Origin of the sequence: Pseudomonas eucalypticola (assembly GCF_013374995.1) — a bacterium.
Classification (GTDB): domain Bacteria; phylum Pseudomonadota; class Gammaproteobacteria; order Pseudomonadales; family Pseudomonadaceae; genus Aquipseudomonas; species Aquipseudomonas eucalypticola.
Window position 1 is genome coordinate 1,469,762 of sequence record NZ_CP056030.1, and the last position, 225,399, is coordinate 1,695,160.

The 225,399-nt window shown below is 63.4% G+C and carries 204 protein-coding genes, 16 tRNA genes, 3 rRNA genes, 2 pseudogenes and 2 riboswitches (2 of these 227 only partly in view); of the genes and pseudogenes, 170 read left to right on the forward strand and 55 right to left on the reverse strand.

Going from position 1 to position 225,399, the window contains the following annotated elements; translation table 11 throughout:
• The 6 genes from HWQ56_RS06755 to HWQ56_RS06780 form a co-directional block, all read right to left on the reverse strand.
• Window positions 1–71 carry the 5' portion of an amino acid ABC transporter permease gene (locus tag HWQ56_RS06755; RefSeq protein ID WP_158154365.1) on the reverse strand. It extends 676 nt beyond the left edge of the window, so only the first 71 of its 747 coding nucleotides appear in the window; its start codon is at window positions 69–71; the stop codon falls past the left edge of the window.
• Window positions 72–170: 99 nt separating this feature from the next.
• The gene (locus HWQ56_RS06760; RefSeq protein WP_158154364.1) at window positions 171–1,076 is read right to left on the reverse strand and encodes a glutamate/aspartate ABC transporter substrate-binding protein; all 906 of its coding nucleotides are present in this window, start codon (window positions 1,074–1,076) and stop codon (window positions 171–173) included.
• Between the two features lie 305 nt (window positions 1,077–1,381).
• The gene (gene glpD, locus HWQ56_RS06765) at window positions 1,382–2,908 is read right to left on the reverse strand and encodes a glycerol-3-phosphate dehydrogenase (RefSeq protein WP_176570081.1); all 1,527 of its coding nucleotides are present in this window, start codon (window positions 2,906–2,908) and stop codon (window positions 1,382–1,384) included.
• A gap of 447 nt (window positions 2,909–3,355) precedes the next feature.
• The gene (gene glpR / locus HWQ56_RS06770) at window positions 3,356–4,111 is read right to left on the reverse strand and encodes a DNA-binding transcriptional repressor GlpR (protein WP_158154216.1); all 756 of its coding nucleotides are present in this window, start codon (window positions 4,109–4,111) and stop codon (window positions 3,356–3,358) included.
• Between the two features lie 133 nt (window positions 4,112–4,244).
• Window positions 4,245–5,747, reverse strand: coding sequence for a glycerol kinase GlpK (gene glpK, locus HWQ56_RS06775; RefSeq protein WP_158154215.1), 1,503 nt, complete (start codon window positions 5,745–5,747; stop codon window positions 4,245–4,247).
• Window positions 5,748–5,806: 59 nt separating this feature from the next.
• Window positions 5,807–6,658, reverse strand: a complete 852-nt coding sequence (locus HWQ56_RS06780; RefSeq protein WP_158154214.1) for an MIP/aquaporin family protein — start codon at window positions 6,656–6,658, stop codon at window positions 5,807–5,809.
• A 324-nt stretch (window positions 6,659–6,982) separates the two neighbouring features.
• On the opposite strand from HWQ56_RS06780, the gene ybaK reads away from it, so the two are divergent.
• Window positions 6,983–7,453, forward strand: a complete 471-nt coding sequence (gene ybaK / locus HWQ56_RS06785) for a Cys-tRNA(Pro) deacylase (RefSeq protein ID WP_158154213.1) — start codon at window positions 6,983–6,985, stop codon at window positions 7,451–7,453.
• A 4-nt stretch (window positions 7,454–7,457) separates the two neighbouring features.
• On the opposite strand, the gene HWQ56_RS06790 is transcribed toward ybaK, so the two are convergent.
• Window positions 7,458–8,501, reverse strand: coding sequence for an ABC transporter ATP-binding protein (locus tag HWQ56_RS06790; protein WP_158154212.1), 1,044 nt, complete (start codon window positions 8,499–8,501; stop codon window positions 7,458–7,460).
• On the reverse strand, window positions 8,498–9,418 hold the full coding sequence (gene argF, locus HWQ56_RS06795) for an ornithine carbamoyltransferase (protein ID WP_158154211.1): 921 nt from the start codon (window positions 9,416–9,418) through the stop codon (window positions 8,498–8,500). Before argF ends, HWQ56_RS06790 begins: the two co-directional genes overlap by 4 nt.
• A 381-nt stretch (window positions 9,419–9,799) precedes the next feature.
• On the opposite strand from argF, the gene HWQ56_RS06800 reads away from it, so the two are divergent.
• The 3 genes from HWQ56_RS06800 to grxD all read left to right on the forward strand — a co-directional run bounded on the left by HWQ56_RS06800 (window position 9,800) and on the right by grxD (window position 12,761).
• Window positions 9,800–10,093, forward strand: a complete 294-nt coding sequence (locus tag HWQ56_RS06800; RefSeq protein WP_176570082.1) for a hypothetical protein — start codon at window positions 9,800–9,802, stop codon at window positions 10,091–10,093.
• A gap of 106 nt (window positions 10,094–10,199) precedes the next feature.
• The gene (locus HWQ56_RS06805; RefSeq protein WP_158154209.1) at window positions 10,200–12,308 is read left to right on the forward strand and encodes a molybdopterin oxidoreductase family protein; all 2,109 of its coding nucleotides are present in this window, start codon (window positions 10,200–10,202) and stop codon (window positions 12,306–12,308) included.
• A 114-nt stretch (window positions 12,309–12,422) separates the two neighbouring features.
• On the forward strand, window positions 12,423–12,761 hold the full coding sequence (gene grxD / locus HWQ56_RS06810) for a Grx4 family monothiol glutaredoxin (protein ID WP_158154208.1): 339 nt from the start codon (window positions 12,423–12,425) through the stop codon (window positions 12,759–12,761).
• A gap of 94 nt (window positions 12,762–12,855) precedes the next feature.
• Here grxD and HWQ56_RS06815 read toward each other — a convergent pair whose 3' ends face one another.
• The 3 genes from HWQ56_RS06815 to purM are packed head-to-tail and all read right to left on the reverse strand — an operon-like array spanning window position 12,856 to window position 15,301.
• Window positions 12,856–13,566 carry a DUF3108 domain-containing protein gene (locus HWQ56_RS06815; protein ID WP_176570083.1) on the reverse strand — a complete coding sequence of 237 codons (711 nt, stop codon included), beginning with the start codon at window positions 13,564–13,566 and terminating at the stop codon, window positions 12,856–12,858.
• A gap of 8 nt (window positions 13,567–13,574) precedes the next feature.
• A complete protein-coding gene (gene purN / locus HWQ56_RS06820; RefSeq protein ID WP_176570084.1) occupies window positions 13,575–14,243 on the reverse strand; it encodes a phosphoribosylglycinamide formyltransferase in 669 nt (222 codons plus the stop codon).
• Complete coding sequence (gene purM, locus HWQ56_RS06825) at window positions 14,243–15,301, reverse strand: phosphoribosylformylglycinamidine cyclo-ligase (RefSeq protein ID WP_158154205.1); 1,059 nt, start codon at window positions 15,299–15,301, stop codon at window positions 14,243–14,245. The genes purN and purM overlap by 1 nt, the downstream gene beginning before the upstream one ends.
• Before the next feature lie 311 nt (window positions 15,302–15,612).
• Here purM and HWQ56_RS06830 point away from each other — a divergent pair, with 311 nt between their 5' ends.
• The 6 genes from HWQ56_RS06830 to HWQ56_RS06855 all read left to right on the forward strand — a co-directional run bounded on the left by HWQ56_RS06830 (window position 15,613) and on the right by HWQ56_RS06855 (window position 20,813).
• On the forward strand, window positions 15,613–16,665 hold the full coding sequence (locus HWQ56_RS06830) for a DUF2066 domain-containing protein (RefSeq protein WP_176570085.1): 1,053 nt from the start codon (window positions 15,613–15,615) through the stop codon (window positions 16,663–16,665).
• 99 nt (window positions 16,666–16,764) lie between these two features.
• Window positions 16,765–17,838 carry an AI-2E family transporter gene (locus tag HWQ56_RS06835; RefSeq protein ID WP_158154203.1) on the forward strand — a complete coding sequence of 358 codons (1,074 nt, stop codon included), beginning with the start codon at window positions 16,765–16,767 and terminating at the stop codon, window positions 17,836–17,838.
• Window positions 17,839–17,986: 148 nt separating this feature from the next.
• On the forward strand, window positions 17,987–18,691 hold the full coding sequence (hda, locus tag HWQ56_RS06840; RefSeq protein WP_176570086.1) for a DnaA regulatory inactivator Hda: 705 nt from the start codon (window positions 17,987–17,989) through the stop codon (window positions 18,689–18,691).
• Window positions 18,685–19,458 carry an NAD-dependent protein deacylase gene (locus HWQ56_RS06845; RefSeq protein ID WP_176570087.1) on the forward strand — a complete coding sequence of 258 codons (774 nt, stop codon included), beginning with the start codon at window positions 18,685–18,687 and terminating at the stop codon, window positions 19,456–19,458. The genes hda and HWQ56_RS06845 overlap by 7 nt, the downstream gene beginning before the upstream one ends.
• A gap of 67 nt (window positions 19,459–19,525) precedes the next feature.
• Window positions 19,526–20,161 carry a C40 family peptidase gene (locus HWQ56_RS06850; protein WP_158154201.1) on the forward strand — a complete coding sequence of 212 codons (636 nt, stop codon included), beginning with the start codon at window positions 19,526–19,528 and terminating at the stop codon, window positions 20,159–20,161.
• A 112-nt stretch (window positions 20,162–20,273) separates the two neighbouring features.
• The gene (locus HWQ56_RS06855; RefSeq protein ID WP_158154200.1) at window positions 20,274–20,813 is read left to right on the forward strand and encodes a C40 family peptidase; all 540 of its coding nucleotides are present in this window, start codon (window positions 20,274–20,276) and stop codon (window positions 20,811–20,813) included.
• A 76-nt stretch (window positions 20,814–20,889) separates the two neighbouring features.
• On the opposite strand, the gene HWQ56_RS06860 is transcribed toward HWQ56_RS06855, so the two are convergent.
• Window positions 20,890–22,206 (reverse strand): PQQ-dependent sugar dehydrogenase, encoded by a 1,317-nt coding sequence (locus HWQ56_RS06860; protein ID WP_176570088.1) that lies wholly within the window; start codon window positions 22,204–22,206, stop codon window positions 20,890–20,892.
• A 152-nt stretch (window positions 22,207–22,358) separates the two neighbouring features.
• Window positions 22,359–22,586, forward strand: a riboswitch (cobalamin riboswitch).
• A 131-nt stretch (window positions 22,587–22,717) separates the two neighbouring features.
• On the opposite strand from HWQ56_RS06860, the gene cobO reads away from it, so the two are divergent.
• The 10 genes from cobO to HWQ56_RS06910 are packed head-to-tail and all read left to right on the forward strand — an operon-like array spanning window position 22,718 to window position 31,519.
• Entirely contained in the window at window positions 22,718–23,329 is a 612-nt protein-coding gene (gene cobO / locus HWQ56_RS06865; protein ID WP_176570089.1) for a cob(I)yrinic acid a,c-diamide adenosyltransferase, read from the forward strand.
• Window positions 23,326–24,639 carry a cobyrinic acid a,c-diamide synthase CobB gene (locus HWQ56_RS06870; protein WP_176570090.1) on the forward strand — a complete coding sequence of 438 codons (1,314 nt, stop codon included), beginning with the start codon at window positions 23,326–23,328 and terminating at the stop codon, window positions 24,637–24,639. Before cobO ends, HWQ56_RS06870 begins: the two co-directional genes overlap by 4 nt.
• Window positions 24,639–25,289: a 5,6-dimethylbenzimidazole synthase gene (gene bluB, locus HWQ56_RS06875; protein WP_158154196.1), complete on the forward strand. Its 651-nt coding sequence runs from the start codon at window positions 24,639–24,641 to the stop codon at window positions 25,287–25,289. Before HWQ56_RS06870 ends, bluB begins: the two co-directional genes overlap by 1 nt.
• Window positions 25,286–26,194: an adenosylcobinamide-phosphate synthase CbiB gene (gene cbiB / locus HWQ56_RS06880; protein ID WP_176570091.1), complete on the forward strand. Its 909-nt coding sequence runs from the start codon at window positions 25,286–25,288 to the stop codon at window positions 26,192–26,194. Before bluB ends, cbiB begins: the two co-directional genes overlap by 4 nt.
• The gene (cobD, locus tag HWQ56_RS06885) at window positions 26,187–27,179 is read left to right on the forward strand and encodes a threonine-phosphate decarboxylase CobD (RefSeq protein WP_176570092.1); all 993 of its coding nucleotides are present in this window, start codon (window positions 26,187–26,189) and stop codon (window positions 27,177–27,179) included. Before cbiB ends, cobD begins: the two co-directional genes overlap by 8 nt.
• Window positions 27,176–28,654: a cobyric acid synthase gene (locus tag HWQ56_RS06890; protein ID WP_176570093.1), complete on the forward strand. Its 1,479-nt coding sequence runs from the start codon at window positions 27,176–27,178 to the stop codon at window positions 28,652–28,654. The genes cobD and HWQ56_RS06890 overlap by 4 nt, the downstream gene beginning before the upstream one ends.
• On the forward strand, window positions 28,642–29,163 hold the full coding sequence (gene cobU, locus HWQ56_RS06895) for a bifunctional adenosylcobinamide kinase/adenosylcobinamide-phosphate guanylyltransferase (protein WP_176570094.1): 522 nt from the start codon (window positions 28,642–28,644) through the stop codon (window positions 29,161–29,163). The genes HWQ56_RS06890 and cobU overlap by 13 nt, the downstream gene beginning before the upstream one ends.
• The gene (gene cobT / locus HWQ56_RS06900) at window positions 29,160–30,215 is read left to right on the forward strand and encodes a nicotinate-nucleotide--dimethylbenzimidazole phosphoribosyltransferase (RefSeq protein ID WP_176570095.1); all 1,056 of its coding nucleotides are present in this window, start codon (window positions 29,160–29,162) and stop codon (window positions 30,213–30,215) included. Before cobU ends, cobT begins: the two co-directional genes overlap by 4 nt.
• Window positions 30,212–30,787, forward strand: a complete 576-nt coding sequence (cobC, locus tag HWQ56_RS06905; RefSeq protein ID WP_176570096.1) for an alpha-ribazole phosphatase family protein — start codon at window positions 30,212–30,214, stop codon at window positions 30,785–30,787. Before cobT ends, cobC begins: the two co-directional genes overlap by 4 nt.
• Before the next feature lie 3 nt (window positions 30,788–30,790).
• Window positions 30,791–31,519 (forward strand): adenosylcobinamide-GDP ribazoletransferase, encoded by a 729-nt coding sequence (locus HWQ56_RS06910; protein WP_176570097.1) that lies wholly within the window; start codon window positions 30,791–30,793, stop codon window positions 31,517–31,519.
• Here the strand turns inward: HWQ56_RS06910 and HWQ56_RS06915 are convergent.
• Window positions 31,503–32,366 (reverse strand): DMT family transporter, encoded by an 864-nt coding sequence (locus HWQ56_RS06915; protein WP_176570098.1) that lies wholly within the window; start codon window positions 32,364–32,366, stop codon window positions 31,503–31,505. The genes HWQ56_RS06910 and HWQ56_RS06915 overlap by 17 nt on opposite strands.
• A 152-nt stretch (window positions 32,367–32,518) precedes the next feature.
• On the opposite strand from HWQ56_RS06915, the gene HWQ56_RS06920 reads away from it, so the two are divergent.
• Window positions 32,519–33,325 carry a UDP-2,3-diacylglucosamine diphosphatase gene (locus HWQ56_RS06920; protein WP_158156405.1) on the forward strand — a complete coding sequence of 269 codons (807 nt, stop codon included), beginning with the start codon at window positions 32,519–32,521 and terminating at the stop codon, window positions 33,323–33,325.
• Window positions 33,326–33,358: 33 nt separating this feature from the next.
• Here HWQ56_RS06920 and HWQ56_RS06925 read toward each other — a convergent pair whose 3' ends face one another.
• A complete protein-coding gene (locus HWQ56_RS06925) occupies window positions 33,359–33,670 on the reverse strand; it encodes an Mpo1-like protein (RefSeq protein WP_158156407.1) in 312 nt (103 codons plus the stop codon).
• A gap of 141 nt (window positions 33,671–33,811) precedes the next feature.
• Here HWQ56_RS06925 and HWQ56_RS06930 point away from each other — a divergent pair, with 141 nt between their 5' ends.
• A complete protein-coding gene (locus HWQ56_RS06930; RefSeq protein WP_158156409.1) occupies window positions 33,812–34,873 on the forward strand; it encodes an AraC family transcriptional regulator in 1,062 nt (353 codons plus the stop codon).
• On the opposite strand, the gene HWQ56_RS06935 is transcribed toward HWQ56_RS06930, so the two are convergent.
• The gene (locus HWQ56_RS06935; protein ID WP_158156411.1) at window positions 34,830–36,284 is read right to left on the reverse strand and encodes a TrkH family potassium uptake protein; all 1,455 of its coding nucleotides are present in this window, start codon (window positions 36,282–36,284) and stop codon (window positions 34,830–34,832) included. The genes HWQ56_RS06930 and HWQ56_RS06935 overlap by 44 nt on opposite strands.
• Window positions 36,285–36,409: 125 nt before the next feature.
• On the opposite strand from HWQ56_RS06935, the gene HWQ56_RS06940 reads away from it, so the two are divergent.
• Entirely contained in the window at window positions 36,410–36,967 is a 558-nt protein-coding gene (locus tag HWQ56_RS06940) for a nitroreductase family protein (protein WP_176570099.1), read from the forward strand.
• Between the two features lie 113 nt (window positions 36,968–37,080).
• Here HWQ56_RS06940 and HWQ56_RS06945 read toward each other — a convergent pair whose 3' ends face one another.
• The 6 genes from HWQ56_RS06945 to HWQ56_RS06970 form a co-directional block, all read right to left on the reverse strand.
• Window positions 37,081–38,421: a sensor histidine kinase gene (locus tag HWQ56_RS06945; RefSeq protein WP_158156415.1), complete on the reverse strand. Its 1,341-nt coding sequence runs from the start codon at window positions 38,419–38,421 to the stop codon at window positions 37,081–37,083.
• 69 nt (window positions 38,422–38,490) lie between these two features.
• Entirely contained in the window at window positions 38,491–38,946 is a 456-nt protein-coding gene (locus HWQ56_RS06950; protein ID WP_158156416.1) for a Spy/CpxP family protein refolding chaperone, read from the reverse strand.
• Window positions 38,947–39,086: 140 nt separating this feature from the next.
• Window positions 39,087–39,764 carry a response regulator transcription factor gene (locus HWQ56_RS06955; RefSeq protein ID WP_158156418.1) on the reverse strand — a complete coding sequence of 226 codons (678 nt, stop codon included), beginning with the start codon at window positions 39,762–39,764 and terminating at the stop codon, window positions 39,087–39,089.
• Window positions 39,765–39,771: 7 nt separating this feature from the next.
• Window positions 39,772–40,119, reverse strand: coding sequence for an SH3 domain-containing protein (locus HWQ56_RS06960; RefSeq protein ID WP_176570100.1), 348 nt, complete (start codon window positions 40,117–40,119; stop codon window positions 39,772–39,774).
• Window positions 40,120–40,288: 169 nt separating this feature from the next.
• Window positions 40,289–40,588: a YciI family protein gene (locus HWQ56_RS06965; RefSeq protein WP_158156422.1), complete on the reverse strand. Its 300-nt coding sequence runs from the start codon at window positions 40,586–40,588 to the stop codon at window positions 40,289–40,291.
• Between the two features lies 1 nt (window position 40,589).
• Window positions 40,590–41,186: a septation protein A gene (locus HWQ56_RS06970; RefSeq protein WP_158156424.1), complete on the reverse strand. Its 597-nt coding sequence runs from the start codon at window positions 41,184–41,186 to the stop codon at window positions 40,590–40,592.
• 67 nt (window positions 41,187–41,253) lie between these two features.
• On the opposite strand from HWQ56_RS06970, the gene HWQ56_RS06975 reads away from it, so the two are divergent.
• The 8 genes and pseudogenes from HWQ56_RS06975 (at window position 41,254) to arfB (ending at window position 48,250) form a co-directional block, all read left to right on the forward strand.
• On the forward strand, window positions 41,254–42,114 hold the full coding sequence (locus tag HWQ56_RS06975) for a PHP domain-containing protein (protein ID WP_158156426.1): 861 nt from the start codon (window positions 41,254–41,256) through the stop codon (window positions 42,112–42,114).
• 16 nt (window positions 42,115–42,130) lie between these two features.
• On the forward strand, window positions 42,131–42,760 hold the full coding sequence (locus HWQ56_RS06980) for an L-threonylcarbamoyladenylate synthase (RefSeq protein ID WP_158156428.1): 630 nt from the start codon (window positions 42,131–42,133) through the stop codon (window positions 42,758–42,760).
• 125 nt (window positions 42,761–42,885) lie between these two features.
• Window positions 42,886–43,584, forward strand: coding sequence for a segregation and condensation protein A (locus HWQ56_RS06985; RefSeq protein ID WP_176572354.1), 699 nt, complete (start codon window positions 42,886–42,888; stop codon window positions 43,582–43,584).
• A gap of 32 nt (window positions 43,585–43,616) precedes the next feature.
• A pseudogene (gene scpB, locus HWQ56_RS06990) lies at window positions 43,617–44,372 on the forward strand (SMC-Scp complex subunit ScpB); the annotation flags it as partial.
• Window positions 44,373–44,402: 30 nt separating this feature from the next.
• The gene (locus HWQ56_RS06995; RefSeq protein ID WP_158156432.1) at window positions 44,403–44,591 is read left to right on the forward strand and encodes a DUF1289 domain-containing protein; all 189 of its coding nucleotides are present in this window, start codon (window positions 44,403–44,405) and stop codon (window positions 44,589–44,591) included.
• A gap of 111 nt (window positions 44,592–44,702) precedes the next feature.
• Window positions 44,703–45,893 carry a 23S rRNA pseudouridine(2605) synthase RluB gene (gene rluB, locus HWQ56_RS07000; RefSeq protein WP_176570101.1) on the forward strand — a complete coding sequence of 397 codons (1,191 nt, stop codon included), beginning with the start codon at window positions 44,703–44,705 and terminating at the stop codon, window positions 45,891–45,893.
• A 404-nt stretch (window positions 45,894–46,297) separates the two neighbouring features.
• A complete protein-coding gene (locus HWQ56_RS07005; protein WP_158156436.1) occupies window positions 46,298–47,698 on the forward strand; it encodes an amino acid permease in 1,401 nt (466 codons plus the stop codon).
• A gap of 138 nt (window positions 47,699–47,836) precedes the next feature.
• Window positions 47,837–48,250 (forward strand): alternative ribosome rescue aminoacyl-tRNA hydrolase ArfB, encoded by a 414-nt coding sequence (gene arfB / locus HWQ56_RS07010; protein WP_176570102.1) that lies wholly within the window; start codon window positions 47,837–47,839, stop codon window positions 48,248–48,250.
• Here the strand turns inward: arfB and HWQ56_RS07015 are convergent.
• The 6 genes from HWQ56_RS07015 to phhA form a co-directional block, all read right to left on the reverse strand.
• Complete coding sequence (locus HWQ56_RS07015; protein WP_158156440.1) at window positions 48,247–49,449, reverse strand: MFS transporter; 1,203 nt, start codon at window positions 49,447–49,449, stop codon at window positions 48,247–48,249. The genes arfB and HWQ56_RS07015 overlap by 4 nt on opposite strands.
• Before the next feature lie 93 nt (window positions 49,450–49,542).
• On the reverse strand, window positions 49,543–49,719 hold the full coding sequence (locus HWQ56_RS07020; RefSeq protein ID WP_176570103.1) for a hypothetical protein: 177 nt from the start codon (window positions 49,717–49,719) through the stop codon (window positions 49,543–49,545).
• A 78-nt stretch (window positions 49,720–49,797) separates the two neighbouring features.
• Complete coding sequence (locus HWQ56_RS29220) at window positions 49,798–49,926, reverse strand: hypothetical protein (protein ID WP_267903682.1); 129 nt, start codon at window positions 49,924–49,926, stop codon at window positions 49,798–49,800.
• Between the two features lie 202 nt (window positions 49,927–50,128).
• A complete protein-coding gene (locus HWQ56_RS07025; RefSeq protein WP_176570104.1) occupies window positions 50,129–51,319 on the reverse strand; it encodes an amino acid aminotransferase in 1,191 nt (396 codons plus the stop codon).
• Window positions 51,319–51,675: a 4a-hydroxytetrahydrobiopterin dehydratase gene (locus tag HWQ56_RS07030; protein WP_158156444.1), complete on the reverse strand. Its 357-nt coding sequence runs from the start codon at window positions 51,673–51,675 to the stop codon at window positions 51,319–51,321. Before HWQ56_RS07030 ends, HWQ56_RS07025 begins: the two co-directional genes overlap by 1 nt.
• 27 nt (window positions 51,676–51,702) lie before the next feature.
• Window positions 51,703–52,488, reverse strand: coding sequence for a phenylalanine 4-monooxygenase (phhA, locus tag HWQ56_RS07035; RefSeq protein ID WP_176570105.1), 786 nt, complete (start codon window positions 52,486–52,488; stop codon window positions 51,703–51,705).
• Between the two features lie 236 nt (window positions 52,489–52,724).
• On the opposite strand from phhA, the gene HWQ56_RS07040 reads away from it, so the two are divergent.
• Entirely contained in the window at window positions 52,725–54,287 is a 1,563-nt protein-coding gene (locus tag HWQ56_RS07040; protein WP_158156448.1) for a sigma-54-dependent transcriptional regulator, read from the forward strand.
• A 96-nt stretch (window positions 54,288–54,383) separates the two neighbouring features.
• Here the strand turns inward: HWQ56_RS07040 and HWQ56_RS07045 are convergent, their stop codons facing one another.
• Window positions 54,384–54,644: a DUF2790 domain-containing protein gene (locus tag HWQ56_RS07045; protein WP_158156450.1), complete on the reverse strand. Its 261-nt coding sequence runs from the start codon at window positions 54,642–54,644 to the stop codon at window positions 54,384–54,386.
• A 345-nt stretch (window positions 54,645–54,989) separates the two neighbouring features.
• Here HWQ56_RS07045 and acs point away from each other — a divergent pair, with 345 nt between their 5' ends.
• The 14 genes from acs to astE all read left to right on the forward strand — a co-directional run bounded on the left by acs (window position 54,990) and on the right by astE (window position 70,575).
• Window positions 54,990–56,945 carry an acetate--CoA ligase gene (acs, locus tag HWQ56_RS07050; RefSeq protein WP_176570106.1) on the forward strand — a complete coding sequence of 652 codons (1,956 nt, stop codon included), beginning with the start codon at window positions 54,990–54,992 and terminating at the stop codon, window positions 56,943–56,945.
• A gap of 488 nt (window positions 56,946–57,433) precedes the next feature.
• Entirely contained in the window at window positions 57,434–58,210 is a 777-nt protein-coding gene (locus HWQ56_RS07055) for an ABC transporter substrate-binding protein (RefSeq protein WP_158156454.1), read from the forward strand.
• A gap of 89 nt (window positions 58,211–58,299) precedes the next feature.
• Window positions 58,300–58,989, forward strand: coding sequence for an ABC transporter permease (locus tag HWQ56_RS07060; protein WP_158156456.1), 690 nt, complete (start codon window positions 58,300–58,302; stop codon window positions 58,987–58,989).
• On the forward strand, window positions 58,986–59,684 hold the full coding sequence (locus HWQ56_RS07065) for an ABC transporter permease (RefSeq protein WP_158156458.1): 699 nt from the start codon (window positions 58,986–58,988) through the stop codon (window positions 59,682–59,684). The genes HWQ56_RS07060 and HWQ56_RS07065 overlap by 4 nt, the downstream gene beginning before the upstream one ends.
• 4 nt (window positions 59,685–59,688) lie before the next feature.
• A complete protein-coding gene (locus HWQ56_RS07070) occupies window positions 59,689–60,801 on the forward strand; it encodes a M14 family metallopeptidase (protein WP_158156460.1) in 1,113 nt (370 codons plus the stop codon).
• Window positions 60,802–60,820: 19 nt separating this feature from the next.
• On the forward strand, window positions 60,821–61,585 hold the full coding sequence (locus HWQ56_RS07075) for an ABC transporter ATP-binding protein (RefSeq protein WP_158156462.1): 765 nt from the start codon (window positions 60,821–60,823) through the stop codon (window positions 61,583–61,585).
• A gap of 141 nt (window positions 61,586–61,726) precedes the next feature.
• Window positions 61,727–62,710, forward strand: a complete 984-nt coding sequence (argR, locus tag HWQ56_RS07080; protein WP_158156464.1) for a transcriptional regulator ArgR — start codon at window positions 61,727–61,729, stop codon at window positions 62,708–62,710.
• A gap of 307 nt (window positions 62,711–63,017) precedes the next feature.
• Window positions 63,018–64,238, forward strand: a complete 1,221-nt coding sequence (locus HWQ56_RS07085) for an aspartate aminotransferase family protein (RefSeq protein WP_158156466.1) — start codon at window positions 63,018–63,020, stop codon at window positions 64,236–64,238.
• Window positions 64,239–64,307: 69 nt separating this feature from the next.
• Window positions 64,308–65,336, forward strand: a complete 1,029-nt coding sequence (gene aruF, locus HWQ56_RS07090) for an arginine/ornithine succinyltransferase subunit alpha (protein WP_176570107.1) — start codon at window positions 64,308–64,310, stop codon at window positions 65,334–65,336.
• A gap of 61 nt (window positions 65,337–65,397) precedes the next feature.
• On the forward strand, window positions 65,398–66,432 hold the full coding sequence (gene astA, locus HWQ56_RS07095; protein WP_158156470.1) for an arginine N-succinyltransferase: 1,035 nt from the start codon (window positions 65,398–65,400) through the stop codon (window positions 66,430–66,432).
• Window positions 66,429–67,892, forward strand: a complete 1,464-nt coding sequence (gene astD, locus HWQ56_RS07100) for a succinylglutamate-semialdehyde dehydrogenase (RefSeq protein WP_176570108.1) — start codon at window positions 66,429–66,431, stop codon at window positions 67,890–67,892. The genes astA and astD overlap by 4 nt, the downstream gene beginning before the upstream one ends.
• A 37-nt stretch (window positions 67,893–67,929) precedes the next feature.
• On the forward strand, window positions 67,930–69,279 hold the full coding sequence (gene astB / locus HWQ56_RS07105; protein WP_158156474.1) for an N-succinylarginine dihydrolase: 1,350 nt from the start codon (window positions 67,930–67,932) through the stop codon (window positions 69,277–69,279).
• 12 nt (window positions 69,280–69,291) lie between these two features.
• Window positions 69,292–69,576, forward strand: coding sequence for a topoisomerase II (locus HWQ56_RS07110; protein WP_158156476.1), 285 nt, complete (start codon window positions 69,292–69,294; stop codon window positions 69,574–69,576).
• 12 nt (window positions 69,577–69,588) lie between these two features.
• On the forward strand, window positions 69,589–70,575 hold the full coding sequence (astE, locus tag HWQ56_RS07115) for a succinylglutamate desuccinylase (protein ID WP_158156478.1): 987 nt from the start codon (window positions 69,589–69,591) through the stop codon (window positions 70,573–70,575).
• A gap of 97 nt (window positions 70,576–70,672) precedes the next feature.
• Here the strand turns inward: astE and HWQ56_RS07120 are convergent, their stop codons facing one another.
• Complete coding sequence (locus HWQ56_RS07120) at window positions 70,673–71,173, reverse strand: 6,7-dimethyl-8-ribityllumazine synthase (protein WP_158156480.1); 501 nt, start codon at window positions 71,171–71,173, stop codon at window positions 70,673–70,675.
• Between the two features lie 91 nt (window positions 71,174–71,264).
• A riboswitch (FMN riboswitch) is annotated at window positions 71,265–71,420 on the reverse strand.
• A 351-nt stretch (window positions 71,421–71,771) separates the two neighbouring features.
• Here HWQ56_RS07120 and alaS point away from each other — a divergent pair.
• From alaS to HWQ56_RS07155, 7 genes are all read left to right on the forward strand, one after another.
• Window positions 71,772–74,396 (forward strand): alanine--tRNA ligase, encoded by a 2,625-nt coding sequence (alaS, locus tag HWQ56_RS07125; protein ID WP_158156482.1) that lies wholly within the window; start codon window positions 71,772–71,774, stop codon window positions 74,394–74,396.
• Window positions 74,397–74,493: 97 nt separating this feature from the next.
• The gene (locus HWQ56_RS07130; RefSeq protein WP_158156483.1) at window positions 74,494–75,732 is read left to right on the forward strand and encodes an aspartate kinase; all 1,239 of its coding nucleotides are present in this window, start codon (window positions 74,494–74,496) and stop codon (window positions 75,730–75,732) included.
• A 90-nt stretch (window positions 75,733–75,822) separates the two neighbouring features.
• Window positions 75,823–76,011, forward strand: coding sequence for a carbon storage regulator CsrA (gene csrA, locus HWQ56_RS07135; protein ID WP_158156485.1), 189 nt, complete (start codon window positions 75,823–75,825; stop codon window positions 76,009–76,011).
• Between the two features lie 71 nt (window positions 76,012–76,082).
• Window positions 76,083–76,173, forward strand: a tRNA-Ser gene (locus tag HWQ56_RS07140).
• 107 nt (window positions 76,174–76,280) lie between these two features.
• A tRNA-Arg gene (locus tag HWQ56_RS07145) sits at window positions 76,281–76,357 on the forward strand.
• 77 nt (window positions 76,358–76,434) lie between these two features.
• Window positions 76,435–76,511: transfer RNA gene (locus HWQ56_RS07150), tRNA-Arg, on the forward strand.
• Window positions 76,512–76,589: 78 nt separating this feature from the next.
• Window positions 76,590–76,666 (forward strand) — tRNA-Arg (locus tag HWQ56_RS07155).
• 76 nt (window positions 76,667–76,742) lie between these two features.
• On the opposite strand, the gene HWQ56_RS07160 is transcribed toward HWQ56_RS07155, so the two are convergent.
• Window positions 76,743–77,000: a hypothetical protein gene (locus tag HWQ56_RS07160; RefSeq protein WP_176570109.1), complete on the reverse strand. Its 258-nt coding sequence runs from the start codon at window positions 76,998–77,000 to the stop codon at window positions 76,743–76,745.
• Between the two features lie 319 nt (window positions 77,001–77,319).
• Between HWQ56_RS07160 and mgtE the strand changes: the two are divergent.
• Window positions 77,320–78,761 (forward strand): annotated as a pseudogene (gene mgtE / locus HWQ56_RS07165) (magnesium transporter).
• Window positions 78,762–78,839: 78 nt separating this feature from the next.
• Here the strand turns inward: mgtE and HWQ56_RS07170 are convergent.
• Window positions 78,840–79,166 carry an Arc family DNA-binding protein gene (locus HWQ56_RS07170; RefSeq protein WP_158158239.1) on the reverse strand — a complete coding sequence of 109 codons (327 nt, stop codon included), beginning with the start codon at window positions 79,164–79,166 and terminating at the stop codon, window positions 78,840–78,842.
• A 378-nt stretch (window positions 79,167–79,544) separates the two neighbouring features.
• On the opposite strand from HWQ56_RS07170, the gene phnN reads away from it, so the two are divergent.
• Complete coding sequence (gene phnN / locus HWQ56_RS07175; RefSeq protein ID WP_158158238.1) at window positions 79,545–80,135, forward strand: phosphonate metabolism protein/1,5-bisphosphokinase (PRPP-forming) PhnN; 591 nt, start codon at window positions 79,545–79,547, stop codon at window positions 80,133–80,135.
• On the opposite strand, the gene HWQ56_RS07180 is transcribed toward phnN, so the two are convergent.
• Both HWQ56_RS07180 and HWQ56_RS07185 read right to left on the reverse strand, forming a co-directional pair.
• Window positions 80,110–80,295 carry a PA3371 family protein gene (locus HWQ56_RS07180; RefSeq protein WP_158158237.1) on the reverse strand — a complete coding sequence of 62 codons (186 nt, stop codon included), beginning with the start codon at window positions 80,293–80,295 and terminating at the stop codon, window positions 80,110–80,112. The genes phnN and HWQ56_RS07180 overlap by 26 nt on opposite strands.
• Window positions 80,296–80,305: 10 nt before the next feature.
• On the reverse strand, window positions 80,306–80,545 hold the full coding sequence (locus HWQ56_RS07185) for a hypothetical protein (RefSeq protein WP_176570110.1): 240 nt from the start codon (window positions 80,543–80,545) through the stop codon (window positions 80,306–80,308).
• A gap of 356 nt (window positions 80,546–80,901) precedes the next feature.
• On the opposite strand from HWQ56_RS07185, the gene HWQ56_RS07190 reads away from it, so the two are divergent.
• The 7 genes from HWQ56_RS07190 to HWQ56_RS07220 all read left to right on the forward strand — a co-directional run bounded on the left by HWQ56_RS07190 (window position 80,902) and on the right by HWQ56_RS07220 (window position 88,739).
• Window positions 80,902–80,978, forward strand: a tRNA-Arg gene (locus HWQ56_RS07190).
• A 940-nt stretch (window positions 80,979–81,918) separates the two neighbouring features.
• Window positions 81,919–83,455, forward strand: a 16S ribosomal RNA gene (locus HWQ56_RS07195).
• An 84-nt stretch (window positions 83,456–83,539) separates the two neighbouring features.
• Window positions 83,540–83,616 (forward strand) — tRNA-Ile (locus HWQ56_RS07200).
• 10 nt (window positions 83,617–83,626) lie between these two features.
• Window positions 83,627–83,702 (forward strand) — tRNA-Ala (locus tag HWQ56_RS07205).
• Window positions 83,703–83,926: 224 nt separating this feature from the next.
• Window positions 83,927–86,819 (forward strand): 23S ribosomal RNA (locus HWQ56_RS07210).
• 141 nt (window positions 86,820–86,960) lie between these two features.
• A 5S ribosomal RNA gene (gene rrf, locus HWQ56_RS07215) occupies window positions 86,961–87,076 on the forward strand.
• Together the 16S, 23S and 5S rRNA genes with 2 tRNA genes alongside form the textbook arrangement of a ribosomal RNA operon.
• 271 nt (window positions 87,077–87,347) lie before the next feature.
• Window positions 87,348–88,739 (forward strand): MFS transporter, encoded by a 1,392-nt coding sequence (locus HWQ56_RS07220; protein WP_158154709.1) that lies wholly within the window; start codon window positions 87,348–87,350, stop codon window positions 88,737–88,739.
• Window positions 88,740–88,797: 58 nt separating this feature from the next.
• On the opposite strand, the gene HWQ56_RS07225 is transcribed toward HWQ56_RS07220, so the two are convergent.
• From HWQ56_RS07225 to flgA, 4 genes are all read right to left on the reverse strand, one after another.
• Window positions 88,798–89,544, reverse strand: a complete 747-nt coding sequence (locus tag HWQ56_RS07225) for a flagellar brake protein (RefSeq protein ID WP_158154708.1) — start codon at window positions 89,542–89,544, stop codon at window positions 88,798–88,800.
• Window positions 89,545–89,625: 81 nt separating this feature from the next.
• A complete protein-coding gene (locus tag HWQ56_RS07230; protein WP_158154707.1) occupies window positions 89,626–90,093 on the reverse strand; it encodes a flagella synthesis protein FlgN in 468 nt (155 codons plus the stop codon).
• A gap of 51 nt (window positions 90,094–90,144) precedes the next feature.
• Window positions 90,145–90,471, reverse strand: a complete 327-nt coding sequence (flgM, locus tag HWQ56_RS07235) for a flagellar biosynthesis anti-sigma factor FlgM (protein ID WP_176570111.1) — start codon at window positions 90,469–90,471, stop codon at window positions 90,145–90,147.
• Window positions 90,472–90,620: 149 nt separating this feature from the next.
• The gene (gene flgA, locus HWQ56_RS07240; protein ID WP_158154705.1) at window positions 90,621–91,373 is read right to left on the reverse strand and encodes a flagellar basal body P-ring formation chaperone FlgA; all 753 of its coding nucleotides are present in this window, start codon (window positions 91,371–91,373) and stop codon (window positions 90,621–90,623) included.
• Window positions 91,374–91,448: 75 nt separating this feature from the next.
• Here flgA and HWQ56_RS07245 point away from each other — a divergent pair, with 75 nt between their 5' ends.
• The 15 genes from HWQ56_RS07245 to HWQ56_RS07315 all read left to right on the forward strand — a co-directional run bounded on the left by HWQ56_RS07245 (window position 91,449) and on the right by HWQ56_RS07315 (window position 107,354).
• The gene (locus HWQ56_RS07245) at window positions 91,449–92,378 is read left to right on the forward strand and encodes a chemotaxis protein CheV (protein ID WP_158154704.1); all 930 of its coding nucleotides are present in this window, start codon (window positions 91,449–91,451) and stop codon (window positions 92,376–92,378) included.
• A 53-nt stretch (window positions 92,379–92,431) separates the two neighbouring features.
• Window positions 92,432–93,259, forward strand: a complete 828-nt coding sequence (cheR, locus tag HWQ56_RS07250; protein WP_158154703.1) for a protein-glutamate O-methyltransferase CheR — start codon at window positions 92,432–92,434, stop codon at window positions 93,257–93,259.
• 254 nt (window positions 93,260–93,513) lie between these two features.
• Window positions 93,514–93,921, forward strand: coding sequence for a flagellar basal body rod protein FlgB (gene flgB, locus HWQ56_RS07255; RefSeq protein WP_176570112.1), 408 nt, complete (start codon window positions 93,514–93,516; stop codon window positions 93,919–93,921).
• Between the two features lie 3 nt (window positions 93,922–93,924).
• Window positions 93,925–94,371: a flagellar basal body rod protein FlgC gene (gene flgC / locus HWQ56_RS07260; RefSeq protein WP_158154701.1), complete on the forward strand. Its 447-nt coding sequence runs from the start codon at window positions 93,925–93,927 to the stop codon at window positions 94,369–94,371.
• Between the two features lie 15 nt (window positions 94,372–94,386).
• The gene (locus tag HWQ56_RS07265; protein ID WP_158154700.1) at window positions 94,387–95,088 is read left to right on the forward strand and encodes a flagellar hook assembly protein FlgD; all 702 of its coding nucleotides are present in this window, start codon (window positions 94,387–94,389) and stop codon (window positions 95,086–95,088) included.
• Window positions 95,089–95,115: 27 nt separating this feature from the next.
• Window positions 95,116–96,423, forward strand: coding sequence for a flagellar hook protein FlgE (gene flgE, locus HWQ56_RS07270; RefSeq protein ID WP_158154699.1), 1,308 nt, complete (start codon window positions 95,116–95,118; stop codon window positions 96,421–96,423).
• A gap of 315 nt (window positions 96,424–96,738) precedes the next feature.
• The gene (locus tag HWQ56_RS07275; RefSeq protein ID WP_158154698.1) at window positions 96,739–97,479 is read left to right on the forward strand and encodes a flagellar basal body rod protein FlgF; all 741 of its coding nucleotides are present in this window, start codon (window positions 96,739–96,741) and stop codon (window positions 97,477–97,479) included.
• Window positions 97,480–97,527: 48 nt separating this feature from the next.
• Entirely contained in the window at window positions 97,528–98,313 is a 786-nt protein-coding gene (gene flgG, locus HWQ56_RS07280) for a flagellar basal-body rod protein FlgG (RefSeq protein ID WP_027981700.1), read from the forward strand.
• Window positions 98,314–98,362: 49 nt separating this feature from the next.
• Entirely contained in the window at window positions 98,363–99,058 is a 696-nt protein-coding gene (gene flgH, locus HWQ56_RS07285) for a flagellar basal body L-ring protein FlgH (protein WP_158154697.1), read from the forward strand.
• Window positions 99,059–99,070: 12 nt separating this feature from the next.
• The gene (locus HWQ56_RS07290; protein ID WP_158154696.1) at window positions 99,071–100,192 is read left to right on the forward strand and encodes a flagellar basal body P-ring protein FlgI; all 1,122 of its coding nucleotides are present in this window, start codon (window positions 99,071–99,073) and stop codon (window positions 100,190–100,192) included.
• 11 nt (window positions 100,193–100,203) lie between these two features.
• Window positions 100,204–101,472 (forward strand): flagellar assembly peptidoglycan hydrolase FlgJ, encoded by a 1,269-nt coding sequence (flgJ, locus tag HWQ56_RS07295; RefSeq protein WP_176570113.1) that lies wholly within the window; start codon window positions 100,204–100,206, stop codon window positions 101,470–101,472.
• Between the two features lie 10 nt (window positions 101,473–101,482).
• On the forward strand, window positions 101,483–103,534 hold the full coding sequence (flgK, locus tag HWQ56_RS07300; RefSeq protein ID WP_176570114.1) for a flagellar hook-associated protein FlgK: 2,052 nt from the start codon (window positions 101,483–101,485) through the stop codon (window positions 103,532–103,534).
• A gap of 14 nt (window positions 103,535–103,548) precedes the next feature.
• Window positions 103,549–105,132 carry a flagellar hook-associated protein 3 gene (locus tag HWQ56_RS07305; RefSeq protein WP_176570115.1) on the forward strand — a complete coding sequence of 528 codons (1,584 nt, stop codon included), beginning with the start codon at window positions 103,549–103,551 and terminating at the stop codon, window positions 105,130–105,132.
• 296 nt (window positions 105,133–105,428) lie between these two features.
• Window positions 105,429–106,358, forward strand: a complete 930-nt coding sequence (locus HWQ56_RS07310) for a ketoacyl-ACP synthase III (RefSeq protein ID WP_158154692.1) — start codon at window positions 105,429–105,431, stop codon at window positions 106,356–106,358.
• A 114-nt stretch (window positions 106,359–106,472) separates the two neighbouring features.
• Window positions 106,473–107,354 (forward strand): hypothetical protein, encoded by an 882-nt coding sequence (locus HWQ56_RS07315; RefSeq protein WP_176570116.1) that lies wholly within the window; start codon window positions 106,473–106,475, stop codon window positions 107,352–107,354.
• A 56-nt stretch (window positions 107,355–107,410) separates the two neighbouring features.
• Here the strand turns inward: HWQ56_RS07315 and HWQ56_RS07320 are convergent, their stop codons facing one another.
• Window positions 107,411–109,048, reverse strand: coding sequence for a tetratricopeptide repeat protein (locus HWQ56_RS07320; protein WP_176570117.1), 1,638 nt, complete (start codon window positions 109,046–109,048; stop codon window positions 107,411–107,413).
• A 239-nt stretch (window positions 109,049–109,287) separates the two neighbouring features.
• Here HWQ56_RS07320 and HWQ56_RS07325 point away from each other — a divergent pair, with 239 nt between their 5' ends.
• The 52 genes from HWQ56_RS07325 (at window position 109,288) to HWQ56_RS07580 (ending at window position 154,864) form a co-directional block, all read left to right on the forward strand.
• Window positions 109,288–110,418 (forward strand): flagellin N-terminal helical domain-containing protein, encoded by a 1,131-nt coding sequence (locus HWQ56_RS07325; protein ID WP_158154689.1) that lies wholly within the window; start codon window positions 109,288–109,290, stop codon window positions 110,416–110,418.
• Between the two features lie 75 nt (window positions 110,419–110,493).
• Window positions 110,494–110,838: a flagellar protein FlaG gene (locus HWQ56_RS07330; RefSeq protein WP_158154688.1), complete on the forward strand. Its 345-nt coding sequence runs from the start codon at window positions 110,494–110,496 to the stop codon at window positions 110,836–110,838.
• A gap of 84 nt (window positions 110,839–110,922) precedes the next feature.
• A complete protein-coding gene (fliD, locus tag HWQ56_RS07335; protein WP_158154687.1) occupies window positions 110,923–112,329 on the forward strand; it encodes a flagellar filament capping protein FliD in 1,407 nt (468 codons plus the stop codon).
• Between the two features lie 100 nt (window positions 112,330–112,429).
• Window positions 112,430–112,834 carry a flagellar export chaperone FliS gene (gene fliS, locus HWQ56_RS07340; protein ID WP_158154686.1) on the forward strand — a complete coding sequence of 135 codons (405 nt, stop codon included), beginning with the start codon at window positions 112,430–112,432 and terminating at the stop codon, window positions 112,832–112,834.
• 77 nt (window positions 112,835–112,911) lie between these two features.
• Window positions 112,912–113,223, forward strand: a complete 312-nt coding sequence (gene fliT, locus HWQ56_RS07345) for a flagellar protein FliT (protein ID WP_158154685.1) — start codon at window positions 112,912–112,914, stop codon at window positions 113,221–113,223.
• A 230-nt stretch (window positions 113,224–113,453) separates the two neighbouring features.
• Window positions 113,454–114,929: a sigma-54 dependent transcriptional regulator gene (locus HWQ56_RS07350; RefSeq protein ID WP_158154684.1), complete on the forward strand. Its 1,476-nt coding sequence runs from the start codon at window positions 113,454–113,456 to the stop codon at window positions 114,927–114,929.
• A gap of 235 nt (window positions 114,930–115,164) precedes the next feature.
• Entirely contained in the window at window positions 115,165–116,373 is a 1,209-nt protein-coding gene (locus tag HWQ56_RS07355; protein WP_158154683.1) for a sensor histidine kinase, read from the forward strand.
• 5 nt (window positions 116,374–116,378) lie between these two features.
• A complete protein-coding gene (locus HWQ56_RS07360; RefSeq protein WP_176570119.1) occupies window positions 116,379–117,782 on the forward strand; it encodes a sigma-54-dependent transcriptional regulator in 1,404 nt (467 codons plus the stop codon).
• Window positions 117,783–117,957: 175 nt separating this feature from the next.
• Window positions 117,958–118,287, forward strand: coding sequence for a flagellar hook-basal body complex protein FliE (fliE, locus tag HWQ56_RS07365; protein WP_158154681.1), 330 nt, complete (start codon window positions 117,958–117,960; stop codon window positions 118,285–118,287).
• Window positions 118,288–118,302: 15 nt separating this feature from the next.
• A complete protein-coding gene (fliF, locus tag HWQ56_RS07370) occupies window positions 118,303–120,090 on the forward strand; it encodes a flagellar basal-body MS-ring/collar protein FliF (protein ID WP_176570120.1) in 1,788 nt (595 codons plus the stop codon).
• Window positions 120,083–121,102, forward strand: a complete 1,020-nt coding sequence (fliG, locus tag HWQ56_RS07375; RefSeq protein WP_158154679.1) for a flagellar motor switch protein FliG — start codon at window positions 120,083–120,085, stop codon at window positions 121,100–121,102. Before fliF ends, fliG begins: the two co-directional genes overlap by 8 nt.
• 147 nt (window positions 121,103–121,249) lie before the next feature.
• Window positions 121,250–122,014 carry a flagellar assembly protein FliH gene (gene fliH, locus HWQ56_RS07380; RefSeq protein ID WP_176570121.1) on the forward strand — a complete coding sequence of 255 codons (765 nt, stop codon included), beginning with the start codon at window positions 121,250–121,252 and terminating at the stop codon, window positions 122,012–122,014.
• The gene (fliI, locus tag HWQ56_RS07385; protein WP_158154677.1) at window positions 122,004–123,362 is read left to right on the forward strand and encodes a flagellar protein export ATPase FliI; all 1,359 of its coding nucleotides are present in this window, start codon (window positions 122,004–122,006) and stop codon (window positions 123,360–123,362) included. Before fliH ends, fliI begins: the two co-directional genes overlap by 11 nt.
• A 6-nt stretch (window positions 123,363–123,368) precedes the next feature.
• The gene (gene fliJ, locus HWQ56_RS07390) at window positions 123,369–123,818 is read left to right on the forward strand and encodes a flagellar export protein FliJ (protein WP_158154676.1); all 450 of its coding nucleotides are present in this window, start codon (window positions 123,369–123,371) and stop codon (window positions 123,816–123,818) included.
• A gap of 88 nt (window positions 123,819–123,906) precedes the next feature.
• Window positions 123,907–124,212, forward strand: a complete 306-nt coding sequence (locus tag HWQ56_RS07395; RefSeq protein ID WP_158154675.1) for an STAS domain-containing protein — start codon at window positions 123,907–123,909, stop codon at window positions 124,210–124,212.
• A gap of 2 nt (window positions 124,213–124,214) precedes the next feature.
• Window positions 124,215–125,921 (forward strand): fused response regulator/phosphatase, encoded by a 1,707-nt coding sequence (locus HWQ56_RS07400; RefSeq protein WP_158154674.1) that lies wholly within the window; start codon window positions 124,215–124,217, stop codon window positions 125,919–125,921.
• 26 nt (window positions 125,922–125,947) lie between these two features.
• On the forward strand, window positions 125,948–126,292 hold the full coding sequence (locus HWQ56_RS07405) for an Hpt domain-containing protein (protein ID WP_158154673.1): 345 nt from the start codon (window positions 125,948–125,950) through the stop codon (window positions 126,290–126,292).
• Between the two features lie 186 nt (window positions 126,293–126,478).
• On the forward strand, window positions 126,479–127,915 hold the full coding sequence (locus tag HWQ56_RS07410) for a flagellar hook-length control protein FliK (protein WP_176570122.1): 1,437 nt from the start codon (window positions 126,479–126,481) through the stop codon (window positions 127,913–127,915).
• 127 nt (window positions 127,916–128,042) lie between these two features.
• Window positions 128,043–128,540: a flagellar basal body-associated protein FliL gene (fliL, locus tag HWQ56_RS07415; protein ID WP_158154671.1), complete on the forward strand. Its 498-nt coding sequence runs from the start codon at window positions 128,043–128,045 to the stop codon at window positions 128,538–128,540.
• A 9-nt stretch (window positions 128,541–128,549) separates the two neighbouring features.
• Window positions 128,550–129,518: a flagellar motor switch protein FliM gene (gene fliM, locus HWQ56_RS07420; RefSeq protein WP_158154670.1), complete on the forward strand. Its 969-nt coding sequence runs from the start codon at window positions 128,550–128,552 to the stop codon at window positions 129,516–129,518.
• A gap of 53 nt (window positions 129,519–129,571) precedes the next feature.
• Window positions 129,572–130,039 (forward strand): flagellar motor switch protein FliN, encoded by a 468-nt coding sequence (gene fliN / locus HWQ56_RS07425; RefSeq protein ID WP_158154669.1) that lies wholly within the window; start codon window positions 129,572–129,574, stop codon window positions 130,037–130,039.
• 1 nt (window position 130,040) lies between these two features.
• On the forward strand, window positions 130,041–130,505 hold the full coding sequence (gene fliO, locus HWQ56_RS07430) for a flagellar biosynthetic protein FliO (RefSeq protein WP_158154668.1): 465 nt from the start codon (window positions 130,041–130,043) through the stop codon (window positions 130,503–130,505).
• Window positions 130,505–131,257 (forward strand): flagellar type III secretion system pore protein FliP, encoded by a 753-nt coding sequence (gene fliP / locus HWQ56_RS07435; RefSeq protein WP_158154667.1) that lies wholly within the window; start codon window positions 130,505–130,507, stop codon window positions 131,255–131,257. The genes fliO and fliP overlap by 1 nt, the downstream gene beginning before the upstream one ends.
• Window positions 131,258–131,277: 20 nt before the next feature.
• Window positions 131,278–131,547 carry a flagellar biosynthesis protein FliQ gene (gene fliQ / locus HWQ56_RS07440; protein ID WP_158154666.1) on the forward strand — a complete coding sequence of 90 codons (270 nt, stop codon included), beginning with the start codon at window positions 131,278–131,280 and terminating at the stop codon, window positions 131,545–131,547.
• A complete protein-coding gene (gene fliR, locus HWQ56_RS07445; protein ID WP_158154665.1) occupies window positions 131,544–132,329 on the forward strand; it encodes a flagellar biosynthetic protein FliR in 786 nt (261 codons plus the stop codon). Before fliQ ends, fliR begins: the two co-directional genes overlap by 4 nt.
• A 1-nt stretch (window position 132,330) precedes the next feature.
• Window positions 132,331–133,467, forward strand: coding sequence for a flagellar biosynthesis protein FlhB (gene flhB / locus HWQ56_RS07450; RefSeq protein ID WP_176570123.1), 1,137 nt, complete (start codon window positions 132,331–132,333; stop codon window positions 133,465–133,467).
• A 120-nt stretch (window positions 133,468–133,587) separates the two neighbouring features.
• Window positions 133,588–135,717 carry a flagellar biosynthesis protein FlhA gene (flhA, locus tag HWQ56_RS07455; protein ID WP_158154663.1) on the forward strand — a complete coding sequence of 710 codons (2,130 nt, stop codon included), beginning with the start codon at window positions 133,588–133,590 and terminating at the stop codon, window positions 135,715–135,717.
• An 11-nt stretch (window positions 135,718–135,728) separates the two neighbouring features.
• Complete coding sequence (gene flhF, locus HWQ56_RS07460) at window positions 135,729–137,045, forward strand: flagellar biosynthesis GTPase FlhF (protein WP_158154662.1); 1,317 nt, start codon at window positions 135,729–135,731, stop codon at window positions 137,043–137,045.
• A gap of 123 nt (window positions 137,046–137,168) precedes the next feature.
• Window positions 137,169–138,002, forward strand: a complete 834-nt coding sequence (gene fleN, locus HWQ56_RS07465; protein WP_008374846.1) for a flagellar synthesis regulator FleN — start codon at window positions 137,169–137,171, stop codon at window positions 138,000–138,002.
• On the forward strand, window positions 137,996–138,748 hold the full coding sequence (fliA, locus tag HWQ56_RS07470; RefSeq protein WP_233270857.1) for an RNA polymerase sigma factor FliA: 753 nt from the start codon (window positions 137,996–137,998) through the stop codon (window positions 138,746–138,748). Before fleN ends, fliA begins: the two co-directional genes overlap by 7 nt.
• A gap of 219 nt (window positions 138,749–138,967) precedes the next feature.
• Window positions 138,968–139,339, forward strand: a complete 372-nt coding sequence (locus tag HWQ56_RS07475; protein ID WP_176570124.1) for a chemotaxis response regulator CheY — start codon at window positions 138,968–138,970, stop codon at window positions 139,337–139,339.
• 22 nt (window positions 139,340–139,361) lie between these two features.
• Window positions 139,362–140,150, forward strand: a complete 789-nt coding sequence (locus HWQ56_RS07480; protein WP_158154659.1) for a protein phosphatase CheZ — start codon at window positions 139,362–139,364, stop codon at window positions 140,148–140,150.
• 12 nt (window positions 140,151–140,162) lie between these two features.
• Window positions 140,163–142,373 carry a chemotaxis protein CheA gene (locus tag HWQ56_RS07485; RefSeq protein WP_176570125.1) on the forward strand — a complete coding sequence of 737 codons (2,211 nt, stop codon included), beginning with the start codon at window positions 140,163–140,165 and terminating at the stop codon, window positions 142,371–142,373.
• Window positions 142,374–142,422: 49 nt separating this feature from the next.
• The gene (locus tag HWQ56_RS07490; protein WP_176570126.1) at window positions 142,423–143,577 is read left to right on the forward strand and encodes a protein-glutamate methylesterase/protein-glutamine glutaminase; all 1,155 of its coding nucleotides are present in this window, start codon (window positions 142,423–142,425) and stop codon (window positions 143,575–143,577) included.
• Window positions 143,577–144,317, forward strand: coding sequence for a flagellar motor protein (locus HWQ56_RS07495; RefSeq protein WP_158157218.1), 741 nt, complete (start codon window positions 143,577–143,579; stop codon window positions 144,315–144,317). Before HWQ56_RS07490 ends, HWQ56_RS07495 begins: the two co-directional genes overlap by 1 nt.
• 11 nt (window positions 144,318–144,328) lie before the next feature.
• A complete protein-coding gene (motD, locus tag HWQ56_RS07500) occupies window positions 144,329–145,216 on the forward strand; it encodes a flagellar motor protein MotD (protein WP_158157220.1) in 888 nt (295 codons plus the stop codon).
• Between the two features lie 53 nt (window positions 145,217–145,269).
• Complete coding sequence (locus HWQ56_RS07505) at window positions 145,270–146,058, forward strand: ParA family protein (RefSeq protein WP_158157222.1); 789 nt, start codon at window positions 145,270–145,272, stop codon at window positions 146,056–146,058.
• A complete protein-coding gene (locus HWQ56_RS07510; protein ID WP_158157224.1) occupies window positions 146,058–146,888 on the forward strand; it encodes a CheW domain-containing protein in 831 nt (276 codons plus the stop codon). The genes HWQ56_RS07505 and HWQ56_RS07510 overlap by 1 nt, the downstream gene beginning before the upstream one ends.
• Window positions 146,889–146,958: 70 nt before the next feature.
• Window positions 146,959–147,438 (forward strand): chemotaxis protein CheW, encoded by a 480-nt coding sequence (locus HWQ56_RS07515; protein WP_027981645.1) that lies wholly within the window; start codon window positions 146,959–146,961, stop codon window positions 147,436–147,438.
• Window position 147,439: 1 nt separating this feature from the next.
• On the forward strand, window positions 147,440–147,835 hold the full coding sequence (locus HWQ56_RS07520; protein ID WP_158157226.1) for a DUF2802 domain-containing protein: 396 nt from the start codon (window positions 147,440–147,442) through the stop codon (window positions 147,833–147,835).
• A 133-nt stretch (window positions 147,836–147,968) separates the two neighbouring features.
• Window positions 147,969–149,447 (forward strand): glutamate--tRNA ligase, encoded by a 1,479-nt coding sequence (gene gltX, locus HWQ56_RS07525; protein WP_176570127.1) that lies wholly within the window; start codon window positions 147,969–147,971, stop codon window positions 149,445–149,447.
• Window positions 149,448–149,625: 178 nt separating this feature from the next.
• A tRNA-Ala gene (locus tag HWQ56_RS07530) sits at window positions 149,626–149,701 on the forward strand.
• A 71-nt stretch (window positions 149,702–149,772) separates the two neighbouring features.
• Window positions 149,773–149,848 (forward strand) — tRNA-Glu (locus tag HWQ56_RS07535).
• A gap of 53 nt (window positions 149,849–149,901) precedes the next feature.
• Window positions 149,902–149,977 (forward strand) — tRNA-Ala (locus HWQ56_RS07540).
• Window positions 149,978–150,020: 43 nt separating this feature from the next.
• Window positions 150,021–150,096, forward strand: a tRNA-Glu gene (locus tag HWQ56_RS07545).
• A 108-nt stretch (window positions 150,097–150,204) separates the two neighbouring features.
• Window positions 150,205–150,280: transfer RNA gene (locus HWQ56_RS07550), tRNA-Ala, on the forward strand.
• Between the two features lie 43 nt (window positions 150,281–150,323).
• A tRNA-Glu gene (locus HWQ56_RS07555) sits at window positions 150,324–150,399 on the forward strand.
• Between the two features lie 184 nt (window positions 150,400–150,583).
• On the forward strand, window positions 150,584–151,123 hold the full coding sequence (locus HWQ56_RS07560; protein WP_158154335.1) for a TetR/AcrR family transcriptional regulator: 540 nt from the start codon (window positions 150,584–150,586) through the stop codon (window positions 151,121–151,123).
• A gap of 15 nt (window positions 151,124–151,138) precedes the next feature.
• Window positions 151,139–151,966, forward strand: a complete 828-nt coding sequence (locus HWQ56_RS07565) for an alpha/beta fold hydrolase (RefSeq protein ID WP_158154334.1) — start codon at window positions 151,139–151,141, stop codon at window positions 151,964–151,966.
• Between the two features lie 48 nt (window positions 151,967–152,014).
• Entirely contained in the window at window positions 152,015–152,452 is a 438-nt protein-coding gene (locus tag HWQ56_RS07570; RefSeq protein ID WP_158154333.1) for an acyl-CoA thioesterase, read from the forward strand.
• 119 nt (window positions 152,453–152,571) lie between these two features.
• Window positions 152,572–153,531: a tRNA dihydrouridine synthase gene (locus tag HWQ56_RS07575; protein ID WP_158154332.1), complete on the forward strand. Its 960-nt coding sequence runs from the start codon at window positions 152,572–152,574 to the stop codon at window positions 153,529–153,531.
• Between the two features lie 169 nt (window positions 153,532–153,700).
• Window positions 153,701–154,864, forward strand: coding sequence for a Kelch repeat-containing protein (locus tag HWQ56_RS07580; protein WP_158154331.1), 1,164 nt, complete (start codon window positions 153,701–153,703; stop codon window positions 154,862–154,864).
• A 38-nt stretch (window positions 154,865–154,902) separates the two neighbouring features.
• Here the strand turns inward: HWQ56_RS07580 and HWQ56_RS07585 are convergent, their stop codons facing one another.
• Together HWQ56_RS07585 and HWQ56_RS07590 are read right to left on the reverse strand one after the other, a co-directional pair.
• Entirely contained in the window at window positions 154,903–158,196 is a 3,294-nt protein-coding gene (locus tag HWQ56_RS07585; RefSeq protein ID WP_158154330.1) for a sensor domain-containing protein, read from the reverse strand.
• A gap of 56 nt (window positions 158,197–158,252) precedes the next feature.
• Window positions 158,253–159,137 (reverse strand): LysR family transcriptional regulator, encoded by an 885-nt coding sequence (locus tag HWQ56_RS07590; RefSeq protein ID WP_158154329.1) that lies wholly within the window; start codon window positions 159,135–159,137, stop codon window positions 158,253–158,255.
• 131 nt (window positions 159,138–159,268) lie between these two features.
• Between HWQ56_RS07590 and leuC the strand changes: the two genes are divergently transcribed.
• The 18 genes from leuC (at window position 159,269) to HWQ56_RS07680 (ending at window position 177,524) form a co-directional block, all read left to right on the forward strand.
• Window positions 159,269–160,702: a 3-isopropylmalate dehydratase large subunit gene (gene leuC / locus HWQ56_RS07595; RefSeq protein WP_176570128.1), complete on the forward strand. Its 1,434-nt coding sequence runs from the start codon at window positions 159,269–159,271 to the stop codon at window positions 160,700–160,702.
• A complete protein-coding gene (gene leuD, locus HWQ56_RS07600; protein WP_158154327.1) occupies window positions 160,699–161,340 on the forward strand; it encodes a 3-isopropylmalate dehydratase small subunit in 642 nt (213 codons plus the stop codon). The genes leuC and leuD overlap by 4 nt, the downstream gene beginning before the upstream one ends.
• A gap of 103 nt (window positions 161,341–161,443) precedes the next feature.
• Window positions 161,444–162,526: a 3-isopropylmalate dehydrogenase gene (leuB, locus tag HWQ56_RS07605; protein WP_158154326.1), complete on the forward strand. Its 1,083-nt coding sequence runs from the start codon at window positions 161,444–161,446 to the stop codon at window positions 162,524–162,526.
• 57 nt (window positions 162,527–162,583) lie between these two features.
• On the forward strand, window positions 162,584–163,696 hold the full coding sequence (asd, locus tag HWQ56_RS07610) for an aspartate-semialdehyde dehydrogenase (protein ID WP_158154325.1): 1,113 nt from the start codon (window positions 162,584–162,586) through the stop codon (window positions 163,694–163,696).
• A 157-nt stretch (window positions 163,697–163,853) separates the two neighbouring features.
• Window positions 163,854–164,855: an aspartate-semialdehyde dehydrogenase gene (locus tag HWQ56_RS07615; protein WP_176570129.1), complete on the forward strand. Its 1,002-nt coding sequence runs from the start codon at window positions 163,854–163,856 to the stop codon at window positions 164,853–164,855.
• Window positions 164,856–165,051: 196 nt separating this feature from the next.
• Window positions 165,052–167,823, forward strand: a complete 2,772-nt coding sequence (locus HWQ56_RS07620; protein ID WP_176570130.1) for a FimV/HubP family polar landmark protein — start codon at window positions 165,052–165,054, stop codon at window positions 167,821–167,823.
• Window positions 167,824–167,955: 132 nt separating this feature from the next.
• Entirely contained in the window at window positions 167,956–168,780 is an 825-nt protein-coding gene (gene truA, locus HWQ56_RS07625; protein WP_158159148.1) for a tRNA pseudouridine(38-40) synthase TruA, read from the forward strand.
• A gap of 61 nt (window positions 168,781–168,841) precedes the next feature.
• Entirely contained in the window at window positions 168,842–169,465 is a 624-nt protein-coding gene (locus HWQ56_RS07630) for a phosphoribosylanthranilate isomerase (RefSeq protein ID WP_158159134.1), read from the forward strand.
• 243 nt (window positions 169,466–169,708) lie between these two features.
• Window positions 169,709–170,629 carry an acetyl-CoA carboxylase, carboxyltransferase subunit beta gene (accD, locus tag HWQ56_RS07635; RefSeq protein WP_158159136.1) on the forward strand — a complete coding sequence of 307 codons (921 nt, stop codon included), beginning with the start codon at window positions 169,709–169,711 and terminating at the stop codon, window positions 170,627–170,629.
• The gene (gene folC, locus HWQ56_RS07640) at window positions 170,626–171,933 is read left to right on the forward strand and encodes a bifunctional tetrahydrofolate synthase/dihydrofolate synthase (RefSeq protein WP_176570131.1); all 1,308 of its coding nucleotides are present in this window, start codon (window positions 170,626–170,628) and stop codon (window positions 171,931–171,933) included. The genes accD and folC overlap by 4 nt, the downstream gene beginning before the upstream one ends.
• On the forward strand, window positions 171,917–172,588 hold the full coding sequence (locus tag HWQ56_RS07645) for an SPOR domain-containing protein (protein ID WP_158159139.1): 672 nt from the start codon (window positions 171,917–171,919) through the stop codon (window positions 172,586–172,588). Before folC ends, HWQ56_RS07645 begins: the two co-directional genes overlap by 17 nt.
• Window positions 172,589–172,687: 99 nt before the next feature.
• Window positions 172,688–173,248, forward strand: coding sequence for a CvpA family protein (locus HWQ56_RS07650; RefSeq protein WP_158159141.1), 561 nt, complete (start codon window positions 172,688–172,690; stop codon window positions 173,246–173,248).
• A gap of 42 nt (window positions 173,249–173,290) precedes the next feature.
• Window positions 173,291–174,796 (forward strand): amidophosphoribosyltransferase, encoded by a 1,506-nt coding sequence (purF, locus tag HWQ56_RS07655; protein ID WP_158159143.1) that lies wholly within the window; start codon window positions 173,291–173,293, stop codon window positions 174,794–174,796.
• A 201-nt stretch (window positions 174,797–174,997) separates the two neighbouring features.
• Window positions 174,998–176,212 (forward strand): O-succinylhomoserine sulfhydrylase, encoded by a 1,215-nt coding sequence (locus tag HWQ56_RS07660; protein ID WP_158159145.1) that lies wholly within the window; start codon window positions 174,998–175,000, stop codon window positions 176,210–176,212.
• The gene (locus HWQ56_RS07665) at window positions 176,209–176,985 is read left to right on the forward strand and encodes an SDR family oxidoreductase (protein WP_176570132.1); all 777 of its coding nucleotides are present in this window, start codon (window positions 176,209–176,211) and stop codon (window positions 176,983–176,985) included. Before HWQ56_RS07660 ends, HWQ56_RS07665 begins: the two co-directional genes overlap by 4 nt.
• Window positions 176,986–177,140: 155 nt before the next feature.
• Window positions 177,141–177,216, forward strand: a tRNA-Val gene (locus tag HWQ56_RS07670).
• Between the two features lie 60 nt (window positions 177,217–177,276).
• A tRNA-Asp gene (locus HWQ56_RS07675) sits at window positions 177,277–177,353 on the forward strand.
• A 94-nt stretch (window positions 177,354–177,447) separates the two neighbouring features.
• A tRNA-Asp gene (locus HWQ56_RS07680) sits at window positions 177,448–177,524 on the forward strand.
• 148 nt (window positions 177,525–177,672) lie between these two features.
• Here HWQ56_RS07680 and HWQ56_RS07685 read toward each other — a convergent pair.
• The 4 genes from HWQ56_RS07685 to HWQ56_RS07700 all read right to left on the reverse strand — a co-directional run bounded on the left by HWQ56_RS07685 (window position 177,673) and on the right by HWQ56_RS07700 (window position 181,827).
• Window positions 177,673–179,781 (reverse strand): TonB-dependent siderophore receptor, encoded by a 2,109-nt coding sequence (locus HWQ56_RS07685; protein ID WP_245217822.1) that lies wholly within the window; start codon window positions 179,779–179,781, stop codon window positions 177,673–177,675.
• A gap of 291 nt (window positions 179,782–180,072) precedes the next feature.
• Window positions 180,073–180,732, reverse strand: a complete 660-nt coding sequence (locus HWQ56_RS07690; protein WP_158153686.1) for a DUF799 domain-containing protein — start codon at window positions 180,730–180,732, stop codon at window positions 180,073–180,075.
• Complete coding sequence (locus HWQ56_RS07695) at window positions 180,732–181,103, reverse strand: DUF4810 domain-containing protein (protein WP_158153685.1); 372 nt, start codon at window positions 181,101–181,103, stop codon at window positions 180,732–180,734. Before HWQ56_RS07695 ends, HWQ56_RS07690 begins: the two co-directional genes overlap by 1 nt.
• A gap of 40 nt (window positions 181,104–181,143) precedes the next feature.
• Window positions 181,144–181,827, reverse strand: coding sequence for a CsgG/HfaB family protein (locus HWQ56_RS07700; RefSeq protein ID WP_158153684.1), 684 nt, complete (start codon window positions 181,825–181,827; stop codon window positions 181,144–181,146).
• Between the two features lie 300 nt (window positions 181,828–182,127).
• On the opposite strand from HWQ56_RS07700, the gene HWQ56_RS07705 reads away from it, so the two are divergent.
• Window positions 182,128–183,003 carry a DUF2242 domain-containing protein gene (locus tag HWQ56_RS07705; protein ID WP_176570133.1) on the forward strand — a complete coding sequence of 292 codons (876 nt, stop codon included), beginning with the start codon at window positions 182,128–182,130 and terminating at the stop codon, window positions 183,001–183,003.
• A gap of 273 nt (window positions 183,004–183,276) precedes the next feature.
• Here the strand turns inward: HWQ56_RS07705 and HWQ56_RS07710 are convergent, their stop codons facing one another.
• Window positions 183,277–184,317: an AraC family transcriptional regulator gene (locus HWQ56_RS07710; protein ID WP_158153682.1), complete on the reverse strand. Its 1,041-nt coding sequence runs from the start codon at window positions 184,315–184,317 to the stop codon at window positions 183,277–183,279.
• A gap of 4 nt (window positions 184,318–184,321) precedes the next feature.
• Window positions 184,322–185,431 (reverse strand): carbon-nitrogen hydrolase family protein, encoded by a 1,110-nt coding sequence (locus tag HWQ56_RS07715; protein ID WP_176570134.1) that lies wholly within the window; start codon window positions 185,429–185,431, stop codon window positions 184,322–184,324.
• Between the two features lie 374 nt (window positions 185,432–185,805).
• Between HWQ56_RS07715 and sbnA the strand changes: the two genes are divergently transcribed.
• The 9 genes from sbnA (at window position 185,806) to HWQ56_RS07755 (ending at window position 199,972) form a co-directional block, all read left to right on the forward strand.
• Window positions 185,806–186,780, forward strand: a complete 975-nt coding sequence (sbnA, locus tag HWQ56_RS29025) for a 2,3-diaminopropionate biosynthesis protein SbnA (RefSeq protein WP_245217823.1) — start codon at window positions 185,806–185,808, stop codon at window positions 186,778–186,780.
• 7 nt (window positions 186,781–186,787) lie between these two features.
• Window positions 186,788–187,819 carry a 2,3-diaminopropionate biosynthesis protein SbnB gene (sbnB, locus tag HWQ56_RS29030; protein WP_158153680.1) on the forward strand — a complete coding sequence of 344 codons (1,032 nt, stop codon included), beginning with the start codon at window positions 186,788–186,790 and terminating at the stop codon, window positions 187,817–187,819.
• Window positions 187,813–189,603 carry an FAD/NAD(P)-binding protein gene (locus HWQ56_RS07725; RefSeq protein WP_158153679.1) on the forward strand — a complete coding sequence of 597 codons (1,791 nt, stop codon included), beginning with the start codon at window positions 187,813–187,815 and terminating at the stop codon, window positions 189,601–189,603. The genes sbnB and HWQ56_RS07725 overlap by 7 nt, the downstream gene beginning before the upstream one ends.
• Complete coding sequence (locus tag HWQ56_RS07730; protein WP_158153678.1) at window positions 189,600–190,214, forward strand: glutathione S-transferase family protein; 615 nt, start codon at window positions 189,600–189,602, stop codon at window positions 190,212–190,214. Before HWQ56_RS07725 ends, HWQ56_RS07730 begins: the two co-directional genes overlap by 4 nt.
• A 16-nt stretch (window positions 190,215–190,230) precedes the next feature.
• Window positions 190,231–191,667 (forward strand): L-lactate permease, encoded by a 1,437-nt coding sequence (locus tag HWQ56_RS07735; protein ID WP_176570135.1) that lies wholly within the window; start codon window positions 190,231–190,233, stop codon window positions 191,665–191,667.
• Between the two features lie 18 nt (window positions 191,668–191,685).
• Window positions 191,686–193,149: an aminotransferase-like domain-containing protein gene (locus tag HWQ56_RS07740; RefSeq protein ID WP_176570136.1), complete on the forward strand. Its 1,464-nt coding sequence runs from the start codon at window positions 191,686–191,688 to the stop codon at window positions 193,147–193,149.
• A 130-nt stretch (window positions 193,150–193,279) separates the two neighbouring features.
• Window positions 193,280–195,316, forward strand: a complete 2,037-nt coding sequence (locus HWQ56_RS07745) for an NADPH-dependent 2,4-dienoyl-CoA reductase (protein ID WP_176570137.1) — start codon at window positions 193,280–193,282, stop codon at window positions 195,314–195,316.
• A gap of 81 nt (window positions 195,317–195,397) precedes the next feature.
• A complete protein-coding gene (locus HWQ56_RS07750) occupies window positions 195,398–199,039 on the forward strand; it encodes a dermonecrotic toxin domain-containing protein (RefSeq protein ID WP_176570138.1) in 3,642 nt (1,213 codons plus the stop codon).
• 81 nt (window positions 199,040–199,120) lie between these two features.
• Entirely contained in the window at window positions 199,121–199,972 is an 852-nt protein-coding gene (locus HWQ56_RS07755) for a 1-aminocyclopropane-1-carboxylate deaminase/D-cysteine desulfhydrase (protein ID WP_176570139.1), read from the forward strand.
• A gap of 8 nt (window positions 199,973–199,980) precedes the next feature.
• Here HWQ56_RS07755 and HWQ56_RS07760 read toward each other — a convergent pair whose 3' ends face one another.
• Both HWQ56_RS07760 and HWQ56_RS07765 read right to left on the reverse strand, forming a co-directional pair.
• The gene (locus HWQ56_RS07760) at window positions 199,981–200,529 is read right to left on the reverse strand and encodes a cytochrome b (protein WP_158153672.1); all 549 of its coding nucleotides are present in this window, start codon (window positions 200,527–200,529) and stop codon (window positions 199,981–199,983) included.
• Window positions 200,530–200,565: 36 nt separating this feature from the next.
• Window positions 200,566–201,519: a DUF1853 family protein gene (locus HWQ56_RS07765; protein ID WP_176570140.1), complete on the reverse strand. Its 954-nt coding sequence runs from the start codon at window positions 201,517–201,519 to the stop codon at window positions 200,566–200,568.
• A 196-nt stretch (window positions 201,520–201,715) separates the two neighbouring features.
• Here HWQ56_RS07765 and HWQ56_RS07770 point away from each other — a divergent pair, with 196 nt between their 5' ends.
• The 11 genes from HWQ56_RS07770 to HWQ56_RS07820 all read left to right on the forward strand — a co-directional run bounded on the left by HWQ56_RS07770 (window position 201,716) and on the right by HWQ56_RS07820 (window position 217,177).
• A complete protein-coding gene (locus tag HWQ56_RS07770; RefSeq protein ID WP_158153670.1) occupies window positions 201,716–202,606 on the forward strand; it encodes an NAD(+) kinase in 891 nt (296 codons plus the stop codon).
• Window positions 202,606–203,577, forward strand: a complete 972-nt coding sequence (locus HWQ56_RS07775) for a metallophosphoesterase (RefSeq protein WP_158153669.1) — start codon at window positions 202,606–202,608, stop codon at window positions 203,575–203,577. The genes HWQ56_RS07770 and HWQ56_RS07775 overlap by 1 nt, the downstream gene beginning before the upstream one ends.
• The gene (locus HWQ56_RS07780; RefSeq protein WP_158153668.1) at window positions 203,574–204,443 is read left to right on the forward strand and encodes a rhomboid family intramembrane serine protease; all 870 of its coding nucleotides are present in this window, start codon (window positions 203,574–203,576) and stop codon (window positions 204,441–204,443) included. The genes HWQ56_RS07775 and HWQ56_RS07780 overlap by 4 nt, the downstream gene beginning before the upstream one ends.
• Before the next feature lie 14 nt (window positions 204,444–204,457).
• Window positions 204,458–204,718 carry a YeaC family protein gene (locus tag HWQ56_RS07785; protein WP_158153667.1) on the forward strand — a complete coding sequence of 87 codons (261 nt, stop codon included), beginning with the start codon at window positions 204,458–204,460 and terminating at the stop codon, window positions 204,716–204,718.
• A complete protein-coding gene (locus tag HWQ56_RS07790) occupies window positions 204,715–205,545 on the forward strand; it encodes a DUF2797 domain-containing protein (RefSeq protein ID WP_158153666.1) in 831 nt (276 codons plus the stop codon). Before HWQ56_RS07785 ends, HWQ56_RS07790 begins: the two co-directional genes overlap by 4 nt.
• A 12-nt stretch (window positions 205,546–205,557) precedes the next feature.
• On the forward strand, window positions 205,558–208,215 hold the full coding sequence (gene pepN / locus HWQ56_RS07795) for an aminopeptidase N (RefSeq protein ID WP_158153665.1): 2,658 nt from the start codon (window positions 205,558–205,560) through the stop codon (window positions 208,213–208,215).
• 330 nt (window positions 208,216–208,545) lie between these two features.
• Window positions 208,546–210,555 carry a DUF1302 domain-containing protein gene (locus tag HWQ56_RS07800; RefSeq protein WP_176570141.1) on the forward strand — a complete coding sequence of 670 codons (2,010 nt, stop codon included), beginning with the start codon at window positions 208,546–208,548 and terminating at the stop codon, window positions 210,553–210,555.
• Window positions 210,556–210,566: 11 nt separating this feature from the next.
• Complete coding sequence (locus HWQ56_RS07805) at window positions 210,567–211,934, forward strand: DUF1329 domain-containing protein (protein ID WP_176570142.1); 1,368 nt, start codon at window positions 210,567–210,569, stop codon at window positions 211,932–211,934.
• Between the two features lie 440 nt (window positions 211,935–212,374).
• Window positions 212,375–213,442 (forward strand): WD40/YVTN/BNR-like repeat-containing protein, encoded by a 1,068-nt coding sequence (locus tag HWQ56_RS07810; RefSeq protein WP_176570143.1) that lies wholly within the window; start codon window positions 212,375–212,377, stop codon window positions 213,440–213,442.
• A 20-nt stretch (window positions 213,443–213,462) separates the two neighbouring features.
• Window positions 213,463–215,838 (forward strand): efflux RND transporter permease subunit, encoded by a 2,376-nt coding sequence (locus tag HWQ56_RS07815; RefSeq protein ID WP_176570144.1) that lies wholly within the window; start codon window positions 213,463–213,465, stop codon window positions 215,836–215,838.
• Between the two features lie 49 nt (window positions 215,839–215,887).
• Entirely contained in the window at window positions 215,888–217,177 is a 1,290-nt protein-coding gene (locus HWQ56_RS07820) for an aminotransferase-like domain-containing protein (protein ID WP_245217824.1), read from the forward strand.
• A 62-nt stretch (window positions 217,178–217,239) separates the two neighbouring features.
• Here the strand turns inward: HWQ56_RS07820 and HWQ56_RS07825 are convergent, their stop codons facing one another.
• From HWQ56_RS07825 to puuE, 7 genes are all read right to left on the reverse strand, one after another.
• Window positions 217,240–218,031, reverse strand: coding sequence for an outer membrane protein OmpK (locus tag HWQ56_RS07825; protein WP_158157623.1), 792 nt, complete (start codon window positions 218,029–218,031; stop codon window positions 217,240–217,242).
• Between the two features lie 396 nt (window positions 218,032–218,427).
• On the reverse strand, window positions 218,428–219,783 hold the full coding sequence (locus tag HWQ56_RS07830) for a nucleobase:cation symporter-2 family protein (RefSeq protein WP_176570145.1): 1,356 nt from the start codon (window positions 219,781–219,783) through the stop codon (window positions 218,428–218,430).
• A gap of 131 nt (window positions 219,784–219,914) precedes the next feature.
• Window positions 219,915–221,216, reverse strand: coding sequence for a urate hydroxylase PuuD (locus HWQ56_RS07835; RefSeq protein WP_158157621.1), 1,302 nt, complete (start codon window positions 221,214–221,216; stop codon window positions 219,915–219,917).
• A gap of 48 nt (window positions 221,217–221,264) precedes the next feature.
• A complete protein-coding gene (locus HWQ56_RS07840) occupies window positions 221,265–221,768 on the reverse strand; it encodes an ureidoglycolate lyase (RefSeq protein WP_158157620.1) in 504 nt (167 codons plus the stop codon).
• A gap of 139 nt (window positions 221,769–221,907) precedes the next feature.
• A complete protein-coding gene (alc, locus tag HWQ56_RS07845) occupies window positions 221,908–222,903 on the reverse strand; it encodes an allantoicase (RefSeq protein ID WP_176570146.1) in 996 nt (331 codons plus the stop codon).
• Window positions 222,904–222,943: 40 nt separating this feature from the next.
• Window positions 222,944–223,459, reverse strand: coding sequence for a 2-oxo-4-hydroxy-4-carboxy-5-ureidoimidazoline decarboxylase (gene uraD, locus HWQ56_RS07850; protein ID WP_158157618.1), 516 nt, complete (start codon window positions 223,457–223,459; stop codon window positions 222,944–222,946).
• Window positions 223,456–224,385, reverse strand: coding sequence for an allantoinase PuuE (gene puuE, locus HWQ56_RS07855; protein ID WP_176570147.1), 930 nt, complete (start codon window positions 224,383–224,385; stop codon window positions 223,456–223,458). Before puuE ends, uraD begins: the two co-directional genes overlap by 4 nt.
• A gap of 379 nt (window positions 224,386–224,764) precedes the next feature.
• Here puuE and uraH point away from each other — a divergent pair, with 379 nt between their 5' ends.
• Together uraH and HWQ56_RS07865 are read left to right on the forward strand one after the other, a co-directional pair.
• Window positions 224,765–225,118, forward strand: coding sequence for a hydroxyisourate hydrolase (uraH, locus tag HWQ56_RS07860; RefSeq protein ID WP_176570148.1), 354 nt, complete (start codon window positions 224,765–224,767; stop codon window positions 225,116–225,118).
• 222 nt (window positions 225,119–225,340) lie between these two features.
• Window positions 225,341–225,399, forward strand: partial view of a YdgA family protein gene (locus HWQ56_RS07865; RefSeq protein ID WP_158157615.1) — the start only. The gene runs 1,426 nt beyond the window's last position; 59 of the gene's 1,485 nt are visible here — the first part of the coding sequence; it begins with the start codon at window positions 225,341–225,343; the stop codon falls past the right edge of the window.

Here is a 225,399-nt window from a genome sequence, read left to right on the forward strand (position 1 = left end):
CAGTCCAGGTAGATCTCGCTGCCAATGCCGGTGGACTTGAAGAACACGCCCCAGTCCCAGTTGTAATTCATCAGGGTCTCCCCTTGTGCGGGTGATTCACAGGCACCTTCAACCCGCCACCGGCGCGTTCGCACCAGTGGCTAAGGTGAAGGGTAGACGTTGCGGGCGGATCAGTCTTTGGCAGGCTGGTCGGTCGGGGTGGCGATCAGCGCCTTGAGCTCGTCGCTCATGGCGAAGCTCAGGTTCAGGCCCTTGGGTGGAATGGGCTGGGTAAACCACTTGTTGTAGATGGTGTTGATCTCGCCCGACTTGAACACGGCGACGATGGCATCATCCACGGCCTTCTTGAACGGCGCATCGCCCTTGCGCACCATGCAGCCATACACTTCGTGGGATTGCGCGGTACCCGTCACGGCCCAGTCGTCGGGCTTCTTGGCCTTGGCCTTTTCCCCGGCGAGCAGGGCGTCGTCCATCATGAAGGCCACGGCGCGGCCGGATTCGAGCATCTGGAAGGACTCGCCATGGTCCTTGGCCGAAATCACGTTCATGCCCATCTGCTTGTCGGCGTTCATGGCCTTGAGCAGGCGCTCGGAGGTGGTACCGGCGGTGGTGACCACGTTCTTGCCCTTCAGGTCGGGGAAGTCCTTGTAGGCCGAGTCTTTCTTGGACAGCAGGCGCGTGCCGATCTCGAAGATACCCACCGAGAAGTCCACCTGTTGCGCGCGCTCGGCGTTGTTGGTGGTGGAGCCACACTCGATGTCGACGGTGCCGTTCTGCACCAGTGGGATACGGGTCTGGGAGGTGACCAGGTTGTATTTGACATTCAGGTTGGGCATGTCGAGGTCTTTCTTCAGGGCCTCGACGATTTTCAACTGGATGTCATGGGAGTAGCCGACCGGTTTGCCGGAGGCGTCCGCGATGTAGGAGAAAGGAATGGAGGAGTCGCGGTGGCCCAGGGTGATGGTGCCCGAATCCTTGATTTTCTTCAGGGTGCCTGTCAGCTCCTCGCCCAAGGCGGGGCTGCTGATCAGTGTCGCCGCAATGGCGGCGCCCAGCAGGGTATGAACGATGCGCATCTATGTCTCCTCGACCTTTGTTTTTCTTATGGGAACCGTGGTGTGGCTCATTCGTTCAGCAGTCTGTGCTGCTGATTCCGATGTTGAGTGTAGAGCATTAGTCGTGCCAGATCCGGAACGATAGTCCAAGTGGCTGATTGGAAAGGAGATTAATCTTTGGTAACAGCTGTGTGGCGGGGGCAGGTGGTCGGCTGGCCGAATGCTGGCACTTATCCGATTCGGATTTCCGATTCTGCAGTGCAGCGTTATGAACGTCGCTGCCCAGCGTGGAACCGGGCGAGGCTCGGTTCCACAGAAAGGGCGGTTCAAGCGGCCTGGGTGTGCACAGCCTTGGCCAAGTAGTCGGCGAGCTTCTGTTGTTCGGCTGCGTTCATGAACAGGCCCAGCTTGCTGCGGCGCCACAGGATGTCGGCAGCCTCGACGGCCCATTCCTCACGGCACAGGTAATCCACTTCGCGGCTGTACAGGTTGGCGCCCATCAGTTCGCCCAGGTCTGCCAGGCTGGCGGTATTCTCCAGCAGTTTCCAGCTGCGCTGGCCATAGGTGATGGACCAGCGCTTGGCCAGGTCTGCGGGCAACCAGGCGTGCTTGGCGACCATCGCCGCCGCCAGTGCCTGCGGGGTGGTCATCTGTTCGCCGCCAGGCAGGGGCGCCGCCGCGGTCCAACTGCCCTTGATGTGCTTGAAGAACGGTGCCAGCTGCGCCATGGCCGATTCAGCCAGCTTGCGGTAGGTGGTCAGCTTGCCACCGAACACCGACAGCAATGGCGCTTCCTCGGCGCCGCCTGACAGCGACAGCGTGTAGTCGCGGGTCACGGCTGAGGGGTTGTCGGACTCGTCGTTGCACAACGGGCGCACGCCGGAATAGGTATGCAGGATATCGCTTCGCTGTACCTGCTGCTTGAAGTGGGCGTTGACCACCTTCAGCAGGTAGTCGGTCTCGGCTTCGGTGATCGCTACCTTCGCCGGGTCGCCGGTGTATTCCCGGTCGGTGGTGCCGATGATGGTGAATTTTTCCAGGTACGGAATGGTGAAGACGATGCGCTGGTCCTCGTTCTGCAGGATGTGCGCCTGTTCACCTTCGTACAGCTTGGGCACGATCAAGTGGCTGCCCTGGATCAGGCGGATGCCATAGGGCGACTCCAGCTTCAAGTCGTCGCGAATGAACTTCGCCACCCAGGGGCCGGCGGCATTGACCAGTGCCTTGGCGTGCACCGAGAACAGGCTGCCATCGGCCCGCTCCAGGTGCACATGCCACAAGCCCTTGATGCGCCGGGCGTTCAGGCAGCGGGTACGGGTGTGCAGGTGGGCGCCGTGTTCCCGGGCAGACATGGCGTTCAACACCACCAGGCGGGCATCGTCCACCCAGCAGTCGGAGTATTCGAAACCGCGGGTGATCTCGCTTTTCAGCGCGCTGTCGGCGCCGAACTTGAGCGTGCGCGAACCGGCCAGCGTTTCGCGCTTGCCCAAGTGGTCGTACAGGAACAGGCCGGCGCGAATCATCCACGCCGGGCGCAGGTGCGGACGGTGGGGCAGCACGAAGCGCATCGGTTTGACGATATGCGGCGCCTTGGCCAGCAGCACTTCGCGCTCGGCCAAGGCTTCGCGCACCAGGCGGAATTCGTAATGTTCGAGGTAACGCAAGCCGCCATGGATCAGCTTGCTGCTGGCCGACGAGGTGTGGCTGGCCAAGTCATCCTTTTCGCAAAGGAACACCGACAGCCCGCGACCTGCCGCGTCCGCTGCGATACCGACGCCATTGATACCGCCGCCGATCACGACGACATCATAGACTTCGGCCAGGGGTGGGGTGGGCAAGATGGTATGGGGCATGGCGGCCTCTGCTGTTAGTTCGAAGTTGAAATCGAACATTCATGTTCATTTTCGAAAATAATAGCGCAACAGAGGGGGGCGGGCTAGTCGATATCGATTGAAAAAACTGATCGGATGGTTTTAAACCGAAAACAAGTGAACATTTTACAACGCCAGGTGCTAGTCGATGTTTGTGCGTGGTACTTGAGATCGAGCGCCGCCCGCGCGGCGCTTCCCGGGCAAGCCCGGTCCCACGTCTGTTTCGGCCCAGTTATGCCTGTGACATCACCTGGTCCGCTTGTGCTTTCACTGCAGATTTGGGATGAACAAACAAAGCGGACCAGGCAATGGTCGAGGCATAATTGGCCCGAAGCAGATGTGGGACCGGGCTTGCCCGGGAAGCGCCGCGCGGGCGGCGCGCGGTCTTGAGGGCACAGGTAAAACCCAGGCATGCACCCGGGGAGCTGCTTAAACCACTTCCAGCCGAATCTTCTGCTGGTTCAGCAACTGCGTCAGCGCCGGCACCGGGGTCTTGTCGGTCACCAGGCAGTCGATCAGGCTGATGGAACCCAGCCGCACCATGGCATTGCGCCCGAACTTGCTGGAGTCGGCGGCCAGGATCACCTGGCGGGCGTTGGCAATGATCGCCTGGGACACCCGCACTTCCTGGTAGTCGAAGTCCAGCAGGCTACCGTCCTCGTCAATGCCGCTGATGCCCACCAGGGCAAAATCCACCTTGAACTGGCTGATGAAGTCCACGCTCGCCTGGCCCACCACGCCGCCGTCGCGGCGAACGGTGCCGCCAGCCAGCTGCACTTCGAAATCATCCTTGGCGCTGAGGATGGAGGCCACGTGCAGGTTATTGGTGATGATCTTCAGGTGGTTGTGGTTCAGCAGGGCGCGGGCGATGGATTCGGTGGTGGTGCCGATATTGATGAACAGCGAAGCGTGGTCGGGGATCTGCGCGGCGATGGCTTCGGCGATCCGCTGCTTTTCGTCGCGCATCTGGTCGGCGCGCATGGCGTAGGCGGTGTTTTCGATGCTGGAATCGTACGCCGCCCCACCGTGATAGCGCCGCAACAGGTTGAGCTCCGCCAACTGGTTGATGTCGCGGCGAATGGTCTGCGGGGTGACGACGAACAACTGGGCCATCTCTTCGATGCTGACGTAGCCGCGTTCACGCACCAGTTCGAGGATTTGTTGTTGGCGTGGGGGCAGGTTCATTGGGCTTCCTTCGGCTGCCGGGCAAAAGGAACAAGCTTGCAGCCTGAAGCTTCAAGCTGCAAGCCACAAGGTGCCGGTCAGGCCACTTGGGGGATGCAGCTTGAAGCGTGAAGCCAGCCGCTACAACCGGGCCTCAAGCCTCTTCGTGGGGCTCCCAGTCCCGCGTACGGTCTACCGCTTTCTTCCAGCCCGCGTACAGCTTCTCTTTCGCTGGCTCATCCAGTTGCGGTTCGAATTGACGTTCGATCACCGCCTTGCCGCGCAGTTCTTCCAGGCTGCCCCAGAAGCCCACTGCCAGGCCGGCCAGGTAGGCGGCGCCCAGGGCGGTGGTTTCGCGCATTTGCGGGCGTTCTACCTGGGTGCCGAGGATGTCGGCCTGGAATTGCATGAGGAAGTTGTTGGCCACCGCGCCACCGTCCACGCGCAGGGACTTGAGGCGTTCGCCGGCGTCCTGCTGCATGGCGTCCAGGACGTCGCGGGTCTGGTAGGCGATGGACTCCAGGGCCGCACGGATGATGTGGTCCACCTTGACCCCACGGGTCAGGCCGAACAGCGCGCCGCGGGCGTAGGGGTCCCAGTAGGGCGCGCCCAGGCCGGTAAACGCCGGTACCAGGTACACGCCGTTGCTGTCCTTGACCTTGCTGGCGAAGTACTCGGTGTCGTAGGCGTCGTTGACGATCTTCAGCTCATCACGCAGCCATTGCACAGTGGAGCCACCGTTGAATACCGCGCCTTCCAGGGCGTAGGCGACTTCGCCGCGCGGGCCGCAGGCGATGGTGGTGAGCATGCCGTGCTGGGAGGTCACGGCCTTGTCGCCGGTGTTCATCAGCAGGAAGCAACCGGTGCCGTAGGTGTTCTTGGCCTGGCCGGGCTCTACGCACATCTGGCCGAACAGGGCGGCCTGCTGGTCGCCGGCGATACCGGCGATGGCGATGCCGCTCTTGGTGCGGCCGTATTCTTCGGACGAAGACTTCACCTCCGGCAGCATTTCGCGGGGGATATCCAGCACCTCCAGCATCTTCGCATCCCATTGCAGGGTATGGATGTTGAAGAGCATGGTGCGCGAAGCGTTGGTGTAGTCGGTGACGTGCACCTTGCCGCCGGAGAATTTCCAGATCAGCCAGGTATCGACGGTGCCGAACAGCAGTTCACCGCGGCGAGCGCGTTCGCGGCTGCCTTCGACGTTGTCCAGGATCCACTTGAGCTTGGTGCCGGAGAAGTACGGGTCGGTGACCAGCCCGGTGGTTTCACGGATGTAGTCGGCATGGCCGTCGCGCTTGAGCTGCTCGCAGATCTCGGTGCTGCGCCGGCACTGCCAGACGATGGCGTTGTAGATGGGCGCGCCGGTGTTCTTGTCCCACACCACCGTGGTTTCACGCTGGTTGGTGATGCCGATGGCGGCAACCTGGTCGTGGTGCAGGCCGGCCTTGGCCAGGGCCTGGACCATCACCGCGCTCTGGGTGGCGAAGATGTCCATGGGGTCATGCTCGACCCAGCCCGGCTGCGGGTAATGCTGGGTGAACTCGCTCTGCGACGAGCAGACAACGTTTGCGTCGCGGTCGAAAATGATGGCGCGTGAGCTCGTGGTGCCCTGGTCCAGGGCGATGATGTAGTTCTTGTTCTGCGTATCGGTCATGACAGTGGCCTTCAGAAAAAGTGGAAAACGGGAGTACGGCTCAAGGGGACGGCGCTGGTCTAGGACGCCTGGACCTTGCTCCCGGTGTTGTCGGTGGCCGCTTCGTTGGCGGGTGCGGCGGCGGGCAAGTGCCGGGCGAGCAGGCCACGGTAGATTGCCGCGCCGAGGCAGGCACCCAGGATCGGGGCGAAGATCGGCACCAGGAAGTACGGAATGTCACGCCCACCGGTAAAGGCTATTTCGCCCCAGCCGGCGAAGAATGTCATCAGTTTGGGGCCGAAATCCCGCGCCGGGTTCATGGCGAAACCGGTCAGCGGGCCCATGGAGCTGCCGATCACGGCGATCAGCAGGCCGATCAGCAGCGGTGCCAGTGGGCCGCGAGGCAGGCCATTCTGGTCGTCGCCCAAGGCCATGATCACACCCATCAGGATCGCGGTGATCACCATTTCCACCAGAAACGCCTGGGCGGTGGACAGTGACGGGTGCGGGTAGGTGGAGAACACCGAGGCCAGTTCCAGGCTTTCCTGGCTGCCGCGGATCATGTGGTGGGCTTGTTCGTAATCGAAGAACAGGTTGCTGTACAGCGTGTACACCAGGGCGGCCCCGCAGAAGGCGCCGGCGACCTGGGCGATGATGTAGAACGGCAATTTGCGTTTTTCGAAGCCGGCGAACACGCACAGGGCGATGCTCACGGCCGGGCTCAGGTGCGCGCCGGACACCCCGGCAGTCAGGTAGATCGCCATGCTGACGCCCACCCCCCAGATGATGCTGATTTCCCACAGCCCGAAACTGGCTCCCGCGACCTTGAGCGCCGCCACACAGCCGGTGCCGAAGAAGATCAGGAGGGCGGTTCCGAGAAACTCGGCCATGCACTGGCCGGACAACGCAGGTTGTTGCTGAGCGGTCGTCATCGTTGACACCTTTTTTGTTGTTGTACGGCGCCTTCAGGCGCTCGATTGGGCACCCGGCCGTAATACCCCATTCCGGCCGAATGTGTTGCGTTCGCGAACGGGTCTAGGGTTCGCGATATTCAGAAACGAAAAAATATAGACAAGAAATGATTATGTCAAAGGTCGAAAGTGAAAGGTATGGGTCGGGGTGGGGGGCACAGGTATAATTGGCCCGAAACAGATGTAGGAGCGGGCGCAAGCTCGCGAACGCGCCGTGCGCACGGCGCTCGATCCTGAGAACGCTGAAGATCCCAAGCCTTATCCCTCGAATCCAAGGAAGCCCCCATGACCCCCGCCCTGGACCTCCTCAAGAAAGCCCGTGCCGAACACCACGTACACAGCTACGAACATGACCCCAAGGCCGCGTCCTATGGTCTGGAAGCCGCGGAAAAACTGGGCCTGAACCCCGAGCAGGTGTTCAAGACCCTGCTGGCCAGCAGCGAGAAAGGTGAGTTGCTGGTGGCCGTGGTCCCGGTGGCAGGCACCCTGGACCTCAAGAGCCTGGCCCATGCTGCAGGCGTGAAGAAATGCGAGATGGCCGACCCGGCCGCTGCGCAGCGGGCCACCGGTTATCTGCTGGGGGGCATCAGCCCGTTAGGTCAGAAAAAGCGCCTGCGTACGTTCATCGACCAAACAGCGCAACCGCTGACGACGATATTCGTCAGCGCCGGCCGACGGGGCCTGGAGGTGGAGCTGGCACCAGCGCTGCTGGCCGAGCACACCCGCGCCACCTTCGCTGACATCGGCCGGCCCTGACCGGTCAGGCCGCGAACAGCACCACGTGTTCAGCGGCCACGCGAATGCCGATGGTCTCCCCCGGCTGGGCGTCGAGACGGCTGGGCAGCAGCGCTTCCAGTGGGCAGCCGCTGTCCAGTTGCAGGCGATACAGGGTGTTCGCGCCCTGGAAGGACTTGCCCGTGACCCGCGCTTTGAGCGGCCCCTCGGGGGCATGAACGATGCTGTCCGGGCGCAACAGCACTTTCACCGCGCTACCGTGGGCCCCAGGGTGGGCCGTGGCGCTGTGCAACTCACCCAGTTCGGTCTGCACCGAATGGGCCGTGTTCAGCGTCCCCGGCAGGAAATAGCCTTGGCCGATGAAGCCGGCCACGAACGGGGTCTGCGGGTGATGATAAAGGTTGTAGGGGGTATCCCATTGCTCCAGCCGACCTCGCTGGAATACCCCGACCTTGTCGCTGACCGAAAAGGCTTCTTCCTGGTCGTGGGTGACCAGCATCGCGCTGGTGCCGCGGTGCTTGAGGATGTCACGCACCTCCTGGCTCAAACGTCGGCGCAGCTCCACGTCCAGGTTGGAGAAGGGCTCGTCGAGCAGCAGCAGTCGGGGTTGGGGGGCCAGGGCGCGGGCCAGCGCGACGCGTTGCTGCTGGCCGCCTGACAGCTCATGGGGGAAGCGGTTGTCCAAACCCGGCAGGTTGACCAGTTCGAGCATTTCAGCCACCACGGCCGCCTGGCGTGGGTGCTGGCCAATGCCGAAGGCGACATTGCCCGCCACCGTCAGATGCGGGAACAGCGCGTAGTCCTGGAAGACCATGCCAATGCGGCGTTTTTCCGGTGCCAGGGTGTAGCCGCTGCGAGAAATGACTTCGCCCCCTAATACGACTTGCCCCTCGTGCACTGGCTCGAAGCCGGCGATGGCGCGCAGGGTGGTGGTCTTGCCACACCCCGAGGCGCCCAGCAGGCAGCCGATTTCGCCGGCCTGCAGGCCCAAGTCCAGGTCCTGGACCACGGCCTGGCCCTGGTAACCGCAGGCCAGTTTGTCGAGGGCCAGCAGCGGTTGCGGGCTCATGCCGGGCGGTAAGCCGGGGCCACCAGGAATTCCAGCAATGCTTTTTGCGCATGCAGGCGGTTTTCGGCCTGGTCCCAGGCCACGGCGCGAGCGTCGTCCAGCAGGTCCAGGCTGATCTCTTCGCCGCGATGCGCAGGCAGGCAGTGCATGAACAGCACGTCGGCGGCGGCCAGGTCGAGCAGCTCACGGGTGACCTGGTAAGGCGCGAAGGTCTGCAGGCGGCGAGCGGTTTCGTCTTCCTGGCCCATGGAGGTCCAGACATCGGTGCTCACCAGGTGGGCGCCGGCCACGGCTTCCTTCGGGTCGCGCACCACTTTCACACGGTCGCCAGCCTGGGCCAGGAACTGCGGGTTGGGCTCGAAGCCTTCGGGGCAGGCCACGCGCAGCTGGAAGTCGAACTGAATGGCCGCTTCGATGTAGCTGTTGCACATGTTGTTGCCGTCGCCGACCCAGGCCACGGTCTTGCCCTGGATGCTGCCGCGGTGTTCCAGGAAGGTTTGCATGTCGGCCAGCAACTGGCAGGGGTGCAGGTCGTCCGACAGGCCGTTGATCACCGGCACGCGCGAATTGGCGGCGAATTCGGTCAGGGTGCTGTGGGCATAGGTACGAATCATCACCGCGTCGAGCATGCTCGACATGACGATGGCGCAATCGCCGATCGGCTCGCCACGGCCCAGTTGGGTGTCGCGCGGGGACAGGAAGATGGCCTGGCCGCCGAGCTGGATCATGCCCGCTTCGAAGGACAGCCGGGTACGAGTCGACGATTTCTCGAAGATCATGCCCAGTACCCGGTTCTTCAGGGGCTCGAACAGCACGCCGCGGTTACGCAGGTCCTTGAGCTCGGTGCCTCGACGGATGACGCTGAGAAGCTCTTCGGGCGTGCAATCCATCAGGGAGAGAAAGTGCCTTGCGCTCATCATTGACTACCTTTTTGCAACATACCGCAGCACCCATGCTTTTAGCGTTCGAAAAAACGGATGAGGCCTGCGGCGAAAGCCGCACGCGGCGACGAATTTAGGGGAAGGCGCGATCTTATAATTAAATGTCGCGTATTACCAACATGTGTTTCATATTCCGATCATGGGGAGTGTTTCAGCGCATGTCCCGAGCCAGCCCCTCGAGTGAAGAGCTCGCCACGTTTTACACTGCTGTCACGGGGCTTGGCAATCGAGCCAGGAATTGTCTAGCGTTAACCCTGTCTCACAGGTTGCAAAGCAGTTGGCTGGCGATGCGCTCATTCCGTACACTGCGGGCCTTGGGTACTAGACTGTATCTCGACAGATACGCGGAGAGGGTGAATGGATTCCAAAGAACAACAGTTGCTCGAGCTGCTGGGCCTTACGGCGCGCACGCTTACCCACCTGACGGCGTCGATGACGTCGATGTCGTTCGAGTTGCTGCGCAGTGATGACGAAGTGGCCGCCGCAGCCGGGCGCCGCATGATCGACCGCATGGCCACCATCAGCGCAGGGCTGGACGAGCACTGGAAACTGATCGGCGAGCTGACCGGCGTACCCATTGGCCAGGAAGAAGTAGAGACCGTGGTGGAAATACAATTGCAGGCACCGCCCGCTGGGCTTACCCACGACTGAGGATCATCGGCTGCCCTGATGGCGGCCGATTCAAGGCGCCAAGGCTGCTGGTGCAGGCGGTACGATCGTTCCATAGTCAGGTTCCGCTGCCCGGACGAGACAGGCCATGATCAAGACCTTGCACCACCGCGCGTGTCACCTCTGCGAGGCCATTTGCGGCCTCGCTATCGAGACCCAGGCCGACGAGGCGGGGCACCCGACCATTACCTCGATCAAGGGCGACCCCCTGGACACCTTCAGTCGCGGCCACATCTGCCCCAAGGCCGTGGCCCTGCAGGATATCCAGAACGACCCGGACCGTCTGCGCCAGCCCATGCGTCGCGTGGGCAACGACTGGCAGGCGATCGGCTGGCAAGAAGCCTTTGACGAGGTGGCACGGCGCCTGTGGGCCATTCAGCAGCGCCACGGCCAGAATGCCGTGGCCATCTATCAAGGCAACCCCAGTGTGCACAACTACGGCTTGATGACCCACGGTAATTACTTCCTGGGCCTGCTCAAGACCCGTAATCGCTTTTCGGCGACGTCGGTGGACCAGTTGCCCCACCACCTTTCAAGCTACCTGATGTATGGCCATGGCTTGCTGCTGCCCATCCCCGACATCGACCACACCGACTTCATGCTGATACTGGGCGGCAACCCCTTGGCCTCCAATGGCAGCATCATGACCGTGCCAGATGTGGAAAAACGCCTGAAAGCCATTCAGGCGCGGGGTGGCAAGTTTGTGGTGGTGGACCCGCGCCGCAGCGAAACCGCGGCCATGGCCGACCAGCACCTGTTCATACGCCCGGGCGGCGACGCGGCCTTGCTCCTGGGAATGCTCAACACCCTGTTCGAAGAAGGACTGGGGCGCGACAGCGGGCTGCCGGTGGCCGGGCTGGCCGAGGTACGCGACGCTGTCGCAGGGTTCAGTGCCGAGGCCATGAGCCCCCGCTGTGGCGTACCGGCCCAGGTCATTCGCCAATTGGCCCGGGACTTCGCCGCGGCCGACAAGGCGGTGTGCTATGGCCGCATGGGCGTGTCCACCCAAGCGTTTGGCACCCTGTGCCACTGGCTGGTGCAGTTGATCAACCTGGTCACCGGCAACCTTGACCGGGTCGGTGGGGCGCTGTGCACGACCCCAGCGGTAGACCTGGTGGCCAGTACCGCCGGCGGTCACTTCAATGCGTGGCAAAGCCGGGTGTCCGGGTTGCCGGAATACGGTGGCGAGTTACCCGTGTCGGCCCTGGCCGAGGAAATGCTGGTAGAAGGCGACGGTCAGGTGCGGGCGCTGATTACCGTGGCAGGCAACCCGGTGCTGTCCACCCCCAATGGCCGACAGCTGGAGCAGGCCCTCGACGGGCTGGAATTCATGCTCAGCATCGACCTGTACATCAACGAAACCACGCGCTATGCCGACCTGATTTTGCCGTCGACTTCGGCGCTGGAAAACGACCACTACGACACCACTTTCAACCTGTTCGCGGTGCGCAATGTCAGCCGCTTCAACCGCGCCATCCTGCCGCGGCCCGAGGGCGCGCTGCACGATTGGGAGATCTTCGTCGGCCTGGCCCGGGCGTTCGCCGCCGTGGCTGGCAAGGAATTGAAGCCGACCCTGCCGCCTGCGCAAATGATCGAGCGTGGCCTGCGCGCCGGGCCCTGGGGGGAGGGCAGCGCGGTGGGGTTGTCGCTGGCGAAGCTCGCTGCGCACCCCCATGGTATCGACCTGGGCCCGTTGCAGCCCAACCTGGCCGCACGGCTCAAGACCCCTGGCCAGTGCATTCAGGCCGCGCCACCGTTGCTGATGGCCGACCTGCAACGGTTTGCCGGGCAGGCGCCACCGGCCCCCGATGAGCTGGTGATGGTGGGGCGCCGGCATGTACGCAGCAACAATTCGTGGATGCACAACTATCACCGCCTGGTGAAGGGCAAGCCCCGCCACCAGTTGCTGATGCACCCCGATGACCTGGCCAGCCGTGGCCTGCTGGACGGCCAGCAAGTCAGAGTGACGTCGCGGGTTGGCAGTATCGAGGTGCAAGTGCTGGGCAGCAGCGACATGATGCCGGGGGTGGTGAGCCTGCCTCACGGTTTCGGCCACGGGCGCCGCGGGGTGCACCTGGCCATCGCCCAGGCTCAGGCGGGGGCCAGCGCCAACGACCTCACGGACGAGCGGTTGCTGGATCGGCTGTCGGGCAATGCGGCGCTCAACGGCGTCCCGGTGCGCGTCGTCGCGGCCTGAGCCGGTTGCGCACGCGGCGCGCGCCGCGACAGAGGCCGAGCGCAGCGCTCGGGTTTCCGTTACAATGCGTCACCGTGTCGACCTATGAGTCGGAAAGCTAAGCCGAGGTGCTCCATGGATATCATCGAAACGATTAAAGAGCAGATTGCCAACAACACCATTCTGCTTTACATGAAAGGTTCGCCGAACGCCCCGCAGTGCGGCTTCTCGTCGAAGGCGTCGCAATGCGTGATGCAGTGCGGCGAGAAATTCGCGTATGTGGATATCCTGCAGAACCCGGAAATCCGCGCCAACCTGCCGAAATACGCCAACTGGCCGACCTTCCCGCAGCTGTGGGTGGCCGGTGAGCTGGTCGGCGGCAGCGATATCGTGGCTGAAATGTTCGCCAACGGTGAGCTGCAGACGCTGATCAAGGCGGCTGCCGAGAAGGCCAAGGCCGGCGAGAACGCCTGATTGCCCTGAGGCTTGAAAAAAAGCCCCGCTGTCGTGAGACAGCGGGGCTTTTTGTTGGACGCGCGGGGGCTGGCATGCCAGCGCCCTTGCGCGGTCAGCTGCCTTTCACGGTACGGCCGTCAACCGTGCCATCCTGCAGCATGATGTTGTATTCCTTGCCGTCAGTTTCTACCTGTTGCAGGCGAACCAGCAGGTAGTCCCAGTCCTTGGCGAACCACAGCACGGTGGTGCGCTTGTTCTGCGTGGGGTCACGCACGCGCTCTACCTTGATGGCCTCGACCTGGCCGGCCTTGGTATCGACTTTCTCGGTACCCAGCACGCGGAAGTCGTAGGTGTCGACGTCGTCGCCGTCCACCACCTGGTAGCTCATGCTCTTCTTGCCGGCGGCCACATCACGCTGCAGCACCAGCTGGTAGGTCGACTTGTCGACCATGCCGCGGTTCAGCGCGACCTTGACCGCATCGCCACGGTCGGTGCCGGTGACCACTTTCTGCGACCAGTCGAAATCCAGGTCGGTTTTCTTCGGCTTGCCGAGGCCACCACGTTCGAAGTGGTAGGTCTTGGGCAGCAAGGTGTCCTTGTCGACGGTGAGGGTGCTTTCCTCGGTGAGGCTGGCAATCATCATCGACGCCTTGAAGCTCAGGGTCCAGGTGTCATTGGCACCCTTTTCCAGGCTGCGCGAAGCGGTGCCGCTCATGGGCAACTGTTTCCAGTCGGCGGTGTAGCTGGCGGTGAAAGGCTTGAGTTCGGCGGCGTGGACCGGCAAAGCCAGCAACGCAGCGCAGAACAGCAGGGCACGACGCATAAAATCTCCTAGGGTCGAATCAAGTGACCGCTGGCCCCGAGGGCCTGACCGTCCAATAATGCACCGCTGGCGCCCAGACGCAAGCGGCCTTCGGCGAACCAGCGCACGGCCAACGGGTAGATCTGGTGCTCCTGGGCATGAACCCGGTGCGCCAGGGTCGCCGGCGTATCGTCCAACTGTATCGGGATTACTGCCTGTACGACCAGTGGTCCGCCATCGAGTTCCTCGGTGACGAAATGCACGCTGCAGCCGTGCTCGGTGTCACCGGCCTCGATGGCGCGCTGGTGGGTGTGCAGGCCTTTGTACCGGGGCAGCAGGGAAGGATGGATATTCAGCAGGCGCCCCTGGTAGTGGCGCACGAAGTCGCCGCTGAGGATGCGCATGAAGCCGGCCAGCACCACCAGGTCGGGGGTGTAGCCATCGATCAATTCGACCAGCGCGGCGTCGAAGGCTTCGCGGCCTTCGAACGCCTTGTGGTCCAGCACGGCGGTAGGGATACCGGCGTGGCGGGCGCGTTCCAGGCCGTAGGCATCGGCGCGGTTGGAGATCACCGCGCAGATGCGCGCCGGGTTTGCCCCGGCGGCCTGGTTCACGCTATCGATCAGGGCCTGCAGGTTGCTGCCGGTGCCGGACAACAGCACCACTACGTTACAGCGTGCGGGCGTCTGGTCGTGCATCAATGTGCCTTGAGGTTCTTCAGCTCGACCTGGGCGGCGCCTTCGGCGGCCACGCCGATCTGCCCGATGACCCATGGCTGTTCGCCCGCGTCACGCAGGGTCTTCAGGGCTACGTCGACGTGTTCCTGGGCCACGCAGATGACCATGCCAACGCCGCAGTTCAGCACGCGGTGCATTTCGTGCTCGTCCACGTTGCCTTTTTCCTGCAGCCAGTCGAAGACCGCCGGGCGCTGCCAGCTGGCCACGTCGACCACCGCCTGGGCGCCTTTTGGCAGCACGCGCGGGATGTTGTCCAGCAGGCCGCCACCGGTGATGTGGGCCATGGCCTTGACGGCGCCGGTGTCCTTGATCAGCTTGAGCAGCGGCTTGACGTAGATGCGGGTCGGGGCCATCAGCAGGTCGGTCAGTGGCTGGCCGTCGAGCTGGGTGTTTTCGATGTCGGCGCCGGACACTTCGATGATCTTGCGGATCAGCGAGTAGCCATTGGAGTGCGGGCCGGACGATGGCAAGGCCAGCAGGGCGTCGCCCGCGGCCACCTTGGAACCGTCGATGATTTCGGCTTTCTCCACCACGCCTACGCAGAAGCCGGCCAGGTCGTAGTCTTCGCCCTCGTACATGCCTGGCATTTCAGCGGTTTCACCGCCTACCAGCGAGCAGCCCGACAGTTCGCAACCGGCGCCGATGCCGGTGACCACCTGGGCGGCGGTGTCGACGTTGAGCTTGCCGGTGGCGTAGTAGTCCAGGAAGAACAGCGGCTCGGCGCCGCAGACCACCAGGTCGTTCACGCACATGGCCACCAGGTCGATGCCGATGCTGTCGTGCTTGTTCAGGTTCAGCGCCAGGCGCAGCTTGGTGCCCACGCCGTCGGTACCCGACACCAGGACAGGCTGCTTGTAGCCGGCCGGGATTTCACAGAGGGCGCCAAAACCGCCCAGGCCGCCCATGACTTCAGGACGCGCAGTACGCTTGGCGACGCTCTTGATGCGTTCGACCAATGCTTCACCGGCGTCGATGTCTACACCGGCGTCCTTGTAGCTCAGGGAGGGTTGCTTGCTCATGATCCAGGCCTTTAGAGGGAGGGATTCGAAAAATCGACCAGGCGCGATGGGCTGCCCGGAAACACCGTTGCCGGGTATTTCCAATCGGCCAACCGTCGTTGGTCTGCGAAGGCGCGCGATTTTATCAGGCTTGCCCTTGTGCGGCCATCCTCAGGCCGACGGGCAGGGCCAAAATTAATGCAGCAACCGCGCGTGCACGCCCGACAGGCTATAGTAGGCCCATTACGAAAACTTCAATGGGCGGCGTGAATGTTTTGGCCGAAACTGTGGTCACAAGCCTCAGTCCGCTTATTGTTCGTCGGGAATCCTTCATGCGTTTGTCTCATTACCTGTTAGTCGGCTGCCTGTCGGCCGTTGCGTTGGCCGCTCATGCCGAAACCATCAACAACCTGTACCAGGTTCGCGAGACCGTGAGCGGGCAGACGCCAGAAGAGCGCGACGCCGCCACCCAGCGCGCGCTGGACACCCTAGTGCTGCGCCTGACCGGCGACCCCAAGGCCCCGAGCGCCGGTGGCCTGGCCGCCGTGCGCAAGGACCCGCAGCAGATCATCAGCCAATACGGCTTCGAAGCCGGCCCGCCGGAAAACCTGCGGGTAGACTTCGATCCGGCCAGCACTGACAAGATGCTGCGCCAGGCTGGCCTGTCCAGCTGGGGCAACAACCGCCCGGCGTTGCTGGCCTGGTGGCTGAACGAAGGCACCGAGGGCGCCAACCTGGTCGGCGACGGGCAGCCTAGCGCCGAGCCGGTGCGCCGCGCCGCCCAGCATCGTGGCCTGCCCGTTCGCCTGCCGTTGGCCGACCTGGGCGAACAGGCCCTCGGCACCGCCAAGACCCTGGATGGCACCGACCCTACCGCACTGCGCACCGCCTCCGAGCGCTACGGCGCCGATGGCCTGCTGGCCGTGCATGCCAAGCAGGATGGCGGCAAATGGACCGCCCAATGGCACCTGTACCTGGGCGACCGTCCCGAGCAGGGCAAGGTCGAGGGCGCCGACCAGGCCGCCGTGGCCGATGCCGTGCTGCTGGCCGTCAGCGAGCGCCTGGCGCCACGCTATGTGGTCAAGTCCACCGGCGCCACTGGCGACATGACGCTGCAGGTCGAAGGCATGACCCTGGAGCATTACGCCGCTCTCGGCCGACTGCTGGAGCCTTTCGGTGGCCAGCTGAAATCCGTCGATGGCGACAAGGTGATCTACAAGGTGTCTGGCAGCAGCGACCAGCTGCGCGCGCAATTGGCCCTGGGCAAACTCAGCGAATTGCCACCCGAGGCAGCCCCGGTCGTCGCGACCCAGCCCGTCGTGCCTGGCGCCGCGCCGGCGGCACCGCAGCCTCAACCCTCCAGTGGCCTGCGTTTCCGCTGGTAGGGCTGAAGGTAGCTTCAGGTTTCACGCTGCAAGCGGCCTGTAAAGGCTGAAAGCCGGATACAGCGCTTGCAGCGGCCCCCTCTATATATAGGTGTTTCGATGACTGACATGCGTCGCTGGGTCTGGGCGGGGGCTTTGCTCCTGCTCTGTCTGTTCGTGTATTTCCTGCACCCCATCCTTTCGCCCTTCCTGGTGGCGATGGTGCTGGCCTACATGGCCGACCCCCTGGTGGACCGCCTGGAAAAGCTGGGGCTGTCGCGCACCTGGGGTGTGATCGTGGTGTTCGCGCTGTTCACCCTGGTGTTCATGATCGCCTTGCTGGTCCTGGTGCCGTTGCTGGCCAAGCAATTCGTGCGCCTTTATGAACTGGCCCCGCAAGTGCTGGACTGGTTGCAGCACGTGGCCATGCCCTGGGTGCAGGCCAAGCTCGGCCTGGCGGATGGCTTCTGGAAGTTCGACAAGATCAAGGCCGCCATCAGCGAGCACATGGGGCAAACCACCGACATCGTCAGCATGGTACTGAGCCAGGCCACGGCGTCGAGCCTGGCGCTGATCGGTTGGCTGACCAACCTGGCGTTGATCCCGGTGGTGGGGTTCTACCTGCTGCGCGACTGGGACATCATGATGGCCAAGATCCGCAGCCTGCTGCCGCGCCACCGTGAGGGCAAGATCGTCGCCCTGGCCGGGGAGTGCCATGAAGTCCTGGGTGCGTTCGTGCGCGGGCAGTTGTTGGTGATGTTGGCGCTGGGCATCATCTATGCCGCCGGCCTGATGCTGGTGGGCGTGGAACTGGGCCTGTTGATCGGCCTGATGGCCGGGTTGGCCGCCATCGTCCCGTACATGGGGTTCATCACTGGCATCAGTGCAGCGATGATCACCGGATTGTTCCAGTTCGGCGCCGACCCCTATCCGTTGATGGGCATCGCCGCGGTGTTCCTGGTGGGCCAGATGCTGGAAGGCATGGTGCTGACGCCCTTGCTGGTCGGCGACAAGATCGGCATGCACCCGGTGGCGGTCATTTTCGCCATTCTCGCCGGGGGCGAGCTGTTCGGCTTCGCCGGCGTGCTGCTGGCCTTGCCGGTGGCGGCGGTGATCATGGTGCTGTTGCGTCATGCCCATGATCTATATAAGGAATCGGATATCTACGGTGGCCAGGAAGACCCCGACCTGTAAACCCGAGGATCAGCTGCCGGGTGCAAAAATGATCGCAAACCTTTGATTTTGCTTGTGGTCTGTTGCATTGTGCGCCCGGCGTCACGGGTATAAACTTTGCTAACTTCACACAGAGGCCCCTTGCGGTTCGCCAGAACCGTCAGCCAGCATGAAACCGATTCAGCTGCCCCTAGGTGTGCGTCTGCGTGATGACGCTACCTTCGTCAATTACTATCCAGGCGCCAATGCCGCTGCACTCGGCTACGTCGAGCGCCTGTGCGAAGCCGACGCTGGCTGGACCGAAAGCCTGATCTACCTGTGGGGCAAGCAGGGCGTGGGCCGTACCCATTTGCTGCAGGCGGCCTGCCTGCGCTTCGAGCAGATGGGCGAGCCGGCGGTGTACCTGCCGCTGGCGCAGTTGCTCGACCGCGGGGTGGAAATCCTCGACTACCTGGAGCAGTACGAGCTGGTGTGCCTGGACGACCTGCAAGTCATCGCCGGCAAGCCGGAGTGGGAAGAGGCCATGTTCCACCTGTTCAACCGCTTGCGCGACAGCGGCCGGCGCCTGCTGATCGCAGCCTCGCACTCGCCTCGCGAACTGGCGGTGAAGCTCCCGGACCTGAAATCGCGCCTGACCATGGCGCTGATCTTCCAGATGCGCCCCTTGTCCGACGAAGACAAGCTGCGTGCCTTGCAACTGCGCGCCTCGCGCCGTGGCCTGCACCTCACCGATGAAGTCGGGCACTTCATCCTGACCCGGGGCACCCGCAGCATGAGCGCGTTGTTCGACCTGCTGGAGCGCCTGGACCAGGCCTCGCTGCAGGCCCAGCGCAAGCTGACCATTCCCTTCCTCAAGGAAACCCTGGGTTGGTAGACCCGCGGCTGCTGGCACGCGCCGGCGCCGCCCTGCGTGATGCCGAACGCATTCTGGTCATTACCGGAGCGGGGTTGTCGGCCGACTCGGGGCTGCCAACGTACCGAGGGCTGGGTGGCCTCTACAACGGCGTGACCGCCGAAGGCTTGCCCATAGAGAAAGCATTGTCCGGGCCCATGCTGGAGCATGACCCGGCGTTGTGCTGGAAATACCTGGCGCAACTGGGGCGTGCCTGCCTGAGCGCCAAACCCAACGCCGCCCACGAGGCTATCGCGCAATTGCAGCAGGCCAAGCCTGAGTGCTGGCTTTTGACCCAAAATATCGATGGATATCACCGCCAGGCCGGAAGTCCCGACGAACGGCTAATAGAAATTCACGGCCAATTGGCGCCACTCTTCTGTCGCTCGTGTGGCGCTGTAAGCGACGATTTGTCCCAAGTGCTGGGTGAACCCCTTCCTCCACGCTGCAAAGGCTGTAATGGCGTTTTACGGCCACCGGTGGTGTTGTTCGAGGAAATGCTGCCCCAAGGGGCGATTGAGGCACTGTATCGGCAGATGGGGAAGGGTTTCGACGCAGTACTGGTAATCGGCACCACGGCCAGCTTCCCCTATATCCATGCCCCCATCGTTGAAACCCGCGCCGCTGGCGGGTTTGCCATTGAGATCAACCCGTTGCGAGGCGGGCTTTCTGCCAGCATGGACGTGTTTTTTGAGAGCAGGGCGTTAGAAGTCATGCCGAAACTGCTGAGTCACATTTTTTTCGATTGAATTTGCAAATGGAATTGATAGAAGGCATAGTCGCGTCTTCTTAACTATCACAGACACGGTCGTGCCCATGCTAAAGCGCTTCGCACCCCTCGTGCCCCTCGCACTCGTGACCCTGCTTTTTGGCTGCGCGGCGCAAACGCCGGTATCGCAGCAACAGGCTCTCAACCCGGTGACTCCCCAGTCCCAGGCTCAAGCGAAAGCTGTAACCCTCAATTTCCACGAAGAAGAGCTGGACACCGAAAAGGAACTGGCTGACTTCTCCGAAAACAGCAAGCCCTACCAGATGCCGATGCTGGCCGACAGCATCCTGGAGCGTGGCAAGTCGCTGATCGGTACTCGCTACCGCACCGGCGGTTCCACTGAATCGGGCTTCGACTGCAGCGGTTTCATCGGTTACCTGTTCCGCGAAGAGGCCGGCATGACCCTGCCGCGTTCCACGCGTGACATGATCAACGTGAAAGCCCCGCTGGTAGCGCGCAACAACCTCAAGCCTGGTGACTTGCTGTTCTTCAGCACTCGCGGCCGTGGCCGTGTGAGCCATGCCGGTATCTACTTGGGCGACGACCAGTTCATTCATTCCAGCAGCCACCGTAGCGGTGGGGTGCGCATCGACAGCCTCGATGACGCTTACTGGAGCAAGACCTTTATAGAAGCCAAGCGTGCCTTGGCCATGGCGCCGACCACGACTATCTCGCGCAAGTAAGCAGTCTGGGCGGTATTCGCGGCGGCGACCCACTGAAAAGTGCGTCGCCGTTGCGCGTTTTCGGGTTTACAAACTAGTCTTCAACGGCAGTTGAATCAGGATGGTTCTGTTTATGTCGCTTACGGCCCGTTTCGCGCCATTATTAATTGCAGGCCTGCTCAGTGCCTGTGCTGGCCACAAGCCGCCGCCCGCACCTGCGCCGGTGTATGCGCCTTTTGTGGCTGCCCCTCAACAACCGTTGTCGCCCGAGGCCGATGACGTGCTGATGCGGGCCATTGGCCTGGTCGGCACGCCTTATCGCTGGGGCGGCAATACCCCGGATTCGGGCTTTGACTGTAGCGGCCTGATCGCTTACGTCTATCGGGATGCAGCCGGTATCAGCCTGCCGCGCTCGACCCGCGAGATGATCACCATGCGCGCACCGGATGTCAGCAAGGATGCCTTGCAGTCCGGTGACCTGGTGTTCTTCGCTACCGAGGGTGGCTCCCATGTGAGCCATGCGGGTATCTATGTAGGGGAAGGGCGCTTCGTCCATGCGCCGGCCACCGGTGGCACGGTGAAGCTGGATTACCTCAACAAGCCCTACTGGCAGCGCGCGTACCTGAATGCCAAGCGGGTATTGCAGCCTTCAAGCCTGGCGCACAACCCTTAGGCCCGGCGTGCGATTATCCCGGCAGCCCCTGGCGAACCAGCGCCTGCCGGGACATCGACCTTGAGGGTTCGAGGGGCTACTTCGCCGCCGTCACCCGCCACACCTTGTTGCCTACATCGTCGGCCACCAGCACACCGCCCTTGTGGTCCTCGGTGATGCCCACCGGGCGGCCCATGGCTTCCTCCTTGTCGTTCAGGAACCCGGTCAGCACATCCACCGGCGGCCCGCTAGGCCTGCCGTCGGCGAACGGCACGAAGATCACCTTGTAGCCACTGTGTGGCTTGCGGTTCCAGGAACCGTGCTGGCTTACATAGGCGCCGTGGTTGAACGGGGCCGACAAGCCACCGCTGGTACTGGCGAAGGCAAACCCGATGGAGGCGGTGTGTGGGCCCACGGCGTAGTCCGGGGCAATGGCTTTCGCCACCAGGCCCGGATTCTGCGGGCTGACTCGGCTGTCCACGTGCTGGCCGTAGTAGCTGAACGGCCAGCCATAGAACCCACCGTCCTTCACCGAGGTGATGTAGTCGGGCACCAGGTCGCTGCCGATCTCGTCGCGTTCGTTCACCGATGTCCACAACTGCCCGGTCTGGGGTTCGAAGCCCATGCCATTGGGGTTGCGCAGGCCGGAGGCGTAAATGCGGTGTTCACCGGTGGCGCGGTCCACTTCCCAGATCGCGGCGCGGCCTTCTTCCTTGTCCAGGCCGTTCTCGCCCACGTTGCTGTTGGAGCCCACGGTCACGTACAGCTTGTTGCCGGAGGGGCTGGCGATGACGTTCTTGGTCCAGTGGTGGTTGAGCGTGCCACCGGGCAGGTCGGTGACCTTGGTGCCCGGCCCGCTGATGCTGGTGGCCCCGGTGTCGTAGTGGAAACGCAGCAGGGCATCGGTGTCGGCGACGTACAGGTCGCTACCCACCAGCGTCATGCCGAACGGCGAGTTGAGGTTGGCGATGAACACCGTGCGGGTCTCCGCCACGCCGTCGCCGTCCTTGTCGCGCAGCAAGGTGATGCGGTTGGCGCTAGGCACCCCGGCCCCGGCCTTGCCCATGACCTTGTTCATCACCCAACCCTTGATGCCCTTGCTGTCGTCGGGCTTGGGTGGCGCATTGGTCTCGGCCACCAGCACATCGCCATTGGGCAGCACGTAGAGCCAGCGCGGGTGGTCCAGGCCCTCGGCGAAGGCCGCCACCTGGGTGCCGCGGGCAGGCTGGGGTTTTTCGTTGGCCGGCCAGCCGATGGCGTCGGCGATGTTTACCGTGGGGATCAGGGTCTTGTTGGGTTCCGGCAAGCGCGGGTGCGGGCCGGTACCGTCCGAAACCTTGAGCGTGGAGGACTCGCCACAGGCCAGCAGGGCGCTGGAGGCGAAGATGAGCAGGGCCAGGCGGGTCTTGTGCATTGTCGTTGTCTCGCTGGGGCGCGTCGGTGTTTACAGTAGAGACCCCTGACGGCGCCGAGGTTCCGGGGCATTGGTCCAGACCCGACCGCTCGTTGGCCTGTGTTGGATGCACTTGGGCAGCTTTAATTGACGCTCCACCCCCAACCCTCTAACCTTCGCGACGTGTTTCAGGTGCCCGGCGGCCAAGCGGCTGGCAGGGTGAAACAGGGAAGCCGGTGGGGCGCCTTCTGGCGCGTGAACCCGGCGCTGCCCCCGCAACGGTAAATGAGTCAAGGCCACGCACGGCGCCACTGAACCCCGGCGGTTCGGGAAGGCGCGTGGCCGGGGTGTCCACGCCCCCGCTCATGAGCCCGGAGACCGGCCTGCAACCCTTCTCGGCAAAGCTGCGGCTTTGCCAGTCCATTTTGTTCTGTCGCGCGGGTGAGAGCGGCATTGACGAGTCTCGCTGCGCCCGGCCGGGCCGCGGCTTTTCGTCGATGCTGCCTGCGCGCAGGTGTAGCGGAGAGCTGCCATGAGTGAATCCCTGGAACGTGAAGAGCGCCATCTGGCGCGCATGCTGCGCAAGAAGGCCGTCATCGACGAGCGTATTGCCAATGCCCCCAATGAGTGCGGTTTGCTGCTGGTATTGGGCGGTAATGGCAAGGGCAAGAGCAGTTCGGCTTTCGGCATGCTCGCCCGCGCCATGGGCCACGGCATGGAGTGTGGCGTGGTGCAGTTCATCAAGGGCCGCAATGCCACTGGCGAGGAACTGTTCTTCCGCCGTTTCCCCGAGCAGGTGCGCTACCACGTGATGGGCGAGGGCTTCACCTGGGAAACCCAGGACCGCCAGCGTGACATCGCCGCAGCCGAAGCCGCCTGGGCCGTTTCGCGCCAGTTGCTGCGCGACGAGTCCATCGGCCTGGTGATCCTCGACGAACTGAACATCGCCCTCAAGCACGGCTACCTGGACCTGGAACAGGTATTGGCCGACCTGCAGGCGCGCCCGCCCATGCAGCACGTGGTGGTGACCGGCCGCGGTGCCAAGGAGGAGCTGGTGGAATTGGCCGATACCGTGACCGAGATGGGCATGGTCAAACACGCTTTCCAGGCCGGCATCCGTGCCCAGAAAGGCATCGAACTATGACCCAGCCGCGTCATTGCCCGGCGGTACTGATCGCCGCGCCGGCGTCGGGCCAGGGCAAGACCACCGTCACCGCCGCCCTGGCACGCCTGCACCGCAACCAGGGCCGCAAGGTGCGGGTATTCAAGTGCGGGCCGGATTTCCTCGACCCCATGATCCTGGAGCGCGCCAGCGGCGCCCCGGTGTACCAGCTCGACCTGTGGATGGTGGGGGCCGACGAGAGCCGTCGGCTGTTGTGGGAGGCGGCGGCCGAGGCCGATCTGATCCTGATCGAAGGGGTGATGGGGCTGTTCGATGGCACCCCGTCCAGCGCCGACCTGGCGCGCCATTTCGGCGTGCCGGTGTTGGGCGTGATCGACGGCACCGCCATGGCCCAGACCTTCGGCGCCCTGGCCCTGGGCCTGGCACGCTACCAGCCCGACCTGCCATTCGCCGGGGTGTTGGCCAACCGCGTCGGCACCCTGCGCCACGCGCAGTTGCTCGAAGGCAGCCTGACCGAAGGCCTGCGCTGGTACGGCGCCTTGTCGCGGGAAACCGGTATCGAACTGCCCAGCCGCCACCTGGGCTTGGTGCAAGCCAGCGAGCTTAACGACCTGGACCTGCGCCTGGACGCTGCCGCCGCGGCCCTGGCCGATAGCTGCGAGGTGGCGCTGCCGCCACCGGTGGCCTTCGCCGCGCCGACCCCGGTGCCTTGCGAGCCGCTGCTGGCGGGTGTGCGCATTGCCGTGGCCCGTGACGAAGCCTTTGCCTTCACCTACGGCGCCAGCCTGGACCTGCTGCAGGCCATGGGCGCACAGTTGAGTTTCTTCTCGCCCCTTCACGATGGGCGCTTGCCCGCGTGTGACAGCCTCTACCTGCCGGGTGGCTACCCGGAACTGCACCACCCGACACTGGCGGCCAATACCTCGATGCTGAGCGATATCCGTGAGCACCACGCCGCGGGCAAACCGCTGCTGGCCGAATGTGGCGGCATGCTGTACCTGCTCGACGCCCTCACCGATGTCGACGGCGTGCGTGCCGACCTGCTCGGCCTGCTGCCCGGCGAAGCGGTGATGCAAAAGCGCCTGGCGGCCCTGGCCCTGCAAGCGGTGGAACTGCCGGAGGGCATCCTGCGTGGCCACACTTACCACCATTCGCTGACCCGCACCGAACTGGCGCCCATCGCCCGTGGCCTGAGCCCGAACGGCGGTCGTGGCGCCGAAGCGGTCTACCGCCTGGGGCGCCTGACGGCTTCCTACGTGCACTTCTATTTTCCTTCGAACCCGGCGGCCATCGCTGCCCTGTTCCGCCCCACAGGGGCCATGCCTGCCTGATGAATGACAACGCCTACACCCCCGCCGAGCGCGCGGCGGTCTACCGAGCCATCGGTGAACGCCGCGACATGCGCCATTTCGCCGGCGGTACCATTGCCCCCGAACTGCTGACCCGCCTGCTGCACGCGGCACACCAGGCCCCCAGTGTCGGCCTGATGCAGCCCTGGCGCTTTATCCGTATCAGCCAGCGTGAGCTGCGCGGCCAGATCCAGGACGTGGTGGAGGCCGAGCGGCTGCGCACCGCCGAGGCATTGGGCGAACGCTCCGATGAGTTCATGAAGCTCAAGGTCGAAGGGATCAACGACTGCGCCGAAGTGCTGGTGGCGGCGTTGATGGACGGCCGCGAGCGGCACATCTTCGGCCGCCGCACGCTGCCGGAGATGGACCTGGCGTCGTTGTCCTGCGCCATCCAGAACCTGTGGCTGGCGGCCCGTGCCGAGGGGCTCGGCATGGGCTGGGTGTCGCTGTTCGACCCACAGGCACTGGCCGCGCTGCTGGGCCTGCCCGCAGGCGCCAAGCCCATGGCGGTGCTGTGCCTGGGGCCGGTCACCGAGTTCTACCCGTCGCCCATGCTGGTGATGGAAGGCTGGGCCGAGGAAAAACCCCTGAGCGAGATGCTCTACGAAAACCATTGGGGAGTGAAACCATGAGTGTGGCCCTGATCACCGTCGCCGGCGTGGCGCTGGACGCCTTGCTCGGCGAACCCAAGCGCCGCCACCCGCTGGTGGCGTTCGGGCGCCTGGCCGACCGCCTGGAGCGCCGTTTCAACAGCGGTGGCCGCGGCTGGCGCAGCCATGGTGTGACGGCCTGGTTCCTGGCGGTCATCCCGCTGACCCTGGCGGCGACGCTGCTGTCCTGGCTGCCTTATATTGGCACCCTGGTGGAAATACTCGCGCTGTACTGCGCTTTGGGCCTGCGCAGCCTGGGTGAACACGTCGAGCCGGTGGCCCAGGCCCTGCGCAGCGACGACCTGGCCACCGCACGTACCCGTGTCGGCTACCTGGTCAGCCGCCAGACCCGTGAACTGGACGCCACCGCGGTGGCCCGCGCCGCCACCGAGTCGGTTCTGGAAAACGGCAGCGACGCGGTGTTCGCCGCGCTGTTCTGGTTCGCCGTGGCCGGCGCGCCGGGGGTGGTGCTGTACCGCCTGAGCAACACCCTGGACGCCATGTGGGGCTACCGCAACGAGCGCTTCGAGCGTTTTGGCTGGGCAGCGGCGCGCATCGACGACGTCCTCAACTATGTGCCTGCACGGTTGGTGGCCCTGACCTATGCCTTGCTGGGCAAGACCCGCCTGGCCCTGCGCTGCTGGCGGCAGCAAGCGCCGAAGTGGGACAGCCCCAACGCTGGCCCGGTCATGGCCGCCGGCGCCGGTGCCCTGGGCGTCGAGTTGGGCGGCCCGGCCATTTACCACGGCGAACTGCATGAGCGCGCGACCCTGGGCGAAGGTCCGGCCGCCGATGCTTCGTCCATCGACCGTGGCTGGCAACTGGTGCAGCGCGGCGTGTGGCTGTGGCTGCTGATTCTGTGTGTCGGGGGGCAATTCTATGCTTGAGCATGGCGGCGGGCTGCGCAAGGCAGCACTGCACTACGGTATTCCCGAGCCCCAGTGGCTGGACCTGTCCACGGGCCTGGCGCCGTGGCCCTGGGCGATCCCGGTGATTCCCGAGCGTGCCTGGGCGCGCCTGCCGGAAACCGACGACGGCCTGGAAGCGGCTGCCTGTGCCTATTACGGCGTGAACCAGGTGCTGCCGGTACCGGGCTCCCAGTGTGCCATCCAGTTGCTGCCCCGCCTGCGCCGTGGCGGCAAGATCGGCGTGCTGTCGCCGTGCTATGCCGAACACGCCGAGGCCTGGCGCCGTGCCGGCCACTTGGTGCGCGAAGTCAGCGAGAGCGAAGTGGACTTCTTCCTCGACAGCCTCGATGTACTGGTGGTGGTCAACCCCAACAACCCCACCGGCCGCCTGTTGCCGGCCGAGCGCCTGCTGGACTGGCATGCACGCCTGGCCCAGCGCGGAGGCTGGCTGGTGGTGGACGAAGCCTTCGTCGACGTCACGCCCGAGGCCAGCCTGGCGGCCCATGTGGAGCGCCCCGGGCTGATCGTGTTGCGCTCTTTCGGCAAATTCTTCGGCCTGGCCGGGGTGCGCCTGGGCTTCGTCCTGGCCCAGGCCAGGTTCCTGCAACTGCTGGGCGAGCAGGTGGGGCCCTGGGCGGTCAGTGGTCCCACGCGCATCCTTGGCCAGGCTTGCCTGAGCGATACCGCCGGGCACCAGCAGCGCATCGAGCGCAGCCGCCTGGCCGGCGTGCGCCTGGCCAACCTGCTGGGGCGCCATGACCTGGCGCCCCACGGTGGTTGCGCGCTGTTCCAGTGGCTGGTCACCGACAAGGCCGAGATACTCAAGGACTTCCTGGCCCTGCGTGGCATCCTGGTTCGTCTCTTCGTGGCCACTAGCAGCGTGCGTTTAGGCCTGCCGGCCGAGGAAGCCGACTGGGTGCGGCTGGAACAAGGCCTGCGGGCATTCAACGAGGCGTATTCATGACAACCCTGATGGTGCAGGGCACCACCTCCGACGCCGGCAAGAGCACCCTGGTGACGGCCCTGTGCCGCTGGCTGACCCGCCAGGGCGTGGCCGTGGTGCCATTCAAACCGCAGAACATGGCGCTCAACAGTGCCGTGACCGCCGATGGTGGCGAGATCGGCCGCGCCCAGGCCGTGCAGGCCCAGGCGTCCTACCTGCCACCGCATACCGACATGAACCCGGTGCTGCTCAAGCCCAACAGCGACACCGGCGCCCAGGTGATCATCCATGGCCGCGCGGTCACTACCATGAACGCCGTGGCGTACCACGACTACAAGGCCATCGCCATGCAGGCGGTGCTGGCTTCCCACCAGCGCCTGGCCGGGCAATACGACGTGGTCATGGTGGAAGGCGCCGGTTCGCCGGCCGAGATCAACCTGCGGGCGGGCGACATTGCCAACATGGGCTTCGCCGAGAAGGTCGACTGCCCGGTGCTGCTGATCGCCGACATCAACCGCGGCGGGGTATTCGCCCATCTGGTCGGTACCCTGGAGTTGCTGTCGCCCAGCGAACAGGCGCGGGTGCAGGGCTTCATCATCAACCGGTTCCGCGGTGACCTGGCGTTGCTGCAACCCGGCCTGGACTGGCTGGAGGCGCGCACCGGCAAGCCGGTGATCGGCGTGCTGCCCTACGTGCTCGACCTGCACCTGGAGGCCGAGGACGGCCTGGACCGCCGCCAGGCCGACAAGGCCGCCCAGGTGCTGAAAGTGATCGTGCCGGTGCTGCCGCGCATCAGCAACCACACCGATTTCGACCCGTTGCGCCTGCACCCCCAGGTCGACCTGCAGTTCATCGGCCCTGGCGACAATATTCCACCGGCAGACCTGATCATCCTGCCCGGCTCCAAGAGCGTGCGCAGTGACCTGGCTTACCTGCGCGCCCAGGGCTGGGACGGCGCCATCGCTCGCCACCTGCGCTACGGCGGCAAGCTGCTGGGCATTTGCGGTGGCCTGCAGATGCTCGGCCAGCAGGTGCATGACCCGCTTGGCCTGGAAGGCGCGGCCGGGTCCAGCGCTGGGCTCGGCTTGCTGGAGTTTGAAACCACGCTGGAAAGCGAGAAGCAACTGCGCAACGTGCGCGGGCGCCTGAGCCTGGAAGATGCCGACGTGGCAGGCTATGAAATTCATGCCGGGGTCACCCGCGGCCCGGCCCTGGGCCAGCCACTGGTGCACCTGGAGGATGGCCGCAGCGACGGTGCCATCAGTGACGACGGCCAGGTGATGGGCACCTACCTGCACGGCCTGTTCGAATACCCGGCCTCCAGCAGCGCACTGCTGCGCTGGGCCGGTCTTGAGAATGTGCAGGACGTGGACTACCACGCCCTGCGCGAAGTGGACATCGAGCGCCTGGCCGACCTGGTGGAAAACCACCTGGACACCCAGCGCCTGCGCGCCTTGTGCGGCCTGCAAGCGAGTACAGCCTCATGCTGCAACTGATTCTCGGCGGCGCCCGCTCGGGCAAGAGCCGCCTGGCCGAACAACGGGCTGCCGACAGCGGCCTGGCGGTGACCTACATCGCCACCAGCCAACTATTGGACGGGGAAATGAATGCCCGGGTGCAACTGCACCGCGAGCGCCGCCCGGCCCATTGGGCGCTGGTGGAGGAACCCCTGGAATTGGCGCGGGTGCTGCGCGAGCACGCTAGCCCCGAGCGCTGCCTGTTGGTGGATTGCCTGACCCTGTGGCTGACCAACTTGCTGATGGCTGAAGACCCCCAGCGCCTGGCCGCCGAGCGCGAAGCGCTGCTGCAGTGCCTGGCCGGCCTGCCCGGTGAAATCATCTTTGTCAGCAACGAGACCGGCCTGGGCGTCGTGCCCCTGGGCGAATTGACCCGTCGTTATGTCGACGAGGCCGGCTGGTTGCACCAGGCCCTGGCCGAACGCTGCCAGCGTGTGACGCTGACCGTGGCCGGGCTGCCCCTTACCTTGAAAGGAACCGACGCATGAGCAATGCCTGGTGGCTGCAACCTTGCCAGCCCATCGATACCCTGACGCTGAAACAGGCCCGGGAGCGTCAGCGCCAGCTGACCAAGCCAGCCGGTTCCCTGGGCCCGCTGGAAGACGTGGCCGTGCAACTGGCGGGCCTGCAGCAGCGCCTGAAGCCGGCGCTGGACAAGGTCTGGATCAGTATCTTCGCCGGTGACCACGGCATTGTCGCCGAAGGGGTGTCGCCATACCCACAGGAAGTCACCTGGCAAATGCTGCTCAACTTCGTCAACGGCGGCGCAGCCATCAGCGTCCTCGCCCGCCAGTTGAACGCGCAGCTTGAAGTGGTCGACCTGGGCACCGCCTCCTCGGTGGACAACCTGCCTGGCGTGCGTCATGAACGCGTGGGCCCCGGCACCCGCAACTTCGCCGTGGAGCCGGCCATGACCCGCGAGCAGGGCGAACAGGCGCTGCAAGTCGGCCGTGACAGCGTGCAGCGCGCCCTGGCCGCAGGCACCGAGCTGTTCATCGGTGGCGAAATGGGCATTGGCAACACCAGCTCGGCGGCCGCCTTGGCCTGCGCCTTGCTCGGCTGCCCCATCACCGACCTGGCCGGCCCGGGGACTGGCCTGGATGCCGCAGGCGTCAGCCACAAGGCCCAGGTTATCCAGCGCGCGCTGGACACCCATGCCGGTCTGCCCAGCGCGCCGCTGGAGCGCCTGTTCTGCTTCGGCGGTTTCGAGGTGGTGGCCTTGGTGGGCGCCTACCTGGCATGCGCCCAGGCTGGCATCGCCGTGCTGGTGGACGGATACATCTGCACCGTCGCGGCGCTGGTGGCCGTGCGCCTGAACCCTTCGTGCCGGCCGTGGCTGCTGTTCGGCCACCGGGGCGCCGAGCCGGGCCACCGTCACGTGCTCGCCGCCCTGGACGCCCAGCCGTTGCTGGACCTGGGCCTGCGCCTGGGCGAGGCCAGCGGCGCCGCCCTGGCCGTGCCGTTGCTGCGCCTGGCCTGCGACCTGCACGGGCAGATGGCGACCTTCGCCGAAGCCGCGGTGGCGGACCGCAGCGAATGAGCCTGACGCTGGACCTGCTGCGCCATGGCGAAACCGAGCTGGGCGGCGGCCTGCGCGGCAGCCTCGACGACGCCCTGACCGCCCGCGGCTGGCAGCAGATGCAGGATGCCGTGGCCGCGCGCGGGCCGTGGGACCGCATCATCAGTTCGCCGCTGCAGCGCTGCCGGCTGTTTGCCGAAGCGCTGGCGGCCAGCCGGCAACTGCCCCTGACCCTGGAACCCGGTCTGCAGGAACTGCACTTCGGTGACTGGGAAGGGCGCAGCGCCGCCGAGCTGATGCAGACCGACGAGCGCGGCCTGGGCTTGTTCTGGTCCAATCCCTACGGTTTCACACCGCCCAACGGTGAACCCGTGCTGGATTTCAGTACGCGGGTGCTGGGTGCGGTAGCGCGGCTGCATCAGGCCTGGCCCGGCCAGCGCCTGCTGGTGGTGAGCCACGGCGGCGTCATGCGCCTGCTGCTGGCCCGCGCCCGGGGCCTGCCGCGGGAACAACTGCTGTCGGTGGAGGCGGGCAATGGCAGCCTGTTTACCCTGACGCGCCTGGCCGATGGCCAACTGCACGAAGGGGCCTGATGCATGTTGCCATTCTGGATCGCCCTGCAGTTCCTCAGCAGCCTGCCGGTACGCCTGGCAGGCATGCCGCCGCCCCAGGCCATGGGCCGCTCGCTGCTGTGCTACCCACTGGTCGGCCTGCTGTTCGGGGGGCTGTTGTGGGCGCTGAACCTGGTGCTGGCCGGAACGCCAGCGTTGCTGCATGGGGCTTTGTTGTTGGCCGCGTGGGTGCTGCTCAGTGGTGGCCTGCACCTGGACGGCCTGGCCGATAGCGCTGATGCGTGGTTGGGAGGCTTCGGTGATCGTGCCCGGACGTTGGAGATCATGAAGGATCCGCGCAGCGGCCCGATCGCCGTGGTGACGCTGGTGCTGGTGTTGTTGCTCAAATTCTGCGCCCTGCTGGCGGTGGTCGACAGTGGCCATACCCAGGTGTTGTTGATCGCGCCGCTGCTGGGGCGGGCGTCGCTTTTGGGCCTTTTTCTCACTACCCCTTACGTGCGCGCGGGCGGCTTGGGCCAGGCGTTGGCCGATCACTTGCCGCGGGCCGCTGGGTGGGGCGTGCTGTGGGTGAGTGTTGCCGCCTGCTTGCTGTTGGCGGGTTTCAAGGGCTTGGCCATGGCCGCGGTGGCGGTGCTGATCGGTGCCGGGTTGCGCCGGCAGATGTGTCGGCGCCTGGGGGGCACGACCGGTGACACCGCCGGGGCGCTGCTGGAACTGCTGGAAATGGCTGTTCTGGTCAGCTGGGCTCTGTAGGGCTGGGTGCCCTACTGGACAGTACGATTGCCGCGAAGATCAATACGCCGCCGGCCAGCATGCGCGCCGTTGGCGTTTCGCTGAAGAACACCCAGGCAAAGGCAATGCCGTAGACCGGTTCCAGGGCGAACACCACCGCCGCGGTGCGCGCCTTGATCACCGCCAGGCTGGCGACGAAGAGGCTGTGGGCCAGGCCGGTGCAGAATACCCCCAGCAGGCCGATCCATAGCCAGTCCATGGCGCCCAAGGTGGCCAATTGCGGTACGGCCAGGGGCGCCAGACACACCGCCACCACCGCGTTCTGGCACAACGCCGCCTGAACCGGCGGAACACGGTTGCCACTGGCGCGGTTCACCAGCGACAGCACCGCGAATGTCAGCCCTGAGAGCATGGCCCACAACAGCCCAGTGGTGGCCTGGCTGGCGAGATCGAACGCGGGCGTCACCAGGATCAGGCCGACGCTGACCAGCAGCACCAGCATGACCTCCCTGAGGTGGATACGCTCACGAAACACCAGGCCTTCCAGCAGCACGGTGAATGCCGGGAAGCTGGCGAAACCCAGGGTCGCCACCGCCACCCCAGCGACCTTCACGGCGATAAAGAATGTCACCCAGTGGCCAGTCAACAGCACTCCGGCCGCCAGCAGCCGCCCCCGGTCACCGCGTCCCAGTGGTTGCCAGCCCTGCCGCGCTAGCCGGGCGAACGTCGCCAGGGCCAATACTGCGAAGGCCGCTCGGCCCATCACGATGACCACGGCGCTGGCGTTGGCCAGCTTGCCGAATACGCCGGCCAGGCCGAAGAACAACGCGCCGATATGCAGGGCGCCAAGGGCAGTACGGGGCGTCATGGGCATCCTTGCTGTGGTTGAGGGGGGGGCGCCTGTTTGGTCGCTCTGGATCGGTTAGATATCGATGGGCTTGTCACGCCATTGTTGCATGCCTGTCATGGTCATTTCACGGCGCAGTCGCAAGCTTGTGCAAACCCCGACGGAGCTTGCCCATGACCAGCGCCCAGTTTCCCAAGTCCAGCGGCAAGCAGCGTGTTCGCACATTGTGGATCTCTGATGTACACCTGGGCACCCGCGACTGCCAGGCCGAGCACCTGTCGCGTTTTCTCAAGGCGTACCACGCCGACCGCATTTACTTGGTGGGCGATATCATCGACGGCTGGAAAATGCGCAGTGGCATGTATTGGCCCCAGGCGCACACCAATGTGATCCGGCGCCTGCTGACCATGGCCAAGCGCGGCACGGAAGTGATCTACGTCACGGGGAATCACGACGAGTTCCTGCGCCGCTATTCGAAACTGATGCTGGGCAATATCCAGTTGGTCGACCAGGCCGAACACCTGACCGCCGATGGTCGCCGGCTGCTGGTCATCCATGGCGACCAGTTCGATGTCATCACCCGTTACCACCGGTGGCTGGCATTCCTGGGGGACTCGGCCTATGAATTCACGCTGACCTTGAACCGCTGGCTCAACCATTGGCGGGCGCGCTATGGCTACGGGTACTGGTCGCTGTCGGCGTACCTCAAGCACAAGGTCAAGACCGCAGTCAGTTTCATCAGCGACTTCGAGCAGGCCATTGCCCACGAGTGCGTGAAGCGTGGTTTCCACGGCGTGGTGTGCGGGCACATCCACCATGCCGAGATCCGTCAGGTGGGCGAGGTGGAGTACCTCAATTGCGGGGACTGGGTAGAGTCCTGCACGGCGCTGATCGAACACTGGGACGGCCAGATCGAACTCTACCGCCTGGCCGAGGCCCAGGCGCGTGCGCAAGCTCAGGCTCAACCCTCCGTGGCGTGAACGCCGTCCGTGGGGCCCACAGCGCGCCCGCGATCAGAACCCCACCTTGCCCACCAGCATGTCCCGGTACATGACGAAGTCCCCGGCCAGGCTGTACAGCGGGTAGCGAAACGTGGCCGGGCGGTTTTTCTCGAAAAAGAAATGCCCGGCCCACGCAAAACCGTAGCCGGCGATGGGGAGGGCAATGAGCAATCCCCAGCTGCCGCTGCCCACGATCCACGCCACCAGGGCAATGACCAGGCTGGTGCCGACGAAATGCAGACGCCGGCAGGTGCTATTACTGTGCTCGGCAAGGTAGTAGGGATAGAAATCACTGAAACGATCGAACTGCTGGATAGTGTTCACGACGACGGCCTCGTCTGACGATCAATGGGGCTACGTGGGACCTTATTTAAGTCTAGAGTGAACGACAAGGCGAGCCACTGACTATTGGCGCCACTTTTGTATCTTTTGACACAATCGCCGTGGCGCGGAAATGGGGCAGGCATGAGTGAAAGGACCACATCGGCCAGTTGGGCCATGGGTATCGTCAAGGCGCTGGAGCTTGAAGGGCTGGATTGCCCGGCGCTGTTCCGCCAGTTGGGGCTGGATTTCTCCGCCTTGGACGACCCTGACGCACGCTTCACCCAGGACTCCATGACCCGGTTATGGACCCTGGCGGTAGAGATCTCCGGCAACCCTGCCATTGGCCTGAACATGGCGCGGGTCGTGCGGCCCGCCTCGTTCCATGTCGTCGGCTACGCGCTGATGTCCAGCCGCACCCTGGCCGAAGGGTTCGCCCGCCTGGTGCGCTACCAGCGCATCATCGCTGAGAGCGCCGATGTCTCCTTCAAAATGCTGCCAGAAGGCTATGGGCTGATTCTCACTGTCCACGGTGACCACCTGGTGCCGACGCGCCAGAGTGCCGAGGCATCGCTGGCCTGTGCGCTATCGTTATGCAGTTGGTTGACGGGGCGCAGCCTGCAGCCGCGCAAGGTCTTGTTCCAGGCCCCTGAACCCGTGGACCTGGAGCCCTATCGGCGAGCCTTTCACGCCCCCATGGCGTTCAGTGCCGCCCATGATGCGTTGATTTTCGAACCGGCCGACATGGAAGTGCCGTTGCCGACCGCCAACGAAGCCATGGCGGCGCTGCATGACCGCTTTGCCGGGGAATACCTGGCGCGGTTCGCCGAGGGGAGGGTGACCCACCAGGCGCGCCAGGTGCTGTGCCGGCTGTTGCCCCAGGGCGAGCCCAAGCGTGAAGCCGTGGCCCAGGTGCTGCACCTGTCCCAGCGCACCCTGCAGCGGCGGTTGCGTGAAGAGGGCACCAGTTTCCAAGCCTTGCTCGACGACACCCGCCGCGAATTGGCCGAGCAGTACATGGCCCAGCCGCAGATGACCCTGCTGGAAGCGGCCTATCTGCTCGGCTTCGCCGACCCCAGCAACTTTTTCCGTGCGTTCCGCCGCTGGTTCGATACCACCCCCGGCGAATACCGTACTCGTATGCTCGGCGTGGAAGCGGCGGTCAGTGACGCCAGAACGCCGGCATGCACAGCACCAGCACCGTGATGATTTCCAGACGGCCCAGCAGCATGCCGCCGGACAATATCCACTTGGCCGCCGAGGGCAGGCTGGCGAAGTTGCCGGACGGGCCGATGGTTTCCCCCAGGCCTGGCCCGACACCCGACACGGTACTGGCCGCGCCGGTGAGCGCGGTCATCCAGTCCAGGCCCAGCAGCGACAGCGCCAGGGCGATGCCGCTGATGGTGATGGCGAAGAAGAACGAAAACGTCAGGATCGAGCGCACGATGTCCTCGTCCAGCCGGTGGCCGTTGTACTTCTGGCGGATGACCGCGCGCGGGTGAATCAACTGGTTGAGGTTGGCCTTGAGCAGGATATAGGCCACCTGGAAGCGGAAGATCTTCACCCCGCCGGCCGTGGAGCCAGAGCAACCGCCGATGAACCCCAGGTAAAAGAACAGCATCAAGGCGAAATTGCCCCACAGGCTGTAGTCGCCCAGGGCAAAGCCGGTGGTAGTGACCACCGAGGTCACGTTCAGGGCCACGTGGCGCAGGGCTTCCCACCAGGGCAATTGGGTCGTCCACCAGTACCAGGTGGTCATCACCAGCCAGGTCACCAGCAACAGACCGAGAAAACCCTGCACCTGTTCGTCCTTGAGCAACGCCCGGCGGTTGCCGCGCAGGGTGGCGACGTACAGGGTGAACGGCAGGCTGCCCAGGATCATCACCACCACCGCCACCCAGTGCACCGCGGGTTGCGACCACTTGGCCAGGGACTGGTCCGAGGTCGAGAAACCCCCCGTGGAAATCGCCGACATGGCGTGGTTGATGGCGTCGAACAGGCTCATGCCCGCGGCCCAGAAGGCCAGGCTACCCAGGGCGGTGATGCCGATGTACACCAGCACGATGGACTTGGCCACCATGTGCGAGCGCGGCATGACCTTTTCCGAGCGGTCGGAAGACTCGGTCTGGAACAGGCGCATGCCGCCCACGCGCAACAGCGGCAGGATGGCCACCGCCATGCCGATGAAGCCGATGCCGCCCAGCCAGTGCAGCAGCGAGCGCCACATCAGGATGCCGGGGCTCATGGTGTCCAGGCCGCTGAGCACCGTGGAACCTGTGGCGGTGATGCCGGACATGCTTTCGAAGAAGGCATCGGTGTAGCTGATGTGCTCGGTGAGCACGAAGGGCAGGGCGGCGAACACGCACACCACCAACCAGCTGCTGACGGTCAGCAGGTACATGTCCCGCGGCCGCAGGTGTACATGCTCGGGGCGGCCGGGAACAATCAGCGCCAGGCCGGCGACAAAGGTGATCAGGCTGGACCACAGGAACGCTGGCAGGTCGCCGGTGTGCTGGAAGATCAACAGCGTCGCCATGGGCACGGCCATGCTGATGGCCAGCGTGATCAGGAAGATGCCGATGATGAAACCAATGATACGCAGGGTCGGCAACGCCATGGAGTCCGCTCGGGGCTTGAAAATGAAGGGCGCCATTCTACCTGTGGGTCCGGGCATGTAAACCCGACAGGGGTTTGCTCGTTGTGTCTAGAATAGCGTGACTCAACTGTTCAGGGAGGTGGCCCATGGAGGCCCTCGACGTATTGCTCAACCGTGTATCCGTGCCACGCCTGGTAGAACCGGCGCCTACGGCGCAGCAGCGTGAAGTGTTGTTCCAGGCCGCCCTGCGCGCGCCAGACCATGGTCAGTTGCGGCCCTGGCGGTTCCTGACGGTGGAAGGTGCGGCCCGTGAACAGCTGGGCGAGATCCTGGCCGAGGCGGCGCGATTGAAGGGTGATGCCAGCGAAGCGGCACTGGAAAAAGCCCGCGGCATGCCGCTGCGTGCGCCGCTGGTGGTTGTGGTGGTCGCGCGTTTGCAGGACCACTTCAAGGTGCCGAAGAGCGAACAACTGCTGGCTGCCGGTTGCGCGGCGCAGAACATTCTGCTGGCCGCCTACGCTCAGGGGATCGGCGCAGTGTGGCGCACTGGCGAGCTGGCCTATGCGCCGCATGTGGCCAAGGGCCTGGGGCTGGCGCAGGGCGAGGAAGTCATTGCCTTCCTGTACCTGGGTACCCCGCTGAACCCGCCGCGCGAAGCGCCCAAGGTCAGCACTGCCGACTACGTCAGCGCCTGGTCGGTTTGATCCCGCGCTTTACGTAACGCCCCGCGCAACGGTGGGCCCAGCCTTCACCCGCCAGGCACATCGTGTGTGCGGCCGACGCGGCCAGGTCCGCTGCTACAAGGCGCCGCGGTGCTTCAAGCCTGGGTCACCGGCGTCAATGGCAGGTCAAGGATGGCCAGGAAGCCACCTTCCGGGTGGTTGGCCAGGGTCAGGGTGCCGCCATGGCGCTCCACCGCGCGGCGGGCGATGGCCAGGCCCAGGCCATGGCCGGGCGCGGTCTGGCCGGGCGCGCGGTAGAACGGTTCGCCCAGTTGGGCCAGGTGCTCGTCACCCACGCCGGGGCCATGGTCGCGCACGCTGATTTGCACCCGCTCGTTTTTCAACTGGGCGCCCAGTTCGATGGGCTGGCCTTCAGGATTGAAGCGCAAGGCGTTGCGCACCAGATTGTCCACGGCCCGCTCGATCATGGTCGGCCAGCCGGTCAGGGTCAGACCCTGCTCACACTTAATCTTGATCTGCTGCTCGGCGGCGCTGAGGCGAGCATCGTTGCGCACGCTCTTGAGCACCGTGGCCAGCTCCACCGGTTCGGCCGTCGCATGCTCGGCGTCGAGGCGGGCCAAGGTGAGAATTTCGCTGATCAGCGCCTCAAGCCGGTCGCATTCGCGGGTCAGGCGTGGCCACAGGCGCTCCCGTTGTTCTGGTTCGGCGCGCTCGGCCAACGCCAAGGCAATGCGCAGGCGCGCCAGGGGCGAGCGCAATTCATGGGACACGTCCCGCAGCAACTGGCGCTGGCTGCCGATCAGGCTCTGCAAACGCGCGCCCATGCGGTTGAAGTCGTTGGCCAGCACGCCAAATTCGTCACGGCGGTCGGCCAGCCGCGCCAGGCTGTTCTGCTGGTAGGTGGTCTGTCCCAGGTCATGCACCGCGCCGCGCAGGCGGCTCAGGGGGCGGGTGATGGAGAGGGTGACCAACAGGCTGAACAGGGTCAGTACCACCAGGGCGATACCCAGCGCGCTCAGCGGCCATACCAGGCTTTCGCGCCGCCAGGCATCCAGTTCGGGATGGGCGATGCGGTAGATCAGCAGGTAGGTGTCACCGGTCTTGGGGCTGGTGTACTCGGCCGTCAGGCGCCGCCAGGGCAGCGGGCGATCATCATTGCCATCGTTCTGCCGGGCCTCGAAGGCCGCCGCGCGGCGCGGGAAGGTGCCCGGCACCACGGCCTCGCCTGCCTCGTTGAGCACCTGGACATCGATGTGGTAACGCCACTTGCGCTGTTCGAGCAGCTGCTGGGCCGCGTCCTGGCCGTCCTTCTCATAGGTGGTGACCCAGGTCTCGGCCAGGTTTTTCAGGCCAGGGTGGCGGCTCAGGATCCAGGTGTCCTGATTCAGGATATGGCCGAGCAGAATCGACAGGCCGGCGACGAGGGTGATGGCCAGCCAGAAACTTGCCAGGATGCGCCAGAACAATGATCGCAAGGGAGTACCTCAAATGCAGAAGCCCGACACGCGTGAACGTGTCGGGCGGGGGTCAACGATGAGCGAAGCTTACTGGGCTTTCTGACCCTTTTGCGCTTTCCATTCCTGGAATTCCTTCCATTCGGCGCGGCGCTCGTCCTGCTTCTTCTTCATTTCGTCGAACTGCTTCTGCTGGGTCGGGTTCAGCACGGCGCGGATATCGGCGCGCGCTTTGTCATGCTTGGCCTGGATCTCGTCCTTCATCGCCTTCTGGTCGGCGGCTGGCAGTTTTTCCAGGTAGCGATGCAGCACTTCACGGTCGATGTTGCGTTCCTGGCCCATCAGTTGGCCGATCTTCTCGCGCTGCTCCGGAGTGAGGTCCAGTTTGGCGAAGCCATCACGTGGGCCGCGCTCGTGGTGCATGCCTGGGCCGCCGAAGTCAGGGCCGGGGCCGAAGCCAGGGCCGCCAGGGCCACCTTCGGGCGCCGCCATGGCAACGGTGGGCAGGGCGGTGGCGAACATCAGAGCCATCAGGGTCTTGCGCATGGTGAATCTCCTTGTCTCGTTGCCGGTGTTAACCGGATGAGCTCAGTTTAAGGAGATCAAGGTCAGGTGCAGTCAGGGGAGCGTAAAGCTTGAGTAAAGAGAGGCAGCTGCCTGCTGAACGCTCCGAGCCATGGGCCGGCCTACTCCGCATAGTAGTAGCCACGGCTACGCAGGGCGACGATGCGCGGGCGGCCGTCGGCATGGGGGCCGATTTTCTTGCGCAGGTTGCTGACGTGCATGTCAAGGCTGCGGTCATACAGGGTCAGCTTGCGGCCCAGGGCGATTTGCGCCAGTTCCTGTTTGTCCAGCGGTTCGCCCGGCTGGCGCAGCAGCGCTTCGAGCAGGCGGCTTTCGGACACGGTCAGGGTGATGTCATGCTCGTCGATGGTCACCACGCCACGCGCCTGGCTGAAGCACAGGTCGCCCAGTTCCAGCTGCCCGCTGGTGGCGGTCGGGTGGCTGCGGCGCAGCACGGCACGCAGCCGCGCTGTCAGCTCGCGCGGGTCGCAGGGCTTGGCCAGGTAGTCATCGGCGCCCAGCTCCAGGCCCAGGATCCGGTCCAGGGGTTCGCCGCGGGCCGAGAGCATCAGCACCGGCAGGTCGGCGTGCTCGTTGCGCAGTTGCTTGAGCAGTTCCAGGCCACTGCCGTCGGGCAGCATGACGTCCAGCACCACGGCGGCAGGGGACAGTTCGGCCAGGGCCTTGCGGGCGCTGGCGCCGTCGTGGCAGGCACGCACCACGAACCCTTCCTGGCCCAGCCAGCTGCTCAGGAGCTCGCACAGCTCCACATCATCATCAATCAGTAACAGATCGCTCATGAAACTCTCAATTCAACCATTGCCGGCGCTGTCTACGCCCGCCGCTGATAAAGATACCGCATAGGGCGGCCAACAAGGCTACCCCCGCACCTGTCACAAACCATTGCTGCTGTTCCGTCAGCAGGCGTACGCCGGGCGCGGCCTTGGCCTGGGCCTCCTGCAATTGTAGTTTGAGCCGCTGGTTTTCCTGGCTCAACTCCGCACGCAGGCGTTCACCTTCGTTCAGCCGTTGCTGCCATTCGCTGAGCGGGGCGCTGGTGGTCAGGGGCGAGGGCGCCGGGCCGTCGTCGGCCTGGGCATCACTGGCGCCCAAAAGCAGCACGACCAACAGCGAGAACAGCAGACTCTGGCGCATAGTGACTCCTTATTCTGTCGATTGTTCGGCAGGTTGTCGGCAGCCACGGGCGAATGATGAGGCAATGGGTTGATGCAAAGGGAGAAATTTGCAGTTTGCAGGAGCCGGCGTGCCAGCGGGCTTGTCGAACCGCGCGCCGGCAACCCCCGCCCCTACACGATGCACACCGTTACGGCAGGGTTTGCTTGAACGGCTTGACCAGTACGTCGGCGTACACGCCAGCTTCCACGAAGGGGTCGGCACCGGCCCATTCCTGCGCGGCGGCCAGGGACTCGAACTCGGCGACGATCAGGCTGCCGGAGAAGCCGGCGGCGCCCGGGTCGTTGCTGTCTACCGCCGGGTGCGGGCCGGCCAGGACCAGGCGGCCGTCGTCCTTGAGCTTTTCCAGGCGCGCCAGGTGGGCCGGGCGAACGCTCAGGCGTTTTTCCAGCGAGTCGGGCGTGTCGGTGGCAATGATTGCGTAGAGCATGTCAGTCCTCGGTCTTCGGGGTAGTGGTATCTGCGTCATGCAGGTGGCGAGACAGGTAAATGCCCTGGCCCACCAGGAACAGCAGGGTCATGCCCAGGCTGCCGAACACCTTGAAGTCCACCCAGATGCTCTGGAAGGTGAACGCCACGAACAGGTTGGCGGCACCGCTGAACAGGAAAAACACGATCCAGGCGACGTTCAAGCGCGCCCACACAGTATCGGGCAAGGTCAGGGCGTGGCCCATCAGACGCTTGATCAGCAGGCGGTCACCGATGAAGTGGCTACCGGCGAACGCCAGGGCGAACAGCCAGTTGACCACCGGCGCCTTCCATTTCAGGAACGTCTCGCTATGGAAAGCCAGGGTCAGGCTGCCGAACACCAGGCACGCGGCCAGGGTCAGCCACTGGCTCTTCTCCAGCTTGCGCTGGGTGATGAAGAGAATGCCGTACACAATGATGGAACTGGCGATCAGCACGCCCGTGGCGCTGAAGATGCCGCCCAGGGTGACCTGTTGGCCGGCGACTTCGACGGTGCGCGGGTCCAGCTTGTAGACGATGAAAAACAGGAAAAGCGGGATGAAATCGATGAATTGTTTCACAGTGGCAGCCAGAAGCAGGATGTGACGGCATAATAACAAACATCAAAGACAGCGAAAGCGCCACCTCATGAATGTTGACCTGCACTGCCACAGCACCGCCTCCGACGGCTCACTCTCGCCGACGGACCTGGCTGCGCGCGCCCACGCCAATGGTGTGCGGGTACTGGCCCTGACCGACCACGACACCCTCGAAGGCCTGCCCGAAGCCCGGGAAGCCACGCGGGCGCTGGGCATGCAGTGGGTCAGCGGCGTGGAAATGTCCTGCACCTGGGGCGGCGCCACCATCCACGTGCTGGGCTACGGTTTCCCCCTGGACGCGCCGCCGTTGGTCGCCGCGGTCGAGGCGTTGCACCATGGCCGCTGGCTGCGGGCCGAGGAAATCAGCCGACGACTGGCGCTCAAGGGCATGCCCGGCGCCCTGGAAGGCGCCCGCGCCATCCAGCAGGAGCTGGGTGACAGCGGCAACGCCCCGGCGCGCCCGCATTTCGCCGAGTACCTGGTGCGCCAGAATCACGTGCGTGACCGTGCCGAGGCCTTTCGCAAGTGGCTGGGTGCCGGCAAGCTGGGCGACGTCAAGCAGCACTGGCCGACCCTGGAAGACACCGTCGCCACCCTGCGCGCCGCCGGGGCGTGGGTAAGCCTGGCGCACCCGCTGCAGTACGATTTCACCCGCAGCAAGCGCCGCAAGCTGATTGCCGACTATATTCAAGCCGGGGGCCAGGCCCTGGAGGTGGTCAACGGCATGCAGCCGGCCGAGCAGGTCGGCACCTTGTCGATCCTGGCGCGCGAATTCGGTCTGCTGGCCAGTGCCGGCAGTGATTTCCATGGTCCAGGGGCCTGGTCCGAGATCGGTATCTACCGACCGGTGCCGGAGGATCTGCCACTTCTGTCGGGCCGGTTCAAACATGAGCAGCCACTCGTCGTCTGACCAACAGGTAGAGAACGTGAGTCAATTTTTCCAGATTCATCCGGACAATCCCCAGGCGCGCCTGATCAAGCAGGCCGTGGAGATCATCCGCAAGGGCGGGGTAGTGATCTATCCTACCGATTCGTCCTACGCCATCGGCTGCCAGATCGGTGACAAGGGCGCCATCGAGCGCGTGCGTCGCCTGCGCAAGCTCGACGACAAGCACAATTTCACCCTGATCTGCCGCGACCTGTCGCAGCTGGGGCTGTTCGCCAAGATCGACACCGGCGCGTTCCGCCTGCTCAAGGCGCATGTCCCGGGGCCGTACACCTTCATCCTCAACGCCACCCGCGAGGTGCCGCGCCTGTTGTTGCACGACAAGCGCCGCACCATCGGCCTGCGGGTGCCGGACCACCCCATTTCCCACGCGCTGCTGGAAGAACTGGGCGAGCCGCTGATGAGCGTCAGCCTGATCATGCCCGGCGAGACGCTGCCCATGACCGACCCCTACGAAATGCGCCAGTTGCTGGAGCATCAGGTGGACCTGATCATCGACGGCGGTTTCGGTGGTGTTTCGGCTTCCACGGTGATCAACCTGGCCGAGGGCGAGCCCCAGGTCGTGCGCGTGGGCTGCGGCGACCCGGCGCCTTTCATGGCCGAGGCGTGACCGGCGTGACCGTGGCCGAGCCCACCCCCGAGGTCGAACAACCGCGAGCGCCCGAGCAACTGGCGTTGGTCTACGGGCAGTCCTACACGGAAATGCCGCTGGACCTGTACATTCCACCGGATGCCCTGGAAGTCTTCCTGGAAGCCTTCGAGGGGCCGCTGGACCTGTTGCTGTACCTGATCCGCAAGCAGAACATCGATATCCTCGACATTCCCGTGGCTGAGATTACCCGCCAGTACATGGGCTACGTCGAGCTGATGAAGACCGTGCGCCTGGAGCTGGCCGCCGAATACCTGGTGATGGCGGCCATGCTCGCCGAGATCAAGTCGCGCATGTTGCTGCCGCGTTCGGCCGAGGCCGAACAGGAAGAGGACGACCCGCGCGCCGAACTGATTCGCCGGCTGCAGGAATACGAGCGTTTCAAGGCCGCCGCCGAAGGCCTGGATGGCCTCAAACGCCTGGGCCGCGATATCTACGTGCCGCAACTGGACGCGCCCCAGGCCAAGGTGCGCAAGCTGATGCCCGACGTGGCGCTGGAAGAAGTGTTGATGGCCATGGCCGAGGTGATGCGCCGCGGCGACCTGTTCGAAAGCCACCAGGTCAGCCGAGAGGCGCTGTCTACCCGCGAGCGCATGAGTGAGGTGCTGGAGCGCCTCAAGGGCGGCGGCTTCGTGCCGTTCGTCGAACTGTTCACCGCCGAGGAGGGCAAGCTGGGGGTGGTCGTCACCTTCATGGCCATCCTTGAACTGGTGAAGGAATCCCTGGTGGAGCTGGTGCAGAATGAGCCTTTCGCGGCCATTCATGTGCGGGCCCGCGCCGACTAGCTTTGTGCCCCGCTGCCCTCATGAGTCGATAGATGAACCTGACCGAACCCCGCGACCTGGCCTCGTTGCTCGAAGCCTTCCTGCTCGCCTCGGGCAAGCCCCAGTCCCTGGAGCGCCTGTACGAGCTCTTCGAAGAAGCCGAGCGGCCGGAACCTGCGGTCTTCAAGAAAGCCCTGGAGCTGCTACGCAAGTCCTGCGACAGCCGTTCATTCGAGCTGGTGGAGGTGGCGTCTGGCTACCGTTTGCAGATCCGCGAGAAATTCGCGCCCTGGGTGGGCCGGCTGTGGGAAGAGCGGCCCCAGCGTTACTCGCGCGCCTTGCTGGAAACCCTGGCGTTGATCGCCTACCGCCAGCCCATCACCCGTGGCGAGATCGAAGACGTGCGCGGCGTGGCGGTGAACAGCAACATCACCAAGACCCTGCTGGAGCGCGAGTGGATTCGCGTGGTCGGTTACCGCGAAGTGCCGGGCCGGCCGGCGATGTTCGCCACCACCAAGGCCTTCCTCGACCATTTCAACCTGAAGAACCTGGACAGCCTGCCACCGCTGGCCGAACTGCGCGAGATCGAGCCAGAGCCGGTGGTCGAGGACCTGGACGACGCGCCGGTGCCCGCGCACCTGCAGGCCCTGGCCGACGCCAGCGCTCCGGCGGGCGAGGACGAGGCGCCGAAGGAGGAAACCAGCTTCCATACCCTGCTGGCCGAACTGGACACCATGGAGCAAGGTCTCAAGACAGACTTCGACGATCTGCTCCTCGACACGCCGCTGGACGAGGAAGGGGAGGACGAAGCCCCCGACCGCCACCACGAGTGAGGCCCCATGAGCAGCAAGGATCCGTGTATCGGTGTGTGCAAGTTCGATGACGATGTGTGCGTCGGTTGCGGGCGCAGCAAGCGCGAGATCAAGGGCTGGAAGAAGATGGACAAGGGCGAGCGGCGCCAGGTGCTGGCCGAATCGCACCTGCGCCTGCTGGCACTGGCGGCCACCGGCCGACGGAAAAAGAAGTGACCGGGAAAATATCTACTAGTCTCAGGTGCGCAACGGCGCGCATGGGCGTATGATTCGCGACCCTTCGGGCGACATGAACGCCCCACATCACACACCGGGAGGTGCTAAACGATGACTGAACACGACAAGCCAGAGGTCCAGGAAATGGGCCCCGCCGGCGAAAAACTGCAGAAAGTACTGGCCCGCATCGGCGTGGGTTCGCGCCGCGACGTGGAAGCCTGGATCGGCGAAGGCCGCATCAAGGTCAATGGCGTCAACGCCACCCTCGGCCAGCGCGTCGACCTGCACGACGCCATCAGCGTCGACGGCAAGGTGATCAAGCGCGAAGAAGCCTCGGAAACCGTGCGCCGCGTGATCATCTACAACAAGCCGGATGGCGAGATCTGCACCCGCGACGACCCGGAAGGCCGCCCGACCGTATTCGACCGCCTGCCGCGCCCGCGCGAAGGCCGCTGGATCAACATCGGCCGCCTGGACATCAACACCACCGGGCTGTTGATGTTCACCACCGACGGTGAGCTGGCCAACCGCCTGATGCACCCGTCCTACGAGATGGACCGCGAGTACGCCGTGCGCGTGCGCGGTGAAGTCGACGATGACATGCTGCTGCGCCTCAAGAACGGCGTGATCCTGGAAGACGGCCCGGCGCGTTTCACCGACATCCAGATGGCCCCGGGTGGCGAAGGCTTCAACCATTGGTACCACTGCGTGGTGATGGAAGGCCGCAACCGTGAAGTCCGTCGCCTGTGGGAATCCCAGGGCCTGGTGGTCAGCCGCCTGAAGCGCGTGCGTTTTGGTCCGGTGTTCCTCAACTCCGACCTGCCCATGGGCCGCTGGCGCGAACTGAGCCAGCACGAAGTGGACGTGCTCAGCGCCGAAGTCGGCCTGACCGCGGTGGCCATGCCGGCCATGAACGCCAAGAGCAAGGACAAGATGGAGCGCCTGCAGCGCAAGTCCTCGCGCCCGCTGGGCCGTGGCGAACGCGTGCGCACCCTGCGCCCGGCCCACGACGGTGCCCCGGCCGCCGCCGAGCGTCCGGCCCGTGCCCCGCGCGTGGAAGAAGGCGAGCGTCCGGCGCGCAAGCCTCGTGGCGATGCCCCGGCGCCGCGCCGCGGTGAAGCCCCGGCGCGCAAGGACGGCCGTGGTTCGGCCGTGGCCGAGCGCCCAAGCGACATGAACAAGCGGCCGGCCAAGCCAGGTGCCCAGCGCCCCGGCCTGAAACTGTCGGACGACAGCAAGCGCCGTGGCCCTGCCGCGGACAAGCGTGCGCCGGTGACCCGTCGCAAGCCCAAGCCTGAGTAACCCGTACGCTTGAAACGCAAACGCCAGCCTCCGGGCTGGCGTTTTGCATTCTGCTGGGTGGAAAACTTGCGTTGCAGGGTGTAAATATATCTTTACGATCGACGCCGCTGTTAATAGCTCGCCAGTGGGCAAGCTTCCACAGGTTTTGCGGGGCCTTGGCAAGATTGAAGCTGTCCGTCAGGGTCGCGATGTAAAGAAATATTGCCAGGCATGCACTAAATTGTAACATTCATCGGCTTTTTGCCCTCTTGTCAGCGGTTCCCCCTCGCGCTCCCATGCACGGCGTGTACAATGCGCGCCCTTTACTGTGGCAGCCTGCCGTTACCGCGCGCATTTCTGCCGTTCCGCCAAAAGTGGAGCGGGCCCGTTTCGTCACAGATAAAAACAACCAGGTGACCAACTTCATGAGTGCACAGAACTCATCCGGCCAGCTAAAGCGCGGCCTGAAAAATCGACACATCCAATTGATCGCCCTGGGCGGCGCCATCGGCACGGGGCTGTTCCTCGGCTCGGCCGGCGTGCTCAAGTCCGCCGGGCCATCGATGATCCTCGGCTATGCCATCTGCGGTTTCATTGCCTTCATGATCATGCGCCAGCTGGGCGAAATGATCGTGGAAGAGCCAGTGGCCGGTTCCTTCAGCCACTTTGCCCACCAGTACTGGGGCGGCTTCGCAGGCTTTCTGTCGGGCTGGAACTGCTGGGTGCTGTACATCCTGGTGGGCATGTCCGAACTCACCGCGGTGGGCAAGTACGTCCATTACTGGTGGCCCGACGTGCCCACCTGGGTCTCGGCGGCCGTCTTCTTCGTGATGATCAACGCCATCAACCTGGCCAACGTGAAGGTCTTCGGCGAAGCCGAGTTCTGGTTCGCCATCATCAAGGTGCTGGCCATCGTCGGCATGATCGCCCTGGGCAGCTACCTGCTGGTCAGCGGCCATGGCGGCCCGCAGGCGTCGGTCAGCAACCTGTGGGACCACGGCGGCTTTTTCCCCAATGGAGTGAAGGGCCTGGTCATGGCCCTGGCGATCATCATGTTCTCCTTCGGCGGCCTGGAAATGCTCGGTTTCACCGCTGCCGAAGCCGACCAGCCCAAGACCGTAATCCCCAAGGCGATCAATCAGGTGATCTACCGCATCCTGATTTTCTACATCGGCGCGCTGGTCGTGCTGCTGTCGCTGACCCCATGGGACGGCCTGTTGCAGACCCTCGACAGCGCCGGCGATGCCTACAGCGGTAGCCCCTTCGTGCAAGTGTTCTCGATGCTGGGCAGCAACACCGCGGCGCACATTCTCAATTTCGTGGTACTGACCGCGGCGCTGTCGGTGTACAACAGCGGTACCTACTGCAACAGCCGCATGCTGCTGGGCATGGCCGAACAGGGCGACGCCCCGGCAGCCCTGGCCAAGGTGGACAAGCGCGGGGTGCCGGTGCGGGCCATCCTGGTGTCGGCGGCGGTGACGCTGGTGGCGGTGGTGCTGAACTACCTGATGCCCCATGACGCCCTGGAATTGCTGATGTCGCTGGTGGTGGCCACCCTGGTCATCAACTGGGCGATGATCAGCTTCTCCCACCTCAAGTTCCGCCAGCACCAGGTGCGCAATGGCCGCGTGTCGTCGTTCCGGTCGCTGTGGTACCCGTGGGGCAATTACCTCTGCCTGGCGTTCGTGGTGTTCATCCTCGGCATCATGTTGATGATCCCTGGCATCAACGTCTCGGTGTACGCCATTCCGGTGTGGGTGGTGGGCATGTACCTGGCCTACCTGGCCCGTAACCGCCGCGCTGCCCTGACCCTGCAAAAGGGTTGATCGGCACTCTTGCCGCGTAGCAGCGGACCTGGCCGCGTCGAGTGTGACGCGGACAGGTTCGCTGGTACGCGGCGCTGTTTTGACGGCAGCTTGCCTCAGCTGCTACCGTCCTCGCTTTTCCTCTCTTGAATCATGCCCATGCTGGAAATCTCCAATAACGTCCATCTGCCCGATGCCGAGATCGAGCTGAGCGCCATTCGCGCCCAAGGCGCTGGCGGGCAGAACGTCAACAAGGTGTCCAGCGCGGTGCACCTGCGCTTCGATATCAACGCCTCGTCATTGCCACCGTTCTACAAGGAACGCCTGCTGGCGCTGCGTGACAGCCGTATCACCAGTGATGGCGTGATCGTCATCAAGGCTCAGCAATACCGCACTCAGGAACAGAACCGCGCCGACGCCCTGGAGCGCCTGCGGGAACTGATCGTCAATGCCGCGAAGGTGGAGAAGAAGCGTCGGCCCACCAAGCCGACCCTGGGGTCCAGGACTCGTCGGCTGGAAGGCAAGACCAAGCGCGGTGCCATCAAGGCCGGCCGCGGCAAGGTCGACTTTTAAAGCGCCGCGTCCGGGTGGCGGGGCTGGTTGAGTGTCTGGCGGTACAGGTACAGGCTCAGCGACAGGCCCAGGAACGAGGCGATGGCGGCGAACAGGAAGATCGAGCTGAAACCGAAGCCCGCCGCGATGGCGCCGGCCAGCGGCCCGGTGATGCCCAGTGACAGGTCGACGAATAGCGAGTAGGCGCCCACCGCCGCGCCGCGGCTCGAGGCTGGCACCAGGTTCACCGCCTCCACGCCCAGGGCCGGAAACACCAGCGAAAAGCCAAAGCCGCTCAGGGCCGCGCCGGCCAAGGCCAGTTCGGCGCTGGGGGCCAGCCATAGCAGCAACAGCCCCAGGGATTCCACCGTCATGCAGCCGATGGCCACGCGGAAACCGCCGATGCGGTTGATCAGGTTGCCGAAGATCAACCGCGCGCCGATGAAGCTCGCGCCGAACAGGCTCAGTGACAACGCCGCATTGCCCCAGTTGTGGCTGGCGTAATACAGGGTGATGAACGTGGCGATGGTGCCGAAGCCGATACCGCCCAGCGCCAGGCCGGTGCCGTGGGGCAGTACCTTGCCCAGTACATGCATGAACGGCATGCGCTCGCCCGCCACCACCGGCGCAGGCGTCTTGTTCCAGGCCAGCGCCAGGCCCAGCGCCGCCAGCAGCAGGATGCTCACGCCCATGGCCCACAGCCCCAAGTGCTGTACCAGCAAGACGCCGGCCGGGGCGCCGATGGCCAGGGCGCCGTAGCTGGCGATGCCGTTCCAGGAAATGACCTTGGCGGTGTGCTGCGAGCCTACCCGACCGATACCCCAGCCGATGGACCCCGACCCTACCAGGCTCTCGGCGCTGCCTAGCACCAGGCGTCCGATGAACAGGCTGACCAGGCTGACCATGGGCAGGTTGTGGGTGAAGGCGGCGATCAACATGAACACCCCGCTCAAACCACAGCCGAACAGGCCGTAGATCACCGCTTTCTTGCTGCCATGGTTATCGATGATCCGGCTTGAATGCGGGCGGCTCAGCAGGGTGGCCAGGTACTGCACACTGATCACCAGGCCGGCGATAACCGCGTTGAATCCCAGGCCGTTGTGCACGAAGCCAGGCAGCACGGCCAGGGGAATGCCGATGTTGAGGTAGCCGATAAAGGTAAACAGGACGATGGAAACGACTTGCAACGTGACCGCCAGCGGTCGCGGGTTCGTGGGCATTGGGTATTCCAGGAGGGATAGGTGCGCAAGGGCAGCTTAAAGTCTCAAGCTGCAAGCTTCAAGTTGCACGCTTGAAGCGCGGTGGTATGCGGCTCAGGGCTTCGCCAGCAGCCGAGTGGCAACCAGGGCGGCCAGGGCGTTCTCCTGGGTGCCGAAGCGTTGCAGCAGGGCGGACTGTTTTTGCGCAGGGAGGCGGTTCCAGATGTCGATCATCTGTTGCGCGGTGTCGATCACCTGCGCGGCCTGTTCATCGTTGAAGCTGTCTTGCATGGGTTACGTCCTCGAACGCTTGTGGCGGTGAAGTCACGCGGCCGTGCCGCCGTAGGATTCACCGCCAGCTTACAGCGCTTACTCGTCGCGGTCAGCGCCCGAGGCTTCTTCGGCCTCGTTTTCCGGGCCTTGGCTGGCCGATTGCGGGGGTTGAGGCTGCTCGGGTTGGTGCAGGCTCGGGAAGGGCAGGTTAGGGATTTCGTGCATCGTCATCGCTCCTCGAAAAGGCTGGTTGAGGGTGGCGCTGGATAGCGCGTGCTATTGAAAGCCGGCACAGAATACATGACTGGATGTGACAAGCTGAGTGCCAATGCGGCCATTGGTCGCTCCATGACGACATTTTCATCCAGGTTCATGGACATTCAGGGCTGCCCTGGCCCCCCAAGGGGGCAGGAAGCAGCCCGGATTTTCAGCAGACCCTGGCGATGGCCTTGGCCAATTCATCCAGGCGGCTGGCGTCGATGCCGGCGACGTTGGCGCGGCCTGAGCGCACCATGTACACGCTATGCTCGTCGCGCAGGCGATCCACCTGGTCCGGGCTGAGCCCGGTGTAGGAAAACATCCCACGCTGTTCGCCGATGTGGGCAAAGCGCGCGGCCAGCCCATGGGGCTCTAGCGCTTCCACCAGGCCGGCGCGCAACTGGGCGATGCGCGAGCGCATTTGCTCGACCTCATCGGCCCACAGGCTCTTGAGGTCCGGGGTGCCGAGAATGGTGGCCACCACGGCGGCGCCATGGTCCGGCGGCGTGGACCACAGGTTGCGTGCCAGGCCAGCCAGTTGGCTGCGCACGTCCAGCAGCTTCTCATGGTCATCGGTGCAGGCAATCAGTGCGCCGGTGCGTTCGCGATACAAGCCGAAATTCTTCGAGCAGGAACTGGTGATCAGCAATTCCGGCAGCTCGCGCGCGAACAGGCGCACGCCCCAGGCGTCTTCCTCCAGGCCATCGCCAAAGCCTTGGTAGGCAAAGTCGATCAAGGGCAACAAGTCACGGCGCTTGACCAAATCCAGCACGCGTTGCCAGTCCTCGTGGTGCAGGTCGAAACCCGTGGGGTTGTGGCAGCAGGCATGCAGCAGCAGTACATCGCCCCGAGGGATGTTTTCCAGCGCCTGCAGCATGGCCTCCACGTGAAGGCGGTTATCGTCGCCCACGTACGGGTAGTGCCCGACCTTGAGCCCCACCTCGGCGAAGATGCTCTCGTGTATCGGCCAGGTCGGGTCACTCAGCCAGATCCCGCGGCCGGGCAGGCAGTGGCGAATGAACTCGCCGGCCAGGCGCAGCGCGCCCGTGCCGCCCGGCGTCTGGGTAGCGCCAGCACGCTGCTGGTTGAGCAAGGGCGAATCCTTGCCCAGCACCAGTTCGCTGAGCAGTTGACCGAAGCGCGCGTCGCCATGCCCGCTGACATAGGTTTTGCTGGCCTGGTGGTCCAGCAGGTAGCGCTCGGCCTGCTTGACCGCCGCCAGTACCGGGGTCAGGCCGCTGGCGTCCTTGTACACGCCCACCCCCAGGTCGAACTTGGCGGGGTTGGGGTCCTTGGCGTAGGCCTCCATCAGGCTGAGGATCGAATCGCCGGGTATCCGCTGGATCGCGCTGAAGTGCATTATTTGCGCCCCTCGGCCCCCTGGCTGACATCGTCGGTGCGGGCGGCCATGATGAAATCGTTACGGTGCAGGCCCTTGATGGAATGGCTCCACCAGGTCACGGTGACTTTGCCCCATTCGGTCAGCAGGCCCGGGTGGTGGCCTTCGGCCTCGGCAATCTCGCCGACGGCGTTGGTAAAGGCCAGAGCATATTTGAAATTCTTGAACAGGTAGACCTTTTCCAACTGCATGACGCTGTCGCGCACTTCGATGTTCCAGTCCGGGATTTGCTTGAGCAGCACCGGCAGTTCTTCATCGCTGACCTGGGGAGCATCGGCGCGGCAGGCTTCGCAATGGGCCTGATTCAGTGAGTTCATGGTGCGTGTCCTTGTAGTAAAGAGGATTCAGGCCGCCTTGGGCGGAAATTTAGGGGAGTGAAGCCCCAGTTCCATGGCAGTTCGTACCAGGGCCATGATGTCCTGGTGGGCCAGGTCAAACAGGCGCTTGAGATCCGGGAGCACGAAATACAGCGGTTGCAGAATGTCGATACGGTAGGGCGTGCGCATGCATTCCAGCGGGTCGAAGGCCTGATGCTCAGGGCTGTCCGACAAGCTGTAGAGGGTTTCCTTTGGCGAGGACAGAATGCCGCCACCGTAAATACGCCGGCCCTCTGGCGTCTCTACCAGACCGAATTCGATGGTCATCCAGTATAGGCGCGCCAGGTACACGCGTTCCTGTTTGCTGGCCGCCAGGCCGAGTTTGCCGTAGGTGTGGGTGAATTCGGCGAACCAGGGGTTGGTCAGCAGTGGGCAATGGCCGAATATTTCGTGAAAGATGTCGGGCTCTTGCAGGTAGTCCAGTTCCTCTGGCGTGCGAATGAAGGTCGCCACGGGGAAGCGCTTGCTGGCCAGCAGTTCGAAGAAGGTCTGGAAGGGGATCAGCGCTGGCACCCTGGCCACTTGCCAGCCGGTGGTGCGCTCCAGCACCCGGTTGATGTCGGCCAGTTGCGGAATGCGATGGTGGGGCAAGGCCAGTTGCTCGATGCCGTCCATGTACGGCTGGCAGGCGCGGCCTTCGAGCAGCTTGAGCTGGCGGCTGACTAAGGTGTGCCAGACCTCGTGCTCGCTGTCGGGGTAGTCGATGAAGCCCTGGCCATCGGGTTCGCGGGCCACGTAGTGGGTCTGCGTCATACAGCTCTCCAGTGGTTCTTTTATTGTTATGGGTGCCTTTATTGATAGGGGGTGGCGGGGAGATTTGCATCAGGGAAGACAGCGCACGGGAGGGGGGCGGCGTTGGATGGCTGTAAAATAATGCTTACAAATGGCGATTATTCCAGGGTCTACGGCTGGAAAGCGTGTGTGTCTGTCAGATAATCTTTACGATTATTTTGCGATTCCTCCAGATAACCCACAGCCCGAGCCTGCCCATGCGCATCAAAGTCCATTGCCAGAACCGTATCGGTATCCTGCGCGACATCCTCAACCTGCTGGTGGAATACGGTATCAACGTGGCCCGGGGAGAGGTGGGCGGCGAGCATGGCAACGCGATCTACCTGCACTGCCCCAACCTGATCAACCTGCAGTTCCAGGCGCTGCGCCCCAAATTCGAGGCCATTGCCGGGGTTTTTGGCGTCAAGCGTGTGGGGTTGATGCCCAGCGAACGCCGGCACATGGAACTCAATGCGCTGTTGGGGGCACTCGAATTCCCGGTGCTGTCCATCGACATGGCTGGTTCCATCGTCGCCGCCAACCGTGCCGCCGCCCAGTTGCTGGGCGTGCGGGTGGATGAGGTGCCAGGCATGCCGTTGTCCAACTACGCCGAGGACTTCGACCTGCCGCAATTGGTGCGTGATAACAAGTCGCGCATCAACGGCCTGCGGGTGAAAGTGCGCGGCGATATCTTCCTGGCCGACATCGCACCGCTGCAATCCGAGCACGATGACAGCGAGGCGCTGGCGGGCGCCGTGTTGACGCTGCACCGCGCCGACCGTATCGGTGAACGCATCTACCATGTGCGCAAGCAGGAGCTGCGGGGCTTCGACAGCATCTTCCAGAGCTCCCGAGTGATGGCGGCGGTAGTGCGCGAGGCGCGGCGCATGGCGCCACTGGATGCCCCGTTGCTGATCGAGGGCGAGACGGGCACCGGCAAGGAGCTGCTGGCCCGCGCCTGTCACCTGGCCAGCCCGCGCGGGCAGGCGCCGTTGATGGCGCTCAATTGCGCCGGGCTGCCGGAGTCCATGGCCGAGACCGAGCTGTTCGGCTATGGCCCGGGGGCCTTCGAAGGCGCCCGGGCCGAAGGCAAGCTGGGGCTGCTGGAATTGACTGCGGGCGGCACGCTGTTCCTCGATGGAGTAGGCGAAATGAGCCCGCGCCTGCAGGCCAAACTGTTGCGCTTCCTGCAAGACGGTTGTTTCCGCCGGGTAGGCAGCGACGAAGAGGTGTACCTGGATGTTCGGGTCATCTGCGCCACCCAGGTGGATCTCTCGGAATTGTGCGCGCGGGGCGAGTTTCGTCAGGACCTGTATCACCGTCTGAATGTGCTGTCCCTGCACATTCCGCCGTTGCGCGAGTGCATGGATGGCCTCGGCCCGCTGGTGGACCACTTCCTGGACCAGGCCAGCCGGCAGATTGGCTGCCCGCTGCCGCGCCTGGCACCCGCGGCCATGGACAAGCTGGCGCGCTATCGCTGGCCGGGCAATGTGCGGCAGCTGGAAAACGTATTGTTTCAGGCGGTGTCGTTATGCGAGGGCGGGGTGGTCAAGCCGGAACATATACGCCTGCCGGATTATGGCGTGCGCGAACCTTTTGGCGAGTTTTCGCTGGAGGGAAGTTTGCAGGCTATTGTCGGGCGGTTTGAAAAGGCGGTATTGGAACGGTTATACCGCGAACATCCCAGCAGTCGCTTATTGGCAAAACGCCTGGGTGTATCGCACACCACGGTCGCCAACAAGTTGCGGGAACATGAAGTAGGCAAGGCGCCTGAGGCATAATTAGGCGTTTAATTCGCCGGGTATTGCTTGAAGGGAATGTGCGAATTGACGGCGAGCCTCTTGTACAGTTCCAAGAGGCGCCGCAAGCATTCTCGGTCAGCCGTTGGAGCAGCCGTTACCCATCACGCGGTATTCGAGAATGTGTTTCTGGCCAGTGGAGTCCAGGTAGGTCATGCGGGCTGGAACCACTTCACAGACATTCGGGATTTCGCTGGTGTCGAGCACCTTGGCAATATCCAGGTGTTGCGAGTAAGTATAGTGTTCCACGGGAACTTGAGTATCGGCAGTGCTTGAAACTTCATCGGCCATGGCCGCCAGCGAGAAAGTACTCAGGGCCAAGACAATCAAAGCTTTCATTTTAAAGTTTACCTTTTGCGGTCGTCAGGGGGCACGCAATCCTTGTGGGGCTGCGTGTGTTGCTCGGGAAAGTAAGTGTCGGATTAACGTGCCTTCGTGGGGGCTGTTGCCAGTGTTAATCGCAGTGCCGGTTGGCGAGGTGAATTCTAGGGCGATAGGCTCAGGGTAAACAGCCAGACTTTTGATAAACAGTTTTATCCAATCCTGTAACAATGGCCGACCTTCGACGGAGGCGACGGCAGCTAATGGCTGCTGCGCGTGCGACCAACGTCGTATGGCCTCTGTCAGCAGATAGCCTTACAAACGGGTCATACAAAAACAACTACAGCTCCCGAGGTAAGAAAGATGAGTGCGGCGTCCCTGTATCCCGTTCGTCCCGAGGTGGCAGCCACCACGCTGACCGATGAAGCGACCTACAAGGCCATGTACCAGCAGTCGGTCGTCAACCCGGACGGCTTCTGGCGCGAGCAGGCCCAGCGCCTGGACTGGATCAAGCCCTTCACCAAGGTCAAGCAGACCTCTTTCGATGACCACCACGTGGACATCAAGTGGTTCGCCGACGGCACTCTGAACGTCTCCTACAACTGCCTGGACCGGCACCTGGCCGAACGCGGCGACCAGATCGCGATCATCTGGGAAGGCGACGACCCCTCCGAGCATCGCAACATCACCTACCGCGAACTGCATGAAGAAGTCTGCAAGTTCGCCAACGCCTTGCGCGGCCAGGATGTGCACCGCGGTGACGTGGTCACCATCTACATGCCGATGATTCCCGAAGCCGTGGTCGCCATGTTGGCCTGTACCCGCATCGGAGCCATCCACTCGGTGGTGTTCGGCGGCTTTTCACCGGAAGCATTGGCGGGCCGTATCATCGACTGCAGCTCCAAGGTAGTGATCACCGCCGACGAAGGCCTGCGCGGCGGCAAGAAGACCGCGCTCAAGGCCAACGTCGACCGCGCCCTGACCAACCCTGAAACCAGCAGCGTGCAGAAGGTCATCGTGTGCAAGCGCACCGGCGGCGAGATCGAGTGGAACCGCCACCGCGATATCTGGTACCACACGCTGCTGGACGTGGCGTCCAGCACCTGCGCGCCGAAGGAGATGGGCGCCGAGGAAGCGCTGTTCATCCTCTATACCTCCGGTTCCACCGGCAAGCCCAAGGGCGTGCTGCACACCACGGGCGGTTACCTGGTGTACGCGGCCCTGACCCATGAGCGCGTGTTCGACTACCGCCCGGGCGAAGTCTACTGGTGCACCGCCGACGTGGGCTGGGTCACCGGCCACAGCTACATCGTCTACGGCCCGCTGGCCAACGGCGCCACCACGCTGCTGTTCGAAGGCGTGCCGAACTACCCGGACATTACCCGCGTGTCGAAAATCATTGACAAGCACAAGGTCAATATCCTCTACACCGCGCCTACCGCCATCCGCGCGATGATGGCCGAGGGCACTGCTGCGGTGGAAGGGGCCGACGGCTCCAGCCTGCGCCTGCTGGGTTCGGTGGGCGAGCCGATCAACCCCGAGGCCTGGGGCTGGTATTACGACACCGTGGGCAAGCAACGCTGCCCCATCGTCGACACCTGGTGGCAGACCGAAACCGGCGGCGTGCTGATCAGCCCGCTGCCCGGCGCCACCGCGCTCAAGCCGGGCTCGGCCAGTAAGCCGTTCTTTGGCGTGGTGCCGGGCCTGGTGGACAACCTGGGCAACCTGATCGACGGCGCCGCCGAGGGTAACCTGGTGATTCTCGACTCCTGGCCAGGACAGTCGCGCAGCTTGTACGGCGACCACGACCGGTTCGTCGATACCTATTTCAAGACTTTCCGAGGCATGTACTTCACCGGTGACGGTGCCCGCCGCGACGAGGATGGCTACTACTGGATCACTGGCCGCGTGGACGACGTACTCAACGTGTCCGGGCACCGCATGGGCACCGCCGAGATCGAAAGCGCCATGGTCGCCCATCCCAAGGTCGCCGAGGCGGCGGTGGTGGGCGTGCCGCACGATATCAAGGGGCAGGGCATCTACGTGTATGTCACGCTCAACGGTGGGGTGGAAGCCAGCGAAACCCTGCGCCAGGAGCTGAAAAACTGGGTGCGCAAGGAAATCGGCCCGATCGCTTCGCCGGATGTCATCCAGTGGGCGCCAGGGCTGCCCAAGACCCGGTCGGGCAAGATCATGCGGCGCATCCTGCGCAAAATCGCCACCGGTGAGTATGACGCCCTGGGTGATATCTCCACCCTGGCTGACCCGGGGGTGGTGCAGCACTTGATCGATACCCACAAGGGCATGAAGGCGGCGTGAGGCTGCCCGCGTAGACAAGGCCCCGCTTCGGCGGGGTTTTGTTTTCGTGGGGCGGGCAGGCACCATCCCGGGGATATATCGATGTTACCGTCTGTCACCTGCGGCCGCGCCAAAAGGAGGCGAAACGCCACAAACCGGTGCGAAAAAGCCTCATGAAAAAACAAACACCCACGCCAGGGTTGCCGGATTACAAGGCTTTGCGAATAATAGGCGCGCAATTTGCTTGATAGATCGGTTCCCTGTCATTTGCCTTTGCATAAACGCTGAAGGCTGTCAATAATCTCGGGTCGTGTTCTCTGTGCATCTGTAACTAGTTGTCGCATTGAAGAAATATCGGCTTCGGGGCTGTCGCTAAAATGCCGGTCACTCGCCCGCCGCTCGACGAGCCATGCTCCCGTGCCGTGCGCCGCTATCTAGGTTGTACCCATTCGCATATTGGGCTCCTGCTCACTCTGCCATTTATTGCCCTTTACCGATGGAGTCCTGAGATGAAGAAACTCGTACTTCTTGGCGCCCTGGCGCTGTCCGTGCTGTCGCTGTCGTCGTTCGCCGACGAGAAGCCTTTCAAGATCGGTATCGAAGCGGCCTACCCGCCATTCGCTTCCAAGGCCGCCGATGGCAGCATCGTCGGTTTCGACTACGACATCGGCAACGCCCTGTGCGAAGAGATGAAGGTCAAGTGCCAGTGGGTCGAGCAGGAATTCGACGGCCTGATCCCGGCGCTGAAGGTGCGCAAGATCGACGCCATCCTGTCGTCCATGTCCATCACCGAAGACCGCAAGAAGTCGGTTGACTTCACCAACCGCTACTACCTGACCCCGGCTCGCCTGGTCATGAAGGACGGCACCGCCGTCAGCGACAGCCTGGATGAGCTCAAAGGCAAGAAGATCGGCGTGCAGCGCGGGTCCATCCATGAGCGTTTCGCCCGCGAAGTGCTGGCGCCCAAGGGCGTGGAAGTGGTGCCTTACGGTTCCCAGAACGAGATCTACCTGGACGTGACCGCTGGCCGCCTGGACGGTACCCTGGCTGACGCCACCCTGCTGCAGGACGGCTTCCTGAACACCGACGCCGGCAAGGGCTACGCCTTCGCCGGCCCATCGTTCACCGACGTCAAGTACTTCGGTGACGGCGTCGGCATCGCCGTGCGCAAGGGTGACAAGGCCGACCTGGACAAGCTCAACGCTGCCATCGCCGCCATCCGCGCCAACGGCAAGTACAAGCAGATCCAGGACAAGTACTTCAACTTCGACATCTACGGCCAGTAACCGGCTGTAAGCGTCACCCGACAGATGGTGCAAGCCGCAGGCGCTGAGGCTTGCACCATTTTTTCATTTCCACGGTCGAGGAAATTTACATGTTAGAAGGCTACGGGGCGGTCATCCTCGATGGCACCTGGCTGACCTTGCAGTTGGCCCTGTCGTCGATGGCGCTGGCCATTGCCCTGGGATTGATCGTCGTCGCACTCAGGCTGTCGCCGGTGCGGTGGCTGGCCTGGCTGGGGGCGACCTATTCGACGGTCATCCGCGGCATTCCCGACCTGGTGCTGATCCTGCTGATCTTCTTCGGCGGCCAGGACCTGCTCAACCGTGTCGCGCCCTTGCTGGGCTTCGATGACTACATCGACCTCAACCCCCTGGCGGCCGGTATCGGCACCCTGGGCTTCATTTTCGGGGCGTACCTGTCGGAAACCTTCCGCGGTGCGTTCATGGCCATCCCCAAGGGGCAGGCCGAGGCTGGACTCGCCTATGGCATGAACAGCCGCCAGGTATTCTTCCGCGTGCTGGTGCCGCAGATGATCCGCCTGGCCATTCCCGGCTTCACCAACAACTGGCTGGTACTGGTCAAGGCCACTGCCCTGGTGTCGGTGGTGGGTCTGCAGGACATGATGTTCAAGGCCAAGGCCGCGGCGGACGCCACGCGCCAGCCGTTCACCTTCTTCCTGGCCGTGGCGGCGCTGTACCTGATCATCACCAGCGTGTCGCTGCTGGCCTTGCGGTTCCTGGAAAAACGTTACTCGGCTGGCGTAAGGGTGGCTGAACTATGATCTTTGACTACAACGTGGTCTGGGACAACCTGCCGCTGTATTTCAGCGGCGTGCTGGAAACCGTCAAGCTGTTGCTGCTGTCGCTGTTCTTCGGCCTGCTGGCGGCCTTGCCGCTGGGCTTGATGCGGGTGTCCAAGCGCCCGCTGGTGAACCTGCCGGCCTGGTTGTACACCTATGTGATCCGCGGCACGCCGATGCTGGTGCAGCTGTTCCTGATCTATTACGGCCTGGCCCAGTTCGCCGTGGTGCGCGAGAGCTTCCTGTGGCCCTGGCTGTCCAGCGCCACCTTCTGTGCCTGCCTGGCCTTTGCCATCAACACCAGCGCTTATACCGCCGAAATCGTCGCCGGCAGCCTGAAGGCCACGCCCCACGGCGAGATCGAGGCGGCGCGCGCCATGGGCATGTCGCGCGTCAAGATGTACCGTCGCATCCTGCTGCCGTCCGCCCTGCGCCGCGCGCTGCCGCAGTACAGCAACGAGGTGATCATGATGCTGCAGACCACCAGCCTGGCCTCCATCGTTACCCTGATCGACATCACCGGTGCCGCGCGCACGGTGAACGCACAGTACTACCTGCCGTTCGAAGCCTATATCACCGCAGGGGTTTTCTACCTGTGCCTGACCTTTATCCTGGTTCGCCTGTTCAAGCTGGCCGAGCGCCGCTGGCTGGGCTACCTGGCACCACGCAAGGGCTGAAGACATGCAACGCATCGATCATCCATTGCCCTGGAGTACCTTGGGCAGCGAACGCCACCTGAGCGTGTTTCGCTTTGGCAGTGGCGAGCGCAAGGCCTATATCCAGGCCAGCCTGCACGCCGACGAATTGCCGGGCATGCGCACCGCCTGGGAGCTGAAAAAACGCTTGCTGGCGCTGGAAGCGGCCGGTGCCCTCAAGGGTGTCATCGAGCTGGTGCCGGTGGCCAACCCCATCGGCCTGGGCCAGTTGCTGCAGGGCGCCCATCAGGGCCGGTTCGAGTTCGGCAGCGGCAAGAACTTCAACCGTGACTTTCATGAGCTCAGCGAGCCGGTGGCCGAGGCGCTGGCCGGCCAGCTGGGGGATGACCCCCACGCCAATATCCGCCTGGTTCGCCAGGCCATGGGCGATGTCCTGGCGGCGCTGCCGCCTGCCTCGAGCCAACTGCAGGGCCTGCAACGCCTGCTGCTGAGCCATGCCTGCGACGCCGACGTGGTGCTAGACCTGCATTGCGACGCCGACGCGGCGCTGCACATGTACGCCTTGCCCCAGCACTGGCCGCAGTGGCGCTCCCTGGCCGCGCACCTGAACGTACGGGTAGGCCTGCTGGCCGAAGACTCGGGTGGCAGCTCGTTCGACGAGGCGTGTTCGTTGCCCTGGCTGCGCCTGTCGCGCCAGTTCCCCGACGCACAGATCCCGCTGGCTTGCCTGGCCACCACGGTAGAGCTGGGCGGCCAGGCCGACACCGGCCGCGATGACGCCGAGCGCCATGCAGAGGGGATCCTGGCGTTCCTCGCCGAGCAAGGCCTGATCAGCGGCGACTGGCCGGCAGCGGCCAGCGAGCCGTGCGAAGGCATGCCCTTCGAAGGTACCGAGCTGCTGTTCGCACCACACCCCGGCGTGGTCAGTTTTCTACGCGCCCCCGGTGACTGGGTGGAAGCGGGCGAGCCGCTGTTCGAAGTGATCGACCCGCTGGGCGATCAACATACTGTCGTGTGTGCCGGTACTGCCGGCGTGCTGTTCGCCATCGAACGACTGCGTTATGCCCAGCCGGGTTTCTGGCTGGCCAAGGTCGCCGGGCGCCAACCCCTTCGTCGCGGGCGCCTGCTCAACGACTGACTGTTTTGCGAGAACCACTATGTACAAACTTGAAGTCCAGGACCTGCACAAACGCTACGGCAACCATGAAGTGCTCAAGGGCGTTTCGCTGGCCGCCAAGGCTGGCGACGTGATCAGCATCATCGGCTCCAGCGGCTCGGGCAAGAGCACGTTCCTGCGCTGCATCAACCTGCTGGAGCAGCCCCACGCCGGCAAGATCCTGCTCAACAACGAAGAGCTGCAACTGGTGGCCAGCAAGGATGGCGCGCTCAAGGCGGCCGACCCCAAGCAGTTGCAGCGCATGCGCTCGCGCCTGTCGATGGTGTTCCAGCACTTCAACCTGTGGGCGCACATGAGCGCTCTGGAAAACATCATCGAAGCACCCGTGCATGTACTGGGGGTCGCGAAGAAAGAGGCACTGGAGAAAGCCGAGTACTACCTGAACAAGGTAGGGGTGGCGCACCGCAAGGATGCCTACCCAGGGCATATGTCCGGCGGCGAACAGCAGCGCGTGGCCATCGCCCGTGCCCTGGCCATGGAGCCCGAGGTCATGCTGTTCGACGAACCGACGTCGGCGCTGGACCCTGAGCTGGTGGGCGACGTGCTCAAGGTCATGCAGGACCTGGCCCAGGAAGGCCGCACCATGGTGGTGGTCACCCACGAGATGGGCTTTGCCCGCGAGGTGTCCAACCAGTTGGTGTTCCTGCACAAGGGGTTGGTGGAAGAGTCGGGCAACCCGCGCGACGTGCTGGCCAATCCCAAGTCCGAGCGGTTGCAGCAATTCCTCTCCGGAAGCCTGAAATAGTCGTCATTTGAAACAGAAGATGACTGCCACTTTGCTGTAGAAAGGGGCATGCTGCGCGTCTTGCCAGCCTGTCCCTTCCACTCGCCTGCGAGCCCATTGGCCGCCGGGCATTGAACCTGACCTGGTTTCGGACCGCACCCCATGACAGCCCAACGTATCGGTTTTCTCATCTGGCCCAGCACCAAAGCCCTGACCCTGGCGCTGGCTGAAGAGGCGCTGGATGTCGCCCAGAAGGTGCACCCCGAGGTGAGCTACGAGCGGGTGTTCCTGCATGCCGAACCAGCGGGCGAGGCGGGTGGCTGGCAATTGCCCGGCGGCCCCTGGGCTGGGCGCCTGGAAGGCTGTCAGAAACTGTTCCTGCTGGCCGACGAGCCCCCTGCCGCCCTGGCTCCCGCGCTGGCGACGGCGCTCAAGCAGGTGGTGCGTGCCGGGTGTGTCATCGGCGGGCTGTCGGCCGGGGTTTACCCCATGGCTCAGGTCGGCCTGCTGGACGGTTACCGCGCCGCGGTGCACTGGCGCTGGCAGGACGACTTCGCCGAGCGCTTCCCCAAGGTCATCGCCACCAGCCACCTGTTCGACTGGGACCGCGACCGCATGACGGCCTGCGGCGGCTTGTCGGTACTGGACCTGCTGTTGGCCGTGCTGGCCCGCGACCACGGGGCCGAGCTGGCCGGTGCGGTCTCCGAGGAGCTGGTGGTGGAGCGCATTCGCGAAGGCGGCGAGCGTCAGCGCATTCCACTGCAGAACCGCCTGGGGTCCAGCCATCCGAAGCTGACCCAGGCGGTGCTGTTGATGGAAGCCAACATCGAGGAGCCGCTGACCACCGACGAAATTGCCCAGCACGTGTGCGTGTCGCGTCGGCAGTTGGAGCGGATTTTCAAGCAGTACCTCAACCGCGTGCCGAGCCAGTACTACCTGGAATTGCGCTTGAACAAGGCGCGGCAGATGTTGATGCAGACCAGCAAGTCGATCATTCAGATAGGGCTGTCGTGCGGGTTCTCCTCGGGGCCGCATTTTTCCAGTGCCTACCGGAATTTCTTCGGGGCTACGCCGCGCGAGGACCGCAACCAGCGGCGTAGCAGCAGTCCGTTCGAGTTGTCTTCGGTGCCGGCGGAGCGCGGGTAGGGCGTTTTCCTGCCTGAGACGGGTGTCGAGGCTGCGACTCACCGCGTAGCCCTGATACCGGCCCGGCCATGCGCTGGGCAGCCTTGCTCCATTCCCCACCTGTGCCCCGCAGTCACCCCACCCGCCAAACCTCCAGACACACCGCATCCTTGATGCAATAATATGTCGCATTACCGAAAACCCCCCGTTTTCACGGTTTGGCGCTGTAATAAGTTGTCGCTTGGCGACAAGGACAGGCGCCGGTTCGTCCTTACAATCCCCCCATCGCCGGCCATACCAGGCTGGCGTTCCTCATCAGGAGACTCCGATGTCCGTTGAGCATGCCCAGGTGCAACGCGCCGATTTCGACCAGGTAATGGTCCCCAACTACGCCCCGGCGGCCTTCATTCCGGTGCGCGGCGCAGGTTCCCGGGTGTGGGACCAGGCCGGCCGCGAGCTGGTGGACTTCTCCGGTGGCATCGCCGTGAACGTACTGGGCCACGCGCACCCGGCGCTGGTAGCCGCGCTGACCGAGCAGGCCAACAAGGTCTGGCACGTGTCCAACGTCTTCACCAACGAGCCGGCCCTGCGCCTGGCCCACAAGCTGGTCGACGCCACGTTTGCCGACCGGGTGTTCTTCTGCAACTCCGGCGCCGAAGCCAACGAGGCCGCTTTCAAGCTGGCCCGCCGCGTGGCCCATGACAACTTCGGCCCGGAAAAATACGAGATCATCGCGGCCACCAACAGCTTCCACGGCCGTACCCTGTTCACCGTCAGCGTCGGTGGCCAGCCCAAGTACTCCGACGGTTTCGGCCCGAAGATCACCGGTATCACCCACGTTCCGTACAACGACCTGGCCGCCCTGAAAGCTGCCATCTCCGACAAGACCTGCGCCGTGGTGCTGGAGCCGGTGCAAGGTGAAGGCGGCGTGCTGCCGGCCGACCTGGCCTACCTGCAAGGCGCCCGCGAGCTGTGTGACCAGCACAATGCGCTGCTGGTGTTCGACGAAGTGCAGAGCGGCATGGGCCGCAGCGGCGAGCTGTTCGCCTACATGCACTACGGCGTGACCCCGGACATCCTCTCCAGCGCCAAGAGCCTGGGCGGCGGGTTCCCTATCGGCGCCATGCTGACCACCACCGAACTGGCCAAGCACTTCGCCGTTGGCGTGCACGGCACCACCTACGGTGGCAACCCGTTGGCGTGCGCCGTGGGCGAGGCGGTGATGGACGTCATCAACACCCCTGAAGTGCTGGCCGGCGTGAAAGCCAAGCACGAGCGCTTCAAGGCTCGGCTGCAACAGATCGGTGAGCAGTACGGTGTGTTCAGCGAAATCCGCGGCCTGGGCCTGCTGATCGGCTGCGCACTCAGCGATGCCTGGAAAGGCAAGGCCAAGGACTTCTTCAACGCTGCCGAACAGCATGACCTGATGATCCTGCAGGCAGGCCCCGACGTGGTGCGCTTCGCCCCGAGCCTGGTGATCGAAGACGCCGACATCGACGAAGGCCTGGACCGCTTCGAACGTGCCGTCAAGCAACTGACCCAGGCCTGATCCCCGGGTCGTGAAGGCGGGCGCTACGGCGCTCGCCGTTTTTTTCAAGCAATTCCAAGGAGTGACACCATGCTGGTAATGCGCCCTGCGCAAATGGCTGACCTGGCCGAGGTACAACGCCTGGCCGCGGACAGCCCGATTGGTGTCACGTCGTTGCCGGATGACGCCGACCGCCTGCGCGACAAGATCGCCAAGTCGGAAGCGTCCTTCGCCGCCGAAGTCAGCTTCAACGGTGAAGAAAGCTATTTCTTCGTCCTGGAAGACGCCCATAGCCAGCGTCTGGTGGGTTGTTCCGCCATCGTTGCGTCGGCAGGCTATTCCGAACCTTTCTACAGTTTCCGTAATGAGACCTTCGTGCACGCCTCCCGCGAGCTGAAGATCCATAACAAGATTCACGTGCTTTCCCAGTGCCATGACCTGACCGGCAACAGCCTGCTCACCAGTTTCTACGTGGTGCCTGAGCTGGTGGGCAGCGCCTGGTCGGAGCTCAACTCCCGGGCGCGCCTGCTGTTCATGGCCAACCACCCCGAGCGTTTCGCCGACTCGGTGGTGACCGAGATCGTGGGCTACAGCGACGAGAATGGCGATTCGCCCTTCTGGGACGCCATCGGCCGCAACTTCTTCGACCTCAACTACGCCGAGGCCGAGCGCCTGTGCGGCATCAAGAGCCGCACCTTCCTGGCCGAGCTGATGCCGCACTACCCGATCTATGTGCCCCTGCTGCCCGACGCCGCCCAGGAAGCCATGGGGCAGGTGCACCCGCGGGCGCAGATCACCTTCGACATCCTCATGCGCGAAGGTTTCGAGACCGACCACTACATCGATATCTTCGACGGCGGCCCGACGCTGCATGCGCGGGTCTCGGGCATCCGCTCCATTGCCCAGAGCCGCGTGGTGCCCGTCAAGCTCGACAGTGGCAACTGCGACGTGGTCAAGGGCGCGCGCCCCTATCTGGTGGCCAACGCCCAGCTCCAGGACTACCGGGCCGTGTTGCTGGAACTGGACTGGGTGCCCGGCAAGCCGGTGACGCTCAGCCTGGAAGCGGCCGAGGCCCTGGGTGTTGGTGAAGGCGCCAGCGTGCGCCTGGTAGCGGTTTGATACCTGTCATTCACAGGTCGAGTTCTGCGGGCCGCCACTGCGGCTCGCGCAAGGAGAAAGCATGATCGTTCGTCCCGTACGCAGCAGCGACTTACCCGCGCTGATCGAGCTGGCCCGCAGCACCGGCACCGGCCTGACCACCTTGCCGGCCAACGAGGAGCGCCTGGCGCACCGGGTGGGCTGGGCCGAGAAGACTTTCCGGGGCGAAGCCGGCCGCGGCGACGCGGACTACCTGTTCGTGCTGGAAGACGATGCCGGCCAGGTGGTCGGCATTTCCGCCATTGCTGGCGCCGTCGGCCTGCGTGAGCCCTGGTACAACTACCGGGTGGGCCTGACCGTCAGCGCTTCCCAGGAACTGGACATCTACCGGGAAATTCCCACCCTGTTCCTGGCCAACGACCTGACCGGCAATTCCGAGCTGTGCTCGCTGTTCCTGCGCAGTGAACACCGCACCGGCCTCAACGGCCGCCTGCTGTCCAAGGCGCGCTTGATGTTCATCGCCGAGTTCCCGCAGCTGTTCGGCAAGAAGATCATCGCCGAGATGCGCGGCATGTCCGACGAGAACGGCCGCTCGCCGTTCTGGGAAAGCCTGGGCCGGCATTTCTTCAAGATGGAATTCAGCCAGGCCGACTACCTGACCGGCGTCGGCAACAAGGCATTCATTGCCGAACTGATGCCCAAGTTTCCGTTGTACACCTGCTTCCTGTCGGAAGCGGCGCGCAACGTCATTGGCCGTGTGCACACCGACACCGAGCCGGCGTTGACCATGCTCAAGGGCGAAGGCTTCAGCTACCAGGGCTATGTCGATATTTTCGATGCAGGCCCGGCCATCGAGTGCGAGACCACCAAGATCCGCGCCGTGCAGGACAGCGAAGCGCTGGTGCTGGCCATCGGTACCCCCGGTGACGATGCCACGCCATACGTGATTCACAACCGCAAGCGCGAAGACTGCCGGATCACCGCGGCACCCGCCCGTCAGGCGGCCGGCACCCTGGTGGTCGATCCGCTGACTGCCAAGCGTCTGCGCCTGAGCGCCGGCGACCAGGTACGCGCCGTGCCTTTGTCGCCCCAGGCCGGCCGGGAGGTACGTTCATGAGCACCTTGTACATCGCCGGCCAGTGGCTGGCAGGCCAGGGCGAAGCCCTGGAGTCGTTGAACCCGGTGACCCAGGCGGTGATCTGGCAAGGCCGCGCCGCCAGCGAGGCCCAGGTTGACCAGGCCGTGTTCGCTGCCCGTCATGCGTTCGTCAGCTGGGCCTCGCGGCCGTTGGACGAGCGCATCGGTGTCCTGGAAAAATTCGCCACCACGCTCAAGGCCCGTGCCGATGAACTCGCCCGCTGCATCGGTGAGGAAACCGGCAAGCCGTTGTGGGAAGCGGCTACCGAAGTGACCAGCATGGTCAACAAGGTCGCCATTTCGATCCAGAGCTACCGCGAGCGCACGGGCGAAAAGAGCGGGCCGCTGGCCGACGCCACCGCCGTGCTGCGTCACAAACCCCATGGCGTGGTCGCCGTGTTCGGCCCCTACAATTTCCCCGGTCACCTGCCCAATGGTCATATCGTGCCGGCGCTGCTGGCGGGTAACGCCGTGCTGTTCAAACCCAGCGAGCTGACCCCCAAGGTCGCCGAACTGACCGTGCAGTGCTGGATCGACGCCGGTTTGCCCGCCGGCGTGCTGAGCCTGTTGCAGGGCGCACGCGACACGGGTATCGCCCTGGCCGCCCACGACGGTATCGACGGCCTGTTCTTCACCGGCTCCAGCCGTACCGGCAACTCGCTGCACAACCAGTTCGCCGGGCGCCCGGACAAGATCCTGGCCTTGGAAATGGGCGGCAACAACCCGCTGGTGGTGGAAGAAGTCCAGGACCTCGAAGCGGCGGTCTACACCATCATCCAGTCGGCGTTCATTTCCGCCGGGCAACGCTGCACCTGTGCCCGTCGCCTGATCGTGCCCGAAGGCGCGTGGGGTGACGGGCTGCTCAAGCGCCTGGTCGAGGTGGCGGGCAACCTGGTGGTGGGTGCCTACGACCAGCAACCGGCGCCATTCATGGGCTCGGTGGTGTCGCTGGCGGCCGCCCAGGCCTTGCTCGATGCCCAGGCCGGCCTGCTGGCCAAAGGCGCCACGGCGCTGCTGAGCATGACCCAGCCTCAACCGACGGCCGCGCTGTTGACCGCTGGCATCATCGATGTCACCCAGGTAAAGGAACGCGCCGACGAAGAGTGGTTCGGCCCGTTGCTGCAGGTTATCCGCTACGGCCGTTTCGACGCGGCCATCGCCGAGGCCAACAATACCCGCTACGGCCTGGCCGCTGGCCTGTTGTCGGACTCCGAGGCGCGTTACCAGCAATTCTGGCTGCAGAGCCGCGCCGGCATCGTCAACTGGAACAAGCAGTTGACCGGCGCTGCCAGCACGGCGCCATTCGGCGGCGTTGGCGCCTCGGGCAACCACCGCGCCAGCGCCTACTACGCCGCCGACTATTGCGCGTACCCGGTAGCCTCGTTGGAGGCCCCGCAGGTCAGCCTGCCGGCCAGCCTGACCCCGGGCGTGAAGCTGTGAGCGCGTGCATGACAATGAGATCGATGGAGCCTGCCTGATGAAAGCCTATGAAGTGAATTTTGATGGCCTGGTAGGGCCGACCCACAACTACGGTGGGTTGAGCTACGGCAACGTCGCCTCCCAGAGCAACAGCCAGCAGGCGTCCAATCCGCGGGAAGCGGCGCGCCAGGGTTTGGCGAAAATGAAAGCGCTGATGGACATGGGCTTCCAGCAAGGCGTGCTCGCCCCTCAGGAGCGCCCGGATGTAGCTGCCCTGCGTGCGCTGGGGTTCGGCGGCAGCGATGCTCAGGTGATCGAGCGCGCCGCGCGCGATGCCATGCCATTGTTGGTGGCCAGTTGCTCGGCATCGAGCATGTGGGTGGCCAATGCTGCCACGGTCAGCCCCAGCGCCGACACCGCCGACGGCCGCGTGCATTTCACTGCCGCGAACCTGAATTGCAAGTATCACCGCAGCATCGAGCACCCCACAACCAGCCGGGTGCTGGGGGCCATGTTTCGCGACGAGCGCCATTTTGCCCATCACGCGGCATTGCCTGCCGTTGGTCAGTTTGGTGATGAGGGGGCGGCCAACCACACGCGCTTCTGCCGCGACTACGGCGAGGCGGGCGTGGAGTTCTTCGTGTTCGGCCGCAGTGCGTTCGACACCCGCTACCCGGCACCGCAGAAATACCCGGCGCGCCAGACGCTAGAGGCGTCCCAGGCGGTCGCCCGGCTGCATGGCCTGAGCGAGGAGGGCGTGGTCTACGCTCAGCAGAACCCGGCAGTGATCGACCAGGGTGTGTTTCACAACGACGTGATCGCAGTGGGCAATGGCGAGCTGCTGTTCTACCACGAGGACGCCTTTGTCGACACCGCGCCGATGCTCGCGCAACTGCAGGCTAAACTGGCGAAAAGGGGCGGCCATTTCCAGGCGGTGTGCGTGCCACGCAGCCAGGTCGCGGTAGAGGACGCAGTGCGGTCCTACCTGTTCAACAGCCAGCTGTTGTCCCGTGCCGACGGCTCCATGCTGCTGATCGTGCCCGAGGAATGCCGGGCCAATGAGCGTGTCTGGCAGTACCTGCAGCAGTTGACCGCCCAGGGCGGGCCGATTGCCGAGGTCAAGGTGTTCGACCTCAAGCAGAGCATGCAGAACGGTGGTGGCCCGGCGTGCCTGCGCTTGCGTGTGGCGTTGAATGAAACCGAGCTGGCGGCGGTGAACCCGGGCGTGATCATGACCGCGCCGCTGTATGACACGCTCACCCAATGGGTGGACCGCCACTACCGCGACCGCCTCAGTGAAGCCGACCTGGCCGACCCGCAATTGCTGGTGGAGTGTCGCACGGCATTGGATGAACTGACGCAAATCCTTAAACTGGGCGCGGTTTACCCTTTCCAACTTCAACCTTGAGAGATTTTTCCCATGTCCGACGCCCTGCGGCTGATTCTTGAAGACACCGACGGCACCCAGCTGGAAACCTCCTGCACCCGCTTTGCCGTGGTCTGGCAAGGCAAGGAAGTATGGATCCAGCAGGACGGCCGCGGCCAGCTGCTGATCGGCGTGGACGTAGAGGAAGGCGATGCTGAATACGCCAACCTGCTGCTGCGCCCGCTGGCCACCAACCTGGTGAGCCTGCAACTGGAAATGGAGCCGGCCGACGCCGGTGAAGACGACGACCATGTACATGGTCCCGACTGCCAACACTAAGGACTGACGCCTATGCTCGCCCTCGGCAAGCTGCTTGAATTGACCCTCGCCGGCCGTGAGCCGGCAGAGAAAACTCAGCTGACCGTCGACGGCGTGCGCATGCGTTGGCTCGGCGAGGGGGCCCTCGAGGTTCGCCCTCCCGACGCCCGGGACAACGGCCTGGACCTGCTGCTGTCGGCGGGTATCCATGGCAATGAGACAGCGCCCATCGAACTGCTCGATGGCCTGTTGCACGACATCGCCCGCGGCGACCTCAAGCCGCGCGCCCGTATTCTGTTCCTGTTCGGCAACCCGGAAGCCATCCGGCGCGGCGAGCGTTACCTTGAACAGGACGTCAACCGCCTGTTCAACGGCCGGCACGAGCTCTCCAGCGGCCCCGAGGCCCTGCGCGCCTGCGAGCTGGAACGCCTGGCCGCCACCTTCTTCAGCGTGCCGGACCGCACCCGTCTGCATTACGACCTGCACACCGCCATCCGCGGCTCGAAGATCGAGCAGTTCGCCCTGTACCCGTTCAAGGAGGGCCGGGAGCATTCGTCCCATGAGCTGGCCCGGCTGGAAGCAGCGGGCATGGAAGCGGTGCTGCTGCAGAGCAAGCCGTCCATCACGTTCAGCGCCTACACCTACGAGCAGCTGGGCGCCGAAGCCTTTACCCTGGAGCTGGGCAAGGCGCGGCCGTTCGGCCATAACGAGCAGGTGAACCTGGCGCCGCTGGAAACCCGCCTGAAGCAGATCATTCAAGGCAACGAGCCTGACCTGGGCGAGCCGCGCCGCCTCAAGCAGTTCCGTGTGGCCCGCGAGGTCATCAAGCACAGCGATGCCTTCCGCCTGCACCTGCCGACGGACGTGGAGAATTTTTCGGAATTGCCCCAGGGCTATCTGCTGGCCGAAGACCTGGCCGAATGCCGCTGGATCGTGGAAGAGGAGGGGGCGCGCATCATCTTCCCCAACCCCAAGGTCAAGAACGGCTTGCGTGCGGGGATATTGATCGTGCCGGCGTGAGATCGGTGGCGTCTGTTTCCCGAGCTTCGCCCGGTCCCACAATGGAGGGTGTATACCTTGTGGGGCCGGGCGACGCTCGGGAGCAGGTCAGCGCAAATCAGGCGACCTTGTGCTGGGCGCTCAGGCGGCGCAGGGCGCGGACTTTCTGCAGGGTGTCGGCGCAGGTGTTGGCTGCCTCGTGGCCCTTGTGCAGGAAGTGCTTGAAGAAATAGTCGTGGTGTTCCTGGCCGTGGAAGTTGTGCGGTGTCAGTGACACCGAGAATACCGGCACTTCGGTTTCCAGCTGCACTTGCATCAGCGCGTCGACCACCGTGGCGGCAACGAAGTCATGGCGGTAGATACCACCGTCCACCACCAGCGCCGCGCCGACGATACCGGCGTAGCGGCCGGTCTTGGCCAAGAGTTTGGCGTGCAGCGGGATTTCAAACGCGCCGCCGACTTCATAGACGTCGATATCGCTTTCCTGGTAGCCCAGTTGGGTGATCTGCTCGACGAAGCCGATACGGGCCTGGTCGACAATATCCTTGTGCCAGCAAGCCTGAATGAAAGCGATGCGCTCGTTCGGGTGGCTTTTGCTGTCGATTGCGGTGGGTTGCATCTACGTTGACTCCTGTTTGTATGAAAAACAGGGCAGTTGGATCGAATGGGATTCAAGGGTACGCGGCCAGCCGTCGGCCCTTGGGTGCCAATCCCGTTCTCTCTTCATCCGGACTATGACCGTCGGCCCCGGAATCACACCGGGTCTGCTGACCTTGCCAGGCCTAAGCCTGCCAAGCGCTCGCGGGCTAGGCGCATTGCGCACCATTACCGCCGGTGGGGAATTGCACCCCGCCCTGAGAACGTTGCCGCCCATCGGTAGGCGGCGGGAAGATTTTTAACATACTTTTTTGCACTGTGCATCGCCAGAGCGCTAACCATTTAGTTGTAGGCGCCAAACTTTTGGTCAGCGCACACCCTTCGGTATGCCTGAAACTGGGCGGTGGGCGTGACGCGGCCAGGTCCGCTGCTACCGGGCGGTGCCTTGTGGAGGGGGGATTCAGGCATAAATTGACAGCCGGAGCCCCGATTGGCAGCCTGTGACGTATAAACACACTGTACCGCGGCCTCAGGGCCGATATAATGCGGCCCTTTGCCGTCGAAACGTCCAGTGACGTTTCGAACTGGCCTATGGCCGCAGCCTGTCGTGGAAGAATCTAATGAAAAGCGCAGAAATCCGTGAAGCCTTCCTTCGCTTCTTCGAGGAGCAAGGCCACACCCGTGTAGCCTCCAGCTCCTTGATCCCGGGCAATGACCCAACCCTGCTGTTCACCAACGCGGGCATGAACCAGTTCAAGGATTGTTTCCTGGGCCAGGAAAAGCGCGCCTACACCCGCGCGGTGAGCAGCCAGAAATGCGTGCGTGCCGGTGGCAAGCACAACGACCTGGAAAACGTCGGCTACACCGCCCGTCACCACACGTTCTTCGAAATGCTGGGCAACTTCAGCTTCGGTGACTATTTCAAGCGCGACGCCATCACCTTCGCCTGGACCTTCCTGACCTCGGACAAATGGCTGAACCTGCCCAAGGAAAAACTCTGGGTGACGGTTTACGCCAGCGATGACGAAGCCTACGACATCTGGACCAAGGAAGTCGGCGTGCCGGCCGAGCGCATGGTGCGCATCGGTGACAACAAGGGCGCCCCGTACGCTTCCGACAACTTCTGGACCATGGGCGATACCGGCCCGTGCGGCCCTTGCACCGAGATCTTCTACGACCACGGCGCCGACATCTGGGGCGGCCCACCCGGCTCGCCGGAAGAAGACGGCGACCGCTACATCGAGATCTGGAACAACGTCTTCATGCAGTTCAACCGTACCGCCGACGGCGTGCTGCACCCGCTGCCAGCCCCGTCGGTGGACACCGGCATGGGCCTGGAGCGCATCAGCGCCGTGCTGCAGCACGTGCACTCGAACTACGAGATCGACCTGTTCCAGAGCCTGCTGGCCTCGTCGGCCCAGGCCATCGGTTGCACCAACGACAACCAGCCATCGCTGAAGGTGGTGGCCGACCACATCCGTTCCTGCGGTTTCCTGATCGCCGACGGTGTGCTGCCGTCCAACGAAGGCCGCGGCTACGTGCTGCGCCGCATCATTCGTCGCGCCTGCCGCCACGGCAACAAGCTGGGCGCCAAGGGCAGCTTCTTCTACCAGATCGTCGCCGCGCTGGTGGCCGAGATGGGCGAAGCCTTCCCTGAGCTCAAGGCGCAGCAGGCGCACATCGAGCGCGTGCTCAAGGCCGAGGAAGAGCAGTTCGCCAAGACCCTGGAGCAGGGCCTGAAGATCCTCGAAGCCGACCTGGCGACCCTCAAGGGTACCGTGGTACCGGGTGACGTGGTGTTCAAGCTGTACGACACCTACGGTTTTCCGATGGACCTGACCGGCGACATCGCCCGTGAGCGTAACCTGACCCTGGACGAAGTCGGCTTCGAACGCGAAATGGAAGCCCAGCGCGTGCGCGCTCGCTCCGCCAGCTCGTTCGGCATGGACTACAACGCCCTGGTCAAGGTCGACGTACCTACCGTGTTCACCGGTTACGCCGGCCACCAGGGTGCTGCCAAGGTCGTGGCCCTCTATAAGGACGGCGCGGCCGTGCAGCAACTGGCTGAAGGCGAAGAGGGCGTGGTCATTCTCGACCAGACGCCGTTCTACGGCGAATCCGGTGGCCAGGTCGGCGACCGCGGCTACCTGCTGGCCGGCAATGGCCGCTTCGACGTGCGCGACACCACCAAGACCGGTGGCGCGTTCCTGCACCACGGCGTGGTCTCGCTGGGCAACCTGAGCGTGGGTGCCGAGTTGACCGCCCAGGTCGACGGCGACATGCAGCACGCCACCTCGCTGAACCACTCCGCCACCCACCTGCTGCACGCGGCTTTGCGCCAAGTGCTGGGTGACCATGTGCAGCAGAAAGGCTCGCTGGTGGACAGCCAGCGCCTGCGTTTCGACTTCAGCCACTTCGAGGCCATCAAGCCGGAGCAGATCAAGGCGCTGGAAGACATCGTCAACGCCGAGATCCGCAAGAACACCCCGGTTCAAACCGAAGAAACCGACATCGAGACCGCCCGCGCCAAGGGCGCCATGGCCCTGTTCGGCGAGAAGTACGGCGACCAGGTGCGCGTCCTGACCATGGGCGGCGACTTCTCCGTCGAGCTGTGTGGCGGTATCCACGCCAACCGTACCGGCGACATCGCCCTGTTCAAGATCATTAGCGAAGGCGGCGTGGCCTCGGGCGTGCGCCGTATCGAAGGCATCACCGGCGCTGCTGCGCTGGCCTACCTGAACGGTGCCGAAGAGCAGCTCAAGGAAGCCGCGCAGCTGGTCAAGGGTAGCCGCGACAACCTGATCGACAAGCTGTCGGCGGTGATCGAGCGCAACCGCCAGCTGGAGAAACAGCTGGAGCAACTGCAGGCCAAGGCCGCTAGCGCCGCCGGCGACGACCTCTCGGCCGCGGCCGTGGACGTCAAGGGCGTCAAGGTGCTGGCTGCGCGCCTGGACGGCCAGGACGGCAAGGCGCTGCTGGCGCTGGTCGACCAGTTGAAGAACAAGCTGGGCGAGGGCGTGATCCTGCTCGGTGGCGTGCATGAGGAAAAAGTCGTGCTGGTGGCCGGCGTCACCAAGGCGCTGACTTCGAAACTGAAGGCTGGCGACTTGATGAAGCAGGCTGCCGCGGCAGTCGGCGGCAAGGGCGGCGGGCGTCCGGACATGGCCCAGGGCGGCGGCGTCGACGCCGGCGCGCTGGACGCGGCCCTGGCCCTGACCGTGCCGTTTGTCGAACAAGGTCTCTGATTCACCCTCGCGGGGGCCAGTGGTCTAGTCACTGGCCCCCGCGTTGTAGCGTTTGAATGTTTAATGGGCGCCCTTCACGGGCTGAGGCGGCTTTGAAATGGCTTTGATCGTACAAAAATTCGGAGGCACCTCCGTCGGCACTGTCGAGCGTATCGAACAGGTGGCCGAGAAGGTTAAGAAATTCCGCGAAGCCGGCGACGACCTGGTGGTGGTACTGTCTGCCATGAGCGGCGAAACCAATCGCCTGATCGAATTGGCCAAACAGGCCAGTGGCGGCGACCAGCCGGTCCCGCGTGAGCTGGACGTGATCGTGTCCACCGGTGAACAGGTCACCATCGCATTGCTGGCGATGGCTCTGATCAAGCGTGGCGTGCCGGCGGTGTCCTACACCGGCAACCAGGTGCGTATTCTCACCGACAGCTCGCACACCAAGGCGCGCATCCTGCAGATCGACGACCAGAAGATCCGTTCCGACCTCAAGGCCGGTCGGGTCGTGGTCGTGGCGGGCTTCCAGGGCGTGGACGAGCACGGCAACATCACCACCCTGGGCCGCGGCGGCTCCGACACCACCGGTGTCGCCCTGGCTGCTGCGCTCAAGGCGGATGAGTGCCAGATCTATACCGACGTCGACGGTGTCTACACCACCGACCCGCGTGTGGTGTCCACGGCCCAGCGCCTGGACAAGATCACCTTTGAAGAGATGCTGGAAATGGCCAGCCTCGGTTCCAAGGTGCTGCAGATTCGCGCGGTGGAATTCGCCGGCAAGTACAACGTCCCGCTGCGCGTATTGCACAGCTTCCAGGAGGGTCCGGGCACCCTCATTACCATCGATGAAGAGGAATCCATGGAACAGCCGATCATTTCCGGCATCGCTTTCAACCGCGATGAGGCCAAGCTGACCATCCGTGGCGTGCCAGATACCCCTGGCGTGGCGTTCAAGATCCTGGGCCCCATCAGCGCCGCCAACATTGAAGTGGACATGATCGTGCAAAATGTTTCGCACGATAACACCACCGACTTCACCTTCACCGTGCACCGCAACGACTACCAGTCGGCCTTGCAGGTGCTGGAGAACACCGCTCGCGAGATCGGTGCACGCCAGACCATCGGTGACACCAAGATTGCCAAGGTGTCGATCGTCGGCGTCGGCATGCGCTCCCACGCGGGCGTCGCCAGTCGCATGTTCGAAGCGCTGGCCAAGGAGAGCATCAACATCCAGATGATCTCCACGTCCGAGATCAAGGTGTCGGTGGTGATCGAAGAGAAGTACCTGGAGCTGGCTGTGCGCGCGTTGCACACCGCTTTTGAACTGGACGCTGCCCGCCAGGGCGAATAAAGGCGTCTGCCCAGAAGGCGCGGCTCTGCCGCGCCTTTTGCTTTTTTACAGACCGTGTTGTTCCCCACGCAGTGGGTGAGGAGAGAGGTAATGCTGATTTTGACTCGTCGGTGCGCGGAAAGTCTGGTGATTGGTGATGGCGAGATCACCGTGACCGTGCTCGGCGTCAAAGGCAATCAGGTGCGTATTGGCGTGAACGCCCCCAAAGAGGTGGCTGTTCACCGCGAGGAAATCTACCTGCGGATCAAGCAGGAGAAGGACGAGGAACCAAGTGCTTAATTAATTTAGGTTTTTTTGAAAAAAGTGCTTGCGTCAGAAAGGGGCTATCGATAATATACGCCCCGTGTTGCGGAGAGCTGGCCGAGTGGCCGAAGGCGCTCCCCTGCTAAGGGAGTACACCTCAAAAGGGTGTCGGGGGTTCGAATCCCCCGTTCTCCGCCATTATTTCTTTAGGGCGTTGAAAGCTGGCTTTTTAGGTAAGTTGTTGAAATTACTGAAAAAAGTGCTTTACAAAAAGTTTCAACGAACTATGATGCGCGGCAACATATGCACTCGTAGCTCAGCTGGATAGAGTACTCGGCTACGAACCGAGCGGTCACAGGTTCGAATCCTGTCGAGTGCACCATTTAAGAGTCTGTTTCGGTAACGAAAGAGTCTTCTTGCAACAAACCAGAGGTGATCTGGTCCATCAAGTACCATCGTGCACTCGTAGCTCAGCTGGATAGAGTACTCGGCTACGAACCGAGCGGTCACAGGTTCGAATCCTGTCGAGTGCACCATTTTACGAAGTCTGTTTCGGCAACGAAAGAGTCTTCTGCAACAACCAGAGGTGATCTGGTCTACCAAGCGCCAACCTTGCACTCGTAGCTCAGCTGGATAGAGTACTCGGCTACGAACCGAGCGGTCACAGGTTCGAATCCTGTCGAGTGCACCATACAAGTGAAAGCCCGCCTTCTTCTGAAGGCGGGCTTTTTGCTTTTCAGGTTTTTCTTCACACGCCGTCAATGGCTTTATTCCTCGCTCATTCGTCGCAGGTCCTGGTCTTGCCGCCTGCGTTCCTCGCGCTCCCGCGCAGCCGTTCGTTCGCTGTCGCTGGTCAGGAATGGGTGGTAGGCCCTGTACAGGCTGTGCTGCGTTCCAGGCGGGCACTGCAGCGTGGTGAAGGTCAATTGCCCGTCATCATCCTCGCAGCGCGACACGGTCTGGCCTGAGGCCTCCAGGGCAGGGCAGGCCAGCAGCAGGCCGGCCAGGCAGTGGGCAGCTTTCATCGAACGTCCTCCATGACAGGGTGGTCGAAAGCCTAGCGCGGTTTTTTCGAGCGGGCGCGGGTGCTTTTCTTTCCGCATGCGTCGTCCCACCGAGCGATGTTGGCAAGGTGCCGAGCTTTCGTGCGCAAGCTTTTGTTCTTGCCAGATTTTTTCGCATTAAAAGCCTGCAGGCGGTGTATCATTGCGCCCGTCAGCCCCGCCGGGGCTTTGGACCCTATCCATGGACTTACCCAGTAGTTACTCAATAGCTCGCTGCACCTATCAAGAATCGACCGATTGAACCTCTGGCGTACTCCGCTGCTGGGGGTGGAGTTCGCCTATGACTGAAGTAGAAGTAAAAAAGCCGCAAGACAGCCTGCAGGATCGCCTGGCCCAGGTGGTCGAATTGCTGCAGCGCCAGCGTGTGGTCGAAGACCTGACGCACCGCCAGGAAGGCCAGCATGGCGAGCTGGTGGAAAACCTGGTGCACCGGCAGAACCTCGTCGAGCTGCAACGCAAGCTCGATGACCTGCACTCTGCCGACGTTGCCTACATCCTCGAAGCCTTGCCCCTGGAAGATCGCCTGACGGTCTGGCAGTTGGTGAAGGTCGAGCGCGATGGCGACATTCTCCTTGAAGTATCCGACTCGGTGCGCGAAACCCTGATCGCCGACATGGACGATCACGAGCTGCTGGCCGCCGCGCGGGAGATGGACGCCGACGAGCTCGCCGACCTGGCCCCAGAACTGCCCCGAGACGTCGTCCACGAGCTGATGGAAAGCCTCGATGCCCAGCAGCGCGAGCGTGTGCGCTCGGCCCTGAGCTACGACGAGGAGCAGGTGGGTGCGCTGATGGACTTCGAGATGGTCACCATCCGCGAAGACGTCAGCCTGGAAGTGGTGCTGCGCTACCTGCGCCGCCTCAAGGAGTTGCCGGGCCATACCGACAAGCTGTTCGTCGTCGATCATGACGGTGTGCTCAAGGGCGTGCTGCCGATCAAGCGCCTGCTGGTCAATGACCCGGAGAAGCAGGTGGCCGACGTCATGGCCAACGACCCCGTGTCGTTCCACCCTGACGAAGACGCCTATGATGCTGCCCAGGCCTTCGAGCGCTACGACCTGATCTCGGCACCGGTGGTCGACAAGAACGCCCGCCTGATCGGCCGACTGACCATTGACGAGATGGTCGACCTGATTCGCGAGGAGAGCGAGACCGAAGTCCTCAACATGGCTGGTCTGCGCGAAGAAGAAGACATCTTCGCCTCGGTGTGGCGCTCGTTGCGCAACCGCTGGTCATGGCTGGCCATCAACTTGATCACTGCGTTCGTGGCCTCGCGGGTTATCGGCCTGTTCGAAGGTTCCATCGAACGCCTGGTGGCCCTGGCGGCGCTGATGCCGATCGTGGCCGGTATCGGTGGCAACTCCGGCAACCAGACCATCACCATGATCGTGCGCGCCATGGCTTTGGACCAGGTCAGCCCCGGCAACACCTCGCGCTTGCTGCGCAAGGAATTGGCGGTATCGTTGATCAACGGCATTATCTGGGGGGTGTGATCGGCGTCGTTGCCTACATGCTGTATGGCAGTTGGTCACTGGGTGTGGTGATGACCGCCGCCATGACCCTCAACCTGCTGTTGGCCGCTTTCATGGGCGTATTGATCCCCATGACGCTGGCCAAGTTCGGCCGCGACCCGGCCATGGGCTCCAGCGTGATGATCACCGCCATGACCGACAGCGGCGGTTTCTTCATCTTCCTAGGCCTGGCCACGCTGTTCCTGATGTAGCCCGGATGCCCGGCTTGATCGCCGCCCACAAAAAAAGCCAGCTTAGCGCTGGCTTTTTTCATGGGCAGTGGCAGACGCTCACGAGGCGTCGGCGGCGGCCTCGGCATTGTGGTCGATCAACGACACCAGCGCATTCTGCTGGCGGTGCGACAGTTGGCGGAAGCGTTGCAGCAGTTCGCGCTCGTGCAACGACAGCTCGGGGCTGTCCAGGCGCATGCTCAGTTCTTCGCCCAGGGCGCCTTCCTGAATAAGGCTCTGCTCCAGGCGGGCGATGATTTCCGAGTTCATGCTACGGTGATGATTACGAGCTACCTCTGCAATGCGCTCACGCATTCCATCGGGAAGGCGTACGACGAATTTGTCAGCCGTACGGCTGGAGTAAATAGCCTGTTTCAATGGGCGCATATATTTGACCGTTTAGTTCAGGGGGAGCGGTTCTCGAAATTAGCCGCACGATGTGTTTACGACAGTCGCTACAGCAAAAGTTCAACCCGAATTGTGAAAGAGGCTTCTATGATGCCTCATAGTCGCCATTTCATTGGCGCCAATTCTGTGACAAATATTGAACTGAATGAGGGCTTTTTGCCAGCACCAATTGTCGAAAATGCGTACTGGTTTGAAAATCCCCACTGCCCGCTAACCGTCGTTTCTCGTCCACGCCACCTCAAGAGGTGCTCTGGCTCGTCGGGTGCAACCTGTGCACAATGACGCGCGAGCTACCCTAAGATTGAGCATAGTGGCATTTTGGCAGGTTGCCAGCATGACGCCATACAGGGCGATAAGATGTCAGGACGTGTGATTTACCTCATGGGCCCCTCGGGTTCAGGCAAGGACAGCATCATCGAAGCGGCGCGTGCCGCGTTGGCCCAAGTGGGTGTACAGGTGGCGCGGCGCATCATTACCCGGTCTGCCGAAGCAGTCGGTGAAGACGCTATAGGCGTTAGCCCTGATGCGTTCGCGCGGATGCGCGAGGCGGGCGAGTTTGCCATGGACTGGCAGGCCAATGGTTTGCAATATGGTATCGGTGCTGACATCAACGCACGGCTCACTCGCGGGCAGCACGTGCTGGCCAACGGCTCGCGGGCCTGGCTACCCCATGCGTTGCAGCGTTATCCCGACCTGTTGCCGGTGCTGGTCACGGTCGACACGCGGGTCCTGCGCCAACGCCTGCTGGCCCGCGGCCGGGAAAGCGTGCACGACATCGAACAGCGCCTGGCGCGCAATGAGCGGCTTCAGGCGGATGCCGGACAGTGGAAAGAGGGAGGCGTGCGCATCGAAGCGCTGGACAACTCCGCCGACCTTGCGTCAGCGGTGCAGCGCCTGCTGGCGCTGCTGGCGCGTCATGGCATCAACGCAACGACGGGTCGAACTTGATCTTGCGGCCGCGGAACAGGGCCAACAGCAACAATACGCCAGCCACGCCGCTGACGGTGCCCATCAGGGCGCTGGCCTGACCGGCGTCCGGTGGCAGCGTTACCGCGGCCAGGAAACTGGCGATGGCGACCAGAAAAAAGGCCCATGCGCTTTTGGACATGTGCTGCTCCTCAGAAGGTAAAGCGGTCAATGTGATGCACCGGTGTTGCTTCGCCTTCATCCGGCTGCGATGTCAACACCGGCATCCCTCGGCTCGGGTTCATGTCAGCCAGCTGTGGAGCGTGGCGCGGCATGAAGTGTTCGGCCTGAACAGGCGCCAAGGCCGCATCCGGCTGCTTGGCATCGTGGAAGTGAAAAGCGACCAGGGCTACAAGCGCCAGCGTGTTCATGGCTAAGAGGGTGCTGTTCATTGGGCTTGTCTCCGTGAAGGTGAAGGGCTGCCTGGCCACTTTTTATAGGAGTGACTACAGCAGGCCTCGTGCCAACTCGGTCTTGGCATTAAAACCCAATGATTTCAGTAGTTTACAGGGTTTTCAAAACGATGGCAGGTTGCAATCTGCAAGATGGCCAATTGGCAGCCTTGCAAAATGCACGAACCGGCTTAGCGCCCGTGGTAGACGGGCTGCGCTGGAATCGCAAAAAGTTCCCTTCGTGAAGGCGGTTGCCTACAGGCACAAAGGTCACGGATGACATGACAAACGCAGGCGGGCTGGGTAACATGCACGCCGTCCGTCGCGCTGCCGGTTCCTGGTAGCGCTCAACGCATGTCTCAGTAGCTCAATTGGATAGAGCGTCCCCCTCCTAAGGGGAAGGTTGGCAGTTCGAACCTGCCCTGGGACACCATAGAATTCATTGTCTTCATTTATGCGGATTGCATAAAGGCCGCTAGGTGCTTGTCTTGAGGTTGCATGAAGGCCTCCAGATGCATGTCTGGAGGTTGCATGAAAGCCTCCAGGCGCATGTCTTGGGCTTTCTGGCGCCCTTGAGATCGAGCGCCGCCCGCGCGGCGCTTCCCGGGCAAGCCCGGTCCCACGTCGGTTTCGGGCCAGTTTTGTCTGTGCCATTACCTTGTCCGCCCTGTTCTTTCACTGGAGATTTGTAGCGAACAAACAAGGCGGTCGAGGAGATCTCACAGGCATAACTGGCCCGAAACCGATGTGGGACCGGGCTTGCCCGGGAAGCGCCGCGCGGGCGGCGCTCGATGTCATGAGGCATGAAGATCCCCAGGCAGGCACCTGGCGGCCTTTATAGGGTGCCAAGCGGGGAAGCTCTTGATCTTTATGACAATTTGTTGAAATCAGTGCTTGACGCCCCCACAGATCTCTCTATAATTCGCCCCACTTCCGGCGCAGACCAAACGGAAAACTCCTTGATAATCAAGAAGTTAACCAAAGTAGCCCGCTCCGAAGTGTTTCGATTTTAATGTCGAAAGCGGTGAAAAAGGCAGTTGACAGCGACTCAAATCGCTGTAGAATTCGCCTCCCGCTAACGAGAGATCGAAGCGAGTCAAGTGGTTGAAGTTGTTAGAGATTCTCTGAAAAACTTCAAAATAAACGCTTGACACACTCTGAGGAAAGCGTAGAATGCGCGCCTCGGTTGAGACGAAAGAATCAACCCACCGCTCTTTAACAACTGAATCAAGCAATTCGTGTGGGTGCTTGTGACTCAGACTGATAGTCAAAAAGATTATCAGCATCATAAGTTACTCCGCGAGAAATCATGGTTTAACCAACGATTGCTGAGCCAAGTTTATAGGGTTTTCTCAAAACCCGATTGCAGTATTGAACTGAAGAGTTTGATCATGGCTCAGATTGAACGCTGGCGGCAGGCCTAACACATGCAAGTCGAGCGGATGAAGGGAGCTTGCTCTCTGATTCAGCGGCGGACGGGTGAGTAATGCCTAGGAATCTGCCTGGTAGTGGGGGACAACGTTTCGAAAGGAACGCTAATACCGCATACGTCCTACGGGAGAAAGCAGGGGACCTTCGGGCCTTGCGCTATCAGATGAGCCTAGGTCGGATTAGCTAGTTGGTGAGGTAATGGCTCACCAAGGCGACGATCCGTAACTGGTCTGAGAGGATGATCAGTCACACTGGAACTGAGACACGGTCCAGACTCCTACGGGAGGCAGCAGTGGGGAATATTGGACAATGGGCGAAAGCCTGATCCAGCCATGCCGCGTGTGTGAAGAAGGTCTTCGGATTGTAAAGCACTTTAAGTTGGGAGGAAGGGTTGTAGATTAATACTCTGCAATTTTGACGTTACCGACAGAATAAGCACCGGCTAACTCTGTGCCAGCAGCCGCGGTAATACAGAGGGTGCAAGCGTTAATCGGAATTACTGGGCGTAAAGCGCGCGTAGGTGGTTTGTTAAGTCGAATGTGAAATCCCCGGGCTCAACCTGGGAACTGCATCCGAAACTGGCAAGCTAGAGTATGGTAGAGGGTAGTGGAATTTCCTGTGTAGCGGTGAAATGCGTAGATATAGGAAGGAACACCAGTGGCGAAGGCGACTACCTGGACTGATACTGACACTGAGGTGCGAAAGCGTGGGGAGCAAACAGGATTAGATACCCTGGTAGTCCACGCCGTAAACGATGTCAACTAGCCGTTGGGGTCCTTGAGACTTTAGTGGCGCAGCTAACGCATTAAGTTGACCGCCTGGGGAGTACGGCCGCAAGGTTAAAACTCAAATGAATTGACGGGGGCCCGCACAAGCGGTGGAGCATGTGGTTTAATTCGAAGCAACGCGAAGAACCTTACCAGGCCTTGACATCCAATGAACTTTCCAGAGATGGATTGGTGCCTTCGGGAACATTGAGACAGGTGCTGCATGGCTGTCGTCAGCTCGTGTCGTGAGATGTTGGGTTAAGTCCCGTAACGAGCGCAACCCTTGTCCTTAGTTACCAGCACGTTAAGGTGGGCACTCTAAGGAGACTGCCGGTGACAAACCGGAGGAAGGTGGGGATGACGTCAAGTCATCATGGCCCTTACGGCCTGGGCTACACACGTGCTACAATGGTCGGTACAGAGGGTTGCCAAGCCGCGAGGTGGAGCTAATCTCACAAAACCGATCGTAGTCCGGATCGCAGTCTGCAACTCGACTGCGTGAAGTCGGAATCGCTAGTAATCGCGAATCAGAATGTCGCGGTGAATACGTTCCCGGGCCTTGTACACACCGCCCGTCACACCATGGGAGTGGGTTGCACCAGAAGTAGCTAGTCTAACCTTCGGGAGGACGGTTACCACGGTGTGATTCATGACTGGGGTGAAGTCGTAACAAGGTAGCCGTAGGGGAACCTGCGGCTGGATCACCTCCTTAATCGACGACATCAGCTGTATCATGAGCTCCCACACGAATTGCTTGATTCATTGAAGAAGACGATATCGGTAACAGCTCTTAACTGGGTCTGTAGCTCAGTTGGTTAGAGCGCACCCCTGATAAGGGTGAGGTCGGCAGTTCGAATCTGCCCAGACCCACCAGTTTCTTGTTGGGGCCATAGCTCAGCTGGGAGAGCGCCTGCCTTGCACGCAGGAGGTCAGCGGTTCGATCCCGCTTGGCTCCACCATCCTTTGTTACCTTGTCAAAGCTTAGAAATGAATATTCGGATCGAATATTGATTTCTGAACTTTATCAGAATCGTTCTTTAAAAATTTGGGTATGTGATAGAAAGATAGACTGAACGTTACTTTCACTGGTAACGGATCAGGCTAAGGTAAAATTTGTGATTCAAATTGCAAATTTTCGGCGAATGTCGTCTTCACAGTATAACCAGATTGCTTGGGGTTATATGGTCAAGTGAAGAAGCGCATACGGTGGATGCCTTGGCAGTCAGAGGCGATGAAAGACGTGGTAGCCTGCGAAAAGCTTCGGGGAGTCGGCAAACAGACTGTGATCCGGAGATGTCTGAATGGGGGAACCCAGCCATCACAAGATGGTTATCTCAAGCTGAATACATAGGCTTGAGAGGCGAACCAGGGGAACTGAAACATCTAAGTACCCTGAGGAAAAGAAATCAACCGAGATTCCCTTAGTAGTGGCGAGCGAACGGGGACCAGCCCTTAAGTTGATTTGAGATTAGCGGAACGCTCTGGAAAGTGCGGCCATAGTGGGTGATAGCCCTGTACGCGAAAATCTCTTGTCAATGAAATCGAGTAGGACGGAGCACGAGAAACTTTGTCTGAATATGGGGGGACCATCCTCCAAGGCTAAATACTACTGACTGACCGATAGTGAACTAGTACCGTGAGGGAAAGGCGAAAAGAACCCCGGAGAGGGGAGTGAAATAGATCCTGAAACCGTATGCGTACAAGCAGTGGGAGCAGACTTCGTTCTGTGACTGCGTACCTTTTGTATAATGGGTCAGCGACTTATATTCAGTGGCGAGCTTAACCGAATAGGGGAGGCGTAGCGAAAGCGAGTGTTAATAGCGCGTTTAGTCGCTGGGTATAGACCCGAAACCGGGCGATCTATCCATGGGCAGGTTGAAGGTTGGGTAACACTAACTGGAGGACCGAACCGACTACCGTTGAAAAGTTAGCGGATGACCTGTGGATCGGAGTGAAAGGCTAATCAAGCTCGGAGATAGCTGGTTCTCCTCGAAAGCTATTTAGGTAGCGCCTCATGTATCACTGTAGGGGGTAGAGCACTGTTTCGGCTAGGGGGTCATCCCGACTTACCAAACCGATGCAAACTCCGAATACCTACAAGTGCCGAGCATGGGAGACACACGGCGGGTGCTAACGTCCGTCGTGAAAAGGGAAACAACCCAGACCGTCAGCTAAGGTCCCAAAGTCATGGTTAAGTGGGAAACGATGTGGGAAGGCTTAGACAGCTAGGAGGTTGGCTTAGAAGCAGCCACCCTTTAAAGAAAGCGTAATAGCTCACTAGTCGAGTCGGCCTGCGCGGAAGATGTAACGGGGCTCAAACCATGCACCGAAGCTACGGGTATCACCTTTTGGTGATGCGGTAGAGGAGCGTTCTGTAAGCCTGTGAAGGTGAGTTGAGAAGCTTGCTGGAGGTATCAGAAGTGCGAATGCTGACATGAGTAACGACAATGGGTGTGAAAAACACCCACGCCGAAAGACCAAGGTTTCCTGCGCAACGTTAATCGACGCAGGGTTAGTCGGTCCCTAAGGCGAGGCTGAAAAGCGTAGTCGATGGAAAACAGGTTAATATTCCTGTACTTCTGGTTATTGCGATGGAGGGACGGAGAAGGCTAGGCCAGCTTGGCGTTGGTTGTCCAAGTTTAAGGTGGTAGGCTGAGATCTTAGGTAAATCCGGGATCTTAAGGCCGAGAGCTGATGACGAGTTGTCTTTAGACGACGAAGTGGTTGATGCCATGCTTCCAAGAAAAGCTTCTAAGCTTCAGGTAACCAGGAACCGTACCCCAAACCGACACAGGTGGTTGGGTAGAGAATACCAAGGCGCTTGAGAGAACTCGGGTGAAGGAACTAGGCAAAATGGCACCGTAACTTCGGGAGAAGGTGCGCCGGTGAGGGTGAAGGACTTGCTCCGTAAGCCCATGCCGGTCGAAGATACCAGGCCGCTGCGACTGTTTATTAAAAACACAGCACTCTGCAAACACGAAAGTGGACGTATAGGGTGTGACGCCTGCCCGGTGCCGGAAGGTTAATTGATGGGGTTAGCTAACGCGAAGCTCTTGATCGAAGCCCCGGTAAACGGCGGCCGTAACTATAACGGTCCTAAGGTAGCGAAATTCCTTGTCGGGTAAGTTCCGACCTGCACGAATGGCGTAACGATGGCGGCGCTGTCTCCACCCGAGACTCAGTGAAATTGAAATCGCTGTGAAGATGCAGTGTATCCGCGGCTAGACGGAAAGACCCCGTGAACCTTTACTATAGCTTTGCACTGGACTTTGAATTTGCTTGTGTAGGATAGGTGGGAGGCTTTGAAGCGTGGACGCCAGTTCGCGTGGAGCCATCCTTGAAATACCACCCTGGCAACTTTGAGGTTCTAACTCAGGTCCGTTATCCGGATCGAGGACAGTGTATGGTGGGTAGTTTGACTGGGGCGGTCTCCTCCTAAAGAGTAACGGAGGAGTACGAAGGTGCGCTCAGACCGGTCGGAAATCGGTCGTAGAGTATAAAGGCAAAAGCGCGCTTGACTGCGAGACAGACACGTCGAGCAGGTACGAAAGTAGGTCTTAGTGATCCGGTGGTTCTGTATGGAAGGGCCATCGCTCAACGGATAAAAGGTACTCCGGGGATAACAGGCTGATACCGCCCAAGAGTTCATATCGACGGCGGTGTTTGGCACCTCGATGTCGGCTCATCACATCCTGGGGCTGAAGCCGGTCCCAAGGGTATGGCTGTTCGCCATTTAAAGTGGTACGCGAGCTGGGTTTAGAACGTCGTGAGACAGTTCGGTCCCTATCTGCCGTGGACGTTTGAGATTTGAGAGGGGCTGCTCCTAGTACGAGAGGACCGGAGTGGACGAACCTCTGGTGTTCCGGTTGTCACGCCAGTGGCATTGCCGGGTAGCTATGTTCGGAAAAGATAACCGCTGAAAGCATCTAAGCGGGAAACTTGCCTCAAGATGAGATCTCACTGGAACCTTGAGTTCCCTAAAGGGCCGTCGAAGACTACGACGTTGATAGGTTGGGTGTGTAAGCGCTGTGAGGCGTTAAGCTAACCAATACTAATTGCCCGTGAGGCTTGACCATATAACACCCAAGCAATTTGCGTCGAATGACCAGATTGCGGTGTTGTGAAGATGACATGCACCGAAAGTTTGCAGATTCACAAATACCATCACATACCCGATTCGCTGGAATGCCTCCCAAGGCATCCTGGCTACAGAATTTCTTGACGACCATAGAGCATTGGAACCACCTGATCCCATCCCGAACTCAGCAGTGAAACGATGCATCGCCGATGGTAGTGTGGGGTTTCCCCATGTGAGAGTAGGTCATCGTCAAGATTAAATTCCGAAACCCCCAGTTGCGAAAGCAGCTGGGGGTTTTGTCTTTCTGGCGTTCGGTGATTACGCCGTGGAACCCTTGCGACAGAGAAAATGCCGCAGACGGGGAACGCTTCAGTCCGCCCTTCGTCGAAGCCTGTGTCATGGGCAATAATCCCCTGAAGGCACACTCAAGCCGCTCAGGCATAATGCTTCAGCTTGCTCAAACATCCAGCCGTACCTACCCTTCAAGCGCAGTCCCACCTCACTCAAGGAGCCGCTCGGAACGCCGATGCGCCAGATCTGGAAACCCTTTCGAGCGCTGTATTTCGCCGCGTTGATGATGTTGATCGGCTCGGGCCTGTTAAGTACCTACCTGGCCTTGCGCCTGGCTGCCGAACAGGTGGACGGCCTGTGGGTAGGTGCGCTGATGGCGGCCAACTACTTCGGCCTGGTGCTGGGTGGCAAGCTCGGCCACCGGCTGATCGGCCGCGTGGGACATATCCGCGCCTATACCACCTGCGCCGGTATCGTCTGTGCCGCGGTGCTGGGCCACGGCCTGGTCGACTACCTGCCCGCTTGGCTGTTCCTGCGGATGATCGTCGGCCTGGGCATGATGTGCCAGTACATGGTCATCGAAAGCTGGCTCAACGAGCAGGCCGAAGCCAAGCAGCGCGGCGTGGTGTTCAGCGGCTACATGATCGCCTCTTACCTGGGCCTGGTCCTGGGCCAGCTGATCCTGGTCATGCACCCGCAACTGGGCCTGGAGCTGCTGATGCTGGTCGCCCTGTGCTTTGCCCTGTGCCTGGTACCGGTCGCCATGACCCAGCGCATCCACCCCGCACCACTCAAGCCGGCGCCCATGGAGCCACGTTTCTTCCTCAAGCGTGTACCGCAGTCACTGAGCACGGTATTGGGCTCAGGCCTCATCGTTGGCTCGTTTTACGGCCTGGCGCCGCTGTACGCCTCCCAGCAGGGGCTGAGCACCGAGCAGGTCGGTCTGTTCATGGGGTGCTGCATCTTCGCGGGGCTGCTGGTGCAGTGGCCCCTGGGGTGGCTTTCCGACCGCTATGACCGTGCGGTGCTGATCCGCAGCTTTGCCCTGTGCCTGGCGATTGCCGCGTTGCCGTTGGCAGTATTCCCCAGCGTGCCGCTGGAGATGCTGTTCGGGGTGGGTTTTCTGGTGTCGCTGCTGCAGTTCTGTCTTTATCCACTGGCCAATGCCTTTGCCAACGACCACGTGGAGCCCGAGCGTCGCGTGTCGTTGACCGCCATGCTCCTGGTCACCTACGGCATTGGCGCCAGTGTCGGGCCGCTGGCAGCGGGTGTGCTGATGAAGTTCTTTGGCAGCCAGAGCCTGTATGCGTTCTTCAGCTTCTTCGCCCTGGTACTGGTGTGGCGTATCCGGCCCAAGGCGGTTACCAACCTGCACCAGGTCGACGATGCACCGCTGCACCACGTGGCAATGCCCGACAGCATGACCAGCTCGCCGCTGGTGGCTGCGCTCGACCCACGGGTTGACGAGCAGTCGGTGCACGACCAGATGCATGTCATCCCTGACCCGGTGCAGGATGCGCCCGTGCATGAAGGGGAGGTCGTGCCGCTGGCGGATGAAGCTGACGAGGCCGCGGAAATGGGCGATGGCCGCAAGGTCGGCCGTAGCCTGAGCGAGGAAGAGCAGTAGATCGGCAGGCACAAAAAAGCCCGGTGTGAACCGGGCTTTTCAATGGGCCGGGAAAAACTCAGAAATCATCCTTGTCGAACCGCCGCGCCTCGCGCTGCAGGTCAAACACGAAGCGCTCTACCTGGCGCTGCACCAGGCCACTCATGTTGTGGAAGCGAGTGCCCGCAAAGGTGGTGTCGATACGCTCTTCGTAATGCAGGTAGCGCAGTTCCACCGGTGCGGTCATCTTGCCGAACGGCAGGTTGGCGACGAAACGGTCATACACCTGACCCAGTTGCAGGCGTTCGGTGATGTCACCTTCAAAGCGCAGCTTGCAGCCGGTGGCCGAGATGTCCAGCAGCTTGCCAGTGAATTCGCCCTTGAGCTTTTCGCCGGCCAGTTGGACGTCCACCAGGTGCGCCAGCTTCAGGGCCGCGCGAAACGCGTTGCGGCGCTGGTGGTAGACCACCTCTTTAGGCAGGGGGCCGTGATAGACGCGCCCACCTTCGTTTTCATCGATGGTCAGGGTGTCGTTGACTTCCCAGGCGATACGCACGCCGTCATGGAAGCCCTCAACCTTGAAGGGTTCGCCAGCAGCGAGGAATTTCTCGCCGTCACGCGGGATCATCTCATCGAATGCCAGCACATTGCTGTCACGGTCCAGTTCGACCAGGTAGGTCTGGAAGCGCTGGCTGCGCTCATGAAAAGTTATGATCAAAGGATCATGGCTCTGCAGCAACGCACGCAGGTTGGCGGCGATTTCCAGGGGCGTTGTCAGCACCTTGGGTGGCTGCGGAGCGTCTTCCGCGTTTGTGGCGTTGAACACGGTTCATCAATCTCCAGGCAAAAAACGACACACGCAGGTGCTGGCGTTATGGCAGCATGTTCCACGCCTTGGTGAGCAAAATCAAGCCTGACTGAGCGGGCGAGGCTTGGCCAGCTTCGACGTAGAGCCTCGGGCGTCATAAAGCGAGGGGGGTTCACCGCCCATGAGTATACGCATCTGGTTGGCGGTGGTGAGTTGCTGCAGGTGGATCAGCTTGCCATTCTGCTCGTTCACGGCTCGGCAATCGGCCAGCAGCCCCGTGAGCAGGTCGCCCCGGGCCAACAGGTCGGGCCCCAGCTGCGAATGTTGGGCAAGTATCTCCAGACCACTGTGGTCGGCGGGCAACTTGAGAGTGAGCAGTATCTCGGTGCGTTTACGACCATGCTGTTCCAACAGAACGATCAGCGACTGTTTTTGCGCCAGGATATTTTCCAGCAGCGGCATGTCGCGGCCGTGCAGCGCCACCGACTCTTGCTGCAACAAGGCAAGCAGTTGCTGGGCCGGGGCGATATCTTCTTCAATCAACAGCAGCAGGTTTCTGTCGTGCATGGCTGGCTCTGGTATTCAAGCGTCCAGAAGCCTCTGCGCAGGGCGATGGCCCTAGCGCTGGGCTTCGAAATTTAGCAGTTTGCTGGCTACGCGGCTGCTGTCCACTTTATAGCTGCCATCGGCAACGGCCGCTTTCAACTGCGCCACGCGGGCACTGTCGACGGTCGGCTGGTCGCGCAGCTTGTCAGTGATTTTCTGCAACTGCTGAGCCTCGGAACTCAGGTGTACGGATTCCCCGCCGCTGGTGGTGCCAGTGGACGTAGTGGTGGTGCTGGCCGTGGTGCTCGCCGACGTGTCGGTGGTGCCAGTGGTACCGCTCGTGCGTGTCGAGGTCGACACCTGCGAGGAATTGTTCAAACGACTGAAGTCGATAACCATAATGAAAACCTCTGGGTATTTGGACGCTTGCCTTGTTTTCGGCCAAACCCCGAATAACTTTAGGCACTTTGATACAAAGCGCCGGTGCGCCAAGGCTGGGGGCTGCAATGGCCTCCAGTCTAGGAAAATAAGCTGCGAACCGCCAGCGTTTACATGGCGACTTCCACTTGGCCAGGCCCGGTGACACGAGCTTTTATCACACGGTTGGAGTTCAGGTTGCGTACCCGGATCTGCTCGCTCATGGCCCCTTTGGACAGTGCCTCGCCGGGCATCTTCACCGCCAGGCCGCCGGTTGTGGCGGTGATCACGACGTTGTCGCCTTTCTTGATGGTGTCAGGGGCCTCGACATGCGCCGGGCTCAATACCTGGTCGTTGACCGTTGGTCGGAGAAGCTTCTGGCCCACGGCCTGGTCGAGTGCGGTCAGATAACCCTGGGTCAGCAGGCCCGTGTCGCGCTCGCGCAGTGCCACGTCGCCCTCTTCGATCACGCTGTCGCGCTTGAGCGGGCGAGTGGTGATGACCACGTCGCGAAACAGCTTCACCTGCGCCGGGACGAACACCGTCCAGGGTGAACTGCCGTCACAGCGCACCCGCACCGACACCCGGCCGATGGGCGTGGCCGGGCTTTGCAGCGCCGCTGTCAATTCCTTGTCGCACAACCCCATGCGCAAGCGTGGGTCCAGCGGGTTCACCTGCACCTCATAACGGCCTTCGGTCTGGCTGGTTGCCAGATAATCTTCTACGGTGAACTCAAGAAAACCCTGGGTCACACCGATAAGCTGCTCAGGAGTTGTGAATTCCTCGGCCTGGGAGGCACTGCCGAATCCAAAAATGCAGACCGCGGCAAGGCCGCAGAGTAACCTCTGTGCCATGCGTCGGGATAATGTCGTTTTTGCGTTCATACACTATAAAAAGCAAGGGGCGTGCCGATTCAGTGGGCAGGTACGTTCCAAGCGAAGTTTTAAGGAGTCACAGGCATGGCTGGTGTAATGGATTCGGTGAACCAGCGCACTCAACTGGTAGGGCAGAACCGCCTGGAGCTTCTGTTGTTCCGTCTCAACGGGCCGCAGCTCTATGGCATCAACGTGTTCAAGGTGCGGGAGGTGCTGCAATGCCCGAACCTGACCATGATGCCCAGGTCCAGCCCGGTAGTGCGCGGTGTCGCGAATATTCGTGGGGCGACCATTCCGATCCTCGACCTGGCGTTGGCGACCGGTGGGCGCAGTTTGCAGCAGGACATCAAGAACACCTTCGTGATCATCACGGAGTACAACACCAAGATCCAGGGTTTCCTGGTGCATTCGGTAGAGCGCATCGTCAACATGAACTGGGAGGAGATCCATCCGCCACCCAAGGGCACGGGTCGCGATCACTACCTGACGGCCGTGACTCGCGTGGACAATCAACTCGTCGAAATCATCGACGTGGAGAAAATCCTGGCCGAGGTGGCGCCCACTTCCGAGGCGATTTCCGCCGGCGTCGTGGACGTCGAAACGCAGAGCAAGGCGTTGTCCCTGCGTGTGCTCACCGTCGACGACTCCTCGGTGGCGCGCAAGCAGGTCACCCGGTGCCTGCAGACCGTGGGCGTGGAAGTGGTCGCGTTGAACGATGGTCGCCAGGCGCTGGATTACCTGCGCAAGCTGGTCGATGAGGGCAAGTCACCGGAAGAAGAATTTCTGATGATGATCTCCGACATCGAGATGCCCGAAATGGACGGCTATACCTTGACGGCGGAGATTCGCAGCGACCCACGCATGCAAAAGTTGCATATCATCCTTCATACTTCCTTGTCGGGTGTATTCAACCAGGCGATGGTCAAGAAGGTGGGGGCCGATGATTTCCTGGCCAAGTTCCGGCCTGATGATCTGGCGCAACGGGTTGTAGACCGAATCAAGGCAGCAAGCTAACGACCGGGGCGCGTGCGCCCCGGACACGACAGACGATTTGAGAGGCGGCACCATTGTCTACGGGTAATTTGGATTTCGAACAGTTCCGGGTCTTCCTGGAAAAAGCCTGTGGCATTCTGTTGGGCGAGAACAAGCAATACCTTGTTTCCAGCCGTCTCAACAAGCTCATGGAACAGCAGGGCATCAAGTCCCTGGGCGAACTGGTGCAGCGCATCCAGACCCAGCCGCGCAGTGGTTTGCGCGAGCAGGTGGTGGACGCCATGACCACCAACGAGACCCTGTGGTTTCGCGATACCTACCCCTTCGAAGTGATGAAGAACAAGGTGCTGCCCGAGTTCGTCAAGAACTCGCCGGGCCAGCGGCTGCGCATCTGGTCGGCGGCCTGCTCGTCGGGCCAGGAGCCGTACTCGCTGTCGATGACCATCGATGAGTTCGAGCGAACCAACCTGGGCCAGCTCAAGGGCGGCGCGCAAATCGTGGCCACTGATTTGTCCGGCTCCATGTTGACCAACTGCAAAAGCGGCGAATACGACAGCCTGGCCATTGGTCGTGGCCTGTCGGCCGACCGCCTGCAGCGCTACTTCGACACCAAGGGCCCTGGCCGCTGGGCCGTGAAGGCGCCCATCCGCAGCCGCGTGGAGTTTCGCTCCTTCAACCTGCTGGACAGCTATGCCGCCCTGGGCAAGTTCGACGTGGTGTTCTGCCGCAACGTGTTGATCTACTTCTCTGCGCAAGTGAAGAAAGACATCCTGATGCGCATCCATGGCACCCTCAAGCCCGGTGGCTACCTGTTCCTGGGGGCATCGGAGGCGCTCAACGGCCTGCCGGACCATTACCAGATGGTTCAATGCAGCCCGGGCATCATCTACCAGGCGAAATGACCCAAAGGCCCTCCGGGGCCTTTGTTGTTCTTCCCCCTGCGCCGTAGTAGCGGACCTGGCCGCATCCCAGGCCCGCGCGGCAACCCCACCTTGCCGCTTTGTTGGCACCCAGCGGAACCACGTTGCCGCTTTTCTGGCATTGCCGCTTGCCTCTTCGCCGTCCGCCCCCGCAAAACCGGGCTCTTCACAGTTTGGCACGGCCCTTGCTATGTCTCAGTCACCAACATCCGGTCCGCCGTTTACAGGTCTCTACCATGAGCATCAGTTTCGCCAAAGCCCTCGGCATCCACGAACAGGCCCTGGCCTTTCGTGCCCAGCGCGCCGAAGTACTGGCCAACAACCTGGCCAACGCCGACACGCCCAATTACAAGGCGCGTGACCTGGACTTCGCTGCCGTGCTGCAGGCCGAAAGCGACAAGCGCCAGAACGGCACCTTCGAACTGGAGCGGACCAACGCCAACCATATCGAAGCCGAAGGCGTGACCATGGGGGACCAGCAATTGCTGTACCGCACCCCCAGCCAGCCGTCGCTGGACCAGAACACCGTGGACGCGCAGGTCGAGCAGGCCAACTACGCCCAGAACTCGGTGAACTTCCAGGCCAGCTTCACCCTGCTCAACGCCAAATTCAAAGGGCTGGTCTCAGCCATCCGGGGAGAATGATTCATGTCGCTAGCCAGCGTCTTCAATATTGCCGGTACCGGCATGAGTGCCCAGACCACGCGCCTGAACACCGTGGCCAGTAACATCGCCAACGCCGAAACCGTCTCGTCGAGCATCGACCAGACCTACCGCGCGCGCCACCCGGTATTCGCCACCGTGTTCGACCAGACCCAGGCCACCGGCGACAGCGGTTCGCTGTTCCAGGACCAGGACGCCGCCGGCAGTGGCGTGCAGGTATCGGCCGTGGTCGAGGACCAGAGCAACCTGGAAGCGCGTTACGAACCGAAGAACCCGGCCGCCAACAAGGACGGCTACGTGTACTACCCGAACGTGAACGTGGTGGAGGAGATGGCTGACATGATCTCTGCCAGCCGCTCGTTCCAGACCAACGCGGACATCATGAATACCGCGAAAACCATGATGCAGAAAGTCCTGACCCTGGGTCAGTGATAGGGGCGCACGAACATGACTACAACCACTGACAGCACATCGGCCTCATCCGTCCTGACGTCACTGCAAAAGACCACCAGTACCACCGACAGCTCCACCGGTACCGCGGGCAGTGCGCTGGGCAAGGACGCGTTCCTGCAACTGCTGGTGACCCAGATGCAGAACCAGAACCCCCTGGACCCGCAGGACAACAGCGAATTCGTGTCCCAGCTCGCCCAGTTCAGCAGCCTGGAAAGCATGCAGACCCTCAATGACTCGGTGAGCACCATCCTCAGCTCGTACCAGTCGTCCCAGGCCTTGCAGGCGTCCTCGCTGGTCGGCCACTCGGTGACCGTTACCGGCACCACCGCCGATGTCGACACCAGCAAGGGCCTGACGGGCTCGGTGAACCTCACCGACTCCAGCACCAGCAACACCATTGGCGTCTACAGCAGCGACGGCACCCTGGTTCGTACCCTGGACATGGGGACGCAATCGGCCGGCACCTACAGCTTCACCTGGGATGGCAAGGATGGCGACGGCAACACGGTGGATTCGGGCACTTACACCTTCAAGGCGGTGGCCACGGTCAATGACACCTCGACGGTCATGACCACCAACCTGCCCAACACCGTCAACAGCGTCACCATGGCTACCACCAGCGGCGGCGAAATGACACTCAACCTTGCGACGGGTACCAGTGTTGGCCTGTCCTCTGTCCAAACCATCGGAATTTAATGCCGGCTACGGCGCAGGAGTGAAAACATGTCTTTCAACGTCGGCCTCAGTGGCCTGGCAGCAGCCAACAAAGCCCTGGACGTCACCGGCAACAACATTGCCAACGTCGCCACCACCGGTTTCAAGTCGTCGCGCACCGAGTTCGCCGACCAGTACGCCCAGTCCATCCGTGGCACGTCGGGCAAGACCACCGTCGGTAGCGGCGTGACCACTGCTGCCGTGTCGCAGCAGTTTACCCAGGGCAACATCGAGTCCACCGGCAACAGCTTGGACATGGCCATCAACGGCAACGGTTTCTTCGTGCTGAGCGACAACGGCTCCAAGCTGTACACCCGTGCCGGTGCCTTCTACAGCGACAAGTCCGGCAACATCGTCGACTCCAGCGGCAACAACCTGCAGGGCTACACCACCGACAGCAGCGGCAATCTGACCTCTGGCGTGCTTTCGAACCTGGCCATCGACACCTCGAACCTGGCGCCCAAGGCCACCAGCTCGATCTCGGAAACCGTCAACCTGAACTCCAGCGCGACCGCCCCGACCATCAGCCCGTTCAGTGCCGACAACACCAGCAGCTACAACTACACCTTCAACACCGACGTGTACGACAGCCAGGGCAACGCCCACCAGCTGAACCAGTACTTCGTGAAGGACGACACGTCCAACAGCTGGACCATGTACACCACCATCGACGGCGTGAACCCGACCGACCCGACGTCCAGCACGCCGCTGTCCAACCCGCTCACCTTCAATGCCGACGGTTCCTACAGCTACACCGCGGGCGATGTCACCGGTGGCCTGAGCGTCAACGACGACGGTACCTTCAGCCTGGCCGGCTGGGTCCCTGCCGCCGAGCAGAGCGATGGCACCTATGCTTCCAATGGCGCTTCGGCCACGGCCGACATCACCCTGGACATGTCCAACCTGACCCAGTACAACGCCACCTCGGCCACCACCGCCAAGGACCAGGACGGCTACGCCACCGGCGAACTGTCGGCCCTGTCGGTCAGCGACACCGGCCAGCTGACCGCGACCTTCACCAACGGCAAGACCAACATCATCGGTCAGGTGGCCCTGGCCAACTTCGCCAACGTGCAGGGCCTGAGCCCGGCCGGTGGCACCGACTGGCGTGAAACCTATGCCTCGGGTGTACCGGTGATCGGCACCCCGAACACCGGCACCATGGGTTCGCTGTCGGCTTCGTCGCTGGAAGACTCCAACGTCGACCTGACCGCCGAATTAGTGAACCTGATCAAGGCGCAGTCCAACTACCAGGCCAACGCCAAGACCATCTCCACCGAAAGCACCATCATGCAGACCACCATCCAGATGACGTGATGGCTGTTGGCAGTACTGAAAAGCCCGGGCCCGCGCCCGGGCTTTTCGTTTCGCCATAGCCGCAGGGGCGCACGGCGGTGCTGGCCCTGCGGGCCGCTCCCGTCGGTTTGCCCAAGGTTTTCTGACGCCCCTTGCCGCCAACCGGCAAGCAGGCGCCGTTTTTCCGTCTCTGCTGCCAGGCAGGGCAGGGCGCCGTACCCGCCAATCGCCCTGTAACACCGGGTGTACAAAGGCTTTTTCAACCTTGGCCCGCTTGTTGCTTTGTCCCTGCCAGTACAGTGCTGGGCGGCATTCGCCCGTCATGGGAGACCTACCTTGGACAAAATGCTTTACGTGGCAATGACCGGCGCCAACCAGAACTCGTTGGCGATGAAGGCCCACGCCAACAACCTGGCCAACGTTTCCACCAACGGCTTTCAACGCGACCTGGAGCAGGCACGCTCCATGCCGGTGTTTGGTGACGTCTACGCGTCGCGCGCCTACGCCATGACCGAAAACCCCGGCACCGATTTCACCCCCGGTGCCATGGTAGCGACCGGGCGTGACCTGGACGTGGCTGCCGATGGCGACAGTTACATTGCCGTGCAAGCGCCGGATGGCAGCGAAGGCTACGTGCGCATGGCCAGCATGAACGTCGACGCCCTGGGCGTGCTGCGCGACGGCAACGGCTTGCCGGTGATGGGCAACGGTGGCCCGATCGCCGTGCCGCCCGAGCAGCAGATCGAAGTGGGCAGCGACGGCACCATCAGCGTTCGCTCCATGGGCCAGGGCCCGGAAGTGCTGGCCCAGGTAGACCGCATCAAGCTGGTCAAGCCCGACCCGCGCACCCTGGTCAAGGGCACCGATGGCCTGCTGCACACCAAGGACGGCCAGCCAGCCGCGGCCGATGCGACCTCCAGCGTCACCTCCGGTTTCCTGCAGGCCAGCAACGTCAACGCCGTGGAAGAGATGACCTCGGTGCTGGCCTTGTCCAAGCAGTTCGAGTTGCACATCAAAATGATGACCACCGCCAAAGAGGATGATGAGTCCATGGCGCGGGTCTTGCAGAACACCTGATAAATGACTGGGCGCGGCGAAAAACAGGCGCGCACATAGGAGAACAGAATGCTTCCTGCACTTTACGTCAGCAAGACCGGTCTGGCCGCTCAGGACATGAACCTGACGACCATTTCCAACAACCTGGCCAACGTCTCGACCACCGGCTTCAAGGCCGACCGCGCCGAGTTCCAGGACCTGCTGTACCAGACCAAGCGTCAGCCGGGTGCCAACTCCACCACGGACACCGAACTGCCGTCCGGCCTGCAACTGGGCACCGGTGTGCGCATCGTCGGCACCCAGAAGAACTTCACTGCCGGCAGCCTGGCCACCACTGACCAGCCGCTGGACATGGCCATCAACGGCCGTGGTTTCTTCCAGATCACCCAGCCGGACGGCACCACCGCGTACACCCGCGACGGTACCTTCCACCTGGACTCCAACGGCCAGATCGTGACCGCCAGCGGCAATGCCCTGAACCCGGCCATCGTGGTGCCTACCAACGCCCAGACCTTCACCGTGGGCACCGACGGCACCGTGTCGATCACCACCGCGGCCAGCGCCACGTCCACCGTGATCGGCAACCTGCAGACCGCCGACTTCATCAACCCGGCCGGCCTGCAAGCCATCGGCAGCAACCTGTACCTGGAAACCGCTTCCAGCGGCGCGCCGCAGGTCGGTACCCCGGGCCTGAACGGGTTCGGTACCACCCTGCAGAACACCCTGGAAAACTCCAACGTCAGCACCGTTGAAGAGCTGGTGAACATGATCACCACCCAACGTGCGTACGAGATGAACTCCAAGGTGATCTCGACCGCCGACCAGATGCTCCAGTACGTCACTCAGAATCTGTAATTCAGCCACACGGCGCCGCCGGCGCCAGCAACACCGTGAGGTCAGTGTCATGAGTCGTTTGTCCAGTGTTCTTGCCTTGAGTGGGATCGCTTTGTTGTCGGGCTGCATGTCGCCGCCGCCCAAGCCCAATGACCCGTACTATGCGCCGGTGCTTCCGCGCACCCCGCTGCCGGCGGCGTCGAACAACGGCTCCATCTACCAGTCCGGTTTCGACCAGAACCTGTACACCGACCGCAAGGCGTTCCGGGTAGGTGACATCATCACCGTGACCCTGGCGGAGAAGACCGCGGCCAGTAAAAGCGCCGACTCCAAACTGACCAAGGACTCCAGCACCTCGCTGGGCCTGACCTCGCTGTTCGGCGGTGGCGTGTCCACCACCAACCCGGTCACCGGCGGCAAGCTGAGCCTGGATGCCGGCTATACCGGCACCCGTGCCACCGACGGCACCGCCAAGGCCGACCAGGCCAACAGCCTGACTGGTTCCATCACCGTGACCGTGGCCGACGTGCTGCCCAACGGCATCCTGTCGGTGCGTGGCGAGAAGTGGCTGACACTCAACACCGGTGAAGAGCTGGTGCGGATCGCCGGCTTGATCCGTGCCGACGACATCGCCACCGACAACACCGTGTCGTCGACCCGTGTCGCCGACGCGCGCATCACCTACTCGGGCACCGGTGCGTTCGCCGAGTCCAACCAGACCGGTTGGCTGGACCGTTTCTTCATGAGCCCCTACTGGCCTTTCTAGGTAACCACGACCATGCGTAAACTCAAGCACCTGATGGCCGTGACCCTGCTCGCCGCTTCGGCCCTGACCGCGGCCACCGCTGCCCAGGCCGAACGGCTGAAGGACATCGCGAGCATTTCCGGCGTGCGCTCCAACCAGTTGATCGGCTACGGCCTGGTGGTGGGCCTGGACGGCACGGGTGACCAGACCACCCAGACGCCGTTCACCCTGCAGACCTTCAACAACATGCTGGCGCAGTTCGGTATCAAGGTGCCTAGCGGTACGGGTACCACCCAGCTGAAGAACGTCGCGGCGGTGTCCATCCATGCCGACCTGCCACCGTTCTCCAAGCCGGGGCAGACCATCGACGTCACGGTGTCGTCCATCGGTAACTCCAAGAGCCTGCGCGGCGGCAGCCTGCTGATGACCCCGCTCAAGGGTATCGACGGCAACGTCTACGCCATCGCCCAGGGCAACCTGGTGGTGGGCGGCTTCGACGCCGAAGGCAAGGACGGCTCCAAGATCACCGTCAACGTTCCGTCGGCAGGCCGCATTCCCGGCGGTGCCTCGGTGGAGCGCTCGGTGCCGAGCGGCTTCAACCAGGGCAACAGCCTGACCCTGAACCTCAACCGGTCGGACTTCACCACCGCCAAGCACATTGTCGACAAGATCAACAACATGCTCGGCCCAGGCGTGGCCCAGGCCATCGACGGCGGTTCGGTGCGCGTCACCGCGCCGATCGACCCGAGCCAGCGCGTGGACTACATCTCGGTGCTGGAAAACCTCGAGGTCGACCCGGGCGCCGCGTCGGCCAAGGTCATCATCAACTCGCGTACCGGCACCATCGTCATCGGCCAGAACGTCAAGGTGTCCCCGGCGGCCGTGACCCATGGCAGCCTGACCGTGACCATCACTGAAGACCCGATCGTCAGCCAGCCCGGCCCGCTGTCCAACGGCCAGACTGCCGTGGTGCCACGTTCCAAGGTCAACGCCCAGCAGGAAGCCAAGCCGATGTTCAAGTTCGGCCCCGGCACCACGCTGGATGAGATCGTGCGCGCGGTCAACCAGGTGGGCGCGGCCCCCAGTGACCTGATGGCCATCCTCGAAGCATTGAAACAGGCCGGCGCCTTGCAGGCCGACCTGATCGTGATTTGAGGTAGCGGACCATGGAGATGCCTAAAGGTGGTGTCAGCGCGCCGGCCGATTCGGGGGCCTACACGGACCTCAATCGTCTGAACGCGCTGAAGACCGGTGACAAGGACAGCGACGCCAACCTGAAGAAGGTGGCGCAGGAGTTCGAGTCGCTGTTCGTCGGTGAAATGCTCAAGTCCATGCGCTCGGCCAATGACGTGTTGGGCAAGGACAACCCGATGAACACCGAGACCACCAAACAGTACCAGTCCATGTATGACCAGCAGCTGGCCGTGACCCTGTCCAAGCAGGGTAACGGCATCGGCCTGCAGGACGTGCTGATGCGTCAGCTGTCCAAGAACAAGGGCGTGGAGCACACCGGTAGCAACCCGTTCGCCCACACCGCGCCGGCACTGTCCACGCTCAATGGCGGGCGCAATACCGCCGCCGACATCAAGCATGCGCTCAACACCGGTGCCGCCAGTGCCCACAGCAACGACATGGCATTGATGAACCAGCGTCGCCTGTCGTTGCCCAGCAAGCTGGCCGACCGCGTCATGGCCGGCATCACGCCGGCCACCGATGCCACTGCCCAGGCGGCTGCGACCCAGGCCCTGGCCCGCAACGGCATCAAGGTCACCAACACGGTCAGCGCCGCGCAGACCGCCGCCACCGATACCGACAGTGGCGACAGCAACGAGGCGGCCGGCGAATGGCAATCGGCCCAGGCCGCCATCGCCAGCGGTGATGTGCGCATCATCGGCCGCAGCGTGGCCCAGCCGCCGCTGGCGCCAGCCAAGAAAGCGTTCAGTACGGCCGACGACTTCGTCGCCACCATGATGCCCCTGGCCAAGGACGCCGCTGCGCGCATTGGCGTGGACCCCAGCGTGCTGGTGGCCCAGGCGGCGCTGGAAACCGGCTGGGGCCGGTCGGTCATGCGTGACGACAGCGGCAAGAGCAGCCACAACCTGTTTGGCATCAAGGCCAGCGGCAACTGGCAGGGCGACCAGGCGCGTGCCATCACCAGCGAGTTCCGCAACGGCAAGATGGTCAAGGAAACGGCGCAGTTCCGTTCCTACGATTCCTATGCCGATAGCTTCCACGACCTGGTGACGCTGCTGCAAAGCAACGATCGCTATCAAGGTGTGGTGAAGTCGGCCGATAACCCAGAACAGTTTGTACGAGAGTTGCAGAAGGCCGGCTACGCGACCGACCCGAACTACGCGAGCAAGATCTCGGCAATCGCAAAACAGATGAAGGGCTACGCGAACTATGCGCAGGCCGGCTCTTCCACGACTTTATAAGGTTTGAACCATGGCGAATCTGATCTCCATCGGGCTCTCGGGGCTGTCGGCCACTCAGACGGCACTGAACACGACCAGTAACAACATCTCCAACGCCGCGACCACGGGCTATTCGCGTCAGTCCACCATCACCACCGCAGGTGCCCTGCAAAGCATCGGTGGCGCTGGTTACGTGGGTACCGGCACGACGTTGTCGGAAGTGCGGCGCATCTACAACTCGTACCTGCAGAACCAGGTCAACAGCTCCACGTCCCTGGACTCCGAGGCGCAATCGTACTCGACGCAGATCAACACCCTAGACTCGTTGCTGTCAGACAGCTCCACCGGTATCACCTCGGTGCTGTCCAGCTTCTACTCGGCGCTGCAGTCGGTGTCCTCGACCCCGAGCGACACGTCGGCGCGCCAGTTGCTGCTGACCTCGGCAAACACGCTGAGCAACCGCTTCAACTCCATTTCCAGCCAGTTGACCCAGCAAAACACCGACATCAATACCCAGTTGAGCACGCTCACCGGGCAGGTGAACCAGCTGTCGACCTCGATCGCCTCGCTGAACAAGCAGATCACCCAGCTGTCGGCCAACGGTTCGCCCACCAGCCTGCTGGATGCGCGCGATGAAGCCGTGCGCCAGCTCAATGAACTGGTGGGCGTCACCGTCCAGACCAGCAGCAACGGCACCGGCTACGATGTCTACCTGGGCACCGGCCAGGCGCTGGTGTCGGGCAACACCTCCAATACCCTGACGGCGCAGCCCAGCAGCACCGACCCGAGCCAGTACAGCCTGGCGGTCAACTACGGCAGCTACAGCGCTGACGTCACCAGCGTGGTATCAGGCGGCGAGATCGGCGGCCTGCTGCGCTACCGCAGCGACGTGCTCACGCCGACCACCAACGCCCTCGGGCGCCTGGCCATGGTGGTCAGTGACACCATCAACACCCAGCTGGGGCAGGGCGTGGACGCCAACGGCGACTTCGGCTCGTCGTTGTATTCGAGCCTGAACACGGCCTCGGCCATGGCGCAGCGCAGCATCGCCGCGTCCACCAACAACACCGCCACGGGCAACCTCAACGTCAGCATCGACGACACCAGCGCGTTGACCACCTATGACTACCAGGTGAACTTCACCAGCGCCGATGACTACACCGTGACCCGTTCCGACGGCACCGCCATGGGCAGCTACAAACTGTCCGATGACCCGGCGCCGGTCATCGACGGTTTCTCGGTGGCCATGAACGGCACCGCGCCCAGCGCGGGTGACAGCTTCAAGATCACCCCCACGCGCAGCGGTGCCAGTGACATCACCACGGTGATGACCGACTCCACCAAACTGGCGATGGCCGGTGCCCTGAGCGCCACCAGCGGTTCGGCCAACTCGGGTACCGGCACCATCACCCAGCCCACCCTGACCACTGCACTGGATATCAACGGCGGTACCGATACCGCGGCGCAGGAAGCCGGGATCAAGACCTCGATGCCGGTCAAGCTGGTATTCGACACGGCCAGCGGCGGCGCCCAGACCTACACCGTGTTCGACTCCAAGGGCAACAGCATCGGCACCGGCAGCATCGTGCCCGGCCAGAGCAATGACCTGAGCGTGACCGTGCCCCTGACCGACGCCAGCGGCAACGCCGTCACCGATTCGGACGGCAACGCCATGAGCGCCAGTTTCTCCATGACCGTCGCCGGTTCGCCCGCCTCGGGCGACAGCTACAGCGTGGCGTTCAACAGCGATGGCACCAGCGACAACCGCAACGCCGCCGCCCTGTTGACCCAGCAGACCGCCAGCACCGTGGGCACCGCCAACGGCGCCACCGGCAGCAGTGTCACCAACGCCTACGCGGCGCTGGTGGAAGGCGTGGGCGCCATGGCCAGCCAGGCCACCATCGACACCACCGCCACCGCGGCCGTGCTGACGTCGGCCACTGACTCGCGTGACTCGGTGTCGGGGGTCAACCTGGACGAAGAGGCGGCCAACCTGGTCAAGTTCCAGCAGTACTACACGGCCTCGTCGCAGATCATCAAGACGGCGCAGACTATTTTCCAGACCTTGATCAGTAGCCTGTAAAAGGAGGCAACGACATGCGAATTTCCACCGGCCAGTACTTTGCAAACAGCCTCGCGGGCTACTCCAAAAACTACAGCGACATCACCAAGACGCAGTCCGAGATCAGTTCCGGCACCCGCATCCAGACGGCGGCCGACGATCCCGTGGGTGCCTCCAAGCTGCTGCAATTGCAGCAGCAGAGCGCGCGCCTGACCCAGTACACCAGCAACATCACCACCACCAACAACTCGCTCAACAACGAGGAGTCGGTGCTGTCGAGCATCAACACCGCGCTGCAGAGCGCTCGCGAGCTGACCTTGCAGGCCGGTAACGGCGGCCTCACCGACGACGACCGAGCCTCCATCGCCAACCAGCTGGGCGATATCGAAAGCACCGTGTACGGCTTGCTCAACAGCAAGGACGCCAACGGCAACTACCTGTTCTCCGGCTCCAAGACCAACGTCCAGCCGTATGTGAAGAATGCCGACGGCAGCTACACCTACCAGGGCGACGAGACGCAGCTGAGCCTGCAGGTGTCCGATACCCTGAGCATGGCCACCAACGACACCGGCTACAGTGTGTTCGAGCAGGCCAGCAACGTGGCCCGTACCTCGGCCACCCTGACAGCACCGGCCACCGATGACGGGCGCATGACCCTGACGTCGGGCAACATGACCTCGCAGACCACCTACAACAGCAGCTTCAAGGCTGGCGAGCCGTACACCCTGACCTTCACCAGCGCCTCGGCCTACACCATCACCGACGCCAGCGGCAACGACGTCACCGCCGAGAGCAGCGGCAAAGGCACCTACGATTCCACGGATGCCTCGGGCAGCACCATCAGCTTGCGCGGCGTGGATTTCCAGGCCAACGTCATCGCCCAGACCGGCGACAACGACACCACCGACATGGACGCCGCGTTGGCCGGCCACAGCTTCAGCCTCGCGAGCAAGCCGGACACCATCACCGCCAGCCGCATTTCCAGCAACACCTCCACCGCGCAGATCACCTCGGCGTCGGTGAGCGACGAATCGGCCTACAGCAGCACCTTTCCCAATGGCGGGGCGATCATCAAGTTCACCAGCGCCACCGATTACCAGGTGTATGCCTCGCCTGTGACCTCGTCCAGCCAGGCCATCGCCAGCGGCAGCATGACCAGCCCGGCCACCAGCATCACCGCCGCCGGGGTGACCTTCAACGTCACGGGCACCCCGGCCAGCGGCGACCAGTTCTCGGTGACTGCCGATGCCCACCAGACCCAGAACGTGCTGAACACCATCAGCCAACTGCGTTCGGTGCTGTCCACGCCCATCAGCGGCGACAGCGCCGGGGCCCTGCGCGTGCAGAACGCCGTGGCCGCGGCCACCGGCAACCTCGATTCGGCCTCCAACCAGATCGACATCACCCGCGGTTCCATCGGCGCGCGCGGCAACGCCCTGGACATCCAGTCGGCCGAGATCAGCAGCCTGACCCTGGCCAACACGGCCACCCAGTCTTCGATCGGTGACACCGACACCGCCGAGGCCAGCGTCAAGCTCACCCTTCAGCAGACCATGCTGGAGGCTTCGCAGCTGGCCTTCAGCCGCATCTCGCAGTTGAGCCTGTTCGACAAGATCTGACCCGCAAGGCGTCACCCAGACCGCCGTCACCCTCAGGGGTGGCGGCGGTTTTTTGTTTTTTTCCGACGGCGGCTGAAGGATTTTTCACCTCGACGGCGGCATTTTTCGCCGTGACCGCTTGCAACACTTGTGACCAATAGGTCAAAACGTGCATCTTCACTGTATTGTATTAATGGGTCGGCCGGCCCCTCGCCTTGTCGCAGGTCCAGGCGACCCTCCACGGTGCGCTCCGGTGCCCTCGGCGCCCCCGTCGCGACGGGTGGTGATTACCAGTACTTCTGCATTGGGAAGCCAGTATGATTGGCATTAAAAGTATCGCCAGCTACGTGCCCACAGGCGGCGTGGACAACTACGCCCAGGGCGCGAAATTCGGCAAGGAAGAGGACTTCATCCTCGGCAAGATCGGCTCGGCCTTCCTGCCGCGCAAGGACGATGCGCAAGAAACGTCCGACCTGTGTGTCGAGGCCGCCAAGGCCCTGTTCGCCAATCACCCCGAGCTCAACCCTGAATCCATCGATGCGCTGATCGTCGTCACCCAGAACGGCGACGAAGAAGGGCTGCCGCACACCGCTGCCATCGTCCAGGCCAAGCTGGGCCTGCCGACCCACGTGGCGGCGTTCGACATCTCCCTGGGCTGCTCGGGCTACGTTTACGGCTTGTACGCGATGAAAGGCTTCATGGAAGCCGCGGGCCTGAAAAACGGCCTGCTGATCACCGCCGACCCGTACTCCAAGATCGTCGACCCCGAAGACCGCAACACCGCCATGCTGTTCGGCGACGCCGCCACCGTCACCTGGATGGGCGAAGACCCCGTCTGGACCCTGGGCAAATCCGCCTTCGGCACCGACGGCAGCGGCGCGGCGCACCTGAAGGTCACCGACGGCCTGTTCTTCATGAACGGCCGCCAGGTCTTCAACTTCGCCCTGATCAAGGTGCCGGCGCACCTGCAACTGCTGCTGGAAACCTCGGGCCTGACCAGCGACCAGATCGATGCGTACTGCATCCACCAAGGCAGCGCGGCCATCGTCGACGCCGTGGCACGCCGGTTTGAAGAAGCCCAGCCGGAGAAGTTCGTCAAGGACATGCTGGAGACCGGTAATACCGTGTCGTCGAGCATTCCGTTGCTGCTGGAAAAGCACGCGTTCGACAACCGCTGGAAGCGCGTGGCGATCAGCGGGTTTGGCGTGGGCTTGTCGTGGGGCTCGGCGATTATCGAGCGGCCGTGACCCATCGCGGAGCCCCGGTCCCGGGGCTCCCGTCGTTTCATCGCCAATGCACTTGGCGCCCTTCTTGCACCTGGTCTCCACTGTCGTCAGAAACCCGCCATCCGTGCTGGCTTGATGGCGAATTTTCGTGGCCGTACATTCCTGGAGTTCATGGTGAAGCTCAACATCGCCCATATCGGCAGTAACGACTGGTTCAACTTCAAGGCGGATATCGTCTACGGCCTGTATCACAGCCTGACGGCCTTGGGGCATGAGGTGAGCATGAGCCACAACCAGTTCTTCACCGGAGTCCACAACGTGGTGATCGGTGCTGACTGGCTGGTGGACGAAGCGCACTTGCAGCACATCCGCCAGACTGAGGCCGAGTTTTCCATCTACGACGTAGAATGTTTCGATGGCAAGACGATCAACCAGCGTGCTGGCTTCAAGATCGATAATTACCTGGAGCTGCTCAACATGAGCCGCTTCATTTGCACGCCTTACCGCTACAACTTCCAAGCCTACGAGGCTTGCGGGTTGACCGATAAGGCGCATTACGCGCGCTGGGGTTTTTTTCACGAGTTGGTCTCGCCAAATATTAACCGTAGGGCGGCTATTCAACATGACGCGGTGTTTTTCGGCCTCGCCAAGGGCGAGCGCCAGGTCAAGTTGAACAAGCTGGTCGAGGTGCCGGGCATGCGCTTGCGCACCGTGGACAACAAGTCACCGCACATGAGCCGTGATTACTATCTGTCGTCTACTCGGTATGGCTTGTCGCTGAGTGCGGGGGCAGGGGAGCAGTTCGTCAATCCGTTCCGCATCTACCTGATGAGTGCCAATGGCGTGCCGGTGTTGGCAGATAACCCGCGGGACGAGGATGGGTACCTGGACTTCACCGCCCGCGGCTCGCTAGAGGATATCTGCGAGTTTTTTGCTGATCCACAGTCGCGGTTTGAGCTCACTGGAAGCCTTGCCGATGGTGTGCGCCTGGCGGATGAACTGAGGCCGTTGTTCTAACTCGCAGGCCGCGCCACAGGCAGCGCGTACTGCCTCCGGCGCGACCTGGCAAGAGGTTAGACGATTCCGTCTGTCTTCAGGGTCTGGATAATACGCCCCAATGGGTCTTGCCAGCCCATTAGCGCCGGGTTGTGGAACAGCTGGACGCTGTTGTACCAATAGGTCCGGCCTTCCTTCATGCCCCAGCGGAAATTGGGGTTCAACTGCACCAAGACGTAGGTCGGAATGCCGAGGGCGCCGGCGAGGTGGACCGCGGTGTTGTCGACGCTGATCACCGCGTCTAGCACGCTGACCTGCGAGGCTTGTGGGTCCATGTCCAGGCGTGCGTCCACGGTGTCATCGTGATAAATGGGCAGCCCGGCGGCCTGCATCTGCGCGATTTCCTCGGGGGAACTGTCGTACTGCAAGTCGATGAACTGCACGTTGGACAGCGCCGTCAGCGGCAACAGGTCCTGTACCTGGGCCCGGCGGCTCTGGCGCTCGGTCTGCATGGTTTTGCCGCCGCGCCAGGATAAGCCGATCAACCGCTTGCCCGGGAACAGTCTGGCGTATTTCTCGCGGTAGGCTGCGCAGGCTTCCGGGTCAGGGGTGAGAAACGCGGTGCCTGCGCCGAAACTGGCGAGGTCATTGCGAAAAATACCGCCCAGGCTGCCAATCGGGATCTGGAAGTCCGCCCGGGGCCAGCTTTGCTTGAACATGCGTTTGCCTTCTATCTGCTCCTCGCCCTGCACATCGCGGCGCAGAAAGTTGACGCCTTCGAAGCTGCGCTTGAACAGTTCATCAAGGCGGGCATAGATCTCGTAATGCAGCGTTCCGCCGCGTGCTTGCAACTCCTTTAGCATGCTGGCGAACATGATGTGGTCGCCAATGCCTTGCTCGGCCCACACCAGAAGGGTCTTGCCTTCCAGCGGTTCCCCCTGCCAGCGCGGGATACTGAAATGTTGCGCATGCTCGGGTTGCGATGCCTTCCAGCGCCACTCATTGTGTTGCCAGCCCTGCTGAAATTGGCCCAGGCGCAGCATGATCAGCGAAATGTTGTTATGGGTGCCAGGGTGCTCAGGGTCGATTTCCAATACCTTCTGGTAGTACTTGAAAGCCTCCTCATAGCGGCCTACGTGCTCCAGGGATCCAGCCAGGTTGAACAGTTGGGTCTGGTTACCTGGGTTCAGTTCGAGCCCCAATTGATAGCAGCCAATGGCATCGTGGTAGCGCGCTTGGCTGAAATATAGCTGGGCCAGCAGCGTCAGCACCTGCGACTGCTCGGCAGGCTGCAGCGGTTGTTCCAGCACTTGATGGATCAACGCTTCCATTTCTTCCTTGGCGTCGATGCGGTTCAGCGCCTCGTGCAGCAGCTTGAAGCGCCACAGGTTTGGCTGCTCGTTGAACCACGCGCGGGCTTGTTCAACCTGGGCCGTATACCGCGCCAGTTTGCACATGTGCTGAAACACCAGGCGGTCAACTTTCAAGTCATGAGGCTGCGCCAGTGCAACCTCCACATGCTGCGCCGCCTCCTGTTCCAGCTCGCGCTCGAAGAGCAAGTGCGCAATCTGCGCATGGACCAATGCGGTGTTGGGCGCCAGGCGTGCGAGCTCTTGATAGAGCTTTAGCTGTGTATTGCTGTCCTGGCTTTTTTCTGCCAGCGCCAAGGCGCTGGATATGCGCTGGATCTCGGCCTGTCGGGTTCTGCTCTGCATAAGGAGGGTCCGGCTGTCGTGACGGGGGTTTGACATGTATCCGGACTGTAGCAAGAACAGGGCCACCGTCCTGAAAGCGCCGGTTTCAGGGATGTAAGCAAAAAAAAACAAAATTTCCTCAAGGGATTCCGGAACCCGACGATAACAACTACGAAGGTTCTGTACGGCAACTCACTGGCACCACCGCCACCCAGCCACTGAACCCACACTCCGTTAGACTCACTGCAAGGAAATTTGTCATGGCTCTTACCGTCAACACTAACATTGCCTCTCTGTCGGTTCAAAAGAACCTGACCGCTTCTTCCAACGCTCTGACCACCTCCATGACCCGTCTGTCGACCGGTCTGCGTATCAACAGCGCCAAAGACGACGCCGCTGGTTCGCAAATCTCCAACCGCCTGACCTCCCAGGTCAACGGTCTGGACGTGGCGGTCAAGAACGCCCAGGACGCCAACTCGATCGCAACCGCCGCTGAAGGCGCGCTGCAAGAATCGACCAGCATCCTGCAGCGTATGCGTGAACTGTCCCTGCAGTCGGCTAACGGCAGCAACAGCAGCGAAGACCAATCGGCCCTGAACCAAGAGTTCAAGTCGATGACCGCTGAATTGACCCGTATTTCCAAGACCACCACCTTCGGCGGCGGCTCCTCGGGCATCAAGCTGTTGGACGGTACTGCTGGCAACTCCGGCACCCTGACCTTCCAGGTTGGCGCCAACGCCAACGAAACCGTTTCCTTCACCCTGAGCGACATGGGCGCTTCGGCTCTGAAAGGTACCTCGTCCCTGGCAGTCGTCAGCACTGGCGCCATCGCTGCTTCGGCCGCCGCCACCATCGCCTCTTCGTCTCTGACCATCGGTGGCGTAGAAGTGGACATCGCTTCGGGTTCGACCATGAGCGACGTGGTTGCTGCGATCAACACCAACGTCAGCGGCGTGACCGCCACCCTGGACAGCGCCGGTACCGGTATCGTCCTGACCTCGGGTAGCGACATTGCTTCCATCGGTGCTACCGGTGACTTCACTGCCATCGCTTCGACCGCAGTGACTTCTTCGGCCTTCACCGTGCAGCAACTGAACATCAACACTGCCTCGGGCGCTCAGAAAGCCACCCAGGTCATCGATGCCGCCCTGAAGCAGATCGATACTCAGCGTTCCTCGCTGGGTGCCATCCAGAACCGTCTGGACAGCACCATCTCGAACCTGCAGAACGTATCGGAAAGCGCCACCGCTGCCCGTTCGACCATCCAGGACGTGGACTTCGCGGCCGAAACCGCCGAGATGACCAAGCAGCAAACCCTGCAGTCGGCAGCCACCGCTGTACTGGCCCAGGCCAACCAGCTGCCTTCCGCTGTACTGAAACTGCTGCAATAAGGTAACGGCCCACCGGCCAACACCACGGAAAGGGCGCTTGCGCCCTTTCTTCGTTGCCAACAGGAGGAGTGAACCATGGACCTCAATCTCAATGTTCCAGCTGTCGACGCCCGTACTCTCGGCACGCGTTCCGTTGGCAGCGCTGCAGTTCAGCCGCAGGCAGCCAAGGCTGTCGGCAATGATGACCTGGGCGGGCAGCCGCAGTCGCTTGACCAGGCCGTCAGCAGTCTCAACGATTACATGAAGGTCTCGCACCGCGACCTGGATTTCTCCGTGGATTCCGATACCGGCATCCAGGTGGTCAAGGTAGTGGCCAGCGATACCGGCGAAGTCATTCGGCAGATTCCTTCGGAAGTGGCATTGAAGCTGGCGCAAAGTCTCAAGGACGGCAACACCTCGTTGTTCGATGGATGGGCTTGAGGGTTGGTGCCTTACTTGCATGACTAAACGGATACAGTTCATTTCCGAAGGCATGCGCCAATATTTTGAGCGGGAGCATAAACAATGAGTACTTCGGTAAACGGGGTAGGGTCGGGGATCGACATCGACTCCATTGTGACGGCGTTGGTAACGGCGCAGAAAACACCCAAGCAGGATCAGATCGACACCGCCAAGACCACCGCGACCACCACTTTGTCGGCGGTCAGTTCGTTGAAATCGGCGTTGTCGACGTTCCAGACGGCCATGACCGATCTGAACGAAGCCAAGTCGTTCGCGGGTCTTACCGCTACGTCATCCAATAGCGATAACTTGACGGCCACCGTGGGTACTGGTGCAGCCGCGGGCACCTATTCGATCAAAACCACGCAGTTGGCCACCAGCTCCAAGGTCGCTACCCAGTACATCACCAGTGGCACGACGTTTTCCGCCGGCACGTTGACGCTTACCCAGGGTTCCAGCGCGCTGGGTACGATCAAGGTGGCCGCCAATGCCAGCTTGTCGACCATCCGCGACAGCATCAATACCCAGCTCAAGTCCAGCGGCGTCACCGCAAACATCATCACTGACTCCACCGGTCAGCGCCTAGTCATCAGCTCCAGCACCACGGGTGCGAGTACAGACATCAGCGTTGCCGCATCGTCGGGACTTGAATCTCTGGCTATTGATGGCTCGGCCGAGACCGGTTCGGTCGCTACTGCTACCAAGGGCGGCTATGTCACCGCGCCGACCCAGGATGCGGAATACACCATCGACGGCCTGTCGATGACCAGCTCTACGAACGATGTGAGCGGTGCAATCAGCGGTGTCGACTTCACCCTGGTGGCTGCCAGCGACACGGCCACCACCTTGACGGTCGACACCAACACCGACGGTCTGACCACCTCGATCAACAGCTTCGTCTCTGCCTACAACACCCTGATGAGCTCGATCGACTCGCTCACCAGCGTAACCTCCAGCACCGACGACGATGGCAATGCCACCACCACCGGTGCGGCGCTGACCAGCGACTCCAGCGTACGCAACATCGTCAACAGCCTGCGTAACGCCCTGGTAGGCAGCTCCACCAACGGCGGCACCATCAGCCTGCTGTCGCAGTTGGGTGTGTCTACCCAGACCGACGGTACCCTGAAGGTCGACGACGACAAGCTGGAAACCGCGCTGGAAGCCAACGCTTCCTCGGTGGAAGGCTTCTTCACCGGCACCGGCGGCCTGATCACGCGCATGTCCGCGTCCCTGGATATCTACACCCAGGACAACGGCCTGCTCGACCAGCGCGTCGACTCGCTGAACGACACCCTGAGTGACCTGGCTACCCAGCAGACCACCCTGGACACGCGCATGACCAAGTACGAGGCCACCATGATGGCCAAGTACAACGCCATGGACACCCTGGTAGCGCAGCTCAACGCCACCAGCACCAGCGTAATGACCACCCTCAACGCCCTGAACAAGACCTCCTCCGACAGCTGACCGGTAAATTGAACGAGGGTGGCTAAAGTTTGACGCCCCCTCGTCGATACCCCGAGTAGAGCGTCAATTGTCAGGCAACAATACCCCGAGGTAATACCCCATGAACCGCATGGCCGCGCTTCGACAGTATCGAAACGTCAACACCCAATCGGAAATGGTCGATGCGTCCCCTCATCGCTTGATCCAGTTGTTGATGGAGGGTGGCCTGAGCCGTATCGCTCAGGCGCGTGGGTGCATGGAGCGGGGTGAGCTGGCGCAGAAGGGCGTGTTGCTGAGCAAGGCGCAGAACATTCTCGCCGGCCTGCGCGATGGCCTGGACTTTGAAAAAGGCGAAGCGCTGGCGGTCAATTACGCCCAGCTTTACGACTACATGACTCGGCGCCTGGTGGAAGCCAACCGCGTCAACAGCGTGGAAATGCTCGACGAAGTCAGCGGCTTGCTGTTGACTGTGAAGATGGGCTGGGACGCCATCGATCCCGCCAACGCGGCACCGGCTGCGCCATGAGCATTGGGGCGCGCGCGAACCACCTGGTGCTGGTTGCTGAACGGGCAGGGGAGGTCGTCCTGCCGCAGGAGAGTGTCATGAGTGCATTGGAAAAGATTCAGGCTACGCGACAGGCGCTGGAGACGGCGCTGGTGAATGAGGACTGGGAAGCCGTGACGGCCCTGGACCTGGACATCCGCGCCTGCCTGGACGGCGCGCTGGCCGACAAGACAGTGGACGCGCAGTTGCTGCGTGAGCACCTTGAAGGGCTGCTGGTGCTGTACCGTCAACTGGTGGACGTGACGTCGCGGGCTCGACAGTCCATCGCCAGTGAGATGACGCAGGCGAAGCGAGGGTATGAGGCCGCGAAGGTCTACAATATGGCCCGACGGGCTTCATTCATGCGTTAAGGGGCCGATACGGCCCCTTTTGTTTCCGGCTTGATACAGTCACTCATCTGTTTCTTTACAAAACATTTGCCTGGCGGCGGATAATACGCCATAAATTTGACTGTCTAAACTTTTTTGACTTAACTAGTGGCTATTTACAGTACTGGGACGTCTATTAGGTGTATCAAGCCAATTACGTCTGACTTGCCCCTATTCCAGGGCATCGAGTTGACTAGGGAAGTTGCTATTGCATGTGGCGTGAAACCAAAATTCTGCTAATCGATGACGATAGCGTTCGCCGCCGGGATCTGGCGGTGATCTTAAATTTTCTCGGCGAAGAAAATTTGCCCTGCACCAGCGGAGACTGGCAGCAGGTGGTCGATTCGTTGTCGTCGAATCGGGAAGTGCTTTGCGTCCTCGTCGGGACTGTCAATGCCCCCGGTACCCTTCAAGGCTTGCTTAAGACCATCGCGGGATGGGATGAGTTCCTTCCCGTGTTGCTTTTAGGTGACACGGCGGGCGGCGACCTGCCCGAAGACCTGCGCCGGCGCGTGCTTTCCAGCCTGGAAATGCCGCCCAGCTACAGCAAATTGCTGGATTCGCTGCACCGTGCCCAGGTTTATCGCGAGATGTACGACCAGGCGCGCGAGCGTGGCCGTCAGCGTGAGCCGAACCTGTTCCGCAGCCTGGTGGGTACCAGCCGTGCCATCCAGCATGTGCGCCAGATGATGCAGCAGGTGGCCGACACTGACGCCAGCGTGCTGATCCTGGGCGAGTCGGGTACCGGCAAGGAAGTGGTGGCGCGCAACCTGCACTACCATTCCAAGCGCCGCGATGCGCCGTTCGTGCCGGTCAACTGTGGGGCCATTCCCGCCGAGTTGCTGGAAAGCGAACTGTTTGGCCACGAGAAGGGGGCGTTTACCGGGGCTATCACCAGCCGTGCCGGGCGTTTCGAATTGGCCAACGGCGGTACCCTGTTTCTCGACGAGATCGGTGACATGCCGTTGCCGATGCAGGTCAAGCTGCTGCGCGTGCTGCAGGAACGTACCTTCGAGCGCGTGGGCAGCAACAAGACCCAGAGCATCGACGTGCGCATCATCGCCGCCACGCACAAGAACCTGGAAAGCATGATCGAGGTCGGCACTTTCCGTGAAGACCTGTATTACCGCTTGAATGTGTTCCCCATCGAGATGGCGCCCTTGCGTGAGCGGGTGGAAGATATTCCGCTGCTGATGAACGAATTGATCTCGCGCATGGAGCACGAAAAGCGTGGTTCCATTCGTTTCAACTCGGCGGCCATCATGTCGCTGTGTCGTCATGGCTGGCCGGGCAACGTCCGTGAGCTGGCCAACCTGGTGGAGCGCATGGCGATCATGCACCCCTATGGGGTGATCGGCGTGGCCGAGCTGCCGAAGAAGTTTCGCTACGTCGACGACGAAGACGAACAGCTGGTGGACAGCCTGCGCAGCGACCTGGAAGAGCGTGTGGCTATCAACGGCCATACGCCGGACTTCACCACCGGCGCCATGCTGCCGCCCGAAGGCCTGGACCTCAAGGACTACCTGGGGGGGCTGGAGCAGGGCCTGATCCAGCAGGCGCTGGACGATGCCAACGGTATCGTGGCGCGCGCGGCCGAGCGCTTGCGCATCCGCCGAACCACCCTGGTGGAGAAGATGCGCAAATATGGCATGAGCCGTCGCGAGGGCGACGACCAGACAGATGATTGACGCGTGAGTTCCATGGCCGGCGCCCCCCCAAGCGCCGGCTTTTTTGCTTTTGTAGCTTTTTTTCAGCGTTTCCCCTTCGCGTAAACCCTTGCCCAGGCTGCCTTTCCTTGATTTGTATCAAGGATGATTCCAATCTGTGCCCTAGCGATAGCTCGCGCATTTTGTTCCGGCACGGTGATTGCTACATCCCTCGCACGATACCCATTTATGACGGTATGCCACGCGAGAGATCACGATGCCACAGGCCGCCCCCATGACCACTGCCCCTGAACTCGAGGGCCAGCCCTCCGTTGAACAGGCCAGCCGGCTTGGCCTTGAGCAGGCGTTTGCGCTGTTCAACCAGATGTCCACCCAACTGAGCGACTCCTACAGCATGCTTGAGGCACGCGTCGCCGAGCTCAAGGGCGAATTGGCGGTCGTCAGCGCCCAGCGCATGGCCGAACTGGCCGAGAAGGAACGCCTGGCCAACCGCTTGCAGCATTTGCTGGACCTGCTGCCGGGCGGCGTTATCGTCATCGACGCCCATGGCGTGGTGCGCGAAGCCAACCCGGCCGCGTGTCAGTTGCTTGGCGAACCGCTGGAAGGGGTGCTGTGGCGCCAGGTCATTACCCGTTGCTTCGCGCCGCGCCGCGACGATGGCCACGAAATTTCCCTGAAGGATGGCCGCCGGTTGTCCATCGCCACCCGGTCCCTGGGCAGCGAGCCTGGACAACTGGTGCTGCTCAATGACCTGACGGAAACCCGTCGCCTGCAAGATCAGCTGGCGCGCCACGAACGGCTGTCTTCCTTGGGGCGCATGGTCGCCTCCCTGGCGCACCAGATCCGCACGCCGCTGTCGGCCGCGCTGCTCTACGCCAGCCATTTGACAGAGCAGGCGTTGCCCGTGGAAACCCAACAGCGGTTCGCCGGGCGCCTCAAGGAGCGCCTGCACGAACTCGAGCACCAGGTGCGCGACATGCTGGTGTTCGCCCGGGGCGAACTGCCGCTCAGTGATCGGTTGACCCCCCAGGCGCTGTTCCAGGCCTTGAAGGCGGCGGCGCATACCCATGTGCAGGATGTGGCAGTGCGCTGGCAGTTCGATTGCCCCGGCGGTGAACTGCTGTGCAACCGCGACACCCTGGTAGGGGCGCTATTGAACCTGATCGAAAACGCCGTGCAGGCCTCCCACACGCAAGCCCGGGTCAAGATTCACCTGTACGCCCGCGACCACGAATTGCGCCTGGCCATCAGCGATAACGGCAGCGGCATCGAGCCGGCCGTGCTGGCGCGCCTGGGCGAACCCTTCTTTACCACCAAGACCACCGGCACCGGCCTGGGCCTGGCCGTGGTCAAGGCTGTGTCCCGCGCCCACCAGGGCGAGCTGGCGATACGTTCGCGGCCGGGGCGCGGTACCTGTGCGCTGGTGGCGCTGCCATTGATCCATACCCGTGTGGTGCAGGAGTAACGCTGATGGCCATCAAGGTCTTGCTGGTCGAAGATGATCGCGCGCTGCGTGAAGCGCTGGGCGACACACTGGAGCTGGGCGGCTATGCCTTCCATGCGGTGGGCAATGCCGAAGAGGCGCTGCTGGCAGTGGCCAGCGAGGCCTATGGCCTGGTCATCAGTGACGTGAACATGCCAGGCATGGATGGCCACCAGTTGCTGTGCCAACTGCGCAGCCGCCAGCCGCAATTGCCAGTGCTGCTGATGACTGCTCACGCGGCGGTGGACCGTGCCGTGGAAGCGATGCGCGCCGGCGCCGCCGATTACCTGGTCAAGCCGTTCCTGCCCAAGGCCCTGCTGGACCTGGTGGCGCGTCACGCCCTGGGCTGCCTGACCGGCAGCGATACCGAAGGGCCGATCGCCGTCGAGCCGGCCAGCGCCCGCTTGCTGGAGTTGGCCGCGCGGGTGGCGCGCAGTGATTCCACGGTGCTGATCTCGGGCGAGTCGGGCACCGGCAAGGAAGTGCTGGCGCGGTACATTCACCAGCAATCACAGCGGGCCAACCAGCCGTTCATTGCCATCAACTGCGCGGCCATCCCAGACAACATGCTCGAAGCCACGCTGTTCGGCCATGAGAAAGGTTCGTTCACTGGCGCCATAGCCGCCCAGCCAGGCAAGTTCGAACAAGCCGATGGCGGAACGCTGCTGCTCGACGAGATTTCCGAAATGCCCCTGGGCCTGCAAGCCAAGCTGCTGCGCGTGTTGCAGGAACGGGAAGTGGAGCGGGTAGGGGCGCGCAAGCCCATTGCCCTGGACATTCGCGTGGTGGCCACCACCAACCGCGACCTGGCCGGTGAAGTGGCGGCGGGGCGCTTCCGCGAGGACCTGTACTATCGCCTGTCCGTGTTTCCGCTGGCCTGGCGGCCGCTGCGTGAACGCACCGCCGATATCCTGCCGCTGGCCGAGCGCCTGCTGGCCAAGCACGTCAGCAAAATGAAACACAGCGCCGTGCGCCTGGCGCCCGGCGCCCAGGCCTGTCTGGTCAGCTATCCGTGGCCTGGCAATGTGCGCGAACTGGACAACGCCATTCAGCGGGCGCTGATCCTGCAGCAGGGTGGGGTGATCCAGGCGGAGGATTTCTGCCTGGAAGGGCCGGTGGGGGCGGTGCCGCAACCGGCGCTGTCCATCGTGCGTTCGGCGCCGGCGCCTGTCGAATCCTTGACAGCGCTGGCGCCCGAAGCGGCCGGCGGCCTGGGGGATGACCTGCGCCGTCGCGAGTTCCAGCTGATCATCGACACCCTGCGCACTGAGCGCGGCCGCCGCAAGGAGGCCGCCGAACGCCTGGGTATCAGCCCGCGTACCTTGCGCTACAAGCTGGCGCAGATGCGCGATGCGGGCATGGACGTCGAGGCCAGCCTGTACGCCAGCTGAGCAACGAAAAAACACCGACAACCGCCTCTCCCCTGTGGGGGGGAGGCGTGCGTGCGGGCCAAGAGAATTGTAAGGATTTCGTGATGCAAGTCCGGAGCTGGCACCCTTGTTGCTACCTCCTTTGTATCCGTTGTTACAGTGTCAAAAAATTGCGGGCCGTCGGAGAGAGTGATCCATGAGCCAAGGTATTGAATTCAACCGTCTGATGATGGACATGCGCACCCTGCAGGCTGACGCCATGGGCGCCAGCAAGACTGCCGTGGCCCCGGAAGTATCGGGTACCAGCAGTTTCGCCGACCTGCTTGGGCAGGCGGTGAACAAGGTCAGCGATACCCAGCAGGCGTCCGATCAGTTGGCCAACGCCTTTGAAATCGGCAAGAGCGGCGTCGACATCACCGACGTGATGGTGGCGTCGCAGAAAGCCAGCGTGTCGTTCCAGGCGCTGACCCAAGTACGCAACAAGCTGGTTCAGGCGTACCAAGACATTATGCAGATGCCGGTATAAGGGCGAGATTGAGACATGGCAGACGCAGTCGTGGATAACGTACCAGCCAAGAACGGCGCAGCCGGCGGCAAGCCGCCGCTGTTCGGCCTGTCCTTCCTGGAAAATATTTCCAAGATGACCATGTTGCGTCAGGTTGGCCTGTTGGTCGGCCTGGCTGCCAGCGTGGCGATTGGTTTTGCCGTGGTGCTGTGGTCGCAGCAACCCGATTACCGTCCGTTGTACGGCAGCCTTGCCGGCATGGACACCAAGCAGGTGATGGAAACCCTCAACGCCGCGGACATTCCGTACACCGTGGAGCCCAACTCCGGCGCCCTGCTGGTCAAGGCCGATGACATCGGTCGTGCGCGCATGAAACTGGCCGCCGCCGGCGTCGCCCCCAGCGACGGCAACGTGGGCTACGAGATCATGGACAAGGAACAGGCGCTGGGCACCAGCCAGTTCATGGAAACCGCACGCTATCGCCAGGGCCTGGAAGGCGAGCTGGCCCGCACCATCTCCAGCCTGAACAACGTCAAGGGTGCCCGCGTGCACCTGGCCATCCCGAAAAGCTCGGTGTTCGTGCGCGACGAGCGCAAGCCCACCGCTTCGGTGCTGGTGGAAATGTACCCGGGGCGCACCCTCGACGCCGGCCAGGTGCTGGCCATCGTCAACCTGGTGGCTACCAGCGTGCCCGAGATGGACAAGTCCGGCGTCGCCGTGGTCGACCAGAAGGGCAACCTGCTCTCCGAACAACTGCAGGACTCCGAGCTGACCATGGCCGGCAAGCAGTTCGACTACAGCCGCAAGATGGAAAGCATGCTCACCCAGCGTGTTCATAACATCCTGGAGCCGGTGCTGGGCAACGACCGCTACAAGGCCGAAGTGTCCGCCAACGTCGATTTCAGTGCCGTGGAGTCCACTTCCGAACAATTCAACCCTGACCAGCCGGCCCTGCGCAGCGAACAGTCGGTGACCGAGCAGCGCTCCAGCGGCAGCGGCCCTTCGGGCGTACCGGGTGCCCTGACCAACCAGCCACCGGCCCCGGCCAGCGCCCCGCAGAAAACCGGCGGCGCCGCTGCTGCCACGCCGGCGGCGATTCCGCCAGGCCAGCCGCTGCTGGACGCCAATGGCCAGCAGATCATGGACCCGGCCACCGGCCAGCCGATGTTGGCGCCTTACCCGGCCGACAAGCGCAACCAGTCGACCAAGAACTTCGAGCTGGACCGTTCCATCAGCCACACCAAGCAACAGCAGGGTCGCCTGACGCGCCTGTCGGTGGCCGTGGTGGTGGACGACCAGGTCAAGGCTGGCGCCAACGGCGAAGTCACCCACACCCCGTGGAGTGCCGACGACCTGACGCGCTTCACCCGCCTGGTGCAGGACGCCGTCGGTTTCGACGCCAGCCGTGGCGACAGCGTGACCGTGATCAACGCGCCGTTCTCGCCGGACCGTGGCGAAGTGGTGCCGGAAATCGCCTTCTACCAGCAACCCTGGTTCTGGGACGTGGTCAAGCAGGTACTGGGCGTGCTGTTCATCCTGCTGCTGGTGTTCGGCGTGCTGCGCCCGGTGCTGAACAACATCACTGGCAACGGCAAGGGCAAGCAACTGGTCGGCGCCGATGGCGACGTGGAACTGGGTGGCATGGGCGGTCTGGACGGCGAACTGGCCAACGACCGTGTCTCCCTGGGCGGCCCGCAGAGTATTCTGCTGCCTAGCCCGAGCGAGGGATATGACGCTCAGCTGAACGCAATCAAGAGTCTGGTGGCCGAAGACCCGGGCCGCGTGGCCCAGGTCGTGAAAGAGTGGATTAACGCCGATGAGTAACAATCAAGCGCTTGCCGCCAAACTGACCAAAGTCGACAAGGCGGCCATCCTCCTGCTGTCCCTGGGCGAGACTGACGCCGCCCAGGTGCTGCGGCACATGGGCCCCAAGGAAGTCCAGCGCGTGGGCGTGGCGATGGCGCAGATGCGCAACGTGCACCGCGAGCAGGTCCAGCAGGTCATGAGCGAGTTCGTCGAGATCGTCGGCGACCAGACCAGCCTGGGCGTGGGTTCGGACACCTACATCCGCAAGATGCTGACCTCGGCCCTGGGCGAAGACAAGGCCAACGGCCTGATCGACCGCATCCTGCTGGGTGGCAACACCAGCGGCCTGGACAGCCTGAAATGGATGGAGCCGCGCGCCGTGGCCGACGTCATTCGCTACGAACACCCACAGATCCAGGCGATCGTGGTGGCGTACCTGGATGCTGACCAGGCCGGTGAGGTGCTCGGCCACTTCGACCACAAAGTACGCCTGGACATCATCCTGCGGGTATCGTCCCTCAACACCGTGCAACCAGCGGCGCTGAAAGAGCTGAACCTGATCCTGGAGAAGCAGTTCTCCGGCAACTCCAACGCAGCGCGCACCACCCTGGGCGGTATCAAGCGCGCAGCGGACATCATGAACTTCCTCGACAGTTCGGTGGAAGGCGCCCTCATGGATTCGATCCGCGAGGTCGACGAAGACCTGTCCAGCCAGATCGAAGACCTCATGTTCGTGTTCAACAACCTGGCCGACGTGGACGACCGCGGTATTCAGGCCCTGTTGCGCGAAGTGTCTTCCGACGTACTGGTGCTGGCCCTCAAGGGCTCGGACGAGAACGTCAAGGAGAAGATCTTCAAGAACATGTCCAAGCGTGCCGCCGAGCTGCTGCGCGACGACCTCGAAGCCAAGGGTCCGGTACGGGTCAGCGACGTGGAAACGGCGCAGAAGGAAATCCTCACCATCGCCCGCCGCATGGCCGAGGCCGGGGAGATCGTGCTGGGTGGCAAGGGCGGCGAGGAAATGATCTAACCGCCTTTTTCGTGGTCTCATGATGATCGTGGTGGCCGCTTCCCGTGCTTGGCCCGGTCCCGCAGGGTGTGCGAGCCCTGTGGGCCCCAGCGAAGGGCGGCCGGGCCGCACCGCCATCCCTGCATTCTGGCGCTTCAGGAATAATCAATGTCCCGCCCCTCCGAACAACACCCCAGTGACCTGATCCGTGCCGAGGACCTGCAAGGCGTCGACCTGTGGGCCATTCCCAGCTTCGACCCCGAAGTGCCGGAGCCAGAGCCCGAGCCGGAACCGGTGGTCGAGGAAATCGAGGAAGTGCCGCTGGAAGAAGTCCAGCCGCTGACCCTCGAAGAGCTGGAAAGCATCCGCCAGGAAGCCTACAACGAAGGCTTCGCCACCGGCGAGAAAGAAGGGTTCCACAGCACCACCCTGAAAGTGCGCCAGGAGGCCGAAGTGGCCCTGGCCGCCAAGCTGCAAAGCCTCGAACAGCTGATGGGCCACCTGATGGCGCCCATCGCCGAGCAGGACAGCCAGATCGAGAAGTCGCTGGTCGAGCTGGTGGGGCATATCACCCGCGAGGTCATCCAGCGCGAACTGCGCATGGATTCCAGCCAGATCGAACGCGTGCTGCGCGAAGCGCTGAAGTTGCTGCCCATGGGCGCCGGCAACGTGCGGATCTTCATCAACCCCCAGGACTTCGAGCAGGTCAAGGCCTTGCGTGAGCGCCATGAGGAAACCTGGCGCATCCTCGAGGATGAAGACCTGCAGCCTGGCGGTTGCCGCGTCGAATCCGAGCACAGCCGCATCGACGCCAGCGTCGAAACCCGTATCACCCAGGCCCTGGCGCAGCTGTTCGACCAATTGCACGAGCAGGGCCTGCACCCGGCCGAACCGGACCTGAGCGTGGACCTGGACGGCCCCGATGCGTCTTGACCGCACCAGTTTCGCCAAGCGCCTGGGCAGTTATGCCCCGGTCATCAGCCTGCCCAGCCAGCCGGTGCTCGAAGGCCGCCTGCTGCGCATGGTGGGCCTGACCTTGGAGGCCGAGGGGCTGCGCGCCGCCATGGGCGCGCGCTGCGTGGTCATCAATGACGACGGCCACCACCCGGTGCAGGTCGAGGCCGAGGTCATGGGCTTCTCCGGCAGCAAAGTGTTCCTGATGCCGGTGGGCAGTGTCGCCGGTATCGCCCCGGGTGCCCGCGTGGTGCCCCTGGCCGATACCGGTCGCCTGCCCATGGGCATGAGCATGCTCGGGCGGATTCTTGACGGCGCCGGCCGCGCGCTGGATGGCAAGGGTGGCATGAAGGCCGAGGACTGGGTGCCCATGGACGGCCCTACCATCAACCCCCTCAAGCGCGACCCCATCAGCCAGCCGCTGGACGTGGGTATCCGCAGCATCAACGGTTTGTTGACGGTGGGCCGTGGCCAGCGCCTTGGCCTGTTCGCCGGTACCGGCGTGGGCAAGAGCGTGTTGCTGGGCATGATGACGCGCTTCACCGAAGCCGACATCATCGTCGTCGGCCTGATCGGCGAGCGGGGCCGCGAGGTGAAGGAGTTCATCGAACATATTCTCGGCGAAGAGGGCCTCAAGCGTTCCGTGGTGGTGGCGTCGCCCGCCGACGAAGCGCCACTGATGCGCCTGCGTGCCGCGATGTACTGCACCCGTATCGCCGAATACTTCCGCGACAAGGGCAAGAACGTCCTGTTGCTGATGGATTCGCTGACCCGTTTCGCTCAGGCCCAGCGGGAAATCGCCCTGGCCATTGGCGAGCCGCCCGCCACCAAGGGTTACCCGCCCTCGGTGTTCGCCAAGCTGCCGAAGCTGGTGGAGCGCGCCGGCAACGCTGAAGCCGGTGGCGGTTCGATCACCGCGTTCTACACGGTGTTGTCCGAAGGCGACGACCAGCAAGACCCCATTGCCGACTCCGCCCGTGGCGTGCTCGACGGCCATATCGTACTGTCGCGCCGGCTGGCGGAGGAGGGGCACTACCCGGCCATCGACATCGAGGCGTCCATCAGCCGGGTGATGCCCAGCGTGGTCAGCCCCCAGCACATGGGCCAGGCCCAGCACTTCAAGCAACTGTGGTCGCGCTACCAGCAAAGCCGCGACCTGATCAGCGTGGGCGCCTACGTGCCCGGCGGCGACCGCGAGACCGACCTGGCGATCAACCTGCACCCCACGCTGGTGCGCTACCTGCGCCAGGGCCTGGACGATAACGAAAGCCTGGCCGCCAGCAGCGAGCGCCTGGCGGCCGTATTCAAGCCTGTGGCGCCGAGCTGATAGGCCATGGCTAACAGCCGCGCTGCGCGCCTCACGCCCGTTGTCGACATGGCCGAAAAAGCCGAGCGCACGGCTGCCCAGCGCCTGGGTCATTTTCAGGGCCAGGTGCGCCTGTCGGAAACCAAGCTGGCCGAACTTGACCGCTACCGCGAAGATTACCAGGCGCAATGGCACACCTATGGCAGCAAAGGCGTGTCCGGGCAGTGGCTGATGAACTACCAGCGCTTTTTGAACCAATTGGAAACTGCCGTTGCCCAACAGAAGCAGAGCCTGGCGTGGCACCAGAAGAACCTGGACAATGCGCGGGTCACCTGGCAGCAGGCCTATGCCCGTGTGGAAGGCCTGCGCAAACTGGTGCAGCGGTATATCGATGAGGCCCGGCAACTGGAAGACAAGCGCGAGCAGAAGCTGCTCGATGAATTGTCCCAGCGTTTGCCGCGCCAGAGCAGCTTCTAGCCAACTATTTGTAAAGGCGCAGGTTGCCGGAGGCCGTGCACGATGCTACACCTTGTACGGAGCTGGCTCATTTAAAGGAATTTCGTCCATGGCCGTAAACGCTGACTACTCCGCTGAAGGGAAAGAGCTCACTATCAGCATTCAGGGGCGCTTCGACTTCGGCTCCCACCAGGATTTTCGCGACGCCTACGAGCGCGTCAGCCCAAAGCCCAAGGCATACCGCATCGACCTCAAGCAGACCACCTACCTGGACAGCTCCGCGCTGGGCATGCTGCTGCTGTTGCGTGACCATGCCGGCGGTGACTCCGCCACGGTCCGGCTGGTGAACAGCAACAGTGACGTGAAGAAAATCCTCGCGATTTCCAATTTCGACAAACTGTTCGAGATTCAATAAACATGCTGGCGGCCAGTGAACTGCTGACCGTACTGATCGCCGATGACAACATGACCGACCGCATGCTGTTGTCCAGCATCGTGCGCCGTCAGGGCCACCGGGTGTTGACGGCCAGCGACGGGCAGGAGGCCATCGAGGTGTTCCAGGCCCGGCGCCCGCAACTGGTGCTGCTGGATGCCATGATGCCGGTGATCGATGGCTTCGAGGCAGCCCGGCAAATCAAGGAGCTGGCCGGCGAAGCACTGGTGCCGATCATTTTCCTGACGTCCATGACCGAAGAGCAGGCCCTGGTGCGCTGCCTGGAGGCCGGTGGCGACGATTTCCTGGCCAAGCCGTACAACCAGGTGATCCTCGCGGCCAAGATCAAGGCCATGGACCGTTTGCGCCGCTTGCAGGCCACGGTGCTCGACCAGCGCGACCAGATCACCCGCCACCATGGCTACCTGCTCAATGAGCAGCGCGTGGCCAAGGCGGTGTTCGACCAGGTGGCCCATTCCGGCTGCCTCAGCTCCCCTAACATTCGTTACCTGCAGTCGCCGTATGCGCTGTTCAACGGCGACCTGCTGCTGGCCGCCTTTACCCCATCGGGCGGCATGCACCTGTTGCTGGGCGATTTCACCGGCCACGGCTTGCCGGCCGCGGTGGGGGCGATGCCGCTGGCGGAAGTGTTCTATGGCATGACCGCCAAAGGCTACGGCATGGCGGAGATCCTGCGCGAGATGAACGCCAAGCTCAAACGCATCCTGCCCGTGGACATGTTCTGCTGCGCCACTTTGCTGTACCTCAACTTTCAACGCCAGGTGGTGGAGGTGTGGAACGGCGGCATGCCCGACGGCTACCTGCGCCGCATGGCGAGCGACGAGCATATACCGCTGCGGTCGCGCCACTTGCCGTTGGGCGTGCTGTCGCGGGCCAGTTTTCAGGAAAAGACCGAGGTTTTTTCCATGGTGCCCGGTGACCGGCTGTTCCTGTGCTCGGACGGCGTCATCGACACCGCCGACGGCGATGATGAACTGTTTGGCGTAGAGCGGCTGCAGCGGGTCTTTGAACTCAACCGCAACCCCGATCTGCTGTTTGAGGACATCCACGCCGCGCTCAAGGCCTTCCGTGGCGAGTCGCGCGACGACGTCAGCATGGTCCAGGTGGAGATGGTCGAGCCCGATTCGCTGGAGCAGCCCGCGACCATTTATTCCGACAGCGGTGCATCGAGCCCGCTGAACTGGTCCATGAGCCTGGAATTACGCGCTGATACCCTCAAGCGCTTCAACCCCTTGCCCTACCTGCTGCAACTGCTGCAGGAAATTCACGGCCTGCGGGCCCAGAGCGGAGCGCTCTACAGTGTCCTGTCCGAGTTGTACTCCAATGCCCTGGAGCACGGGGTGCTGGGGCTGGACTCCAGCCTCAAGCGCAATGCCGAAGGATTTGCGCAATACTATGACCAGCGCAATACTCGTCTGAACCAGCTGAAGGACGGTTATGTGCGCATGCACTTCCTGGTGCAGCCAGAAGGCACGGGCGGGCGCCTGACCATTGACGTGGAAGACAGCGGTCACGGTTTCGATGCGCGCCAGGTCATTGCCCGTGAGGCAGAGGAGACAGGGCTTTCCGGCCGGGGCCTCAAGCTGATCAGGCAACTGAGCCGCAGCGCGCAGTGGTCCGAGGACGGTCGCAGTGCCTGCGTGGAATTTACCTGGGAGGCTCTGGCATAATTCAGGCTTGATCAAGGAGCGAACAAGTGTCCAACCAGCATCTCGACTACGACGTGCTCAGCGCGTTGCAGGAAGTCATGGAAGAAGAGTATCCCCTGTTGCTGGATACCTTCCTGACCGACTCGGAAATACGCCTGAACGAACTGCACAAGGCTACCGACCCGCAGCAACTGGGCCAGGCGGCCCATAGCTTCAAGGGCAGCAGCAGCAACATGGGCGCCACGCAGTTGGCGGACTTGTGCCGCCAGCTGGAGGAGCGCGTCAAGCATCCGCCGCTCAGCGGCATCGAAGACCTGGTCAACCGCATCGACCACGAATTCGCCGAAGTGCGGCGCCTCTATCGCGACGAGCGTCAGCGTTTTCCCTGCTGAGGCCGGTTTGTGTGGGCGGCGTCTGAGGTGCGGGCTGTGCCTGATGCTGCGCGGCGATCATGACGCGGCCAGGTCCGCTGCTACGGGCGTCGCTGTTGTATGTCCGCGTTCTTACAAAGCTGGCCCGACTCTTGCTGTAGCCATTGCACCTGTACCCCCCGATTTCAGTGCAGCGGAGACCTGTCAATGTCAGTCGCGTCAAACCCTCTCTTGCAGATCACCAGCACGGCTAGCACGCTGGCCAACCTGAGCAAGGCCGCCGAGCCCGCCAAGGACACGTCCGCGGACTTTGCCAAGGTCTACGCCAAGCAGTCCCAAGCCAGCACCGCCAAAGCCACGGGGGCAGACCGCCAGCAGCAGGATCAGGTGGCTACGGCCGGCAAAAACACCGCCGCCAGCGACAAGGACAATGCCGCCAGCAAGCCGGCTGTTGCCGATAGCGGCAAGAACTTGCCTGCTCACAAGCCAGCCCAGGCTGACAAGGGCGCCAAGGCGGACGCGTCGGGCAAGGCCGGGCAGGGCACCAAGGCCGACAAGGGGGATAAGGCGGACAAGGCCAAGGCTGGCGATCAGGACGACGCTGCCACCCCTACCGACACTGCCAGTACCGCCACCACGGCACAGGCGCCCGCCGCGCCGGTCCCTGACCCGACCCTGGCCGTGGCGCCCGTCGCCGACCCGTCGCTGACCCAGGCCCAGCAACCGGTCGCTACCCCTGACCCCGCACAGGCTGCGGCGCTGGCGCAGGTTCAGCCCCCTGTGCAGGGCAGCGACGCCAGCACCTCGGACGCCGATGCTTTCGACCCGTCCAAGGACGACCCGCTCGCCAACATGCCGACTTTGCGCCTGGCCCTGGAACAGAACGCCAAGGCCCAGGGCACGACGTCGGCCCATGCGCAGACGACCGACAAGAACGCCCCGCAAGACGCCGTCAACGCCGATGCCGACCAGAGCTTCGCCGCGGGGTTGGCTGGCATGGTGGTGCAGCAGAAATCGGCGGGTGAAAGCCAGCTCAGCGACAAGGCTTTCGACAGCCAGATCGATGATGGCCTCAAGGACATCAAGGGGGCGTCGGCCGACACCCGCATGGACAACTTCGCCAATCGCCTGGCGGCCATGACCGACACCAGTGCTACCACCGCCAAGACCGCCACCGCCACCCCGGTGCAGGCGCCCACCACCCAGCTGGCGATGAACCAGGGCGGCTGGACCGAAGGCGTGGTCAACCGCGTCATGTACCTGTCCAGCCAGAACCTCAAGTCCGCCGACATTCAGCTGACGCCTGCGGAACTGGGCCGACTGAACATCCGCGTGGACATGACCCCCGACCAGCAGACCGTGACCTTCACCAGCGCCCATGTGCATGTGCGCGAAGCGCTGGAAAGCCAGCAGGGCCGCCTCAAGGACATGTTCGCCGAACAGGGCATGGGCCAGCTGGACGTCAACGTCTCCGACCAGTCGCGCCAGTCGTCCCAGGACCAGGCCCAGCAGAGCCAGCGCAGTGCCCGCGGCACGGGCGGGGCTGACAACCTGGACGGCGTCGACGCCGTCTCCCCGCTCGCTTCGCAGCCCACCGTGCAGCAGGTTGTGGTCGGCACCAGCGCCATCGACTACTACGCCTGAATCACCGGTTCCCAGGCTCGCCTGGGAATCCGGCCCCCTCGGAACCCCCTCCCTCGCAATCTGGCATAACACTTGCTCAACCCTGTGCAGGCAAGTGTTAACCCCCGATTAGTGACGGATTATTGGCATGGCAAAGACCGAAGCAGAGAAAGAACCCGCAGGCAAAGGCAAACTCAAGATGATTCTGCTGTTTGTCATTGTGCTGCTGGTAGTGGTGGGGGCGTCGGTGGGGGCTACCTGGTTCTTCCTGCACAAGGGTGCCGAGGCCAAGCCGGCCGAAGCGCCCGCTGCCGCGGCAGGCAAGCAGCCGGCGATCTACGAGGCACTGACGCCGGCTTTCGTGGTCAACTTCAAACAGGACGGCCGCGACCGCTACATGCAGGTCAGCCTGACCATGCAGGGCCGCGACAAGGCTGACCTGGACGCCCTGATGGTGCACATGCCGGTGATCCGCAACAACCTGGTGATGATGTTCTCCGGTGAGAACTTCGCCACCCTGGCCACCCCGGTAGGCGTGGAAATGCTGCGTCAGAAGGCCACCGCCGCGGTCCAGGCCGTGGCGCAGAAAGAAGTCGGCAAGCCGGTCATCGACCAGCTGCTTTTCACTAACTTCGTATTGCAGTAGGAACACGACATGGCCGTGCAAGACCTGCTGTCCCAGGATGAGATCGACGCGCTGCTGCACGGCGTCGATGATGGGCTGGTGCAGACCGAAAGCCTCGGGGAGCCGGGCAGCGTCAAGAGTTATGACCTGACCAGCCAGGACCGCATCGTGCGCGGGCGCATGCCCACCCTGGAGATGATCAACGAGCGGTTCGCCCGTTACACCCGCATCAGCATGTTCAACCTGCTGCGCCGCTCCGCGGACGTGGCGGTGGGTGGCGTGCAGGTGATGAAGTTCGGCGAGTACGTGCATTCGCTGTACGTGCCCACCAGCCTCAACCTGGTGAAGATCAAGCCATTGCGCGGCACCGGGCTGTTCATTCTCGACGCCAAGCTGGTGTTCAAGCTGGTGGACAACTTCTTCGGGGGCGACGGCCGCCACGCCAAGATCGAAGGGCGCGAATTCACCCCCACCGAGCTGCGCGTGGTGCGCATGGTGCTGGACCAGGCCTTCATCGACCTGAAGGAAGCCTGGCAGGCCATCATGGAAGTCAACTTCGAGTACATCAACTCCGAAGTGAACCCGGCCATGGCCAATATCGTCGGCCCGAGCGAGGCCGTGGTGGTCTCCACTTTCCACATCGAACTCGATGGTGGCGGCGGCGACCTGCACGTGACCATGCCGTATTCGATGATAGAGCCGGTGCGCGAAATGCTCGACGCCGGTTTCCAGTCCGACCTGGACGACCAGGACGAGCGCTGGAGCAAGGCGCTGCGCGAGGACGTGCTGGACGTGAGCGTGCCCATTGGCGCCACCGTGGCCCGTCGCCAATTGCGCCTGCGCGACATCCTGCACATGCAACCGGGGGATGTTATCCCGGTGGAATTGCCCGACGAACTGGTACTGCGCGCCAATGGCGTGCCGTCTTTCAAGGCCAAGCTCGGTTCCCACAAGGGCAACCTGGCGCTGCAAGTGATCGAGCCCATCGAGCGCCGCTGAAGCGCCGTCGATAAGGCCCTAACCCTGAATTTATTGCCCGCCGAGGACATCTGATGGCTGACGAACACGAAATGACTTCCGCGGAAGACCAGGCCCTGGCCGATGAATGGGCCGCGGCCCTGGGTGAGTCCGGCGACGCCGGGCAGAGCGACATTGATGCACTGCTGGCCGCCGATGCCGGCCACTCGGCCTCCGGCTCGCGCCTGCCGATGGAAGAATTCGGCAGCTCGCCGAAGCACAACGGCCCGGTGAACCTGGAAGGCCCGAACCTGGACGTGATCCTGGATATCCCGGTGACCATCTCCATGGAAGTGGGCGCCACCGACATCAACATCCGCAACCTGCTGCAGCTCAACCAGGGCTCGGTGATCGAACTCGACCGCCTGGCCGGCGAGCCGCTGGACGTGCTGGTCAACGGCACCTTGATCGCCCACGGCGAAGTGGTGGTGGTCAACGAAAAGTTCGGCATCCGCCTGACCGACGTGATCAGCCCCAGCGAACGCATCAAGAAGCTGCGCTGACATGGGCCGCCTGCTGACGCTGCTGCTGGCTTTGCCATTGCCGGCCTTCGCGGCGCAGACCCTGGCCCCGGCCACCACCGACCCTGCCCCCGCGCCGGTGGCGGTGGGCTCGGCGCTGGGCGGCGGCATGGCTGCGCAACTGACCCAGCTGATGCTGGGCCTGCTGCTGGTGATCGGGGTGATCTTCGCCCTGGCCTGGGTGCTGCGCCGCGTGCAACAGGCCACGCCCCATGGCGGGCAGGTGATCGAGCTGCTAGGCTCCCGGGCCTTGGGCCCGCGGGACCGCCTGGTGCTGGTACAGGTGGGCTCGGAGCAGATCCTGCTGGGTCTGAGCCCAGGCCGCATCGCGCCGCTGCACGTGCTGCAGCATCCCATCGAAAAGCCGGCCAAGGCCACCGCGGCCACCCCGGAATTCGCCCAGCGCCTGATGGAGCTGTTGGGCAAGGATCATAAGGATAAGCACTGATGGGCGCGCTGCGCTTTTTCTTGACCCTGGCCCTCGTGATGGCCGCGCCCCTGGCGCTGGCCGCCGACCCGTTGTCGATCCCGGCGATCACCCTGGGCACCGGCGCCAATGGCCAGCAGGAGTATTCGGTCAGCCTGCAGATTCTGCTGATCATGACGGCGCTGAGCTTCATCCCCGCGTTCGTCATGCTGATGACCAGCTTTACCCGCATCATCATCGTGTTCTCCATCCTGCGCCAGGCCCTGGGCCTGCAGCAGACCCCGTCCAACCAGTTGCTGACGGGCATGGCGCTGTTCCTGACGATGTTCATCATGGCGCCGGTGTTCGACAAGGTGAACCAGCAGGCCCTGCAGCCGTACCTGGCCGAGAAGCTCAGCGCCCAGGACGCGGTACTGAAGGCCGAAGGGCCGGTGAAGGATTTCATGCTGGCGCAGACGCGCCAGAGTGACCTGGACCTGTTCATGCGCTTGTCCCACCGTACCGACATCGCCAGCCCCGACCAGGCGCCGTTGACCATCGTGGTGCCGGCGTTCGTCACCTCGGAACTGAAGACGGCGTTCCAGATCGGTTTCATGATCTTCATTCCGTTCCTGATCATCGACCTGGTGGTGGCGAGCGTGCTGATGGCCATGGGCATGATGATGCTGTCACCGCTGATCATTTCGCTGCCGTTCAAGATCATGCTGTTCGTGCTGGTGGATGGCTGGGCACTGATCATCGGTACCCTGGCCAGCAGTTTTGGCGGCGTCTGAGACCCGCACGGAGATTCGTCATGACCCCTGAAGTGGCTGTGGACCTGTTTCGCAACGCGCTGTGGCTGACCACCATGATGGTCGGCATCCTGGTGGTGCCCAGCCTGGTGGTGGGCCTGATCGTGGCCATGTTCCAGGCCGCGACGCAGATCAACGAACAGACGCTCAGCTTCCTGCCGCGCCTGCTGGTGATGCTCATCACGCTGATCGTCGTCGGGCCCTGGCTGGTGCGTACGTTCATGGAGTACATCACCAACCTGTACACCAGCATTCCGCAGTTGATTGGATGAACCCGCTCCTGCACCTGACCGACGCGCAGATCGGCGCCTGGGTCGCCAGCTTCATGCTGCCGCTGTTTCGCGTGGGCTCCATGCTGATGGCCATGCCGGTGTTCGGGACCACCATGGTGCCCAAGCGCATTCGCCTGTACCTGGCCCTGGCCATCACCGTGGTGATTTCGCCCACGCTGCCGCCCATGCCCGTGGTAGATGCGCTGAGCCTTCAGGGGCTGCTGCTGGCGGGTGAGCAGATCGTCATCGGCTCCTTGCTGGGGTTCTCGCTGCAGATGCTGTTCCAGGCCTTCCTGATTGCCGGGCAGATCCTGGCGATTCAGATGGGCATGGGCTTCGCGTCCATGAACGACCCGGTCAACGGCGTGCAGACAGCCGTGGTAGGGCAGTTCTTCACCATGCTGGTGACCCTGCTGTTCCTGGCCATGAACGGCCACCTGGTGGTGTTCGAGGTGCTGGTGGAAAGCTTCACCACGCTCCCGGTGGGTGGCGGCCTGCTGGTCAATCAGTTCTGGGAAGTGATCATGCACATGAGCTGGGTGCTGGCGGCGGCGGTCATCCTGGTGCTGCCGGCCATCACCGCGCTGCTGGTGGTCAACGTCGCCTTCGGGGTCATGACCCGCGCCGCGCCACAGCTGAATATCTTTTCCATCGGTTTCCCGCTGACGCTGGTCATGGGCATGTTGATCCTGTGGCTGAGCATGGCGGACATTCTCAATCAATACCAGCCAATGGCCACCGAGGCCCTGCAATGGCTGCGCGAACTGGCACGGGCACGCTGACATGGCAGAGAGCGAGAGTGGTCAGGACAAGACAGAAGAACCCACGGACAAAAAGCTGCGCGACGCGCGCGAGAAGGGTGAGGTCGCCCGCTCCAAGGAGCTCAACACCCTGGCCGTGATGGTAGGGGGCTGCGGCGCCTTGCTCGCCTATGGCGGGCACCTGGCGCAGACGCTGATGGATCTGATGCGCATGAACTTCAGCCTGTCCCGTGAGGTGCTGACAGACGAGCGGCAGATGGGCCTGTTCCTGCTGGCGTCGGGCAAGCTGGCGATAGCCGCCGTGCAACCGATTCTGCTGGTCTTGCTGGTGGTGGCCATCATCGGCCCTATTTCCCTGGGGGGCTGGTTGTTCGCCCCGGGCTCCATGGCGCCGAAATTCAGCCGCATGAACCCCTTGAGCGGTATCAAGCGCATGTTTTCCATGCACGCCCTGAGCGAGCTGCTCAAGGCGTTGGGGAAGTTTTTCGTGGTGCTGCTGGTGGCGTTGTTCGTGCTCTACAAGGACCGCGACGACCTGCTGAGCATCGCCCATGAGCCATTGGAAAAGGCCATTACCCACTGCGTGCAGCTGGTGGGTTGGAACGCGTTGTGGATGTCCATGGGCTTGCTGATCATTGCTGCGGTGGATGTGCCCATCCAGCTCTACCAGACGCGCCAGAAACTGCTCATGACCAAGCAGGAGGTGCGTGACGAGCACAAGGACAGCGAGGGGCGGCCCGAGGTCAAGCAACGGATTCGCCAGATGCAGCGCGAGATGTCCCAGCGCCGCATGATGTCGGCCATTCCCACCGCCGACGTGATCATCACCAACCCTACCCACTATGCCGTGGCGCTCAAGTACGACCCGGAGAAGGGCAGTGCGCCGGTGCTGCTGGCCAAGGGCGCCGACTTCATCGCCTTGAAAATTCGCGAGATCGCCAACGAGCACAACATCCAGATCCTGGAATCGCCGGCGCTGGCGCGGTCCATCTACTACTCCACCGAGCTTGAGCAACAGATTCCGGCCGGCTTGTACCTGGCTGTCGCCCAGGTATTGGCCTACGTCTACCAGATCCGCCAATACCGCGCCGGGCGCGGCAAGCGCCCCAACCCTCTCAAAGACCTGCCCATTCCCCCGGACCTGCGCCGCGACAGCTGAGGAGCAGCGGTCCAGCCGCTTAAAACCCGCCGCTGACTCAAAGTTGGAAAGGTTCTTGCAAAGGCATACCCACAACGCCATCAGGCGTCAAAAGTTTGCTTGAGATCACGGGGACTATCGGTGGATCGCACTCAGTTACTCAACACCGCGCGCAGCAACCTGGTCGGCCTTGGCCGGGGCAGCCTGGGCGTGCCGCTGTTGCTGTTGATCATGCTGGCAATGATGATGTTGCCAGTGCCACCGTTCCTGCTCGACGTGTTCTTCACGTTCAACATTGCCCTGTCCATCGTGGTCCTGCTGGTGTGCGTGTACGCCATGCGGCCGCTGGATTTCGCCGTGTTCCCCACCATTCTGCTGGTGGCTACGCTGTTGCGCCTGGCGCTCAACGTCGCGTCCACCCGCGTGGTCATGCTCCACGGCCACGATGGTCACCAGGCCGCGGGCAAGGTGATCCAGGCCTTCGGTGAGGTGGTGATCGGCGGTAACTACGTGGTCGGTGCGGTGGTGTTCGCCATCCTCATGATCATCAACTTCGTGGTGGTGACCAAGGGTGCCGGGCGTATTTCCGAGGTGAGCGCACGTTTTACCCTGGACGCCATGCCCGGCAAACAGATGGCCATCGACGCCGACCTCAACGCCGGCCTCATCGACCAGGCCCAGGCCAAGCTGCGCCGCCTGGAAGTGGCCCAGGAAGCCGAGTTCTACGGTTCCATGGACGGTGCCAGCAAATTCGTGCGCGGTGACGCCATCGCCGGCCTACTGATTCTGTTCATCAACCTGCTCGGCGGCATGGCCATCGGTATCTTCCAGCATGGCCTGAGCTTCGCTGAAGCCGGCAAGGTCTACGCCCTGCTGACCATCGGTGACGGTTTAGTGGCACAGTTGCCATCACTGCTGTTGTCCACCGCTGCGGCCATCATGGTGACCCGCGCCTCCGGTTCCGAGGACATGGGCAAGCAGATCAACCGGCAGATGTTCGCCTCGCCCAAGGCGCTGGGCGTTTCCGCTGGGCTGATGACCATCATGGGCATCATTCCGGGCATGCCGCACGTGTCCTTCCTGATGCTGGCGATGATGGCCGGTGGCGGCGCCTACCTGGTGTGGAAGAAACAGAACCAGGTCAAGGTGGCCGCGGCCGCCGAAGTGCAGCGCCAGCAGGACCTGCTGCCGTCGCCCACCCGTGCCCAGGACACCAAGGAACTGGGCTGGGACGACGTGACCCCCATCGACATGATCGGCCTGGAAGTGGGCTACCGCCTGATTCCACTGGTAGACCGCAACCAGGGCGGGCAACTGCTGGCGCGGATCAAGGGCGTGCGCAAGAAGCTCTCCCAGGACCTGGGCTTCCTGATGCCCACCGTGCACATTCGCGACAACCTGGACCTGGCGCCCAGCGCTTATCGCCTGACGCTGATGGGCGTGATCCTGGCGGAGGCCGAGATCTACCCCGACCGCGAACTGGCCATCAACCCGGGTCAGGTGTTTGGCACCCTCAACGGCATCACCGCCAAGGATCCGGCTTTTGGCCTGGACGCGGTGTGGATCGAATTGAGCAACCGCCCACAGGCCCAGTCGCTGGGTTACACCGTGGTGGACGCCAGTACCGTGGTGGCCACGCACTTGAACCAGATCCTCTCCAAGCACGCTCATGAACTGATCGGCCACGAGGAAGTCCAGCAATTGCTGGCCGTACTGGCAAAAGGCTCACCGAAACTGGCCGAGGAGCTGGTGCCCGGCGTGCTGTCGCTGTCGTCGCTGCTCAAGGTGCTGCAGGCACTGCTGGCCGAACAGGTGCCGGTTCGCGACATCCGCAGCATTGCCGAAGCCATCGCCAACAATGCCGTCAAGAGTCAAGATACCGCCGCGCTGGTCCAGGCCGTGCGTGTCGGGCTGAGCCGCGCTATCGTGCAAAGCATTGTAGGGCTTGAGTCGGAGCTGCCTGTCATCACCCTGGAACCCAGGTTGGAACAGATATTGCTCAATAGTTTGCAGAAGGCTGGTCAGGGTCAGGAAGAAGGCGTTCTGCTGGAGCCGAGCATGGCCGAGAAATTGCAACGTTCCCTGATAGACGCCGCACAGCGTCAGGAAATGGCCGGGCAACCGGTGATCCTGCTGGTGGCGGGCCCGATCCGCGCGATGCTTTCGCGCTTCGGGCGCCTGGCAGTACCGAATTTACACGTCTTGGCGTATCAGGAAATTCCTGACAACAAGCAAGTGACCATCGTAGCGACAGTAGGGCCCAACGGCTGAGGTAGTGGGTTATGCAAGTTAAGCGTTTTTTCGCCGCCGATATGCGTCAGGCCATGAAACTGGTCCGCGACGAGCTGGGCGCCGATGCCGCGATCATTGGCAACCGTCGGATTGCCGGCGGCGTCGAGCTCACGGCCGCGCTGGACTACAAACTGTCCGCGCTGGCACCCCGTGTGCCGAACATGGAGCTTGAGGACGAGCTGCGCAAGACCCAGTCGCGCATCGTCAACGCCCAGGCTGAATTGAGCACCCGTGGCGAGAGCGACGCGGTTACCAACCGGCAGCTGTTTGCCGGGCTGCCGCTGACCGCCGCCGAGCCGCTGGTGGAGCCGACCTTCGACGAGCCGCCGCGCCCCCAGGCTCCGCCTGCCGCCGCGCCGGTGGACCAGCGCCTGTTCGAGTCCATGCGCAGCGAGCTCAATGGCCTGCGCGAGTTGCTGGAAGTGCAGCTTGGCTCCCTGGCCTGGACCCAACTGCAAGGCAGCAAGCCGCAGCAGGCCAATCTCTGGCGCCGCCTGCAGCGCATCGGCCTGTCGGGCCCGCTGTCGCGTGAACTGCTGGAAATGGTCGGCGAGATCAACGAACCCCGTCAGGCCTGGCGCATGCTGTTGGCGCACCTGGCGCGCATGATCGCGACCCCAGACGTGGAGCCGCTGGAAGAGGGCGGTGTGATCGCCATGGTCGGCCCTGCCGGCATGGGCAAGACCACCACCCTGGCCAAGCTGGCCGCCCGCTACGTGCTCAAGTACGGCGCGCAGAACATTGCCCTGGTGAGCATGGACAGCTTCCGCATCGGTGCCCAGGAGCAGCTCAAGACCCTGGGCCGTATCCTCAACGTGCCGGTGACCCACGTCGACCCGGGCCAGTCCCTGGCCCAGGCGCTGGAGCCGCTGTTGCGCAAGCGCGTAGTGCTGATCGATACCGCCGGCCTGCAGGCCAGCGACCCGGCCCTGCGCCTGCAACTCGAAAGCCTGGCTGGCCGTGGCATCAAGGCGCGCAATTACCTGGTGCTGGCCACTACCAGCCAGAAGCAAGTGTTGACTGCCGCTTACCATAGTTACAAGCGTTGTGGGCTGGCAGGTTGTATCCTGACGAAACTTGACGAATCGGCCAGCCTTGGCGAAGTGCTGAGCCTGGCGATCAGTCACGAATTACCAGTGGCCTATCTTACCGATGGGCCGCGCATTCCGGACGATTTGCACTTGCCGCGGCGGCACCAGTTGGTCAGCCGTGCGGTGAATGTGCAAATGCAGGATGAGCCCAGCGAAGAGGCCATGGCCGACATGTTCGCTGATCTCTACCACAGCCCGAGCAAACGTGTTGGCTGAGGTGAATGTTATGAAGTTGTTGCAATCTACCTACATTGTTGGTCTGCCGGGCATTCTTCAAGTTGTTGAAAGCGCAGCCAGTCATGTGGCCTCGGTCTAAGCAAGACAAGGTAAAGAACTAACATGGGCAGCATGCATCCCGTACAGGTGATCGCGGTGACCGGCGGCAAAGGTGGCGTCGGCAAGACTAATGTGTCAGTGAACTTGTCGCTGGCCCTGGCCGAGCTTGGGCGTCGCGTCATGTTGCTGGACGCCGACCTGGGGTTGGCCAACGTCGACGTCCTGCTGGGCCTGACACCAAAACGAACCCTGGCCGATGTCATCGAAGGGCGCTGTGAGCTGCGCGATGTATTGCTCCAGGGCCCAGGCGGCATCCGCATCGTACCGGCCGCCTCCGGTACCCAGAGCATGGTGCACCTGACACCGGCTCAACACGCGGGCCTGATCCAGGCATTCAGCGACATCGGCGATAACCTCGATGTGCTGGTGATCGACACCGCGGCCGGTATCGGCGATTCAGTGGTCAGCTTCGTGCGCGCGGCGCAGGAAGTGCTGCTGGTGGTGTGCGACGAGCCCACCTCGATCACCGACGCCTACGCGTTGATCAAACTGCTCAACCGCGACTACGGCATGAACCGTTTCCGGGTGCTGGCCAACATGGCCCAGAGCCCTCAGGAAGGGCGCAACCTGTTTGCCAAGCTGACCAAGGTGACCGACCGTTTCCTCGACGTGGCCCTGCAGTACGTGGGCGCCGTGCCCTATGACGAATGCGTGCGCAAGGCGGTGCAGAAGCAGCGCGCCGTGTACGAAGCATTTCCGCGTTCCAAGTGCGCCCTGGCGTTCAAGGCCATCGCGCAGAAAGTCGACACCTGGCCGTTGCCAGCCAACCCGCGCGGGCACCTGGAGTTCTTCGTCGAACGCCTGGTGCAGCAGACCAGTGCAGGGCCCGTATCATGAGTGCCAGCGGCTACCGGATGTACAGCAAGGCGTCGCGCGAGTCCCAGCAATATGAGCTGATCGAGCGCTATGCCCCCTTGGTAAAGCGCATCGCCTACCACCTGCTAGCGCGCTTGCCGGCCAGTGTGCAGGTGGAAGACCTGATCCAGGCCGGCATGATCGGCCTGCTGGAAGTGTCGACCAAGTACGACTCCACCAAGGGCGCCAGTTTCGAGACCTACGCCGGCATCCGTATTCGCGGCGCCATGCTGGACGAAGTGCGCAAGGGTGACTGGGCGCCACGCTCGGTGCACCGCAATACGCGCATGGTCAGCGACGCGATCCGGGCGATCGAGGCAAAAACCGGCCGGGACGCTAAAGATCACGAGGTTGCGGCCGAACTCCAGTTAAGTCTCGATGATTATTACGCAATTCTGAACGACACCCTGGGCAGCCGCCTGTTCAGCTTCGACGATTTGCTGCAGGACGGCGGTGAGCATGAAGGCTTGCACGAGGACGGCGCCAGCGCTGGCCTGGAGCCTTCGCGGGACCTGGAAGACGAGCGCTTCCAGGCGGCCCTGGCCGATGCCATCGCCAACCTGCCGGAGCGTGAGCGTCTGGTTCTGGCCCTGTATTACGACGAGGAGCTGAACCTCAAGGAGATCGGCGAAGTGCTGGGGGTCAGCGAGTCGCGGGTCAGCCAGTTGCACAGCCAATGCGCGGCCCGCCTGCGCAGCCGGCTGGGTGAGTGGCGCGCACGGGCGTAAGGGTTTTCAAGGTTCGGGTAGCACACTGTTGCCGGTAAGGCTGATCCCCCCGGGGCCAGCCTGAAACCAGGTGATGGGTGATGCCGGGCTGGATTTGGGGATGCGGCATGGGTATGTTCCTTGCCGCACGTCATGTAGTGCACTAGCCAGATTTGATTGAATGCGCGTCCAGGTGCTGGGCGCGTTTAAGACTGCTTGGAGGTCTAATTGGACAAGAACATGAAAATCCTCATCGTTGACGACTTCTCGACGATGCGGCGGATCATCAAGAACCTGTTGCGTGATCTGGGGTTCACCAACACCGTTGAGGCCGACGATGGCACCACTGCCATTCCGGTGCTCAACAGCGGCAGCATCGACTTCCTGGTAACGGACTGGAACATGCCCGGCATGACCGGCATCGACCTGCTGCGCCATGTGCGCGCCGACGAGAAGCTCAAGCACCTGCCGGTGCTGATGGTGACTGCCGAGGCCAAGCGCGAGCAGATCATCGAAGCGGCCCAGGCCGGTGTCAACGGCTATGTGGTCAAACCCTTCACAGCCGTGGCGTTGAAAGAAAAGATCGAGAAGATTTTCGAACGTATCGGTTGAAGCATTGCGCCACGGGAGAGCTATGGAGCGTAAAGAGTCTTCACTGGGTGACTTCGAGTTCACCCTGAAAAAACACGCCCAGCAGTTGGTCGAAAGCCTGGAAATGGGCAAGTTTGGCGATGCTGTGCAACTGATCCATGAGCTCAACCAGACCCGTGATCGTGGCCTGTACCAGGAGGTTGGCAAGCTCACGCGCGAGTTGCACAGTGCGATCGTCAACTTCCAGATTGACCCGCACATGCCGCAAGCCGAGGAAGTCTCGCAGATCACGGACGCCACCGAACGGCTGTCCTACGTGGTCCGGCTGACCGAGAACGCTGCCAACCGCACCATGGACCTGGTAGAGCAAAGCACGCCGGTGCTCAACGAACTCAACACCGAGGCCAAAAGCCTCAGTGCCGACTGGCAGCGCTTCATGCGCAAGGAAGTCGGCGCCGCCGAGTTTCGCGAGCTGGTCAAGCGGGTTGACGGTTTCCTGGCGAAAAGCGAGCACGGCACCGGCAAGGTGTCGGGCGCGCTGAACGACATTCTGCTGGCGCAGGACTACCAGGACCTTACCGGCCAGGTGATCAAGCGCGTGACCCAACTGGTCACGGAAGTGGAGAGTAACCTGCTCAAGCTGGTGCTCATGGCCAGCCAGGTAGACCGCTTCGCGGGCATCGAACACGACCGCGAACAGCTGCGTGCGGAAAAAGATCAAGAAAAACATCCAACTCGGGGTGAAGGTCCGCAGATTCATGCCGATAAGCGTGAAGACGTTGTGTCCAGTCAGGACGATGTCGACGATCTGCTATCCAGTCTTGGTTTTTAAGGGGCACGTTAAATGAGCTTCGGCGCCGACGAAGAAATCCTCCAGGATTTCCTGGTAGAAGCCGGTGAAATTCTTGAGCAACTTTCCGAACAATTGGTCGAGCTGGAAAGCCGACCCGATGACGGTGATTTGCTCAATGCAATTTTTCGCGGTTTTCACACTGTAAAAGGGGGCGCCGGCTTCCTCCAGCTCAACGAGCTGGTGGAGTGCTGCCACATCGCCGAAAACGTGTTCGACATCCTGCGCAAGGGTGAGCGTCGCGTTGACTCGGAACTGATGGATGTGGTGCTCGAAGCCCTGGATGCGGTGAACGCCATGTTCACCCAGGTCCGCGAACGAACCGAGATTACCCCGGCCACACCGGAACTGCTGGCGGCGTTGTCACGCCTGGCGGAGCCGGCCGGCGCCGACGAAGCACCTGCCGCGGTGGAACAAGCCCCGGCCCCGGTGGTTGAAGAAGTGACCGACTCGGGTGACATCACCGACAGCGAATTCGAACAACTGCTGGACTCGCTGAACGCGGTCAAGGCCCAGGCCGAAGCGCCAGCGGCCGCCACCCCGGCTGCCGACAGCGATGAAATCACCGACGATGAATTCGAATCCCTGCTGGACCAGTTGCACGGCAAGGGGCAGTTCGCCCCTGACGCCGTGGCACCGGCCAGCCCGCCGGCCAGCACTGGCGCGGCGAGCGACGAGATCACCGACGACGAATTCGAAGCCCTGCTGGACCAGTTGCATGGCAAGGGGGCGTTCGTGCCGGATGCGCTGGGCAGCGAGGCCAAGCCTGACGCCCCGGCGGCCACGCCAGCGGCCGGTGGCGGCGACCTGATCACCGATGACGAGTTCGAGTCGCTGCTGGACCAGTTGCACGGCAAGGGCAAGTTCAGCGAAACCCCAGCCGCGGCCAGCGCCGCCAGCGCTGCCGTGGCCACACCGCCCGCGGCCAAACCTGCGGCAAAACCTGCCGCCAAGCCGGAACCGGCCAAGGCCGCCGCCGCCCCAACCCCGGCCCGCGCCGCTGCCCCCGCGCCTGAAAAGCATGCGGCCAGCGAAGCGGAAACCACCGTGCGGGTCGACACCGCGCGCCTGGACGAAATCATGAACATGGTCGGCGAACTGGTGCTGGTGCGTAACCGCCTGGTCCGCCTGGGCGCCAACAGCGGCGACGAGGCCATGCAAAAGGCCGTGTCCAACCTCGACGTGGTCACCGCCGACCTGCAGACCGCGGTCATGAAGACCCGCATGCAGCCGATCAAGAAGGTGTTCGGGCGTTTCCCGCGCCAGGTTCGCGACCTGGCCCGCCAGCTCAAGAAAGAGATCAACCTGGAGCTGATCGGCGAAGAGACCGACCTGGACAAGAACCTGGTCGAGGCCCTGGCCGACCCGCTGGTGCACTTGGTGCGCAACGCCGTGGACCACGGCGTCGAAACCCCGGAAGAGCGCGAAGCCGCCGGCAAGTCGCGCAATGGCAAGGTGGTGCTGTCCGCCGAGCAGGAAGGTGACCATATCCTCTTGTCCATCAGCGATGACGGCAAGGGCATGGACCCCAGCGTGCTGCGCGCCAAGGCCGTGGAAAAGGGCCTGATGGACAAGGACGCGGCCGACCGCCTGAGCGAGTCGGACTGCTACAACCTGATCTTCGCCCCGGGCTTCTCCACCAAGACCGAGATTTCCGACGTGTCGGGCCGCGGTGTGGGCATGGACGTGGTGAAAACCAAGATTTCCCAGCTCAACGGCTCGATCAATATCTATTCGGCCAAGGGCCAGGGTTCGAAGATCGTCATCAAGGTGCCGTTGACCCTGGCGATCATGCCGACGCTGATGGTGATGCTGGGCAACCAGGCCTTTGCCTTCCCGCTGGTCAACGTCAACGAGATCTTCCACCTGGACCTGTCGCGCACCAACGTGGTCGACGGCCAGGAAGTGGTGATCGTGCGGGACAAGGCGCTGCCCCTGTTCTACCTCAAGCGCTGGCTGGTGAGTTCGGCTGCGCACGAGGAACAGCGCGAGGGTCACGTGGTGATCCTGTCGGTAGGCACCCAGCGCATCGGCTTCGTGGTCGATCAACTGGTGGGCCAGGAAGAGGTTGTGATCAAGCCGCTGGGCAAGATGCTCCAGGGTACGCCGGGCATGTCGGGCGCCACCATTACCGGTGACGGTCGCATTGCCCTGATCCTCGATGTTCCGAGCATGCTCAAGCGCTACGCAGCGCGGCGTATCTGATTCGTGAGGGCGGCGCGCCATGAGGCGCCCGCCCTCTAATGGAGTGTTTATGGCAGTCAAGGTCCTGGTGGTGGATGATTCCGGTTTCTTCCGCCGCCGCGTCTCGGAAATTCTCTCGTCGGACCCCGCCATCCAGGTGGTGGGCACGGCGACCAATGGCAAGGAAGCGATCGAGCTGGCCCAGTCGCTCAAGCCCGACGTCATCACCATGGACTACGAGATGCCCATGATGGATGGCATCACCGCCGTGCGGCACATCATGCAGCGCTGCCCGACGCCGGTGTTGATGTTCTCTTCGCTGACCCATGAAGGCGCCCGGGTGACCCTGGATGCGCTGGACGCGGGTGCCGTGGATTACCTGCCCAAGAATTTCGAAGACATCTCGCGCAACCCCGAGAAGGTCAAGCAGATGCTGTGCGAGAAGGTGCACACCATTTCGCGCAGCAACCGCCGTTTCAGCAGTTACAGCAGCCCCGCGCCTGCCGCCGCACCGGCGCCCGCGCCCGCGGCGACGTCCGTCAGCAGCCACGCGGCCCCAGCTCGCCCCGCACCGACACGCCAGCCGGCGGCCAGCCTTGCCCATGGTCATGCTCATGGCCACGCGCCAGCGGCGGCGCCGTCCTCGCCCGCGCCCAGGCGCAAGAGCTACAAGCTGGTGGCCATCGGCACCTCCACCGGCGGCCCCGTGGCCCTGCAGCGGGTGTTGACCCAATTGCCGGCCAGCTTCCCCGCGCCCATCGTGTTGATCCAGCACATGCCGGCGGCCTTCACCAAGGCGTTCGCCGAGCGCCTGGACAAGCTGTGCCGCATCAGTGTCAAGGAAGCCGAGGACGGCGATGTGCTGCGCCCCGGCCTGGCCCTGCTGGCCCCAGGTGGCAAGCAGATGATGGTCGACGGCCGTGGCATGGTGAAGATCCTGCCAGGCGATGAGCGCCTCAACTACAAGCCCTGCGTGGACATCACCTTCGGTTCGGCGGCCAAGTCCTACGGCGACAAGGTATTGGCGGTGGTGCTCACCGGCATGGGCGCCGATGGCCGCGAGGGCGCGCGCCTGCTCAAGCAGGGCGGCAGCCACGTGTGGGCCCAGGATGAGGCCAGTTGCGTGATCTATGGCATGCCCATGGCCATCGTCAAAGCCAACCTCGCCGATGCCGTGTACGGCCTCGACGACATCGGTCGCCACCTGGTCGAGGCCTGTGTCTGATGGACGTCCTGAGCTTACTGGGCCTGCTGCTGGCGTTCATCGCCATCATCGGCGGCAACTTCCTGGAAGGGGGGCACCTGTCGGCGCTGATCAACGGCCCCGCGGCATTGATCGTCATCGGCGGCACGCTGGCGGCCTGCCTGTTGCAGTCGCCCATGAGCGCTTTCAAGCGGGCCATGCAGATTGTCGCGTGGATTCTGTTCCCACCGCGTATCGACCTGGCGGGCGGCATCGATCGGGTGGTGAACTGGAGCCTCACGGCGCGTAAGGAAGGCTTGCTGGGGTTGGAGTCGGTGGCCGACAGCGAACCCGACAGCTACTCGCGCAAAGGCCTGCAGCTACTGGTGGACGGCGCCGAGCCGGCAGCTATCCGCAGTATTTTGGAGGTGGACTTCCTGACTCAGGAAGCCCGCGATATCCAGGCCGCGAAAGTGTTCGAGAGCATGGGCGGCTACGCGCCGACCATCGGCATCATCGGCGCGGTGATGGGCCTGATCCACGTGATGGGCAACCTGGCGGACCCCTCGCAACTGGGCAACGGTATCGCCGTGGCGTTCGTGGCCACCATCTATGGCGTGGCCACGGCCAACCTGGTGCTGTTGCCCATCGCCAGCAAGCTCAAGGCCATCGCCATCCGCCAGTCGCGTTACCGCGAGATGCTGCTCGAAGGCATTCTGTCGATTGCCGAAGGCGAGAACCCGCGGTCCATCGAGCTCAAGCTGCAAGGCTTCATGGAGTGAGGGGTTAAGCCATGGCACGCCGTCGTCATACCGAAGAGCACGAAAACCACGAGCGCTGGCTGGTGTCGTACGCCGACTTCATCACCTTGCTGTTCGCCTTTTTCGTGGTGATGTATTCGATCTCCTCGATCAACGAAGGCAAGTACAAGGTGTTGTCCCAGGCACTGGTAGGGGTGTTCAACGACCCTCAGCGCAGCCTCAAGCCCATTCCCATCGGTGACGAACGGCCGCTGACGGTCAAACCCTCCGAGCCGTTGGTCAGCGATAGCGAGCAGACCGACGCCGGCATCGCCAGCGCTGCCGATGACCCGCTCAAGAGCATCGCCGACCAGGTGCGCGATGGCTTCGGCGACCTGATCAAGTCCAACCAGCTGACTGTGCGTGGCAACGAGCTGTGGATCGAGATCGAGCTCAAGTCCGGCCTGCTGTTCGGCAGTGGCGACGCCATTCCCAGCGACAAGGCTTTCTCGATCATCGAGAAAGTCGCCAACATCATCAAACCGTTCGGCAACCCCATCCACGTGGAAGGGTTCACCGACGACCAGCCGATCCGCACGGCCCAGTACCCGACCAACTGGGAACTGTCGTCGGCGCGGGCGTCGAGCATCGTGCGCATGCTGGCCATGGAAGGCATCAACCCTGGGCGCATGGCTTCGGTGGGCTACGGTGAGTTCCAGCCCATCGACACCAATACCACGGCCGAAGGGCGCGCGCATAACCGTCGCGTGGTGCTGGTGATCTCGCGCAACCTCGATGTACGCCGCAGCATCACGGGCGCGGGTAGCGCAAATGTCACCCCGGACGCTGCCTTGCGCCGGGCTGGCACACAAACTGCACCGCAGCCGGTAACGCAGTCGGTGGGGGCCAGTGGTGTCAATTCCCCGTCACCGTCTTTATAACTTGAGTCGCATGTCTCGGTAGGCAACCTGCCGCGCCGGGAGGAAAACACCCCATGAGAGTCTGGGCAGTAGCCAACCAAAAAGGTGGAGTCGGCAAGACCACCACCTCCATCGCCCTGGCCGGCCTGCTGGCCGAGGCGGGCAAGCGCGTGGTCGTGGTCGACCTCGACCCCCACGGTTCCATGACCAGCTACTTCGGGCATAACCCCGACGCGCTGGAGCACAGCTGTTATGACCTGTTCCTGCACAAGGGCCAGGTCCCCCAGGGCTTGCCCGGGCAACTGCTGCTGCCAACCAGTGACGAAAAAGTGGCGCTGCTGCCCTCCAGTACGGCGCTGGCCACCCTCGAACGTCAATCCCCCGGCCAGAGTGGCCTGGGCCTGGTGATCGCCAAGAGCCTGGCGCAACTGTGGCAGGATTTCGACTACGCCATCATCGACAGCCCGCCGTTGCTGGGCGTGCTGATGGTCAATGCCCTGGCCGCCAGCCAGCAGTTGGTGATCCCGGTGCAGACCGAATACCTGGCCGTCAAAGGCCTGGAGCGCATGGTCAACACCCTGGCCATGATCAACCGCTCGCGCAAGCAGCCGTTGCCGTTCAGCATCGTGCCCACGCTGTTCGACCGTCGCACCCAGGCCTCCATGGGCACCCTGCGAGTGCTCAAGGACGCTTATCCGGAGCAGATCTGGCAGGGCTACATTCCGGTGGACACGCGCCTGCGTGATGCCAGCCGCGCCGGCCAGACGCCGTCGCAGTTCGACGCGAAAAGCCGTGGCGTGGTCGCGTACCGCGCCCTGCTCAAGCACCTGCTGTCCCAGCAACTCGTCGCGCAGGTGGCTTGATGACACGTCCGGTCACCCTCGCCACCAAGCCTCAGGTCGCGTTGCAGTCCTACCTGGACGGACTGCTGCAGGACGCCACCGAGGAGCTGGAAGCCAGCCCCGACGTACTGGACGATTTCCAGGCTGCCGTGCTCGAGGAACAGATTCGTGATGCCCGGCCCGAACCCAAATCCGTAGCGGTGCCTGAGCCCGTGGTGGTGCCCGTGCCGCAGCCAGTGCCCGTGCCGGTGATCAGCGAACCTGCCGCGCAAGTTTCCCCGCCCGCTGCCGACATAGTGGTTGCGCAGCCGGTCGAGCCGGTGGCCGAGGTGCACCGCGCCGTGCCGCCCGGCGCCGTGCCGCCCGCGCAGGTGGACGGCCGCCCGAGCTGGGGTGCCGAGCCCTTCGAATGCCTGTTGTTCGACGTTGCTGGCTTGACCCTGGCAGTGCCACTGGTGTGCCTGGGCTCGATCTACTCCCTGGCCGGCCACGAGCTGACGCCGCTGTTTGGTCAGCCCAACTGGTTCCTGGGGATTCTCCCCAGCCAGGCGGGCAACCTGAAAGTCCTCGACACCGCGCGCTGGGTGATGCCCGACCGCTACCGCGATGACTTCCAGCAGGGCCTGCAGTACGTGATTTCGGTACAGGGTTACGAGTGGGGGTTGGCGGTGCATCAGGTCAGCCGCTCGCTGCGCCTGGACCCCAGCGAGATCAAGTGGCGCAGCCAGCGCGGCCAGCGGCCATGGCTGGCCGGCACGGTGATCGAACACATGTGCGCATTGCTGGACGTCTCGGCCCTGGCCGAACTGATCGCCAGCGGTGCCGTGAAACAGATGCAACACCTTAAATGATCAGCGGCGCCGCGCCGGCGCCACTGTACTGCACACACACCGTCGTCACGGTTTTCGAGAGGTTAGGGGTATGAAGAAGTCGTCTGCACAAGGTTCCGAAGATCCTATTCTGCAGTGGGTAACCTTTCGCCTGGACAATGAGTCGTATGGCATCAACGTGATGCAGGTACAGGAAGTACTGCGCTATACCGAAATCGCCCCGGTGCCGGGCGCGCCGAGCTACGTGCTGGGTATCATCAACCTGCGTGGCAACGTGGTCACGGTGATCGACACCCGCCAGCGCTTCGGCCTGATGCCGGCTGACGTCAGCGACAACACCCGTATCGTCATCATCGAAGCCGACAAGCAAGTGGTGGGCATCCTGGTCGACAGCGTGGCGGAAGTGGTCTATCTGCGCCAGTCCGAAGTCGAGACCGCGCCAAACGTGGGTAACGAGGAATCCGCCAAGTTCATCCAGGGCGTGTGCAACAAGAACGGCGAGTTGCTGATTCTGGTCGAGTTGGACAAGATGATGACCGAGGAAGAGTGGTCCGAGCTGGAGAGCATCTGAGTTGATTTTCGAGGTAGGCGTCATTGTGCTGGCCATCCTCTGGGTGGCCACGCTCGCGGTCTTGCTGGCCAACATCCGTGGCCAGCGGGAAATCGCTGCTCAGCAGGCGGCCGGCGATGCCATTCGCGACCAGCGCATCAAGGACCTGGCGAGGCGCGTGGAGGATTACCAGAACGGCACCGTGCGCATGGGTGAAGACCTGCACGAACTGCGCGCCGTGGTCGCGCCACTGCCCGACAAGCTGGCCATGCTGGAGCAGCGTGACCCCTCCAGCCTGTCGTTCGCCCAGGCCGCGCGCCTGGTGGGCATGGGTGCCAGCGTGGATGAGTTGACCCAATCCTGCGGGCTGACCCAGGCTGAGGCGGAGCTGATGAGCAAGTTGCATCGAGGGGGCTGAAGCATCCGGCCAGGCCCCTGGCTGCTCACCCCCTGCTGTACGCCCCGACCACCAAAAACCACCCCCTCACTAGAGCCAACCGCATCGGGCCTGCTAACATCGGCCCTTTGATTCACTCTGCTCGAGACCTTTCATGACCGTTCGTACGCGTATCGCGCCATCGCCCACCGGCGACCCCCATGTCGGCACGGCCTACATCGCCCTGTTCAACTATTGCTTTGCCAAGCAGCATGGCGGCGAGTTCATCCTGCGCATCGAGGACACCGACCAACTGCGTTCGACCCGCGAATCCGAGCAGCAGATCTTCGACGCCCTGCGCTGGCTGGGCATCGAGTGGAGCGAAGGCCCGGACGTGGGTGGGCCCCATGGCCCGTACCGCCAGAGCGAGCGGGGCGATATCTACAAGCAGTACGCCCAGCAACTGGTCGACCTGGGCCATGCCTTCCCGTGCTTCTGCACCGCCGAAGAGCTGGACCAGATGCGCGCCGAGCAACAGGCCCGCGGTGAAACCCCACGCTACGACGGCCGTGCGCTGCTACTGTCTCCCGAAGAAGTAGCCCGACGCCTGGCGGCTGGCGAGCCCCACGTGATCCGCATGAAGGTGCCCACCGAGGGCGTCTGCGTGGTGCCGGACATGTTGCGCGGTGATGTCGAGATCCCGTGGGACCGCATGGACATGCAGGTGCTGATGAAGACCGACGGCCTGCCGACGTACTTCCTGGCCAACGTCGTCGACGACCACCTGATGGGCATCACCCACGTGCTGCGCGGTGAAGAATGGCTGCCCTCGGCGCCCAAGCTGATGAAGCTGTACGAGTACTTCGGTTGGGAACAGCCCAAGCTGTGCTACATGCCGCTGCTGCGCAACCCCGACAAGAGCAAGCTCTCCAAGCGCAAGAACCCGACCTCGGTGACCTTCTACGAGCGCATGGGCTTCATGCCCGAAGCCATGCTCAACTACCTGGGCCGCATGGGCTGGTCGATGCCGGACGAGCGCGAGAAGTTCTCCCTGGCCGAGATGGTCGAGCACTTCGACCTGTCGCGCGTGTCCCTGGGCGGGCCGATCTTCGACATTGAAAAACTGTCCTGGCTCAATGGCCAGTGGTTGCGTGAACTGCCGGTTGAAGAATTCGCCACCCGCGTGCAGAAGTGGGCCTTCAACGCCGACTACATGATGAAGATCGCTCCGCACGTGCAGGGCAGGGTAGAGACCTTCAGCCAGATCGCCCCGCTGGGCGGCTTCTTTTTCGCCGGTGCCCTGCAACTGGACGCCAAGCTGTTCGAGCACAAGAAGCTCTCGCCCGAGCAGGTTCGCCAGGTGATGCAACTGATCCTGTGGAAGCTCGAATCCCTGCGCACCTGGGAAAAGGACCGCATCACCGCCACCATCCAGGCCGTTGTCGAAGCCCTGGAACTGAAGCTGCGCGACGCCATGCCCCTGATGTTCGCCGCCATTACGGGCCAGGCCAGCTCGGTCTCGGTGCTCGATGCCATGGAAATCCTCGGCCCGGACCTGACGCGCTTCCGCCTGCGCCAGGCCCTGGACCTGCTGGGTGGCGTGTCGAAGAAGGAAAACAAGGAATGGGAAAAGCTGCTGGGCGCAATCGCCTGATTTGAGGTTTCTCTCCAGCAAATGTGGGGCAGGGCGCCCGGTTCGTCGGTAAGTGGTTGTATTGCTGGAAAAAAGTTTTGAAAATTTTCAAAAATAAGTTTGACAGCCCTTCGATCCGGTCTTAATATGCGCCCCGTCCACACAGCAACACGCAGAACTGCGAAGCGCTGAAGATTGTGGGGCTATAGCTCAGCTGGGAGAGCGCTTGCATGGCATGCAAGAGGTCAACGGTTCGATCCCGTTTAGCTCCACCACATTCCAGGCCTGAAGTCGTTGTTTGACTTCGGTCAGATCAGATCCAGACTGATCTTGGTAAGAAGGTTTTGTCCCCTTCGTCTAGTGGCCTAGGACACCGCCCTTTCACGGCGGTAACAGGGGTTCGAGTCCCCTAGGGGACGCCAGTTTCACAGAAGCATCGCTGGTACAGGTTGCTCCGTCGCAAGACGAAAAATTTGGGGCTATAGCTCAGCTGGGAGAGCGCTTGCATGGCATGCAAGAGGTCAACGGTTCGATCCCGTTTAGCTCCACCAATTTGCCAGGGTTCGTGAAAGCGGACTTGCTCGAAGGTTTTGCGTCCCCTTCGTCTAGTGGCCTAGGACACCGCCCTTTCACGGCGGTAACAGGGGTTCGAGTCCCCTAGGGGACGCCACGATTTACCCGCTTTGCGGGATTTGAGGCTCATTCGCCTATTGGATGAGCCTTTTGTTTTTAAGTAGCAGCGCCTGTTCGGGTTGCTCCGTCGCAAGACGCTAAATTCGGGGCTATAGCTCAGCTGGGAGAGCGCTTGCATGGCATGCAAGAGGTCAACGGTTCGATCCCGTTTAGCTCCACCAATTTGCCAGAGTTCGTGAAAACGGACTTGCTCGAAGGTTTTGCGTCCCCTTCGTCTAGTGGCCTAGGACACCGCCCTTTCACGGCGGTAACAGGGGTTCGAGTCCCCTAGGGGACGCCACGATTACCCGCTCTGCGGGATTTTTAAGGCTCATTCACTGGTTGAATGGGCCTTTTGTTTGTCTGGCGTTTCACTTTTCCCGCGCTCCTCTTCCTGAACACCCTGACCAGCGGTCAGCGACATCGCTTGCGTAAAAATATTACAGGCATAATATTATCCCCATCATATTCGGAGGTGCCTTGTGATGCTCGACAAGAAAGCCCAGAGCCGTGAACGCATCCTGGAGGCGGCTCGCAAGGCCATGATCCAACGTGGCGTCGCCGACCCCAGTGTCAGTGAAGTGATGGGGGCAGCTGGCATGACCGTTGGCGGTTTCTATGCCCACTTCGACAGCAAGGACGCCCTGATGCTGGAGGCCTTCAGCCAGTTGCTGGGTGAGCGTCGTGGCCTGCTCGACCAAGTCGACCCCAGCCTGTCGGCACCGGAGCGTCGGGCCCTGATGGCGACGTATTACCTGTCTCGCAAGCACCGCGATGCCGAAGACCGCGCCTGCCCGCTGCCGACCGCACTGGCGGAAATGGGCCGGCTGCCCGAGGCGTTTCGCAGCGTGCTGACCGAGCACCTGGAACTGCTGGTGGCACAACTGGCCGACCGCCCCGAGGACACCGATACCGCGCTGGCGGACCTGGCCTTGATGATTGGCGGCCTGGCCTTGGGCCGAGCCCTTGGCCCCGGCGACCTGTCCGACCGTATTCTGCGCGCGGCCAAGGCCGCTGTGCGCTGACCCAGGAGTGCTGCCATGACCACCCTCAACTGGATTCGCGGCGTCAACCGTACTCTCGGGCACCTGGCGCCCCGGCACGCGGCCGCCCGCATGCGCTTGGCGTTCATGCAACCGCGTACCTTGCCGCCCCGTGACTGGGAGCTGCCTTTGTTGGCGCGCGCCGAGCGCATCACCTTGCGTTTCGGCCTCTCGGTGTTGCGCTGGGGCCAGGGCCCGACGGTGCTGCTGATGCACGGTTGGGAAGGGCGGCCAACCCAGTTCGCCGTCCTCACCGAGGCGCTGTTGCTGGCCGGCTACAGCGTGGTGGCCCTGGAGGGGCCGGGGCATGGACGCTCGCGGGGTAGCCAGGCCCACGTGGTGCTGTTCGCCCACGCGCTGCTGGAGGCCGCTGCGGAGCTGCCGCCATTGCGGGCGGTGGTGGGCCACTCCATGGGTGGTGCGGCGGCGTTGCTGGCCAGCCAGTGGGGCCTGAGGGTCGAGGCGCTGGTGACCATCGCGGCGCCGGCGCGCATTCTTGGCATGCTGCGCCATTTCGCTGCCCACGTCGGCCTGCCGGCCCGTGCCCGCTCGGCGTTCATTCACCAGGTGGAGGGCATTGTCGGCCTGCCCGCCGCACAGCTGGACGTCAGTCGCTATCAACTGGAAATGCCCGGGCTGGTGGTGCACGCCGAAAATGATCCGCTGGTGCCTGTGGCCGAGGCGCGCGCCATTCACCAGGCCTGGTTCGACAGCCGGCTGCTGGTCGTGCCCGACGGCGGCCATCAGCGCCTGCTGGCCGACCCCGGCGTGATCGAAGCCGTGCTGGGGTTGCTCAATGGCCAGTGGGTGCGCCAATCGGCGTGAGGGTGCGCTAGACTGCCCCCTGCCTATCAAGCAGGAGCGAGAACGCGCATGAACTGGGACCTGGCTACGCCCTTTGTGATCGACCTGAGTGTCGGTGCCGACGATATCGATGGACTCGGGCACGCCAACAATGCCGTCTACGTGACGTGGCTGGAACGGTGCGCCTGGCGCCATTCCCAGCGCCTGGGGCTGGACCTGAGCGAATACCGGCGCCTGGACCGGGCCATGGCGGTGGTGCGTCATGAAATCGACTATCTGGCGGCGGCCTATGAAAATGATGAGCTGCAATTGGGCACCTGGATTGTCGAGTCGGACCAGAAGTTGAAAATGACCCGGCGGTTCCAGCTGATGCGCCCGCGTGACGGGGCGACCTTGCTGCGCGCCCATACCACGTTCTGCTGCATCGAGCTGTCCAGTGGCAAGCCCAAGCGCATGCCGCCCGAGTTCATCGACGGTTACGGACCGGCGGTGCTGCGCCTGGCGTAAGCACCGGCGCTGACCGTGTCGCGTTTACGCGTCGTACCTGCCGCCGCGCGGGGCCTGGGACGCGGCCAGGTCCGCTGCTACAATGGCGCTCCTTTTTTCATCCCTCCCCGAGATTCCCCATGCACATTGCCCTGGCCCCCATGGAAGGCCTGGTCGACAACATCCTGCGTGACGTGCTGACCCGTGTCGGCGGTATCGACTGGTGTGTCACCGAGTTCATTCGCGTCAACGACATGCTCCTGCCGCCCGCGGTGTTCCACAAGATGGCCCCGGAGCTGGCTGACGGCTGCGTGACGCCGGCAGGCACCCAGATGCGCGTGCAGTTGCTGGGTTCGGACCCTGCGTGCCTGGCCGACAACGCCGCGCTGGCCGTCAGCCTGGGCGCGCCGGTGATCGACCTGAACTTCGGCTGCCCGGCCAAGACCGTGAACAAGTCCCGGGGCGGGGCGGTACTGCTCAAGGAACCCGAGCTGCTGCACAGCATCCTGTGCGAAGTACGCCGCGCCGTGCCAGCGCACATTCCGGTGACCGCCAAGATGCGCCTGGGCTTCGACAGCCCTGACGGCGCCCTGGTGTGCGCCGAGGCCCTGGCCGAAGGCGGCGCCGAGGTGCTGGTGGTGCATGCGCGCACCAAGGTCGACGGCTACAAGCCACCGGCCCATTGGGAGTGGGTGGCGCGGGTACGTGACGTGGTCAAGGTACCGGTCTATGCCAACGGTGAAGTCTGGACCGTCGACGACTGGCGCCGTTGCCGCGAGATCAGCGGCGTGCCAGATATCATGCTCGGCCGGGGCCTGGTCTCGCGCCCGGACCTGGCCCGGCAGATCGCCGCCGCCCAGGCTGGCATCGAACTGGCGCCAATGACCTGGGCAGAACTGATGCCGTTGTTGCAGGCGTTCTGGCGCCAGGCGGTTCGCGACCTCACCCCGCGCCAGGCGCCTGGGCGACTGAAGCAGTGGCTGGCCATGCTCACCCGCACCTTCCCCGAGGCCGTGGAGCTGTTCACCCTGGTGCGGCGCGAAACCGACTGCGACCGGGTCGGGCAATTGCTGGGTGTGCAGGCGCTGGAAGCCGCCTGAACCCTGCCATACCTGCAGCTGCTGCCTTAATGTCGTGTTGGCCGCGCATGCGCGGCACGGCGCTGTACCTGTCAAATCTGACAGGTGTGCATCAGCAATGGATCCTGTCCAATGACCTCAAGCCTCCTGCACTCTCTCAGGGGGCAGGCATTGCGCCAGAGGTACAATCATGAGCCGTGAAACATCCACAGACCAAAACCCTATGGGGGCTTTAGAGCACTTCCAGAGTCGCTATATGGAAGATGTCTCGGTACAGCGTTGGTTCGGTATCCGCGAATCGCTGTCGGGCATATTCGAGCGGGCTGCTGGGCTGCATTCAATACGCCTGCTGCATTCGGCCAGTGCCATCTCGCAATCGAGAGTATTGGTGATCGGCGGTTTGGATGCGGAGCAGGTCCTGGACGGGGGCGAAATCTACAACCCCGCGTTGGACAACTGGTCTGTCACCGAGCCGCTTGCCCTTCCTCGATATTCGCATACGGCCACGGTATTGGCTGACGAGGAGCGGGTTGTGGTGATGGGAGGGCGCTCCCCTTCCGGTGACGCCTTGGATAGCGTTGAAATCTATGAGGTGGGGCTGGGTCGGTGGCGGGCTGGTAAGCCGATGTTCATGCCGCGCGTGGAGCATACCGCAACCCTGCTCCAATCAGGGCATATCCTGGTGGTCGGTGGCCGCTACTTTAAAGAGGGCGCTGGTACAGTGCTCGGGGATGTTGAGTTGTATGACCCTGTCGGTGACCAGTGGCAGCCCGTTGCCAGCCTTGCCCACAAGCGGTTCGGGCACACGGCAACGCTTTTATCGGATGGGAAGGTAGTCATCGTGGGGGGGACATCGAGCAACGCGGTGGTGCGGGAAACGGAGGTGCTGGATCCCGCGACAGGCGAGTGGGGCCCAGGCGCAGCGTTACCTGACGCCCGTGCCAATCATACGGCGACACGGCTGGCTGACGATTGCGTGCTGATAGCCGGTGGTGGGGTGCCGTTAGAGTCTATCCGCTTCAAGAGAACTTATATTTACCGTGCCGAGGTGGATAAGTGGGAGGAGGGGGCGTGGTTACCCGTGCCTGTATCCGGCGCCACTGCAGTGCAGCTCCCATCGGGAAACGTCATGCTTGTCGGTGGCGTCGCGGAACAGGATTCCCCTCGGATAGCGCAGATTTTCAACCCCCTCACGAAGAATTGGTCCTCGACCTACCCGCACGAGATGAATTACCCGCTATTGTTTCACACGGCCACTGTACTGGCTGTTGGTGAGGTGCTTATTGTCGCCGGCACTGATCCGCGGCTTCCTCACGTCAACCCTATCGACTGGGTATGTCGATATAAGCCGTGACAATAGGTGGGGGCGGGGTACGCACCATGAGTGGCCAGTTAGCCGTGTTGTTCGTCAATCAACATCTGTCGAAACTCCGCCACCGGCAACGGCCGGCTGTGCAGGTAGCCCTGGTACAGGTGGCACCCCAGGCGTTCCAGGAACTCCAACTGCTCTGATAGCTCCACGCCCTCGGCGATCACGCTCAGTTCCAGGCTGCGGGCCATGGCGACGATGGCGCGAACGATTTCGGCGTCGTTGGGGTCCTGGGGCGCGTCGCGGACGAACGATTGGTCGATCTTCAAGGCATCCACCGGCAGGCGCTTGAGGTAGGTCAGGGATGAATAGCCGGTACCGAAGTCGTCCATGGCGAAGCTGACCCCCAGTTTCTTCAGGCTGCGCATCTTGCTGATGGTGTCTTCCAGGTTCTGGATGACGATGCCTTCGGTAATTTCCAGGGTCAGCAGCGAGCAGGGCAGGTGGTGCTGGTTGAGGCTGCGCTCCACCCGCTGGACGAAGTCGTTCTGGCGGAATTGGCGGGGGCTGATGTTCACGCACAGGGCGAATTCGGTGGGGTCGATCAAGCCCTCCTGCAGCAGCTGCGCGCAGATACGGCAGGCCTCGTCGAGGATCCAGCTGCCCACCTCCAGGATCAGGCCGCTTTCTTCCAGTACCCGGATGAACTGGGCCGGTGATTGCTGGCCCAGCAGCGGATGATGCCAGCGCAGCAACACTTCAGCGCCGACGATGCGGTCGTCACGGGCGTCCACCTGGGGCTGCAAGTGCAGGCTCAGCTCACCCCGGGCCAGGGCCATGCGCAGGTCGTTCTCCATCTGCAGCCGCTCGCTGGCGGCCTTCTGCATGCTGTTATGGAACAACTGCGTGGTGTTGCGGCCCGAATCCTTGGCGCGATAGAGGGCGATATCGGCGCGCTTGAGCAGGTCGGCGGGCGTGCTCCCGTGGTCGGGAATCAGCGCCACGCCGATGCTGGGGGTGACCTGCAGGCGCTGGCCGTCCAGGGACATGGGTTCGGCGAGCAATTCGCGCAGGGTGTCGGCCAGTTCACGCACCTGGGCAGTAACGTCGGCACGGTTGCCCTCCAGGCCGGTGAGCAACACCACGAATTCGTCGCCGCCCAGGCGCGCCACGGTGTCTTCCAGGCGCACGCTGGCTTCCAGGCGCGCGGTGATGATCTTCAGCACCGTGTCGCCAACCGGGTGGCCGAGGGAATCGTTGATGTGCTTGAAATGGTCCAGGTCCAGAAACAGCAGGGCGCCACGCAGGTTGTGGCGCTTGAGCAGGGCAATCTGCTGGCTCAGGCGGTCCATGAGCAGGGCGCGGTTGGGGAGGTTGGTCAACGGGTCGTGGTAGGCCAGGTGGCGGATCTGCGCCTGGGCGTTCTTGAGCTGGCTGACATCCCGGGCGTTGAGCAGCAGGCACCGGGTCTCGTTGAGGGTGATGGGCTCGATGGAAACCTCCAGGGTCAAGGCTTCACCCTGTTTGTTGCGCCCGATCAACTCACGGTGGCGCACCCGGCCATGGTCTTCCACTTCGCCCAGCAGCAGGGCCTGCTGGCGCGGGTCGGCCCAGAAGCCGATATCGTCGACGCTGCGCCCCAGCACTTCGTCGGCGCTGTAGCCGGTCAACCGGCAGAAACCGTCGTTGACCTCGAGGTAGCGACCACTGTCGCGCTCGGTGATGGTGATGGCGTCCGGGCTTGAGTGGAAGGCCTTGGCGAATTTCTCTTCGCTGCTTTTGAGCGCTGCTTCCGCCCGTTGCTGCTGGGTGATATCGCGCAGGGTGGTGACCACGCAGGGCTGGTTGTCGACACTGATCAGCCGGCTGGAAATCAGGCAGGTCAGCAATTGCCCGTTCTTGTGCATGACTTGCACGGCGACATTGTTCAGCGCCCGCTCGCGTATGACTTGCTCGATGCGCAGCAAGCGTTCGGCACTGTCCACCCAGAAGCCCAGTTCGTCTGGCCCCGCGCTCATGACTTCGGCGGCGGTCCAGCCGAAGGTCTGGGTAAAGCTGGGGTTGATCTCGATGAACTGGCCGCTGTCCTGCAGGGTCACGCAGATAGGGTCGGTGCTGGCCTGGAACAGGCTGGCGAATTTCTCTTCGGAACTGGCCAGGCGCTGTTCGCGTTCCACCTGTTCGGTGATGTCCAGCAAGGTGCCCGCCATGCGCAGGGGTTGGCCGTGGTCGTCGCGGTACAGGCGGGCGCGGCTTTCCAGGTAGCGCGAGCCACCGTTTTCCAGGGCGATGCGGTAAGTGATCTGGTAATTGCCCGCCGGGCCCTCGCGCAGGCTGCGGTAGGCCTGGCGCATGCTGTTGCGTTCATCGTCCGGTACCCCCTCGAAAAACGCTTCGAAGGATTCATGAAAAGGCTCCGCGGGCAGGCCATGCAGTTGCGCGGCCCGGGCCGAGCCATAGAGCATGCCGCTGGGAATGTGCCAGTCCCAGGTGCCCAGTTGGGCGGAATCGAGGGCCAGGTCCAGGCGTTCCTGGCTATCCTTGAGGGCCTGTGCGGCGCGTTTGCTGTCACTGGTGTCGATGAAGGTGCTGAGCAAATAGCTGACGTTGTCCAGCTCGATGTTCTGGGTGCACAGGATGCCGTCGTGTATCTGCCCGGAGCTGGCGCACAACTGCACCTCCATGTTCACGGGTTCGAAGGTGTGGCGGGTAACTTCCAATAGCCGCCGGCGCTGTTCGGGGTCGGCCCACAACCCCAGTTCCACGGTGGTCTTGTTGATGATCTGGGCGGCCGACCACCCCAGGATCTTCTCGAAATGCTGGTTCACCTCATGGATCAGGCCGTCGTGGCGCCGTGTCAGCAGCACCACGTTGGGGCTGAGGTGGAACAGGGTGGCGAAGCGTTTTTCCGAGTTGATCAAAGCGGTTTCGCGGTCGCGCTGGCGGGTGATCTCACGGATGACCCCGACCATGCGCGCGCGGCCTTCCTTGCCGGTCACCAGGCTGCCGTTGATCTCCAGCCAATGCAGGCTGCCGTCCGGCCAGCGGATACGGTGGCGCATGGCCTGCTCCACCGGTTCGCCGCGCAACACGGCCTGAAAGGCCTGCACCGTGCGGTTGCGGTCTTCCTCGGGCAGCAAGTCCAGGTAGTCCACGTCGTTGGGCAGCGGCTGGTGCGGGTCGAAGCCGAACAGCGCCTGGGTCCCGCGTGACCAGCTTACCTGGCCGGTTTCAATGTCCCAGAACCAGGCGCCCAGGTGCGCGCCGTTGAGGGCGGCCAGCAATTGCGGGGCGCTTTCCCAGGTCTGCTCGGATTCCTGGGGGTCGGCCGCATGGATACGCGGCAAGCGCGGAAAGCGTGATGCTGACTTGGGCATGGACCAGACCTTTGGCGAATAACGCTTCCTTAAGGTAGACCTTCTGTGCGCACCTGCTAGCCGCCGAACGTGCTGCCCTGGGCATCGAGCAGCGCCATGAAGGCCCGGGCGGCGTTGGACAGCGTTCTTTCGGTGTGCACGATGTAGCCTAGCTGGCGACTGAGCTGTATGCCCGCCAATGGAATACTGCGTACCTGGTCGTCGAGCATGGTGCGTGGCAGCACGCTCCAGGCCAGGCCGATGGACACCATCATCTTGATGGTTTCCATGTAGTTGGTGCTCATGGCGATGTTGGCCGTCAGGCCCCGGGCCTCGAACAGCCGCTGGACGATATGGTGGGTAAAGGTGTTGCCGCCGGGAAACACTGCCGGGTGGTGGGCGATGTCCGCCAGGGTCACCGCGCCGTTGAGGGCCAGCGGGTGCTCGGGGGCCACCACGAAGTCCAGCGGGTCGTCCCACACCGGCGCGGCGCGCACCAGGTGGTGGGGTTCCGGCGCCAGGGTGATGACCGCCAGCTCGGCACGGCCATGGAGGATTTCTTCGTAGGCCACTTCCGAATCCAGGAACTGGATGTCCAGCGCCACCGCCGGGTACTGGCGGGTGAACGCGCGCAGCACCGGAGGCAGGCGGTGCAGGCCGATGTGGTGGCTGGTGGCCAGTGTCAGGCGGCCGCTGACCTCGCCGGTAAGGTTGGTCAGTGCGCGGCGGGTATCGTCCAGCACATTGAGAATCTGGTAGGCGCGTGGCAGCAGGGCGCGGCCGGCCTCCGTCAGGCTGACTTCACGCCCCAGGCGGTCGAACAGGCGTACATTGAGTTGTTGTTCAAGCCCGGCGATGCGTTTGCTGATCGCCGGCTGGGTCAGGTGCAAGCGTTCGCCGGCCCCGGAAAAGCTGCCTGTTTCGGCGATGGCGAGGAAAGCGTTGAGGTTGGCCAGGTCCATCCAGTCGGATTCCTATTGGTTATCCAAAGCATGAAAATTATGAATTTGAGTAATCCAATGTAACCCCTTAGCATTCGCCCTACAAGCCAAGCGGTTATTGGCACAGAAAAGATACTGATGAGGAAAGTCTGATGGCCGGCAAAACGCTCTACGACAAGCTCTGGGACTCGCATTTGGTCAAGCAGCGCGACGACGGTTCGGCGCTGATCTACATTGATCGTCACATCATCCATGAAGTGACCTCGCCCCAGGCTTTCGAAGGCCTGCGCCTGGCCGGTCGCAAGCCATGGCGCATCGACGCCAACATTGCCACCCCGGACCACAACGTACCGACCACGCCAGAGCGCAAGGGCGGCATCGACGCTATCGTCGACCAGGTGTCGCGCCTGCAGGTGCAGACCCTGGACGACAACTGCGACGAGTACGGCATCACCGAGTTCAAGATGAACGACGTGCGCCAGGGCATCGTTCACGTCATCAGCCCGGAGCAGGGCGCCACCTTGCCGGGCATGACCGTGGTCTGCGGTGACTCGCACACCTCCACCCACGGTGCGTTCGGGGCCCTGGCCCACGGTATCGGCACCTCGGAAGTGGAACACGTGCTGGCCACCCAGTGCCTGGTGGCCAAAAAGATGAAGAACATGCTGGTGCGTGTCGAGGGCAAGCTGCCATTCGGCGTCACCGCCAAGGACATCGTGCTGGCCGTGATCGGCAAGATCGGTACCGCCGGCGGCAATGGCCACGCCATGGAATTCGCCGGCAGCGCTATCCGCGACCTGTCGGTGGAAGGCCGCATGACCATCTGCAACATGTCCATCGAGGCGGGCGCCCGCGTGGGCCTGGTGGCGGCGGACGAGAAGACCATCGCCTATGTCGAAGGCCGCCCGTTCGCGCCAAAAGGCGAGAACTGGGCCAAGGCGGTTGAAGCCTGGAAAGACCTGGTTTCCGACGCCGACGCCGTGTTCGATACCGTGGTGGAACTGGATGCCGCGCAGATCAAGCCGCAAGTGAGCTGGGGCACCTCGCCGGAAATGGTATTGGCCGTAGACCAGAACGTGCCGGACCCGGCCCAGGAAGCCGACCTGGTCAAGCGTGGCTCCATCGAGCGCGCCTTGAAGTACATGGGCCTGAGCGCCAACCAGGCGATCACCGATATCCAGCTGGACCGCGTGTTCATCGGCTCGTGCACCAACTCGCGCATCGAAGACCTGCGTTCGGCCGCCGAAATCGCCAAGGGCCGCAAGGTGGCCGCGACCATCAAGCAGGCCATCGTGGTGCCAGGCTCGGGCCTGGTCAAAGAGCAGGCCGAGAAGGAAGGCCTGGACAAGATCTTCATCGAAGCAGGCTTCGAATGGCGTGAACCGGGCTGCTCCATGTGCCTGGCCATGAACCCCGACCGCCTGGAGTCGGGCGAGCATTGCGCGTCCACCTCCAACCGCAACTTCGAAGGGCGTCAGGGCGCCGGCGGCCGTACCCACCTGGTCAGCCCGGCCATGGCCGCCGCCGCCGCGGTGACCGGCCGTTTCATCGATGTCCGTGAATTGATCCAAGGGAGCGCAGCATGAAAGCCTTTACCCAGCACACCGGCCTCGTCGCGCCATTGGACCGTGCCAACGTCGACACCGACCAGATCATTCCCAAGCAATTCCTGAAGTCGATCAAGCGCACCGGTTTCGGCCCCAACCTGTTCGACGAGTGGCGCTACCTGGACGTCGGCCAGCCGTACCAGGACAACTCCAAGCGCCCGCTGAATAAAGACTTCGTGCTCAACCACGACCGTTACCAGGGCGCCAGCGTGCTGCTGGCCCGGGAGAACTTCGGCTGCGGCTCCAGCCGCGAGCACGCACCATGGGCACTGGAAGAATACGGCTTCCGTACCATCATCGCGCCCAGCTACGCCGACATCTTCTTCAACAACAGCTTCAAGAACGGCCTGTTGCCGATCATCCTCGACGATGCCGAAGTGGATGAGCTGTTCAAGCAAGTGGAAGCCAACCCTGGCTACCAGTTGACCATCGACCTGCAAGCCCAGACCGTCACCCGCGCCGACGGCAAGGTGCTGAGCTTCGAGATCGACGAATTCCGCAAGCACTGCCTGCTCAACGGCCTGGACGACATCGGCCTGACCCTGCAGGATGGCGACGCCATCGCGGCGTTCGAGAGCAAGCACCGCGCCAGCCAGCCCTGGTTGTTCCGCGGCTGAGTCGAGATTGGCGGGGGGCATTTGCGATCCCTGTGGGCCCGGGCGAAGCTCGGGAAAGGCCCCCGCAGCACTTACCGAATAAACACAGCATCCCGAGGAAAGCATGAGCAAGCAGATTCTGATTCTCCCAGGCGACGGTATTGGCCCAGAAATCATGACCGAGGCGGTCAAGGTCCTGAACCTGGCCAACGACAAGTTCAGCCTGGGCTTCGAACTGCAGCACGACGTGATCGGTGGCGCCGCCATCGACAAGCACGGCGTGCCCCTGGCCGACGAGACGCTGGAACTGGCGCGCAAGGCCGATGCCGTGCTGCTGGGTGCAGTGGGTGGCCCGAAATGGGACAAGATCGAGCGCGACATTCGCCCGGAGCGCGGCCTGCTGAAGATTCGCGCGCAACTGGGCCTGTTCGGCAACCTGCGCCCGGCCATTCTGTACCCGCAACTGGCCGACGCTTCCAGCCTGAAGCCGGAAATCGTCGCGGGCCTGGACATCCTCATCGTCCGCGAGCTGACCGGCGGTATCTACTTCGGCGCCCCGCGTGGCAGCCGCGAGCTGGAGAATGGCGAGCGCCAGGCGTATGACACCCTGCCGTACAGCGAGAGTGAAATTCGCCGCATTGCCCGCGTCGGTTTCGACATGGCCCGTGTGCGCGGCAAGAAGCTGTGCTCCGTGGACAAAGCCAACGTGCTGGCTTCCAGCCAACTGTGGCGCGAAGTGGTCGAGGAAGTGGCCAAGGACTACCCGGACATCGAGCTGAGCCACATGTACGTGGACAACGCCGCCATGCAACTGGTGCGCGCGCCCAAGCAGTTCGACGTGATCGTCACTGACAACATGTTCGGTGACATCCTGTCGGACGAGGCTTCCATGCTCACCGGCTCCATCGGCATGCTGCCGTCGGCATCGCTGGATGCCAACAACAAGGGCATGTACGAGCCTTGCCACGGTTCGGCCCCGGACATCGCCGGACAGGGCATCGCCAACCCGCTGGCGACCATCCTGTCGGTTTCCATGATGCTGCGTTACAGCTTCAACCAGCAGGCCGCCGCCGACGCCATCGAGAAGGCCGTCAGCCTGGTTCTGGACCAGGGCCTGCGCACCGGCGACATCTGGTCGCAGGGTTGTGCACGCGTTGGCACGCAGGAAATGGGCGATGCAGTAGTCGCCGCGCTGCGGAATCTGTAATCTCTTGGGCCCGCTACAGCAGTAGCGGCCCACTTTTTTGTCAAAGGTGTAGTTGCGATGAAACGTGTAGGTCTGATCGGTTGGCGCGGTATGGTCGGTTCCGTGCTCATGCAGCGGATGCTGGAAGAGCAGGACTTCGATCTTATCGAGCCGGTGTTTTTCACCACTTCCAATGTCGGCGGCCAAGGCCCGGCGGTAGGCAAGGACATTGCCCCGCTCAAGGACGCTTACAGCATTGAAGAGTTGAAAACCCTCGACGTCATTCTGACCTGCCAGGGCGGCGACTACACCAGCGAGGTGTTCCCCAAGCTGCGTGAAGCCGGCTGGCAGGGCTACTGGATCGACGCCGCTTCCAGCCTGCGCATGCAGGATGACGCGGTCATCGTGCTGGACCCGGTCAACCGCAAGGTCATCGACCAGCAACTGGACGCCGGGACCAAGAACTACATCGGTGGCAACTGCACCGTCAGCCTGATGCTGATGGGCCTGGGCGGCCTGTTCGAAGCCGGCCTGGTGGAATGGATGAGCGCCATGACCTACCAGGCGGCCTCGGGCGCCGGTGCGCAGAACATGCGCGAGCTGATCAAGCAGATGGGCGCTACCCACGCCGCCGTGGCCGATGACCTGGCCAACCCGGCTAGCGCCATCCTGGACATCGACCGCAAGGTGGCCGAGGCCATGCGCAGCGAAGCCTACCCCACCGAAAACTTCGGTGTGCCGCTGGCTGGCAGCCTGATCCCGTGGATCGACAAGGAACTGCCCAACGGCCAGAGCCGCGAAGAGTGGAAGGCCCAGGCCGAGACCAACAAGATCCTGGGCCGCTTCAAGAGCCCTATCCCGGTCGACGGCATCTGCGTGCGCATCGGCGCCATGCGTTGCCACAGCCAGGCACTGACCATCAAGCTGAACAAGGACGTGCCGCTGGCCGACATCGAAGGCCTGATCAGCCAGCACAACCCCTGGGTCAAGCTGGTGCCGAACCAGCGTGAGATCAGCATGCAGGAGCTGAGCCCGACGAAAGTCACCGGCACCCTGAACATTCCGGTCGGCCGCCTGCGCAAGCTGAACATGGGCTCCCAGTACCTGGGCGCGTTCACCGTCGGTGACCAGCTGCTGTGGGGCGCGGCGGAGCCGCTGCGCCGCATGTTGCGGATTCTGCTGGAGCGGTGAGTTTGCTTTGATGTAACAGGAAACCCGTGCCTTCTGGCGCGGGTTTTTTGCTTTTTGGGGTGTGCGCCTGGACTTGAAGCCCCACCCAACCCCAAGACAACCAACCCGATTCCCTATAAAGTCGCGCCCCCCTGCCCAACACCTCGAGGATCCCACCATGCCCCAGCCTTTCGACATCGCCGTCATCGGCGCCACCGGTACCGTCGGCGAAACCCTGGTCCAGGTGCTCGAGGAACGCGATTTCCCTATCAAGGCCCTGCACCTGCTGGCCAGCATCGAATCCGCCGGTGCCTCGGTGCCGTACCGCGGCAAGAACGTGCGGGTGCGTGAAGTGGAACAATTCGACTTCAGCCAGGCGCGCATCGTCTTCTTCGCGGCCAGCCCTGCCGTGACCCGTAGCTTCGCGCCCCGTGCCGCGGCTGCCGGCTGTACCGTCATCGACCTGTCCGGCGACCTGGCCGTGCCCCATGTGGTCCCCGAGGCTAATGCCCAGGTGCTGGCGACCCTCAAAGCCCCGGTGCAAGTGGCCAGCCCCAGCAGCAGTGCAGTGGCCCTGGCGCTGGTACTGGCGCCGTTGCGTGAACAGTTGGGCCTGGTGAAGGTCAATGTCACCGTGGCCATGGCCGTGTCGGCCCTGGGCCGCGAGGCCGTCAGCGAGCTGGCGCGCCAGACCGCGGAGTTGCTCAACGCACGTCCCCTGGAACCGCGCGTCTTCGACCGCCAGGTGGCCTTCAACCTGCTGCCCCAGGTGGGCAAGGTGGACGCGCAGGGCCATGGGGTGCTGGAACGACGCCTGGTCAGCGAACTGCGCGAGCTGCTTGGCCTCCCTTTGTTAAAGATTTCCGTGACTTGCGTTCAAGCTCCGGTGTTTTTTGGCGATAGCCTCACTGTGTCGGTGCAGACCGAAAATCCGGTAGACCTGGTGGCGGTGAACAGCGCGCTGGACGGTGCTGAAGGTATCGAGCGAGTAGAGGAGGGCGACTACCCGACGCCGGTAGGTGACGCAGTCGGCCAGGATGTGGTCTATGTTGGTCGCGTACGCGGTGGTGTCGATGACCCCTGCGAACTCAACCTTTGGGCTACGCTCGATAACGTGCGCAAGGGCGCCGCGCTGAACGCCGTGCAACTGGCGGAGTTGTTGATAAAAGACCTGCTGTAAAAGATACTTGGCAACACTTTGCATAATGATTCAAGGCCCGGCGCCAGGCGCCGTGGCCGATTGCTTGAGGTGAGCTGCCGTCGGGGGCTTGCTGGGGCAGATTCAAGGGTGACCGTAGGGTCACCGCGGTATGCCTCAAGGCAGCTTTTCACTTCTCCTCGTTTGCCGGGGAAAATGTTCAAACAAGGATTAGGTCATGGTTCAAGTTCGCAAACTGGTGTTAGCAATAGCCGCCGCCTCGGCGCTGTCATCCGGTATGGCGCGTGCACTGGATCTGGGCGAAGTCACCTTGAAGTCGGCGGCCAACCAGCCACTGGTGGCCGAAATCGAGCTGCTCGACGTGCGCGACCTGGCGCCGGCCGACATCAAGGCCAGCCTGGCCGCGCCCGAAGAGTTCCAGAAGGCCGGCGTGAACCGCGAAGCGTTCCTCAATGACCTGACCTTTACCCCGGTGATCAACAGCGGCGGGCGCAGCGTTATCCGTGTCACCTCCCGGCAGCCGGTCAGCGAACCGATGCTCAAGTTCCTCGTGCAGGTGCTGTGGCCCAGTGGCCGGCTGTTGCGTGACTACAGTGTTCTGGTCGACGCGTCCAGGTTCGCCCCCCAGGGCGCGGCGCCCGTGCAGCCCACCACCACGCCTGCGGTCACCAGCCAGACCCAGGGGCGCGAAGGTGGCTATACCACCAACCGCCGTGACACCTTGTGGGAAATTGCCCAGAAGAACCCGGTGCCGGGTGCGTCGGTGCAGCAGACCATGCTGGCCATCCAGGCGTTGAACCCCGATGCCTTCGTGGCGGGTAACATCAACCGGCTCAAGACCGGCGAAGTGCTGCGCATGCCCACCCCGCAACAGGCCACGGCCCTGGGTCAGGGGCCGGCCATCGCCGAAGTGGCACGGCAGAACGCCGCCTGGCGGGAAGGCCGCCGCCTGGGCCCGCGCGCCCAGCAACTGGATGCGACCCGGCGCACGGGGACCGGCGACGCTCCGGCGCAGACCGAAGCGGGCGACAAGCTCAGCCTAGTGGCCGCCGACGGCAGCAATGGCCAGGGCAAGGCGGGCGACCGCCAGGCGCGCCTGGCCCAGGCCCAGGAGAACCTGGACGCCACCCGCCGCGACAATGCCGAGCTGAAAAGCCGCATGACCGATTTGCAGAGCCAGTTGGACAAGCTGCAGAAGCTGATCCAGCTCAAGAATGACCAACTGGCCAAGCTGGAAGCGGCCGGTGCCGCGGCGCCGGCCACGTCGGCCGCGGCTGACGCCACCCCGGCGACACCCGGCAGCGATGCGCCGGCGCCAGCGGTCAACGCGCAGCTGACCCCACCGCCCGCCACCGAGGCGCCAGCGACACCTGCCGCTGCCACCCCGGACGCCACACCCGCACCGACCGCCCCCGTGGCGGCCGAACCTGCGCCAGTGGAAGAAAAGCCGGGCCTGTTCTCGCGCCTGCTCACCAGCCCGATCATGCTCGGCCTGATCGCCGGTGCCGCGGTACTGATCCTGCTGTTGGCCGCGCTGCTGCTGGCACGCCGGCGCAAGGCGCAGCTGGAAGCCGAAAAACACATGCGCATGGCCCGTGCCCTGGCCGAGGAAAACGCCTTCACCGAAGACCTCGACCTGCCTGCCAGCAGTTTCGAGGGCCTGGAAACCCCGCCGCCCAGCGTGAAGCTGGCGCCGGCCATGGTGGCTGCTTCCGCCGCGGCAGCGGTAGCGGCCGCTGAGCCGGCCCCGGTGGTGGCGCACGCGCATTCGGACGTCATTCCCACGCCGCCGCTGCGTCCGGCCGCCGAGCCGGTAGCGCCGGCGCCCGTGGTCGAGCCGTTGGTGGCCCGGGTGATCGAGCCGTCCGCCACCACCGCGCCTCATGATGTGCTGGCCGAGGCCGACCGGTTGATCGCCGAGGGGCACTACAACCAGGCTGAAGACCTGCTCGAACCGGCCGTCAGCGCCGAACCGGAGCGCAGCGACCTGCGCCTGAAGCTGATGGAAGCCTATGCACACCAAGGTGACCGCAACGCGTTCATCAGCGAAGAGCGCAAGCTGGTCGCCAATGGCCAGAACCACGCGGCCGTCGAAGGCCTGAAGGCGCGTTTCCCGGCCATGCTCGGGGTGGCCATCGCCGCCGCCAGCGCAGCCGCCGTCGCCGCCGAACTGGATGCCCAGTACGTCAAGGACCTGTTGATGGACGAACCCGGTGCCGCCGACCCGATCGACGACACCTTCGACAGCGACTTCGACCTGAACCTGGACGACGAACTGACGGCTCCTGCCGAGCCGGACCTGGACATCGCCGATTTCGACGATGACCTGCTGCTCGACGAGCCACAACCCCTCGACCCGCCGGTCGCCGAGCCCCTGGCGTCCAGCCCCTCGGCGCTGGACGAAGACGACCTGGACTTCGAGGCTCTGCTGGCCGAACACGCCAAGCCGGTGGAAGAAGCGCCGCTGGACGACCTGACCGACTTCGACCTGGACGTGGCCGATGACGAGCCCGCCGTTCCCACCAAGGACCCGGAGCTGGGTGCGCCACTGGCCGATCTCGAGAGCGATCCGGACCTGGAGGCGCCCCAGGTGCCGCCGGCCCCGGTCGATGACCTGGAGCTGCCGGAAGACTTCGATTTGTCCCTGGCCGAGGAAATGGACAGCGCCGCTGACCAGCATGAAGCCAAGCTGGGCGATGTCAGTGCCGAACTGGACAGGTTGTCGGCCAGCCTGGAGCAGCCGCCCATCGCCGAGCCGTTCAAGGCGCCACCGGCGGAACTGGACAGCCTGGACGACCTGCCGCCGTTCGAAGACGACTTCGACTATCTGTCGGGCACCGATGAGGCCGCCACCAAACTGGACCTGGCCCGCGCCTACATCGAGATGGGCGACCACGACGGTGCACGCGACATCCTCGACGAAGTGGTCAAGGAAGGCACCGAAGGCCAGCAGACCGAAGCCCGCGAGATGCTTTCGCGCCTGGTGTAACGGCAGCGGCAAGGGGCAAGCTGCAAGCACTGCGCGTTGCCCCACTCGCTTTTAACTCGCAGCTTGAAGCGTCAGGCTTGAAGCTGCCCCTAAGGGAACAACGTGGACATTCTTCAAGAATCGGCCAGCGAAATCGCTGCCGATGGCTTCACCCGCATCGCCCTGGGCGTGGAATACAAGGGTTCGCGCTACCGCGGCTGGCAGCGCCAGGCCTCGGGCGTGCTGACCGTGCAGGAAACCCTGGAGAAGGCCCTTTCCATCGTCGCCGACTCGCCGGTGGACCTGATGTGTGCCGGGCGTACCGACGCCGGCGTGCACGCCTGCGGCCAGGTGGTGCATTTCGATACGCGCGCCGTGCGCTCCATGAAGGCCTGGACCATGGGCGCCAACATCAACCTGCCCCATGACATCAGCGTCACCTGGGCCCAGGAGATGCCGTCCAACTTTCACGCCCGCTTCAAGGCCATTGCCCGCCGCTACCGCTACGTGATCTACAACGACCAGATCCGCCCGGCGCATCTGGGTGAGGAGATCACCTGGAACCACCGCCCGCTGGACGTCGACCGCATGGCCCAGGCCGCCGAGTACCTGGTGGGCACCCATGATTTCAGTGCCTTCCGGGCGGGCCAGTGCCAGGCCAAGTCGCCGATCAAGCAGATGCACCACGTGCGCGTCAGCCGCCACGGCAAGATGATCGTGCTCGATATCCGTGCCAATGCCTTCCTGCACCACATGGTGCGCAACATCGCCGGCGTGCTGATGACCATCGGCGCCGGCGAGCGTCCGGTGGAGTGGATGCGCGAGGTGCTGGAAAGCCGCGAGCGCCGCAGCGGCGGTGTCACCGCGCACCCTTATGGCCTGTACCTCGTGCAAGTGGAATACCGCGACGAGTTCCCGCTGCCGGAGCGCTACATCGGCCCGCACTTCCTGACAGGCTTCGATACATTGCCGGGCTGACGGGCTGGAATGCATTTGCTAACATCCAAGGCTTTGGCGACTTCCTGAGGTTTTTCCGCATATGTCGGCCGTTCGCAGCAAAATCTGCGGTATTACTCGAATCGAAGACGCGCTGGCAGCGGCTGAGGCAGGTGCGCACGCCATCGGCCTGGTGTTCTACGCCAAAAGCCCCCGCGCGGTCACGGCCGAGCAGGCACGGGCCATCGTCGCCGCGTTGCCACCGTTCGTGACCACCGTGGGGCTGTTCGTCAATGCCAGCCGCTGCGAGTTGACGGAAATCCTCGAGGTGGTGCCCCTGGACCTGCTGCAGTTTCACGGTGACGAGACCCCGGCTGACTGCGAAGGCTACCACCGGCCCTACATCAAGGCCGTGCGGGTGCGCCCGGGTGAAGACCTGGAGGCCATTTGCAAGCAGTACGCCAATGCGCGGGGCATTTTGCTGGACACCTATGTCGCCGGCGTACCGGGTGGCACTGGCGAGGCGTTCGACTGGGGCCTGGTGCCCGAGCGTCTGAGCAAGCCGATCATCCTGGCCGGTGGCCTGTCGGCCGCCAACGTCGCCGAGGCCATCGCCCAGGTCAAACCCTACGCCGTGGATGTCAGCGGTGGGGTAGAGGTGGCCAAGGGCATCAAGGATGCGGACAAGATCGACGCGTTCATGCGTGCCGTTCGCAGCGCCGGGTAACGCAATTGCCTGCCCATCGGGAATAGGGAATGACTTCAGGGGATGTGACGGTTGCCATTCTGCCACCGTCCATACCTCTGGCAAGGCGATGGCGACCCATGGGTCGGCCGTCCTGAATTTGAAGATGGCGCGAGCGCACACGTGCAGTTCCCCATCCTTTACACGAATTAAATTGAGCTCAAGGGCATGCGCGGGACCTGTCACTGCGTGCGCAGGCGGTCCCCGGTACTGGAGAAAGAAAGCATGAGCAACTGGTTGGTAGACAAACTGATCCCTTCGATCATGCGTTCCGAGGTGAAGAAAAGCTCGGTCCCTGAAGGCTTGTGGCACAAGTGCCCGTCCTGCGAGGCGGTGCTGTACCGTCCCGAGCTGGAAAAGACCCTGGACGTTTGCCCCAAGTGCAACCACCACATGCGCATCGGCGCGCGTGCACGCCTGGACATTTTCCTGGACGCCGAAGGCCGTAACGAGCTGGGCGCCGACCTGGAGCCGGTAGACCGCCTGAAATTCCGCGACGGCAAGAAATACAAGGACCGCCTGGTCGCGGCGCAGAAGCAGACCGGCGAGAAAGACGCGCTGATTTCCATCAGCGGCACCCTGCTGGGCATGCCGGTGGTGTGCAGTGCCTTCGAGTTCTCCTTCATGGGGGGTTCCATGGGCGCCATCGTCGGCGAGCGCTTCGTGCGCGCGGCCAACTATGCCCTGGAAAACCGCTGCCCGATGGTCTGCTTCGCCGCTTCCGGCGGTGCGCGCATGCAGGAAGCGCTGATCTCGCTGATGCAGATGGCCAAGACCTCGGCCGTGCTGGCGCGCTTGCGTGAGGAAGGCTTGCCGTTCATCTCCGTGCTGACCGACCCGGTGTACGGTGGCGTTTCCGCTTCCCTGGCCATGCTGGGTGACGTGATCGTCGCCGAGCCCAAAGCGCTGGTGGGCTTCGCCGGCCCACGCGTGATCGAACAGACCGTGCGCGAAAAACTGCCCGAAGGCTTCCAGCGCAGTGAGTTCCTGCTGGAACACGGCGCCATCGACATGATCATTTCCCGTCAGGAACTGCGCCCACGCCTGGGCAGCCTGCTGGCGCAAATGATGGGCCTGCCGACGCCAACCTTCGTCGCCGCGCCTGTCGAGCCGATGGTCGTGCCACCGGCGCCTGCCACCGTATGACCGAACGTACCCTGGGCGAGTGGCTCGCTTATCTGGAGCAGTTGCACCCGGCGGCCATCGACATGGGCCTGGACCGCTGCCAGCAAGTGCTGGCGCGGCTGGGGCTGGGTCGCCTGGCGCCTCGGGTCATTACCGTCACCGGTACCAACGGCAAGGGTTCCACCTGTGCCTTTGTCGCCTCGCTGCTCAAGGCCCAGGGCCTGAAGGTTGGCGTCTACGCGTCGCCGCACCTGCTGCGTTACAACGAGCGGGTGCTGATCGATGGCGTCGAAGTCGACGATGCCCGGCTGTGCGAGGCCTTCGCGGCGCTCGAAGCGGCCCGTGGCGAGATTTCCCTCACCTACTTCGAAATGGGCACCCTGGCGGCCTTCTGGCTGTTCAAGCAGGCCGGGCTCGACGCCGTGGTGCTGGAAGTGGGCCTGGGTGGGCGGCTGGATGCCGTCAACCTGATCGATGCCGACCTGTCGCTGATCACCAGCGTGGGCCTGGACCACGCCGATTACCTGGGTAACACCCGCGAATCGGTGGGTTTCGAGAAAGCGGGTATCCTGCGTGCCGGGCGCCCGGCGCTGTGCGGCGACCTGGAGCCGCCGCACACGGTGCTCGACAAGGTGGCCGAGCTGGCGTGCCCATTCTTCCTGCGTGGCCAGGACTATGACCTGGCCATCGGTGACAACCAGTGGCAGTGGCGCGGCCGCGACCTGGATGGCCAGCCGGTGGTGCTGGACGGCCTGCCGTTGCTGGACCTGCCCATGGAAAACGCCGCGTTGGCGCTGCAGGCCTACCGCCTCACAGGCCTGCCCTGGGATGCGCCGCAACTGGTCGCGGCCTTGCTGGCGACCCGGGTCATGGGGCGCCTGGACCGGCGCCAGGTGGTGTGGCAAGGCAAGCGCCTGAACCTGTTGCTGGACGTGGGCCACAACCCGCACGCTGCCGAGTACCTGGCCCGGCGCCTGGCCAGCAAGCCGCCGGCTGGCCGCCGCCTGGCGGTGTTCGGCCTGCTGGCCGACAAGGACCTGCACGGCGTGCTGGCACCTCTGGCAAGCCTTGTCGGCCACTGGGCGGTCACGCCGCTGCCAACCTCGCGTACTCGCCCGGCCGCCGAGCTTGAACAGGCGCTGGCGAACCTTGGTGCGTCGGTGACGTCCTATGCCAGCGTTGCCGAGGCCATCGAGGCCCAGTGCGCGCAGGCGACGGTCGAGGATGAAATCCTGCTGTTCGGATCTTTTTATTGTGTCGGCGAGGCCCTGGAATGGCTGGCGCGGCATGCCACGGAGGAAGTTGCGGATGGCTTTGCTGGATAACGTGTTCAAGCAGCGAATGGTCGGTGCCCTGGTGCTGATCGCCTTGGCGGTGATCTTCCTGCCGATGCTGTTTTCCCGTCAGGACGAGCAGCGCCAGGTGCGTGTCGACGCGCCTGAGGCGCCCCAGGCGCCGGTTGTCCAGCAGGTCAAGGTCGAGCCGGTGCCGGTCCCTGAACAGCAGAACCTGCCCCAGGACGCCGAGTCGGTGGAGGCCCAGGCGGCCCCCACTGCGCCACCGCCCTCCATGCCTGTGGCCCCGGCACCGCCTGCGCCACCTTCCCAGCGCGCTCCCGTGCAGACTCAGGCCCAGGCCCCTGCGCCGGCACCCAAGCCAGCACCCGTTGCCAAGCCGGCTCCCGCCCCGGCGCCCGTGGCCAAGGCCGACCCTGCCGCCAGCAAGATCGACGCCAATGGTCTGCCCGTCAGCTGGGCCGTGCAGTTGGCCAGCCTGTCCAACCGCGCCAGCGCCGACAGCCTGCAGAAAAGCCTGCGCAGCCAGGGCTATAATGCCTATGTACGTTCGGCCGATGGCATGAACCGGGTCTTCGTCGGGCCGCTGATCGAGCGTGCCGAGGCCGAGCGCCTGCGTGACCTGATCAGCCGCCAGCAGAACGTCAAGGGCTTCGTGGTGAGGTTCCAGCCCGAACGCAACTGACTGGCCGGGCGCTTTACCGCAATGCCCCGACAATCATTGCTTACCCAGAAGGCGGCGCTCTGCTAAAATGCGCCGCCTTATCCGTTTGCAGGCTGCACCGTGGCATTTACCTGGGTTGACTGGGCGATACTCGCGATTATCGCCATCTCCGCTTTGATCAGCTTGAAGCGCGGCTTCGTCAAGGAAGCCTTGTCTCTGCTCACCTGGATCATTGCCGGTGCGGTCGCCTGGATGTTCGGAGGCGCTTTGTCCCAGTACCTGGAAGGCTACATCCAGACACCTTCGGCCCGCGTCATCGCTGGCTGCGCCATCCTGTTCGTCGCCACGCTGCTGGTCGGCGCCATGGTCAACTTTCTCATTGGTGAACTGATCCGCGTGACCGGCCTGTCCGGTACCGATCGGTTCCTGGGCACCGCTTTCGGCGCGGCGCGCGGCGGCCTGCTGGTGGTCGTCGGCGTCGGGCTGCTGAGCCTGGGCCCGTTTCAACAAGACACCTGGTGGCAGCAGTCTCGGCTGGTGCCCCAATTTCTATTGGTCGCCGACTGGTCGAAAAACCTCGTTCTGGGGATGACCAGCCAGTGGCTCGCCAGCGGGATCAGCTCACCCGTTGATCTTCCGTTCAAGGACCAGCTCTTTCCTGCCGCCGCCAAGGGGCAGTGAAGGGTTGTTCAGTTCAGATTCATTAAGTAGGGGTTGCGTCGCATGTGTGGCATCGTCGGTATCGTCGGTAAGTCGAACGTCAATCAGGCGCTGTATGACGCGCTAACCGTCCTCCAGCACCGCGGCCAGGACGCTGCCGGTATTGTGACCAGCCATGATGGCCGGTTATTCCTGCGCAAGGACAACGGGTTGGTGCGTGATGTTTTCCAGCAGCGCCATATGCAGCGCCTGGTGGGCAACATGGGGATCGGCCACGTCCGTTACCCGACCGCGGGCAGCTCGACCTCGGCCGAGGCCCAGCCGTTCTACGTCAACTCGCCGTATGGCATCACCCTGGCGCACAACGGCAACCTGACCAACGTTGAACAGTTGGCCAAGGAAATCTACGAATCGGACCTGCGTCACGTCAACACCAGCTCCGACTCCGAAGTGCTGCTCAACGTGTTCGCCCACGAGCTGGCGGTGCGCGGCAAGCTGCAGCCCACCGAGGAAGACGTGTTCGCTGCCGTCGCCGACGTGCACAAGCGCTGCCGTGGCGGCTACGCCGTGGTGGCCATGATCACCGGCTACGGCATCGTCGGTTTCCGCGACCCGAACGCCATCCGCCCGATCGTCTTCGGCCAGCGCCACACCGACGAAGGCGTGGAGTACATGATCGCCTCCGAGAGCGTGTCCCTGGACGTGCTGGGCTTCACCCTGATCCGCGACCTGGCCCCGGGCGAAGCGGTGTACATCACCGAAGACGGCAAGCTGCACACCCGCCAGTGCGCGCCGAACCCGAAATACGCACCGTGCATCTTCGAACACGTGTACCTGGCGCGTCCGGACTCGATCATCGACGGCATCTCGGTCTACAAGGCGCGCCTGCGCATGGGCGAGAAGCTGGCCGACAAGATCCTGCGCGAGCGTCCGGACCACGACATCGACGTGGTCATCCCTATTCCGGACACCAGCCGCACCGCGGCGCTGGAACTGGCCAACCACCTGGGCGTGAAATTCCGCGAAGGCTTCGTCAAGAACCGCTACATCGGCCGTACCTTCATCATGCCCGGCCAGGCCGCGCGCAAGAAATCGGTCCGCCAGAAGCTCAATGCCATCGAGCTGGAATTCCGCGGCAAGAACGTGATGCTGGTGGACGACTCGATCGTGCGCGGCACCACCTGCAAGCAGATCATCCAGATGGCGCGCGAAGCGGGCGCCAAGAACGTCTACTTCTGTTCCGCCGCCCCGGCCGTTCGCTATCCGAACGTCTACGGCATCGACATGCCAAGCGCCCACGAACTGATCGCCCACAACCGCAGCACCCAGGAAGTGGCCGACCTGATCGGCGCCGACTGGCTGATCTACCAGGACCTGCCGGACCTGATCGACGCCGTGGGTGGCGGCAAGGTCAAGATCGAGCATTTCGACTGCGCGGTGTTCGACGGCCAGTACGTCACCGGTGACATCGACGACAAGTACCTGAACAAGATCGAACAGGCGCGTAACGATGCCTCGAAGATCAAGACCCAGGCTGTCAGCGCGATCATTGATCTGTACAACAACTGATCGATAGCCTTCGCTCAAGCGCCCGGGCCTCTGCAAAGAGCCCGGGCGTTTTTGCTTGTTCGACCGGGCGAAGCACGGGAGCGCCGCACTGCGCTGCAACGGCCCCCCCTCTGGCCTTTTCCTGAGCTTCGCCTGGTCCCACATGAATTTGGTAGACTCGTCACCCTGCGTTTTCTATCTATCAGCTTTAGGAGTAGCGGCATGACACAGGAATGGGACGCCGGGCGACTGGACAGCGATCTGGAAGGGGTCAGCTTCGACACCCTGGCCGTGCGCGCCGGTCAGCACCGCACGCCGGAAGGCGAACACAGCGACCCGCTGTTCTTCACTTCCAGCTACGTTTTCCGCACCGCTGCCGATGCCGCGGCGCGGTTTGCCGGTGAAGTGCCGGGCAATGTCTATTCGCGCTACACCAACCCGACCGTGCGTTCCTTCGAAGAGCGCATCGCCGCCCTGGAAGGCGCCGAGCAGGCTGTGGGCTTTGCCACCGGCATGGCGGCGATCACCGCCGTGGCCATGGGCCTGTGCAGCGCAGGCGACCACGTGCTGATCTCCCAGAGCGTGTTCGGCTCCACCATCAGCCTGTTCGACAAGTACTTCAAGCGCTTCGGTATTGAAGTGGAATACGTGCCGCTGGCCGACCTGAAAGGGTGGGAAGCCGCTATCAAGCCCAACACCAAGCTGCTGTTCGTCGAGTCGCCGTCCAACCCGCTGGCCGAACTGGTGGATATCACGGCCCTGGCCGAGATCGCCCATGCCAAGGGCACCCTGCTGGTGGTGGACAACTGCTTCAGCACCCCGGCATTGCAACAGCCGCTGAAACTGGGCGCCGACATTGTCGTGCACTCGGCGACCAAGTTCATCGATGGCCAGGGCCGTTGCATGGGCGGCGTGGTCGCCGGCCGCGCCGAGCACATGAAGGAAATGGTCGGCGTGGTGCGTACCGCCGGTGCGTCCCTCAGCCCGTTCAACGCCTGGATCTTCCTCAAGGGCCTGGAAACCCTGAACCTGCGCATGCGCGCCCATTGCGCCAGTGCCCAGGCCCTGGCCGAGTGGCTGGAGCAGCAGGATGGCATCGAGAAGGTGCACTACGCCGGGTTGCCCAGCCACCCGCAGCACGAACTGGCCAAGCGTCAGATGCGCGGCGGCTTCGGTGGCGTGGTCAGCTTCGAGGTGAAGGGGGGCAAGGAGGGCGCCTGGCGCTTCATCGACGCCACACGCCTGATCTCCATCACTGCCAACCTGGGTGACAGCAAGACCACCATCACCCACCCTGGCACCACCTCCCACGGGCGCCTGTCGCCTGCCGAGCGTGAGGCGGCGGGTATCCGCGACAGCCTGATCCGTGTCGCGGTAGGCCTGGAAGACGTCGGCGACCTGCAAGCCGACCTCGCGCGCGGCCTGGCGGCATTGTGATCGACTGGTCCACGAAAAGCGCCAGCCACAACGGGCGGGTGGCGCTGGTCACCGGCGCGGCGCGGGGCATCGGCCTGGGCATCGCTGCCTGGCTGATCGCCGAGGGTTGGCAGGTGGTGCTCACCGACCTCGACCGCGTGCGTGGGCCGAAAGTGGCCGGCGCCCTGGGCGAGAACGCGGTGTTCATCGCCATGGACGTGGCCGACGAGGCCCAGGTGAAAGCCGGCGTGGCCCAGGTACTGGGCCAGTTCGGCCGGCTGGACGCGCTGGTCTGCAATGCAGCCATCACCGACCCGCACAATGCCACGCTGGAGACGCTGGCGCTGGAGAAATGGAACCGGGTACTGGCGGTGAACCTGGGCGGGCCGATGTTGCTGGCCAAGCATTGCGCGCCCTACCTGCGCGCCCACTGTGGGGCCATCGTCAACCTGGCCTCGACACGGGCGCGTCAGTCCGAAGCCGACACCGAGGCCTACGCGGCCAGCAAGGGCGGCCTGGTGGCCCTGACCCACGCCCTGGCCATCAGCCTGGGGCCGGAGATCCGGGTCAATGCCGTGAGCCCGGGCTGGATCGATGCCCGCGACCCCTCCGAGCGCCGCGCCGCACCCCTGAGCGATGCCGACCATGCCCAGCACCCCACCGGGCGCGTGGGCACGGTCGACGATGTCGCGGCATTGGTAGCCTGGCTGCTGTCGCGCAACGCCGGTTTCGTCACCGGGCAGGAGTTCGTGGTGGATGGCGGCATGACCCGCAAGATGATCTACCAGGAATAACGGGGCCGGGGGCGTACTTGACGCGGCGAGGTCCGCCGCGACGGGTCAGCCCCAGGCCTTGGCGTCGCGGCAGTGACTCTTTCGAAAAAACTTCAATAAAGTTATTGACTTACCTTCGATAGCTGCGTAAAGTTCGCGTCATTGGAGAGGCAAGCGGGTGATTAGCTCAGCTGGGAGAGCATCTGCCTTACAAGCAGAGGGTCGGCGGTTCGATCCCGTCATCACCCACCACTCTGATCCTCTTCTTCCCAAGAGGGGAAGCCTTGTTACTGAGAAGGCATCCAGCACTGCGCAGCGGTAGTTCAGTCGGTTAGAATACCGGCCTGTCACGCCGGGGGTCGCGGGTTCGAGTCCCGTCCGCTGCGCCATTTTCACCTGATTCGGCCATGCCGGGTCAGAGATCGATAAACTCGAAAGTTTTCGGTCAGCCCCGTTTCAACTGCACGCAAGTGCAAGCGATACGCAGCGGTAGTTCAGTCGGTTAGAATACCGGCCTGTCACGCCGGGGGTCGCGGGTTCGAGTCCCGTCCGCTGCGCCATACAAAGCTTCGAGGCCCTTGAACTCCTTGAAGCACAGAGAAAGCGACCTTCGGGTCGCTTTTTTTGTGCCTGCGATTTTATCCGTCCCCTTGGTGGGGCGCCCTTGGCGAGCGGGCCTGATCAACAGGCCCGCGTGCAGCAGGTGAATCAGTACTTCCAGCTGACCGACGCCGTGACGTTGCGCGGGGCGCCATAGTTGCTGGCGGTGCCGCTGTACAGCGACAGCAGGTATTTACGGTCGGTGATGTTGTTGACGTTCAACGACGTGCTCCAGTGGCTGTCGATGTCGTAGCTGGCCATCAGGTCGACCAGGCCATAGGCGTTCTGGCGGATGTCGCTGTACGAGGTGTTCTGCACAGCGCTCTGCCAGCTTACACGAGTACCGACACGTGCCTGTGGCAAGCCTGGCAGGCGGTAGGTGGCCATGGCGTGGACGCTGTGAGTCGGTACGTATTTGCGGGCTGTGTCGCCGTCGGCATCTTCGATGTGCACGTAGGTGTAACCCGCCAGCACGTCCAGCCCAGGCAGCGCCTCGCCGGATGCCTCCAGTTCCACCCCGCGGCTGCGGTAGTCGGCGGTGGCGTAGCGATACTGGCCGTTTTCGAACACGTAGTTGCTGGTGTCGACGACGTTGTCTTGCTTGGTCTTGAACACCGCTGCCTGCAGCTTCAGGCGGTTGTCCATCACGGTACCTTTCACGCCGGCTTCCAGGCTCTTGCCTTCCAGCGGGGCAACCACTTTGCCATCCAGGCCGACGGTTGCGTATTGCGGATTGAAGATTTGGGTCCAGCTGGTGTAGACGCTCCACTGCGGGTTCAGGTCGTAGACCAGGCCGGTGTAGGGCGTGACCTTGCCGTGTACGCGCAGGTAGTGATCGGAGCCGTAGTCGTTGCCTGAGCCGTCGGTGCTGAGCATGCGCGCACCGGCAATCCAGTGCAGGTCATCGGCCAGGCTGAAGCGTGCGCCAACGAATGCACTTTTTTGCGTGTCGACGAAATTCTGCGCGCCAGCATCGCTGGTGTACGTGAAGTCCGGCTCCGGCATGTTGCCGGCCAGGAGTTGAGAGTACGAGGTATCGAAATAATTGGCGTCGGCCGCGTCGTATTCACGGGCCTTTTGGTGGGTGCGACCGTAGCTCACGCCGAACGTCAGTTCGTGTTCGCGGCCAAACAGGCTGAACGGGCCGGATGCTTTCGCTTCACCCACCATTTCGTGAGCCTTGCTGCTGGTCTGCCCGGCATACACGGTGGCGTCGTCGTCAATCACCGATCCAACGTACAGCATGCTGGTGTTCTGGTATTCGGTGGTGCCGGTCGCGGTGACGGTACCGCTCCAGCCGTTGCCGAAGTCATGCTTGAGCTCGGCGAAGGCACGCTGGGTGTGCATGTTCCAGTAGGTCCACGGCTGGCCTACGCTGGTGCTGCGGCCGCTGTAGTGGATAGGGGTGTTGTTTTCGTCCACCAGCGGCAGGTTACCCCAACTGCTGCCATTGGAATCGCTGTTGTGCTGCGAGAAACCGACCGTCAGGGTGTCTGCATCCGTGAGGTCGAATGCCAGCAAGCCGGCCGCCACGTTGCGTTCGTGGCTGTAGCGGTCGAGGTAGGAGTTGCCCTTGTCATGGGCATAGATGAAGCGCCCGCGCACGTTGCCGGTGGGCGTCAGCGGCCCGGACACGTCAACGTCCACGCGGCGTTCGTCCCAGGAGCCGACGCTGGTGTCGATCTGCGCCTGGAAGGTGTCGGTGGGGCGTTTGCGAACGAAGTTGACGGTGGCCGAGGGGTTGCCCGTGCCGCTCATCAAGCCATTGGCGCCGTGCAGCACATCCACCTGCTCGAATTCGGCCATGTCCTGCTCGCCGACCAGCAAGGTCTGGGCGAAGGGCATGCCCATGCCGTCGTATTCGAAGGTACCGATGTCGAACCCGCGCGACGTGAACTCAGTGCGGTCAGTCTCCGACTGCTCGACGGTGACCGACGGTGCGGAGCGCAAGGCATCCTTGATGCCGTTGATCTTGTAGTCATCCATCTGGTCGCGGGTGATGGTGGTGATCGCCTGGGGCGTTTCCTTGTCGGTCAGCCCCAACTTCGTGGTACTGGTAGCCGGTTGTCCCTTGTAACCTTGTGTTTGCGCTTCATCCTGAAGGGCATTGTCCTGGATCTGCGTGGACGGCAGGGTGATCGTGTCAGCAGCATGGACGACAGGGAGGGCGCAGCAGGCGCCGACCAGCAGCAGGCTGGCAGGGAGGTGACGGCTCAAGGGAGTGCTTCCTGGTGGTTGTCAGTAACTCTGAATACGAGTGTTAATGAGAAACGGAATCAGATACTAGCAACGCTTTGACGCTTTTTTCACATTCTTTTACAAAATGCCATCAGTATTTTTGTAATAAGGTGGATACACGGTGCTTGTCATGCATATTGCGCATGGCAATGCGTGGGCTCATGCGCTGGGCGCTGGGCGCGAATTAGGAAGGCATGGGTTGCAAGCCGCCGCCAGGCCGTGACGAGGCCTGGCGGTGCTGATTGCCTGTGCGCAGGCAAAGAGGGGGGATCAGTCCGTGCCGTACTTGGGCGATCGTGGACCATACAGCAGGGCGTTGGGGTGCCCGGCCGAGAGCAGCCGGGCGCTGGTCAACCCGGCGATCGGGTAACCGGCGTCGGTGCTGCTGTTGATGATCTGCTTGACCGCCGCCGTGATCAGCATGCCGATGATGCCGCCGCCGCTGTTGTTCTGGCCTTCTTCGCTGGAAGCGCTGGCCAGGCCGGTCCACAGGGTGGTGCCGGTCTTGAGGTCGACCAAGCTCGCGCTGGCGGTGACGATGGTGGCACTGCTGAGCACCATGTACTTGGTACCGTAGTCAGTCACTTTCACGTACAGCGCTGCGTCGGCACCGAAGATCGAGCGCAGCTTCGCGGCGGGCACCTGGCTGATCTCGGCCGCGTTGTTCAGGCCGTTCTGCTTGAAGGTCTCGTCCACCAATGCCACGGGCATCACGTAGTAGCCGGCCTCTGCCAACGGGAAGGTCACCTGGCTCATCATGCTGTAGGTGGCCGTGACGTCCGGCGATTCATTGACCGGCGGCAGGACCAGGATCGAGTGCGGGCGCGCGGCCTTGAAGGCGGTGTAATCGAGGTTTTTCGCCGGCCCGGCGCAACCGCCCAGCAGGGCGAGGGCCAGAAGTGCGACGGTGGGTTTGAACAGGCGCAGCATTATTGGTTCGCTCCGTGCGTGGCGTTCTTGATCAGGAAGTCCATGTAGGCGCCGGACTCAGGGAACAGGGCCTTTTCCTGTTCGAACTGCTGAACCATCTGCCCGTTTTTTCCCAAGCTCGAATACAGCAACCCCAGTTGGGCATGGTAGCCAGGGGGTGGCGTGCCGTTCTTGGCGCGGATCTTTTCCAGGTCAGCTTCCAGGGCCAACGCCTGTTGTTCCTTGGATTCGCCCTTGAAGTACTCGTGTACCTGGCCCTGGTAGCCTTCCCACTGGTAAAGGGTCTTGGGCTGCTGCGCGCAACCGGCCAGCACGGTGCCGGCGATGAGAGTAATGGCCAGCCCGAAGCGTGGCGTGAAGGTGTTGCCCATGACGAATGATGCTCCCTGTCAATGTTTGCCGAAGAACGCCTCAGGGGCGGGTGGGTTGCCAGCTGCCGTTGTCGACGGCTTCAACCAGGCGGTTGACGGCTTCGCGCATGGCCAGGTCCAGGACCTTGCCGTTGAGGGTCGAGTCATAGCTGGCGGTCCCGCCAAAGCCGATCACTTCGCGGTTGGACAGGGCGTATTCGCCCGCGCCCTGGGTGGAATACACCACTTCGGAGGTGCTGATGTTGACGATGTTCAACGCCACCTTGGCGTAAGCGATCTGGGTCTTGCCGCGGCCCAGGATGCCGAACAGCTGGTGGTCGCCCACTTCCTTGCGGCCGAACTCGGTCACGTCGCCGGTCACGACATAGTCGGCGCCCTTGAGCCGCTGGGCCTGGCCCTTGATGGCCGCTTCCTGGGCGATCTCGCCCATGTTGTCGCGGTCCAGCACATTGAAGCGGTTGGTCTGCTGCAGGTGGGTGATCAACACCGTCTTGGCCTGGCTGCCGAGCCGGTCGATGCCGTCGGAGAAGATGCCGCGCATGTAGCTGGAGCGGTTGTCGAACTTGCCCACCGCAATCGGCGAACGGGGGCCCGCATACGGGCGCCCGGCGCTTTCCACCTTGGCCACGCTCAGGGCCTGGGAGCTTTCAGTGGCGCAACCACCGGTCAGAGTAAGTGTCAGGGCGGCAAGGCTCAGGCACAGGCCACGAGTAACAATTTTCAAACGGTATCTCCTGATAAAAACATGATCTTCCTGAAGGCGTTGCAGCGCTATTTCCCTCGGCCCGCAGGAATTGGATGCGGTGCTGTCCGGTGTTTCGGAGGGAATGTGTATCAAAGGCGACGCATCCTACCGGGGTGGGCGACCGGTGTCATACGTCTTTACATCCAGGCCATGCGTCGAATGGAACTTTTACCGCGGCGCTGGTCGTAGTAGGGTTGCAGGTCGTCTAAAACTCATTTCACGCGCGTTGTCTCTCCGTTGTGAGGCACAATAGAGGCTGATTTTTGCCCAGGATTCGCAATGTATAAGTCACTGAGCTTGAGTGCCCCGCGGTTGGGGTGTGCTTTGGCGTTTTCGCTGGCCGCCCTGAGCGGCTGTTCGTCGAACAAACCGGCCATGTACGAACACGAGGATTTCTCGGATTCGGGCACCTACTCGCGCAACTATCCGGTCAGCGATTCCTCGTCCTGCGAGGCCGCCCGGCGTGCGCTGCTCAGCCAGGGCTATATCATCACCAGCAGTGATCCCAAGCAGCTCAGTGGCCACAAAAGCTTCCAGCAGACGGGCGAAACCCACATGGAGATCAGCTTCAACGTCACCTGTGCGGCAGATGGCAACGCCAACCAGACCTCGACCATGTTCGCCAACGCCCTGCAGGACCGGTACGCGCTGAAGAAAGTCAACAACTCCGCCAGCCTCGGGGTGGGTGTGCTGGGTTCGGTATCGATGCCCATTGGCTCCACCGACGACTCCATGGTCAAGGTGGCCAGCGAAACCGTGACCTCGGCCAAGTTCTATGACCGCTATTTCGCCCTCGTGGACACCTACCTGCCGGCCGAGGCGAAAAAGGCTGCGCACATTGTCGACAAGCCCAAGGCCGACCTGGGCGTGCCGGAGCCGAAGGCCGAGCCCAAGCCTGACGCCAAGGCCGACGAGAAACCACAGGCCACGGCCGAGGCCGCCAAGCCCGCCGAGCCAGTGGCCGCGGCCGCGCCGAGCCCAGCGCCAGCTGCCGCGACCCCGGAACCGGCCGCCACCCCCGCCCAAGGCTCGCAGCCAGTGACGCCGCCCGCTGAGGCCGCGCCTATCACCCCGGCACCGACCACCAGCGACACCACCGCCCCTGCGGCTGCTACCCCGGCAGCCACTGAAACACCAGCGGCCACCACGCCGTAGCCAACCCAGCTTGCCGGCGAACAATGCGACGCGGTCCCCCGGGCATACCGCGCTGCACGCTTGGCTGGCAAGCCAGTTCCCACACGGGCTAAATCCCGCCAGTCCTCACTCGTTCCTGCTCTTGATCGGCGTCATTTTTTATTCACGGCCAGGCGCTATCCTGCCCTGACACCCAAAGAGAGGACATGAGCAATGGATGAGTACCAGGAAGAACTGCTGGAATCGCGCGCGGTGGAACTGGACCCGCTGGAACCCGCTGAAGACGCTACAGAGCTATAACCCTCGCACACTCAAGCGCCGGTATTCCCCTGGCGTCTGCCCCTTCCAGCGCTTGAACGCGCGCGCAAAGGCTTCGGCCGATGCAAACCCCAACAGATAGGCGATTTCGCCGAAGGCCAACTCCGTGTCACGGATGTAGGCCATGGCCAGGTCGCGCCGCGTGTCGTTGAGGATGGCGCGGAACTGCGTGCCTTCGTCCGCCAGTTTGCGCCGCAGTGTCCAGGTGGGCAGTTTCAGGCGCGCCGCCACTTCCTCCAGGTCCGGTTCCCGCCCGCCGTCCAGTAGCGGGCCCAGCAGTTGGGTGATGCGTTCGCGCAGGCTGCGGGTGCGGGTCAGTTGCTCCAGTTCCTGTTCGCAGAGGTCGAGCAGGTACCGGTAGGTGCTGGGGCAGTGGTCAGGGTTGCGCAGGGCCAGGCTGGCCAGGCTCAGGCGCAGTTGGTTGTGCTCGGCGCCGAAGGTCACCGGGCCGCTGCTCAGGGCCTGGTACAGCGCAGCGTAGGGCGGGGTCTCATATTCCACGTCCATGCGTTCGGCGTGCAGTGTCTGCCCGCACAGGGTGCTCAGTTGCTGCAGCCAGCCGCCCAGCACCGAGTCCACCACGAAGCGGTTGTAGGCGTTGTAGGGGCTGATGGAGTAGAAGCGTAGCCAGGCGCCGCGCGAGTCCTCGTGCAGGCTGGGCTGGCCACGGTAATTGAATTGGTTCAGCGGTGCGAAGCGGATCAGCGTGCGCGCGGCCTCGCGCACTGTCGGCGCCTGGGCAGCCGTTACGCCGGCAAGGCCTGCCTGGGCCATGCGGCAAGCCTGCGCCATGCACAACCCCAGCGCCGGGTTGCCGGTGAGCTGGATGGCGGCATGGCCCAGGCGCATGTAACGCGGGATCGACAGGCGCGCACCGGCCTCGCCCAGGCGTACCGGATCCAGGCCATACTGCAGCAGCAGCGGGGCAGGGTCCAGGCCGTGGCTGGCCACGGCGTCGGCCAGGCTATGGATAAAGCCGACGGAGAGATCCCCCAGTCTCACGGGCGGGCTGGGCATGGGCTCACAACCACAGGTTGATCAGCCGCGCGCCGCGGCTGTCATCGCTGGGGTGGGTCTGGCCGTCGTGGCTGGCGAAGCTTTGGCCACCACTGAACTGGTCCCAGAACTGCCCGCGCAGGAACACGCTGACGCTGGCGCGCCGCGCCGGGCTGAGCCGGTGCCAGGCTTCGCCTTCGCTGACTTCCCCAGGTTTGACGCCCAGGGGGCCGCCGTCGTGACGGTCAGGGTTGCCGCGCCAGGGCGCCTGCCACACGTCCTTGCCATTGAGGGCCGCCGGTACGGCGATCAACTCGCAGCCCTGGGCGTCGAGCTGGGCGTAATTGGCCGGGTACCAGCTGTCGCTACCGATCAGCACGCCCAGCCGCCCCGCCGGGGTGTCCAGCACTTGCAGCGGCGAGTCCGGGCTGGCCTGTACATAGCGGCGCTGCACGAAGTCGGGGTACAGCTGGCGCTGCGGCTGCCCCAGCGGCTTGCCATCGGCGCCGAACACCAGGCTGACGTTGTACAGCCCTCCCTGGCCGGCCACCAGGGTGCCGTCGCGCAGATGCGGGTCGGGCAGGATGATGGAACCGGCCACCAGAGTCACACCGAACTCCTTGGCCAACCCGCCGAACACTTGCTGATAGTCACTGGCCATGCTGCTCGCCTTCATGCGCAGGCGGGTGTCCTGGGCGCGGTCGTCGCTGCTGGCGCCCAGCCAGGCGCGGGCGAACAGCAGCGGGTTGCTGTAGCCCAGCCACTGATGCGCCTCGGCCAGGCGGGGTGCCTGGTACAGCTCGTCCTTCTCGCCGCGGGCCCACAGCAACGTGCCGATGTGCTCGGGCAGCACCACCACGGTACGGGCGTTGAGCATGCCCAGGTCCCGGGCCTGGGTGAGGTAGGCCGCCAGCTTGCGGTGCAGGCGTTCCAGGCTCTGATAGTCGGTGGCGAACAGCTCCGGCTGCACCCCCAGCAGGTTACCGCGCCCGCTGCGCACGCCTTCGTCCACGGCCACCTGGATGCGCAGGTCGGACAGGTAATGGCCGGCGGGGCGGTCCTGGGTCCATACGCCGTAGGCGGCCACGGCCACGAGCAGGACCAGGGATGACAGGGTTAGCAGCAAACGGGCCATGGGGTGGCGTGGGGCTCCTCGGGGGTGTGGCACAAGGGTACGGGAAAACCAAGGCTGGACGGTTTTTTTGCCAGGCAGCACAGCCTTCGTGTGCAAACGCGATGTTAACGGGCTGTGACCCAGGGTGTATTGGAAAAAACGAAAAATCTGTATCTCTCGGTTGATGGCAAAAAGCCTGAGTATCGCCCCGTAGCCGATGTTGGCCAACCGGCCAGCCTTGGGCTATCGGCACCCAGCTGTTTTTCCCTGTGGGGGTACTGGCCGTTTCAGGCCACCTGGCGGTGTGATCGATCACGCTATTTCCAGGGGCTGCTGACATGACTCGGGACCGTGCCGATGGGGCACTTCAATCAGAATGTACAAAAAGGATTTGTATGATTCGGCAGCTCGTTAATGAAAACAGTTATGTGCAGATTGAGCAGTTATGCAGTGCCAAGATTCAATTGAAGCTGGAGGGGTTGAACCCGGCCGGCTCGATCAAGTTGAAAACGGCCCATGCGATCGTGAGCGATCTTGAAAGTCGCGGCCTTATTCATGCCCGGACCCGCCTGATCGAATCATCATCAGGCAACCTCGGTGTCGCCCTGGCGATGGTCTGTGCGGCCAAGGGCTACAAGTTCATCTGTGTGACTGATCCCAATACGTCGGCCCCCAACAGGAAGCTGATCCAGGCATTGGGCGCCGAGTTGATCATGGTCGACCAGCGCGATGAAAACGGTGGTTTTCTGAACTCGCGCATTCGCTTGATTCAGCAATTGGTTGCCCAGCACGCCGATTATATCTGGCTCAATCAATACCAGAACCCGCAGAATCCATTGGCGCATTACAACGCAACGGCCAGGGCTATTGCCCAGCGTTTTGCCCATGTGGACTATCTGTTCGTCGGTGCCGGCACAACAGGCACGCTGATGGGGTGCAAGAACTACTTCGCCGACCATTCCCCCCGTACCAAGGTGATCGCCGTCGATACCCTGGGTTCGGTGACCTTCGGCCTGCCCGGGGGGCCGCGGCATATTCCGGGGCTGGGCACCAGCCGACGTCCGGAAATCTTCGAGCCTTCGGGCATTCACGCATCCCTGTCCATCCCCGAAGCTCACACCGTCCAGGTGTGCCGTTGGTTAGCCAGCCGCTATGGCCTGTTGTTCGGTGGCTCCACAGGCACCGTGCTCGCCGGCGTTCAGGCCTATGCCGAGCACATCCGGCCAGACGACGTGGTCGTGGCCATTTCCCCGGACATGGGTGAACGCTACCTGGACACCCTCTACTCCGACGACTGGGTGGCCGAACGCTTGGGCGACGCTGCGCTGCAACCCCTGTTCCAACCCCTTCCACTGTCTCTTTCGGCGTAACCCAGTCATGACTGCAACCGCATCGATCCGCCCTTTCCATGTGATTCCCGGCGGCACCATCAAGACCATCCTCGCCGGTTTGCGCCAGGCGTCCATCGACATCGTGGCCCAGACCTACCTGACCCACGAGCGGGGCGAAACCGTCAATCCCGATAGCTATTTCCTGCGCTTTCCCGACGAGCCCGCCAATCGCATCATCGCCCTGCCGGCGGCCATCGTCGACCGCGAAGGCGAGCAATCGGTGTCGGGCATCAAGTGGATTGCCAGCTATCCCGACAACATCCACTCGGGCATTCCCCGCGCGTCTGCGGTGCTGGTGCTGAACGACCCGCACACCGGATACCCCTATGCCTTGCTCGAAGGCGCGCTGATCAGTGCCGTGCGTACCGCAGCCTCCGCTGTGCTCGGCGCCTGGTGGCTCAACGGCCAGCGCCGGCACGCCACGCGCCTGGCGATCGTGGGCGGCGGGGTGATCGCGCGCAATATCCTCGAGATGTTCATGGCCGACGATTGGTCTTTCCAGCAGGTCGGCGTCCATGACCTGAGTCCGCAATCGGCTCAGGCGCTGGCCACTTTTGGGGAACAACTGGGCCTGCCGTCGGTAGAACTGCAGTCGCTGGAACAGGCAATGAGCGCCGACATCGTGGTCTTCGCCACCAGCGCGGGCACCCCCTATGTCACGGCCCGCGATACGTTCCAGCCGGGCCAGGTGGTGTTGAACATTTCGCTGCGTGACATTGGCGAAGAGATCGTGGCCCAGAGCTACAACTACTTCGACGATGTAAGCCACTGCCTGAAAGCCAATACATCTGCGCACCTGGCGGAACAAAAATACGGGCATCGTGATTTTGTCACCGGCACCATCGGCGAGGTGATTCGCGGTGACCAGCAGGTTGCCCGGGACAAGCCGTTGATTTACTCGCCCTTCGGCATGGGCATCCTCGATCTGGCGCTGGGCCGAAAGGTTCACGACATGGCCGTGGAAGAGGGCACGGCCGTCCTCATCCCGTCCTTTTTCGGGGAGGAGCGCAGATGGTGATCGCGCCCCTGCACATTGGCCTGGTGGGCTGCGGCTCGCGCGGCCTGTCGATTCTGGAACGACTGCTGAGCATCAGCGCCGAGCGCCCAGGGCATCCGGTCAAGGTGGATATTTTCGATCCCCATGTCTTCGGCAGCGGCGTGCATTGGCCGGACCAGCCGGACTACCTGCTGCTCAACACGGTTGCTGGACAATTGGGGGTATATCCCGATACAGCAGCCTTGGGCGGCTTGCCCGAGGCCCGGGAACGATCGGGCCCCGACTTCCTGACCTGGTGCCGCCAGCAGGACGTTCGCGTTGACCCCGCCACCGGTGCGGTAGCCGAAACAGGGCGGGCGGTCGAGGCTCACGACTTCCTGCCGCGGCGGTTGCTGGGGGCTTATCTGGCCGACGCCTTCCAGGCGCTGCTGGCCACGGTGCCCCGCTGGGTAACGGTCCACCTGCACCAGGAGCAGGTGGTTGGGGTGGCTGCCGGCGACGAAGGCGGCTATGCCCTGACGACCGCCTCCGGCGCTTCGGTACGGGTCGAACACCTGGTCCTGACCGTCGGCCACACCGGCCGAGTGCGCCGACCCGAGGCGGGCCGTGTCAGTGACGTCTACCCGCTGCCGGGCACCCTGGACGCCGTGCAGCCTGGCGAAGCAGTGGTGGTCGAAGGCCTGGGGCTTGGTGCCATGGACACGCTGGCGGCATTGACGGCCGGCCGGGGCGGGCGCTATCAGCGCATGGCCGATGGCAGCCACAGCTACCAGCCGTCAGGCCGCGAGCCGATCATCTACATCCAGTCACGGGACGGCCTGCCGTTCCGCGGACGTCCGGATGGCCTGACCCAGGCCGCCCGGCACCCGGCCATTTTCCTGACCAGCGCAAGGATCCAGGCCCTGCGCGACAACACCCCGGGCCGCCGGTTGGACTTCGATGCTCAGGTTTTGCCGTTGATGCTGCTGGAGATGCGTGCCGCTGCGGTTGCTGTGCTGCACGCCCGGTCCGATGCAGCGCGGCATTTGGAGATTCTTGAGCAGCTACGGCTGGCCGCCCTGCAAGGGCAGCCTGACACCGCTGCCGCCGAAGCCCTGCTGCGCCACTTCGAGGCAGCGGCAGGTGCCACGGATGTGCAGGCGCTGATTCGTCATGCATTGCCAGCAGGCGTTAGCGCTCGGAACTACCACGCCTGGATGTACCAGACCATCGAGGCTGACCTGCAGGAAGCCCGGGCGGGACGTTCGGCGTCGGCGGTCAAGGCGGCCATCGAGGTATGGCGTGACTTGCGCGATCGGCTGCGCGAGGCGGTGGACTTCGAGGGGCTCACCGAAGGTTCACACGGTGAGTTCTATGGACGTTGGCACAAAGCAATCAACCGCCTGGTGGCCGGGCCGCAGAAAGAACGACATGCCGATCTCCTTGCCCTGAGCGACGCTGGACTGCTTACGTTTCTGGCGCCGGGCGCCAGCCCTGCGGCCACGTCCGTGCAGCGTATCGCCGCCTATGTGCCGGGCAGCGGCATCAGCGACAGCGATAACGCCGCGGTGCGTGACCTTGCGCGCCTGGGGTTGGTACGGCCGCGTAGCGCCCAGGCGGCGATCGACGGTATCGACGTCGACGCGGCCTGCCACCCCAGGTCAACCCAGGGCACGCCGGTCAGCGATATCTGGGTGCTCGGGCCACTGGTAGAGGGTTCGTGCTACTACAACCACTACGTCACTTCGGCAGGCGCCGCGTCCCGCCTGTTCATGGACGCTCACAAGGCCGCCAAGGCCATACTTCAGGTAGGTACCCACCCATGAAACTCTATTACCAGACGCACTCGCCCTATGCCCGCAAAGTGTTGGTGCTGGCCCATGAGCTGGGGCTCGCGGCCAGCCTTGAGGTCATTCACCACGAAACCAGCCCCACTACCCGGAACGAAACCATCTACCGGGCCAACCCGTTGGGCAAGGTGCCGGTGCTGATGTTGCCCGATGGCAGTGCACTGTTCGACTCCATCGTGATCTGCGAGTACCTGGATACCTTGCACCCAGGCCCGGGCCTGATCCCGGCCCAAGGGGCCGAGCGCTTCCAGGCGCTACGCCTGCAGGCATTGGCCCAGGGCCTGTGCGACGTTGGCATCAAGCTGCGCTGGGAAGTGGAGCGGCGCCCGGCGCACTTGCGCTATCCAGCCTATGCCGAAGGGCAAGCGTACAAGATCAACGAAGCCTTCCACTATCTGGAGGCGCATCTGGACGTTGAGGGCCCCGTGACCATCGGGCACGTCGCCCTGGCCACCGCGCTGGACTGGCTGGTATTTCGCGAGCTGGCGGATTTTTCCGCGCACCCCCGCCTGAGCACCTGGTACCAGCGCTTCTGCGAACGCCCCTCGATGCGCGCTACCGAATACAGCGGGCAGACCCACGACTAAGGAAGGAACGCAGCACATGGATTCGCTTCTGTTGCAAATGTCGCCCATCGGGCTGGTGATCGCCCTGATCCTGGTGGTCCGTCGCCCGCCAGTGCAAGCGGCGTTGGCCGGGGTCGCCGGGGTATTCCTGCTATGGGGGCTGGGCGCCGCGGCACCGTTGTCCGGTGCCGTTACCGCGGCCATCCTGCAGGACACCACGATTCTGTTTCTCAGCACCGCCTGCGTGATCGTACCGGGGCTGGCTTTCGTCATTCTGGTGGAGCGCGGCGGCGCGCCCCAGGCGATTGGTGCCTGGGTCAAGGAACTGGGCTGGGCGCCGCCCGCGCAAATTACCTTCATCGTGCTGGGGCTGGCGCCGCTGTTGGAGGCCATGACCGGTTTCGGCGTGTCGCTGATCGCCACCGTGCCCTTGTTGATGAGCCTGTTCTCGCGACAGGCTGGCATGAAAATCGCGTTGGCGGGCATGGTGGTCATGCCGTGGGGCACGCTGGGGCTGGCGACGGTGATCGGTGCGCAACTGGCTCACTTGCCGGCGCAGACCCTGGGCACCCACTCGGCACTGATCAGCGCCCCGGTGTTTCTGTGCCTGGCCGGCGTCGCCATGTGGCAGGCAGGCATTCGCCGCGTGATGCCATGGCTGGGCCTGGTGCTGGTGTCGGCGTTGTTCAGCAGCGTGCTGTTTGCCATCAACCGTTGGGTTGGGCCTGAGGTTTCCGGGGTGCTTGCCGGGCTTGCCGTGGCCTGTGTGGGCTTGGGCATCTCGTTGCTGCAGCGCGGGACGCTGGTGCGCTGGCCCCGGGCTGCGTGGCCGTACCTGGCGTTGCTGGGGGTGATCGTCGCCTCGCGTGGCGTGTTCGTGTTGTCCGGCTGGGATGGCCTGTGGGTGATCCGGGGGGAGCATGTTTCCTGGAAGCCCCTGGCGTCGCCGGGCCTGGCGTTATTGATGGTCACGATGCTGATGTCCGTACGTCAGGCCGCGGCCGGTGGCTTCCCGTGGCGCACACTGTACAACCGTGCCAGGTTCTCGGTGGCGACCATCTTCCTGTTCCTGCTGCTGTCCCAGGTGATGGTCAACGCCGGTTTTCTGGTCGAAGCGCAGCGTACCCTGCAATCGCTGTCCGGCATCTCCCTGGCGCCCGTGGTGGCGCTATTGGCGGGGCTGGCTGGCTACGTCACCGGTTCCAACGTGGGCGGCAACACCCTGGTCATGCCGTCCATCGCGGCGCTGGGTGCCGGGTACGGGCCTTGGCTGGCGGCCATGGTCAACAGCGCCGCGGGGCATGGCGCGCTGGGCTCCTTGTCGATCCTGTCGCTGATCACAGGCCTGGCCGGCGCGAATCGGGAAGAAGAGCACGGCCTGATCAGGTTTGCCTTCGCACTGGTGCTGCTCAACATGCTCATTGTGGCTGCAACGGGCATTGTTTTGCTTTACCTTGCGGGAGGCGTTTCCTGATTTGACAAAAGAGCACTCATGGACAGGTTTGAAAAAACGGACAAGCGCTGGCGGATCGTCAAGGACTGGGTCATCCGCCAGATCGACAGTGGTGAATGGGCCCCCGACTCCAGGCTGCCTTCGATCCGGGCGCTGGCCCGGTTATTCGAGACCAGCATCACCACGGTTCAACGGGCCCTCACTGATCTTGAAGCCAATGCCTACGTGCTGACGGTGCCCCGGGTCGGCTATTTCGTCTCGGCGTCGGGGCGCACAGGGACCCTTGCCCGGCCCGACCTGGCCGGGGTGACCGTCAACGTCAATCATGCCGTGGTCGCCATGCTGTCCCAGGCGGCCAGTGGCACCTCGGTGTCCCTGAGTTCCGCCGTGCTGCACAGCGAACTGACGCCCCATGTGTTGCTCAACAAATGCCTCGGGGTGGTGGCCGGCAAGGCTGACCCTGCCCAGGCCGGGCTGGTGGCGCCGCCTGGCCTGGCTGCCCTGCGGCGTCGCATTGCCGGCTTGATGCTGACACGCAGCGTGGTCTGCGGCCCGGACGATATTCTGGTGACCTCGGGTGACACGGTGGCCCTGGAACTCGCGCTGGAAGCGGTGGCGGGCCGGGGCGCCACCGTGGCCATCGAAACGCCCACCTACTACGGCATTCTGCAGACCATCGAGCGCCTGGGCATGCGCGCCTTGCCCCTGCGCACCGATGGCGAGCACGGCCTGGACCTCGACCACCTGGCGCAGGCACTGCAACAGCGAACGGTCGACGTGATATTTCTCAACCCCACGCTGCAGAACCCGCGCGGCTTCATCATGCCCGACGCCAGCCGCGCCCGGCTGGTGAGCCTGGCCCGCGACGCCGATGTGCCGATCATCGAAGACGACATCTTTTTCGACCTGGCTCCCGAGCAGGCGCGCCCGCGCGCGATCAAAAGCTACGACACCACCGGGCAGACGATCTATTGTTCGTCGTTTTCGAAAACCGTCGCTCCCGGGTACCGGGTGGGCTGGTGCGTGGCCGGCAGGTACCGCGATGCGATTCTGGCGCAGATGTTCTCCCGCAACCTGGCCGTCGCCAGCCTGACCCAGAACGTGCTCAATGAATTCATCGGGCGTGGTTATCTGGACGACCATTGCGCGCGGTTGCGCGCGCAACTGGCAACCCTGACCGCCTTCGTCGAATCCTTCGTGCGCCTGCAGATGCCCGCCGGTTGCGTCTACCGGCCGCCGCGCGGGGGCTTCATCCACTGGATTGAACTGCCACCCCATACCGACATGGCCAGGTTTCGCCGCCTGGCACTTGAACGTGGCTGCCCCATGGCCAGCAGCGACATCTTCTTTGCCAGCGAGCACGCCAGCACCGGCCTGCGCCTGTGCCTGGGCAGGCCATTGTCGGCACCGGTGCACGCCAGCTTCGCGATATTGGCCGAGTGCGCCCACGAAGCGGCGGCGCAGGCCGGTAGCCAATCCCGTGCTGTGCAATTGGATCAATAACTTGTCACTTTCGGTCATTGAGACCGGTACACCTTGGCCGTAGATTCAACGACAGATAAACGACGGGGCCCAGTGCAGATCCGCTGAGGCCGCCGCATTCCGTGATTTGCCTGTTGATGGAGTGACACCCATGGCCGCCGCTCAATACCCGCACCTGCTCGCCCCGCTGGATCTGGGCTTCACCACCTTGCGCAACCGCAGCCTGATGGGCTCGATGCACACCGGCCTTGAAGAGAAGCCTGGCGGCTTCGAGCGCATGGCGGCCTACTTCGCCGAGCGCGCCCGGGGCGGTGTGGGCCTGATGGTGACCGGCGGCATCGCGCCCAACGAGGAGGGCGGGGTGTATGCCGGGGCGGCCAAGCTGAGCACCGTCGAAGAGGCTGACCAGCATCGGGTGGTGACCCAGGCCGTGCACCAGGCGGGCGGCAAGATCTGCCTGCAGATCCTGCATGCGGGCCGCTATGCCTACAGCCCCAAGCAAGTGGCGCCCAGCGCCTTGAAAGCGCCCATCAACCCGTTCACCCCCCATGAGCTGGACGAGGCCGGTATCGAGAAGCAGATCGCCGACTTCGTCAATTGCGCGCAGCTGGCCCAGCAGGCCGGTTACGACGGCGTCGAGATCATGGGTTCCGAAGGCTATTTCATCAATCAGTTCCTGGCCGCGCACACCAACCACCGCACCGACCGCTGGGGCGGCAGCTACGACAACCGCATGCGCCTGGCGGTGAACATCGTCAGCCGCGTGCGCGAGGCGGTGGGCTCGCGGTTCATCATCATCTTCCGCCTGTCGATGCTCGACCTGGTGGAAGGGGGCAGCGACTGGGACGAGATCGTCACCCTGGCCAAGGCCATCGAAGCCGCCGGTGCCACGCTGATCAACACCGGTATCGGCTGGCATGAAGCGCGCATTCCCACCATTGCCACCAAAGTACCGCGCGCGGCGTTCAGCAAGGTCACCGCCAAGTTGCGCGGCGCGGTGCAGATCCCGCTCATTACCACCAACCGCATCAATACGCCCGAGGTGGCCGAGCAGATTCTCGCCGAGGGCGACGCCGACATGGTGTCCATGGCCCGGCCGTTTCTGGCCGACCCGGATTTCGTCAACAAGGCCGCCGCCGGCCGTGGCGACGAAATCAACACCTGCATTGGCTGCAACCAGGCCTGCCTGGACCATACCTTCGGCGGCAAGCTCACCAGTTGCCTGGTCAACCCGCGCGCCTGCCACGAGACCGAACTCAACTACCTGCCCACCCTGCAAGTGAAGAAAATAGCCGTGGTCGGCGCCGGCCCGGCGGGCCTGGCGGCGGCAACGGTGGCGGCCGAGCGCGGGCATCAGGTGGTGCTGTTCGATTCCGCCAGCGAGATCGGTGGGCAATTCAACGTCGCCAAGCGCGTGCCGGGCAAGGAAGAGTTCTACGAGACCCTGCGCTATTTCAACTGCAAGTTGCAGACCACCGGCGTGGAAGTGTGCCTGCAGCGTCGTGTCGACGTGGCGCAACTGGTGGAAGGCCGCTTCGATGAAATCATCCTCGCCACGGGCATCGCGCCACGCTCGCCGGCCATTCCCGGCATCGACCACCCCAAGGTGCTGAGTTATCTGGACGTCTTGTTGCAGCGTCGACCGGTGGGCCCGTCGGTAGCGGTCATCGGTGCCGGTGGCATCGGCTTCGATGTCAGTGAATTTCTGGTGCACGAAGGCGTGGCCACCAGCCAGGACCGCGCTGCGTTCTGGAAGGAATGGGGCATCGACACGGCGCTGCAGGCCCGTGGTGGGGTCGCCGGCATCAAGGCCCAGCCTCACGCACCGGCGCGCCAGGTCTACCTGTTGCAGCGCAAGGCCAGCAAGGTCGGTGACGGCCTGGGCAAGACCACCGGGTGGATTCACCGCACGGGGCTGAAGAACAAGGGCGTGCAGATGCTCAACAGCGTCGAGTACCTGGGGATCGACGACGCTGGCTTGCACGTGCGGTTGGGTGAAGGCGAGCCCCAGGTGCTGGCGGTGGACAACGTGGTGATCTGCGCCGGGCAGGACCCGTTGCGTGAATTGCACGACGGCCTGGTCGCCGCGGGCCAGTCGGTGCACCTGATCGGCGGCGCCGATGTAGCCGCCGAGCTCGATGCCAAGCGTGCGATCAGCCAGGGTTCGCGCCTGGCAGCGCAGTTGTGAGGCCAGGCACCAGCGTTATGTAGCACCGCTGGGGCAGGGCGGCTGGGCAGGCTGTGGTTTTCACTCCTGGAGTAAACCACCATGCAGCCTTTGACGCCCGACCCCACGCCGCGCCGCGCGCCTTTGCCAGAGGGCCTGCCCGACCTGGGGCAGTTGCCCCGCCTCGACCCGGCCGACCCTACGGCCTTCATCAGCGCCACCCTGGCTTATTGGCAACTGCCGATAGACCGGCATCACACTACGCGCCAGCTGCAGCAGGAAGTGCGGCTGCGTGATCATTTCATCGAGCAGGCCAGGCTACAGTGGCTGTTCGGCGGTTTGCCCGAAGAGCTTTACCACCTGGCGCGTGAATGCGCCCGTTACCCCCGTTGGCAAGACCGCGCCAGTGGCCGCGAGGTCTATGGTTTGCATCTGGTCGACGGCAATGGGAAACGTAGCGCGCCCATCCCCGGGCTGTTCATCATCACAGAGCGGCCGGCGGGGGTGGACTACGGCAGCCAGGGCGCGGTGGCACGCACATCGGCCACGGGGCCGGCGCTGGTCTATTGCACCGGCACCTTCGGTTCGTTTCAGGGGTTCGATCACTTGCAGCATGCCATGGACAGCCTGGCTCGCAGGTTTCATGACGACCCCCTGCAGCGCTGCCTTTTGCTGGCGCGCCTGTCGGTTCCGGACCAGGCCCAATGGCTGGCGGCGCTGGCTGTCGGGCTACCCGCCATGGTCGCGGTCCCGCTGCGCGATAATGTATTCACCGCCGTGGTCAGCCAACAGGTCGCGGCCTGGAAAAGCAACGAAGAGCAGGGTCAAGGCAACGGCTGGCAGGCCATGGTCGGCCTGGATGTGTCCTTGAGCCGCACGGCCCAGGCATGGCGCGGTTACTCGCACTTTCGCGAGTCGATTCGCGCCCAGTGGCCGGCGGGGCTGTTGGCCGACGAGAAAGGCCTGGACAGGCTGTTGGCGTTGCAATGGCAACGCCAACGCCAGGCCGATGAGTACTTCGGCGACTTGCCGAATTTCCATGACTACGCCCGCCAGCGTATCACCGCCGAGCTGCCCGGGGTGGACCCTACCGCCGTCGGTTTCATGATTCATGCGGTGGCCTATGCCCCCGACCCACCCGGGCATGAACTAGCCCCCGGGAACTTGCCGCAACCCAGCGCCCACGAGGTCAGCAGTGACTACGTATCGCTTCTGGAATACATCGCCTTGCGTGTGGACCGCGGCGGCCTTGAGCACCGCCGTATCGAGCCAGTCGGCGTGCGCCCGGGGCAGCTCAACTTGCTCCAGGTGGACCGGCTGGCTCAGCGCCTGGAACTGCAGGAGGACTATGAGGCGCTGCTCGACGCCCGCCTGTCGCGACCGGCGAATCCTGCGGCGCGCCAGGCCTACGACCAGGCGCGGGCCGCTGCCGAGGGGCTGATCGACGGCCAACTGCGGCTGGATGCGCGGGTCGCCAGGGCCTCGGGGCATCTGGACGAGCCTGCCTACCAGTCGGTACTTCACGTGCTCGACCATCCCCGCGCCGGTGAGCGGCCACGGCTGCAAGGCCGCTCCATGCAGGTGCATGGGGTGTTGTTGGCGGGTAACAGCCTGCGCGATGTGTTTGTCTTCAGGGCCGAGGGTGAGCTGTCGCTGGTGCTCTACCGCCCTGGCTACCCCGGCGGCGCGGCGTTCCTGCGCTGCGCTTCGGTGCGCGACCTGTTCCAGCGGCTCAGGGCTGACCTGGCGGGTATGCAGTCGCCGATCGCCAGCGCCCCCGCACGCTATTGGCTAGGCCGCTTCGGCGCCCATCAGCAGGGGGCGGCCCGGCGCGCGCTGGAAGCCTTGGCCGGTGGCCGGGGTGGCAGTGAGGTCCAGCTGCGACGGCTGGACGGGCCACTGCCGGCCCATGCCTTCGACTACCGCCGTCGTTTCCTGCGCAGTGACGCCGATGCCCAGGCCGTGTCCGATGGTGAAGCCGCCGTGGACAAGGCATTGAGCGTGACCCTGGCGCTGTTTCGCATCGCCAGCCTGGTGCTGCCGGGCCGGCTGATGACCGTGCTGGACGTGGCTGAACTGGGCTTTCTGGCCTTCAAGGGCTATGAGGCCTACCAGGAAGACCAGAAACAACTGGCCGCCGAATACGTGCTGGAAGCCCTGGGCAGCGCCGCCGGGCTGCACAACGCCAAGCGCCCGTGGAGCGCTCGCCGGGGTGCCCGTGCGCCACTGGTACGCCTTGATCTGCCGCCCCGCGCCGTGACCGGCGAGGCCCCACGGCTCACGCCCCTGGTCGGCAGCCTGCCTGGGTTGCCACCGTTCCGGTTCACCCAGGGCCCGCGCCAAGGCCTGTACGTATTCGATGGGGCGCTGCAAGTGCGCTTCGACGACGGCCATTACCATCGGGCCTACGAGGTACGCGACCCCTTGGGAGGCCCGTCCACTTTCCGCCTCGGCAGCGGCGAAGAGGGCCTGGTGGGGTCTCACTATTCCAACCCCGACCCGCTGTTGTGGCACGACGGGGCGGGGCGCTGGCGCCTGGTGCCCAGGCCAGGGCTCAAGGGCGGCATGGACGTGGCCGACGAGGCGCTGGCCGAGGCGCGCTACATACTGGCCGGGGTAGAGCTGGACCACCAGGCGTATCGCGACACCGGCGAAGTCAGCTACAGCCTGCACATGGCGGGTGGGCGCTTGTCAGTCAAGTATGACCTGGACAGCCACCAGTGGTACTGCGCCGACAACGGCTATTACTACCGGCTGGACCGCAAGACCGGGCAGTTCGTCGCCAGCCGCGAGGGTACCCTGATGGCCGACGCTACCGAGCAGCAGATGGCACGCCGCGCCCTGGGCTGCCCGGAGCGGCCAGCCTTCACGCCTTTCGAAAAGTTGCAGGGTAGCGAGACGGTTCCCGCTCATGTCCACCAGATCTGGATTGGCGAAGCCCAGGCGCTGGTGGATACCCACCAGGCCGCACTGGTGAACAACAGCTTGCAACTGCGCGGTGGGCAGACCTCGCTCACGGTGCATTTCCTGGCCCAGGGGGACGATGTCGGTGCTGTGCAGCAACTGCAACTGCTCAGGCAGCGCTTCAAAGGTGTGGTGTTTGAAAAACTGGAGGAAGACCCCTTTTTCCAGGCGTTCCTCGCCAGCCCTCACGCCGAGCCCTTCAACTTTTTCCTTCAGCCTGCCAGCCGCAACCGATCGGCGGCCGGCGACACGCTGCGCTATCGCCTGATGTTCACCAAGGGCGGCACCTACCTGGACATGGATGACAAGCTGCTGCAACCGCTGCCGACCTTGCGCCTGCGCCCGGGCGACGTGATGACCGGCGGCGCGCTGAATCATGCGCTGCTGGGGCTGGATGCCATGCCAGGCAACAGCCATTTCTCGACACTGGCGAACAACCCGTTGCTCGACGCCATTTCCCAGGAATTGCTGCGGCGGTTCACCACTGCCCGCGACCAACTGGCGACACGGCCGTTCGACCTGGCCCCAGGCATGCACGATTACATGACCCGTGTTTCCAAGACCACCGGCCCTGGCCTGTTCAATGATGTGGTGCGCCTGGCCAACCCGCGGCACGCTCAATACTGGGCGCTGCGCAAATACATGTTCGAGCTGTACGAGCGCGGGGTGCTCTGCGAGGACGATGTGCGCCAGACCGTGTTGTCGTTGCAGGCGTGGCTGGCGCCGCTCGAAGGCGTGGTTCAGGCGGGCAGCACACACAGCTGGTTCTGGGGACGCTGAGCGGGGTGATAGACTGCGGGCCGTTTTCTGTCCCAGGGGGCCATCACCGTGTTTTTTCCAGTTCCTCCCCTGCAACCCCTGATGCTGGACTGGCTGCAGGCTGCCCAGGTGCAGGTGGCGGTGCTGCGCCTGGACCTGATCGACCCGCTGGTCAGCGGTAACAAATGGTACAAGCTCACCGAGCACCTGCAATCGATGCGCGCCAGGGGGGCCGCCGGGGTCATGAGCCTGGGCGGCGCCCATTCCAACCACTTGCACGCCCTGGCCGCCGTCGGCCAGCGGCTGGGTTTGCAGACGGTGGGCTTGCTGCGCGGGCACCCCCAGGTCACGCCCACGGTGCACGACCTCGAGGCGTTTGGCATGACCCTGCACTGGCTGGGCTACGGCGGTTACCGGCAACGCCACGAGCCCGGCTTCTGGGCGCCGTGGCAAGCGCGCTACCCGCACCTGCTGGCGGTACCGGAAGGGGGCGGTGGGGAACCAGGCGCGCGCGGCTGTCGGGTGCTGCTCGACCAGGTGCGCGGGCAATTATCAACCGTGGGGTGGGACGGCTTCGATGCCTGGTGGCTGGCCGTGGGCACCGGTACCACCCTGGCCGGGCTGGTGCAGGCGGGTGGGCCGCCGGTGTACGGGGCCATGGCGGTGCCGGCTGGGCATGGCGCGGAGCAGAACATCGCGGCCTTGGTGGCTGGCGCGGCGGGCCACGCATTGATCGAGGCCTGCCGCGGTGGGTTTGCCAAGGTCGACGATGAGCTGCGCTGTTTCATGGCGGCCACCGAGGCCCAAAGCGCCCTACCGCTGGAGCCGCTGTACACCGGCAAGGCGCTGCTGGCGCTGCGGCAAAACCTGCACCGCTTCACGCCCGGCACGCGGTTGGTGTTCGTGCATACCGGCGGCTTGCAAGGGCGCCGCGCCATGCCGGGCTTTGGGTAGCCGCAGGCTCAGTGTCTGCCCGGCAGCATCCGCACCAGCGTGTTGTCGCGCACCACGTAGTGATGAAAGAGCCCGGCCAGCGCATGCAGGCCAATCAACCAATAGCCCCACACGCCAATTTGTTCGTGCCAGTGCTTGATCTGCTTGGCGGCGTCATCATTCGGCCCTATCAAGTGCGGCAATTCCAGCCCCCAGAAAGGTACGGGCTTGTCCGCCGCGCTCAGGGTCAACCAGCCCAGCAGCGGCATGGCCACCATCAGGGCGTACAGCAACGCGTGCATCAGGTGCGCCAGGCCGGTCTGCCAGGCCGGTGGCCTGGGCACGATCCGCGGTGCGGCGCCGACGATTTTCGCTGCCAGGCGTATCCACACCAGCACGAACACGGTCAGGCCCGTCATGAAGTGCAATTGCACGATCAATACCCGGGCGTCGCTGCCCTTGGCAAAGTTGCCCCGCAGTTCAATGCAGGCGTAGACGATGGCCAGCAGGATCAGCATCAGCCAGTGCAGCGCAATGGACAGGCTGCCGTAGCGGGCCTCGGTGTTCTTCCAGGTCATGGGCGTTCCTCACGGTCGGTGTCGATTTTTTTATGGTCAAGCAGTGCCGGGCACATTGGGCCACAGGTCCGAGACCAGAAACAGCCGTTCGGCCTCATCCCAGTGGCCGGCGTGGGTTTCGACCAGGCGCACCAGCAACTGTGCCGGGGCCAGTGGGGCCAGGGCCTGCAGCCACGCGTGCAACTGCTCCGGCAGCCAAGTGTCGGTACCGGCATAGCGGGCCGGCGCCAGCCAGGCATGGCGCGGCAATACTTGCCAGCGCCCTGGTGGGCTTTCGGCGTGGAAGGCCGTCCAGTCACACTGGTGCAGCCAGCGCCCGCGCAAGTGGTCGGGGTGGGCGCCGGCCGGCGAGGGCGCAGGAGCGGGCCAGGGGTACAGCAGGTAGCCCCCCAGCCATAACTGCGCACTGAAGGCATGAATGCCCAACTGCGCCAGGGCTTCGCGGCTTTCTTCGCGGGCGGAAATGGGCAGTTGGTGGTGGGCCAGATGCGCCAGTTTGCGGTCCAGCCGGTCATGGCTGCCGGGCCCCAGCCACAGGCTTGCATCCGTGCCGTCCCCGCCCTGCGGGCCCAGGTACAGCTTGATGGCCAGCTCCAGGTGATGGGCGCCCTCGTCGTCGCGCAGCAGGATATCCAATTCCCCGAGGGTATGGCCTTCACGGCGAATGGGCAGGTTGGCCGCCACCAGCTCGATCCCCGGTGCCTGGCTCAAGGCAAACTGCCACAGCCGCTCGTAATAGAGGCCCAGTCGCCGGGTAGCGGCGCCACGCGCCAGCCAGTCCAGCAGCGGCCGGTGGTCATCGTCCAGGGCCCGCAGCCATTGTTCCAGGCGCCACGGCTGCGCCACCCATTGGCTGGCGGTCAGGGGGTGGCGCTGGGGCCACGGGGTTTCGGCGAGCATCGGCGGGGCCAGAATCACCCAGGCAAGGTCGCGCACCTGGGGCTGGCGCAGGTCGCGGGGCAGGTCGGCCAGGGTCGGGAACAGGTTCATGCAGCGAGCATAGCCGGTTGCCGGTGCCCTTGGGCACGAACGCGGCGTTTCGAGGCCGGGCAACGGTTCAGCGTGCGAAGCGGGCCGCGATCACAAAGGTTTTTGTCCTGCCCGTTGCTTTCGCCCATAATCGACCCCACGTTTCCCAAGGTGCCGCCCCGTGGCCGCACCCGTGCCAGACCCCCGCAGGAGCCCCATGGAGCAATTTCGCAATATCGGTATCATCGGCCGCCTCGGCAGTTCCCAGGTGCTCGATACCATTCGCCGCCTGAAAAGATTCCTGCTCGACCGGCACCTGCACGTCATCCTCGAAGACACCATCGCCGAGGTGCTGCCGGGCCACGGCCTGCAGACATCCACCCGCAAGATGCTGGGCGAGGTATGCGACATGGTCATCGTCGTCGGTGGCGACGGCAGCCTGCTGGGCGCTGCCCGCGCCCTGGCTCGGCACAATGTGCCGGTGCTGGGCATCAACCGCGGCAGCCTGGGCTTTCTGACCGATATCCGCCCCGATGAGCTGGAAGTGAAGGTCGCCGAGGTGCTCGACGGCCACTACCTGGTGGAGAACCGTTTCCTGCTTCAGGCCGAAGTGCGTCGCCATGGCGAGACCATCGGCCAGGGCGACGCCCTCAACGACGTGGTGCTGCACCCGGGCAAGTCCACGCGCATGATCGAGTTCGAGATCTACATCGACGGCCAGTTCGTGTGCAGCCAGAAGGCCGACGGCCTGATCGTCGCCACGCCTACCGGCTCCACCGCCTACGCGCTGTCGGCAGGCGGGCCGATCATGCACCCCAAGCTCGACGCCATCGTCATCGTGCCCATGTACCCGCATACCCTGTCGGGCCGGCCTATCGTGGTGGACGGCAACAGCGAGCTGAAAATCGTCGTGTCCAAGGACATGACCATCTACCCGCAGGTGTCCTGTGACGGCCAGAACCACTTCACCTGCGCCCCCGGCGACACGGTCACGGTCAGCAAGAAGGCCCAGAAGCTGCGCCTGATCCACCCGCTGGACCATAATTACTACGAAGTCTGCCGCACCAAACTGGGCTGGGGCAGCCGGCTGGGGGGCAGTGGAGACTGATGCTCGATCCCGCACGCAGCTACGATCTTATCGGTGACGTGCACGGTTGCGCTCATACCCTTGAGCACTTGCTCGACACCCTCGGCTACCGCAAACAGAGCGGTGTGTGGCGCCATGCCCAGCGCCAGGCACTGTTCCTGGGCGATATCATCGACCGCGGCCCGCGCATTCGCGAGGCCTTGCACATCGTCCACGACATGGTCGACGCCGGCCAGGCGCATTGCATCATGGGCAACCATGAGTTCAATGCCCTGGGCTGGTGTACCGCCGCGCCGCCGGGCAGCGGCAAGCAGTTCGTGCGCGAGCACACGGCGCGCCACGCTCGCCTGATCGGCGATACCCTGGCCCAGTTCGAACAGCACCCCCAGGACTGGAAAGACTTCGTGCAGTGGTTCTATGACCTGCCCTTGTTCATCGACGCCGGGCGCTTCCGCCTGGTGCATGCCTGCTGGGACACCAGCATGATCCAACTGCTGCGTGGCCAATACCCCGACGGCTGCATCGACGAGCATTTCCTGCAGGCCGCGGCCGTGCCCGGCAGCTTTGCCTGCAACGTGTTCGACCGCCTGTTGCGCGGAACCGACATGCGCCTGCCTGATGGCCTGACCCTGACCGGCGGTGACGGCCTGACCCGCGCCTTTTTCCGCACCAAATTCTGGGAGGACGACCCCCAGACCTACGGTGACATCGTCTTCCAGCCCGACGCCCTGCCGGAAGAGGTGGCCAGCACGCCGCTGTCCAGCAGCCAGAAAAACAACCTGCTGCGCTACGGCGTCGACGAACCGCTGCTGTTCGTCGGCCATTACTGGCGCAGCGGCCGGCCATCGGCCATCCGCCCCAACCTGGCGTGCCTGGACTACAGCGCCGTGCTCTACGGCAAGCTGGTGGCCTACCGCCTGGACCAGGAAAGCGTGATCGACCCGCACAAGTTCGTGTGGGTGGATGTCGAGCGCGTGCAGGTGCAGCCATGAAGCCGGTCAGCGTGATGCGCCTGCCCCTGGCCACCGACCTGAGCGGCTTCGTCAAGTTGCTGGTGCGCCTGCAAGTGCCGCACCGGGTCAGCGAGGAAAGCGGCCAGCAGGTGCTCTGGGCCATGGACGAAGCGATGGCCGCCGATATCCTTGACCTGTACCAGCGCTTTCCCGACGGCAACGCCGACATCGACCTGGGCCATTATCAACCGCGGCCTGGCCTGAGCCGTCCAACCCTGGCCCAGCAGGTGCGCGCCTGCCCGGCCACTGCGCTGGTGCTGGTGATCTGTTTCATCGTCGCCGCGGTGACCTTGCTGGGCGACAACCTCGACGCCCTGCACTGGCTGACCTTTCAGGACTTCAGCTTCGACAGCGAGCGTCTGTACTTCCTGCCCCTGGGCGCCAGCCTCGACGCCGGTCAATGGTGGCGCCTGTTCACCCCCATGCTGTTGCACTTCGGGGTGCTGCACCTGGCCATGAACGCCCTGTGGTACTGGGAGCTGGGCAAACGGGTGGAAATTCTGCAAGGCCGCATCAACCTGGTGGGCCTGACCCTGCTCTTCGGCCTGCTCTCCAACACCGCGCAGTTCTGGTACAGCGGGCCCACGCTGTTCGGCGGCCTGTCGGGCGTGCTGTACGGCCTGCTGGGGCACGTGTTCGTGTACCAATGGCTGGCGCCCAACAACGTCTACCGCATGCCCCGGGGCGTAATGGTCATGATGCTGGTGTGGCTGCTGGCCTGCATGACCCCCTTGGTCAGCGTGTTCGGCCAGATCGCCAATGCCGCCCACGTCGGCGGGCTGTTGGTCGGTTGTGTGACAGGGCTCTTGGGTGGCGCCTTCGCGCGCCGTAAACTACGCGCATAAATTCTGGAGACGCCATGACTTCGTTCGCCCACATGATTGAAAACATCACCCCCGAGATCTACGAGAGCCTGAAACTGGCTGTGGAAATCGGCAAATGGTCCGACGGCCGCAAGCTCACCACCGAGCAGAAGGAATTGTCCCTGCAAGCGGTGATCGCCTGGGAAATGCAGAACCTGCCCGAGGACCAGCGCACCGGTTACATGGGCCCGCAGGAATGCGCCTCGAAGTCGGCGCCGGTACCCAACATTCTGTTCAAGTCGGATGCGGTCCATTGAACGAGATTGCCCGCGGTTCCATCAGCAAGATGACCACCCGGCTCGACGGCCCGGTGGTGCAGTACAGCTTTCGCCTCGGTGACGTGGAAGTGCCGGTCAACCCGTTGATCGGCAAGACCGTGCGCCTTGAATTCCTGGGCGCCATCCACTGCAGCCATTGCGGCCGCAAGACCAAGACCAGCTTCAGCCAGGGTTATTGCTACCCGTGCATGACCAAGCTGGCCCAGTGCGACGTGTGCATCATGAGCCCCGAGCGCTGCCATTACGACGCCGGCACCTGCCGCGAGCCGTCCTGGGGCGAGCAGTTCTGCATGACCGACCATGTGGTGTACCTGGCCAATTCCTCGGGCATCAAGGTGGGCATCACCCGCGCCACCCAACTGCCTACCCGCTGGCTCGACCAGGGCGCCAGCCAGGCGCTGCCGATCGTGCGCGTTGCCACCCGCCAGCAGTCCGGGCTGGTGGAAGACCTGTTCCGCTCGCAAGTGGCCGACCGTACCAACTGGCGCGCGTTGCTCAAGGGTGACGCAGCGCCGGTGGATCTTGGCGAAGTGCGCGACATGCTGTTCGACACCTGCGGCGCGGGTCTGTCCCTGCTGCAGGAACGCTTCGGCCTGCAGGCGATCCAACCCCTTCATGACACCCCGGTGCTGGAAATCCGCTACCCCGTGGAGGCCTACCCGGCCAAGATCGCCAGTTTCAACCTGGACAAGAACCCGGTGGCAGAAGGCACGCTGCTGGGCATCAAGGGCCAGTACCTGATCTTCGATACCGGCGTGATCAACATTCGCAAATACACGGCGTATCAACTCGCCGTGCATCAGTAGAGGGACGTCAGCATGCGCACCGAACAGCCAAAAATGATTTACCTCAAGGACTACCAGGCGCCTGAGTACCTGATCGACGAAACGCACCTGACCTTCGAGCTGCACGACGACCACACCCTGGTCCACGCCCAGCTGGTCATGCGCCGCAACCCGGCCCGCGGCGCCGGCCTGCCACCGCTGGTGCTCGATGGCCAGCAGCTGGAACTGCTGTCGGTGAGCCTGGGCGACGTGGAACTGGGCGCCAGCGACTACCAGGTCGACGACAGCTACCTGACCCTGCACCCCAAAGCCGAGGCCTTCACGGTCGATACCAGCGTGCGCATCCACCCGGAGACCAACACGGCGCTGGAAGGCCTGTACAAGTCCGGCAGCATGTTCTGCACCCAGTGCGAGGCCGAGGGCTTTCGCAAGATCACCTATTACCTCGACCGCCCGGACGTGATGAGCAAGTTCACCACCACGGTCAGTGCCGAGCAGCACAGCTACCCGGTGCTGCTGTCCAACGGCAACCCCATCGCCAGCGGCCCTGGCGAAGACGGCCGCCACTGGGCCACCTGGGAAGACCCGTTCATGAAGCCGGCGTACCTGTTCGCGCTGGTGGCCGGTGACCTGTGGTGCGTGGAAGACACGTTCACCACGATGTCCGCCCGGGAAGTGACCCTGCGCATCTACGTCGAGCCGGAAAACATCGACAAATGCCAGCACGCCATGACCAGCCTGAAGAAGTCCATGCGCTGGGACGAAGAGGTGTATGGCCGCGAGTACGACCTGGACATCTTCATGATCGTCGCGGTCAACGACTTCAACATGGGCGCCATGGAGAACAAGGGCCTCAACATCTTCAACTCCAGCGCGGTGCTGGCGCGCGCCGAAACCGCCACCGACGCCGCTCACCAGCGCGTCGAGGCCATCGTCGCCCACGAGTACTTCCATAACTGGTCGGGCAACCGCGTGACCTGCCGCGACTGGTTCCAGCTGTCGCTCAAGGAAGGCTTCACGGTGTACCGCGACGCGGGCTTCTCCTCGGACATGAACTCGGCCACGGTCAAGCGCATCCAGGACGTGGCCTACCTGCGCACCCACCAGTTCGCCGAAGACGCCGGCCCCATGGCCCACGCCGTGCGCCCGGACAGCTTCATCGAAATTTCCAACTTCTACACCCTGACGGTGTACGAGAAGGGCGCCGAAGTCGTGGGCATGATCCACACCCTGCTGGGCGCCGAGGGCTTCCGCAAAGGCAGCGACCTGTACTTCGAGCGCCATGACGGCCAGGCCGTGACCTGCGACGACTTCGTCAAGGCCATGGAGGACGCCAACGGGGTCGACCTGACCCAGTTCAAGCGCTGGTACAGCCAGGCCGGCACACCGCGCCTGCAAGTCACCGAAGCCTATGACGCCGCGGCGAAAACCTACAGCCTGCACTTCCACCAGACCTGCCCGGCCACCCCGGACAAGGTCGAGAAGCTGCCGTTCGTGATTCCAGTCGCCCTGGGCCTGATCGACGCCCACGGCAACGACCTGCCGCTGCGCCTGGCCGGTGAAACCGAAGCCGTGGGCACCACCCGTGTCATCTCGGTCACCGAAGAAGACCAGACCTTCGTTTTCGAGGGCATCGAGGCCAAACCGCTGCCCTCGCTGCTGCGCGGCTTCAGCGCGCCGGTGAAACTGAGCTTCGACTACGACCGCGACCAGCTGATGGTGCTGATGCAGCACGACAGTGACGGCTTCAACCGTTGGGACGCCGGCCAGCGCCTGGCCGTGCAGTGCCTGCAGGACCTGACCCAGCAGTACATGCAGAACAGCACCATGGTGCTCGACCCGCGGCTGATCACGGCCCTGGGCACGGTATTGGCCGACCACAGCCTGGACCAGGCCATGGTTGCCGAAATGCTCTCGTTGCCGAGCGAAGCCTACCTGGCCGAACTCAGCGACCGCGCCGAAGTGGACGCCATCCACGCCGCCCGCGAATTTGCCCGCGCACAGATAGCCGAGCACCTGTATGGCGCCCTGTGGCAGCGCTACCAGGCCAACCGGGCGATTTCCCGCGACACCGCCTACATCCCCGAGGCAGAGCACTTCGCCCGTCGTGCGCTGCAGAACATTGCCCTGTCGTACCTGATGCTCACGGCCAAGCCCGAGGTACTGGAAGCGACCCTGGAGCAATTCGACGCCTGTGACAACATGACCGAGCGCCTCACCGCCCTGGCCGTGCTGGTCAACTCGCGGTTCGACGCCGAGAAGGAAAAGGCCCTGGCGACGTTCGCCGAGCACTTCAAGGACAATCCGCTGGTCATGGACCAATGGTTCAGCGTCCAGGCCGGCAGCACGCTGCCAGGCGGCCTGGCGCGGGTCAAGGCGCTCATGCAGCACCCGGCCTTCACCCTGAAGAACCCCAACAAGGTGCGTGCCTTGATCGGCGCGTTCGCCCAGCAGAACCTGGTCAACTTCCACGCCGTGGACGGTTCGGGTTACCGCTTCCTGGCGGACCTGGTGATCGAGCTGAACGCCTTGAACCCGCAGATCGCTTCGCGCCAACTGTCGCCGCTGACCCGCTGGCGCAAGTATGACCCGCATCGCCAGGCGCTGATGCGTGGCGAGCTGGAGCGGATCCTGGCTTCGGGGGCTTTGTCGAGTGATGTGTATGAGGTGGTGAGCAAGAGTCTGGCTTGAGTTTTTAGTTGTTCATGAGATCGAGCGCCGCCCGCGCGGCGCTCGATCTTGAGAACACCTGAAGTCCCACGTCTGGCTTTTGTATGCACTACACGGCTCAAGGTTCACATTCAATCACCTCATTCTGTAAGAATAATTACCCGCCGCTGTAAGTCTATTCAGAAGTACACACTTTCCCCCAAAAAAACCTTTCTATCCCCGCCAACCCTTGGCACTCTTGCTCCCTGTTCCATATCTGCCACTCATAAAAAACAGTCAAGGTTGGGAAACTTCCTACGGATAAGGCTTGGCTGTTCGAAAAATAATAATAGTTTCAGGGAGAATACCGCGATGCACATCAAAACCAGCCGCACGCCCACCAGGCTGGCACCTGCCCGGGCCGGGTATACCTTGGCCGGGCTGCTGCCCTTCATCGCCTGTGTGCCCGCCGAGGCCGTGGAGTTCAGCTTCCTCGACGATGAAGTGCACGGTTCTCTCGATACCACGGTTTCCTATGGCCAATTATGGCGTGTGCAAGGCCGCGACAAGAGCAACGACGATATAAATGCCAATGACGGCAATCGCAACTTCGACCCGGGTCTGGTTTCCTCGGTATATAAGATTACAAGTGAATTGGAAACTTCCTACAGGAACTACGGATTGTTCCTAAGGGCGAGCGGCTTTTACGATAGCCGTATCATGAATGAGCATACGGATTACAATCATAACAACACGCCGGCGCAGCCCAGCCAGAGTTCCCCCGACAACCGCCACTTCACCCGTGCCACCCGCCGCAACGCGGGCAGTGATGTACAAATCCTCGACGCCTACGTCCGCGGCGACTGGGAACTGGCCGGCAAGCCGGTAGCGGGGCGCCTGGGGCGCCAGGTGTTCAACTGGGGGGAAGGGTTGTTCTACCGCGGCGGGGTGAACACCACCAACCCCATCGACGCCGCCCAGTTCCGCCTGCCCGGCGCCGAGCTCAAGGAAGTGCTGATGCCGGTCGAGGCGCTGAACGTCAGTGTCGGCCTCACCGACAACCTGTCGATGGAAAGCTTTTACCAGTTCAACTGGAAGGAAACCGCCATCGACCCGGTGGGCACCTATTTCGCCGAGACCGACCTGTTCGCCAAGGGCGGCCACAGCGCCTATGCCACGGTGCCGCAACTGCGCGCCGTCAGTGCCCTGCATCAGGGGCTGAGCGCCCTGGGCGTGGGCGGGTTGCAGGGTGGCCCGGGGCTGGACGGCAATGGCAACCTCAAGGTGGCCAGCATCGGGCCCGACATCAATGCCCGCGATGACGGCCAGTTTGGCGTGGCGTTCCGCTACAACGCCGAGCAGTTGAACAACACCGAGTTCGGCTTCTACTTCGTCAATTACCACAGCAAAGAGCCTACGGTGCACGCCGACCTGGGGGCCTACAAGGGGCTGAACATGGCGCAGATCAAGGGCGCCGCGGCCCCTGGGGTGCAGCAGCAGGTGGCCCAGGCGATGGGCATCAGCGTCGCGCAACTGCAGGCCGCCATCGCCGCCAACCCCACGGGGCAGGCGGCCCGTGCCTATCAGGCGACCCTGCAATCGGCGGCCGACGGCGTCGCGGCGCTGGACGTGGCCAACCAGGTGCGCGGGCGCCGGGAATACGCCGAGGACATCCGCATGTTCGGCGTCAGCTTCAACACCCGGGTCGGTGAGGCGGCGCTGTTCGGCGAGCTGGCCTACCGGCCGAACATGCCCATCGGCATCGGCACCACCGGTGACCTGCTCGACGACCTGCTGACCCAGGCCGGCAAGCTGGCCAACGGTGAAGTGGTGAACATCGGTGGCCAGTACGTGCGCCTGGGCGACGAAGTCAAGAGCAGCGAACGGGTGCAGATGTTCAATGCTTCCCTGGGCACGCTCTACAACTTCGGCCCACGCCTGGGCTTCGACGGTGTCACCGCGGTGGCCGAGGTGGCCTCCGAGCACCTGCGTGGCAGCAGCCTCCAATACACCGCCTTCGACGGCACCCGCCGCTATTACTCCAGCCGCGCCAACGCCGCCTATGCCGTGGGCTTTGGCGACGACGCGCAGATCACCCGCGACGCCTACGGCGCCACACTGATGTTGATGGGTACCTGGAACAACGTGCTGGGCGGCATGAACGTCACGCCCTTTGTCACCTACAAGGATGATTTCAGGGGCAACTCGCACCAGACCGGCAACTTCATCGAGGGCCGCAAGGCCTACTCGGTGGGCGTCAAGGCCAGCTACCAGAACCGTCTGGAAGGCGAGCTGCAGTACACCGAGTTCTACGGTGCCGGCCAGAAGAACGCCACGCGGGACCGCGACAACCTCGGCTTCAACGTCAAATACTCGTTCTAAGGAAGTGCCCGATGCCCACTGTTTTCCGTTTGTCCGGTCTTCCCTTGTTGCTGGCACTGTTCGCCACACCGGCACTGGCCGCCGACCCCGCTGGTGCCGCCCGGCTGGGCCAGGGGCTTACGCCACTGGGCGCCGAGCAGGCAGGTAATGCCGCCGGCACCATCCCTGCCTGGACGGGCGGCCTGGTCACGCCACCGACCGGCTATGGTGGCCCCGGCCGCCACCACGTCGACCCGTTCCCCACGGACGCGCCGCTGTTCACCATCACCGCCGCGAACCTGGCCCAGTACCACGACCACCTGAGCCCGGGGCAACGGGCGCTGTTCGCCGCCTACCCGGAAACCTTCCGCATGCCGGTCTATGCCACCCGGCGCACCGGCGCCGCGCCGCAGTGGATCTACGACAACACCCGCCACAACGCCACCCACGTCCAGCTGGTGGCGGACGGCAACGGCTTCAGCGGCGCACGCGGGGGTATCCCGTTCCCGCTGCCCGCCAGCGGCGTGGAGGCGGTGTGGAACCATATTGCCCGTTACCGCGGCGTGTACGTGGAGCGGCGGGCGGCGGAGGTGGCCGTGCAACGCAACGGCAGCTACGTGCCGATCGTTTCCCAGCAACGCGGCCTGTTTCGGTTTCACGACCAGCAGGCCACCGATGCGCAATTGGACAACATCCTGTTCTATTACATGAACCAGATCCGCAGCCCGGCCCGCCTGGCCGGCGGCGTGGTGCTGGTGCACGAAACCATCGACCAGGTGCGCGAGCCGCGCCAGGCGTGGGCCTACAACGCAGGCCAGCGGCGGGTGCGGCGCGCGCCGAGCCTGGCTTACGACACGCCCATCACCGCCGCCGACGGCCTGCGCACCGCGGATGATACCGACATGTTCAACGGCGCCCCCGACCGCTACGACTGGAAGCTGCTCGGCAAGCAGGAAATCTACATCCCCTACAACAACTACCGCCTGGGCCAGCCGTCGGTGAAATACGCCGAGCTGCTGAAACCCGGGCACCTGAACCCTGACCTCGCGCGCTATGAGCTGCATCGGGTCTGGGTGGTGGAGGGCACCCTCAAGCCCGGCGCTCGGCACCTGTACGCCAAGCGCCGCCTGTACCTGGATGAGGACAGCTGGCAGGCCGCGGTGGTCGACCAGTACGACGGTCGCGGCGAGCTGTGGCGGGTGTCGATGGCCTACCTGAAGAACTTCTACGAACTGCCCACCACCTGGTCGGCGCTGGATGTGTTCCATGACCTCCAGGCCCGGCGTTATCACGTGCAGAACCTGGACAACGAAGAAGCCAGCACCGTCGACTTCAGCCAGCCGGTTCCGGGCGTGGCCGAGTTCAGCCCCGCCGCCCTGCGGCGCATGGGCACCCGCTAGGGTCTGTCTGACAGGTATTCCAGCGAAGGCCAGGCATGGCGAAAACAGGCGAGTAAGCGAGTTTACTGTTGTAAATGAGCGTACCGAGCCTGTTTTCAACGCAGCATGGCCAAGTTGGGATGCAGAGCCTAGTCATCAGGGCCGATGATGCTTCGACATTCAGCCTTGCCACGGCCTTGGCGCCCTGGCAAGGCGCGCTGCGCTTGCGGCGTCGGCGGCCGAGGCTCTGGGCTGCAGGTACGACGCGTTCTGCTAGGGTTTCGAGTGTGGCGAACGGCACGGTCGGGGTAACAATTCATTACGCCAAGCGCGTTGTCAGCCCGAATCAAGGCTGGCTAGGATAGGACAGCTTTCGCGGCCCTCTGGCCTGCAGGTTTCAGCCAACTGCAGGGCAGGGCGCCAACCCAGGCGCGTCCAATAACAATAATGGGGAGTGCTCTATGAGCGAGCCGGTCAGGGGTGGCGGCACGTGCGCCACAGGGAAAAGGGCATGGCCGAGGTATTGGGCGCTGGCCCTGGGGCTGGCGATGGCAGGGCTGGGAAGTGGAGCGCTGGCCAGCGAGCCTGCTGCTGACGACAGCGCCTGGTCAGTGCTCTCGGCCAGATCGGAGCGCGGTCTGATGCTGGACGTGGTGGCCGCTGGCCCGCGACTGGTAGCGGTGGGCGAGCGCGGGCATATCCTGTATTCCGATGACCAGGGCCGGCACTGGAGCCAGGCCAAGGTTCCCACCCGGCAGCTGCTCACTGCGGTGGCCTTCGTCGACGCCCAGCACGGCTGGGCCGTGGGCCACGACGCGCAGATCCTGGCCACCACCGACGGTGGCGTCACCTGGGCCAAGCAGTTCGAAGACCTCAACCGCCAGGCGCCGCTGCTGGACCTGTGGTTCAAGGACGCCAGCACCGGTTTCGCCGTCGGCGCCTATGGTGCCTTGCTGGCCACCACCGATGGCGGCCAGCACTGGGAGGACGTCAGCGCGCGCATCGACAACCCCGACCAATTCCACTTCAACGCCATCGGGGCGGTGAAGGACGGCGGCCTGTTCATCGTCGGCGAGCAGGGCAGCCTGTTCCGGTCCCGGGACTGGGGCCTCAGCTGGGAGAAGGTCCAGGGGCCGTATGAAGGTTCGCTGTTCGGCCTGCTGCCCACCGGCGAGCCGCGCACCCTGCTGGTGTATGGCCTGCGTGGCAACCTCTACCGTTCCACTGATTTCGGCGACACCTGGGCCAATATTCCCTTGCGTGGTGCCCGCGGCCCCTTGGAGTTCGCGCTGTCAGGCGCTACCCGCCTGGCCGACGGCACACTGGTGCTGGTCGGCAACAGCGGCACCGTGCTGCGCAGCAGCGATGACGGCAAGACCTTCAGCCTGTTCAACCGCCCCGACCGCCTGTCGCTGTCGGCCGTTACCGCCGGTGCCAACGGCACCCTCGTGCTGGCCGGCCAGGGCGGCGTGCGGGTAGCGGCCGCTACCGGCGCCGACCTGGGCCAACAACAGGTGAGCCAACCATGACCGTCCGGGAGCAGATTGCCATGAGCCGTCATCATCAGGACAAGGCCACGTTCCTTGAGCGCCTGATCTTCAATAACCGCCCGGCGGTGATCATGCTGTGCCTGCTGGTCAGTGTCTTCCTGTTCTGGCAAGCCACCCTGATCCGCCCCTCCACCAGCTTCGAAAAAATGATCCCGCTCAAGCATCCGTTCATCGAGCGCATGCTGGAGCACCGCAACGACCTGGCCAACCTGGGCAACACCGTGCGCATTTCGGTGGAAGCGGTGAACGGCGATATTTTCAACAAGGACTACATGGAGACCCTGCGCCAGATCAACGACAAGGCCTTCTACATTCCCGGCGTCGACCGCTCGGGCATGAAGTCGTTGTGGAGCCCCAGCGTGCGCTGGACCGAGGTCACCGAGGAAGGGTTCGCCGGTGGCGAGGTCATTCCCCAGAGCTATGACGGTTCCCCCGACAGCCTGGACTTGCTGCGCAGCAACATCCTCAAGTCCGGCCAGGTGGGGCGCCTGGTGGCCAACGACTTCAAGTCGAGCATCGTCGACATTCCCCTGCTGGAGTCCTACCCCGACCCCAATGACCAGGGCACCCTCGTGAAGCTCGACTACCAGCAGTTTTCCCACAGCCTGGAGGAGAAGATCCGCGACAAGTTCCAGGCCCAGAACCCCAACGTGAAGGTGCACATCGTCGGCTTCGCCAAGAAGGTCGGTGATCTGATCGACGGGCTTTTGATGGTGGTGATGTTCTTCGGCGTCGCGTTCGTCATCACCCTGGTGCTGCTGTATTTCTTCACCTGGTGCATCCGCAGCACCATCGCCGTGCTGGTCACCACGCTGGTGGCGGTCACCTGGCAGCTGGGGCTGATGCACGCCTTCGGTTTCGGCCTGGACCCGTACTCGATGCTGGTGCCGTTCCTGATCTTCGCCATCGGCATTTCCCATGGCGTGCAGAAGATCAACGGTATCGCCCTGCAGTCCAGCGACGCCGACAACGCCCTGACCGCGGCGCGGCGTACCTTCCGGCAACTGTTCCTGCCCGGCATGATCGCCATCCTGGCCGATGCGGTGGGCTTCATCACCTTGCTCATCATCGACATCGGCGTGATCCGCGAACTCGCCCTGGGCGCGTCCATCGGGGTGGCGGTGATCGTCTTCACCAACCTGATCCTGCTGCCGGTGGCCATTTCCTACGTGGGCATCAGCAAGCGGGCCATCGAGCGCAGCAAAAAGGATTCCGTGCGCGAACACCCGTTTTGGCGCGCGCTGTCGAATTTCGCCAGCGCCAAAGTGGCGCCGGTGTCGGTAGCCCTGGCCATCGTGGCAATGGCGGGCGGCCTGTGGTACGGCCACAACCTGAAGATCGGCGACCTCGACCAGGGTGCGCCGGAGCTGCGCCCGGACTCGCGCTACAACCGTGACAACCAGTTCATCATCGACCACTACGCCACCAGTTCCGACGTGCTGGTGGTCATGGTCAAGAGCGCTGCCGAAGGCTGTTCGCGCTACGAGACCCTGCAGCCGATGGACGAGCTGATGTGGCAGCTGGACAACACCGTCGGGGTGCAGTCGACGATGTCGCTGGTGACCGTGTCCAAGCAGGTGATCAAGGGCATGAACGAGGGCAACCTGAAGTGGGAAAGCCTGTCGCGCAACCCCGAGGTGCTCAACAGTTCCGTGGCCCGCGCCGACGGCCTGTACAACGGCGACTGCTCGCTGGCGCCGCTGCTGGTGTTCCTCAACGACCACAAGGCCGAGACCCTCGACCGCGCCGTGGCGGTGGTCAAGCAGTTCGCCGCCAGCCATGACCATGACGGCTTGCAGTTCCAGTTGGCGGCGGGCAATGCCGGCATCGAAGCGGCCACCAACGAAGTCATCAAGCAGGCTGAACTGACCATCCTGGTGCTGGTGTACCTTTGCGTGGCGGTGATGTGCCTGATCACCTTCCGCTCCTTCGCCGCCACCCTGTGCATCGTCTTGCCGCTGGTGCTGACGTCGGTGCTGGGCAATGCGCTGATGGCCTTCATGGGCATCGGCGTGAAAGTCGCCACCTTGCCGGTGGTGGCCCTGGGCGTGGGCATTGGCGTGGACTACGGGATCTACATCTACAGCCGTCTGGAAAGCTTCCTGCGCGCCGGGCTACCGTTGCAGGAAGCCTACTACCAGACACTCAAATCCACCGGCAAGGCGGTGCTGTTCACCGGCCTGTGCCTGGCCATTGGCGTGTGCACCTGGATCTTCTCGGCCATCAAGTTCCAGGCCGACATGGGCCTGATGCTGACCTTCATGTTGCTGTGGAACATGTTTGGCGCGCTATGGCTGTTGCCGGCGCTGGCGCGGTTCCTGATCAAGCCGGAAAAAATGGCGGGCAAACAGGGCGGATCCTTGTTCGCTCATTGAGCAGCACCGGCCGCGCGGGCCGGGCGTCATGCCGTAAAGGAATGATCTGGTGCCGATTCGTCGTTTGCGGCGTGTCGGCACCGGGTTCGATACTGGCGCCTCTGCCCTGACGAGCCACGCCGCCGTGACTGACCTGACCCCCACCTACCGTTTCGCTCCCGCCTTCCAGGCGCCGACCGGTTCGGCGATTCGCGAGTTGTTCAAGTACTTGTCGCTGCCAGGAATGATTTCATTCGCGGGGGGCTACCCGGCCACCGCCTTTTTCGACCAGCCGCACCTGGCGGCGGCCGCCGAGCGCGCCCTGCGCGAGTCTGCGGTGGACTGCCTGCAGTATGCGGCCACTGATGGCTTGCCGTTGTTGCGCGAACAACTGGCGGGGCTGATGGGCCGCCGGGGCGCCGCGGTGACGGTGGATGACCTGATGGTAACCACCGGTTCCCAGCAGGGCCTGGACCTGCTGATCAAGGTGCTGCTGAGCCCCGGCGAACGGGTCCTGGTGGAATGCCCGACCTACCCCGCTGCGCTACAGGCCTTTCGCCTGGCGGGGCTGCAGGTGGACAGTGCCGTCACCGACGGCGATGGCCTGGACACCGACAGCCTGGCCGAGCAGTTGGCCCGCCAACCCAGAGGTAGCCTGCGCCTGCTGTACTGCGTGCCCACCTTCGCCAACCCCACGGGCGCCTGCCTGCCGCTGGAGCGGCGCCTGGCGTTGCTGGCGTTGGCAGTGGAACACGACTTCCTGATCGTCGAGGACGACCCTTACGGCGCCCTGCGATTCACTGGCCAGGAGGTGCCATCACTGCTGGCGTTGGCCCCCCAGGTCGATGGTGCCAGCGGACGAGTCGTGCACCTGTCCAGCCTGTCCAAGGTCGTCGCCCCAGGCCTGCGCATCGGCTGGTTGATCGCGCCAGCGCCCATCCGCCAGCGGTGCGTGATCGCCAAGCAGACCGTGGACCTGTGCACCGCACCGTGGGCCCAGCAGATTGCGGCCTTGTACCTGGCCGATGGCGCCCTGGAACGGGCGTTGCCAGCCTTGGCCCGCGGTTACGGGGAAAAATGCGCGCGCATGCTCGCCGGCCTCGAAGGCTTGAGCGATGTCGTGCAGGTGTCGCCGCCGCAAGGCGGGATGTTCATCTGGGGCCGTTGCCGTGGGGGAGTGGATGCCAGCGCGCTGTTGCAGCGGGCTATCGAGGAGAGGGTGATGTTCGTCCCGGGCAGCCCGTTCTACGCGGCACACCCCGACGCCAGCAGCCTGCGCCTGTCGTTCGCGGCGCCATCGCTGGAGCAGATCGATGAGGGGCTGCTGCGGTTGGGCAGAGCGGCAGGGCGGCTACTTTAAACTGCAAGCTGCAAGCAAAGACAATCCTGCCCTTGCTTGCAGCTCAAGGCGCACAGCGGATCTTAGAAGAACACTTTCAGCAGGAAGCTTGCGGTGTTCTGGTTGGTTTCAAAGCTGTGGGTGCTCTGGATACCGTACTTGTCTTTCCAGTAGTCGTATTCGAAGCCCACGTACAGCTTCTGCGGCGCCCAGCTCAAGGCCTTGCCCAGGTCATACTTGACCTGCGGGTTGAAGTGCAGGTTCTTGTGGTAGTCGCCGTTCTTGTTCGAGTCGCTGCCGATGACCCAGTCCATGTAGCCGTCGATCAGGATATCGGAGTTGCCGACCGGAATGGTGTACGACCACACCGGGGTGATCTGCCAGACGTTGTTGCCCGCGCGGTCGCCGTCGACGATGCGGTCGTAGAAGTTCAGCTGGAAATAGTCGAAGCCGGGAATGTTCAAGTCAAAGCCCGGGCCGATCAGGTAGGACTCCACGTCACCTTCGCCGAACTCGTAGGTCATGGCCAGGAGCACGTCCTTGACCGGGCCGTAGCCCACTTGCTGGCCGAAGATCTTGCTGGCCGACAAGCGCGGGCTGAACTCGCCATACAGGGTGTTGCGGCCCACGCCGGAGTCTTTCTTGCCGTTGTAGAAGATGTTGTCCACGAACAGGAAGTTGTCACCGTACTTCCAGCTGTCAGCGTGTTCGAACGTGACGGTCTGCTGGGTATCGGGGTTGACCTTGAAGTTCTGACCATACAAGTAGGTCAGGCTGTTGCTTTGCCATTGCAGCCAACCATTGTCATCGGCTGCAGCGTAGCCCCCCGCCAGCAGGCCACCGGCCGCCATCAGGCTCGAAAGAACACGTTTCATTGTTTTGCTCCCAGGTTTTATTTCAGTCTGTGTTGCTGGTGGCGCTCTGTGGTGGCGCCTTGTGGTTCACATGAAAAGTCGTCCAACTGGTCAACTTCCCCCGCGGCGCATCTTTGATAGCAAGAGCCTTGCCAAGGTCATCGAAAGGCCAAAGAAATCCCGTCGGCTGTTGTCGAAAAACAGTCGAAGGGTGTTCGATTGGCTGCAAACGAAGACGCGGCGGGGCGGGCGCCCGGCCCTGTACAAGAGGTCAGCTTTATCGGGGAAAATATCCCCCCGGTGTTACGCGGGCGCGCAGATTACTGACTCGCGCGCCGCGGCTCAAGTGCTCCGTTACAGAGCAAGCGCAGCAAAAGTGGGGCATTCGGTCAGCTTTTGTGGCCGTTGCCCCAGCCTTCAGTGCTGATGCGCCGCTCTGGCCAGGGCCTCGCGCTCGGCACCGCCGAGCACGTTGAACAGCAGGTTGAGCAACACCGCGCTCAACGTGGCCATGGCGATGCCGCTGTGGGTGATAGGCCCCATCCACAGGGGCAACTGGGAAAAGAACTCCGGACGCACCACCGGGATCAGGCCCATGCCGATGCTCACCGCCACCAGCAACTGGTTGCGGCGGTCACCGATGTCGGCTTCCTGAAGGATCTTGATACCCGTGGCGGCGACCATGCCGAACATGGCGATGGCCGCGCCGCCCAGCACCGCGGGCGGAATCGACGCCACCAGGTAGGCGGCCTTGGGCACCAGGCTCAAGGCGATCAGGAAACTGCCGGCGACGATGGTCACCGACCGGCACCGTACCCCGGTCATCTGCACCAGGCCGATGTTCTGGGCGAAGGAGGAGTGGGTAAAGGTGTTGAAGAAACCGGCCACGAACGAGGCGGCGGCGTCGCACAGCAGACCGCGGCGCAGCATGCCAGGGGTGACTTCGCGGTCGGTGATCTTGCCCAGGGCCAGGAACATGCCCGTGGACTCGACGAAGATGATCACCACCACCAGGCACATGGACAGCACCGGGGCCAGGCTGAAGGTGGGCAGGCCGAAGTGCAGCGGCGTGACCACTTGCAACCACGGCGCGGCGGCCAGCCCAGAAAGGTCGACCATGCCGATCAGGCCCGACAGCACATAGCCGAGCACCATGCCGATGAGCACCGAAATATTGACCCAGAAACCGCTCATGAACCGGTGGATGAGCAGAATCGTCGCCAGCACCAGGCCGGCCACGGTGAGGTAGATGGGCGAGCCGAAAGGCAGCGCCTTGGCGCCACCGCCGGCCCAGTTGACTGCCACCGGGAAGAGCGACAGGCCGATGGAGGTGATCACGGTGCCCGTCACCAGTGGCGGGAAGAACCGCACGATCTTGGACATGAACGGCGCGATGACCATGCCGAAGAACCCCGCGGCGATGGTGGCGCCGAAGATGCCCGGCAGCCCCACGCCCTGCATGCCGGCCATGGCCACCATGCTGGCGACCGCGGCAAAACTGGCACCCATCATCACCGGCATGCGAATGCCCAGCGCGCCAATGCCCATGGACTGCACCACGGTGGCCACACCGGCCACCAGCAGGTCGGCGTTGATGAGGAAGGCGATTTCTTCACGGGAGAGGCCCGCTGCCTGCCCAACGATCAGCGGCACCGCGATGGCGCCCCCGTACATCAGCAACACATGCTGCAAACCCACCAGAATCAGTTGCATCAACGGCAGGGGCTGTCTGGGTGGCGCAGGGGGGATGCGCGCGTGGCTTGACTCGGACATGCAACACCTCGGATTTTGTTGTTATTGAGGAGGAGCAGCTGCAAGCGGCAAGCGAGAAGCTCAGGCCGGCGTTCGCCGGTGCCATCGCTTCAAGCGTGCAGCTTGCCGCTCAACGCTTGCAACGGTTTGCTTCAGTTCACCTGCGCACCCTTGGCGATCCACTGCCCCACCAGGTTGCGCTCTTCCTGGGTCATTTGCGTGATATTGCCCAACGGCATGATCTGGCTGGCCACGGCCTGTGCCTGGATGCGCGGGGCCAGTTGCTGGATCTGCTGCGGGGTGTCGAACATGATCCCGGCCGGGGCGCTGGAGAACAGCGGGCTGGTCGGCTTGGCCGAATGGCACACCGCACAGCGCTCCTGGATCACCCCATGCACCTGGTCGAAGTTCACGCTGCTGGCCTGCGCCGGTTGCTCGGCCGGGGCCGCCTGGGCCGGGGCGGCGGGCATTTCATCGGCGCGCTTGCCGCCAATGGCGGTGCCGGGCAGCGGCTGGTACTCGATCTTCGGTGCCTGGGCCACATCGCTGGTGTTGGCCATTTGCAGGGGGCCGGTGACGAAAGCCAGGCAGATCATGCCCAGGGCGCCGGCGGGCAGGGCCCAGGCGAACTTGTGGCTGTTGTGGCGGGTGTTGAAGTAGTGGCGCACCACCACCGCGACCACCGCGATGCCCGCCAGGATCAGCCAGTTGTAGTGGCTGCCGTAGGTGCTGGGGAAGTGGTTGCTGATCATGATGAACAGCACCGGCAGGGTGAAATAGTTGTTGTGGCGCGAACGCAGCAGGCCCTTGGCCGGCAGGGTCGGGTCCGGCGTGCGGTTCTCGGCGATGGCCGCCACCAGCGCGCGCTGGGCGGGCATGATGATGCGGAACACGTTACCCACCATGATGGTGCCGATGATGGCGCCGGTGTGCAGGTACGCGCCGCGGCCGCTGAACACCTGGCTGAAGCCATAGCAGGCGGCGATGATCAGCACGAACAGCACCAGGCCCAGCAGGCCGGGGCGCTTGCCCAGGGGCGAGTCGCACAGCAGGTCATAGATGAACCAGCTGGCGATCAGCGCGCCCACGCCGATGGCGATGCCTTCCGGCCCGCTGAGGGTACTGCCGGGGGCCAGCAGGTAAAGGGTGGGGTTGGAGTAGAACACCACGCACAGCAGCACGATGCCCGACATCCAGGTCCAGTAGGCTTCCCATTTGAACCAGTGCAGGTTGTCCGGCATGGTCGGTGGGGCCAGCTTGTATTTTTCCAGGTGGTAGATGCCGCCACCGTGAATGGCCCACAGGTCGCCGCTCAAGCCTTCGCGAGGGTTGCTGCGGTTGAGGTTGTTCTCCAGCCAGACGAAATAGAAGGACGCGCCGATCCAGGCGATCCCGACGATCATGTGAATCCAGCGCACGCCCAGATTCAGCCATTCCATCAGATGTGCTTGCACAGTCGTAACCTCTTGCCGTGCCACTGCGGTGCAATGGCCAGCCTTCTCTTATTGGTGGGGGGCGAGGATCAGTAATTCGTCCTCATTGAAGAAATGCTCGTCGCAGTTGTTACCGGAACCACTGCGATCAACCACCAGGAAGTCATCCCGCTTTTCGATCGTCAGCACCGGGTGGTGCCATACGCCGCGATGGTAATTGATGCCCTGCCTGCCATTGGTGATGAAGGCGCGGACCAAGCCTGATACAGGTGCATCGCCACGTGGCGCGACCACGATCAGAAAGGGGTTGCCCAGCAGCGGCACGAAGGCCTGGCTGCCAAGCGGGTGGCGCTCCAGCATGCGCACGGTCAACGGCATGTCCAGCACGTCGGCGCGGAAGATGCTGATGATCGCCTTGTCGTCGGGCGTGGCGGTCTCGACCGTGGCCAGACGGTGAAAACGCATGGTCGAGCCATTGTTGATCATGAAGTGGTCGCTGCCGTCGGTTTCGATCACGTCACCGAAGGGGGCGAAGGCTTCTTTGGTCAGGGGCTCGATCACTAGTGTGCGCATTGTTCTATCTCTGTTCGATGTGCTTGATCACTGCGGGGCCGGGGGTGGTTCGGGAAGCGGCCGGCGCGGTAGCGCTGAAGCGCCGCGGTGTCCTTTTCCCGAGCTTCGCCCGGTCCCACAGGGTTTTGCGACCTGCTCGTTATTTGGCGACCTTGCCGAGCACGCGCAAGCGGCTCACGCCGCCGTCCGGGAACACGTTCAGGCGGATGTGGGTGATGGGCCCCAGGTCCTTGATCTGCTCCTGGAAGCTGTGCTCCTGGTGCATCTGCAGTTTCTGGCTGGGCAGCAGCTCGCGCCAGAACAGGCTCTGGGTCTCGATCTGGCTGTCGGTGCCGCCTTTGACGAACGCACCCTGGATGGAGCAGCTGTCCGGGTAGTTGCCCTTGAAGTGCAGGGTGTCGACGATCACTTGCTCCACGGTGCCGGCGTGGCCCAGGGCGACGATCACCCAGTCATTGCCGGGCGTGCGGCGGCGTGCGGTTTCCCAGCCGTCGCCCATGTTGATCCCGCGGCCCGGGTTGAGGATGTTGCTCATGCGCCCAAAGTGCTCGTCGGAGCAGGCCAGGGCACGGCCGCCGTTGAGGGCGCTGGCCAGGTCCACCTGTTCGTTGTCGCCAATGGCCGACCAGTCGCGGAACGGCACGCCGTACACCCGCAGGCGGGCCACGCCGCCGTCCGGGTAGATGTTGAAGCGCAGGTGGGTGTACGCCTGGGCATCCTTGATTTCGTGGTAATGGTGGCTGTTGCCCTGCAGCTCGACCGCCGCCAGCACTTCAGCCCACTGGGTGGCGTCGGTCGGGTCACCCTCGGCCACGAAACAGCCTTCCAGCGAAGCTGAAGGGGGGAAATTGCCGGTGAAGAACGAGGTGTCGATGTCCACGCCCTTGATCGAGCCCGGCACGCCCAGGCGGATCACCGCGCTGTCGTAGCCTTCGAAGCGCTTGCGGCGCGATTCCCAGCCGTCCATCCACTTGCCGTTGTCGTCGAACACGCCTTCTTTCCACACCGCGGGGGTGGGCTGGAACAGGCGGTTGACGTCGGCGAACCAGTCGTCGGTGACCGAGATGGCCTGGGTGCCCAGGCGCGCGTCGGCCAGGTTGACGAACTTCTCGAAGGGTACGGCGTATGCTTTCATTTTTTCTTGTCTGCCTTGAATGAGGGGCTGGGGAGGGCGGTTACAGGGTCAGTAATCGGAACAGGGCAATCTTGTTGATCTGCGCCAGGGCTTCCTTGAACTCGGCCTCGACCGAGTTGTGGATGCGCACTTCGAACGCGGCGAGAATCTGATGCCGGTTGCTGCCTTTGACTGCCATGATGAAGGGGAACCTGAACTTGGCCTTGTAGGCGTCGTTCAGCTCCGTGAAGCGCTGGAACTCTTCGGTGGTGCATTGGTGAATACCGGCGCCGGCCTGTTCGTGGGTGCTGGCTTCGGTCAGTTCGCCCTGGACGGCGGCTTTGCCGGCCAGGTCGGGGTGCGCGTTGATCAACGCCAGCTGGCTGGCGTGGTCGGCGCTCAACAGGATGTCGCTCATGCGCTGGTGCAGGGTTTCGATCTGGTCCAGTTCGGGGCCCTGGCCCAGGTCGAAGGCTTTGCGGGCCACCCATGGCGAGTGCTCGTAGATGTCGGCGAAGGCGGCGACAAAGGCGTCACGGTCCAGTTCGGACGGCTTGAGGGTCTGGAAAGCGGTCATTGCGCGGCCTCTGCCTGGTACGGGTGGGTCTCGTGCCAGTGCCGGGCGATGTCGACGCGGCGGGCGAACCACACCCGGTCGTGGCCCTGCACGTAGTCGATGAAACGCTTGAGCGAGGCCAGCCGCGCTGGGCGGCCGATCAGCCGGCAGTGCAGGCCGATGGAGAGCATCTTCGGTGCTTCGGCACCCTCGGCGTACAGCACGTCGAAGGCGTCCTTCAGGTATTCGAAGAAGTCATCGCCCTTGTTGAAACCCTGCACCTGGGTGAAGCGCATGTCGTTGGTGTCCAGGGTGTAGGGGATCACCAGGTGCGGCTTGCCGGTGGGGTTGTTGCCTTCCCAGTAGGGCAGGTCATCGTCATAGGTGTCGGAGTCGTAGAGGAAGCCGCCTTCCTCCATCACCAGCCGGCGGGTGTTGGGGCCGGTGCGGCCGGTGTACCAGCCCAGCGGGCGCTCGCCGCTGATCTCGGTGAGGATGCGGATGGCTTCGAGCATGTGCTCGCGCTCTTGGGCCTCGTCCATGTACTGGTAGTCGATCCAGCGGTAGCCGTGGCTGCAGATCTCATGGCCGGCGGCGACCATGGCACGGATCACGTCCGGGTGGCGCTGGGCGGCCATGGCCACGGCGAAGATGGTCAGCGGAATGCCGGCGTCCTTGAACACCTTGAGCACCCGCCACACGCCGGCACGGCTGCCGTATTCGTACAGCGACTCCATGCTCATGTTGCGTTCGCCCTGCAACGGCTGGGCGGCGACCATTTCGGACAGGAACGCTTCGGACTCCTTGTCACCGTGCAGGATAGTGCGCTCGCCGCCTTCCTCGTAATTGAGCACGAACGACAGGGCGATGCGCGCGTTGCCCGGCCAATGGGGGTGGGGCGGGTTGGGGCCGTAACCGATCAGGTCGCGTGGGTAGTCAGCGCTCACTGCATTCTTCCTTCTTCGCGTCGTGGGTTGGCGGGAGGCCCTGATGAGGTTGGCCGCCCGACGATGGCTTGATTGTATACAACTTTATCGACGACTTGTAAGCCTGTTTTTTGCCAATCATCGCATTCAGTGGTGGATTCTTCTCCTGCAAAATACTTGCCCATTTGGTCAGGTATCTTCAGCGAGAGCGCTGCACGGCTTGTGTTTGGCAGCATAGTCCCCGTTATCGGCAGGCCGGGCTGACAGTGAAAAAAAGCGCTGTTTATTGTGTACAATATCCATTAAAAGTGTCTTAATAACCTCATCTTCGACTTCCGTTACGCCCCATAGTGGGGCGTCAACAACCGGGTAAATGAACGAAAATGAGGCGCGAGACCCAATGGGACGTTTGACTACGCATGTGCTGGATGCCGCCCACGGCTGCCCCGGCAGCTCCATCGCGGTGCAGCTATACCGCGTCGAAGGCCAGCAATTGACCCTGGTGGCCACGGCGTTGACCAACAGTGACGGTCGTTGTGACGCACCGTTGTTGCAGGGTGATGACTACCGCACCGGCGTCTACCAACTGCAATTTGCGGCTGGCGACTACTACCGCGCCAAATCGGTGCAAATGCCGGACCAGCCTTTCCTGGATGTAGTCGTGCTGCGCTTCGGCATCAGCGCCGAACAGGACCATTACCACGTGCCGTTGCTGCTCTCGCCTTACAGCTATTCCACCTACCGCGGCAGTTGACCTGTCGCGTTGCTTCGTTGGTACCTCTTGCCCGCCCACACTGCGGGCTTTTTTATGTTTTTCACGGATTGCCGGGAAAGTTGGTTGTCCCTACAAAGATCTGTGGTGGTGCCACCCACTTGCCCAGCCTTGACCTAAACCTTTTCCCGACGAAACACTCTAACCGCCCGTTCACGTTACTATTCCCTTCCTCCTACCGAACGGAACTCGTCGAGTCGATCTATGAAAAAAGCAGCAGGTATTGCAGCAGGCGTCGTCATTGCCGTAGGCGTCATCGCCAC

What these genes read in the sequence shown, in the direction of transcription:
- HWQ56_RS07750 (WP_176570138.1), top strand. Translation starts at nt 195,398, where the DNA reads ATGCAGCCTTTGACGCCCGACCCCACGCCGCGCCGCGCGCCTTTGCCA.
- HWQ56_RS07705 (WP_176570133.1), top strand. Translation starts at nt 182,128, where the DNA reads ATGTATAAGTCACTGAGCTTGAGTGCCCCGCGGTTGGGGTGTGCTTTG.
- HWQ56_RS07065 (WP_158156458.1), top strand. Translation starts at nt 58,986, where the DNA reads ATGATCTTTGACTACAACGTGGTCTGGGACAACCTGCCGCTGTATTTC.
- alaS (WP_158156482.1), top strand. Translation starts at nt 71,772, where the DNA reads ATGAAAAGCGCAGAAATCCGTGAAGCCTTCCTTCGCTTCTTCGAGGAG.
- flhB (WP_176570123.1), top strand. Translation starts at nt 132,331, where the DNA reads ATGGCAGAGAGCGAGAGTGGTCAGGACAAGACAGAAGAACCCACGGAC.
- HWQ56_RS07130 (WP_158156483.1), top strand. Translation starts at nt 74,494, where the DNA reads ATGGCTTTGATCGTACAAAAATTCGGAGGCACCTCCGTCGGCACTGTC.
- HWQ56_RS07320 (WP_176570117.1), bottom strand. Translation starts at nt 109,048, where the DNA reads ATGCAGAGCAGAACCCGACAGGCCGAGATCCAGCGCATATCCAGCGCC.
- HWQ56_RS07830 (WP_176570145.1), bottom strand. Translation starts at nt 219,783, where the DNA reads ATGTCCGAGTCAAGCCACGCGCGCATCCCCCCTGCGCCACCCAGACAG.
- ybaK (WP_158154213.1), top strand. Translation starts at nt 6,983, where the DNA reads ATGACCCCCGCCCTGGACCTCCTCAAGAAAGCCCGTGCCGAACACCAC.
- HWQ56_RS07765 (WP_176570140.1), bottom strand. Translation starts at nt 201,519, where the DNA reads ATGAACCTGTTCCCGACCCTGGCCGACCTGCCCCGCGACCTGCGCCAG.
- flgM (WP_176570111.1), bottom strand. Translation starts at nt 90,471, where the DNA reads ATGGTTATCGACTTCAGTCGTTTGAACAATTCCTCGCAGGTGTCGACC.
- HWQ56_RS07325 (WP_158154689.1), top strand. Translation starts at nt 109,288, where the DNA reads ATGGCTCTTACCGTCAACACTAACATTGCCTCTCTGTCGGTTCAAAAG.
- HWQ56_RS07015 (WP_158156440.1), bottom strand. Translation starts at nt 49,449, where the DNA reads ATGCCCACGAACCCGCGACCGCTGGCGGTCACGTTGCAAGTCGTTTCC.
- astE (WP_158156478.1), top strand. Translation starts at nt 69,589, where the DNA reads ATGCTCGCCCTCGGCAAGCTGCTTGAATTGACCCTCGCCGGCCGTGAG.
- flgK (WP_176570114.1), top strand. Translation starts at nt 101,483, where the DNA reads ATGGCGAATCTGATCTCCATCGGGCTCTCGGGGCTGTCGGCCACTCAG.
- HWQ56_RS07575 (WP_158154332.1), top strand. Translation starts at nt 152,572, where the DNA reads ATGCACATTGCCCTGGCCCCCATGGAAGGCCTGGTCGACAACATCCTG.
- astD (WP_176570108.1), top strand. Translation starts at nt 66,429, where the DNA reads ATGAGCACCTTGTACATCGCCGGCCAGTGGCTGGCAGGCCAGGGCGAA.
- glpK (WP_158154215.1), bottom strand. Translation starts at nt 5,747, where the DNA reads ATGACCGATACGCAGAACAAGAACTACATCATCGCCCTGGACCAGGGC.
- HWQ56_RS07160 (WP_176570109.1), bottom strand. Translation starts at nt 77,000, where the DNA reads ATGAAAGCTGCCCACTGCCTGGCCGGCCTGCTGCTGGCCTGCCCTGCC.
- fliM (WP_158154670.1), top strand. Translation starts at nt 128,550, where the DNA reads ATGGCCGTGCAAGACCTGCTGTCCCAGGATGAGATCGACGCGCTGCTG.
- HWQ56_RS07475 (WP_176570124.1), top strand. Translation starts at nt 138,968, where the DNA reads ATGAAAATCCTCATCGTTGACGACTTCTCGACGATGCGGCGGATCATC.
- HWQ56_RS07360 (WP_176570119.1), top strand. Translation starts at nt 116,379, where the DNA reads ATGGCCATCAAGGTCTTGCTGGTCGAAGATGATCGCGCGCTGCGTGAA.
- glpD (WP_176570081.1), bottom strand. Translation starts at nt 2,908, where the DNA reads ATGCCCCATACCATCTTGCCCACCCCACCCCTGGCCGAAGTCTATGAT.
- purF (WP_158159143.1), top strand. Translation starts at nt 173,291, where the DNA reads ATGTGTGGCATCGTCGGTATCGTCGGTAAGTCGAACGTCAATCAGGCG.
- HWQ56_RS07515 (WP_027981645.1), top strand. Translation starts at nt 146,959, where the DNA reads ATGAAGAAGTCGTCTGCACAAGGTTCCGAAGATCCTATTCTGCAGTGG.
- HWQ56_RS06930 (WP_158156409.1), top strand. Translation starts at nt 33,812, where the DNA reads ATGAGTGAAAGGACCACATCGGCCAGTTGGGCCATGGGTATCGTCAAG.
- HWQ56_RS07775 (WP_158153669.1), top strand. Translation starts at nt 202,606, where the DNA reads ATGCTCGATCCCGCACGCAGCTACGATCTTATCGGTGACGTGCACGGT.
- HWQ56_RS07030 (WP_158156444.1), bottom strand. Translation starts at nt 51,675, where the DNA reads ATGAACTCACTGAATCAGGCCCATTGCGAAGCCTGCCGCGCCGATGCT.
- fleN (WP_008374846.1), top strand. Translation starts at nt 137,169, where the DNA reads ATGGGCAGCATGCATCCCGTACAGGTGATCGCGGTGACCGGCGGCAAA.
- fliN (WP_158154669.1), top strand. Translation starts at nt 129,572, where the DNA reads ATGGCTGACGAACACGAAATGACTTCCGCGGAAGACCAGGCCCTGGCC.
- HWQ56_RS07780 (WP_158153668.1), top strand. Translation starts at nt 203,574, where the DNA reads ATGAAGCCGGTCAGCGTGATGCGCCTGCCCCTGGCCACCGACCTGAGC.
- HWQ56_RS07505 (WP_158157222.1), top strand. Translation starts at nt 145,270, where the DNA reads ATGAGAGTCTGGGCAGTAGCCAACCAAAAAGGTGGAGTCGGCAAGACC.
- HWQ56_RS07110 (WP_158156476.1), top strand. Translation starts at nt 69,292, where the DNA reads ATGTCCGACGCCCTGCGGCTGATTCTTGAAGACACCGACGGCACCCAG.
- HWQ56_RS07785 (WP_158153667.1), top strand. Translation starts at nt 204,458, where the DNA reads ATGACTTCGTTCGCCCACATGATTGAAAACATCACCCCCGAGATCTAC.
- fliT (WP_158154685.1), top strand. Translation starts at nt 112,912, where the DNA reads ATGAGTGCATTGGAAAAGATTCAGGCTACGCGACAGGCGCTGGAGACG.
- grxD (WP_158154208.1), top strand. Translation starts at nt 12,423, where the DNA reads ATGGATATCATCGAAACGATTAAAGAGCAGATTGCCAACAACACCATT.
- HWQ56_RS06780 (WP_158154214.1), bottom strand. Translation starts at nt 6,658, where the DNA reads ATGACGACCGCTCAGCAACAACCTGCGTTGTCCGGCCAGTGCATGGCC.
- HWQ56_RS07180 (WP_158158237.1), bottom strand. Translation starts at nt 80,295, where the DNA reads ATGTCCAAAAGCGCATGGGCCTTTTTTCTGGTCGCCATCGCCAGTTTC.
- rluB (WP_176570101.1), top strand. Translation starts at nt 44,703, where the DNA reads ATGACTGAACACGACAAGCCAGAGGTCCAGGAAATGGGCCCCGCCGGC.
- astB (WP_158156474.1), top strand. Translation starts at nt 67,930, where the DNA reads ATGAAAGCCTATGAAGTGAATTTTGATGGCCTGGTAGGGCCGACCCAC.
- HWQ56_RS07730 (WP_158153678.1), top strand. Translation starts at nt 189,600, where the DNA reads ATGAAACTCTATTACCAGACGCACTCGCCCTATGCCCGCAAAGTGTTG.
- HWQ56_RS07490 (WP_176570126.1), top strand. Translation starts at nt 142,423, where the DNA reads ATGGCAGTCAAGGTCCTGGTGGTGGATGATTCCGGTTTCTTCCGCCGC.
- HWQ56_RS07290 (WP_158154696.1), top strand. Translation starts at nt 99,071, where the DNA reads ATGCGTAAACTCAAGCACCTGATGGCCGTGACCCTGCTCGCCGCTTCG.
- HWQ56_RS07710 (WP_158153682.1), bottom strand. Translation starts at nt 184,317, where the DNA reads ATGCCCAGCCCGCCCGTGAGACTGGGGGATCTCTCCGTCGGCTTTATC.
- HWQ56_RS07825 (WP_158157623.1), bottom strand. Translation starts at nt 218,031, where the DNA reads ATGAAACGTGTTCTTTCGAGCCTGATGGCGGCCGGTGGCCTGCTGGCG.
- HWQ56_RS06965 (WP_158156422.1), bottom strand. Translation starts at nt 40,588, where the DNA reads ATGCTCTACGCAATCATTGCCACCGACACGCCCGACTCGCTGGAAAAA.
- astA (WP_158156470.1), top strand. Translation starts at nt 65,398, where the DNA reads ATGATCGTTCGTCCCGTACGCAGCAGCGACTTACCCGCGCTGATCGAG.
- flgE (WP_158154699.1), top strand. Translation starts at nt 95,116, where the DNA reads ATGTCTTTCAACGTCGGCCTCAGTGGCCTGGCAGCAGCCAACAAAGCC.
- fliD (WP_158154687.1), top strand. Translation starts at nt 110,923, where the DNA reads ATGAGTACTTCGGTAAACGGGGTAGGGTCGGGGATCGACATCGACTCC.
- HWQ56_RS07715 (WP_176570134.1), bottom strand. Translation starts at nt 185,431, where the DNA reads ATGGCCCGTTTGCTGCTAACCCTGTCATCCCTGGTCCTGCTCGTGGCC.
- flgB (WP_176570112.1), top strand. Translation starts at nt 93,514, where the DNA reads ATGAGCATCAGTTTCGCCAAAGCCCTCGGCATCCACGAACAGGCCCTG.
- fliR (WP_158154665.1), top strand. Translation starts at nt 131,544, where the DNA reads ATGAACCCGCTCCTGCACCTGACCGACGCGCAGATCGGCGCCTGGGTC.
- purM (WP_158154205.1), bottom strand. Translation starts at nt 15,301, where the DNA reads ATGAGCAAGCAACCCTCCCTGAGCTACAAGGACGCCGGTGTAGACATC.
- HWQ56_RS07840 (WP_158157620.1), bottom strand. Translation starts at nt 221,768, where the DNA reads ATGCGCACACTAGTGATCGAGCCCCTGACCAAAGAAGCCTTCGCCCCC.
- phhA (WP_176570105.1), bottom strand. Translation starts at nt 52,488, where the DNA reads ATGACGCAGACCCACTACGTGGCCCGCGAACCCGATGGCCAGGGCTTC.
- argF (WP_158154211.1), bottom strand. Translation starts at nt 9,418, where the DNA reads ATGAGCGCAAGGCACTTTCTCTCCCTGATGGATTGCACGCCCGAAGAG.
- cobT (WP_176570095.1), top strand. Translation starts at nt 29,160, where the DNA reads ATGAGCAATGCCTGGTGGCTGCAACCTTGCCAGCCCATCGATACCCTG.
- HWQ56_RS07760 (WP_158153672.1), bottom strand. Translation starts at nt 200,529, where the DNA reads ATGACCTGGAAGAACACCGAGGCCCGCTACGGCAGCCTGTCCATTGCG.
- HWQ56_RS06815 (WP_176570083.1), bottom strand. Translation starts at nt 13,566, where the DNA reads ATGCGTCGTGCCCTGCTGTTCTGCGCTGCGTTGCTGGCTTTGCCGGTC.
- HWQ56_RS07645 (WP_158159139.1), top strand. Translation starts at nt 171,917, where the DNA reads ATGGCTTTGCTGGATAACGTGTTCAAGCAGCGAATGGTCGGTGCCCTG.
- HWQ56_RS07590 (WP_158154329.1), bottom strand. Translation starts at nt 159,137, where the DNA reads ATGGACCTGGCCAACCTCAACGCTTTCCTCGCCATCGCCGAAACAGGC.
- HWQ56_RS07315 (WP_176570116.1), top strand. Translation starts at nt 106,473, where the DNA reads ATGGCGAATTTTCGTGGCCGTACATTCCTGGAGTTCATGGTGAAGCTC.
- motD (WP_158157220.1), top strand. Translation starts at nt 144,329, where the DNA reads ATGGCACGCCGTCGTCATACCGAAGAGCACGAAAACCACGAGCGCTGG.
- fliQ (WP_158154666.1), top strand. Translation starts at nt 131,278, where the DNA reads ATGACCCCTGAAGTGGCTGTGGACCTGTTTCGCAACGCGCTGTGGCTG.
- HWQ56_RS07245 (WP_158154704.1), top strand. Translation starts at nt 91,449, where the DNA reads ATGGCTGGTGTAATGGATTCGGTGAACCAGCGCACTCAACTGGTAGGG.
- HWQ56_RS07410 (WP_176570122.1), top strand. Translation starts at nt 126,479, where the DNA reads ATGTCAGTCGCGTCAAACCCTCTCTTGCAGATCACCAGCACGGCTAGC.
- HWQ56_RS06890 (WP_176570093.1), top strand. Translation starts at nt 27,176, where the DNA reads ATGACAACCCTGATGGTGCAGGGCACCACCTCCGACGCCGGCAAGAGC.
- HWQ56_RS06940 (WP_176570099.1), top strand. Translation starts at nt 36,410, where the DNA reads ATGGAGGCCCTCGACGTATTGCTCAACCGTGTATCCGTGCCACGCCTG.
- asd (WP_158154325.1), top strand. Translation starts at nt 162,584, where the DNA reads ATGAAACGTGTAGGTCTGATCGGTTGGCGCGGTATGGTCGGTTCCGTG.
- HWQ56_RS07810 (WP_176570143.1), top strand. Translation starts at nt 212,375, where the DNA reads ATGAGCGAGCCGGTCAGGGGTGGCGGCACGTGCGCCACAGGGAAAAGG.
- cbiB (WP_176570091.1), top strand. Translation starts at nt 25,286, where the DNA reads ATGAGTGTGGCCCTGATCACCGTCGCCGGCGTGGCGCTGGACGCCTTG.
- leuD (WP_158154327.1), top strand. Translation starts at nt 160,699, where the DNA reads ATGAAAGCCTTTACCCAGCACACCGGCCTCGTCGCGCCATTGGACCGT.
- fliI (WP_158154677.1), top strand. Translation starts at nt 122,004, where the DNA reads ATGCGTCTTGACCGCACCAGTTTCGCCAAGCGCCTGGGCAGTTATGCC.
- HWQ56_RS06955 (WP_158156418.1), bottom strand. Translation starts at nt 39,764, where the DNA reads ATGAGCGATCTGTTACTGATTGATGATGATGTGGAGCTGTGCGAGCTC.
- HWQ56_RS06830 (WP_176570085.1), top strand. Translation starts at nt 15,613, where the DNA reads ATGCGTTTGTCTCATTACCTGTTAGTCGGCTGCCTGTCGGCCGTTGCG.
- HWQ56_RS06805 (WP_158154209.1), top strand. Translation starts at nt 10,200, where the DNA reads ATGATCAAGACCTTGCACCACCGCGCGTGTCACCTCTGCGAGGCCATT.
- flhF (WP_158154662.1), top strand. Translation starts at nt 135,729, where the DNA reads ATGCAAGTTAAGCGTTTTTTCGCCGCCGATATGCGTCAGGCCATGAAA.
- folC (WP_176570131.1), top strand. Translation starts at nt 170,626, where the DNA reads ATGACCGAACGTACCCTGGGCGAGTGGCTCGCTTATCTGGAGCAGTTG.
- HWQ56_RS07770 (WP_158153670.1), top strand. Translation starts at nt 201,716, where the DNA reads ATGGAGCAATTTCGCAATATCGGTATCATCGGCCGCCTCGGCAGTTCC.
- HWQ56_RS06910 (WP_176570097.1), top strand. Translation starts at nt 30,791, where the DNA reads ATGTTGCCATTCTGGATCGCCCTGCAGTTCCTCAGCAGCCTGCCGGTA.
- fliO (WP_158154668.1), top strand. Translation starts at nt 130,041, where the DNA reads ATGGGCCGCCTGCTGACGCTGCTGCTGGCTTTGCCATTGCCGGCCTTC.
- HWQ56_RS06960 (WP_176570100.1), bottom strand. Translation starts at nt 40,119, where the DNA reads ATGCGCCAGAGTCTGCTGTTCTCGCTGTTGGTCGTGCTGCTTTTGGGC.
- flgC (WP_158154701.1), top strand. Translation starts at nt 93,925, where the DNA reads ATGTCGCTAGCCAGCGTCTTCAATATTGCCGGTACCGGCATGAGTGCC.
- uraH (WP_176570148.1), top strand. Translation starts at nt 224,765, where the DNA reads ATGGGACGTTTGACTACGCATGTGCTGGATGCCGCCCACGGCTGCCCC.
- HWQ56_RS07005 (WP_158156436.1), top strand. Translation starts at nt 46,298, where the DNA reads ATGAGTGCACAGAACTCATCCGGCCAGCTAAAGCGCGGCCTGAAAAAT.
- HWQ56_RS06760 (WP_158154364.1), bottom strand. Translation starts at nt 1,076, where the DNA reads ATGCGCATCGTTCATACCCTGCTGGGCGCCGCCATTGCGGCGACACTG.
- sbnA (WP_245217823.1), top strand. Translation starts at nt 185,806, where the DNA reads ATGATTCGGCAGCTCGTTAATGAAAACAGTTATGTGCAGATTGAGCAG.
- HWQ56_RS07220 (WP_158154709.1), top strand. Translation starts at nt 87,348, where the DNA reads ATGCGCCAGATCTGGAAACCCTTTCGAGCGCTGTATTTCGCCGCGTTG.
- cobU (WP_176570094.1), top strand. Translation starts at nt 28,642, where the DNA reads ATGCTGCAACTGATTCTCGGCGGCGCCCGCTCGGGCAAGAGCCGCCTG.
- alc (WP_176570146.1), bottom strand. Translation starts at nt 222,903, where the DNA reads ATGAAAGCATACGCCGTACCCTTCGAGAAGTTCGTCAACCTGGCCGAC.
- HWQ56_RS07305 (WP_176570115.1), top strand. Translation starts at nt 103,549, where the DNA reads ATGCGAATTTCCACCGGCCAGTACTTTGCAAACAGCCTCGCGGGCTAC.
- HWQ56_RS07565 (WP_158154334.1), top strand. Translation starts at nt 151,139, where the DNA reads ATGACCACCCTCAACTGGATTCGCGGCGTCAACCGTACTCTCGGGCAC.
- HWQ56_RS07395 (WP_158154675.1), top strand. Translation starts at nt 123,907, where the DNA reads ATGGCCGTAAACGCTGACTACTCCGCTGAAGGGAAAGAGCTCACTATC.
- fliP (WP_158154667.1), top strand. Translation starts at nt 130,505, where the DNA reads ATGGGCGCGCTGCGCTTTTTCTTGACCCTGGCCCTCGTGATGGCCGCG.
- HWQ56_RS07400 (WP_158154674.1), top strand. Translation starts at nt 124,215, where the DNA reads ATGCTGGCGGCCAGTGAACTGCTGACCGTACTGATCGCCGATGACAAC.
- pepN (WP_158153665.1), top strand. Translation starts at nt 205,558, where the DNA reads ATGCGCACCGAACAGCCAAAAATGATTTACCTCAAGGACTACCAGGCG.
- HWQ56_RS29220 (WP_267903682.1), bottom strand. Translation starts at nt 49,926, where the DNA reads ATGCACGAAATCCCTAACCTGCCCTTCCCGAGCCTGCACCAACCCGAG.
- fliL (WP_158154671.1), top strand. Translation starts at nt 128,043, where the DNA reads ATGGCAAAGACCGAAGCAGAGAAAGAACCCGCAGGCAAAGGCAAACTC.
- HWQ56_RS07230 (WP_158154707.1), bottom strand. Translation starts at nt 90,093, where the DNA reads ATGCACGACAGAAACCTGCTGCTGTTGATTGAAGAAGATATCGCCCCG.
- phnN (WP_158158238.1), top strand. Translation starts at nt 79,545, where the DNA reads ATGTCAGGACGTGTGATTTACCTCATGGGCCCCTCGGGTTCAGGCAAG.
- HWQ56_RS06850 (WP_158154201.1), top strand. Translation starts at nt 19,526, where the DNA reads ATGCTAAAGCGCTTCGCACCCCTCGTGCCCCTCGCACTCGTGACCCTG.
- HWQ56_RS07620 (WP_176570130.1), top strand. Translation starts at nt 165,052, where the DNA reads ATGGTTCAAGTTCGCAAACTGGTGTTAGCAATAGCCGCCGCCTCGGCG.
- HWQ56_RS06995 (WP_158156432.1), top strand. Translation starts at nt 44,403, where the DNA reads ATGAGCAGCAAGGATCCGTGTATCGGTGTGTGCAAGTTCGATGACGAT.
- HWQ56_RS06870 (WP_176570090.1), top strand. Translation starts at nt 23,326, where the DNA reads ATGACCCAGCCGCGTCATTGCCCGGCGGTACTGATCGCCGCGCCGGCG.
- HWQ56_RS07355 (WP_158154683.1), top strand. Translation starts at nt 115,165, where the DNA reads ATGCCACAGGCCGCCCCCATGACCACTGCCCCTGAACTCGAGGGCCAG.
- HWQ56_RS07055 (WP_158156454.1), top strand. Translation starts at nt 57,434, where the DNA reads ATGAAGAAACTCGTACTTCTTGGCGCCCTGGCGCTGTCCGTGCTGTCG.
- HWQ56_RS07585 (WP_158154330.1), bottom strand. Translation starts at nt 158,196, where the DNA reads ATGCCCAAGTCAGCATCACGCTTTCCGCGCTTGCCGCGTATCCATGCG.
- HWQ56_RS06950 (WP_158156416.1), bottom strand. Translation starts at nt 38,946, where the DNA reads ATGCGCAAGACCCTGATGGCTCTGATGTTCGCCACCGCCCTGCCCACC.
- HWQ56_RS07805 (WP_176570142.1), top strand. Translation starts at nt 210,567, where the DNA reads ATGCCCACTGTTTTCCGTTTGTCCGGTCTTCCCTTGTTGCTGGCACTG.
- HWQ56_RS07570 (WP_158154333.1), top strand. Translation starts at nt 152,015, where the DNA reads ATGAACTGGGACCTGGCTACGCCCTTTGTGATCGACCTGAGTGTCGGT.
- fliJ (WP_158154676.1), top strand. Translation starts at nt 123,369, where the DNA reads ATGGCTAACAGCCGCGCTGCGCGCCTCACGCCCGTTGTCGACATGGCC.
- HWQ56_RS07560 (WP_158154335.1), top strand. Translation starts at nt 150,584, where the DNA reads ATGCTCGACAAGAAAGCCCAGAGCCGTGAACGCATCCTGGAGGCGGCT.
- HWQ56_RS06855 (WP_158154200.1), top strand. Translation starts at nt 20,274, where the DNA reads ATGTCGCTTACGGCCCGTTTCGCGCCATTATTAATTGCAGGCCTGCTC.
- cobC (WP_176570096.1), top strand. Translation starts at nt 30,212, where the DNA reads ATGAGCCTGACGCTGGACCTGCTGCGCCATGGCGAAACCGAGCTGGGC.
- HWQ56_RS07185 (WP_176570110.1), bottom strand. Translation starts at nt 80,545, where the DNA reads ATGAACAGCACCCTCTTAGCCATGAACACGCTGGCGCTTGTAGCCCTG.
- HWQ56_RS07735 (WP_176570135.1), top strand. Translation starts at nt 190,231, where the DNA reads ATGGATTCGCTTCTGTTGCAAATGTCGCCCATCGGGCTGGTGATCGCC.
- HWQ56_RS07020 (WP_176570103.1), bottom strand. Translation starts at nt 49,719, where the DNA reads ATGCAAGACAGCTTCAACGATGAACAGGCCGCGCAGGTGATCGACACC.
- HWQ56_RS07330 (WP_158154688.1), top strand. Translation starts at nt 110,494, where the DNA reads ATGGACCTCAATCTCAATGTTCCAGCTGTCGACGCCCGTACTCTCGGC.
- HWQ56_RS06920 (WP_158156405.1), top strand. Translation starts at nt 32,519, where the DNA reads ATGACCAGCGCCCAGTTTCCCAAGTCCAGCGGCAAGCAGCGTGTTCGC.
- HWQ56_RS07085 (WP_158156466.1), top strand. Translation starts at nt 63,018, where the DNA reads ATGTCCGTTGAGCATGCCCAGGTGCAACGCGCCGATTTCGACCAGGTA.
- HWQ56_RS06860 (WP_176570088.1), bottom strand. Translation starts at nt 22,206, where the DNA reads ATGCACAAGACCCGCCTGGCCCTGCTCATCTTCGCCTCCAGCGCCCTG.
- HWQ56_RS07025 (WP_176570104.1), bottom strand. Translation starts at nt 51,319, where the DNA reads ATGCACTTCAGCGCGATCCAGCGGATACCCGGCGATTCGATCCTCAGC.
- fliS (WP_158154686.1), top strand. Translation starts at nt 112,430, where the DNA reads ATGAACCGCATGGCCGCGCTTCGACAGTATCGAAACGTCAACACCCAA.
- flgJ (WP_176570113.1), top strand. Translation starts at nt 100,204, where the DNA reads ATGGAGATGCCTAAAGGTGGTGTCAGCGCGCCGGCCGATTCGGGGGCC.
- HWQ56_RS07070 (WP_158156460.1), top strand. Translation starts at nt 59,689, where the DNA reads ATGCAACGCATCGATCATCCATTGCCCTGGAGTACCTTGGGCAGCGAA.
- HWQ56_RS07755 (WP_176570139.1), top strand. Translation starts at nt 199,121, where the DNA reads ATGCTGGACTGGCTGCAGGCTGCCCAGGTGCAGGTGGCGGTGCTGCGC.
- HWQ56_RS06800 (WP_176570082.1), top strand. Translation starts at nt 9,800, where the DNA reads ATGGATTCCAAAGAACAACAGTTGCTCGAGCTGCTGGGCCTTACGGCG.
- gltX (WP_176570127.1), top strand. Translation starts at nt 147,969, where the DNA reads ATGACCGTTCGTACGCGTATCGCGCCATCGCCCACCGGCGACCCCCAT.
- flgG (WP_027981700.1), top strand. Translation starts at nt 97,528, where the DNA reads ATGCTTCCTGCACTTTACGTCAGCAAGACCGGTCTGGCCGCTCAGGAC.
- HWQ56_RS07660 (WP_158159145.1), top strand. Translation starts at nt 174,998, where the DNA reads ATGACACAGGAATGGGACGCCGGGCGACTGGACAGCGATCTGGAAGGG.
- aruF (WP_176570107.1), top strand. Translation starts at nt 64,308, where the DNA reads ATGCTGGTAATGCGCCCTGCGCAAATGGCTGACCTGGCCGAGGTACAA.
- HWQ56_RS07075 (WP_158156462.1), top strand. Translation starts at nt 60,821, where the DNA reads ATGTACAAACTTGAAGTCCAGGACCTGCACAAACGCTACGGCAACCAT.
- leuC (WP_176570128.1), top strand. Translation starts at nt 159,269, where the DNA reads ATGGCCGGCAAAACGCTCTACGACAAGCTCTGGGACTCGCATTTGGTC.
- HWQ56_RS07350 (WP_158154684.1), top strand. Translation starts at nt 113,454, where the DNA reads ATGTGGCGTGAAACCAAAATTCTGCTAATCGATGACGATAGCGTTCGC.
- HWQ56_RS07725 (WP_158153679.1), top strand. Translation starts at nt 187,813, where the DNA reads ATGGTGATCGCGCCCCTGCACATTGGCCTGGTGGGCTGCGGCTCGCGC.
- acs (WP_176570106.1), top strand. Translation starts at nt 54,990, where the DNA reads ATGAGTGCGGCGTCCCTGTATCCCGTTCGTCCCGAGGTGGCAGCCACC.
- uraD (WP_158157618.1), bottom strand. Translation starts at nt 223,459, where the DNA reads ATGACCGCTTTCCAGACCCTCAAGCCGTCCGAACTGGACCGTGACGCC.
- HWQ56_RS07510 (WP_158157224.1), top strand. Translation starts at nt 146,058, where the DNA reads ATGACACGTCCGGTCACCCTCGCCACCAAGCCTCAGGTCGCGTTGCAG.
- sbnB (WP_158153680.1), top strand. Translation starts at nt 186,788, where the DNA reads ATGACTGCAACCGCATCGATCCGCCCTTTCCATGTGATTCCCGGCGGC.
- purN (WP_176570084.1), bottom strand. Translation starts at nt 14,243, where the DNA reads ATGCACGACCAGACGCCCGCACGCTGTAACGTAGTGGTGCTGTTGTCC.
- HWQ56_RS06915 (WP_176570098.1), bottom strand. Translation starts at nt 32,366, where the DNA reads ATGACGCCCCGTACTGCCCTTGGCGCCCTGCATATCGGCGCGTTGTTC.
- HWQ56_RS07495 (WP_158157218.1), top strand. Translation starts at nt 143,577, where the DNA reads ATGGACGTCCTGAGCTTACTGGGCCTGCTGCTGGCGTTCATCGCCATC.
- argR (WP_158156464.1), top strand. Translation starts at nt 61,727, where the DNA reads ATGACAGCCCAACGTATCGGTTTTCTCATCTGGCCCAGCACCAAAGCC.
- HWQ56_RS07580 (WP_158154331.1), top strand. Translation starts at nt 153,701, where the DNA reads ATGAGCCGTGAAACATCCACAGACCAAAACCCTATGGGGGCTTTAGAG.
- cobO (WP_176570089.1), top strand. Translation starts at nt 22,718, where the DNA reads ATGAGTGAATCCCTGGAACGTGAAGAGCGCCATCTGGCGCGCATGCTG.
- HWQ56_RS07485 (WP_176570125.1), top strand. Translation starts at nt 140,163, where the DNA reads ATGAGCTTCGGCGCCGACGAAGAAATCCTCCAGGATTTCCTGGTAGAA.
- HWQ56_RS06935 (WP_158156411.1), bottom strand. Translation starts at nt 36,284, where the DNA reads ATGGCGTTGCCGACCCTGCGTATCATTGGTTTCATCATCGGCATCTTC.
- HWQ56_RS06835 (WP_158154203.1), top strand. Translation starts at nt 16,765, where the DNA reads ATGACTGACATGCGTCGCTGGGTCTGGGCGGGGGCTTTGCTCCTGCTC.
- hda (WP_176570086.1), top strand. Translation starts at nt 17,987, where the DNA reads ATGAAACCGATTCAGCTGCCCCTAGGTGTGCGTCTGCGTGATGACGCT.
- HWQ56_RS07630 (WP_158159134.1), top strand. Translation starts at nt 168,842, where the DNA reads ATGTCGGCCGTTCGCAGCAAAATCTGCGGTATTACTCGAATCGAAGAC.
- flgH (WP_158154697.1), top strand. Translation starts at nt 98,363, where the DNA reads ATGAGTCGTTTGTCCAGTGTTCTTGCCTTGAGTGGGATCGCTTTGTTG.
- leuB (WP_158154326.1), top strand. Translation starts at nt 161,444, where the DNA reads ATGAGCAAGCAGATTCTGATTCTCCCAGGCGACGGTATTGGCCCAGAA.
- bluB (WP_158154196.1), top strand. Translation starts at nt 24,639, where the DNA reads ATGAATGACAACGCCTACACCCCCGCCGAGCGCGCGGCGGTCTACCGA.
- csrA (WP_158156485.1), top strand. Translation starts at nt 75,823, where the DNA reads ATGCTGATTTTGACTCGTCGGTGCGCGGAAAGTCTGGTGATTGGTGAT.
- HWQ56_RS07745 (WP_176570137.1), top strand. Translation starts at nt 193,280, where the DNA reads ATGGCCGCCGCTCAATACCCGCACCTGCTCGCCCCGCTGGATCTGGGC.
- cobD (WP_176570092.1), top strand. Translation starts at nt 26,187, where the DNA reads ATGCTTGAGCATGGCGGCGGGCTGCGCAAGGCAGCACTGCACTACGGT.
- HWQ56_RS07480 (WP_158154659.1), top strand. Translation starts at nt 139,362, where the DNA reads ATGGAGCGTAAAGAGTCTTCACTGGGTGACTTCGAGTTCACCCTGAAA.
- flgA (WP_158154705.1), bottom strand. Translation starts at nt 91,373, where the DNA reads ATGAACGCAAAAACGACATTATCCCGACGCATGGCACAGAGGTTACTC.
- glpR (WP_158154216.1), bottom strand. Translation starts at nt 4,111, where the DNA reads ATGAACCTGCCCCCACGCCAACAACAAATCCTCGAACTGGTGCGTGAA.
- HWQ56_RS07815 (WP_176570144.1), top strand. Translation starts at nt 213,463, where the DNA reads ATGAGCCGTCATCATCAGGACAAGGCCACGTTCCTTGAGCGCCTGATC.
- HWQ56_RS07615 (WP_176570129.1), top strand. Translation starts at nt 163,854, where the DNA reads ATGCCCCAGCCTTTCGACATCGCCGTCATCGGCGCCACCGGTACCGTC.
- fliF (WP_176570120.1), top strand. Translation starts at nt 118,303, where the DNA reads ATGGCAGACGCAGTCGTGGATAACGTACCAGCCAAGAACGGCGCAGCC.
- fliE (WP_158154681.1), top strand. Translation starts at nt 117,958, where the DNA reads ATGAGCCAAGGTATTGAATTCAACCGTCTGATGATGGACATGCGCACC.
- HWQ56_RS07060 (WP_158156456.1), top strand. Translation starts at nt 58,300, where the DNA reads ATGTTAGAAGGCTACGGGGCGGTCATCCTCGATGGCACCTGGCTGACC.
- HWQ56_RS07265 (WP_158154700.1), top strand. Translation starts at nt 94,387, where the DNA reads ATGACTACAACCACTGACAGCACATCGGCCTCATCCGTCCTGACGTCA.
- accD (WP_158159136.1), top strand. Translation starts at nt 169,709, where the DNA reads ATGAGCAACTGGTTGGTAGACAAACTGATCCCTTCGATCATGCGTTCC.
- HWQ56_RS07800 (WP_176570141.1), top strand. Translation starts at nt 208,546, where the DNA reads ATGCACATCAAAACCAGCCGCACGCCCACCAGGCTGGCACCTGCCCGG.
- HWQ56_RS06975 (WP_158156426.1), top strand. Translation starts at nt 41,254, where the DNA reads ATGAATGTTGACCTGCACTGCCACAGCACCGCCTCCGACGGCTCACTC.
- HWQ56_RS07740 (WP_176570136.1), top strand. Translation starts at nt 191,686, where the DNA reads ATGGACAGGTTTGAAAAAACGGACAAGCGCTGGCGGATCGTCAAGGAC.
- HWQ56_RS06790 (WP_158154212.1), bottom strand. Translation starts at nt 8,501, where the DNA reads ATGAGCCCGCAACCGCTGCTGGCCCTCGACAAACTGGCCTGCGGTTAC.
- HWQ56_RS07690 (WP_158153686.1), bottom strand. Translation starts at nt 180,732, where the DNA reads ATGCTGCGCCTGTTCAAACCCACCGTCGCACTTCTGGCCCTCGCCCTG.
- arfB (WP_176570102.1), top strand. Translation starts at nt 47,837, where the DNA reads ATGCTGGAAATCTCCAATAACGTCCATCTGCCCGATGCCGAGATCGAG.
- HWQ56_RS07170 (WP_158158239.1), bottom strand. Translation starts at nt 79,166, where the DNA reads ATGCGCCCATTGAAACAGGCTATTTACTCCAGCCGTACGGCTGACAAA.
- HWQ56_RS07040 (WP_158156448.1), top strand. Translation starts at nt 52,725, where the DNA reads ATGCGCATCAAAGTCCATTGCCAGAACCGTATCGGTATCCTGCGCGAC.
- HWQ56_RS07695 (WP_158153685.1), bottom strand. Translation starts at nt 181,103, where the DNA reads ATGGGCAACACCTTCACGCCACGCTTCGGGCTGGCCATTACTCTCATC.
- HWQ56_RS07310 (WP_158154692.1), top strand. Translation starts at nt 105,429, where the DNA reads ATGATTGGCATTAAAAGTATCGCCAGCTACGTGCCCACAGGCGGCGTG.
- fliG (WP_158154679.1), top strand. Translation starts at nt 120,083, where the DNA reads ATGAGTAACAATCAAGCGCTTGCCGCCAAACTGACCAAAGTCGACAAG.
- HWQ56_RS07120 (WP_158156480.1), bottom strand. Translation starts at nt 71,173, where the DNA reads ATGCAACCCACCGCAATCGACAGCAAAAGCCACCCGAACGAGCGCATC.
- HWQ56_RS07045 (WP_158156450.1), bottom strand. Translation starts at nt 54,644, where the DNA reads ATGAAAGCTTTGATTGTCTTGGCCCTGAGTACTTTCTCGCTGGCGGCC.
- fliH (WP_176570121.1), top strand. Translation starts at nt 121,250, where the DNA reads ATGTCCCGCCCCTCCGAACAACACCCCAGTGACCTGATCCGTGCCGAG.